Annotated in this window: 115 protein-coding genes, 4 pseudogenes and 2 riboswitches; of the genes and pseudogenes, 20 read left to right on the top strand and 99 right to left on the bottom strand. The window is 47.5% G+C overall.

All coding sequences use genetic code 11. The annotated features are described in order from the left end of the window. The 3 genes and pseudogenes from ACRRU2_RS12555 to ACRRU2_RS12545 form a co-directional block, all read right to left on the bottom strand. Positions 1 to 267 (bottom strand): annotated as a pseudogene (locus ACRRU2_RS12555) (IS110 family transposase); the annotation flags it as partial. A gap of 94 nt (positions 268 to 361) precedes the next feature. Continuing rightward, entirely contained in the window at positions 362 to 517 is a 156-nt protein-coding gene (locus ACRRU2_RS12550; protein WP_432502062.1) for a hypothetical protein, read from the bottom strand. 1,402 nt (positions 518 to 1,919) lie between these two features. Continuing rightward, positions 1,920 to 2,165: a DUF3732 domain-containing protein gene (locus ACRRU2_RS12545; RefSeq protein ID WP_432502071.1), complete on the bottom strand. Its 246-nt coding sequence runs from the start codon at positions 2,163 to 2,165 to the stop codon at positions 1,920 to 1,922. Positions 2,166 to 2,185: 20 nt separating this feature from the next. On the opposite strand from ACRRU2_RS12545, the gene ACRRU2_RS12540 reads away from it, so the two are divergent. Next, on the top strand, positions 2,186 to 2,374 hold the full coding sequence (locus ACRRU2_RS12540; protein WP_432502060.1) for a recombinase family protein: 189 nt from the start codon (positions 2,186 to 2,188) through the stop codon (positions 2,372 to 2,374). Here ACRRU2_RS12540 and ACRRU2_RS12535 read toward each other — a convergent pair. The 30 genes and pseudogenes from ACRRU2_RS12535 to ACRRU2_RS12390 form a co-directional block, all read right to left on the bottom strand. Further along, positions 2,366 to 3,298: pseudogene (locus ACRRU2_RS12535) on the bottom strand (COG1470 family protein). The gene ACRRU2_RS12540 and the pseudogene ACRRU2_RS12535 overlap by 9 nt on opposite strands. 143 nt (positions 3,299 to 3,441) lie before the next feature. Beyond that, entirely contained in the window at positions 3,442 to 4,980 is a 1,539-nt protein-coding gene (locus ACRRU2_RS12530; protein ID WP_432502058.1) for an extracellular solute-binding protein, read from the bottom strand. A gap of 88 nt (positions 4,981 to 5,068) precedes the next feature. Continuing rightward, on the bottom strand, positions 5,069 to 5,926 hold the full coding sequence (locus ACRRU2_RS12525; protein WP_432502056.1) for a carbohydrate ABC transporter permease: 858 nt from the start codon (positions 5,924 to 5,926) through the stop codon (positions 5,069 to 5,071). Beyond that, positions 5,920 to 6,870 (bottom strand): ABC transporter permease, encoded by a 951-nt coding sequence (locus tag ACRRU2_RS12520; RefSeq protein ID WP_432502054.1) that lies wholly within the window; start codon positions 6,868 to 6,870, stop codon positions 5,920 to 5,922. The genes ACRRU2_RS12525 and ACRRU2_RS12520 overlap by 7 nt, the downstream gene beginning before the upstream one ends. Positions 6,871 to 7,103: 233 nt before the next feature. Next, positions 7,104 to 8,471, bottom strand: a complete 1,368-nt coding sequence (locus ACRRU2_RS12515) for a hypothetical protein (protein WP_432502052.1) — start codon at positions 8,469 to 8,471, stop codon at positions 7,104 to 7,106. Between the two features lie 52 nt (positions 8,472 to 8,523). Then, a complete protein-coding gene (locus ACRRU2_RS12510; protein WP_432502050.1) occupies positions 8,524 to 11,640 on the bottom strand; it encodes a glycoside hydrolase family 2 TIM barrel-domain containing protein in 3,117 nt (1,038 codons plus the stop codon). Between the two features lie 2 nt (positions 11,641 to 11,642). Continuing rightward, on the bottom strand, positions 11,643 to 13,490 hold the full coding sequence (locus ACRRU2_RS12505; RefSeq protein ID WP_432502048.1) for a sensor histidine kinase: 1,848 nt from the start codon (positions 13,488 to 13,490) through the stop codon (positions 11,643 to 11,645). Beyond that, entirely contained in the window at positions 13,487 to 13,621 is a 135-nt protein-coding gene (locus ACRRU2_RS12500; RefSeq protein WP_432502046.1) for a hypothetical protein, read from the bottom strand. The genes ACRRU2_RS12505 and ACRRU2_RS12500 overlap by 4 nt, the downstream gene beginning before the upstream one ends. 177 nt (positions 13,622 to 13,798) lie before the next feature. Next, the gene (locus ACRRU2_RS12495; RefSeq protein ID WP_432502044.1) at positions 13,799 to 15,364 is read right to left on the bottom strand and encodes a response regulator transcription factor; all 1,566 of its coding nucleotides are present in this window, start codon (positions 15,362 to 15,364) and stop codon (positions 13,799 to 13,801) included. A 60-nt stretch (positions 15,365 to 15,424) separates the two neighbouring features. Further along, positions 15,425 to 16,213 carry a creatininase family protein gene (locus ACRRU2_RS12490; protein ID WP_432502042.1) on the bottom strand — a complete coding sequence of 263 codons (789 nt, stop codon included), beginning with the start codon at positions 16,211 to 16,213 and terminating at the stop codon, positions 15,425 to 15,427. Then, entirely contained in the window at positions 16,197 to 16,604 is a 408-nt protein-coding gene (locus ACRRU2_RS12485) for a RidA family protein (RefSeq protein ID WP_432502040.1), read from the bottom strand. Before ACRRU2_RS12485 ends, ACRRU2_RS12490 begins: the two co-directional genes overlap by 17 nt. Before the next feature lie 29 nt (positions 16,605 to 16,633). Next, positions 16,634 to 17,725 carry a hypothetical protein gene (locus ACRRU2_RS12480; RefSeq protein WP_432502038.1) on the bottom strand — a complete coding sequence of 364 codons (1,092 nt, stop codon included), beginning with the start codon at positions 17,723 to 17,725 and terminating at the stop codon, positions 16,634 to 16,636. Beyond that, positions 17,722 to 18,441, bottom strand: coding sequence for an SDR family NAD(P)-dependent oxidoreductase (locus ACRRU2_RS12475; protein ID WP_432502067.1), 720 nt, complete (start codon positions 18,439 to 18,441; stop codon positions 17,722 to 17,724). Before ACRRU2_RS12475 ends, ACRRU2_RS12480 begins: the two co-directional genes overlap by 4 nt. Before the next feature lie 35 nt (positions 18,442 to 18,476). Further along, positions 18,477 to 20,021 carry a glycoside hydrolase family 31 protein gene (locus tag ACRRU2_RS12470; protein ID WP_432502036.1) on the bottom strand — a complete coding sequence of 515 codons (1,545 nt, stop codon included), beginning with the start codon at positions 20,019 to 20,021 and terminating at the stop codon, positions 18,477 to 18,479. Positions 20,022 to 20,072: 51 nt separating this feature from the next. Then, on the bottom strand, positions 20,073 to 20,903 hold the full coding sequence (locus tag ACRRU2_RS12465; RefSeq protein WP_432502034.1) for an SMP-30/gluconolactonase/LRE family protein: 831 nt from the start codon (positions 20,901 to 20,903) through the stop codon (positions 20,073 to 20,075). 123 nt (positions 20,904 to 21,026) lie between these two features. Further along, complete coding sequence (locus ACRRU2_RS12460) at positions 21,027 to 25,454, bottom strand: DUF4838 domain-containing protein (protein WP_432502032.1); 4,428 nt, start codon at positions 25,452 to 25,454, stop codon at positions 21,027 to 21,029. 1,888 nt (positions 25,455 to 27,342) lie between these two features. Beyond that, positions 27,343 to 28,914 carry a VirB4-like conjugal transfer ATPase, CD1110 family gene (locus ACRRU2_RS12455; protein ID WP_432502030.1) on the bottom strand — a complete coding sequence of 524 codons (1,572 nt, stop codon included), beginning with the start codon at positions 28,912 to 28,914 and terminating at the stop codon, positions 27,343 to 27,345. A gap of 14 nt (positions 28,915 to 28,928) precedes the next feature. Continuing rightward, positions 28,929 to 29,678: a hypothetical protein gene (locus ACRRU2_RS12450; protein ID WP_432502028.1), complete on the bottom strand. Its 750-nt coding sequence runs from the start codon at positions 29,676 to 29,678 to the stop codon at positions 28,929 to 28,931. After that, a complete protein-coding gene (locus tag ACRRU2_RS12445) occupies positions 29,671 to 30,036 on the bottom strand; it encodes a PrgI family protein (RefSeq protein ID WP_432502026.1) in 366 nt (121 codons plus the stop codon). Before ACRRU2_RS12445 ends, ACRRU2_RS12450 begins: the two co-directional genes overlap by 8 nt. A gap of 27 nt (positions 30,037 to 30,063) precedes the next feature. Next, positions 30,064 to 30,456: a cupin domain-containing protein gene (locus ACRRU2_RS12440; RefSeq protein ID WP_432502024.1), complete on the bottom strand. Its 393-nt coding sequence runs from the start codon at positions 30,454 to 30,456 to the stop codon at positions 30,064 to 30,066. A gap of 307 nt (positions 30,457 to 30,763) precedes the next feature. Then, positions 30,764 to 30,979, bottom strand: a complete 216-nt coding sequence (locus tag ACRRU2_RS12435; RefSeq protein ID WP_432502022.1) for a hypothetical protein — start codon at positions 30,977 to 30,979, stop codon at positions 30,764 to 30,766. Between the two features lie 64 nt (positions 30,980 to 31,043). Beyond that, the gene (locus ACRRU2_RS12430) at positions 31,044 to 31,511 is read right to left on the bottom strand and encodes a hypothetical protein (protein ID WP_432502020.1); all 468 of its coding nucleotides are present in this window, start codon (positions 31,509 to 31,511) and stop codon (positions 31,044 to 31,046) included. A gap of 23 nt (positions 31,512 to 31,534) precedes the next feature. Beyond that, complete coding sequence (locus ACRRU2_RS12425; protein WP_432502018.1) at positions 31,535 to 33,223, bottom strand: hypothetical protein; 1,689 nt, start codon at positions 33,221 to 33,223, stop codon at positions 31,535 to 31,537. A 17-nt stretch (positions 33,224 to 33,240) separates the two neighbouring features. Continuing rightward, positions 33,241 to 35,373, bottom strand: a complete 2,133-nt coding sequence (locus ACRRU2_RS12420) for a family 78 glycoside hydrolase catalytic domain (protein WP_432502016.1) — start codon at positions 35,371 to 35,373, stop codon at positions 33,241 to 33,243. A gap of 6 nt (positions 35,374 to 35,379) precedes the next feature. After that, positions 35,380 to 37,701 carry a helix-turn-helix domain-containing protein gene (locus ACRRU2_RS12415; RefSeq protein ID WP_331701130.1) on the bottom strand — a complete coding sequence of 774 codons (2,322 nt, stop codon included), beginning with the start codon at positions 37,699 to 37,701 and terminating at the stop codon, positions 35,380 to 35,382. Between the two features lie 24 nt (positions 37,702 to 37,725). Beyond that, a complete protein-coding gene (locus tag ACRRU2_RS12410; RefSeq protein ID WP_432502014.1) occupies positions 37,726 to 39,333 on the bottom strand; it encodes an extracellular solute-binding protein in 1,608 nt (535 codons plus the stop codon). Positions 39,334 to 39,577: 244 nt separating this feature from the next. Continuing rightward, a complete protein-coding gene (locus ACRRU2_RS12405) occupies positions 39,578 to 43,684 on the bottom strand; it encodes a sugar-binding protein (RefSeq protein ID WP_432502011.1) in 4,107 nt (1,368 codons plus the stop codon). Positions 43,685 to 43,798: 114 nt separating this feature from the next. Beyond that, positions 43,799 to 45,427 (bottom strand): extracellular solute-binding protein, encoded by a 1,629-nt coding sequence (locus ACRRU2_RS12400; RefSeq protein WP_331701133.1) that lies wholly within the window; start codon positions 45,425 to 45,427, stop codon positions 43,799 to 43,801. Between the two features lie 55 nt (positions 45,428 to 45,482). Further along, a complete protein-coding gene (locus ACRRU2_RS12395) occupies positions 45,483 to 46,361 on the bottom strand; it encodes a carbohydrate ABC transporter permease (protein ID WP_432502007.1) in 879 nt (292 codons plus the stop codon). Between the two features lie 31 nt (positions 46,362 to 46,392). Continuing rightward, positions 46,393 to 47,361, bottom strand: coding sequence for an ABC transporter permease (locus ACRRU2_RS12390; protein ID WP_432502005.1), 969 nt, complete (start codon positions 47,359 to 47,361; stop codon positions 46,393 to 46,395). 882 nt (positions 47,362 to 48,243) lie between these two features. Between ACRRU2_RS12390 and ACRRU2_RS12385 the strand changes: the two genes are divergently transcribed. After that, a complete protein-coding gene (locus ACRRU2_RS12385) occupies positions 48,244 to 48,582 on the top strand; it encodes a helix-turn-helix transcriptional regulator (protein WP_432502003.1) in 339 nt (112 codons plus the stop codon). A gap of 7 nt (positions 48,583 to 48,589) precedes the next feature. Here the strand turns inward: ACRRU2_RS12385 and ACRRU2_RS12380 are convergent, their stop codons facing one another. Next, the gene (locus ACRRU2_RS12380) at positions 48,590 to 48,838 is read right to left on the bottom strand and encodes a hypothetical protein (protein ID WP_432502001.1); all 249 of its coding nucleotides are present in this window, start codon (positions 48,836 to 48,838) and stop codon (positions 48,590 to 48,592) included. A 1,058-nt stretch (positions 48,839 to 49,896) separates the two neighbouring features. Beyond that, entirely contained in the window at positions 49,897 to 52,941 is a 3,045-nt protein-coding gene (locus ACRRU2_RS12375; protein WP_432501999.1) for a GLUG motif-containing protein, read from the bottom strand. A 297-nt stretch (positions 52,942 to 53,238) separates the two neighbouring features. On the opposite strand from ACRRU2_RS12375, the gene ACRRU2_RS12370 reads away from it, so the two are divergent. Further along, entirely contained in the window at positions 53,239 to 56,382 is a 3,144-nt protein-coding gene (locus ACRRU2_RS12370; RefSeq protein WP_432501997.1) for an ATP-binding protein, read from the top strand. 305 nt (positions 56,383 to 56,687) lie between these two features. Here the strand turns inward: ACRRU2_RS12370 and ACRRU2_RS12365 are convergent, their stop codons facing one another. The 3 genes from ACRRU2_RS12365 to ACRRU2_RS12355 form a co-directional block, all read right to left on the bottom strand. Beyond that, positions 56,688 to 61,037 carry a chitobiase/beta-hexosaminidase C-terminal domain-containing protein gene (locus ACRRU2_RS12365; RefSeq protein WP_432501995.1) on the bottom strand — a complete coding sequence of 1,450 codons (4,350 nt, stop codon included), beginning with the start codon at positions 61,035 to 61,037 and terminating at the stop codon, positions 56,688 to 56,690. Then, positions 61,034 to 61,606: a TetR/AcrR family transcriptional regulator gene (locus ACRRU2_RS12360; protein ID WP_331701142.1), complete on the bottom strand. Its 573-nt coding sequence runs from the start codon at positions 61,604 to 61,606 to the stop codon at positions 61,034 to 61,036. The genes ACRRU2_RS12365 and ACRRU2_RS12360 overlap by 4 nt, the downstream gene beginning before the upstream one ends. A 371-nt stretch (positions 61,607 to 61,977) precedes the next feature. Further along, positions 61,978 to 62,244 carry a hypothetical protein gene (locus tag ACRRU2_RS12355; RefSeq protein ID WP_432501993.1) on the bottom strand — a complete coding sequence of 89 codons (267 nt, stop codon included), beginning with the start codon at positions 62,242 to 62,244 and terminating at the stop codon, positions 61,978 to 61,980. Between the two features lie 272 nt (positions 62,245 to 62,516). On the opposite strand from ACRRU2_RS12355, the gene ACRRU2_RS12350 reads away from it, so the two are divergent. Beyond that, a complete protein-coding gene (locus tag ACRRU2_RS12350) occupies positions 62,517 to 65,477 on the top strand; it encodes an Npt1/Npt2 family nucleotide transporter (protein WP_432501991.1) in 2,961 nt (986 codons plus the stop codon). Between the two features lie 46 nt (positions 65,478 to 65,523). Here the strand turns inward: ACRRU2_RS12350 and ACRRU2_RS12345 are convergent, their stop codons facing one another. After that, complete coding sequence (locus ACRRU2_RS12345; RefSeq protein WP_432501988.1) at positions 65,524 to 65,910, bottom strand: VOC family protein; 387 nt, start codon at positions 65,908 to 65,910, stop codon at positions 65,524 to 65,526. Between the two features lie 375 nt (positions 65,911 to 66,285). Beyond that, on the bottom strand, positions 66,286 to 74,850 hold the full coding sequence (locus tag ACRRU2_RS12340; RefSeq protein WP_432501985.1) for a family 10 glycosylhydrolase: 8,565 nt from the start codon (positions 74,848 to 74,850) through the stop codon (positions 66,286 to 66,288). A gap of 299 nt (positions 74,851 to 75,149) precedes the next feature. On the opposite strand from ACRRU2_RS12340, the pseudogene ACRRU2_RS12335 reads away from it, so the two are divergent. From ACRRU2_RS12335 to ACRRU2_RS12325, 3 genes and pseudogenes are all read left to right on the top strand, one after another. Next, a pseudogene (locus tag ACRRU2_RS12335) lies at positions 75,150 to 75,275 on the top strand (hypothetical protein); the annotation flags it as partial. Between the two features lie 782 nt (positions 75,276 to 76,057). Next, complete coding sequence (locus ACRRU2_RS12330; RefSeq protein ID WP_331701146.1) at positions 76,058 to 76,300, top strand: hypothetical protein; 243 nt, start codon at positions 76,058 to 76,060, stop codon at positions 76,298 to 76,300. A 1-nt stretch (position 76,301) separates the two neighbouring features. After that, positions 76,302 to 76,694 carry a retropepsin-like aspartic protease gene (locus ACRRU2_RS12325; protein WP_432501982.1) on the top strand — a complete coding sequence of 131 codons (393 nt, stop codon included), beginning with the start codon at positions 76,302 to 76,304 and terminating at the stop codon, positions 76,692 to 76,694. Between the two features lie 62 nt (positions 76,695 to 76,756). On the opposite strand, the gene rlmD is transcribed toward ACRRU2_RS12325, so the two are convergent. The 3 genes from rlmD to ACRRU2_RS12310 all read right to left on the bottom strand — a co-directional run bounded on the left by rlmD (position 76,757) and on the right by ACRRU2_RS12310 (position 80,003). Further along, positions 76,757 to 78,532: a 23S rRNA (uracil(1939)-C(5))-methyltransferase RlmD gene (gene rlmD, locus ACRRU2_RS12320; RefSeq protein WP_432501979.1), complete on the bottom strand. Its 1,776-nt coding sequence runs from the start codon at positions 78,530 to 78,532 to the stop codon at positions 76,757 to 76,759. A gap of 107 nt (positions 78,533 to 78,639) precedes the next feature. Beyond that, positions 78,640 to 79,548, bottom strand: a complete 909-nt coding sequence (locus ACRRU2_RS12315) for a diacylglycerol kinase (protein WP_331701161.1) — start codon at positions 79,546 to 79,548, stop codon at positions 78,640 to 78,642. 164 nt (positions 79,549 to 79,712) lie between these two features. Next, complete coding sequence (locus ACRRU2_RS12310; RefSeq protein WP_331701149.1) at positions 79,713 to 80,003, bottom strand: YerC/YecD family TrpR-related protein; 291 nt, start codon at positions 80,001 to 80,003, stop codon at positions 79,713 to 79,715. Positions 80,004 to 80,353: 350 nt separating this feature from the next. On the opposite strand from ACRRU2_RS12310, the gene ACRRU2_RS12305 reads away from it, so the two are divergent. After that, positions 80,354 to 80,959, top strand: a complete 606-nt coding sequence (locus tag ACRRU2_RS12305) for a hypothetical protein (protein ID WP_432501977.1) — start codon at positions 80,354 to 80,356, stop codon at positions 80,957 to 80,959. Between the two features lie 711 nt (positions 80,960 to 81,670). On the opposite strand, the pseudogene ACRRU2_RS12300 reads toward ACRRU2_RS12305, so the two are convergent. From ACRRU2_RS12300 to ACRRU2_RS12280, 5 genes and pseudogenes are all read right to left on the bottom strand, one after another. Next, positions 81,671 to 81,982, bottom strand: a pseudogene (locus tag ACRRU2_RS12300) (hypothetical protein); the annotation flags it as partial. 255 nt (positions 81,983 to 82,237) lie between these two features. After that, positions 82,238 to 82,654, bottom strand: coding sequence for a hypothetical protein (locus ACRRU2_RS12295; RefSeq protein WP_432501974.1), 417 nt, complete (start codon positions 82,652 to 82,654; stop codon positions 82,238 to 82,240). Between the two features lie 364 nt (positions 82,655 to 83,018). Further along, entirely contained in the window at positions 83,019 to 83,474 is a 456-nt protein-coding gene (locus tag ACRRU2_RS12290; protein ID WP_432501972.1) for a hypothetical protein, read from the bottom strand. Between the two features lie 339 nt (positions 83,475 to 83,813). Continuing rightward, on the bottom strand, positions 83,814 to 84,296 hold the full coding sequence (locus tag ACRRU2_RS12285) for a hypothetical protein (protein ID WP_432501970.1): 483 nt from the start codon (positions 84,294 to 84,296) through the stop codon (positions 83,814 to 83,816). Positions 84,297 to 84,637: 341 nt separating this feature from the next. Next, complete coding sequence (locus ACRRU2_RS12280) at positions 84,638 to 85,306, bottom strand: DNA alkylation repair protein (RefSeq protein ID WP_432501968.1); 669 nt, start codon at positions 85,304 to 85,306, stop codon at positions 84,638 to 84,640. 466 nt (positions 85,307 to 85,772) lie between these two features. On the opposite strand from ACRRU2_RS12280, the gene ACRRU2_RS12275 reads away from it, so the two are divergent. After that, complete coding sequence (locus tag ACRRU2_RS12275; protein WP_331700258.1) at positions 85,773 to 86,981, top strand: IS110 family transposase; 1,209 nt, start codon at positions 85,773 to 85,775, stop codon at positions 86,979 to 86,981. A 229-nt stretch (positions 86,982 to 87,210) separates the two neighbouring features. Here ACRRU2_RS12275 and ACRRU2_RS12270 read toward each other — a convergent pair whose 3' ends face one another. From ACRRU2_RS12270 to ACRRU2_RS12260, 3 genes are all read right to left on the bottom strand, one after another. Next, positions 87,211 to 87,738, bottom strand: coding sequence for a hypothetical protein (locus ACRRU2_RS12270; protein WP_432501966.1), 528 nt, complete (start codon positions 87,736 to 87,738; stop codon positions 87,211 to 87,213). A gap of 229 nt (positions 87,739 to 87,967) precedes the next feature. Then, the gene (locus ACRRU2_RS12265; RefSeq protein WP_432501964.1) at positions 87,968 to 88,126 is read right to left on the bottom strand and encodes a hypothetical protein; all 159 of its coding nucleotides are present in this window, start codon (positions 88,124 to 88,126) and stop codon (positions 87,968 to 87,970) included. A gap of 85 nt (positions 88,127 to 88,211) precedes the next feature. Continuing rightward, entirely contained in the window at positions 88,212 to 88,766 is a 555-nt protein-coding gene (locus ACRRU2_RS12260) for a hypothetical protein (RefSeq protein WP_432501962.1), read from the bottom strand. 869 nt (positions 88,767 to 89,635) lie between these two features. Between ACRRU2_RS12260 and ACRRU2_RS12255 the strand changes: the two genes are divergently transcribed. Beyond that, positions 89,636 to 90,196 carry a DUF4303 domain-containing protein gene (locus tag ACRRU2_RS12255; RefSeq protein WP_432501960.1) on the top strand — a complete coding sequence of 187 codons (561 nt, stop codon included), beginning with the start codon at positions 89,636 to 89,638 and terminating at the stop codon, positions 90,194 to 90,196. Positions 90,197 to 90,456: 260 nt separating this feature from the next. On the opposite strand, the gene ACRRU2_RS12250 is transcribed toward ACRRU2_RS12255, so the two are convergent. From ACRRU2_RS12250 to ACRRU2_RS12235, 4 genes are all read right to left on the bottom strand, one after another. Further along, entirely contained in the window at positions 90,457 to 91,608 is a 1,152-nt protein-coding gene (locus tag ACRRU2_RS12250; RefSeq protein WP_432501958.1) for a Gfo/Idh/MocA family protein, read from the bottom strand. Between the two features lie 17 nt (positions 91,609 to 91,625). Continuing rightward, a complete protein-coding gene (locus ACRRU2_RS12245) occupies positions 91,626 to 93,851 on the bottom strand; it encodes a helix-turn-helix transcriptional regulator (protein WP_432501956.1) in 2,226 nt (741 codons plus the stop codon). A 9-nt stretch (positions 93,852 to 93,860) separates the two neighbouring features. Next, complete coding sequence (locus tag ACRRU2_RS12240) at positions 93,861 to 95,489, bottom strand: extracellular solute-binding protein (RefSeq protein ID WP_432501953.1); 1,629 nt, start codon at positions 95,487 to 95,489, stop codon at positions 93,861 to 93,863. A 154-nt stretch (positions 95,490 to 95,643) separates the two neighbouring features. Continuing rightward, positions 95,644 to 97,665: a DUF5107 domain-containing protein gene (locus tag ACRRU2_RS12235; RefSeq protein ID WP_432501950.1), complete on the bottom strand. Its 2,022-nt coding sequence runs from the start codon at positions 97,663 to 97,665 to the stop codon at positions 95,644 to 95,646. A 115-nt stretch (positions 97,666 to 97,780) separates the two neighbouring features. Between ACRRU2_RS12235 and ACRRU2_RS12230 the strand changes: the two genes are divergently transcribed. Beyond that, on the top strand, positions 97,781 to 98,650 hold the full coding sequence (locus ACRRU2_RS12230; protein ID WP_432501948.1) for a helix-turn-helix domain-containing protein: 870 nt from the start codon (positions 97,781 to 97,783) through the stop codon (positions 98,648 to 98,650). 133 nt (positions 98,651 to 98,783) lie between these two features. Here ACRRU2_RS12230 and ACRRU2_RS12225 read toward each other — a convergent pair whose 3' ends face one another. From ACRRU2_RS12225 to purE, 18 genes are all read right to left on the bottom strand, one after another. Then, positions 98,784 to 99,779: an inorganic phosphate transporter gene (locus ACRRU2_RS12225; protein ID WP_432501946.1), complete on the bottom strand. Its 996-nt coding sequence runs from the start codon at positions 99,777 to 99,779 to the stop codon at positions 98,784 to 98,786. Between the two features lie 23 nt (positions 99,780 to 99,802). Further along, complete coding sequence (locus tag ACRRU2_RS12220) at positions 99,803 to 100,414, bottom strand: DUF47 domain-containing protein (RefSeq protein WP_331700286.1); 612 nt, start codon at positions 100,412 to 100,414, stop codon at positions 99,803 to 99,805. A gap of 240 nt (positions 100,415 to 100,654) precedes the next feature. Further along, positions 100,655 to 101,749, bottom strand: a complete 1,095-nt coding sequence (locus ACRRU2_RS12215) for a DUF3048 domain-containing protein (protein WP_432501943.1) — start codon at positions 101,747 to 101,749, stop codon at positions 100,655 to 100,657. Positions 101,750 to 102,239: 490 nt separating this feature from the next. Beyond that, a complete protein-coding gene (locus ACRRU2_RS12210; RefSeq protein WP_432501941.1) occupies positions 102,240 to 103,055 on the bottom strand; it encodes an alpha/beta hydrolase in 816 nt (271 codons plus the stop codon). Between the two features lie 754 nt (positions 103,056 to 103,809). After that, positions 103,810 to 105,207 carry a sensor histidine kinase gene (locus ACRRU2_RS12205; RefSeq protein ID WP_432501938.1) on the bottom strand — a complete coding sequence of 466 codons (1,398 nt, stop codon included), beginning with the start codon at positions 105,205 to 105,207 and terminating at the stop codon, positions 103,810 to 103,812. After that, entirely contained in the window at positions 105,204 to 105,971 is a 768-nt protein-coding gene (locus tag ACRRU2_RS12200; RefSeq protein WP_432501936.1) for a response regulator transcription factor, read from the bottom strand. The genes ACRRU2_RS12205 and ACRRU2_RS12200 overlap by 4 nt, the downstream gene beginning before the upstream one ends. 25 nt (positions 105,972 to 105,996) lie before the next feature. Then, on the bottom strand, positions 105,997 to 107,433 hold the full coding sequence (locus ACRRU2_RS12195) for an FG-GAP repeat domain-containing protein (protein WP_432501933.1): 1,437 nt from the start codon (positions 107,431 to 107,433) through the stop codon (positions 105,997 to 105,999). 40 nt (positions 107,434 to 107,473) lie between these two features. Next, positions 107,474 to 108,610 carry a polysaccharide deacetylase family protein gene (locus tag ACRRU2_RS12190; protein ID WP_432501931.1) on the bottom strand — a complete coding sequence of 379 codons (1,137 nt, stop codon included), beginning with the start codon at positions 108,608 to 108,610 and terminating at the stop codon, positions 107,474 to 107,476. 378 nt (positions 108,611 to 108,988) lie between these two features. Continuing rightward, positions 108,989 to 110,254, bottom strand: coding sequence for a phosphoribosylamine--glycine ligase (gene purD / locus ACRRU2_RS12185; protein WP_432501929.1), 1,266 nt, complete (start codon positions 110,252 to 110,254; stop codon positions 108,989 to 108,991). Between the two features lie 131 nt (positions 110,255 to 110,385). Continuing rightward, positions 110,386 to 111,933 carry a bifunctional phosphoribosylaminoimidazolecarboxamide formyltransferase/IMP cyclohydrolase gene (gene purH, locus ACRRU2_RS12180; RefSeq protein ID WP_432501927.1) on the bottom strand — a complete coding sequence of 516 codons (1,548 nt, stop codon included), beginning with the start codon at positions 111,931 to 111,933 and terminating at the stop codon, positions 110,386 to 110,388. Between the two features lie 26 nt (positions 111,934 to 111,959). After that, a complete protein-coding gene (gene purN / locus ACRRU2_RS12175) occupies positions 111,960 to 112,574 on the bottom strand; it encodes a phosphoribosylglycinamide formyltransferase (RefSeq protein WP_331700295.1) in 615 nt (204 codons plus the stop codon). After that, entirely contained in the window at positions 112,574 to 113,617 is a 1,044-nt protein-coding gene (gene purM / locus ACRRU2_RS12170; RefSeq protein ID WP_432501924.1) for a phosphoribosylformylglycinamidine cyclo-ligase, read from the bottom strand. Before purM ends, purN begins: the two co-directional genes overlap by 1 nt. A gap of 150 nt (positions 113,618 to 113,767) precedes the next feature. Continuing rightward, positions 113,768 to 115,246: an amidophosphoribosyltransferase gene (purF, locus tag ACRRU2_RS12165; RefSeq protein ID WP_432501921.1), complete on the bottom strand. Its 1,479-nt coding sequence runs from the start codon at positions 115,244 to 115,246 to the stop codon at positions 113,768 to 113,770. Further along, a complete protein-coding gene (gene purL, locus ACRRU2_RS12160) occupies positions 115,231 to 117,474 on the bottom strand; it encodes a phosphoribosylformylglycinamidine synthase subunit PurL (RefSeq protein WP_432501919.1) in 2,244 nt (747 codons plus the stop codon). Before purL ends, purF begins: the two co-directional genes overlap by 16 nt. Continuing rightward, a complete protein-coding gene (gene purQ, locus ACRRU2_RS12155; protein WP_432501917.1) occupies positions 117,452 to 118,144 on the bottom strand; it encodes a phosphoribosylformylglycinamidine synthase subunit PurQ in 693 nt (230 codons plus the stop codon). The genes purL and purQ overlap by 23 nt, the downstream gene beginning before the upstream one ends. A gap of 4 nt (positions 118,145 to 118,148) precedes the next feature. Next, positions 118,149 to 118,394: a phosphoribosylformylglycinamidine synthase subunit PurS gene (purS, locus tag ACRRU2_RS12150; RefSeq protein WP_331700385.1), complete on the bottom strand. Its 246-nt coding sequence runs from the start codon at positions 118,392 to 118,394 to the stop codon at positions 118,149 to 118,151. 174 nt (positions 118,395 to 118,568) lie between these two features. Continuing rightward, on the bottom strand, positions 118,569 to 119,717 hold the full coding sequence (purK, locus tag ACRRU2_RS12145) for a 5-(carboxyamino)imidazole ribonucleotide synthase (protein WP_432501914.1): 1,149 nt from the start codon (positions 119,715 to 119,717) through the stop codon (positions 118,569 to 118,571). Then, entirely contained in the window at positions 119,714 to 120,199 is a 486-nt protein-coding gene (purE, locus tag ACRRU2_RS12140; RefSeq protein WP_331700301.1) for a 5-(carboxyamino)imidazole ribonucleotide mutase, read from the bottom strand. Before purE ends, purK begins: the two co-directional genes overlap by 4 nt. 237 nt (positions 120,200 to 120,436) lie before the next feature. Beyond that, positions 120,437 to 120,535: riboswitch (purine riboswitch) on the bottom strand. Between the two features lie 258 nt (positions 120,536 to 120,793). Here purE and ACRRU2_RS12135 point away from each other — a divergent pair. After that, complete coding sequence (locus ACRRU2_RS12135) at positions 120,794 to 122,083, top strand: LysM peptidoglycan-binding domain-containing protein (protein WP_432501912.1); 1,290 nt, start codon at positions 120,794 to 120,796, stop codon at positions 122,081 to 122,083. 885 nt (positions 122,084 to 122,968) lie between these two features. Here the strand turns inward: ACRRU2_RS12135 and ACRRU2_RS12130 are convergent. After that, positions 122,969 to 123,586, bottom strand: a complete 618-nt coding sequence (locus ACRRU2_RS12130; RefSeq protein WP_432501910.1) for a nitroreductase family protein — start codon at positions 123,584 to 123,586, stop codon at positions 122,969 to 122,971. Between the two features lie 58 nt (positions 123,587 to 123,644). Continuing rightward, entirely contained in the window at positions 123,645 to 124,622 is a 978-nt protein-coding gene (gene msrA / locus ACRRU2_RS12125; RefSeq protein WP_432501908.1) for a peptide-methionine (S)-S-oxide reductase MsrA, read from the bottom strand. Between the two features lie 450 nt (positions 124,623 to 125,072). Here msrA and ACRRU2_RS12120 point away from each other — a divergent pair, with 450 nt between their 5' ends. Both ACRRU2_RS12120 and ACRRU2_RS12115 read left to right on the top strand, forming a co-directional pair. Next, positions 125,073 to 125,507 (top strand): hypothetical protein, encoded by a 435-nt coding sequence (locus ACRRU2_RS12120; protein ID WP_432501906.1) that lies wholly within the window; start codon positions 125,073 to 125,075, stop codon positions 125,505 to 125,507. Further along, positions 125,504 to 126,589, top strand: coding sequence for a phosphodiester glycosidase family protein (locus ACRRU2_RS12115; RefSeq protein WP_432501904.1), 1,086 nt, complete (start codon positions 125,504 to 125,506; stop codon positions 126,587 to 126,589). Before ACRRU2_RS12120 ends, ACRRU2_RS12115 begins: the two co-directional genes overlap by 4 nt. A 57-nt stretch (positions 126,590 to 126,646) precedes the next feature. Here the strand turns inward: ACRRU2_RS12115 and ACRRU2_RS12110 are convergent, their stop codons facing one another. The 5 genes from ACRRU2_RS12110 to ACRRU2_RS12090 form a co-directional block, all read right to left on the bottom strand. Further along, positions 126,647 to 127,663, bottom strand: coding sequence for a biotin-dependent carboxyltransferase family protein (locus ACRRU2_RS12110; RefSeq protein WP_432501902.1), 1,017 nt, complete (start codon positions 127,661 to 127,663; stop codon positions 126,647 to 126,649). 33 nt (positions 127,664 to 127,696) lie between these two features. Then, the gene (pxpB, locus tag ACRRU2_RS12105; RefSeq protein ID WP_432501900.1) at positions 127,697 to 128,461 is read right to left on the bottom strand and encodes a 5-oxoprolinase subunit PxpB; all 765 of its coding nucleotides are present in this window, start codon (positions 128,459 to 128,461) and stop codon (positions 127,697 to 127,699) included. Positions 128,462 to 128,499: 38 nt separating this feature from the next. Beyond that, positions 128,500 to 129,267: a LamB/YcsF family protein gene (locus tag ACRRU2_RS12100; RefSeq protein WP_432501897.1), complete on the bottom strand. Its 768-nt coding sequence runs from the start codon at positions 129,265 to 129,267 to the stop codon at positions 128,500 to 128,502. A 348-nt stretch (positions 129,268 to 129,615) separates the two neighbouring features. Beyond that, a complete protein-coding gene (locus tag ACRRU2_RS12095) occupies positions 129,616 to 130,725 on the bottom strand; it encodes an alpha/beta hydrolase family protein (protein ID WP_432501895.1) in 1,110 nt (369 codons plus the stop codon). 211 nt (positions 130,726 to 130,936) lie between these two features. Continuing rightward, positions 130,937 to 131,494 carry a DoxX family membrane protein gene (locus tag ACRRU2_RS12090; protein ID WP_331700313.1) on the bottom strand — a complete coding sequence of 186 codons (558 nt, stop codon included), beginning with the start codon at positions 131,492 to 131,494 and terminating at the stop codon, positions 130,937 to 130,939. A gap of 178 nt (positions 131,495 to 131,672) precedes the next feature. On the opposite strand from ACRRU2_RS12090, the gene ACRRU2_RS12085 reads away from it, so the two are divergent. From ACRRU2_RS12085 to ACRRU2_RS12075, 3 genes are all read left to right on the top strand, one after another. Then, a complete protein-coding gene (locus tag ACRRU2_RS12085; RefSeq protein ID WP_432501893.1) occupies positions 131,673 to 132,284 on the top strand; it encodes a TetR/AcrR family transcriptional regulator in 612 nt (203 codons plus the stop codon). After that, the gene (locus ACRRU2_RS12080; RefSeq protein WP_331700315.1) at positions 132,281 to 133,252 is read left to right on the top strand and encodes an SDR family NAD(P)-dependent oxidoreductase; all 972 of its coding nucleotides are present in this window, start codon (positions 132,281 to 132,283) and stop codon (positions 133,250 to 133,252) included. Before ACRRU2_RS12085 ends, ACRRU2_RS12080 begins: the two co-directional genes overlap by 4 nt. A 269-nt stretch (positions 133,253 to 133,521) precedes the next feature. After that, positions 133,522 to 134,172, top strand: a complete 651-nt coding sequence (locus tag ACRRU2_RS12075) for a transcriptional regulator (RefSeq protein ID WP_432502064.1) — start codon at positions 133,522 to 133,524, stop codon at positions 134,170 to 134,172. Between the two features lie 574 nt (positions 134,173 to 134,746). Here ACRRU2_RS12075 and ACRRU2_RS12070 read toward each other — a convergent pair. The 5 genes from ACRRU2_RS12070 to ACRRU2_RS12050 all read right to left on the bottom strand — a co-directional run bounded on the left by ACRRU2_RS12070 (position 134,747) and on the right by ACRRU2_RS12050 (position 141,298). Next, a complete protein-coding gene (locus tag ACRRU2_RS12070) occupies positions 134,747 to 136,105 on the bottom strand; it encodes a sodium-dependent transporter (protein ID WP_432501891.1) in 1,359 nt (452 codons plus the stop codon). 509 nt (positions 136,106 to 136,614) lie between these two features. After that, positions 136,615 to 137,991, bottom strand: a complete 1,377-nt coding sequence (locus tag ACRRU2_RS12065) for an NCS2 family permease (protein ID WP_331700317.1) — start codon at positions 137,989 to 137,991, stop codon at positions 136,615 to 136,617. Between the two features lie 116 nt (positions 137,992 to 138,107). Next, positions 138,108 to 138,208, bottom strand: a riboswitch (purine riboswitch). 197 nt (positions 138,209 to 138,405) lie between these two features. After that, a complete protein-coding gene (locus tag ACRRU2_RS12060) occupies positions 138,406 to 139,515 on the bottom strand; it encodes a DUF1648 domain-containing protein (RefSeq protein ID WP_432501888.1) in 1,110 nt (369 codons plus the stop codon). Between the two features lie 5 nt (positions 139,516 to 139,520). Next, the gene (locus ACRRU2_RS12055; protein ID WP_432501885.1) at positions 139,521 to 139,910 is read right to left on the bottom strand and encodes a GntR family transcriptional regulator; all 390 of its coding nucleotides are present in this window, start codon (positions 139,908 to 139,910) and stop codon (positions 139,521 to 139,523) included. 41 nt (positions 139,911 to 139,951) lie between these two features. Beyond that, the gene (locus tag ACRRU2_RS12050) at positions 139,952 to 141,298 is read right to left on the bottom strand and encodes an alpha/beta hydrolase family protein (RefSeq protein ID WP_432501883.1); all 1,347 of its coding nucleotides are present in this window, start codon (positions 141,296 to 141,298) and stop codon (positions 139,952 to 139,954) included. Between the two features lie 746 nt (positions 141,299 to 142,044). Between ACRRU2_RS12050 and ACRRU2_RS12045 the strand changes: the two genes are divergently transcribed. Next, positions 142,045 to 142,536, top strand: a complete 492-nt coding sequence (locus tag ACRRU2_RS12045) for a small multi-drug export protein (protein WP_331700321.1) — start codon at positions 142,045 to 142,047, stop codon at positions 142,534 to 142,536. A gap of 47 nt (positions 142,537 to 142,583) precedes the next feature. Next, complete coding sequence (locus ACRRU2_RS12040) at positions 142,584 to 143,375, top strand: helix-turn-helix domain-containing protein (protein ID WP_432501881.1); 792 nt, start codon at positions 142,584 to 142,586, stop codon at positions 143,373 to 143,375. Between the two features lie 184 nt (positions 143,376 to 143,559). On the opposite strand, the gene ACRRU2_RS12035 is transcribed toward ACRRU2_RS12040, so the two are convergent. Beyond that, positions 143,560 to 144,387, bottom strand: coding sequence for a phytanoyl-CoA dioxygenase family protein (locus tag ACRRU2_RS12035; protein WP_432501879.1), 828 nt, complete (start codon positions 144,385 to 144,387; stop codon positions 143,560 to 143,562). Positions 144,388 to 144,517: 130 nt separating this feature from the next. On the opposite strand from ACRRU2_RS12035, the gene ACRRU2_RS12030 reads away from it, so the two are divergent. After that, complete coding sequence (locus tag ACRRU2_RS12030) at positions 144,518 to 145,309, top strand: helix-turn-helix domain-containing protein (protein WP_432501877.1); 792 nt, start codon at positions 144,518 to 144,520, stop codon at positions 145,307 to 145,309. Between the two features lie 72 nt (positions 145,310 to 145,381). Here ACRRU2_RS12030 and ACRRU2_RS12025 read toward each other — a convergent pair whose 3' ends face one another. The 13 genes from ACRRU2_RS12025 to ACRRU2_RS11965 form a co-directional block, all read right to left on the bottom strand. Beyond that, complete coding sequence (locus ACRRU2_RS12025) at positions 145,382 to 147,409, bottom strand: acetylxylan esterase (RefSeq protein ID WP_432501875.1); 2,028 nt, start codon at positions 147,407 to 147,409, stop codon at positions 145,382 to 145,384. Positions 147,410 to 147,444: 35 nt separating this feature from the next. After that, positions 147,445 to 149,040 (bottom strand): extracellular solute-binding protein, encoded by a 1,596-nt coding sequence (locus ACRRU2_RS12020; protein ID WP_432501873.1) that lies wholly within the window; start codon positions 149,038 to 149,040, stop codon positions 147,445 to 147,447. A 51-nt stretch (positions 149,041 to 149,091) separates the two neighbouring features. Further along, positions 149,092 to 149,976: a carbohydrate ABC transporter permease gene (locus tag ACRRU2_RS12015; protein ID WP_432501871.1), complete on the bottom strand. Its 885-nt coding sequence runs from the start codon at positions 149,974 to 149,976 to the stop codon at positions 149,092 to 149,094. 11 nt (positions 149,977 to 149,987) lie between these two features. Beyond that, positions 149,988 to 150,929, bottom strand: coding sequence for an ABC transporter permease (locus ACRRU2_RS12010; RefSeq protein ID WP_432501868.1), 942 nt, complete (start codon positions 150,927 to 150,929; stop codon positions 149,988 to 149,990). A gap of 180 nt (positions 150,930 to 151,109) precedes the next feature. After that, positions 151,110 to 153,221, bottom strand: coding sequence for a helix-turn-helix domain-containing protein (locus ACRRU2_RS12005; RefSeq protein WP_331700329.1), 2,112 nt, complete (start codon positions 153,219 to 153,221; stop codon positions 151,110 to 151,112). A 122-nt stretch (positions 153,222 to 153,343) separates the two neighbouring features. Next, positions 153,344 to 154,453 carry an o-succinylbenzoate synthase gene (gene menC / locus ACRRU2_RS12000; RefSeq protein WP_432501865.1) on the bottom strand — a complete coding sequence of 370 codons (1,110 nt, stop codon included), beginning with the start codon at positions 154,451 to 154,453 and terminating at the stop codon, positions 153,344 to 153,346. Further along, the gene (locus ACRRU2_RS11995; protein ID WP_432501863.1) at positions 154,450 to 155,619 is read right to left on the bottom strand and encodes an amidohydrolase; all 1,170 of its coding nucleotides are present in this window, start codon (positions 155,617 to 155,619) and stop codon (positions 154,450 to 154,452) included. The genes menC and ACRRU2_RS11995 overlap by 4 nt, the downstream gene beginning before the upstream one ends. Before the next feature lie 3 nt (positions 155,620 to 155,622). Further along, positions 155,623 to 156,414 (bottom strand): GNAT family N-acetyltransferase, encoded by a 792-nt coding sequence (locus tag ACRRU2_RS11990; RefSeq protein WP_432501861.1) that lies wholly within the window; start codon positions 156,412 to 156,414, stop codon positions 155,623 to 155,625. A gap of 48 nt (positions 156,415 to 156,462) precedes the next feature. Further along, positions 156,463 to 157,413 carry a MurR/RpiR family transcriptional regulator gene (locus ACRRU2_RS11985; RefSeq protein ID WP_432501859.1) on the bottom strand — a complete coding sequence of 317 codons (951 nt, stop codon included), beginning with the start codon at positions 157,411 to 157,413 and terminating at the stop codon, positions 156,463 to 156,465. Positions 157,414 to 157,732: 319 nt separating this feature from the next. Next, positions 157,733 to 159,478: a DUF5107 domain-containing protein gene (locus ACRRU2_RS11980; protein WP_432501857.1), complete on the bottom strand. Its 1,746-nt coding sequence runs from the start codon at positions 159,476 to 159,478 to the stop codon at positions 157,733 to 157,735. A gap of 107 nt (positions 159,479 to 159,585) precedes the next feature. Continuing rightward, on the bottom strand, positions 159,586 to 162,264 hold the full coding sequence (locus ACRRU2_RS11975; RefSeq protein ID WP_432501856.1) for a right-handed parallel beta-helix repeat-containing protein: 2,679 nt from the start codon (positions 162,262 to 162,264) through the stop codon (positions 159,586 to 159,588). A 13-nt stretch (positions 162,265 to 162,277) separates the two neighbouring features. Continuing rightward, complete coding sequence (locus ACRRU2_RS11970) at positions 162,278 to 163,180, bottom strand: aldo/keto reductase (protein WP_432501853.1); 903 nt, start codon at positions 163,178 to 163,180, stop codon at positions 162,278 to 162,280. A 667-nt stretch (positions 163,181 to 163,847) separates the two neighbouring features. Next, positions 163,848 to 166,020 (bottom strand): S-layer homology domain-containing protein (locus ACRRU2_RS11965; protein WP_432501851.1); only part of this gene is annotated, 2,173 nt, incomplete at its 5' end.

Below are 166,020 nucleotides of genomic sequence, written 5' to 3'. Positions count from 1 at the left end.
CATGTGCTTTACTTGAACATTGTGCTGATGTAATTCTAGAAAGACTGGATTTATTCCAATGAGCTGGATCGTCGCCAGATAAAGATATTTTCTTAACCTGGAGTCCCCTCGTTTGGAGACAACGATCTGGCCTTTCCTTCTCCCCGATGTGCTTTCGGCCAAATTTAGACCGGCTTTGCGTAGTAACTGACGTCCATGTGCGTACTGTCTGAGGTCACCTGCACCTGCTAAGATAGCCGAAACGAAGATAGGACCCATGCCTTTTAGGGAACGCATCTGAACGGCCATGGGGATCTCCTCTAGCAATACGTGAAGCTGCTTTTCAATGTCCGCTAACATCCCCGTAATTTCTATGGTGTTGCTAAATGATAGATGCCGATTCGTCAGTACGATCCCACGATAATTCGTAATCTGTGCCACATGAGTTTCCTTGGCCCATGTCGATCCCTACAATTAAATGCGAGGTCGTAATTCGTTCGATACGTTGATTTTGTGCTTCCGATTGTTTAAACTTCATGATAAGAGCGCCTCCTTGATGGTGTTGGGTTATTTACCCTTGGACAAACCCATCATACCGAGGCGCTCCTTTTTTGACAAAGGCGATTTCTAAGCCTTAACAGGAATGTTTAACGTAATGAAGCTACCGATCAGGGCCGGCAGATTTAAGCAGTCTCATCCAATATACGCTATGAAGTTCGTGTTCCTCAGACCTTAGATTTGCCGCCGAATTCCTTCAGATTCCACCTCGCAGTGAACACCCTTGCCTTAAGCTATGGCTACTACTGCCTTTGCCATTTGGAACTTGAACCTTAGAGATAGCGCCATGCTAAATACTTCACACCACTACCACATGGACAACATTCGTTATTTGAAATTCTTATATTATTTAATAGCAAATATACAGCACCCCCAGTCAATGGCTCAATTATTTGCTTATATTGTAATACATTTTGTAAAAATCAGTTTTGAATCTTACCAATTCTTCCAAACATTCAACGAATCACAGAAGATACAAACAATTAAAGCTCATGCTACTTCTGCATGAGCTCATTCGATATCGTAATCATTTGGCTTTCTTTAATTGGTTTAGGCGTCCCCGATTATTTGTCAACACGGTATGTTGACACTACACACTCCACATGTGTCGTCTGGGGAATAGGAACACAATCCACTCCTTTCATTTTTTAAGGACTTTTTTTGAATCTGCTTGTGCATTTTACTTCTGCCTTGAACGCTATTATGAAAACCTGTCTTGTAAACGAAGGTCAATTGATACGGATCGGATGGGTCTCCAACAATTACTTTATCTATGATGCTTTCAAATACATTTCGATCAAATGAGGGAAGAATCTCGTTCGACTGAAGCACTTTGCGAAAACATCACAATCTATATTATAAGCAGATGATTGTAACCAGAATTCCATGAAGGATTTGATAATATAGACGCTCTTTTGCATCGTAATTGCAATATACTGCACATTTGCTTGAGGTGCAGCTATCGGGGGAACGTGTGGAGGAGGAAACGAGAGGTTGAGAACATGGAGGAAGGAAGTGTCGGTACTTACCAAAATGGAAATTCTATCATTAGATTTTTCGTGAATAAATATAAAAGCACTTCTTGATTCGCACATTTGTCGGATCCCCCCATTCTAAAAAAAGCTCCTGAAACGTCCAAGGACGAATTCAAGAGCTTGTTTTTTGTTATGATGTTGTGGACGGGAGGACCGCCTGCTCCACTACCATCGACAAATTTTAATGGAGCAAAGTTAATACGTCTTGAACTTGAAAGTGCAAGGCAGTGCAGCACTACTGGGTAACACGGTATGGCTTGGTTAACTCAAAGACAGATTCTCTAGATATGAACGAACGAGATTTGTTTCGTATTCTGATCTCTATCGAATTTGCTTGCCTGTTCACATTTAGTAGGGGAACGTCAGAATATCGTGAATTAATGCGTGCAAGCAGCATCCCCGTGTGCGCATAAGCATGGACCGGCCGTATCTGCCCTTCAATGTACGCCGTAAGCTGGCTGTACGCCTCCAGAGCAATCGCTGTATTCCGTTTGATAAAATGCCGTTCAATACGTCCTTTTGTTCAGTGAAAAAGCGCAACAAACTAAGAAACAAAGCAAGATGGCATGAAACCCAGTTAGCCCCACTTCCCATTTCGCTAGTATAAGGGTGACTTGTTACAGGGCAAGACATTTACCGTCGATCCGATTTCCAAGAGAAGATTGGAGAACTACGGTGAGGAAGATCAGTATTATGTAAAAAATCATCATGAGCCGATTGTCAGTGAAGACGTATTCAACATGGCGCAGGATATCTTGCATAAAAGAGGCAAGAATCGTCGCCGCGGTACAAGTTCAGTATAATAGGCACTTTACTCCGCCCTTTATAAACGGCTCCGCAAACCTTGATATGGACTTCGTAATAATCATATCAATCCGTCGTTGCTCGCCATTCTCAACAGCCATCACTTTCGGCGCATGCTTGGCGCCCCATTGGGTAAACAGATGCGAGTATTCGAAATATTGGACGCCCAGCCGATCGCACAGCATAGTCCAACGCTCAAGCTTGCCAAAGTCAAACCGGTACCGATCCCCGTCCTTTATTACATCAACAAGCTAAACAGTCGGCCGCTCCCCCCCTACCTCCGTATCCAGCGGCGGTGTAAACAGCGGCGTCAAGATCATATTCATACCGTGTCTGACCGCAGTGTCTATATAACGCTCGATCAGTTGCCAATGCGCTTCGCCGAACATCTCTACTTCGTAGTGAACAGCCAAACAATCGGTATGGAACCATTCGGTATGGATAAGCTCCTGATCCGGCAAATACGCGTCGATAAGCTCCAGTTCAAAGCTGGCGCGGCCAAGCTCGCTTCCTTCAGACGCCTCCAGAATAATTCGGATCGGGTAGCTCCCCGGAACGATACCTTCGGCAGGCTCGACGGACACCCACAATGCCCGCCATTGTCCCGGGGGCACGTCTATCCGACCTTTCTCCAGCGGCAGTAGCGGATCGGGATACAGACCCGGCGTCGTTCGAAGCGTCCAGCCGTCGCGGCTCTCTTGACGCAAAGTCGGCAATTCGGACGGAACAAGTCCGACACTTCGCACTGTCACAATATCTTCAAGCGGCGATTCCACTTTGACCCGAACAGCTTTAAGAGGCTCATTCGACCGATAAGCAACCTGAAAAGCAAACGTCTCGTTCAGAAGCGATGTCGCCCGCCCGTACGACTGCTCCCGCTGCTCCTCATCGGCAAATATTTTGGTCAGCGAGTTGACACACATCAGTTCCAGCACTTGCTTCACTTCCTTATTCATAATTGCAAACGCAGCACCGCCTGCGGCGGGACAAAGCTTGTTTGTCCCACCGCGCGCAAGCGGGGCTGCGTACCTTAACGAATCAAGTGAGTTGGCCTGTTAGCGGACCTCTAGCTTCCGTATCCGAGAGCGTTAAGCTGCTCAATGGCCGAATCCACATACAGCTTGTAGTTCATCGTATTTTCCATCGTTTCAAGGAAGGCATCATATTCTTCCAGCGGGCGAAGTCCGTATACAAATTTCGTAAACTCCTCCTCGAGGTAACGATCGGCATCAGCCGGATTGTAACCTTCCGGATAACTAAGGAAGCCGTTCAACACCTCGATCCGCGGCAATGTGCTGGCAAATTCAATATATTCCGCTTGACTTGCAAACTTCACTTTCAAGTATTCAACCTCAGGACGGCCTGTGAACTGGTACAGCCAGCTATATCCCGCTTCTTGCGCCATCAGCTCGGTTGCGACAACCTGGTCGCCTTCCATATTGAAATGCTTGCCTTCAATCCCAAATTGCACAAGCCTGGAACCTTCACCTTCCGAGACATAATTCAATAATTCGAACACTTTATTCAGTTTGTCCTTGTCCTTCTCCAACGACTTCGGAATGGCAAACATCGTGCCGGCATTTCCGATATCGACCGAGTTGGCGTAATTCCCGCCAGGACCTTCCGGCGAATGGATCTGAATCCATTCCGCATTCGGATTCACTGTTTTAATTTGCTCGACAAATTCATTTTTGGTCATATTCGCCCAATCAATAAAAATGATGCCCGCTTGCCCTTTAATCGCTTTTTCCTGATGCACCAGCCCCGTGTTGGCCATAATTTCCGGGTCGACTACGCCGGCCTCGTTCAGTTTGCGGAAATAAGCAAGCGCATCGCGAATTTCCGGATCGTACAATGAGTTGACAACGTTGCCGTCCTTCACATAGAACTCGCCAGGATTCACGGTGCCGAACGAACCGTAAAATGGCGCAAAGGTGCTAAGCGATGTGCCTGTAAGACCAATGGTATCATTCGCATTATTGCCATCCGGATCTTGCTCGACGAAGGCTTTGGCGACCTCGAAAAAGTCGTCCAGCGTTTTAGGAACTTCCAGATTCAGATTATCCAACCAGTCCTTACGGATCCACAAGCTCATGCTCGGGATGCCCGGAGCTTTCGGAATCGCATACAGCTTGCCGTCAATCATCCCTTTCTTCAACGTATCTTCGCCCAGAAATTGCTTGACGACTTGAAGCTCGTTGTCAATGTACGGTGTAAGATCGAGCAAAATATCTTGTGCTTGATATTGCCGCACTTGCGCCTTGTTTACACTGAACAGATCAGGCAAATTCGTCGAAGACATCCGGATATTCAATTGACTTTGGTAATCGTCCGGACTGCCGTATGCTGTCATGTTGATATCGACATTCAAAGCTTCATTCAGTGCAGCAAGAATAAAATCCTTGTCGGGAGACGGCAACCCGCTGGCGCTTTGCATAATGTCCAGCTTCACGACCTTCTCCGTCCCGTTGCTGCCCTGATCGTTGCCGTTGTTGCCGGCGCCAGGAGTTGGGTCATTGCCATTGCCTTGCGAGCATGCTGTCAACACCGAAGTAAGCAGCAGCGCCAATGCCAATAAAAGTCTTACGGAATAAGTCTTCTTCACAATCGAACACCCCTTAAATGATTTTTGTATTGAATCGGGCTTGGGGCAGCGTGCTGTACAAAAATCTTATGTTCCCCCGAGGCCCGCGTCAACCTTTAATTGAGCCAAGCAGCATGCCTTTTGTAAAATATTTTTGCAGAAACGGATACACGACGATAACCGGCAAGGACGCCATAACAACTGCCGCCATTTTCAATGTCTGCGCTGGAGTTGTGGCCTCAAAATTTTCCAACTGCTGGGATTGCATCAAAATTTCTCTTACGACCACTTGCAGCGGAAACATGGTTCGGTCCGTAATATACATAATCGCCTGGAAAAAGTCATTCCAATGTCCTACCGCGTAGAACAAACCGATAGTGGCGATAACCGATGTCGACAACGGCACCGTCATTTGCGCCAAAATCCGAAACTCGCCCGCCCCGTCCATCTTGGCGGATTCGAAAATTTCCTCCGGCAGCTGCTCGAAGAAGCTTTTGACAATGAGTACATTAAAGCTTCCGACAAGCCCCGGCAGAATGAGCGCCCAATACGTATTCAGCAATCCCAACGATTTCACAATCAAATATGTGGGCACCATCCCGCCGGAGAACAGCATCGTGATCAAGATCATCATCAGAACCAAACTGCGTCCCGGCAATTTCTTGCGGCTCAGCGGGTAGGCCAGCAGAATCGTCACCAGCAAATTCAGCACGGTGCCCACAATCGTAACCAACACGGTCACACCGAAAGCTTGAACCATACCGGAATATTCCCATATCGTTCGATAGGCGCTGAAGGTAATTTCCCGAGGAATAATCGGGAACGAACCGCTCTGGTGTACGACGCTTAGCGGCGTCAGCGATACCGAAATGACATATAGCAGCGGGAAAACAGCTACCAGACCGGCCAAGAACAGAATCGTATATACAATGCCATTAATAACCCGATCCTCGACGCCTCTTACCATATCCCTTCACCCCATTTCTTGGCGATACGGTTCGAGGTCAATACCAACACGAGACCAATCACCGATTTGAACAGTCCCACCGCAGAGGCAAGGCTGAAATTCATTTGCTGCAGGCCTGTCCGGAACACCCAGGTATCAATAATATCTGCTACAGAATAAACCTGCAGATTGTACAAGACGTAGATTTGTCCGAATCCGGCATCCATAATGTAGCCTAAGTTCAGAATAAACAGCATCACAATTACACTGCGAATTCCCGGCAATGTAATATGCCAAATCATGCGCAAGCGACTTGCGCCATCTACACGAGCCGCTTCATACAAGGTCGTATCAATACCGGACATCGCGGCCAAATAAATAATGGCCCCCCATCCAAGGTTTTGCCATATTTCAGATGTGACGAGCAAAGAGCGGAAGTAGCTCGGTGATGTCAGGAACGGAATCGTGCTGCCCGTTATATCTTTAATCCAGGTGTTGACCAAACCGGACGTTTGCGACAACAAGGCAATCAAGATGCCGTATATGATGACCCAGGATAGAAAATGGGGCATATATGTGAGCGTTTGCACCAATGACTTAAACCAGCGAACCCGGCATTCGTTCAATAAAATCGCCATTAGGATTGGCGGAACAATTCCAAATATTAATTTGTACACACTGATCAAAATCGTATTGCGCAGCAGCTGATAAAAATACGGCGATTCAAAAAAGGTCAGGAAGTGCTTATTCCACGGATCCGCCCAGGGACTGGCCATAATGCCATCCATAATGCGAAAGTCCTTAAATGAAATAATGACGCCGTACATCGGCAAATATTTGAACAGAATATAATAAACAATTCCGGGCAACAGCATCAAATACAACGCTCTATACTGCCATATTCGCCTGCCGAAATCCCCCTTCAACAGTCCCTTTCCAGGTTTCTCGAGAACCGGTGTAGCCATTGCATTCCCCCATCTCAGATGTGTGTTAAGTTTCGTCTTTCTACGTGTTGCCTTCAACTTGTTTAACATTATTGTAACAACGGATGAAATCCGGCTATATACAGTAAAATTGTCAATTTAGGCTGTATGCTAATGGCGCCGCTTCTCTGCCAACGAAAAAGAACTCCGCACCCGCGCCAAGGCGCAGTTGCAGGAGTTCTATGACATCGGCGTTTCATCAGTTGCTACGTTTCTTAGCTATAGATAAAATGCGCGCTCGCTTTGCAATTGCCTTGCGGAATAATCCGTACCCAATGAGCGCTGAACCCGGTCGGGAATACGTGATGTTCATAACCGCCTGCCGCAACTTCAATGCGTGTATATTTCCTCCATGTTCCATTGCCGAGGAAATCAACTTCAATATCAAACGCAACCGGCTGCGACGACTCATGGGTCAAATGCAGAACCTTGTGCTCGAAACCTGTCATCAAGTACGGGTCCGAAGCTACGCCAGCCTCCACTTCTTGTTCCCACCAAGGACCGCCCCAGCCGGATGGCTTGCCGAATTGCCACAAGTCATCCGTCTTGCCGAACCATAAGTTCGATTGCGGTTCACCAGCCAGCAGGTTCGTATCGAAAATGGGTGTAACCTGGTTCCCGGCAAGAACAAGCAGTCCTCTCCAGGAGCAAAAGTCGGGAATCATCCGCAAATGGGTAGAGATGGGGCGAATTCCCCATACCTTGCCGCCATATGCATTATGAGACATTTCATAGAACATGCCATGGAAGTTCATAAGCAACCGCTCTGTCTCCACCTCGCGAATTCGCGGCCACTCGGTGAACCACATATGATCCATCGCTTGAGTCGCTTTCGGCAACCGATACGTGCTCCATTCCCCATTGACAAAAACTTTGAGAATGGCGGATGCGCGGTCGAATCCTGTAGCGAACAGCGGACTGCTGCCGGATGAAGCCACCTCGCAGTATGGGCTCTCCTCCAGAATCGTCCAGGTCTTGCCATCCCACTCGGCCAATCGTCCGTCGCTTTTGCTTCCCAGATACTCGCGTTCATCATACGTATTGTTGGCAACGACGATCTTGCCGTCCTTCGTCCAGCCCCCCTTGAAATGCGACCAGCAGTTCGGGGACACCTTCAATTCCACCAGCAGATCAAACAATTGTTCCGTCTCCAGCGTATGCACGTTGATTTCGAACAATTTGCCTTCCATGGTCAATACATACAGCTTGTTATCCGGGTCTGTCAGATGAGGGAAGCAGGCGGTCAACCGATGTTCGACCAGTGTCTCTGCCGTCCGCACATTGCCGCTCGTATCAATAAAATGCGGCCCAATCATCAATTGGCTGGATTTCGGGTGAATAATGCGGTTGGCGTACGTACCGACGACGCTTTGCGGATGTTTGCGAACCTCCAGCTTGTCATTGACCTCGAACAGTCCGGTTCCGGTTCCGGTTCCAACACTGTGCGCCACATAAGAAATATACCAGAGCCGGTTGGCCCAAGGCATCACCGCTCCGATTCCCGTCTCCGAACGTTGACCGTCAATGCCTGCTACTGCAGTAAGATGCGGATATACACCGCCGACTTGAACGTGATTGCTCATGAAATGATAACCTCCAAGTAGTTGTTAATTGTTAATCGTAACGGAATACCAATCAGCCGCTAACGAGCTTCCCTTGCGGCAGCAAATCTTCCTTGAACATCGGACGTATTTTCACTTCGAACGAAAAGTGTTTCTCCTCCAGACGATATTTCGGCAGCAGCTCCGGTCCGCACGAATTGGATCCCGAACCGCTCATCTTATAATCCAGATGAACAATCGTTTGGGGCCTTTTCCGCTCCCGAAGCTTGAAGTCATGCGTAGCGGACGCAAGATCCTCCGGCTTGTAATGACTGGCGCAGAAGGAAAATGGCTTGGCCGCGGCGAACCATAAGCCCATTCCTTGCCAATTGGTGACCGCCGCCCATTCTGTGCCATAACGCGAGCCATTCTCCTGCGGGCGAATATAATGCTCCATCATGCCGTCCACCGTGGTCAAATAACGCGCCAGGCGATTGCTATGATGGCGATCCATATAGCTGGCATGCGGCCCATAGCCGAAATATTCGACTTCCTCATTCCCGGCAGGCATCGCTAGCTGTAAGCCGAAACGCGGCAAAAATGGCAAATGCTCCGTCACATTCGCCTCTACTCGCAATGCGGCTTCACCTGATCCGTGTATTTGCCAATGCATGATTCCCCGTACAATCGGTCCTTTGCTGTAGCCTGCCAGCAAGTAGTGAACGGTGATTTCTACCGTATTGTTTTCACGATCGAAGGCCCAGCTTGTCTCGTATGTTTTTTGTACCGCGCAGGCATAGCCTTCCCGTTCCCAGCTCTCCCGAATATAGCGATCGTTATCCATCGGAGCACGCCATAAAGCCAGTTCGGCCGGCTCGTCAAGCAGTGGAATGCCCTGCGCTTCTATGGCGGTCAGCTTGCCTTGCCTCAGGTCGAAGCGATAACGAAACTCCTCGCCGGTGATGATAAGCATCTCATGCTGCTGCGTGGCTTCCAGCTTGGATACGGGAAAAGAATGCATACCGACTCCTGCTGCTGTCGGCTTATCACCCAACTCCGGTTGTTCCTTCCGCTCGCATAATCTGAATTGAGCAAATGCCAGTTCATGTCCGGCATCGCTCCACCAGCAGTCCTGCGCGGTCACAGCCCGCAGCAGCAGACACGCCCTTGCCGGGGCGGCAGCGTATATACTCGGCCATGAATCGTCGAGAGCAACGGTCGTCTTGCAGCCGGGGGCCAGTTCTGCCAGTTCCAACTCGCCTTGTCCCAGAATATCCCCTTCGCATTCAAGCCGGTACCGGATTCTGACTTGCGCGAGATTGCTGAAATCGAACCGATTATGGATGATGAATACGCCTTGCTTCAGATCGGCCGCCTCAAATCCGACCGGCGCTATAGCTTGCTTCAATTCCAGCAATGCGGAATGCGGCGTGCGATCCGGCGCTACAAGACCGTCAATGCAGAAGTTCCCGTCATGCGGCTGCTCGCCAAAATCTCCTCCATAGGCGAAGTGCTCCGGGTCGCCGTCTCCCAGTTCGTTGGCTCTCCGCATAATGCCATGGTCGCACCATTCCCACACACAGCCCCCCATCATCTGGGGGTAGCGGTAGATCACTTCCCAATAGTCATGCAAGTCGCCCGGGCCATTCCCCATGGCATGGCTATACTCGCATTGAAAGAACGGCTTTGTTTGCCCGGGATCGGATGCGTAAGCCTCCATTTCCTCTATGGAAGCATACATTCGGCTCTCCACATCCAGACAAGACCTGTCGCTGTCTCCCAAATTAATCGGAGCCGCCCCTTCGTAGTGAACCGGGCGGGAAGCATCTCTCTCCTTGACCCACCGAGCCATTGCCTGATGGTTCGGGCCATACCCCGCTTCATTGCCAATCGACCACATGATGATGCATGGATGGTTTTTGTCGCGTTCCACCATACGCACCGCTCGATCGAGAAACGCGTTTGTCCAGGAGGGATCTCGTCCCAGGCGGTGGAAGGAATCGGGGCTGCCCGTCACTTCTCTTCCCATGCCATGGCATTCCAGATCCGCTTCATCGATAACATAAAAGCCGTAACGATCGCACAAATCAAGGAAACGTGGATCATTAGGATAATGCGCTGTGCGAATAGTATTAATGTTATGCCGCTTCATCAGCTTCAAGTCCTGCATCATGCTATTCACCGGAACGGCATGCCCCAGCACCGGATGAGACTCGTGACGATTGACGCCCTTAAGCTTCACCGGTCGACGATTGATCATAAAGACGCCTTGATCGATCTCGATTAGGCGGAAGCCGACAGCCAGCGCTATGGCTTCCGTCCCCGCTTGCAGCACCAAGGTGTACAAGTACGGGTCTTCGGCATGCCAAAGCTTCGGACGTTCAACCTCAAGCGTCAGCTGACCGGCACCGGCAATGATGTCGGTTGTCGCGGCGACAAGTTTGCCTTCCTTATCGAGCAGTTCCGCCCGAACAGTCAATTCCCCCGTGACCGTAAGCTCACTGATCAACGTAGCCCGGCCGAAATCCTCGGTCAATTGCGGTCTGTTGTATATGTCCCTGATATGCTCCTTATCGCGCGCCAGTACATATACATCGCGGTAGATGCCGGAATACCGCCACATATCCTGTCCTTCCAGATAGGTGCCGTCACACCACTTCAGCACGAGTACGGCAATGGTGTTCTTCCCCGCTTTCACATAAGGGGCAATGTGAAACTCTGCCTGCATCCTGCTGCCCTGGCTGTAACCTGCCAAGCAGCCGTTGATCCAGACGTAGAAGCAGGCGTTCACTCCCTCGAAGACAACATATGCCTCCTTGTCCGACCAAACGTCGGGTACCGCAAATTCGCGGACGTACAGACCCGCGGGGTTATTGTCCGGAACAAAGGGCGGATCGCACGGAATCGGATAATTCACATTCGTGTACTGCATCTGGTCGTAGCCGTTCCGCTGCCAGCAGGAAGGGACGATGAGCCCGTCCCAGTCCGATGCATCATAACCGGGAAGATAGAAGTCTTCCGGTGCGTCCGCCAGCGATGGACAATAGCGAAACCTCCACTGCCCGTTCAATGAACGATAGTAGGCAGAACCGCCCCGCTTGCCTGCAACAGCCCGTCTGCCGCTCTGGTACGGAATATAGCTGGCGCGTTGCGCCTCTCGATTGACTTGCACGATATGGGGGTTCTCCCAATATCGAGGAATACTTATCATCTCTACTTAGCTCCTCCATCACGTTCAATCCGGTCGCCGTGGCGCTCATGAAATGGAATCGCCGGCAATGTCACGCGAATACATGTACCTTTGCCCAACGTACTTCGTATGCGCAAGCCGCAAGGGGCGCCAAAATGCAACCGCAACCGTTCATGCACATTGGATATGCCAATTCCGGTCAGCCGATCCTTGGTTTTCCCATGCATGCCCGGTTGGAGCAATGCCGTCTGCCGGGCTTGGGCCATGCCGATTCCATCGTCGCATATTAGAAAGGTTATGCTGCTCCCATGCCGCTTCCCCCTGACCACAATCGTTCCGGGGTAATCCTTGCGCGGCAAAATGCCGTGAAAGATCGCATTCTCCACCAACGGCTGCAGCGTCAGCTTCAGAATCGAGCAATGTTCAATGCCCGGATCAGCTTCGCAGCGGAACTCAAATTTGCCTATATAGCGAATTTTCTGAATTTGAATATATTGCTTCAGCGCCCGAATCTCATCGGCGACCGTCACTTCCGCCCTTGTCTTGTCAAACGTCAATTCAAGAATACAGACAAGCGAACGGATCGTTTCCCCTACTTCTCCCAGCCGCTGCTGGCGGGCCAAACTCCCGATACAAGCGAGTGTATTGTATAGGAAATGCGGCGAAATTTGGCTCTGCAGCACTTTCAGCTCCAGCTCCTTCTTCCGCTCTTCCATCTCCCTGGTCTTGACAATGAGCTGCTGTATTCGTTCTAGCATCGCATAGAAGCTGCGCGTCAGCCTGCCGATCTCGTCCTGCCTCGTGATCGTAACCTGAGGGACGATGATCGAATCCTGAACCCGGTCCAGCTTCAAAGCGAGTATGCGAATCGGCCTTGTGAGGAAGCGCGACATAATGAGTGCCATCACAAGCAATACAACAAGCATAATGGCGCCCGCCGTCAGGAAGGTTTCGAATAACACGGCAATGCTTTTGTAGAAAAACTCTTCCTTAATAAAAAGAATAAGACTCCAGCCGAGTCGATTCTGACCCGAGCGCAGCGTAACCAGCTGCCCTTGCGGACCTGAATAGCTGTCCATTCCGGTTTTTAACCGTCCCGCCTCCGCAATAAATTGATCCGGCAGCTCGGTCAAGTACGCGTTCGGCAACGAAGGCAGCAGGTTGGTCTCCCTGTCATACAGGACAAGACGGTCCTCATTGGACAACAGCATAAACGTTTGGGTCGCAGAGGAAATATCAATCATTTTCTGATGCAGCTTCTTCAAATCCAGCTCCACAATCGCAACAGCAAAGGGCTGCTCGCGCAGATCGGAAATCGGACGCGCGATCGCAACCGTCTGTCCCGATTGCGGCGAATAATAAGGCTGGGTGACCATCGCCGCATAGTTCTGCCTGGCCTGTTCATAAATACGGGGCAATGAGGGATTGTTCATCACATCGCACACGAATTGCGCGTTGCAGAACACCTTCCCATCCTCTCGAACGATATACAGCGTTTTGACAATATGGCTGTTCACGGTCGCTATGGATCGCAAAAATTCCGATATCCCCCGCTCTTCTCCGCGCTTCAGAAACTCAGCCTGGGTCGTGAGCAGCAGCAAAATATTTTGCCCATTGTCAAGATAAGAATCGAGAAACTGATTTGTTCTAACCATTAACGTCTGGGCATCATTCATAATTTGCGTCTTGAACAGCTTGGAGGTCTGAGTGTAATTATTGACAGCGAGAAACGCAAACAAAGATACCGTAACAAGGAACAACAGCAAGAACTGCTTCGTTGCCACACTCCAGTTTTGTATCCGCCAACCGTCCGTTCGGCCGGCCCCTCCGCCAGAAGCAAGACGACGTCCATTGTTGGGGTCCCTGTTCATATATCCGGACTCGCCCCAATATCAATTCCCAATCGTTCGCTGCGAACGGCTTCCATTCGAAGATTCCGCAGATGCCGAAGCATCGGCAGATCGCCATCAACGATGCGCACCTTAACCGTATTCTCTTGCATGGCTTATCCTCCTGTTCTTACTCCATCCATTCGCCTCCATTATACTCTGATGTTATGAAAGCCTGTATGGTTGTCCACGAAAAAACGCTTTCATATTTTTCATTGTAGCATTCATGATTTCTCCCCCAATATACAGTAATGTTGTAAAAATAGGAGTAGACGTCAACGAGCCTGAGATCATGATCGCTGCCTCCTGTACTCGGTCGGAGACAAGCCGGCATATTCACGAAAAACAGATGAAAAATAGCGATAGCTTGGCACACCGACTTGACAGGCAATCTCATAGATGCGCAAGCTTGTGGTACGAAGCAGGCGAGCCGCCATCTCCATTCGCTGCTGCTTAATATACTCCTGGAAGGAAATGCCCCGCTCTTCCGGGAACAGCCGGCACAAATAATGGGCGCTAAGCCCAACTTGCTCCGCTACAATCGACAACGTCAGCGGCTTCTCCAGATTGGATTTTATATAGCGCATCGCATCGTCAATCTCCCGGCGCGGCTTGCGCTCGTTGTTCTGGACGAATTCCATTTCATGAATGAGCAGGGCGGCAAGCTCCTCTGCCGTCTCGGCATTCATCACCGCTTTGGACATTTGAGAAAATTCAGGCCATTCCCTCGCATCCTGCAGCCACTCCCGCCTCCATTCGTTCACCAGCTCTTTGAACGCATCCGGATGCAATCTGTGCTGAAACGCCCATGTAACAAGCGAGCTTCTAAGCTGCGCCGCTCCCGTATTCAGGGGATTGATATGCGCAGCCAACAGTTCGTAAAATTCCGCTTTCTGATGCTCGTCGGGCCACTGCGTCGGCTCATCCTGGACGCTCCACACCAGTTGGGTCCGGTCGTAGAACCGGAGCTGCTGTTCCCGCATGACCGCTGCCATAGCCGCCTCCACTTGCTCGGGCGCAGCAGCAGACGAGCCGGTTACACCACAAATGGCCAGCTCATCTTGCAACAATCCGGCTTGTTCTTCCAGCAGGCTGCGAAGCTGCTCTACAATGGACGCTAATTTCTCGCTTGTCATTGAGGATCTGAAGGAACCGGCATGATCGGCAAATACCAAATAGACGCCTTCCATAGCGGGCAAATACAGAAATGACATCTGCTCCTCCAGAATGCCCAGTTGCCGCTCGAGAGCACGCTTTGCCAGCATCCACACATCCGCTTTGGCGTCGACGTGCAAGGAGGCAAACTGAAGCGGCAACTTGCAATTCATTTCACGAGTCAGAAATTGATATACGGCCGAATGAGCGACTGCTGCTTCGGCACCGTTTCTTTTGCCGCTTAGCAGCATCGACAATTGACGCGCGCGCTCCCAACGCTTCTCTTCTATCGCATCACGCCTTCGCATACCGTTCTTCTGCAAGACTTGCCGGGCTTTGTCAAGCGCCTGGACAAGCTCCGACGGCGTAAGCGTAACCTTCAGTAAATAATCAATGGCGCCGTAGCCGATAGATTTCTTGGCATAGGCAAAGTCAGAATGACAGGTCAGCAAAATAATTTGCGTATCCGGCAGCTCCTGGCGCATTTCCCGCATAAATTTAATGCCATCCATGACGGGCATCGTGATATCCGTAATTACGATGTCCGGTCGATGCCTTCGGCAAAAAGCGAGCGCCTCCAAACCGTTGTCCGCCTCCCCAACACACTCGAAACCATGGACGCTCCAATCGAAGGAACGCAGTTCCTCACGCAATGGAGCTTCGTCGTCGACGACCAGTACCCTCAAAGCATCCTTGGTCATGAGAACACCTCCTCGAGTTGACATTTCTTCAGTTGCCTTCACGACGCCCTTGCCTCGGCTCTACATAGATTTACCGCTATCCGCTTCATCCATACGGCTGCATACATCGGCAAGCCAGGATGACACGGCTTGTACAATAGCTTCCATATACCGTCTCCCGTGCGCCGCTGTTGCAGCTCCGGCTGAATCGGTGAAGCCGTCCACACCGGTCAGTTCCATATGGCGACCGACGAATGTCCCCGGCATGAGGCCTTTTATCCAATCCCGCTCCTGGTGGTGCTTGCCTATTTGCGACCGGTCAATACGATGGCGGTCCTGCGCCATCACAAGCGATGTTTCGAATCCGCCTGCATGTCCGGGGAAAGGGCCTGTCTCAGCCGCTCCGGCCGCTTCAAGCGCCTCCCGTGCAATGCTCCAATACGAAGCCGAGGCAGTCCATATCGGATGCTGTACGGCAAGATCCGTCGCGGCCTGATGCATCAGATGCTCATTGCCTCCGTGCGCATTCAGGAAAATGATGCGCCGAAAGCCGCTGTCTATTAAGCTGCCGCCGATATCCTTAAGTATACTAAGATACGTATTCGACGCAAATGACAATGTTCCGCCAAAAGCAAGATGATGCGCCGAGCAGCCAATCGGCAATACCGGACATAATACCAGCTTTATCCCTTTATCCGCTGCGGTCTGCACCGATCTTCTGCTCATCTCGCGGCAGACGAACGTGTCGGTTCCTGTCGGCAAATGGGGGCCGTGCTGCTCAATCGCTCCGAGCGGAATGACGGCCGCATACCCGTCTTTGGCTCTATGCTTCAACTGTTCCCGCGTTAACTGCTCAAAGTCGATCGTCACGGCGTTCGTCGCCCTCCTCCCTGTTCACAACTGCAATCGCATCAATCTCGACTAACAAATCATAGTTCAGATCGCAATAAACGAGAGTTCGGCTGGGATAGGGAGAACGGAAATAACGCCGGTACACTTCATTAAATTCCTTATAGTGGCTGCGATCCTTCAAGTACACATTTACTTTAACTATATGTTGCAAGGTTAAATCGGCTTTAGCCAGAATAAGCCGAATATTCTCCAACGTCTGAACCGTCTGCGATTCCAGATCCTGACCTGCAATTTCTCCCGTTTCGGGAGACAACCCGCCTTGTCCGGACACAAACACCAAATCCCCGAAAGCAGTAGCCGATGAGAAGGGCAATGATGGATTCTCACTTGCTCCGATTTCTCTAATCATGGATAAAACTCCTCCTGAAAACATAAAGTTTATTGGATTTCATAATGAATATCGAGCTCCGGTGTCGCAACATATCGACCTTTATGCAGCGATTCCATCGCACGATTAATCAGACAACTGGATATTAAGATGCGCTCCGCCGGAAACGGGGGCTGGCTCGATATGATAAATTGCTCAATCGCATTCGTCATTCGATCAAAATGGCGGAACGGCCAATTGTTGTCGCTTAAGCATACCGACTCAAAAATGTTGCCGTTGCCGTCACGCAATGCGAAGCTCCACTGCTCGGCCAATCGGGTTTGCTGAATCACATAACCTCTGCTTCCATCCTTGTAATGAACAGTCAACAAATACGTCGTATCCGAAGACTCCCTTGGATGAGAAGTATCAGCCGCCCGGACCGGCTTCAGTGCGGCAAGCAGCAAATCTTCCGGCCACTGCCGACGCTCCATCGCTTCCCATACAGCGCCGCCGTGCATGACATCAATGCCCGCAATGCCGCTTTCCCCGCCTTCTCTGCGCTCGGCCAGCGATTGCAGCACCTCCAGCGCATGATAGCCGTATGCTTCGAACTCAGACGAAAAGCTGACGACCAGCCATTCCCTTGCACTGTCCAGATGATGGTCGGCCGGCATATTCCGTCTTGGCGCAAGCGGAATAGACGAGCCGCCCATGAATGGAATCGCGCGATTGCTAAGGTTTTCGAACATGCGCACGGACTGATCGGCACGATACGACAGAAATTTGTCGGAGAAAATCGGCACACGCAAGTCAAGCTCTGCCAGCGCGTCCAATGTTTCGTTCATAAAGCGATATCTCGGATATTGCTTCCGTCCCCATTCGTCAAGCGGGTAGTCGCCATGCTCGCCTATCATGATTACACCTTGCAATCCGCCCCGGCGCTCCGCGTGAAGTATCGTCTCTCGAATGCTGGGCAGCAGCGGGACGCTCAGGCGGGCGGCGGTTTCTCTGCCCGAATCGTTAGCCGGGTATTGATCCAAATATAGAGAAGCTACCTCAAGCTGGGGACGGTAGCCCGGGAATTCACCCAGCAATCGGCCAACAATCATATGCGCATGAGAATTGTGGCGGTATTCGGTTGCAATGGCCGCTATTCTCATAATCCGAACCCTCCTGTGATCGGATAAAGCGCGCCGGTCGCGTAAGAGGCCGCATCGGACAGCAAAAATGCCGAAAGCTCATTCACCTCATGAGGAAGTCCGCTCCGTCCGATCAACGTCTTCTGTCCGATCGCCTCCTTCTGCCGCTCCGTATAGCCGGCCAGCCGTTCCTCGGATTTGAAATCGCCCGGAACGATGGCGTTGACGCGGATGCTCCAAGGGGCAAGCTCGACGGCAGCTACCCGAGTCAATTGCTCCACGGCTGCTTTGCTTGCGCCGTAAGCCGCGTTCTCTGGCACGGGGATGGTGCCAAGAACGGAAGACGTATTCACGATGGCTCCGCCTCCGTTCGTACGCATCAGTCCGGCAGCGTGTTTATTCATGAGAAAAGTGCTGGTCAATGTTCCTCTAACGGTGTCCTCCCAGTCCAGCAAGTCTTGATTGACTATCTTGGCTGTTCTGTTGACATAGACATTATGATAGAGACCGTCCAGGCGGCCGAATCGCTCTCGGATCGTTGACATCAGATTTATAATATGAATCTCGCTAGTCATGTTGGCTTCGGCGAAGAGAAACCGTTGCGCCTTGTCCCCTCCCGGCATCTTGCCTTCCGGAATCGGTCTCGCGTCGCATGCTGCCACAACTGCGCCTCGCTCCAGAAACATGTGCACGGCCGACAAGCCCAGCATGCCGGCCGCTCCGGTAATGAGTATCACTTTGTCCCTCAATTGAGCCACGAGCTTCAGTCTCCTTATTCCATATGTGATTGCGGCATTCGTTTTCTGTAATGCGGCAGTCTGCCCAGCGGCACCGGAACAGCTTGCTTCGTCGGACCATGCACGACGCTTCCGTCATCGCCATCCCATATGCCGGCAGGGAAAACAACCTCTCTCACCCGCATTCCCTTCTTCAAGGCAGGCGCAACCAGCCAATCGCTACCCAGCATGAATTGATCCTGAACCGTCTCCATGCCCTCGTTCGGGAATTCGTATGCCATATGTCTCATAATCGGCTCACCTGTGCGAGCCGCATGTTCCGCCAGCGCAACAATCTCCCCGCCCATTCGCGCATGAAGTTTCGCCGCGTCGACACAATAGCCCAAATGCTCCTTGTCCAGTATTCGCCAGGGCGCGGCAGAAAATTGCATCATCGGAAACAGCGCCGAGCATTGCGCATAACGGACGAACAGTTCTGCATCCAGCCGAGAAGTAGTGAAGCTAAGAAACTCCCCTCCGCCGATCATATCCGGACAGTTGTATGCATAACCCATCAAGCCTTGCGCCAGACCGTCCGGAATTAACGCATCAAGTCCGTTGCCGCTCCATTCGTGGCTCTTGTCCTTCAGTCGCTGCACCAGCGGCTGACCGGCGAGCCTCCAGCACGCGCGATACTCATTAAGCGGGTACTTTAACCCGACTCTTGCCCAGGCTTCACATTGTCCGTTAGGCGTAGAGGCCGCATAACTTTGGTCTCCAGCCTCATAGAACTCATTGTCGCCGGCGTCCAGCTTGAACCCGTCAATCCCGTAATCGGCCTGCAGCCTGTCCAACTGCGCATGGAGCCAGTTGACCGTGTCGGGATTCGTGCAGTCCAATACAGCGCTGTAACCGTTCCACCACTGGCGAATGGCCGTCTGGCCGTCGCTGCCCTTCAGCAGGAGCCCGGAAGGCTCCAACTCGCGGAATGCAGGCGAATCCGGACTTACAAACGGACATACCCACAGCATCACCTTAAAACCCATCCGATGCAACTCTCGCACCATGGCCTTCGGGTCCGGAAACCTTCCCGAGTGGAAACGCCAATTGCCGTATGGCTCGTGCCAGTTATCGTCGATCATAATGACGCCCGGCGGCATTCCGCTCGCCAGCACATCCTGAGCATATTGAAGCACCTTCTCCTGGGTCGGTTCATAGAGCAGTTCGATCCATAAATTGTATTGCGGCGCCGTGAACAACAGCGGCTCCGGTATGGCCGGAGCTGGCGGAAAGAAGGTACGGGACACATGCCGGAACACCCCTTTTAACGTGCCGTATCCTTCCCCTGTTATAAGCTCGTCTCCGTGAGATTGAAGCGACAACCAACCGTCTTCGAAGCGGAACTCAAACGATGTCTCGCTCCATACAAATCTGCCTTTGCTGGAAATCAGCAGCGGACAAGCCTGATTCCCTAAATGAGCTGATGATAAATCGACTCGATGCAAGGCGTGCCCGAAGGGCATGCTCCGGCCATCCGCCACCCTTCCTCCCCACCAATACTCGTCAGCCAGCAGTTTGACTGCAAGCTCATGTTTGGACATTTGTATACCGCCCCCTCATTTCTGATCCTCTCGAATGGCTTGCCCAGGGCGTCAACACCACATTCCCCGGCATCTGCCCGGACAATCGACCTCAAAACACTGTATATTTCCTGTATCCGCAACTGTAACGTAACAAGTCCGGCCGTCCGGGCCTCCAAACGTCAAATTTGTCACATTTTTGCCCTTCAGCATAATTTCGCCCAATTCCTTCCCGTCCGGCGAAAGCTTGGCAACGGTTCCCTTCCCGTAACGGGTCACATAGAGATTGCCTTCCGTATCGCAGCGCATACCGTCAAGCAAATGGTCATCGTATTGGATGAGCAGCCGCTTATTGGCGATCGCCCCGTCGGCAGTCAAGTCATATGCCCATATGCGCCTTTGCAACGACTCGTTAACGTACAAAATACGCTCATCCGGGCTGATCTCAATGCCATTCGTCGTCCCGCATTCGCCATCGAGCAATGTGACCGTCCGGTCAGGAGCAATCAGCCAGATATTCCCCGTTCCATGATCCCAATCCGGGTCGCTCGCCAGCAATGCGCCGTTCTTCATAATGGCAAGATCGTTCGGCTGATTCATGGACGGCTCATGCGCCCACACCGAAATTTCTTTCGTCCTTCGATCAATATGAAGGACTTGATGGCGAACGTAGTCGGCCACCAGCAAATTGCCGCCGGCATCGCAGCGGATGCCACTGCCAATACTCCCTTCCGGCAGCTCGACCCAAACCTCGGCATCTCCCTGCGGGGAAATTTGGCCGATGGTTCCTTGCCGGTCATAATTGACGGCATAAATGAAGCCTTCCGGATCGCATGCGGGGCCTTCAATCCCGGCCGTAAATCCGCCGGGCGGCGTCAAATGCCGGCTCGTCTTATCCATCATAAGTCTCTCCTCCCAATAGCACGGCCAATGGAGCAGGAGACTTTCGCTCCTGCTCCATGCTTCCGCCCGCGAAACAGCCATCCATGCTCCGGCTGCCGGCTGCCCGGTTCCGTGAATGAGCACTTACTGCCACGTCGGGCCGAACATATGATAAAGCATTGTCGCGATTTCCGCTCGGGACGTTGGATCCTTCGGCGCAAGCCGGTTCATGCCCTTGCCCTGTACCCATCCGTGCTGAACGGCGACTCGCCAAGCGGTTGCTGCCCAATCGCTCACTTGGTCCGCATCCTTGTACTCTGCTAGCGGATCGATACGGTCAGTCCCCGCAGCAGTTGCCTGGCTGGCGCGAACAAGCATAACGATCATTTGCTCGCGGGTGACGGCCGCATCCGGTTCGAATCGGTTATGGCCCGTACCGTTCACAACGCCGGCCGCCGATGCGGCATGGACGGCGTCGGCATACCATGCATCCCGACTCACGTCGTCGAACGACTGCCCTTGCTCTTCCGCTGCCGATGTAAGGTTGAATGCACGGACGATGACGGTGGCCAACTGCGCGCGCGTCAGCTTTGACGATGGCGCAAATTCCACTGCAGATACACCATTGACGATATGCTTGGCGCTTAGAGCTGTTATCGCTTCGCGAGCCCAATGCCCGTCTGGAATATCGTCATAGGATTGCCGCCATTCCAGCAGCACATAATCGCCCGGCAGCGTAACCTCGATGGCCAGCCGGTCCCCGTCCCGTTCTCCGCCGGCATACTCCAGCGATCCGTCATGATTAATCTTATAAATGCCGAGCAGCGATGCGTCTTGACCCGCCAGATTAACGAGCAGCTTGATCGGGATTTCAAAGGACTGCAGCTCGTGTCTCTCATTCTTGTTGTCTGTAACCGCAAGTCTCAGCTTCACGATATCTCCTGCCGGCTTAATCGCCACTCTTGCTCCGGCAGGCGTAGCATCCGCAAGGTCGATATCGCTCGCAGCTTCGGTCCCTATAGAAACTTCAATCCAGGAAGAGGGGCCCGTTGCCATGCCGGCGGACTCGAGTCCTTGCTTCATGAGAATTCCCGGGAGCTCAATCGTTGCGGAAGAATGACGAATCGACAAGACTCCATCCTTCAGATACGCTGGCGCATCCAGAGGCAGCAGCAACGTATCCTTGCCTTCGGCAAGATCGACGACAGCTTTTCCTTCAAGCGTTTGAAGCTGTTCCTTGCTTACGATCTGCTCATTCGGTTTAGGCTGCCCGCTGACCGGAGGCGTGAAGATCGCTCCGCCACCCGGCTCCGGTTCGGAATGAGCGTCAACCAGAATAATCGGTTTGAATTCGCCCGTATTCCACACTGCTCCGCCGTCCCAGCCGTACAATCCGAGTCCTGATCCAGTCCGATGATAATTTCGGAAATAATGTCCCATCACCACCGTTCCCGTTCGAGGCGAGGCGACATTAATCGTACGGAACGGAATCGCTTGAATAACGACCCAACGGTCGTTTTTTACAACAGCCGCCGACTCCCATTCGCCATTCCACGCCGCGCTCACTTCAGGTCCGCTATAATCAATATTGACGCCAAGCGAATTCGACATCAGCGCGTAGTATCCGGTGCCCATCCCGTCGAGCAGATAGGTTTCAACGGAATCGTCGTCCCCGTTCAGCCACCACTCGTTCGGCGCCTCCGGATTCGCCCTGATTTGTGAAACATCGTGATCAAAGTTCTCGTATCCGATATACAAATAGTCATCGTCCCACAGTGTATACACTTTCGTATCCACCAGCGGCGCTTCTCCGGTCTGCATTTGTCTGAAATCCGTAACCGGGTTCTCGACACTGGACCAGGGGGCGGCACTGAAATCAAATGTCGACAAAATTTGCTCCTTCGTATAGGTCGTTCTAATGGCGTTGGTGGAGACGTCGATGTTGTCGCCAACAGCCAGCGCCATGCGCTCGAACGCTTCTTTGATCGGCCGAATTCTGGACTTGGCCCGCTCATCCGCGAGGTTGAACGCTTCATCAAGCGCCGCCCGCGCCGCCTCCCTTATGCCGGGTCTGACAACGTATTGACGGAACAATGTTTTGCCGCTCGTCGCCCATGTTTGCTGCGCATCGTCATATTGCCAGCCTTCTTCTAGCAAATCATAATAAACCCTCATCGATGCGGAAGCCGCTCCGTACGCTTTGTCGAGAAATTGCGTTTTCAGTTGCTCAATATCCTCATCAGGATTCCAGAAGAGCTTGTTCATCAGCCAGAATTGCATGGCATTGACGCCCCAGCCTTCATGAGCGGAATCGATCGTTCCCTCCGGCAACACGCCCAGAATGCCCAGCTCCCGGTAATATTGCATATCCGCTTGCACTTTCTCGGCAATCGGCCGTTCGAAATCGGTGTAAGGGAAGCTTCCGTAATAATTGTATACAATGACATTTTTCGTTTTCTCGGACCACGCTTCCAACTGCTGCTTGTATCTGTAGTTCGCGCTTCTGGTGTCGTCCGTATTAATCGGTGTACGCGCATCCTCGTACAACGGCGCATATACGACTACAATATTATCCTCCAACGCTGTCTTCGGCGGCTCCTCCGTTAATGTATAGGCATACGCCACTACTTTCGCATCCGGGTAAGCGGCATTGACTTCTCTTGCCATCTTGTTCAGGAACGTGAAGAAGACAGTCGACACGTAGGCCGGGTCTTCCGGCTGCACTATGATCCCTTCCTCGGTTACGAAAGGTTGATCGGACAAGCCTTTCTGGTAAAAGTTAGAGTTGTCATTCAGCCCGACACCGACATACTCTGTGCCTGTGGCAGCGATCAACCCTTTAGCTTTTTCTGCGAAAACGCCGGGCAAATCAGGATGATAAAAGTTAAACTGCGCCTTGGCCGAAAGCCCGATATAGTTTCCTTCCCGATCCGTATTGTAATAATCCGGATGATCCTCGAAAAATTCGGAATTGGGCAGCCAATAATTCAGATTGTGACCCAGCATAATGGGCTCAAGCCCCGTCGCTTTAAACCGTTCCCAATATTGTTGATTCGCGCCATGCGCCGACATCCTGGCATTGTTCTTATTGCGGGCCAGCATCATATCAGTAGCATAGTCGCCCTGAATTTCGTTATTGGCGCTTACGCCAAGCGTCAGCCAACCGCGCACCTGCAGAGGGGATCCCTCCCAATAATCCGCCTTCAGCACGGCCAGATTCTCTTGCGGTTCGAACAGTGTGCCTGTCTCCGACGAACGTGTCCAAAGCACGCCCGCGTTCTCTTCAAGGAAATCGTAGACACCGTTCAGAACTCCCCGCGGCTCATCTCCCACGATAAAGACACGATTGACCTCGCTGTGCACGGCAAAACCGTCCGACCCTTCGAGCTGCTCGGCGTACTTCTCCCCAATAGCTGTAAATTCCGATAGCCGATCCATCGTTCCAAGCACAATCTGGAACCGTCCCTGCGTAATCGCCCCCGGTGCCGGCGGACCGCTCGGCTCATCCGGCCCGTCCGGAACTTCGATGAGGGTTACATCGTCTATCCACAGCCGTCCGGGGCCGTTAGCCCGATTGAACGAGAATACAACCCAGTTGGTATCGAATTGATGCTCCGGATCGCGAGTATAATGTACTTCGAACGGTTGCCACTCTGTCGTAATCGCTGCGTCAACGGAAAAAACCTGCTTCTGAGCGAAGCCGACAACTTCGCTAATCTGCATCCTGGCATTCCCCGCTTGCTCACCCTTCATCCACGCTTTCAACACATACGACGAGCCAGGCTTCGTCTGAATGTTCTGAGTGGAGCGTACATTGAAGGAATTGCCGCTATCGGCCCCCAGACGATACGACATGTTGCCACTGCGCTTCGTTTCACTGTCCAACGCCCCCGTCCCGTCGAGCGCATACCAGCCGCTGCTTGTGCCGGACTCAAATCCGCCATTGCTTAGCAGACTTTGTTGTACCCGAACCGTCAATTCAAGCTCCGGGCCGTAAGCTGCACCGTCTACATAGGGCTGGAAGCGTACGGCATATACGCCGTCCTCTGTCGATGACGGCACAAACAGAGAGGCCGTTACCGCGCCTGTCTGCCCCGATTCAAGCGAAAAGCCTTCATTTATGGCAATATCAAACAGGTTCCTATCATGGAGCGCATCGATTGACACCGCTTTCAAAACGCTGTCGCCATTGTAAAAGCTAATTGACAGGTCGTAATTCCCCCCCTTGTCAACTTCAAGCAGCCTTTCATCGAGCGACACACTTACGGTCTGATCCAGCAACTCTTCGCGTTCATATATCGGCAATGTCGCGCCGCTGACAAGCTCAATCGTGCTTTGCAATTCTTTAGCCGCATAACGTTCCATCTCGGCAGCGTTGGCATTTATGATAATTTCGGCGAGAGGTTGACCGTTCTCAACAAGCAGCGGCGCGTCCTCCGGGATTTCGTTATCGGCTGCCGCCGCACTTACCTTGCCGCCAGCGCCCACTAAAGGCTGGCTTGCAGGGATAACAAGAATCGCGACAAACAAACATACAATTGTCTTACGCAACCAAAATCGGGCAGTTTTCATACGCTTACCCTCCTCGTATGCTAAGAGCAGTTACCAATTCTTTCGTGAATTGGACATAGTCTTTGGAATTTTAATGTTCACTGAAAATTGAATTTGGTCCTTCTGGAGGACGTGGCCCAATCAAAGTGCGGGAACCTCATAGTTACAAGATCATTGAAGGCTTAATGATTTAGGGATGTCTTCGGGAAATGCAAGTGCCACCACCAACGGAAGCGCCCCTTTTGCTCCTATTAATAATTGAGAGATTGTTCCATTGGCCTCTTCCGTAGTTTCCTACGCGCTAATTTGTCCATGTAGGCAACCAGTTGTTATTCGAGCCTCCACATCGGTATCTGGAGAATGTGCCCGACCTAACCCTGTATGAACACAGATTAAGATATTCATGAGAACTCACTTTCACTTTCTTGACGCCTCCAAAAACTATAGGGTAGAAGTCTGATTCATCGCCGAGAAGCTCCGAGCCGGCATCTACCCTGGCATACACATGCGGCTAGTCATTGCCCGCCCTTCTGCGCTTGACACGGGAGATCATTTCCCTACTGACCAAATTGTTTTCAGGAAATATCCAATGAATTCTGGTTGAGCAGGTTCCCAACTCCTGGAATTCTCGTAAAGGCGGAGGGGGTATGAAACTAACATTTTGCTCTTTACCCATGAAGTATAGCGAGGAGCCTATTTTACCGCTACTCTCATTTTGAAAAAACAACTTCTCCCTACATTAATTCCCCATATTGTCGCAACTCTTCAAAATTGATTAGCTTGAAGCTGACAGCAATCACCTCCATTTTTCTGCAAGAATTAACCTCCCATACCTTGTAGTACGATATATAATTAAAATTTTAGCACCTCTACATACCGACAAACTATGCATAGAAGTTGCAAAAATGTACACTGGTACATTTCTCTGTTCGCATGAACTCATCTTTCCCGATCGTATTCTGGCACAGCTAAAAGCAACATCACTGAACGAGAGTTCGCTCATTAATAGGAGTGGACTTGGGAGATCAGGTTATGATAATTGCACACTGCTATAGTTTAGCATCATGATTCGTTCCCCTAATGGATACAATGCAATTTGTGGACAAGAAGATTGTGGTTCGACGACCTGAGACTGTGAATACTGCTGTTATCGTCATGGATCCGGTTGTAGGTGAGGCCACTACCTAAGGCTTTATATCCTCGCAAACGCTAAACATAGGTTCCACACAAATCGAATCTTCCGACTGGAACCCGAATTTGATCGTAAAAACGAGTGAAGCAACCGAGGGCAGGACTTGTTTTCCGCAGACGTATGCGTACCACCACTGATGACGAAGCCAGTTAAGCCGAAGCATTCGAATCGCGTTCGAGTGTCTAAGTACATGTAGTAGAATGATAATAGCATAAGAACGACTACCAAGCGTCGCTGGATCTGTTCGAATTTGAGGCGGCTAACGTGGCCCGACCGCTTCGACTTTGTTTAACCATTCGTCCTGCAAGGTAAGCGTCAATTTCCCAAACCATCTAGAATTTAATTAACTCTGACGTAGACCCCAATGCCGCTGATACGGTTGTTATTACATTCCAGAAGAAAATTGCTGAACGCAAATTCCGATCAACTTCTGGCGATTAAGAGCAGATTATTGGCACCGAAGTTACATCCATAGACAAAGCTATATAATCATTAATGAAATAATTAATGTAACAAATGCGACAGTCTAGGAACATTAATCCTTCTCCCATTTATCCGAAGGTACAATTCGCAACTATATTTCTTCCGCTTCCAATCTTCAAGTTGCTGGACGTTTCGGGAACAGTTGAACAAGCAATAACAAAGGACTAATCTGGTTGATTGGCTAAACTAAGACGGACGGTAACCAAATCATGATAGTTTATCCGTTTATTCAGATTACAAGGCTTCCCCTGGCTTCGTTGTCATCAGGTTATACAACTTCGTGTGTCGCGGGAACTTGTCGAAAAACGGAACAATAGAGCTTCCGATCTTCAATAGCCCGTTTCCGGCATCTACGTTTGTCATGTAAGAAAGCTGCAGATCCGAGATGTTCAACAACTCCGCAAGCTCCATGCGATCCGTGCTCGCTTGATTCAACATGACGATAAATTCGCTATTGGCGAGCATCGTCCGTGCGATATGGCTTTGCAACAGATCATCCACATTTTGCGTAATGCCCGTACAAAAAGCGCCATACTTTCGTACCCGCTTCCAGAGCGTGAACAGAAAGTTGGCGCTATATTCGTGCTGGAATAGAAGATAGATTTCATCAATAAAGATAAAGGTATTTTTTCCCCTGGCGCGATTTTGCGTAATTCGATTCAAGATGTTGTCGAGTACAACCAGCATGCCGATGGGAAGAAGCTGCTTACCAAGATCGAGAATATCGTAGCAGATAAGCCGATTGTGAACGTTGACGTTGGTTGGCTTAGCGAACGTGTTCAGACTGCCGGAAGTAAACAGTTCAATGGCCAGCGCAATGTCATGGGCCTCCGGTTCTGTCTGCTTGAGAAGTTCCGCACGAAAATCCTGTAAGGTTGGTGGCTGCCCCTTATAGTTGCTCTGTAAATACTTGCGGCACACAGCCGCAGTGCAACGGTCGATGAGCGATTTCTCCTTCGCGCCAAGCTGATGTCCACCTATCAATTGCTCGCACAGCGACAGGACAAATTCCGATTTAAGAATGATCGGATTGGCTCCGTCGCCATAATCCCGGTTCATATCCATCGCATTGATATGGTTTGGCGAAGTTGCTGATATATGAATCGTCTCGCCGCCCAGCGCATTTACCAGAGCAGAATACTCCCGCTCCGGATCAATCAGGATAATATCGTCATCGCTCGCCAGTATCTGGTTGACGATTTCTCGCTTTGCAGTAAAGCTCTTGCCGGAACCGGAAACGCCGAGAATAAAACTGTTTCCGTTCAGTAGTTGCTTGCGATTGGCAACGATCATATTTTTGCTGATGACGTTCTGCCCATAGTAAATACCGGATGTGTGCATGATCTCCTGCGCTCGGAACGGGATAAAGACAGCCGTACTTTCAGTCGTAAGCGTCCGTAAGGCATGAACCTTTCGCAGCCCGTACGGCAGCACCGTATTCAAACCGTCCATTTGCTGATAGAAGAGCGTGGAAAACTGGCATAGATGCTTGCGGGCCGTCGTGAGCAATGTCTCCGTGTCGCTATCGAGTTGTTCCTTGCTGTCTGCGATATGCACCATCGTAAGTAGTCCGAACATCATCCGCTGGTCGCGTGTGGTCAGGTCGCTAAGAAACTCCTTGCTCTCCTTCCGCTGCTGCTCCATGTCGTAGGGGACAACAGCCGAAAAGTTGTTGTTGCGATTTTGCCGCCGCTGCCAGTTCGTAATGTTCGTCTCCACACCGAGCAGACGGTTCTCTACTTCACGTACAGCTTCATCGGTCGGAATCGGGATGACATCGAGCGACAACAGCAAGTTGCGGTTCAAGTCGCACAATTCGGCTACCATGCTGTCTTGATATAGCTGGCATAATCTCGCAGAAAGATGACCCGTCCGTAATGGTTCCCCATCCGAAAATGGTCTTTCGCAAACTCGAACGAATCCGGGGAAATATAATCCTTGAAATCATGACCCTTACGCATCATTTCCTGCATATCAAAATGAAAATCCGCTTCTTCGCCAATTCGGAAGAAGTCGTGCAAGATGTGCAAACGATCCGTCGCATCAAGTTCCGTACACTTTGAGCCGAGGCGAGAGAAATGGGCGGTCAACTCCGTAGCGACCCGCGTGAAGTATTGGCGGGCTTCGTCCACGTTCTTTTTCACAACGGAGATGGTGATGTATTTGTCTTGAATCGTCCCATTGGTGTTGCCGTCCGTCGCTTTGCCTAGCAGCATGTCGTTGTACTCCTGCCGATACACATCCAACTCGTCGTGCTGAAGCGGAATGAAAACCGAACGTTCCACCTCTGCCTGATTAAGCCGCCGATTATGAATCGTTATCTTCGTCGTCGCACCGCTGTCAAACGAATTAAGCAATTCGGAGTAAGAAAGGAATATCGTCTCTTTATCCTCTCGCGAAGCGACGGCGTAATTGATGTCCGCAAAACGGAACGACTTCGAAAATTTGTTGCCGACAGCAAAAATCCCGTCCGGCCAGATTGCACGGATCGGGATCGCTTGTTGTACGCTTTTAGGAATAGCAGACCGTTCCTTGTCCTGTTTCAGAGTGCGCCTGAGCGTCTTAATCATTGCGCTTCATCCTTTCTTGCTCATGCTTGTGCAAGCTTCCTTTCAGCGCTTCGTAGTACATGTTGGTTGAGCAGAATACAAGCCGTCTTGGTATCAAGAACTCCGACTTCACGTATGTCCACAGTAGTTGCTCCGCTGTCATACCGTGATAACGAATAAAACCGAATGCAGCGCAGGGAGCCGCTCCCAATATGCACATCCAACTGAGTGTTTCGAGTCCGAAGTGATTGCGCAAACCGAAGTACAACCCAATCGCCGCAGCGACTGCCAGAATAGAAAAAAAGAACTGCCGCAAGGACAGTCCAAAGTACAAACTTTCTGTATAGTCCCGGATTTCCCGGTTAATCTTCACTTCCATTTCACCCCATCCTCCTTCGCTTCTGCCTTATCGCTGATGCTGCCCGCGATGAACATAATAAAAATCCATATCCTTCATATAGTCCGACCCGCGCAATATCGTCCATTCGATGATGTCCGAATAAAACAACAAATTAACAACTTCGACCTGCTCATCGCCAGACAAAATATAAGTATGCTCTTCGTCGGGATTAATAATGAATATATCTCCTTTACTTAACTCACTTTCGTACACCTTGGAATTTCTAGACTTAAATTTGTGTCCGGCTTTTCCATTCACAATAAATACGATTTCGATAAATTCATGACTGTGCATGGGAATCTCCGACTTTGAATCGTGAATCCAATGAGAAACAACAAAAGGAAAATCGTCGCGAATATTATGCTCAGAAGACTTAAAGATGTATTTTTTTCCTTCCATTAACAACACCAACTTACTTTTTGAAATAAGAGGAGATTTCTCCCCCTTTACATCTTGTTAGATTTCCGCGACTTGTTGATCACAACGACTGCGACAACGATCAGAATCAGCGCACCCAGAATATAATATATGAAAGATTTGTTATAGATTGTTCACCATCGGCACTTGCAGGCGTCTTCGCGTCCGAAGAAGCTTCGGCACTCGCCGATGCTGACGGCTCAACACTTGCTGCCGCTGATTCAGAAGGCTCGGGACTTGGTGATGCTTCAGTTGATTACGCTGGTTGATCAAATACAGTATCGTTAATTTACTCCAAAGTAAATTGAGCCATTTTCGCCCCCGTTTGTCCCGATACAGCGATATAGGCATGATCAGGGAATACCGGATCAATCGTTGGCAGTTGATCGTTATTGAAGGTATCGAGCGGAATTTCAACGCCATTGACGGTAGCAGCAACCGTTTTATCTGCCCATTTGATATTGACATTCATTTTAGTGCCGACACTCAGGTCAATCGTTGCCAACCAGTTCGCCTGGAAAAATCCCCCTGCAAACGTACGATAGGCATGCACATACGCTCGATTGTCGCTAATAGGGGATATTGCCAATGTAAAAGGATTTCACATCATCGTTAGCCGTCGTCCAGAAATCCGGCTTGTCCAACAGACTTACAGCATACCAGCTGTCTCTTTCCTGGGACCATTGCGCCCCTTGTACCGGGTTCAGTGTCGAAATTTTATCGATCGTGAACTCAACAGTTACATCCTTGGGATCTATAGGTTTTTTATAAATGATTCCTGCAGCTTGCCTGTCTGGTGTATAGGAACCTTCTGTGGATACGATAATGCCGTGATCCGTCGCTTCGATTTTTTGTGTTTCCGGCTTTGATCCACCGCCTAATCCCAAAAAATCCTCCGGTATATCTGCAAACACAGTGCTTACCGACATCATCAAAAGGAGGAACGATATCGAAATTGTTGATTCTATGATTTCATCAATGTGCTCCTCAATCACATAGCCTTCCACTTCTATTTTAAGCAAGCTATGTTGATTCAATAGCCACTCGACATCCCTCTCATCTATTCCAACTGTGTCATAAGTGCCTTGGGCATTTGAATTTGATTATCCCGATATAGTTCTTTGGTCTTCCGTGGAACCACCGGCACGGTTATCGCCATCGAATCATCTTCCTTACAAACCGACGCGGTCACCCACATTCCGTCCGACTTGAGCGTGACAGCAGGCAATGCCTGATCTTCTCCCAGCGACAAGATCAAGATCCATACGGCCTTATCCAGTGCGTGGAAATCAAAATCCCGTTCCTCTCCCGACGCAATTACATAATCGAGGTTTACCCCGTCAGCCGTACGCTCCGCTTCAACGGAGAGCGAGCCGTACCCAGAGTTGTCCAGCACCGATTCCACTTGCAGGGTCGTTTCTCCAAGTTGCGCCGCGAGTCGCACGCCATCTTGAGCGATAGGTATATCCAGCGCTGCAGTATCGCCGCCGATTAGCAATCGAATGCGTAGATCCTCGGCTCTGAATCTGCCGTTAATGATATCGAGATCCTGATGCCAGCCTCCATTATCTGTCGCCAGGTTAAAGCTGAATAACACTTGCTTGCGCAACTGCACACCAGTAAATATGGCGGAGCAGAAGTCCTTGCCGTCCTTAAGAAACTGCAACTGGACCGACACGGTCTTTCCGTCTCCGACGTTGACGTAGCCGATCAAATTGCGGCGCTGGTTCCACATGCTTCCGCTACTGAAACTGCCAAGCGTCAGCGCCTCATTCTGGTAGGTGGTTGCATAATTTTGATAGCCGGTCTCCGCCGCCAGAACCGTCTGCTCTGTGAAATAACGCTCCTCTGTTGAGTCGAATAAGTAGCGATACTTCTCGGGACAACGGGGACCAGATGATTCTATCGCCAGTCCGTTTGTCAGAAACTCCCGTTCAATTGGACGAAGTGCCGTTCTGTACGTACGGCTATGCGGTCCTCCCCACGCGCCCGTCGCCGCATGATAATGCCTCCCGATCATATGCCACGCAATGTCCAGTAGTTGCCCGGCAATCTCCAAGGCGTCTGCCGAGCTCGATTGCGAATAAATGACCTGTAGTTCTTCAATCGCAATAGGCGTATAGCACGGGCTGTTATATTCCGAGAACGTGCCAATCCCCATTGTATAGGCATGAAACCTTCTGAGACGCTGCTCTCCATAACTTCTAAACTCTTCATTCCCCAGCACTTCGCCGCCAAGAAGCGTCACCACCGCCCCCATGATGGCAATGTTCGTATAATGAGGCCCAACATCCCGAATCATGATAGCTTTGCAAGCGTGATACACAGCTTCCCGGAGTTTCGACAGAAGCGGTTGCGGAAGGAGCTGCGCATTATTTTTTAGAATCAGCAGCAGCTTCTTACCGTGAAAGTCGGCCATATTCCAGTCGGGACGATCCATCTCATCTAACGTCTCCTCATAGAAGTACGGCCAAATCCCATAAGTCGCCCGTGTCGAATCCTGATCCTGAAAGGACATCACCACCTCCAGAATGCCTGCAGCCTTCCGTGTATAGTCCTCGCCCCCATACTGAAGCAAATCATACGCATAACAAGTAGACGGATACAGCGCGTAGACAAAAGGATGCGCATCCGGTCTCAGTGCCGTATGATAAGTTGCCGTCAACGGAGTGCGGACGAGCTTGGCCCGATCGTCATAGTTTGTTTCCGTTTCTTTAATCTTGACCGCCAGTTCGGCGCTACTCATCATCGATCTCTCCTTCTCTGTTATCTTTTAATGCGATATTCACCTTCAGAAAGCTCCCTTGTCGCATCCCCATGCACGAACGTCGCAGATACCCCTTGCGGAAGAATAACATTCATATATTCCCGATCCCACGAAATTTCCAATCTGCCGTAAGGGGTTTGATGCCATGCTCGGAACTCGCCGATGTCCGCCGGGATATGAGGGGTTAATCTGATGTGCTTAAATCCCGGGTTGTTGTCGTCAATATTGAATCCCGCGAGCGCTTTGTAGTACCACGCGCCAATTTCGGCGAACATAAAATGATTCATCGATGAACCACCGTACCAGTTCTCGCCCAACGTTCCCGCGCATAAGCCTGCCAGGTGCCCCCATCCCGGAAAATCCACTTGTGACGCAATTTTATAGGCAAGGTCAAACCGGTCATTGTCTGTAAGTACGTCCAAAATCATTTTCGAACAAAACATTCCTCCCATAATATGATCATCCGCTAATTCCACTGTTCTGATCAGGTTATCCAGCGTTGCGGACACGTCCTCTGCAAGCCCAAAATAAAGCATCATCGCATAAAAAACCTGACTGTCTGTCTGAATAGCGGCAAATTGCTTTATAAATGCTGATTTTATACCATCCGAAAGCTCTGCGGCCTGCCGCTCGCTTTCTTCCTCGTGCAGAATCCCGGATATCTTCCCGAAAATATCCGTCATGTAATAGGAATAGGCGGTTAGCAGCGATTCTACCGGAAATGCTGGCGCAACCGAAGGCGCAGACCAATCGCCGAGACCGATGCGGCAAATGCCATTGTCGAGAATGGATTGCAGGTAGCCGATATATTTTCCCATTGGCTCATAGTACCTGCGTATATATTCAACCTTCCCTGTGTATCGATACAACTCCCAGGGAATAACGAATAAAGCGGCATCCCATGTAGGCCCGCACAACATGTGATCATATCCCCAACTGCTTGTCGGAGCGATGCAAGGAATACGGCCACTTGGACGTTGGCAATCTACAATATCATCCAGCCATTTGATATAGGCTTCATCTATTTGAAAGTTGAACAGCGCTTGTTCGCAAGCCAGATGCGCATCTCCGGTCCAGCCGTTTTTTTCGCGATGCGGACAATCGGTTGGAATATGATGAAAATTAGTCAAAGTAGACCGACGCACAGCTGCCTGAATTTTCGTAACGAGGGGATTGTCGCATTGAAGGTCCCCTGCATCGGATAAATCGGTATGGAAACAACGAGCGACAACCTCGAGCGATTCATATTCTCCATAGACTCTTGCATAACGGAAGCCGTTATAATTGAATTCGCTATGCCAGGTCTCAACTCCCTCGCCTGATAATATATATTCGTCGCATTGAAACCTATCATCATAAACATGTTGTTTATATCTTTCCAAATCCGGAGTTGCCGTAGATCTCAGCAGTTCGAAATACTGAATCGTCACTTTGTTGCCTTTCCGTCCGATTACTTGAATTTCTACATTCCCCGAAAGATTGACGCCAAAATCATAGATGACAGGCAATGGGCTCGGCACAATAGCCACAGGCTTAATAAGCTCACTCACTCGTATAGGAGAAATCTGCTGCTCTTTCATCACGCCGCCAGGCGCGGGCGCGATGGTGGGTTTTTCCCATCTATCGATCTTGAATCCCGCATCGAACGTTTCGCCGCATCGTAAAGAGTTATAGCTGATGCCGCTCCGAGCGCATTCCCAAGTTGTATCCGATACCAGAAACAATTGCCCGTCCAAGTACAATTCCGCAATTAATTTCGGCTGTGCGCGCCATGCCGCATGTTCGAACTGCCATGCCGAAGGCTGCAATTCATTGTACCAGCCGTTGCCCAATGTAACCTCGATCTCATTGAGCCCTTCAGCCAAATAGTTGTCCACCTCGTAAACGTTAAACAAGACTGTTTTGTCGTAAGCGGTAAACGCTGGCTGCATAATATCGTCGCCAACACGCCGTCCATTTATGTTCAACACATAGAAACCTAGTCCGCATATACGAATTTGTGTTTTTTTTATGCCGCCAGGCATTTGAAACTTTTTTCTGAAGACAGGCGCTGCATGATCGGGACACCCGGTATACATGATCCATTTGGCTTTCCATGCTTGGTTGACATTCATTGCTTCACATTCTTTCATCGAGAATCACTCCTGTTGCTCCTGCCTCTGCTCCCGGTACTCCGAGGGGGTGAGCGCCGTAAGCTTCTTGAAGATGCGAATAAACGTATTGACGTTGCTGTAACCGACAGCTTCCGCAATCACCTTGATTTTCTCATCGGTTTCCATCAACAGCCGCTTGGCTTGATTAATTCGCAGATTCATCAGGTAATCAATAAAGTTGCTTTCCGTCTGCTCCTTGAACAGCCTGCTCAAGTGAGACACGCTCACGCGCAATTCGTCGGCCAACAAATTCAGCGACAGGTCGGCTCTGCCGATATCCTTGTTAATATAGTCCAGCACCTTGACAATCAGATCGCTTTTCTCCCGTTTGCCGCGTTTTGTTCGAATCAGATCCATGTACTCCCGAAGCATAGTCAAGATGAAACCTTTCATCTCATCCAGACTGTCGTATTGATTCAGAGCATCTCTCATTTCCTGCGGCATACGGATTTGCTCCGGCTCGATGCCCGCTTCCCCAGCCACTACGGCAGCCTTCATCAAACATTGCAGATTCAATTGGCGAATCATCTCCGGAGGCACTCCGTATTGGGTGAAAGCCTCGAACCAGCGGTCTGTCTGCGCCTTCAGCTTCTCCCCATCCAAAAGCTTCAATGAATCCATCATCCCGTCGGTCATCGCCACCAATCGGTAATATTGGGCGGATTCGTCACTTTGCACATCATCCCGGGTGATCACCATATTCGAGCCCAGAATCAATCGATAAGCCAACACGTCGCATGCTTGCTTGAAGGACTGCCTGATCTCACCCACCGATTCCGCCAGCCCGCCCACGCCGATCGTAACCGTGCGTTTGAAGTTTTCTGCGACATAATTTTTGATTAAATCCGCCACAACGCTGGCTCGCAGTTCGGCTTCCATGCCGCTATCCTGGAAGCTCATCAGAATAGCGCAGCAGCCGTTTTCCAATTCAATTGACACGCCCTTGCCTTCCGCCTGAATCAACTCCTCGGCCACATTACACAGCGCATAATTGTACAGATGTGTATCTTGGGCGGTCAAATCGTTACGCTGGTCAAATTCCGCCACCATCACGACAAACCGGTTCAAATCCAGCTGAATCCCCAGCATACCCATATGTTGCCTTGTATTGGAGATGTTGATCTTAGAATCGGACAGCAACTCTATGACCAGCTGCCATTTTAGAATCGGCTTGGTCTCTCGAACCTGCTGCTGCAACTGCTCGCTGTTGACCAGGAAATCCTCAAATCGGGACTCCAGTATTCGGAATCCGTCTCCTCCCGCTTCCCCTGTGGGCTGGGGAGATACGGCATTCAATCTGGAGGAGATCGTTCCCAGGAATCGGTTCAACGGCTTGAACGTCCATCTGCCTACGGCAAGAGCCAGAACAGCTGCCGTTATCAAGATCATAACGGACAGAACAGCCAGCGTATTGCGAATCACCGTCAACGGTTTGTTCAGCTCGATCTCCGAAACAATTCTCGTAATTCTCCATCCGGTATACGGATTCACCTTGTAGAAGACGATAGAATCTTTGTTCTCAACCTTGGCATGGAAGTAACCTGCGCTCTTGCCCTCCGTAGCCATCTGCGCCACGAAAGGTGTGGAGCCCATGTTCTCCCCAAGCTTGGACTCGTCGGGATGGAGTACTACCAGTCCCCCTTTGTCCAGCACAAGATTCAGACCTTGAGCATCCCCCTCGTGATAGATCAGAGGCAGCAGCATCTCCTCCTTCAAATTAAAGGCGATGGCCCCCTTCCTCGTGCCCGTAGAATGAATAAGCGGATAGGTCCGAATGAACGACACCACATTACGGTAAATTGGAAAGTTGGAGTTGCTGATCAACAGCTTGCGACTTGCCAACCAGCTGGAATAACCGTCGAATTGAGCGAACTGTCCGATCCAGGCGTAATCCTTCAGCCTCATCTCCTCCGTCAAGATATCTCCCGACACCAGCCTGTCCTGGGAATACGAGTAGATGTCTATGGAGAACAGATATTCATTGCTTCGGATTAGTCTGTCGATGTGATTGCCGATCCGATAGTCGTTTTCGGTCCGCTCCCCTTGGGGCAGACTATCGTCAAAAAACGTTTTTATTTCATCGTACTGGACCAGTTGGATAGCTTCGTTGTCGATGCTCTTCAGCACCAAATCCAGCTTCTGCTCCATATGATCCAGGAGCTCCACATTCGTTCTGACGAGTTGGTCCTTCAGATCATTGGTGAAAATAAAATAAAACAACACGGCCGACACAGTTACAATCAGGAACAGGAACATGATCAGACCTGTAATTATTTTTTTCATCCATTGGCTCTGTACATTCTTCATTGTCCCGTTCCTTTCGTGCGGCAGCTATTTAAAGTCGACTTTGTTCGCCTCGTACCATTCCTGAGCCATAGCTTCTACATCTTCTCCGCCCAGGCGCTTCCATTCCTTACGAATTTGCTCCAGTCCCCATGCCGCCGTATACTGGCTACCCTGCATCGTTACTTTGGCGCGAATCTCTTCGATAAAAGGTTTCAGCGCCGTCTGGATATCGTTCAGCTCCATAAAGTTCGGCTGATACGGAATATCCCGGCGGAACTTGTTCTGGGCCGCCGTCTCCAAGCCCTGCTGACTCAATGCCGCCAGCCTCTGGGAGATCTCGTCAGGCGCCGCCTTTACCAGCAGATCCTCGGGCGAGAACTTCGCATCCCGCACAACCGCATATTCGCCCGCATACGACACTTCCTTCTTGTACTTTTCCGCATCCAGCATTTGAGCCACTCCGTTGACACCCTTGTAATGAACGCCCTCTTCTCCGTTGACCAGCGTCTTCCAGCCCTCTTCTACCATCCAGTCCAAATATTCCACTGCGGCCTTCGGATTTTTCATTTCCTTATTGAAAGCTACGAAGATATTCGGCGGTGTTTCTTGGTACAGACCGAATTTGCCGTTTTTGGTGGATACCGGCTTAAGCGGCACCGGATTCGCTAGCGGCTCGTTCTTCAGCATATTCCGGATATGGTCCTCCATCGCGCTCCCGCCCCAACTGCCGGCAAAGATGCCTGCTTTGCCGGTCGTCCACAGTTGGATAGCCCTCTGAAAGTTTTTGTCCGTCAAATATTCCTTGTCCACCAGCCCAGCTTCGTACATTTGCTTCTCTAGATCCATCGCATCCCCGAACCGGTTGAGCGTGGCGCCGTACTTCATACTGCCGTCCTCCAGATACCATTGATTACTGATCGCGGAATTCATCGCTGCATAGCTATCAAAGACCGTGCTGCCTACCAGCGCCGTTGTATCGTCCTGGTTGTTACCATCCGGGTCCTGCTCCTTGAATGCCTTCGCCACCTCGATCAATTCGTCCATCGTTGTCGGCGTCTTGAGACCTAGCTTATCTAGCCAATCTTGCCGGATCCACAGACCATGATTGGCGATGCCATCTATCGTCCGAGCAGTCGCGACTGCATACATTTGACCATCAAAGGTCAGATAAGGCAACAACTCGGGATGCTCCTGCAAATATTTTTTGTAGGTTGTGCTGTACTGCTCAATATAAGTGTCCACCGGCTGCAGTGCGCCTTGGGTAATCAATTTGCCAATGTAGGCCCTATCGTACTCCCAGATCAGATCCGGCGCCCGATTCGAGGCGATAAGCACGTTCAGCTTGTCCTGAGCCTGGTTACGGGGCACGGGTACCATCGTTACGTCAATTCCGGACTGCTCCCGGATCCACTTCACCCAACGATTGTTTTCATAGGTTCCCTCATCACTAGATACGCCCCCTCGGTCGAACGCGGAGATGCTGACTGCTTTCGGCAGATCGGCATACGGATCTGCTGCCGTCGCTGGCGACTCGCTTCCGGGCAATGCTAAGGGTTCATCCGCTCCTGGATTCGAACAGCCAGTCAACCCCGTTCCCGCAAACAAGCATACGGCGGCTGCAAAGGCAGTTATCAGCTTATGTCTTGTTTTCAAAGTAGCCCGACCTCCTGAATTATAGTTTATACCATGGCTGCCTGTGATGAGCCTGCGATATAGGCTTCTGCCGCGCATATGTGCCGAACCCACTCTAACGGTAACATGCTGCAATGGATTTCCGAAATCTCTACTTTTTGCGGAAGTATCTATTTTTTGAGGAAATGCCCTTGATCGGCATGCCATAAGGACTCCTCCCGCATTTACGTTGCGGAAGAAGTCCTTCACTTGGGGACAACATCGATTAACGAAGGACTGTCACCGTTGTTGTCTCGCTTGATGTGATCCCGGCACTATTAGACAATTCGCATCGATATTCATACGTGCCTGCCGGTCTGTCACGGATTGATGTTACAGCAAATTGCGCTTGCGGTGTCCGTTTGGACAGCGGTTGTGTATCGATCAGAACACTATTTTCGTACAATTGATAAGTTGTCCCGTTCGTTCCCCACCACATATTCATGGTAAGGGTGAAGTTCCCGTCTCCATCCCAATTATCATCTGACAACAACGGTTTCCCCGGCGACGCATCGTTGACGCGAACAACCCACTCGTCACTTCGCGTCGTACCGGATGCGTTAGTAAGCTTTGCGACATAACTATATATGCCGTTCGATCTATCGGTTAACGATGTAACCGCCGTCTGGGCATACGGCGGGTTCTCGGACAATAACTGACTATCGATCAAAACATCATTTTCATACAATTGGTACAACGAACCGTTATTTCCCCACCACATATTCATGGTGATCTCATAATTGCCGTCCAATAATCCTGTATCATGCCCGTTGTTGTCAGACAGAATCGGCTTCTTCGGAGCGGCCTGGCTTGTTATTTCCGCAGCAAGTGGAACTAGCAGCAAATCTCCGAAAGCACTACGGTCTTTGCCCGAGCCAATACCGCCCATATACTCCATCCAACCGCGTCTTCCGGAACCGTCATTATCATTGATGAGCATGGCAAATCCAAAATTCGAGCCCAGAGCTGCCGTCACACCAACCGGCAATAACGCGTCCCATGGAATCGCCATTTCATAGGTGGTCGTATTGCTGTTGTCGTCTCGTATGACCGAAGCTTGTACGTTGCTCAGGCTTGAAACTCCTGAGGCGGCGGTCCATCTCCAGACATTGACATTGGAGGTGTTAGGGTTCATAGCAATACCGATTTCATTATACCCGAGATTGGATGCCCCCGACTTTCTGCCGGGATCAATAGCGAATTGTATACTGTCTCCTCTCCAGATATTGCCGTCCGTATCGTTTTGAACATGGACATCGTCCTGTACTGCCACTGCAAAATAGAAATAATCATCATCCCATAGAATATAGCCTGTGCCGCTCAGATCGTCGACTCCCCCCCAATCGCCCATTTGGACCTGTGAGGTTTGATTGATCAGGATTGGCATTGTGTCGGACCATTCCCCTTGCGACAGCACCCCGTCGATGATCGGAGCTTCAGCGGCTTGCTTTGCGGCAAGGAAGCTGATTTTCCGATCTACGACAGTGCTCACTCCGCTGTCCAATGTTGTTGCAATTTGCAAATCATATAATCTTGGCTCCGGATTTCCCGGGAATGCGAACGATACGGTTGCCGATTGGTTGGCCGCAGCGGTAAACAACATCTCCTCGCTTCCCTGATTCCATGGCGACGAACCAACGATTCGTATCTCCCCGGATATGGCCGCGTTCGTATTGTTGTCGATGCCAATACGGACACTCCATTGCTCGCCCTGCGGCGTCTCCTGCAAATGCGGTTCTACGCGGATATGATATGGATCCTGAACCTCTATGTTCTGGGCAAAGTTTCCTTCCACATATATGGGCACTTCCGAAATTGGCAGGGTTATTATGCCATTGCTATTCGCGGTTTCATGGCTGCTATTGCCAAACAAATCATAGGATGTCGCAACGGTAGCGCCGAGATTTAACGCCAGATTTTTGGCATCGCCCTTGCTCCACAGAACAAGCACGTCTTTCTGATCCGAATTGCGGTAAAATCTGTAGGCCTGGACCTGATCGCCAGCGGCATAGGTTTGAACAAACTCCGCTCCTGAAAGCATGTTGGTAAGCCCACGATAAGCCACATAGTTCTCTTTCGCGGACCAAGTCGTACCTTCATGCTCCCCTCTGACCAGACCGAAATGACCTTCAAGACTTGTCGGCGGTTTAGGGTCATTCTTAAAATCATACCAGAAAACCTTATCTGCAAGGCCGCTGCTAAGTGCCAGAGTATACGTCTTAACGACATTAGCTCCCGACGTTAGCTCGCTTACGCCTCTGGTCAAACTTTCACTGGTTGGCCAGCCTATCTCGGTCACCCATATCGGCTTGGCAGGGCCATAGGCCAGAAACAGATTCTTTATCGACTGCAAGCTGGCTACGAATCCTCCGTCATCCGGGTTGATCGGATAGGTATAGGGATGAATGGATACGGCATCCATATCATCATATCCGCCTGCCGACAATACTCTGCTAATCCATCCTGCATCCGCCCCCGACGTGGCGCCGCCTATGACTACCGCATCGGGATTGACCGCCTTGATAGCGGCATATGCCGCTTTAAGCACTTTGGCATACGCCTCCGGCGAAAGGCGATCCGGGTTGCCTCCTCCGATATTCCATTCATTCCATATTTCAAAGTGGTCCACCCTGCCCAGAAAGTGTTCTGCCAGCTCGCCCGCATAACGGGCATAGGCTGCAATTCCTTCATCAGTATAAGGCGCCTTTCCATCATCGTAAAACGGATTGCCATAATCGACAATAAACAAAGGACTGATGCCTTTGGACAATGCAGTGTCTACAAACATATCCCAAGCAGGCGGAATGCTGATCTGCCCCTTCACCGTTTCGGCAACTGTCCATCTTGCATCATCCCTGATCCATTGGATTCCTGTCTGTGCGATCTGGGTAAGATAGGTGTCGACATAATTGACATCGGTTTTGTTAAGAAGATGAATCGCAGTACCGAATACACTGCCCGGCGTGCTTTCGCCCGGTGCCGGCGCCCTGCTGAACGGGAAGCTCTCCTGCTCGTTAATATTGCCATTGTCTCCTGTTGCCGTTACCTCCAAAGTATATACGCCGTAACGATCAATAGCCGAGAAGTCCAGCTCTTGATCCGCTACCCCGCGCATGCCGACATCCGTATCAAAGCTTCCGGTTATGATCAAGTTATCTTCGGAATCTTTTACACCGTAATCCACTTGAACCTGTTTGCTCCGGTTTGTGGAGTTTTTCAGTGACAGACTTAATATCGTCGGTTCATTAGCCGAAAAAATATTTCCCGTTGGTCCATCGACACCAATAACGAAGTCCTTTGGCTTGAATACAATGTCGTCAAACCAAACATCGCCGCCCGAATTACCGTCCAGCCTGACATATAGGCGGATATAGGCCGCCCCAACCGCAAATCGGCTTAGCTCTGTCGTATACTCCGTCCATTCCTGACTGCCTCCTGTCTGAATCAGCTTCATCGTATCGTGCCAGCCCAGTGAATTCATATTGGCATCAATCACTAAAGCGTTTATACTTACGGCATCCGTAACCGATATGCCAGATGTTTTGATCCAGCTCGACAGCGTATACACTTCATTCGATTGTATAGGAATCAACGCGCTTCCCCAATACTGTGTCGTCGTGGCCGCCGTCATCCTCGCGCTCTGGTTGCCATTTCGTTTAACGGTTGTATCTAGACTTCCCCCTTCTCTCGGCGACCACAACCCGGACTCAAAGCCGCTGTTGACCAGCATATTGTCGGATACCTTCAACTCCACGTCATCAAACCATACGGAACCGCTCACATTGCCATCCAACCTGACATATATGCGGATATAGGACGTCCCGGCTGCAAATTGGCTCAGCTCCGTCGTATATTCCGTCCAATCTTCACTGCCTCCGGTCCGGATCAGCTTCATCGTATTGTACCAGCCTATTGCATTCATGTTGGCATCAACCATTAAAGCGTTTACACTTGCTGCATCAGAAACGGAGATGCCGGATGTCTTGATCCAGGCCGACAGCTCATAGATACTGTTCGATTCTACAGGTATCAATGCGCTTCCCAGATACTGTGTCGTCGCAGTCGCAGTCATACTCGCGCTTTGGTTTCCGCTATGTTTAACCGTAGTATCCAAGCTTCCTCCCGCTCTGGTTGACCATAGACCTGTCTCAAAACCTCCGTTGGTAATGAGGTTGTCGATGGAATCGATTGATTCTGTCCCATTCAACGCAACCGCTTGCGTAGTCTCGGAAAAACCGACAGGAATTACAGTCTGAAATAACAAGAAGATAACCATAAACAAAGCTAAACGAATCGTTCTTGCATTTTCATTCCGCTTACTCGTCGACATCATGTATGCCCCTTTCAGTTATCGTTATTGAGGGAGAGACAGAACCTCTGCCTTTCTTGAAATCTATTCATGAAAGTCGAGGCCTGTCTCGCTTGGATGACCATCTCTACACCTTATTTAAAAGTTGGCTTTGTTCGCTTCGTACCATTCCTGCGCCTTGGCTTCTACCGCTTCTCCGCCCAGTCGCTTCCATTCCTTGCGAATTTCCTCCAGTCCCCATGCCGCCGTATACTGGCTGCCCTGCATCGTCACTTTGGCGCGAACCTCTTCGATAAAAGGTTTCAGCGCCGTCTGAATATCGTTCAGCTCCATAAAGTTTGGCTGATACGGAATATCCCGACGGAACTTGTTTTTGGTCGCCATCTCCAATCCCTGCTGACTCAATGCCGCCAGCTTCTGGGAGATCTCGTCAGAAGCCGCCTTCACGAGCAGATCTTCAGGGGAAAACTTTGCATCCCGCACAACTGCATATTCACCCGCGTATGACACTTCCTTCTTGTACTTCTCTGCATCCAGCATTTGAGCCACTCCGTTGACATCCTTATAATGAACACCTTCTTCACCGTTCACCAACGTCTTCCATCCCTCTTCTACCATCCAGTCTAAATATTCCACTGCGGCCTTCGGATTTTTCATTTCCTTATTGAAGGCTACGAAAATATTCGGCGGCGTTTCCTGATACAGACCGAATTTACCGTTTTTGGTGGATACCGGCTCAAGCGGCACCGGATTTGCTTCCGGTTCGTTCTTCAGCATATTCCGGATATGGTTCTCCATCGCGCTGCCGCCCCAACTGCCGGCGAAGATGCCCGCTTTGCCCGTCGTCCACAGTTGGATAGCCCTTTGGAAGTTTTTGTCCGTCAAATATTCCTTGTCCACCAGCCCTGCTTCGTACAATTGCTTCTCCAGATCCATCGCATCCCCGAAGCGGTCAAGTGTGGCCCCGTACTTCATGCTGCCGTCCTCAAGGTACCATTGATTGCTGATTGCCGCGTTCATCGCTGCATAACTATCAAAAACCGTACTGCCTACCAGCGCCGTAGTATCGTCCTGATTGTTGCCATCCGGATCCTGCTCCTTGAACGCCCTCGCCACTTCGATCAATTCCTCCATCGTTGTTGGCGTCTTGAGGCCCAGCTTGTCCAGCCAATCTTGCCGGATCCACAGACCATGATTGGCGATGCCATCTATCGTCCGAGCAGTCGCGACCGTATACATTTGACCATCGAAGGTCAGGTAAGGCAACAACTCGGGATGCTCCTGCAAATATTTTTTGTAGGATGTGCTGTATTGCTCAATATAAGCGTCAATCGGCTGCAGCGCGCCTTGAGTAATCAGCTTGCCGATGTAGGCCCGATCGTATTCCCAGATCAGATCCGGCGCCTGATTCGAAGCAATAAGCACATTCAGCTTGTCCTGAGCCTGGTTGCGGGGCACAGGCACCATCGTCACGTCAATCCCGGACTGTTCCCGGATCCATTTCACCCATCGATTGTTTTCATAAGTCCCTTCGTCACTGGATACAGCCCCCCGGTCAAACGCGGAGATGCTAACCGCTTTCGGCAGATCGGCATACGGATCCGCAATCGCCGTTGCCGTTGCAGACGCTTCAACCCCGGGCGATGCAGAAGGCGATGCGGAGGGGCTGTTCGCTCCTTTCCCCGAACATCCTGCCAATGCCGTTCCCGCCAGCATACATAAGGCAGCTGTTAAAACAACCCACTTTTTTTGTTGACTGATTTTCATGCATAGACCTCCTAAATAAATTATATATATCAAGACCGCTTGGCAGTCTACGATATCAACCTTTGACGGAGCCTAACAAAACTCCCTTTACAAAATACTTCTGCAAGAAGGGATATACACACAGAATGGGTATAATCGAAAACACAATAGCTGCCGCGCGGATCCCCTCCGGCGTCAAGGTCTGTTCGGTGACCCCCTCCCCGCTCCGTAGCATCTCGGGGCTGACCAAGTCAATCATCTGATAGAGCTTCACCATCAAAGACATCTTGTCGGTGCTTCGGATGTAAATCAGTACATTCATGTATGAGTTCCACCAGCCCACGGCATAGAATAGGGTCAGCGCCGCGATCACCGGCATAGACAACGGGATAATAATCTTCAGCAGCAGCACCCATTCATTAGCGCCATCGATAGATGCCGACTCCTCCAGTTCAGCAGGAATTCCCTCGAAGAAGGATTTCATGACGAACATGTTATAGACGCTAATCAAAGCGGGTAACCAGATCGCCCAATAGGTATTTACCAGTCCCAGACTGTTGACGAGCAAGAAATGAGGAATCATCCCGCCGCCGAATAACATGGTGAACAGCACGGCCTGCAGCATGATGTTCCTACCCCGAAGTCTGGATTTGGACAACGGGTACGCAGCCAGAATGGTAAACACCATATTCAGCAGAGTGCCCACAACCGTTATTAGAACCGTATTTTTCATAGCTACGACCAATTGTCCGTCGTCAATCAGATTGCGGTAAGCATCCCAATTAAATTCGATAGGCCACAAGAATACCTCCCCTGCCGAGATCGCTCTGCTGTCGCTGAAGGAGACCGCAATAATATTAAGGAAAGGAAATACAGTTGCAGCGGCGCATAACGCCAAAAAGATGTAGTTGAACCCACGGAAAAGGCTCTCTGAGCTAAAATGTTTTGTCCTCACGTGACAATCATCCCCTTTCTTTCTGATCGGTCTACCATAACCCTCGTTCGCCCATGATCTTAATTAGCTTGTTCACGCTGACGATCAAGATCAATGCAACAATCGACTGGAACAAACCAAGAGCTGTGGTATAGCTGTATTGGAGATTCTCAATGCCGCGAGTATACACAAAAGTGCTGATCACTTCGGCCACCTGGGTAACAGCAGGATTCTTCATCGTAAATACTTGCTCGAAGCCTACATCCATGATTCGCCCCACCTGAAGGATCAGAATAATCGCTGCGGTGCTGCGAATCCCGGGCAAAGTCACATGCCAGATCTGCCGAAGCTTATTGGCTCCGTCAATCTTGGCCGCTTCATACAGAGTAGGATCAATCCCCGCCATGGCGGCCATATAGAGGATGGTGCCGAAGCCCGCCTCTTTCCAGATCCCGGAGCCTACGAAGGATATCGGCCACCAGAACGGACTCGCCATAAAATAGATAGGCTCCATGCCAAACAACCCCAGAATCGTATTGACAATACCCGTCGACGGGGACAACATGGCAATAATGATGGTGCCCAGTACCACCCAGGATATAAAGTGGGGGATGTAGAGCAGATTTTGCAGCAACCGCTTGTATCCATTCCAGCGAACTTCATTTAGAAGGATCGCCAGCACAATAGGTACCGGGAAAGCAAATACCAAATTGTACAGATTAAGCAGAAGCGTATTACGCATAACAACATAAAACTCTTTGCTGGAAAACAGCTGACGGAAGTGATCCAGCCCTGCCCAACTGCTTCCCCAGATGCCATCCGTCAGACGGTAGTTCTTGAAGGCAATGATTTCCCCATAGAGGGGCGCATACTTGAATAGCAGAAAATAGAAGGCCACTGGCACAAGCATCAGGTACAAATATTTGTCCCGAATGATATGCTTCTTTAGGCCCCGTTTAGGGACGGCTGCGGCCAAAGAAGCTTCGGCTGGCTGCGGGTGCAGGCTTTCGGAATGTCGCATGGGAATTGCTCCTTTCATGTGATGACCATTTGTTGCCCTAACGGTAGCACATGGCAAAGGAGCCGCGAAATCGCTACAATTTTATCCGTAAACGATTTTTGCTCTTTTTTAATCTTTATTTTTTGCGGAAGTCTTTATTATTTGAGGAAAATAGGTTTTTGAGGCGCGGATACTGACCCGGCGATGTGAACATCAAATAGCCCCCGACTAGCGATGGGAGCGGACTTCAAGTATGCTGTTGCTAGCTCTTCTTCATGCGGCAACTGCTCGAAAAGATGCATCAAGTATTTATAGAAACGCAACTTCAACAATGGATGGCCGGTTTGCTGGTTCCATCAAGGATTACCTGCTGTACTCACGTCTCATAACATTCCGCCGACCTGCAGCAGGTGTCTTTCAATCATTCAACCCTTACTCATTTTAATGAGTTCAATATGTCTACACACTGGTAGGAGACTGCCCCACTGCTAATACAAGTTGATATTATTAACAACATACGAGAAGACGAAATTGTTGTATGAAATGCAGGAACTTGATGGGATTCTGAACTTTACGGTGGAACTGGTCATTTTGGCTGCTTGTTCCGTCAAAAAAACGAAAAGCCATCCCAAGCAGCTAACAAACAGCTGCTTTTGAGAGACGACTTTAAGCTTAAACCCAACTATTTTTTCCCGCTTTTTTTGCCTTTTTTGTCCGACGTTCGAGTTGTTGTATTTTGGACACCATGCCCTTGCTGTTTAGACAATCCAGTTCCCCCCTTTGCAGGTGATTGGTCATAGTATACACACTTTACATCTCAATAATGTTCGGTAGGAGCAGGTAACGCTGACTTATTTGGTGAAAGTAGTCTTCTTGCCCAACTAGACTCATTTCCAGAGAGACGTGATCCAGTGGAAACATGTTGCAAATTTTGCGGGCCTGAAAAGATCCTATTTTCATGAGCTGTTCCTTCGTGAAACAGGTATGACGCCAAAGTCATACCAACATAAGTTGCTGATGAAACGAGCCTCTCAACTTCTGCGGGAGAGCAATCTCGCCGTGACCGCGATCACTGATAAACTCGGCTATCTGACCTTCGATCCGTTCACCCAGCATTTCAGCGCGTATTATGGGGTGAGTCCGAAGCAGTACCGTTTGAATCCCAAAAGGCTTGAAAAACAAGCCCCTTCCTTGCCTCTTATCGGAAAAACAAAATCACCTATCGGTGACCTAACTTGCTAGCCGACGGTTACTCTTCAGACGGCTTTCCCTTTCTCACCAAGTCTCCGTTACATTCCGGACAGACAAACACAGGGCTCTCCCCCGGTTCTAACCCATAAGAACACTCTCCTACAATGAAGTCAGGCACAGGATCTAAGCAACCACAATCTACGCAGACATAATCAATAAATACTTCTTCCTCGTCATCATCAAAGGAGAATATCTCTATCTTTTTTCCCTCTTCACTATGCTGTTCTCTACCTTTTCTTTTGCCCATTCGTTCGCTCCCCCCCCCAGTTCTTCTTATACGCTCGTTCGCTTTCTTCATCATAATAATAAATTCGACCATAATCTGCATGCCAAATCACCATAAGAGCAGCAAAGAGCGGTTTTTTATCACATCAAATGTCCAACATAAAACAACTCGTTAGAGATAACAGGTTTCGGGTTTTCGCTTAAGCATTTTTATTCGTTATTATTTCTATGAATCTCCATAGTTCACGACTGAACATCTGCCGGTAAGTTCTGTTCATGTTAGCCTCTGAATAACAAATTATCAATCATTATTTTAAAATTTCAAACTTTGGTACATTTTGAGTTGGGTAATACTACTATAGCCTGTTTACCATATAGAAGCATATTATAACTCCAGCTAGGATATAGTTTTAACAATACTATTTCCAGGTGAAATGGAACTGCCCTTGATCGGGGAATATCGATCAAGGGCAGTTAATAAATAGTCTGTGCTAGTTATAATACTTATTGAAGGTTTAGCTTGGATTATCTGAGTGTTTCCAACGTATATTCGTTCCCTTGTCCGCCAACTTATCATGTGATAATGATCACGAAATACCTACTTTTGGAGTGCCACCTGTTGCTGTGAAATCGATCCAACACATGCAGCCTGTCTATGAAAATAATTAGCTACCGCACTATTTATATCCTGTTCCCCTGAACCATTGTGCTTTTTCTGAGCGTTTACTTTTCCCCATCTCTTATGTCTAGTAGTAGAATATACATTCCCATTTTTCGAAAATTCAGAGTGAGATCAACTGCCCAACCTATTCCTGCAGCAGGATTAAAGTTGTTATAACCAGTTTGAGTTACCCCTCCGCTAGTAGCACTTACAACTCCTCGTGCACTTTCTGCAACCGCTGTGTATGCATATTTTGATGTGTGAGTTAAAGGTTCCCAACCCCCACCCCATGCAACTCCAAATCTATCTGTCATCGTCCAAACAGGTATATAATCCCAATTGTAATATTAGCTTGAGAATGCCAATTTCAAAGCCCCGATCCTCATAAAATCGGGGCACACTTCCTCACATTTACATTTTTAATTGCCAGATTCGCTATTTAACTTAAGAACATACCATAATCTTAGCAGTAGCACAGCTGCTTCCGCTCTAGTCGTCGACTCTAACGGACTAAATCGATTGTCGCCGCGCCCATTCAATAAACCTCTCGCAACAGCTTCTTGGATATACCCTTTAGCCCAATGCGGTATATCGGCATCATCGTGGAAGGTTGTGTTTCCTAGTAAGTTCCCCCACTTCATTGCTCTCCCTATCATCGCCGCCATCTCTGCTCGACTCACATTATCCAACGGTCGAAGCGAATGATCCGGGTATCCTTGTAATAGGCCCTTCTCTACCGCAATATGAACTGTAGATGTCGCCCAAGCGGGAATTTGATCCTGGTCAACAAAGCCATGCCCGGACAATGAGGAGGCTGATGAAGTCATACCCAATGTTCGGAGCAAGATCGCTGCGAACTCGACTCGTGTGATGCCGCTTTGCGGACTAAACCTCGTTTCCGTATAACCATTTACAATTCCTCGCTCGAAGGCTTCACATATGAATGACTTTGCCCAGTGACCCGTCACGTCAGAAAATGTGCATCCTGGAGCTTCCGGTGTTGTTGGAGTACCCTCACTGTCCACTACACGATGAATCGTCAGACTATATGTCTTAAGCGTGCCGTTCTCTGCTTTCACGACAATCTCGAACACATTGTCGCCTTCTGCGAGAACAACTGTTTTCTCTCCATTTAACCTTTCGCCTTCCAAGGTAACCGTAGCCCATGCACTAGAAGGAGTCGCTTTAATTATTGCTTCACTAGACATTGTTTCAGCCTGATAACTAGTTTTCTCTGCCGAAAATTGTGGCGATAATGCGAGCTCCCCACCCCCTATAGTAACGATCAAATTAGCAAGATTGGCGTTGTCAGACTGCCATGATCCAGAACCACTGCTCACTCGCTTCCAAGTCGCATACAGCAGCAGATTACTATTCAATGGTCTCTCATCACCGATCTCATATGGCATACCACTGCCATCAGACTCTGTATTCCACCCTTGGAAGAGATGTCCTGTCCTCGTCCAATTGAAATCCTCTATAGTTACAGACGAGCCGATCCTATAAGACTTGCTTACATACATCCCGCTACCATCGTTTGAATCATTCCCCATGTAAGTTAAGAAGGCTTGCATTCCTGCTAAATAAGGATATCCATAATGATGCTGATCCATGTTCCATATGGTATCGAAGTACCAGCCATCATAGTTTGCAATATTTTTCATTTGTTCAGAAGTTAATCCTTGACCCTTGTTATCGGATTGCCCTGATAAATCCATATCATAATAACTGTTCGTGATGATTCCAGAGCTGCCATCACCTACTAAGCCGCCTACATCAGATATATTTCCTATTATTGATCCTATCGCAAAACTATTTTCAATTGTTCCAGATCTATTATCCCCAACAAGACCCCCGATTGAATTAGAGCCTGGATTGCATATACCTGTTACATTACCTGTGGCGTAACTATTGGACACTTTTCCGTCATCAGTGTCACCCACTAAACCTCCGATATCATCACAACCAGCCACAGTCCCGGTTGCAAAAGAAAAAGATAGGTCACCGTCCCTGTTTCCTCCGATTAAACCACCTGCATCTACACTACCTGTGACATTCCCTGTAGAATAGCTGGAGATGACGTGGCTCTTTACCAATTCACCGATCAAGCCACCCGTGTTTTTAAGACCACTTACTTCGCCTGTCGCATAACTTAGGGAAACGTCACCATTTTGGAAGCTGCCCACGAGACCCCCTTCATTACGATTGGCAGTGACACTCCCCATTGCGTAGCTTTCAGTCATCGTGCCTGTTTTATATTCGCCAACCAAACCGCCGACATTTTTATCGCCCTGAACATCTCCTGATGCAGAACTATTTGAGGTGTTTCCTTCCATAATTAATCCTGCGAGACCTCCTACATAGTTCCCACCAGTAACAGTTCCCTCTGCAAAGCTATTTGAAATATCACCATTTCTAAAATCACCGATCAAGCCTCCTACGTACTGTTCACCATTAACATGACCTGTCGCATAACTATTCGCAACACTTCCCACAGCATAACCGATTAAACCGCCAATATAATCACTATTAGCTGTTACATTACCTGTGGCAAAGCTGTCTTTCACTTCATCCCCGTCTGAATTACGACCAATCAAGCCGCCGACATACCCAAAGTTACCTGCTACAGGTCCAAAGTCACCGACAACTGCTCCCTTCGCATAACTATTAGTGACATCTCCCCCCCTATTGCGGCCAATTAAACCACCGATATAACGCAAGTTCGCCTTCACATCACCTACTGCAAAACTATCAGAAATTTCACTGTCTCGTGATTCTCCGACCAACCCGCCGACATAACCACCCTTACTTACGACCAGGCCTGATGCAGAGTTGTGTGATACGATACTTTCCAGAGCATGCCCAATTAAACCGCCAACATAGTCGCCCTCTCCTAGGACTGACCCTGCTGCAATGCTGTTGGAAATGTTGCTTTTATCAGAATCACCTATTAAACCGCCGACATAATTATCCCCATACACCGCTCCCGACACACTAACATTATTTATTAGACCCATATGACTTCCAACGAGTATACCCACATAATCCAAGCCCCTGACTTCAACTGCAACAATGACCAAATTTTCGATACGTCCTTCAGTGAGTACATTAGCAAACAAACCCACATTGTTCGAACTTTTATCAATTATTAAATTGCTAATTGTATTGCCTCTGCCATCCAAGCTGCCTGAAAAATTAATGATTGGCTCCCATGCGATCGTTGAAGCATCAGTACTTAAATCAATATCATTAATTAGAACAAAATGACTTGTCGGATGATTTCTTATCTCGTTTAATTGTTCTGCTGTCGTAATCTGAAACGGTTCATCCTCCGAACCATCACCGCCCACAAAACTAACCGCTGCATGTACGGTCCCTACTGACGATAACCATCCCGGGTAAGGTACGGATAACAACATACAAATGACTAAAACCAAAACACCTTGTTTTTTCCACTGATTCATAATTCTCCTCCTAGTGCTATAATGCCGCCTATTTTTCAGCGACATCATAACATGGGCCAATGAAAGAATAATGAAAGATTAAATACACGCTGTTCTTTTTCTAACCCTTCTCCTTTTTAATCTGTTTTTCATATACTCTATCGCCTTCATATGTTAACGTTGATGCATATTTATATTAATAATCTGTATCATGGATTAAACGCGATGATGCTAGTAAAATATAGTAGAATAAGATCGCTGCCGCCTGTTTGAATGGTCAAAATAGGTGAAGCTCTCATATTGAAAGGAATCGGTTTTGTGAAAAATAGAAAAACGCTCACTCTAATTATGATCGCTATCACTCTTTTAACAACTTACTTTGTCCTTCACTCCTTTCGTGTATTCAACTCCAATACATTCGTGGCGAAAAATGGTGTTCTTTCATTACAGCATTGGGATTGGCAAGATGAAAAAACGATTGCGCTTGATGGAGAATGGAGCTTCTATCCTGATGAATTAATTGTGCCAAGCCCGGATGAGGATATCTTTGAACGTTATAAGAACAAACGCCAATCCATACCAGTACCTGCAGCGTGGGATCGCCATAGAGCTGAGAGCGCTACTCCTTATGGGACAGGTACGTATCGCTTGCTTATTCATGTGCCGGAGGATGACCTTTACGGAATAAAGCTGAATACGATTCGAAATGCCAGTAAAGTGTATATTAACGGGGAGGAGCTTGGCTCAGCAGGCGTTCCTTCAAAAAGCACCGAAGAATATCGCTTTGATTTCAAAAAATATGTCGTTCTTGGAAACAGTAGTGAAAAACAAATAGAACTTGTTATACTAGTTGCCAATTATGACTATGCTGTCGGCGGGATTGTCAGTTCGCTCCAATTCGGTCCAGCCGATCAAATATTAGCAAAACAAAGCCGTGAAAAATTCATTGAAGCCTTTCTTATTTCCGGCTATTTTCTGTTTTCATTTATATACTTTACGATATATTTGCAACACAAACGGAAATTCCGGTATGAGCTCTATTTCAGTCTATTCAGTTTAGCGCAAGCTGTACATATATCTGCGATAAATGAAAGATGGAGCTACTTGCTATTTCCGGAGCTAAGCCCAGCCTCACAACTAGTCATTCAAGCCGTTTCACTTACGCTTTTCGTATTATTTTTCCTGCTATTTGTTTATCATTTCTTCAACATGTCTGCCAGCAAAAAGATCGTCACTGCATTAAGTGCAATCTTAGGATTTCAAGTCTTGGCAATATGTGTATTGAACATGACCATTGATCTAATGGCAAAGGTTCCGCTTCCGTTCACTCAACTCATTATTTCAGGGACTACCGCTATTAGTTATGTGTATATTTTTATTATGCTTCTAAAAGCCTATAAACAAAAAACAGATGAATCGGACTATGTACTGGTCGTTGTTTTTGCTTTTGCTGTTTATGGTATTCTGCTTGCAATTGTCCTGTTTTTTGAAGTGGATATCGAAGTGCCGTCACTTCTTTTATTTTTAATTATGGTAATGAGCTTGGCGCTGCTAATGAGTCACCGTTCACAGCAGGCATATAATAAAGTAGAGGAACTGTCTAATGAATTGCTTGAATTTGACCGCATGAAGGATGATTTTCTAGTCAAAACATCACACGAGCTCGGCACTCCGCTCCACGGTATTATGAATCTTTCTCAATCTCTGCTGGAAGGTGTAGAGGGGCCTTTAAAAAGAAAACAGCAAGAAAGTGTTATTTTGATACACTCGGTTAGTGCAAGATTGGCAGGTTTGGTTAAGGATCTTACATTTATTTCAAAAATAAAGCAAGGTGAGGTGTCTTTTACATCCAGACCGATCGAAATTCAAATTATTGAGGAAGTGCTCGCTGAAATTGCCTATGTTATGCCGCCCACTCTGCCTGTTCAATTGATTAATACGATCCCCAAAAATTTGCCGCTTGTCTACACCGATGAGCAAAAGCTAAAGCAAGTTTTTTTCAATCTGATCTACAATGCGATTAAATTCACCAAGCAGGGAACGATCACGATCTCAGCTCAAATCATAGAGGAACAGATGCACATATCGGTTGAGGATACGGGTCCGGGTATTGCTCCAGATTACCAAGAACTCATATTTACTACCTTTTATCAAGTTGAAAGCAGCCGGACTAGAAATTCAGAAGGACTTGGTCTGGGATTAAGCATTACCAAGAAAATTGTGGAGAGTGCAGGCGGGCGTATTTGGGTAACTTCTGAAATAGGTAAAGGCTCATGCTTCACCTTCACGATCCCGCTGGCTACTAATCAGCAGCTATTGCAGCATAATGTAATAAACAATCACGAAATGAACGAACAAGTTACATCTGACCAAATAAAAAATCAGGAAATGAAGCAGTCGCAGGTTATTCTGCCAACAAAAGTGAAAGGATCAAAACCGTATACGATATTAGTTGTAGATGACGAGCCTGCCAACTTGAAGGTGCTTATTAATTTGCTTCATTCGCTTCATTATAGTGTAATTGCAGTAGGCAGCGGACAAGAAGCACTCGACATCATCGAAACGGAAAAGGTGGATCTATTAATTTTAGATTTAATGATGCCCCATATGACGGGATATGAGGTTTGCAAAATGGTCAGACAGAAGCAAGACTTAGTAGATTTGCCTGTCATCATATTAACAGCAGCGGGACAATTGTCTGACTTAGTTGTATCCTTTCAATTAGGAGCCAATGATTACTTGCAAAAGCCTGTTAATTTAAAGGAATTAGAGATGCGAATCGAGTCCTTATTATTAATGAAAAAGTCAGCGCAAGATGCTGTGGAGCATGAACTCAGCTACTTTTACGCTCAGATTACACCGCATTTTTTATACAACACACTTAATGCGATTATTGCGCTAAGTTTGTCTGACCAGAAAAAAACCCAAACTGCATTAGAACATCTTTCTACCTATTTTCGAGGAAAGCTGGATTACCAGAAGCAGCGCTCACTCGTCCCTTTGCAGGAAGAATTACAATTGGTGATGGCTTACTTAGCGATAGAGCAATTGCGCTTCCAAGAAAGGCTTCATATCGAATATAATATCGACGAGACGATTAAAACCTATATCCCAGCAATGACACTGCAGCCGCTAGTGGAAAATGCTGTTACTCACGGAATAATCAAAAATCAAAAAGGTGGAACGCTGCGTCTTATTATTGAGCGGGAACAGCAGCATATCAAAATCACGATAGAGGATAACGGTGTCGGGATTCCTCTAGAAAAGCAGCAAGAGCTAATGCGCGGTCGAAATGAGCGATTGGGCTTCACAAATCCGTTTAGAAAGCTTTCACTTATTAAAGGAGCTCGTTTTCAATTGAACAGTGAAGTGGGCAAAGGGACAACGATCATCATTCATCTGCTTGATATGAAAGACTGTTACGACCGTAGTGAAGCAAGTCCACATGAAAGACAGGCGTAAAGTCGCTGACATCGAGTGAGTTCGACCCAACTGTCCAAAAGCAATTTTTTTGAATAGCCCCTTCCGCCAAAACGGTTGGCTTCAACCTCTCATCTGGCTTACTCGACTTGCACTTCCAAATATAAAAGCCCGAACGCATGCAACGTTTGGGCTTTCAAGCAGGTAAATGCGGCTCTTGAATGCTATTCTCTTACAAGCGACACACAGCACTCCGCATGTGTCGACTTGAGAAGCGTCTGCCCCTTTGCCATTCCCCGCATAAATTACCTCGTTTCTTTCTGAAATAACGACAAAAAAGGGGGAACCTATCGATTATCTTTGTATTCCAACATTCTGAGCAGCATGACGACCGCTTCCGCCCGCGTAGCCGTATCGTTTGGTGTGAAATAGTTGTTTCCTCGGCCGCTGACAATGCCAAGCTTGCGAATCGCTTCCACTGCGCCTTTCGCCCATTTCGGAATGTCTCTGTTATCGGCGAAGCCGGTTGGCACATCGTACTCAAGAGACAGCTTTAGCGCTTTGGCAATCATCAACGCCATCTCCGTGCGGGTAATCCGCGCATCCGGCCGGAAGCTGCCGTCCTCGTACCCACTGACGATCTCTTCCTGTACAGCGAGTGCAACCGCTCGTTTGGCCCAGGCGCCGATCTTATCCCGGTCCTTGAAGGGAAGCGCCGTACCCGTTCCGTCCAGTTTCAGCACTCCTGCCAACATGACCGTAAATTCAGCACGGGTAACCGGGTTGTTCGGTTTGAAAGCACCGTCCGGATAACCGCTCACCAGTTTTTGAGCTACCGCGCGAATGATGAAGTTCTCACCCCAGTGACCAGCAATATCTGTGAATGATGGAGAGGGCTGTTTCGGTGTTTCTCCGTCACCATCCTTATTCTCAGCAACCGTCAGAACGGCAAACTTAGTAAAATGGTCAACCTCAGCCGTGATCCATTCGCCGTCAACCGTGCCGCCCACTTCCATCCACGTTTTCTTGTCTTCGTCATAGTAGAAGATGGCGACTTTGTCGTTTTTACCGACTTTGGTTGGATCGAACTTGATGGAAAGTGTGACCGGCTTCTTGAAGTTGCCGCTGAAATTTTTCAAGACCTCATATACGTGGCTCCGGAATGTTTCCTGGTCTGTCAAAAGGTCGGACGTGTCGCTCAGCTTTTCAATCGTAATGCGCAGTTCTTGTTCTGCTGCCCCGTCAGGGATATCAATTATGATCTCGCCGTCCAGACTAACTTTTCCGGAGCTTCCAACTGGAATGGCGATAATGCCGTTAGTTGAAGTCACATGGATGGAGGTGCTAGCACCCCTGCCACCTCCACCACCAGAACCACCGTTCCCCCCAGATGTTCGCGGGGTCGCTGTTGCCACATTGGAGAAGTCACTGTCGTTTCCTGCAACGAAAGCCTTAACCGCAAACGTATAGCTCGTTCCGTTCGTTAAGCCAGTGGCGGTGAACGTTGTCCCCATTACATTCGTTTGAACAGGAACCCACTCGTTCGGATTTATCGGAGCAGCTGATCCTGCAACTTTGTACACCGTGTAGGTTACAGTATCTGTTGCTGCCACAGCCGTCCAATTCAATGTCACAAAACCATCGCCCGCTGTTACAGTCTGGATCGTGGGAGCCGCTATCGGTACAACTGTGTACTGCTCCGTCAGCACTTCGCTGTCGAGCATACCCGATTTCACAGCCACAGCCTTGAGCATCATCGCACCCGTAATTTCGATCGCTTTCGTATACAGCGTGCTAGCGCTCGTTGGTATAGTGCCATCCGTGGTGTAATAGATCATTGCGCCTTCTGTTGACGACGTTAAGGTGACCTCCGTTCCAGATGCAACCGCTCCGCCTGCTGGATTAGCTAGCGGTTTGGCCACTTGTTCCAAAGGCAAGATCGTATATTGCTCCGTCAGCACTTCGCTGTCAAGCATACCCGGCTTCGCGGCTATAGCCTTGAGCGTCATTGCGCTCGTGATTTCAATCGCTCCCGTATACAGCGTACTAGCACTTGTTGGCGTAGTGCCATCTGTAGTGTAGTAGATTACTGCGCCATCTGTCGTCGACGTTAAGGTGACCTTCGTTCCAGATACAACCTCTCCGCCCGCTGGGGTGGCTAGCGGCTTGACGACCTGCTCCAAAGGCAAGAGCGTGTACTGCTCCGTCAGCACTTCGCTGTCGAGCATACCCGGTTTCACAGCCATAGCCCTGAGCGTCATCGCACCCGTAATTTCAATCGGTCCTGTATACGACGTGCTGGCGCTCGTTGGCGTAGTGCCGTCCGTGGTGTAGTAGATCACGGCTCCGTCCGTCGTTGATGTCAAGGAGACCTTCGTGCCGGATACAACTGCACTGCTCGCTGGATTGGCTAGTGGTTTGGCCACTTGTTCCAGAGGCAAGAGCGTATATTGCTCCGTCAGCACTTCGCTGTCGCGCATACCCGGCTTCGCGGCTATGGCCTTGAGCATCATTCCATCCGTGATTTCAATTGGTCCCTTATACAGCGTGCTAGCGCTTGTGGGCGCAGTGCCATCCGTGGTGTAGTAGATCACGGCTCCGTCCGTCGCTGACGTCAAGGTAACCTTCGTGCCGGATAAAACTGCACCGCTCGCTGGGGTGGCTAGCGGCTTGACGACCTGCTCCAGAGGCAAGATCGTGTACTGCTCCGTCAGCACTTCACTGTCGAGCATCCACAGTTTCGTGGCCACAGCCTTGAGCGTCATCGTACCCGTGATTTCAATCGGTCCCGTATACAGTGTACTAGCGTTCGTTGGCGTAGTGCCATCCGTGGTGTAGTAGATCAACGCTCCTTCTGTCGCCGATGTTAAGGTGATCTTCGTGCCGGATATAACTGCACCACCCGCTGGATTGGCTAGCGGTATAGCAGCTTTATCTTCCACCTCAAAGCTGACTGCCGCATCAGCGGTCTTAAAGTCGTCGACTCCGTCTGTCTTGCCATCATCCTGTACGGTATAAGAAAACTTTGCTGTCCCGACAAATGCCGGATCCAGATCGAACTCTATATGCCCGTTTATGATTTCAACGGTTCCGCCAACAGCGTTCCCAACAGAAACAATGGTTAAGGATTGAAAGGATTCGTTAGCGGGACCCGCGGAATCATTCATGAGTAAATCTGCAAATTCAATAATGATTTTGCCTGCACCTTTCATAACTTTCGGTAACGTATCATCAGTTGCAACCGGCGCATCATTCACCTCGGTTACATGGATGGAGGCCGTGACTGGATTGCTTAGGAGCGTCCCGTCTGCCTTCGGTGCAGCCTGTACTTGAAAAGAAAACGTATCGCCAGCGGCAGAGTTTGCACGGGCCTCAGGTGTAAACTTTAAGCCGGCTCCACCTTCCGCAACGGTTATAAAATCTCCATTCGTGACTTGTGTCGTACCATCATGCTTGTACAACGTTCCTCCAACAATTGCGCTGATCTTATAGTACATCACATCGACGGGATCTGCCGGATCTGGCGTGATGACCAATCCGCTTGCGCTCTGTCTATTTTCTGCGGTAAAAGCGTCGGTAACAGCGGGCGTTTTAGCATTGTCCGGTACCCATTTGGCAAACAAGATGAGATCTTCTTCCTGGATGCTGACTTTACTATTAACCGCGTAATCTTCGCCGCTGCCATCAGAAGCCGTATTCCATCCGTCGAAACGATATCCCGGCTTTGTCAACAATCCTGTATTCCCTAACACCGTTGCCCGTTCCCATCTCTCATACAAATTATTATCGACGGGAACGCTCCCACCCGTATCGTCATTTCCATTGTAAACAACACGATTTTTAAACGGCACAAAATTATAGCCTTTGTATTTCGAATTGTATAGCACAAGCATTTGAGCAGACGAGTGTGCATGTCCATAAATCGTTAATTGGGATCCGACATCCGGGAAGGGTACAAAGTACAAAGCGGTTTTACTTGAAAGAACCCTTACTTCTGATAACTGCAGATTGCCCGTAAATGCATAGTCATCTACTAGGGTCACGCTTTTCGGAATCGTTATCGAAGTTAATTGGTTGTAACCAAATACATACTGGTTTAATTTGGTGATACTATCCGGAATGGATATGGCAGTAATGTTATTTTTATAAAATGCAAACTGACCAATACTTTTAATTCCGTCAGGCAGTGACAAGCTTGTTAGTTTATTATTGTTAAATGCCGAAAAACCAATATCTTGCAAGCTATCAGGCAAATCAATATGACTGATCTGATTGGTATCAAAAGCATAGTTGCCTATTGAAATTAATCCGCTTGGCAGTGTTACCGTTTGAAGATTGTAGCATCGTGCAAAAGCCCATTCCCCTATGCTAGTAACAGTGTCTGGTAGCGTTACTCCAATAATATAAGCATTATAAAAAGCCTCATTTCCAATTGCTGATACTATTTTACCCCCCAGTTGATCCGGAACCACCACATGATTATTATTCTTGTACACTTTATATTTCGTAATCGTGACCGTCCCGTCTGTGTTTTCAATCCAATTATAATCCGCTTCGCTTGCATAAACTTCATGTCCAGCCAATAGAACAGTAAAAAAAAGCAGCGCACTAAAGAAAACGAATCGCATGAGCCTCATCATAATGAGTTCCTTACATCCTTTCATAAAATAGTTAATTTTGAAATGAGATTCACTCATTCCTTCATCATCCCTTTTAACAATAAATCGGCGACCTGGGCCGCCAAGCGATCCGCATCACTTAAACCCGGCAATAACCGTGTATCCGCAAGCCGTTCAATCATGCTTACTAAACATTCAGCTGCAAATTCCATTTCCAAGTCGCTTCTAAAATAACCCGCCTGCTGTTCTTTGACCAGATTCCTTGTAATCATTTGAACCATACTCGCTTTAACTTGTGTCCTGTTAGGATCGATGAATAATCCAATTCTCGTTAATTCGGGGTCAGCCGCTAAAAAATCAAAAAGCACTTTTAAATTTGTTTTGATATTCTCGCTAACTTCCCCTATCTCTCTTTCTGGTTCAAGCAAACTGCTATCAACTAATGCCTTCACACGATTATGAAAGATTTCCGTTATTTCTAAAAATATCGCTTCTTTGCTAGGAAAATAGAGATAGAATGCAGGCTGAGTAAGACCGGCTACGGCAACAATATCGCTGATTCTAACGTCATGATATCCCCTTCTGGCAAACTCAGATACAGCTACTGCAAGCAACCGAGCTTTACTCGCTTTTCCTTTGTCCTTCATCAAGGCTGACATATCCAGTCTCCTTTCAAATAACTTACTATAGAATAACATTACTACAAAGTAACTTATTTGAAAAGCACCTTAATCCCTACAATACAAAAACGCCACCGACAGTTTTACGTTAATTGTTGACTTTAGCATCCTGCAGCAACTCAGCATAACAACGAGTTCCAAAAAAACTTTCGAAGTAGTTATTGTAAGCCATACAGAAATTCAGATATACTTTGTAAAAAATGTGTAAAGATCACGTGCAGCTAATGACAAGTCGGGGGCAAAAATATGCTGGGAAATATGATTGGGAAAATAAAGTCGGGGCTGGGCGGAGACGGACTTGACCGGATAGAGTATCACAAGGTGTGGATGCTGTTCACCTACTTGTTCTGCGTAGTGTCAGCTTCGGTAGTCGGACGCACAGCGGCGGATGCTTTGTTGCTATCTCGCTTCGACTCCTCACTGCTCTCCAAAATGTACTTGCCGCAGGCGGCGGCACTGATTGTGACAGGGCTTATTTTCCAAAAATACGGTCCGCGTGTACGAATGGACAAACTGATTTTGCGGCTTATTCCTGCAATTTCCTTGCTCGTATTTGTATCAGCTCTTGGCGTATCATGGCAGTTGGATTGGATATTGCCGATCATATACGTGCTTTATGATGTGTTTAATTTTCTAATGATCGTCTGCTTTTGGCAGTTCACTTCGTTCGTGCTCGATCAACGCAAAGCCAAGCGAACAATTGGAATAGTTGGCAGCGGCGGGCTCGTGGGCAGCATTATAAGCGGCTTCGGGATAAAAGCTGTAGTAGCAGCGGTCGGGACAGCTAATCTCATCTACTTCTATGGCGCACTTCAACTGGCGGCATGTCTGGCGGTACTCCTGCTCGTCCGAATGAGCGGCAATCCGGAGGCTGTATTTGGCACGGAAGAAACAACGATTCAGCCTGCAGCGCCCCGTAAAAAACGCAGCGACCAGTTCCAGCGGCAAAGCAAAGAGCAAGGGACTGTTTCAGTACGTTCCCCATCTGAAGCATGTCGCGATTATGCTGGCTGCCATGACGCTGGCGCTTACACTAATCGATTATCAATTCAAAGTTATATTAAAAGACGAACTGCAAAACGATGCACTTGCCGGTTTTATGGGTACTTTCTACGGTGTGACCGGATTGCTGGCGCTGGCGGTGCAGTTTTTTGTGGCAGGCAAAGTACTGACCAAATTCGGAGTGATGACGGCATTGCTCGTCTTTCCCGTTGTGCTGCTGGCTGGAAGCATCGGGGTACTGGCGTTGCCAGTGCTGGCGATGGTCGTACTGGTGAAGGGCAGCGACAAAGTCGTTGGCGATACGATCAATTCTTCGGTCAACCAGCTCATCATGCTGCCAGTGCCGCCCAAGTGGCGCTCGCAAGCAAAAGGTTTTCTCGATGGAACGGCGCGCAACGGAGCCAAAGGCGCGGCAGCCATAGCGCTGATCTTCCTCTCGCCGCAGCTTACCGCGCAGCAGCTTGGCTACATTATTGTCGGTCTGCTCGTCATAAGCATTGGATCGGCGATTATGCTGCGCGGCGCCTATGTCGAGACACTGATTTCTACACTGGAGAGCAGTGAGCGGCGGTTTGACGGCATGGAGCTGGACTTTATCCATCCAGCCAGCATGAAACTGCTGCTTTCGGCGTTGACAGGAGCAGACCAGCGGCAAGCGCTCTATGCGCTGTGTACACTGCACGAGTTGGAGGGATTCGATCTGGAACCATACTTGCCCGGTCTGCTCCACCACCGCGCACAAGAAGTTGTCATTAGCACACTCGATATTATCGCCAGTACAAAACCTGCAAATATGGAAAACGAACTGTATGCACTGATGGATCATGGCGACACCGATATTTCCGCGCACGCTTTAATGGCACTTGCCGCATACGGCAATGAGCGACATCTGGAGCTGATTACCGGACAACTGGAATCGAAACATCTGGCGATGAAAACTGCCGCAATTGCCGGACTGATCAAATATTATGGCATCGAAGGCATGTTCCGTGCGGTCAGTGTACTGAAGCCATTGCTTGACAGCCGGTATGTAGCGGAACGGGCAGCAGTGGCAGAGCTATTCGGACTCATCGGGATTCGTGAATTTCACAAGCCGCTCATTCCGTTGCTGCAAGACGACTCGCCGCAGGTGCTTCATCAGGCAATTCGCTCGGCCGGACAGTTGCGTGCGCCGGAGCTGATTCCTTACGTTGTACCGTTGCTTCAACGCGGAGAAGTGCGCAAAGACGCGATCGAGACGCTCGCGTCCGGCAAGCCTGAGCAGGCTGTTGCACTGTTGGAGCCTTATTTTCATCAAGAGCAGCCGCTGCTGCATCTGCCCAAGGTATTTGAACGTATGGCGGCAGCTCCCGCTTTTGATAAGCTGCTTTCTTTGTACGGCGGCTCTTGTATTGAGATGCGAAACGCCATGACAGAGTCGCTCGTCAGACTGCAGCGCCATGTTCATGCGAATCACAAATATAACAGCATTGTCGAAGGACTGATTATACTAGAGCTGAATCTGTATTGGGGGCTTGGCAAACATACCGAGGGCTTATTGTCTGTGTCCGGTTATGAAGAAATAACAGAACTTGTGATACAGCATCGCAAAGAGACCGTTCGACGCATTTTCCATCTGCTGTCGCTCATACATGATGCCGCAACGATTCGAGCCGTATATGCCAACTGGTCGGGAGGAGATGCCCGCAAACAAGCCAATGCGATGGAGCTGATTGATCAGCTTGTGCGTGGTCAACTGCGCTTGCATATGGTTAAGCTGATGAATGACGGAGACCCCAGGCTACGGGTGGCGCGAACGGCTGAACAAATTGCCGGACAGCTGCGCTGGCTAGAAACATTAGGTGACCGATGGCTGAATCGACTAATCGCCTATGCGGCTGATCGGCTCGCTTCCGACGGACTTCAAGCACTTATGAAGCAAATTGATATTCTGCGAAGCTATTCGTTATTCCAAAAACTATCAAGTCGGGACTTATCGATATTAGCAGAAAAACTGGAGATATTTGAAGTGTCAGCTGGCGAATATATTTTCCGCGAGACGGATGAAGTCAATATGTTATTCCTTGTTGCGGAAGGTCGAGTCGGCATCTATCACGAAGGCGTTCGGCTTGCAGAGAGACAGCCGGGCGAAGCATTTGGTCAGTTAGGCCTGCTTGTCCACCATAATCATACAGCTGACGCATTGGCTGAAACGAATACCGTATTGTGGCGACTGGATTCAGAAACGTTCTACGAAGTGATGTTTGATCGTTCGGATATCGCCATTGAGATGATGCGCCAACTGTCTGCCCGTCTGCGCAAAGTACTTGCACGGCAACATACAACTGGGCAGCACACCATATCGGAATCGCAGATACCGGAATTGCAAACTGCGACAGCAATAGAGTCGGGCAGCGATATGCTTGGTGTAGTGACGGAAGAGGATGACTCTTTGCTTCGGCGCATTCTTATTTTGCGCAAAGTGGAAATATTCGCTTATCTGGCGGAGGATGATATCGTCCGGCTGGCACAAATGGTAGACGAGGTTCGCTATGAGGCTGGCGAGGATATTTGTCTGGAAGGCGATTATGGCGATACATTGTACGGCATTATTGAAGGCAGTGTAACGGTTCATGTTGGAGGCGCAACACTGGCGTCTCTTGGAGAGGGAGACTGCTTTGGCGAGATGGCGATCATTGACAGCGCCCCCCGCTCCGCCAACTGTACAGCTGCAACCGCTACAGTGCTGCTCCAGTTGCAGCGCGACCAAGTATTTTCGTTATGTTTTCAAAATATCGACGTACTGCGCAGCATGATCCGTCTCTTGGAAGAACGGCTGAAGGGAATGGCAGCTTAAATGCTGCCATCCTGTAATTTGAAACTTCCATTGTCTGCACAACCTTTTATTCTATTGGAATTTCGTGATACAACTCGATTAAGTTTCCTGCGGGATCTCTGAAATTAACGCTTCTTATCCCATATTGTCTAGAAATCGGCTCCGATATAAAGTTGACTTTCTCCTTCAGTTCAAGAAATGCCTTGTCTACATCATTCACCTGAAAGACAATTACTGCCCGATCATTAAAATGATCGTTTACTGAATAAGAACAGTCGATCGCATCAGCCATGGATTTTCTATCATAAAGTGCGAGTGTGGTATTACCTGTATTAAAATCGGCATATCTGCCCTCTTCTGTTCCCCAAATGGGTTCAAATCCCATTACATCCCGGTAAAAAATAAAACATTCCTTAAAGCAATCCACTAGCAAGCGAGTATGGGTTAACTCCATTTCTAATTTCCCCCTGACCTTAATCATTATTACAATTCAGTACTTATACTCATTCGATGTATATAGGTTTTTCCCTCTTTTTGATTTTTTACAAACCTGCTACACTGTGGATGCTCAAAAGAGATATTCTATTCGATGCTGCATGCCTTGAGTAAGGAAGAGATATCTCTCGAAGAAGATGTCGTGTTTCTAAAAAATACGAAAAGAGGCTAATCCTCACGGACAACCTCTTTTCTTCATCACAGAGCTCTCGTTGTGTAGCACCATTGCCTTGCCTTTGACCCTTACTGCTATTGATGAACTGAGCTTCATTGAGAAATCGCCAGGCCCCCGGCTTAATTGCCGGGGGCCTGGTTTTACTGATCGATTTCAGCTTTATTTACTTGCGAACTCTAGCGCTCTAAGCAGAACGACCACCGACTCGGCTCTTGTTGCCGTTTGATTCGGAGCGAACTTGTTGCCGCCAACGCCTTGAACGAGCCCGTTCTCAGCTGCCGCTGCAACTGCCGCTCTAGCCCATGCCGGGATATCGGCGTCATCCGCAAATCCAGTTGTTGCCTTGGAGTTGTCGGCGAAACCAAGCGCATTCACGATCATCGTCACCATCTCGACGCGGCTGATCTTCGCGTTCGGTCTGAAGCTGCCATCGGAGTAGCCCTTCACGATTCCAGCTTGCACAGCTTGAGCGATGCCTTGTGTCGCCCACGAGCCGATGGCTGTCTTATCATTAAACTCCAGCTCGGCTCCGTTTCCTTGCAAGTTCAGCATACGAGCCAGCATGACTGCAAACTCGGCGCGGGTAACCTCGCTCTTCGGCTTGAATGTGCCGTCAGCATAGCCGCTAATAATGCCCTTAGCTGCTGCAAGTTTAATACTTGCTTCCGCCCAGTGGCCTAGAATGTCGCTAAATTTGACTTCAACATTCTCTTCAGGCTTAGTTTCCTCTTCTTCGGTTACCGGAGCACTTACATTTACAACGCAAGTTGCAGTCATATTTCCATCTGTGGTTGTTACTGTGATTATTGCTGTGCCGCTGCCTTTTGCTACAACTCTGCCTGCACTATCAACAATTGCAACATTTTCGTTGCTGGATTTCCATGTCACCTGCCTAAAGTCAGCATTACTTGGGCTAATAGCTGCTGTCAGCTGGGATTCATCACCAATATTCAGTTCCAATGTCTGCTTATCGAGACTTACACCTGTAACATGTATCGGAACATATATCACTTGAGGTACCGGTATTTTTGCAGCCTTAAAGCTTTCTACTGCGGCTTTCAAGCCTTCCACTGCACTATCGATGTCTTCCTGGGTCTTTGCGTCCACTTTGGCAGTTGATGCAGCTGCTATCGCAGCTTCCAAGGCATCCTTTGCACTTTGCGGATACTGCCCGGGATTTGTACCGATTCTTGCCGTGTCTCTTAAATCTGCAGCTATTTGTATTTGATTATCCAATTCAGTTGTATCAATTGTCTCTGATGGTTTGCTTACAGTTACAACAGAGGTTGCAGTTTTATGTCCATCCTCAGTCGTCACTGTGATAACAGCTGTACCCTCTGCTATTGCTGTAACCTTACCGGTGTTATCAATTGCTGCAATTCCATCATTGCTTGATGTCCATGTTACATTCTTATTAGCTGCATCTGATGGAGTGATCGTCGCCTTTAATTGGAATACATCTCCAACATTTAATTGAAGTGTTTCTTTATCAAGGCTCACTTCCTCGACTTCAACATTCGGATCCGGTATTTGTGCAGCCTTAAAGCTTTCTACTGCAGCTTTCAAGTCTTCCACTGCACGATCAATCTCTTCCTGGGTCTTTGCATTAATCTTTACAGCTGATGCGATTGTTACTGCAGCAGTTAAGGCATCTATAGCCTCTTGCGGATACTGCCCAGCTTCTGTACCAACCTCAGCATGATCCATTAGTTCCTCAGCTGCTGCTATTTCGCTGTCCAATTCAGTTGTATCAATTGTCTCTGATGGTTTGCTTACAGTTACAACAGAGGTTGCCGTTTTATTTCCATCCTCAGTTGTCACTGTAATAACAGCTATACCCTCTGCTATTGCTGTAACCTTACCGGTGTTATCAATTGCTGCAATTCCATCATCGCTTGATGTCCATGTTACATTCTTATTAGCTGCTCCTGATGGAGTGATAGTCGCCTTAAATTGGAAAACATCGCCAACGTTTAATTGAAGCGTTTCTTTATCAAGGCTCACTTCCTCGACTTTAACATTCGGATCCGGTATTTGTGCAGCCTTAAAGCTTTCTACTGCGGCTTTCAAGCCTTCCACTGCATGATCAATCTCTTCCTGGGTATTTGCATTAGCCTTTATAGCTGATGCAATGGTTACTGCAGCAGTTAAGGCATCTATTGCCTCTTGTGGATACTGCCCAGCTTCTGTACCAACCTCAGCATTATCCATTAGTTCCACAGCTGCTGCTATTTCGCTGTCCAATGCAGATGTGTCAACTATTGGTAATTGAGTACTTTCATTTGACGGAATACTTTCATCGCTAAGCCTGTTTAATGCTGTCACAACATAATTACTTGTTGGTTTTCCTGTATGATCAGTATAGCTTTGCAGACCTGTCTCAGTCTTACGAACTTTAGCAATCAATTTAACAGGATTGTTAATGTCTACAGCCTCATTATCTTCAAAACGATAAACGGCATAGTATGCTGTATTTTCATCATTATCCTGCCAGCTAATTGTATTGCTTCCGTCTTCAAATGCTGCACTTACTAATACCGGAGCTTCAGGTGCTACTCCACCTTTCCACGGCATTGCCGGCATAAGGGCTTTGTTAGCCCATAAGTCATTCTTAATCAGCGATGCAGCAGAAATAGCGTTAGGAGAATTAACTTTTAATGAGTTATACGTAAAAATCATAGTACCGTCTATCTTAGGGTTTGCAGCGTTAAATTTAAGCTGGCGTGCAATTTCCTGATCCCCAACACCCAGGGTATTCCAATACTTATCAGTAGTTCCTTCAACAGGATTTAGCCAGTAAAAACCTACACCAATATATAGCTGTGTTCGTACATCAGGGTTGTTTTGAAGCAAGTCAGACCACCATGATGTAACAACTCCATACCCTGCAGCTGAATTATTAAATGTCCAATACACCTGTGGGGTTATATAGTCGATTATTTCTTCTAAAACCCACTTCTTAGTATCTGCATAAGCACGGTCATAGTTTGGTATTCCGGCCGAAGTTTCAGAACCATCCGGATGTCCGTCTTTCTTGTTGCCCCATACACCTGCCGGGCTAATCCCAAATTTAACCCACGGCTTTGCTGCATTTATTCTATTATGCAGATTTTTAACCAGTGTATAGGTGTTATTTCTGCGCCAATCCTCAATCTTCGGAAACTCAGTTTTGTCGGCATAGGTATCATATGTGCTCTGATCACTATACCCGGCATCAAAACCGCCATTGCTGCCAACATAGAAATAATCGTCAAAGTGTATTCCGTCTATATCGTAATTCTCAACTATTTCCATAACGGCGTCTTCAACATATTTCGCAGCTTCTGGAATTCCTGGGTCAAGGACATAGCGGCTTGTGCCAACCTTTATCCATTCCGGATGCTTGGCATAGATACTATCAGGCACCTTGCTCAACATATCTCCTACTGCCTTTAAGTCTGGTAAAGGCTTTCCTGATTCGTCCATATACATTGCCGCCGGCATGGAAACGCGGTATGGGTTAGCCCACGCATGCAGTTCGAGATTTCTCTTGTGTGCTTCTTCAATGGCGAACTGCAGCGGGTCAAATCCCGGATCAACATCCTGTTTTCCTGTCAGCCAGTATGACCATGGTGCAAGCTCTGATTTATAAAATGCATCTGATGTCGGCCTTACCTGGAACATGACTGCATTGGCGCCTGTTTCTGCAAGATCATCAAGAATTTTGATAAGGTCTGCTTTTTGCGCCACCGCACGAGCTTGTGTGTCTTCAATCTTCCATGAGTCCGTGGATGGCCAGTCAATATTAACAACAGTGCTTATCCAGGCAGCACGCATCTCACGTTTGTTTACCGGTGTTTCCTCTGGAACATTATACTTATCCCATGGTGCTGCTATTCGTGCTGCAAAATATTTTGCAACTTCTGTATTTAATGCGGCTACAGCAGCATCAATAGCATCCTGCTCAGCATGAATATCGCCTAAAACTGCTTGTGCTGCTGCAATTGCGGTTGTAACAGCAGTTCTTGCATTTTGCGGATACTGTCCGCCAAGTGTCCCTACTACTGTTGAATTAACCTTAGCCTGTGCATCTGCTATAGCATCATTCAGTTCAGTTTTATCAACATTTAATGGAACCATTGCAGCCTCAAAAGCCTTAATTGCAGCATTTAGATCGTTTAATATACGATCAATATCTGTCTGAGTTTCTGCATCAGCTTTAGCCGTTGTTGCAGCTGTTATGGCCGATGCCAAATCATCAATTGCCCCTTGTGGATATTGTCCGGGTTCTGTTCCTGCAGCTGCTCCATCATGCAGAGCTTTAGCCTTTGCTATTGCAGCCTCTAAATCAATTGTCACTAAAGGTGGAACCACCTTTCCGTCAAAATCAGCAACTGCTTGTGCTAAGGCCGTTTTTGCCGCCTCAACCTCTCCTTGTGTTGCACCCGCATTGTTATATACTGTGTTTGCTGCATCTATTGCAGCTTGCAGTGCTGCCTTGGCTCCGCTTTGATATTGTCCTGGCAGTGCTCCTTCAACTGCAATATCATGCTTTGCCTCTGCGGCATCTATCGCAGCTTTTAAACCCTGTAAATCTATTAGCGGAATTTGTGATGTTTTAAAGGTATTGACTGCAGCATTTAATATTTCTGCTGCACGATCAATATCTGACTGTACTGTGCTGCTTACCAAAGATTGTGCAGCAATGAGAGCATCATTCAAATCTGCTATGGAGCCAATAGGGTACTGACCTCCCTGTGTTCCTTCCACTGCACCAAGTAGCAGGGATTTTGCAGTTGCAATAGCTCCTATCAGTGCTGTTTTATTTAATGTTGCAGCCGGAGTAATATTATATATTGCAGTAAGGTCATCAATGTAGATCGTACTGTTTACTCTGCCATTAGCAGAGGTTTCAACTAATCCAGGCATAATGTTTAGTAAAAGGCCAGTTGATGCATTAAAAGTTGCTTGTGGTACATCATAGGTTACAAAATTCCAGCCTGATTTCATCACTGAATTGGCTGGTAAGAAATTGGCAGTAGTAGGTGAAGAACCGTCTGCCTTTCTTACCTCTGCACGTAAGCTGAAAATCGTCTCATCATTCCCATAAAGCCAAAAACCAATTTTGTTTGGTGTATTGTCTCCGGTAAATTTCAATTTTGGGTTAGGGTAGGATGCACCTTTTATATAAGCGCTGGCTGTTCCACTAGTTCCCGCAAAATTATAATCAATCTTAAATGATCGATTTCCGTTTTTCACATAATTGGGATCATTGGTATAGGAAATAGTGGGCCTAGTGCTTCCTCCATCATTAACCCAGTCAACCATGCTCTTTCCGCTGCCATGGTCTTCATAGTCCTCTATGATCTGATGTCGCTCGCTTACAATCTGTGCAGCCATATAGGCATCCACTGCTGAGTTAAGCAAATCGGTAGCACTATACATATCTGCCATAACGGCTGCCGGATTGTTCATCACACTAGCTGCAGCATCGATAGCAGCATGAAGCCCTATGCGCTCTGATAAAGGATACTGCCCGTTGCCAGTACCGGCAGTTGTGCTGTCATAAAGGCTTTGCGCAGCTGCAATTGCCCCGCTTATTTCTGCTGTATCCTTTGTTTCACTTCCATAAACAGCCACAAGATCATCTATATAAATTGTGCTGTCCACCTTATCATTGGATGATGTGGCAATAATACCGGGCATAAGTGTTATAGTAAGGCCCGTAGTTTGATAGGAGGGAGCCACAGGGTACTCCAGGTACTTCCATCCAGTAAAATTCAGCGTGTTAGAAATGTTTTGATTTGTATTAGTGGAACCAGTAGTAATTCCAGCACGGAACTCTGCCCTTAGAGCAAAAGTTTGAACATTATTTCCATATACCCAGAAACCTATCTTTTGCGGTACTTCCCCGGGTTTAAACACAATGCCCGTACCTTGGTTCGGACGAACATAGGCGCTTGCAGTACCTGCAACTTTGGATAACTTATAGTCAACCTTCAAAGAACTGTTTCCGCTATGCTTTATAGCGGTATCATAGGACAAAGTCGGTGGTGTGCTGCTGACACTGTCTCCTGTCCACTTCATCATGCTTTGGGCAGCACCACTGTTAACGACCCCATTTTCAAAGTCGTCCAGCACGATAACTGCAGCAACTTCAACTGTAGCTGTAACATTAGTGGATGTACCGTTTATTGTCCCTGTAACCGTAAATCTGTGTGTTGATAAGGTAACAGCCGGATCCACACTTGGCCAGGTTATTAAAACAGTGTCCTTTGTGCCATCATCATAAGTTACCTTAACCGTACTTGGAAGCTTTGGTGCTACGCCGATACCTGTCTTCACATATACCGGATCAATGCTTACTATGTCTACAGCCCTTTCGACAGTGACCGCAGCTTCTACCTTCATTGCGGCTCCTTCAACTGTTCCGTTTACAGTAAAGGTATTAGTACTAGCGTAGTTTGCTGCCGGAATATCATCCCAGACTACGGCTACACTTGAGCTAGTACCGTCAGTGTATGTGGCATTAACGCTAGGGGGAAGTATTGGAGGTATTCCCACCCGAGTATTAACAGCTATGGGTGCATATAAGTTAACTGCCGGATATACGATATAATTGCCTTCTGCTTTTAGATTTGTTCCATCAACGGTTCCCTGTATGCCTTTCACACTTGGATTTCTGTATTCATTGAAAGGTGCGGCGTTTTTATAATCTTCAGGATTGGGTGTTTCCCATAAAACAGGAAGTGACGAAACTGTATTGTCTGTATATATTACATCTACAGTAGCTGGAAATACCGGAGCCGTATTTTGTTCTGTTCTTACAATAACAGGATTAATATATTTTATAGCCGGTGCAACAACTGAAACATGTGCTTTAACAGTCATTTCTGTTAGTGTTCCGTTAGTATGAATAACTTTCCCGGTTACATCAAAGCTATTTCCGGCAGCGGAATAAAGATTAGGGTCAGTTATCTTGTCCCACTTTACCATCATATTAACTGGAGTACCTGATGTCATATTAACCTTTACAGATACCGGAAGAACCGGGGCTGTACCGACTGCAGTAGTAATGTTCGCATCGATTGCACTGACCGGTGCCGGTGCATTTGGCGAGCTCTCGTTCTGAAGGCGGTCAAGTGCAGTGACTACATACTGTACCTTACTTGGATCTGATACAGCTGTATCGGTATAACTTGTTATATCTTTACCGTCACTATCAACAGTTTTACCAACAACTGCAATTATTTTTGTTGAATCTGATGTATCAACATTTTCATCCTGTGCAAATCTATAAATGACATAATATGCTGTGCTGCCTGTTTCATCATTAGATGTCCATGTAACTTGTGTAACGCCATCTACGGCCTCAGCAGTAACGTTTGTAGGCATGGCTGGAGCAACGCTGCTCTTCCAGATTGATTTTGGAGCTATAGCCTTATTCGCCCAAGCCGTTCTTACTCCCTCTTCTACAGCTTCCTTTTTATAAATTCTTGAACCTGGAACAATATTGCTGCCCTGGTATAGGAATGAACCATCGATCCCGCGGCCTGTAATTTCACTTATATAGTTTGTATTGAGCTGTATCTCCCTGATAATCTCTTCTTTGGCAAAGGGATCTAAAAATCCTGTTTCAGTTGAATTGGTTGTATCATTTACCCTATACAATCCCATACCCATATAAAGCTTTGTATTGGAATTTGTAAGGTGATCTGCCCACCAAGTTGCTATTACACCGTAGGGAGCCACATCACGGCCAAATGGCCAGTAAACCTGTGGGGTCAGGTAGTCAATCAGCCCTTCGTTCCCCCATCTTAATGTATCTGCAAAGCTCCTATCATAGTTTGGTCCGCCTCCGGCAGTTGGAGAACCGTTAGCATGCCCGTCTTTAATATTAGCCCACATGCCAGCAGGGCTTATTCCAAACTGTACCCAGGGTTTTGCTGAACGAATTTCTTGGGAAAGATCGCTGATAAGCTTGTACGTATTATTTCTTCGCCAATCGCCTCTGTCTGTAAAGCCGCCCTTATACTTTTCAAATGTAGCAGTGTCATCATAATCATAGGCTTTGCCCTCATGGTAGAAATAGTCATCGAAATGAACGCCGTCAATATCATAATTATTAACAACTTCCATAACGCTATCCACTATCCATGCTTGTGCTTCAGGTATACCTGGATCTACTACGTACACACCATCGTAGGCTTTTTTAATCCAATCAAAATGAGTGTTGAAAATACTCTTTGGCAGTTCCTTGAGTTGAGCAACCATGGCATCATTTACCGCAGTTGCAGCACGATAGGGATTAAACCATGCGTGCAGCTCTATTCCGCGCTTGTGCGCTTCCTCTATTGCATATTCAAGCGGGTCAAAGCCTGGATCACCGCCTGGTGTCCCTGTCATAACTACTGACCAGGGAACTAGATCAGATTTATAAAGCGCATCGGAAGATGAGCGAACCTGAAACATAACTGCATTCAGATTGCTGGCAACTGCCGCATCCAAGATATTACTTAGTTCTTGCTTTTGCTTTTCCACCCTCGCTGCAGGATCAGTAATAGCTAACGATGCTGAGGATGGCCAATCCGAATTGTAAACGGTTACAATCCAGGTCGCACGCATATCTTCCTTCTTAGAAACATCCGAGTTTAAGTACTTTTGATATGGTGTCCATGCATCTGAATCTGGAGGAGTAACCCCCGCCGCTGAAACATGAATAGCAGGTAACATGGATGTTAGCATTAAAACTATAAGCATCCTGCTGCATATTGCTTTACAACGCGCAGATAAACGATTCATTTTCACTGCCCCTTATATTAATTTTGGTATTTCGCTACAAGCCCACTGAATAGATTCGCCTATTCCTGTTCCTCATCCCTCCCTATAAAGTAATTTGTTTTCTCTCTGTTTCACAAGCTCTTAACTTCGACAGCTTAAAACGCACAGAGGATCTTATCTGAATATTATACAAATTCGAATGTTTCGTCAATAAATTTCACAAACATATTTTATTATGAAACTTTATTTCGACATAAAACTATAAGGCAACTCGCTCTACTCTGCAGAACGCGGCATCCGTTGCGGCTGTGTTCCTGATAACCGAAGCGGTAATTGTAAATAAAATGGAAAAAGATAAAGGTTCTGCAGTGCAAAATAAAGACACCTAAGAGTGAGGATAATTGCTCTCGGGTGTCTTTTGTATTGCTGATATCAAAAGTTTATATTTGGGAAAAATACATTCGACATGGGCTTACTGAAACAGACGTTTGAAAAAGCGGGAATGAATGATGTGTTAACCTACATCGATACGGGTATGGACCCTACATTACAAACTCAATCAAGAGTTGGTCAAATTTAGGATAGAAGTCGAAGCTGGAGAGTATATTGTGCCGGAAAAGATGACCTTTAAGGCGTTTGTAGAAGAATGGGAAGCCAAGTATTGACTGGGAAACAGGAGTTCTTAGCATTACACAAAGCGTTTCAATTTCCCCAGGAGGTATTGCCCATGTCAAGGAACCTAAAACCAAAAGTTCAAAACGAAAGGTGCCCTCCCGCCTTCCATGCTGGCACAAACTTGACGAACGGGAAAAGATCGGAGATAGGAGGCAAGGCGGTGAACGCAATTTCATGTTCTGCCATGAAGACGGCAAAGCATTTCATCAGGAGAAACCATACTTATGGTTTCGTGCCTTCCTCAAGAAAAATAATTTAAGGTATATCAAATTCCATACACTCCGGCATTTCTGAACGACTTGGCCACGGGAATATTTAAGTAACAATGAACACCTATGGATTCGTTCTCCGTTCTGCTGATTAAGCTGCTGCTGATAAGTTCGAGTCCATTTTGTCTACTAGGCAATAATAAGATGAACCATACTCCACACTCTTTAACTACCAAGACTATGGTATAATTAAAAAGAGAAAATAAGCGTTAGCGAGGTGTTATCCTATGCAATGGCAAGAGGTTCGTAATATTTACCCCGATCAATATGTGCTTCTCGAAATCCTAAATTCTCATACAGAAGATTGCACGCAATACGTAGACGAGGTAGCTTTGATCAAAGCAATTCAAGATCCAGATGAAGCAACCAAGGAACTGTTAAAATGCAGAGATAACAACATCGTCTATCATACAGGCCAAGAAAAAATAGCTATAGAGCTTAGAAAAAATCCTCTATACAGGAATCGATAAGATGCTGATAGAATTAGTCGATAACTTACTTCAAGCCTCCATCACAATTTGCTATAAAGACCGTTCACTAACAATAGATAACTTAGTGATTGATACTGGCGCGGCACACTCCCTTCTTTCCTCCGATGTCGTATCAGAGATCGGCATCAAATTTGAAAACGGAGATAGATTGGTTCGAAGCATCGGAATTGGTGGCGATGAGTATTCATTCCGTAAGCAGGTTAATCAAATCCAGCTTGGCGATTTAATCCTACATGATATCTCGTTAGACTTTGGCGTTTTCCATGACGATATAAGCAGCATAAACGGACTGATTGGTTTGGATATTCTTAAAACCGGCAACATGATTATCGATCTCCATCGGATGCAAATGTATCCAGCAAACACCAAATAATATTTGAAATGGGGACGCGAATTAGCTCGCGTCCCCATTTCTTCCCCAACTCCCCTAAGCACTTACTCTAAGCCCTTATAAATCAACTGACAGACGTTCTCAATATGTGTTGTATGTGGAAACATATCCACCGGCGTCACTTCCTTCGTCTTAAATCCTCCATCCTCCAGCACACGCAAATCACGTGCCAGCGTCGAAGGGTTGCAGCTCACGTAGACGACTCGCTCTGGCTTCATAGCAATAATCGTATCCAGCAGCTCTTGATCGCAGCCCTTGCGCGGCGGATCGACAACGATGATATCAGCTTCGATGCCTTCCTTGCGCCAGCGAGGAATAACGACCTCAGCAGGCCCCGCTTCAAAGGTGGCATTGTTGATATCGTTCAGCGCTGCATTGCGCTTGGCATCCTCTATAGCTTCAGGTACAATCTCTACCCCATACACATGCTTGGCATAGCGGGCCAAAAACAAGGAAATTGTTCCAATGCCACAATAAGCATCGATGACTTTTTCCGAGCCTGTTAAACCAGCATACTCGACTGCTTTACGGTACAGGGCTACAGTTTGAATTGGATTGACTTGGTAGAAGGAGCGTGCAGATATAGCAAATCGAACGCCGTCCAGTTCATCATAAATGACATCGTTGCCCCATAGCGTAATGGTTTCATCGCCAAATATGACATTAGTATTGCGCTCATTAATATTTTGCACGATACCTTGCACTTCAGGCAGCTCTGCACGGATACGTTCGATCCATTCGGATACATGTGGAAGCTTGCGACCGTTAGTTACGAGTACGATCATCATTTCTTCTGTTACGACACCCGTTCGAACCATGACATGGCGCAGCAGTCCCTGACCTGACTTCTCGTTGTACGGTAAAATGCCAAACTCTCGCCCTAAGCGTTTGACGATTCGAACAGCTTCATCGTTGCGAGAATCCTGAATCAAGCAATCGTCCATATCAATAATACGATGGCTGCCACGGGCATAAAACCCTGCAATCAGCTCGCCTGATTGCTCATCCTGACCTACAGGAACAGCCGCCTTATTCCGATAGCGCCATGGCTCCTGCATGCCAATCGTTGGATGCACAACGATACCCTCATGATGGCCAGTATGTGAATCCGCGCGATTAGCATTCGTCTCTGTATGACCTGCTCCCGCAACCTCCAGCTTTCCAATCCGCACCAAATTATCAATGACATGCCGCCGCTTCCACGCCAATTGCGCATCATAGCTCAAATGCTGCAGCTGGCAGCCGCCGCACTGGTCAAACAATTGACAATGAGGGCTTATCCGCTCCGGGCTAGCCGTTATGATTTCTTCTAATTCAGCATAACCATACTGCTTCTTCGCATGCTTAATCCGGGCACGAACACGCTCTCCTGGCAGCGCACCATGTACGAACAAGGTAAAGCCTTCATACCTGCCTACCCCAAGGCCTTCATGTGTCAAGTCGATAATATCAATTGTCACATTTGTCTCTAAGCCTTCCGGTATTCCGTTTCCTTTACGGCTGGAAGCACCCTCGGCTCGTCGATTTCCTTGACGTCCATGAATCCGAACAGGCTTATTTGGGCCACTTTTGGACTTAGCGGTCTGATTCCGGCTAATTTGATTTTCGTCACCGTTTCGGTCAGCAAATTGGTGCTGGGCAGTCTGATTTTTGCTTCCGTTTTGCTTGAAGCTGTGCTTGCTTCTGCCCTGCTTATTTGGCTGCCCTTTGTCCGATTTCGTATTACCGATTGATTTGCTTTGGGTAATATTTATGTTTTTTTCCGTATCCGGTTTTCTGCTGTTTTTAGCAGCTTTACCACGCTTATTTCTGTTGTTCATAATGAATCTCCGCTCTGCTTTATTAAAGCATCAATGAATCAATTTCATATTATCGAAGGCTGTCGTTATTTTTCATGTATCGATTCGGCTGTACATATTGTTTTACTTTACCGATAAGTCGACACGCCCATCTCGTCTGCGAAAATTTGCAAATGAGATGGCAGCACCGAGAAGGTACATGGCAGAAGTCCGCCGTACTCTCCGTCTAAGTTAATTTGTACGTAATCTGGTGTTGTCACCTTCATCTCACGCGTTCTGAAATGAATAACATGCGGATCGTTCAGATGCTCGCCGCGCAGCGCTAATGTAACAAGTCTAATAAACTCTGCCAAATTGCACTTGCTGATCAGCAATACATCCAGAAGTCCATCATCTAGCAAGGAATCTGGAGCCAACCGCTCAAAGCCGCCTACAGAGTTGCTGTTGCAGATTAGAAACATCATAAACTCATCATGAAATTTTCCAATGCCTTCCGCTTCAATGATCAATTCCGTAGGACGAAGCCGCGTCATCTTCTCCATCCCTTTCATATAATAGGCGAGCTGTCCCACCATCGTTTTCAGCTTGCTTGGCACATCATAGGTGAGCTCTGTCAACGAGCCGCCGCCGGCTATATTAATAAAGTAACGATCATTGGCCATACCAACATCAATAGCCTTCGTATATTGCGAAATAATAAGATCGCAGGCATACTCCCAATTTTTCGGGATACCCATTGCTCTTGCAAAGTCATTAGTCGTTCCCACTGGCAAAATGCCTAGCGGAGGCCGGTTTTCTTTATTAGCGATTCCGTTAATGACCTCATATAATGTACCATCGCCGCCTGCAGCAATAATCATATCATAGCCGCGTTCTACCGCCTCAGAAGCTGCGAGTGTAGCGTCACCTTCACCAGATGTAGCATAACAGCTCACTTCAATACCGCCACGATCAAGCTTTTGCAAAATATCCGGGAGCCGCTTTCTCATTTCCTCTCTACCCGAAGAGGGATTATAGATCAGCCTTGCCCGTTTAATACTCATCGCGACTCCTCCTTGTATATAAAACCAGTCATACCTTTTTTTCCGTTGTAACCATTGGTCTTAACACACATCTATTTATTTATACTTTCTAAAAAAACCTGTCCTTCACCCACGAATGAGCGAACAAGACAGGCAGCTGTTACCTTATTATGTCTTCTTTATTTCTCAATACGGTCTAAAGCCATTTTATACCCATCGTTGCCATAATTCAAACAGCGCTTCACGCGAGATATGGTTGCCGTGCTTGCACCGGTTTCAGCCTCGATCTGGTTGTAGGTGTTGCCTTTTCCAAGCATGCGGGCTACTTCCAGGCGCTGTGATAAAGATTGGATCTCATTTACGGTACACAAATCATCAAAAAATATGTAACATTCCTCAACGGACTTTAATGTAAGTATCGCTTCAAAAAGCTGATCTACCGCTTTATCATTAAGCTTTTTTAATTGCATTTGAACTCACTCCCCTAGTACAGCCTTATTGTTTATATTGTACTGGTTTTTTAAGCTAATTTCAAACATTACCGTATTCACGCTTTACCGAGCAGAAGAACAGAATTCGAACTGTGATTCATCATAAATATTTGTTGTTGCTTACAGCTCTGTTGATTTATAAATTTATTGAAGCATAACATATTTGTTACCCTGCTGCTATCAGCTTGTATGCTTATTATCAACTGAGAAGGTACAGCTGCACCATTTTATAACGGCATTTAACTATTTATTTATTAAAAATCGTGACAATCGTCCAATCGAAGCTGCACTCTGTGCCATAGACTATTAAAAAAAGGGTTGTGATCCGTTTGAATCATTCCAATCAGCTCGGTGTCGGCAACCGTGAAACTCTGCCTAATACTCCGCGCAGACCTATGCTCAGTGAAATGAACCAACCTGCGATGCATAGAAGCACTTCATCAGCTATGTCCAATGATCATATCATATACCAACAGGCTCCGACGCAATCCAGCACGACTGTGCGCAGACAGCATGATCAGCATCCGATAGAGCATCAGAGCATGCTGCCAGCCTATCCGCCGCAGCCTCCTGCACAACTGCCCGTACAACATCAGCCAAAGCCTTCAGGAGGCGGACTGTTAGGCGGGTTGAACCTGTCAAAACTTACGAATCTAACTGAAATTAAAGGCTTTGTCGATCGGATGGGCGGACTGGACGGTATATTAACTACGGTTACGAAAGCGCAAAAAATCGTGAGCAGCGTTTCGCAAATGGCACCGCTTGTCAAAGTGTTTTTTGGTTCCTTTGGCAGCAAAAATAAATCTAGCTCCTCGCAGCAAAGCAGCAGCTCTTCACGCCCTAGAAGACGGCGCAGGCCCAGCAACAGCGGCAGCTCCTCCTCTAACGGTGCAAGAAGAAGACGAAATCGGCCTGCCTCGCGCAGACCGCGCTAATCCGAGCAGATGGTACTGGGAGTTGTTGTTGCGAAGAAAATTCCTGCGATAATACATCTTCTTTACCCTGTTTCGCCGACATTTTAGCAAAATTATGCGATTGTGCAGGATATATGAACATTAACCCACTTTTTAGTCAAAAATGAAGAATAATCCTGCATATTTGCAGAATTCCCCTTCAATCCATGTTCATTTCAAAAATATCCTGCACTTTTGCAGAATCCGATTGTTGTTGAAGCCTCCTAAGGCTAGAAGAGGATGCCAAACTTGGCCGTATATGCTCTTGATGTTTAGAGAGGCTGCTGTGCTTGATCATTGTCTACTACTAATGTTAGGAGATGATGCAGAACCTGATCGTTGTCCACTATTATTGTTAGGGGATGATGCAAAACCTGATCGTTGTCCACTATTACTGTTGGGGGATGATGCGGAACCTGATCGTTGTCCACTATTATTGTTGGGGGATGATGCGGAACCTGATCGTTGTCTACTATTATTGTTGGGGGATGATGCGGAACCTGATCGTTGTCCACTATTATTGTTGGGGGATGATGCGGAACCTGATCGTTGTCCACTATTATTGTTGGGGGATGATGCGGAGCGTATTCGTTGTCTACTTTTATAGGTAGGAGATGATGCATCACTTTAACGTTCAGTTGAAGAGTACAGCGAAAATGAAACAATTAAAATGCCGCTAGGACCAAATGGTTCCTACGCGGCATTTGTTTTACTAGTTGGTGCTTTTTTATCTACCAGCTTGTGGCCCATAGTCGGGCTTTCAATCCAGCGCGCATCGCGCTGCGCTGTGAGACAAAGCTCCGCTGCCTTGAAGGCGTGCTCCTGCGTCATCTCATGCTCGGTGCGGTTAAGGCAATCAAGGATAAGCTGCTCAGAGTATGGATAACCAATATGGCCGTCTGTTATAAAATGATATTCTCCCTCATTGTCTAAATGAGGATGACGGTCGATATCAATATATTCACGCAGCTCGATATAGCCCTCTGTACTAAGAATAAGGTGCCTTTAAAATTTTTGGTACTTCCTTGTGCTAGTTCTTCTTCTATTTTGTGTATTAACACCTGTCTTCTTTGTTTTGCAGATGTAAAGTTAATATTACTTTTAACTTATCATAGTCGCCAGACCTGTTATTTTCACTTCATAGTCAGTCTCCATTGTTACTACCGCCTCGTTTTTGGATATAACCGTTTCAAATCCAGTAAAGATTTCACTGTGCTCAGTGGCTAATGTCTCTTCAGAATTACTAGCAAAAAAATCCCTTCACGGCCCCTTTAATGGATATTTTTCAAACATTGATTCTATATATCCATAGTCGATTAGATTGTTTTTAGCTTTATAGAAAAATCCATTAAACCTAACTGTATCTGTTGTATTTATTACTAATCCCTTAACCGATTTTCCTTTGTTATTGTAAATAGTTGTTCTAAAACTATATCCCATATATCCAGATGTCATTTTGCCTTTTTGAAATGAGATTCCATTAAGGTTTCTGATTATATATTCAATATCTTCTTTTTCATTTATTTCTATTTGATAACCTGTATTACCATTGAAAATTACTATTTTTGAAACTTTACTTGGAGTAACCTTAACAATTTTATGAGGTAAGTATGTTGAGCCATACAGTAAAACAAGAATGATTGAAACTAATAGAAGAGACATTCGTCTTCTATTCATCTGATCCACCTGTATACTTGAATTTGATACTTTTATGTTTTGCGACGATAAATATCATCCTCAAAGATTTCATATTTAATCTTAAACATTCAGATATTCCTCCATTCATTAATGGATTGACCGCCGACTTTTAAATGTAGAGACACTACAAAATCAACACATTTTGGAACTAAACTATCCTTTAGATTAATGAAAAAAGTAGCTGCCACCCAGGCAAACTGCTCCATAATAGGTTCAACTAACGTACCCGTTAGCTCAATGATACATTTAGTTCAAAGAGCATTAATTTTCTATTATTTTTGTAGTTTGAGGACCGAGAACACTGATAAGCGTGTCATTAATTGAATTTTCGCTCCTGCTTTGGTTACTCAGTTTTAAGCAATTTCTTATTTTCTAAAACATTGCGTAATCCCATTATAAGACCTGCTACAACTAACGTGGATAATGGTAGGAATATTGCTGCGTAAATGGGTCCCCAAGCAAAATATCCTCCGACATTTATATTTTTAAGACCGTATGTTATTGCACTTCCTAAAATAGCTCCAACGGTTCCCATATATAAAACATTAATAAATCCGAATATTACACAGAGTAGCCAGAATTTTAGCATGCTTAAATTTTTAAAAGTTAAGAAGTATCCAGTAATGCCAAAAGTAATTGAAAGCGGCACACATAATCCAAAGAAAAACCAAAACCAGCCTTTTACCGTGAATACACCAGCAGACGCATTGGCAACTAAAGTAATAAAGAAGCTACAAATTAGACTCAAAATAATGCCATAAAAAAAACCAATAATAGCCCGATGCAAATTATTACTCATGATGAGCCCCTCCATCAGATTATCTTAGATATAACGCGACGAGCAACAAGCGGTTGTATTTTCTTTTAGTACTATCTTCTCTATCTAATTAAAGATTATATCCCTCTTCTTTGTTATTAATTAGTTCTAAAAGTTGTAGTACCCCCCCTTCCATATCGATAATTGTTAGAGCCTAGAAAAACAGCCGATTGCCACCACGTAATTCTGCCAGTTAGCTTAATAAAATGAGCAGGCTACCGCAGTGCCTGCTCATCGTTGTGTACTATTCAACTAACGTTCTTCGTTAGCTTAATCCTAAATTTTCTGTTACATCTTTAAGATTTGATGATATTATTCGAATTACTTTATCATGATGTAAATCTCATCTGAAGTTATCAAATAATTGTATTTTAATTGTTCATAAGAAACCTTAAATTCCGCCTTTGCCTTTATTTTATACCGACCAGGATTAGTAATAGTGAATTGATAATACTCCTTACTCCTATGTTCTTCACCGTTCTGTCTATATGATTCATTAGGCTCTAGCTTCGCAATATATCCAATATCGTCCCTAAATAACATCTTTTGATTTTGAGATACGAGGGTTCCTTCCTCATCATATATTTCGTATGTAAATATTCCTGCACCATGCCACAGCTCCCACTGATAATTGGAATTATTCATCAAATAACCGGTTATTTTAAAAGGTTGGTTAACTTGAATATCGCTTAAATCATCAATGCCCACTTCAAACATACTCTCATTAGGAAGAACAGGTTTAGAGCACCCAATAATCGAACCAATGAATACGAACACTATGATAACTTTCGTAAATAGCTGCACATTTACTCTCCTTCAATTATTCTCGCGACGGGTTTTTGGAGAATGCCATAATAAATATACGAACCGTATATTGGAAATGTTACGGTAGTCTGCCCGTTAACAAAATGAGCAGGCTTCGCAGCCCCCGCTCATTAATGTGGTTCATTCAACTATTGTACTCGTTAGTTGAATAAGAAAGAGACGCATATTAAACAATAGCGCCCGATTTTGGAAGATCTTTTTCTAGCTGCCATAACGCGTTGTTTTCATTATTTTTCGGTCCAAGCCTATTACAATTTTCTTATTGACCTTTTAATTCCTTTATTTTTTGAATTAAACCTTAATAAATTTTTCAAGGGTAACTAATTATTATGTCGTTTGTTAACTTCAATTCTAATGAACTCGGGTAAATAGCTGGGGGTACATCCTTTTGCTACTATTTCATCTTTGTAAAGACCCGTTTTCTCACCAAGTTTAATACAACGTGTACGATTCTTTTCATCATAAACGCCTATCCAGCCTGCGGTGAAATTCATAGCCCATTGAACTTCCGGTTCTTCCTGCATAATATTAGCTTCTAATTTAGATAGTAAGTCTGCGGTGTTATCAGGCGGTGTTTGTCCAGTCCATCTCAATCGTCCTTTATAGTACCAGAAAGCTCGTCTTTGAAGAGCAGAAGGGCTATTTTCCCATGACTCCATCAATGCAATTGTCTTCTTGTCTTTGGTGAGCTGATTAGCCATTAACCAATCCATTAAGTTATTTCGCTCATCAAAAGTGTGAGTCTGCATATCCTTATCAAGCTTTTTTAACATATCTTGTGAAAGAAGTTTTTTATCCATAATTAAGATTGCTAATAGTCTGGGCAAAAACTCTTCGGTTGACCAAAGTTCCATAGCTAGTTCGTGATCTTTTTTAATGTCCTTTGCGATTTTTCGTAAGTCGCCTAGCTTAGTTTTACTATTGATCTGAAGTAGGATGTTTTCTGCTTTTGAAGAGTGTTTTATTTGTGCACCTTTATTTTCATTCATTTTATACAACTCCTATATTAAAGCGCTGCTTCATAATATGTCCTTGATGGGATATATCTCGTTATAAGTCTTATTGCAGTGGTGTGCCTCCAAAGTTTACCTTTTTAATATTGTAACATATATCGTATTAATGCATTCTCCACCATTAATAGAAGTGCAATCAATCTGGCCCGATTGTTGAACAAAGCTAAAACATGTTTCTTCAACTATCCTGCCCGTTCGTATTATGAGATCAACCAGTTCTTTCTGGTTGATCCTTTTTTCATTTGCATAGAGGATTAAGGTAGCCTGGTCGAACGTACCTGCCCGTGGGACTTGATCCCGAGCGCTATAATGTTCACCCCTACTTGTCATGACCATGATTGAGGCTGGTTGGGACACGAGATCCCGTATAACAAGCGATGCTATGGAGCGACAAGAACCCTTAGGGGCTGCCGGTGAATCTACTCGTATAGGGAGAGATCTAATGAATCCAGTTATCGGTCTAGATATTTCTAAAGAAGAAAGTCATGGACAAGCCTTTTTAGAGCGTGGAAAACCATATAAGGGGACGTTTCATTTCGCTCATACTCGAGATGGACTGGAGAAACTGCTTCAAGTCATTCAAGAAGTCGAGCATGCATCCAGACAACGTCCTTTGCTTATTTTAGAAGCCACTGGGCATTATCAAAGCCCTGTTGTTCAGTTCTTAGAAGAGCATCACTATCTATATATTGTCATTAATCCGCTCATCTCAAATCGGCTTAGAAAGTCAAACCTTCGTAAAGTGAAAACGGATGCTGCTGATGCTTATCTTTTGGGAGAGTTGTTCTACAAAGAAGAGTTTGAACCTTTTAAGAAAAGAGGTGTGCAGCTGCTCAATCTTCGCTATCTAACGAGACAATATGAGTCTCTTTCAAAGATGTGTGTACAGACTAAATTGCAATTCCAAGCTGTTCTAGATCAGGTTTTCCCTGCTTACAAAGGTGTCTTCGGAGCTATGTATTCAGGCGTTTCACTACGATTTCTAAGTGAATTTCCAACCTCATATTCGGTTTTGCAAACGGACGAATTAATGCTTAAAACGAAAATCAAAGATATGCTTTCAACGAAACGAGGCCGTTCAGAGGATTGGATTAACGAGCGAGTAAAGCGGCTACTTATTGCGGCAATACAAAATCCTTTCGAGCAAACCATATACGCTAGCCACTTAATAAATTTAAAAGTTCTTATAACTCTCATTCTTCAGTACCAGGAGCATCTTGCTGAGTTGGAACAGAACATAAATGCCCTGGCTGAAGAAATTGAAGAGTATGATTTAATCCAGTCGATTCCCGGTATTGGCCATAAAATTGCGGCAACAATTTTATCGGAAGTTGGAGAAATCGACCGATTTGATCATCCAAAAAAACTGGTCGCCTTTGCAGGCATCGATCCGAGTGTGTTCGCTTCAGGTAAATTTACGGCAACCCGAAATCGCATCACCAAACGTGGTTCTCGGCAGCTTCGATATGCGCTGGTTATGGCTGTCCAGTGCGGACTTATCCGTTCTCGCAATATGCGAATCAAAGAGTTTTACGATCGCAAGAGAGCCGAAGGAAAGCCACATAAAGTAGCTCTGGTCGCATGTGCAAATAAGCTTGTTCATTGGATCCACGCCATCCTGAAAAGTAAAAAAGCATTCCGTCAGGCTTAACGGAATTATATTGGCATAACCTTCCAATATATAGATTGAATTGGAGGGTTATTTGGCATGCTTATTTTAACTATACCACATGATTTAGGTCTTTGTTTCTGGGAATCTTGACAAGCTATTAGCTGGTATAGCATAACGCGGCTGCCGATTCATGCTGGCAGCCGCGTTTTAGTTATTTATTAAGCTACAGTGTAGCCATAATGACAGATATTAAAGCATCTTAGGTTGGTTACGGAAAGTCCAGCGTGTCATCGATAATGCGGAAGATCTCCCTATTCCGCGCCGGATACCGGGTGTCCAGCTCCTCCCACTGCTGTTTTGGTAATATCAAAAATTCGTGGGTATCGGACCAATACGAATCTTCAAACAGACGAATTTCGTATTTGTCTCGGATTAACTCCTGGAACCCGCGAATCGTGATATAGCGATCTTTCCCGGAAAAAGTGAGCGCAATCGGATGAAGTTGTCCATTGTAGGTAACGTCCAATCCTTTGTCCGTAGTCGTCACCTCGACCGATTCATCCTGAAGCCGTTCACCGAACAATCGGACGATCTCGTCGTCAAACTCTCCCCAATCTACGATGACGCTGTATACGTAAGCGAACACAATCGGAATTTGCTTCTCAATTGCAAGCTCGTCCGCCAGTACAAATCGTTGGCGCTCTAATGTTTCACGATGATTTTCAATAAATTGATGAAGCTGTGGCTCGTCTCCTTCGAATAGAAACGTTAGCTCGCCTTCGCTCGGCATTCTCATCCCAGTATCCTCCCAGTTTTCACCCAATCGGCCAGGATCAATTCTTTAACCTGTTCTTTCACAACCGTGAGCGTCAATGACCTTATAATATGAACGTGATTAGCAAGAAAAAGGTTTCTGTTGCTTCTACCGAAATTGAAAATAGCAAAACGTCTTGTGAAAATAAGGTAGACTATGGACGTTGAATGGGTTCAATTCTGCCGCTGTCACCATTAAACTATCGTACCCGTTAGTTGAACGATTCCTTAATGTATAACCTCTTCTGGAGAAGGTGCAAATGTCCAGAACGCATACGTCTCGTCATTAGAGATCGTCCCTCGAAATTGCCGCGCTCGTCCTCCATGTACCCGTCCAAAGATACGTTAGCAGGGTAGATCCGTTTAACCATTTCAATAACGCCCTCCAATTTCCAGTTTCCAATGGAGACCAAGGCCGGTTTTTGCTGTCTGTTAAATTACTTTTTTAGTCCCGTGTCATTCGACAACGGCCAATTCCTTGATTGTGCGTGATGAAAAATCGTACACGCACCAACCGGCTATGTTTTCTCCCGGTATATCAGAAGGCCATGAAAACTCAATTAGCACATGCGTGTTATCCAACCATTTCGTAATCTCTACGCATTCATAGTTATCGTGGTTTTGCGTTCGTGTATCTTCATACATTTCTTGAATATCTAATTTTGTGAGCGTTGTATGAACAGTTGAGTGTTCTAAATCACTTATTTCTGCTCTGCGGTTTCCATAAGGAGACGTGATGTTTCTTGCAAGATATTTTCCATTAGATGACCAGAAAAAAGTCGGATTGTAGCATTCCTCTTCATACCACTTAATTCCGGTGCTTAATTGCTGTTGAGTTATTGTCTTTGTTAGTCGGTTATAGGAAACTTGATAATCCTTAGTGGGGGATATTGTTTTATTGGCTGTAATCACAAGATTGTAAAAAAGACATGAGCCAATAACCAAGACGACACTTAACAGTCCAAAAACGATTAACAATTTACGTTTAACAATTTGTTTTTTAACAGTCATGATTTTTTGCTCCCCGCTTTTCAATATGGTTCATGGTATTGCTTCTTCCGCCCTATTGTGATTTATCCGATGAAACCAAATCCGGATTTTCCCGGCGGTGTAGATGGCCGATAGGCTCCTTACTATCACGACCTTCTATTATTGCTTCTGATCGTCCGCTCTCCGAGCGGAATACGCCCGATGCTTCTATTCTATCAGTTGTGTAAGGAAAGAACTCGGTTCGTTCTACTCGCAAAGCTCCTTTCAAGAACCAAGCTACCACTTTACGTCTGCCATAATATCGAAATCCCCTTTTGATAATACCTATTGTACATGGCTGTTTTACGTTGCATAATTTTGAGGGTTTAAGGCTTTCACTGCATACTGTGCTTTGTCTGTCTTTAAATGATACATTCTATGAAGGAAACCGCCAAATATTTGTTCTGGTTCAGTTGTTACTTCTCCTAGATTGAGTAATGAGCTAATAGGTTTCTTAATTGAACTATTGCCCTTTACTTCAACAATAGCTTAAACAATTACACCTAATATTTCCAGTAATTAATACAAAAAGGGAGCCTTTTGGGCTCCTAAAAATATCTCCTTGTGATTAGATCCTTTGCATCTCCGTCATTAATATGGAAATCAAACATCTTCGAAACGGTTGCACGAGTTATAAGATCACAATGATGCAATAGAAGCAGGAAATAATGACCATTTGTAGAATCTCCAAGAATGTGATCAAAAAATTGAACATTGATATTAATGAAAGACATCTTGTCCTCGAGACAATGGATGATAGCACGACACACCAGGCGAACGAAGGAAGGCGAGGCGGTTACACTGAGTTCACCGTCATTCAAAAAATTAGATTAGAAATGAGGATATCTTTCATGGAGGATATAATTGATTATGAGGCCTTTAAAAATGGACTTGTTATGCATTATTCAAGAATTATTGAAGAGATTGGTAAGAGCGAAAAGTATCGAGATATTTATGTTCTAATCTTACAAACTGATTTAACTAACACATATGTTAGTATGTTTTGGAATACTGAGAGCTCGTTAGATGAGCAAATAGATAATTATGGTTTGGATAGTCTATCTAGAGATGAAATGAAGTTCGAGGATGCATACTTCGCGTATCAAGAGTATTATGATTGGCCTGATGATTTAGATGTCTACATAAAAACAATCGGAGATTATTTCTCTGCAATCCCAGACGAAGATAACGAATTTTTTGATCAGGCCTATGATCGTTTTTCTACACAATTTATTAGCTGCATGATTGATGTGTTAAACGAACTGAAGCCAGCTATTATCGAATTAAAGAATATTACAAATGATTTTATTTGTTATGTAACCGATCATGATGATACTGAGGTTTTCCAGTATGCCACAAGGACTGTCCCTGAAGATGTTTTTAGTCGTGTTTGTATCCCGTACTTAAGTTAGGCAAAATGAAAATCGTCTCTGATAAAGAACAGTTTTTCCCTAAAAATTAACACAATAAAGGGGCATGTGAAATTGCCCCCTTTTTTGCACCCAAATAGCTCGTAACAAAACGTTTTTGTTAACTAAGTTGATTTTATTTTTTCTATATACTATGCGGTTCCCGATCATAACAATTCGATACTGACCATAGCACTTAAATAGAATGCAAGTGCATCAAGGGAAAAAGATCAGTAATTGACGCATTCAAAAAAATTCATCCCTCACCCATAATTCCCGCCCGTCGTTATGCGCGAATCCTGGAAGTTCTCCACTGCCGTTTTCTTCTCGTAGAAATGGATCGCTTCTCTTTGCGTGCCTTCGCTCGTATAGAAGGCATCCTCCTGAGACAGCGGAAGCTTCACACTCTGGCCTGTGCTTGCCGACTTGTAGATCGCCATAATGAGCTCCAAAGTATCGCGGCCGCTATGGCCATCAATCAGCGGAGCTTCGCTAGTCTCAATTGCTGTCAGCACGTTATCGATTTGACCTTGATGCCCTTCATGCTCAAGCGCGGGCAGCTGATCATAATATTGCTGCAGCCGCTGCTCCAGCTCCCGATTAGGCTCTGGAAAGCCATTTTGCTTGGAGGTGGATGCCGTTACTTTCCACGGCACGGACACTCTCGCATCGGTTCCCTGGAAGATGAGCTGCTGCTCTTCACCATGATGAACGACGGAGCTCGTAATTTGGGCGAGTGAGCCGTTCGGGTATTTCAGGATGGCTATCGACAAGTCTTCTACCTCGGCGTTATCATGCGCCGTATTGCTCATAACGGCCTGCACCTCGGCCGGCTTGCCCAGCATCCATAGCAGCGCATCGATATGATGGACGGCATGGTTAAGCGTGCAGCCGCCGCCTTCCTTCTCCCAAGTGCCTCTCCACCAAAGATCATAATAGCAATGCCCTCTCCACCAGAAGGAATCGACCTGGGCATGCACGATTTTCCCCATCAAGCCGGTATCCAGCACGCTTTTCAAGTTCATCATCGGTGTACGGAAGCGGTTTTGGGCCGTAGCGGACAATATTTTTCCGCTTTGCTTCGCTGCTTCATTCATTTCATCGCATTCCTTCAGCGAGGATGCCATCGGCTTCTCCACGATCACATGCTTGCCTGCCCGCAAAAAATCGATGCTGATTGGCGCGTGCGTATAAGGCGGCGTACAAACAGAGACGACGTCTATATCTTCGGCAAGCAGCTCTTTATAATCACTGACTGCCTTTGCAGAAAGCTGATAGTGCTGGATTCTCGCAGCTGCCTTGTCAAGATAGGTATCGGCTACCGCTACAATTTGACATCTTGCTGGAAAAGCGAGATAGGCTTCAATATGCGAAAAGCTAATATTACCTGCACCAATAATAGCGACCTTCAACATTTATTTATCCCCCTGCCTTATGCTTTTTGTGCGCTGCTTCTGTATCCGCCCGGCGTCGTCCCTACGATTTTTTTAAATACCCGGTTAAAAGAAACAGCATGAACATAACCTACCCTCTCCGCTATATCCGGGATGGGAGCTTCCGTCGATTTAAGCAGCTTTTTCGCTTGCTTCATTCTTTCTACGGCCAAGTAATCAACAAATTTTACACCTAGCTGTTCTTTGAAAATATAGCTTAAATATTTGGGATTCGTATCAAATACATCCCCCAAATGGGCCAGCGATAAATCAGGATTGGCATAGTTATAATCGATATAACAGCGTACCTGCTCCACAATAGAAACATACTGCCTCGATTCGCGCATTTTTTTCATAGCCGCATCGAATTGATGCAGTGGAATGAGCAAGGAGGCTTGCAATTCATCGATCATTTCAAAGGCGGCGAAAGCCTCATTAATTTGCGGCATCATTTTATTTCTCCACATCTCCTTGTATTCCGAAGGCAGCTCAAGCATCTCGCGGTGCAGCGTCACTAAAAAGACGTTGATCAGCGTAACGGCATCATCGCGGTTCAGCGCGGCGCTGCGCAGCGCCTGGAACAAATGCTCATAAGCCTCCTGCCATTTGCTCTCGCCCATTCGATACATGCGCGATATTTGATGGATGTCGGGCAAATATTCGAGGATAGACGGCAGCGCCTGCTCCTCCGGCCCGTCCTCGAACAAAATAATCTGGTTGGAGCCGATGACGATTTTTTTCTTGAGCGCATCCTCCGCCTGCTCGCAGGACAACAAAATTTGCTCCGGCTTGCTTGCAAAATTCCCTACTCCAATCGTTATCGAAAACGCCAAATGCTCTTTTACCCATAAACGCAACTGCTCACCAAAGGTTAGTACGTCCTTTAACGTCGGCTTATTGTCCTCCTTTCCCATAATGAGCACGTCAAGCTGATTGCTCTCCGTCCATTCCTCTCTCACATAAAGCTCCAATGATTGCGCCAGCTCTCTGACGACATTGCTGACCGCAAACTTAAGCAAATTTTGATCACGATGGTCATAGGACTTGCTAAAGACAGCAAATTGATCAATTTCTATTGCGATGACGATAACAGGCAAAGAGTGCTCAGGCAGCTGCAGCCGTTTCATTTCTTGCGGCCACCCTTCCGCGGTCACGATCCTCTCGCCTTGCAGAACCTCTTGAAAAAACACCTTCCTCCGGTAAATCAAATCCTCCTCATGCGTCTTTTCGTAATCGATTGATTGGCGGATTAATTTGTCCAGCGCATGATCTATAATCGCCAGCTCATGATGCTTGGGATCAACGAGACCGCCTTCCTTAAAGCGCGCAGAAGTTGTAATCCGCTTCATGATAATGCCGATCGGCTTATAATTCAGCCTTGTAACATAAACGAACCAGATTGCGCTAATCACGATAGAAAGAATACCGACCACAATCGTTGCGACGATAGATCCTTCCGATAAATTGATCCATTTGACCGATTGGATACCGCTGCGAATCGTCCAGCCTGTATAGTCGGATTGCTGCTCCGTTAATATTTTGAAGGAATGGCCCTCGCTCCGTTCATGGATCGGATGCCCGTCTTCAGCCAGCAGATCAACAAAGCTAACCTGTGCCGCATCCCCAGGATTCAAAAGCCCCTCTATTGCATTCGTACTTACATTGACTACAAGCACGCCCAGCTCGCCATTTATAAAAGGCACTTCTTTGACAAGCGAGACGACTTTATCTGTTCTGCTTTGCAAAGAGGAACCGATGTAATCGCGCGGGCCGATCCAAGGCTTATCTGGTTTGCTCTGCCTGTGCTGAATCAGAAATTCAGCATCAGAAAATTGCCCCAGCGGTATGCGCATTTTATTAGTGAGTACAATATCGTCACTGCGCCGGTACAAATAAACCGACTGGATCATCGGATTAATAATCGTCCAGCTGCGAATCGTCTCCGAGGCCTCGCTTTCCTTGAGCGCCGATTCTTCACCCGCATAGAAAAAGCGCAGCAAGCGCGGATTATCGCTGATTTCCTTAATCATCAGCTTATCGATTTCCTGCAAGGAGTAGTCAACGAGCTGCAGCAGCCTGCTTGTCGCCACTTCATTGACCTGCTCTGAGGAGCGCTTCGACATTTCACTCAGTGTAAAAAAAGATAAATAGGCAATGAACAGTGCCATGAGCAAAAAGATAGGCACATACGACAGGAGCTGACGATTTAACCATTTACGATTCATAGGACCGCCTTATCGGATACTGTAGTATTCGCTGGTCATCAAGACACGCTCTGCATTGTCAGCGAACCAGTTGGAGTAATAATGATCAACCTGCTCACCGCCAAGCCTTTTCCACGCGCTTTTGGCGTCTGCAATGGCAGCCTCGGCTGAATAATCCGGCGTAACCATCGCATGATGATAAATATCCGACATCGTCTTGCTTCCTTCAATAATTGTTAGCTGAAGCTCTTGCGGCAAGGTAGGCCAATTCCATATGGGGTAGCCAAATTCGTTCTCCGGGTTCAGCGAGTAGCTTTCGCCCTCGCGCTCAATATCGATATACATCTTGTCGGCTGGATACTCATCATTCAAGGACGCCGCGAGTGAATTGCATTCGCCCAGCACCACCCTTGCCGAAGGCATATACAAATCCAATGTCCACGAGAGCTCTCGATTGTACTTCTCCTGATCGATAAATTGGTAGCAGCCCTTTTCATTGCGCACATAATGCTCTCCCTCTAATCCAAAGCGCAGTGTAGCCATTACCTCCTCCGTCATCATGAAATCCAAATATTGCATAACGGCGGCCGGATTTTTAGCATTTTTATTAATCGCGCCTATCATTTGCACAGGCGCCTTTGCCAGCGGATTGAACTGGCCATATGGCCCGCTTGGCAGCGGCATTGCTTTGACATCAGCCTCCGGATTGCGGGCCAGCAGCTCCTGCAGGATCAGATACGCATCCTCAATGCCGCTGCTAACCCAGAATATGCCGAGCTTGCCGCTCACAAAATCTAGCTTTGCCTTTTCCCCGTCCTTATCGGTCAGAAAATTCGGGTCAATCACCCCTTCATTATATAGCTGCTTGGCGTAATCAAGCGCTGCTTCGGCTTGCTCCCAAGCTCTTATGACCTTCTCATCCTGCAAAATATAGCCCACATTGCGGAACATCATATCGAGCGGACGTATTCCTCCCGCAACTTTTCCGTTAAGCAGCGAGCCTAGCCCTGTAAAGTTAATGCCGTACGTATCATCGATGCCGTTCCTATCCGGATCATCAAAAGTGAACGTGCGTACAACCTGCAGCAAATCCTGCTCATTTTTCGGCATTTCCAGCCCCAATACATCAAGCCAGTCCTGCCTGATCAGCAAAGAATGATTCGTTTTGAGCCCCGTAATCTGGGCGATAAGATACATTTTTCCATCAGGCTCTGTAGTCAGCCTGCGTACTAGCGGATACTGCTCCAGCAGCTGCTTGTAAATCGTGCTGTGCTGCTCAACCAGCTCGTCAATCGGAATAACCTGATCATCTACAATGAGCTGCGCAAGAAAGGAGGAATCAAAATCCAAAATTAAATCCGGTGCATGACCTGAAGCGAACAACACTTTGTATTTTTGAACAGATTCGCCGCGAGGTATGGGCACAAATTTCACATTGACCGGGCTGTGCTCGTTAATCCAGTGTGTCCAGCGATTATTGTCAATCGTTCCTTCGCCCTCAGGAATACTTCCTCTGTCATAGATTCCTACTGTGATGGACGGCTTAGCTTCTGATGCTGCTGCTTCTTTTTGTGTATAGTCAGATGAACATGCAGCAGCAATCAACATAATGAAAGCGATAACAATAAAATGTGCAAGTTTCCCGGAAACATTGTACATACTGAATATCCCCCCTGCTTCCTATAGTAATAGAAAGCATTTGAAGTAACAAGTTGCATTTTTCAAGCACATACAATTTTCCAGTTCCTTTGAATTTACCGATTTGGATTTAAAAAAGCTGACCGAATCGCCTTCGCGATCGGTCAGCTGCATGCTAGCTCATGCGGAAATCTAAATTGGCTGGCGGCGGGAATTGCTCAACAGCTGCTGCTATGAGCTCCTCTGTTAGCTCAACTTGTTGAGCATCCGCCAGTTGCTTGGCATGATACTTATACCATTGATCAATGACGGACAGCTCTCCTTCGCGAACGATGGCAAACTCTGAGGCAAACAGCTTTTTCATAAAATCATGCTCGTTCCGCATTAAAGCGGCTTCGCCAACGATAATTCGAATTCGCTCACTTGACGAGAAGGATTCCGTCAAAGACTGATAAACCTGCCAAGCTTTATCATACTGCTTGCTGCTGACGAGAATACGCAAATATTCCTCCGCAAACGCCCGATCTGGAAAATGCCCCGTAAGCTGCAAAGCTTTTTCATAGTAAGCTTCCGCTTGCTGCATTTTCCTTTGGCGTTCACTAGCCACAGCCAAGTTGCGGTATGCCCAGGCAGACGGCTGCAGCTGCAGTGAGTATTCCCAGGATTGAATTGCCTCATCTTCCAGCCCTTGCTCGTAGAGCATCACACCCTTATGCAAATAAGCAATCCATGATTCATTAGCTTTGACAGTAAGGCTTTCTGACAATAAGTCCAGCCATTCCTGTTGAATCATCCAAGAAGAAGGTACTGCCTCAACTCCTATATCCGGAAAACGGCCTGTTTCCAGCAATGCCAGCCATGGCTGCTGCGGTGTATCCAAGCTCGCGCGTTCAAACAGAAAGCCCTTGGGCACGCTTCGGCCTTCCAGCTTTTCACGGCGCTGCTGCTCCAAAGCTCCCCAGCCCGATCCCGTGAACAATATTTCTAGCGGCTCTAGTTCGGCATACAACTGCAGCTCATTGTGTACTTCGTTTACTTGCTCCGCACTAAGAAGACGGCATACTTTCTCATCTACATAGGCACGAGACTCGTTCCAATCACTTTGATTCGCCTGCTCCGCCTCTACCTGCGATACGCCAAACAGCTGGGTAAATGTCCATTCCGTATGAGCGGGCTGATCAATTCCATGCAGCTGGGTAGGCGAAAAGCCGCCCTGCAGCTCTATATATGCGCCTTGCCCTGGCTCAGCCAAAAACTCTCCCCAGCGTCTTCCGCCTATATGGTTGCCCCAGCAAAACATTTTTCGATACCGTAATAAGGAAGTAGAGCGCTCATAGAACATTCTCCCGTCCTCGTATACAATGGATTCCCAAGGTGACGGATCATTTTCAGCAATTTGAAAAAAGTACTCGTTGGAAAACGGAAAGTTCATCGGATAAGAAACATCGGTTTCAGACACCGTCGGCAATATCGGCAAATCGCCTGCTCCAAAGCCGCCTGCTTGCGGATCAATATAAATGACTTCTTTAGTAGATGAAAAAACCCGAGCCTTAGGTGTTTCGTCTACCGCGATATTCGTCCACCAGTACATCGGAACAGATTGGCTGTTGTCATTCACAATTCTTACATAGACGAGCAGCTGCTCCGAGCCGTCAGGAAGATGGAGATCGATATGCCAAAATACATTTTTACAACGCTCATATTCATATAAACGTAAAAACTCATTTCCTTTGCTGTCTGTAAGCCTAGCTGCGTGAACAGGAGAGCAGGTCGTAAAGGTATGGCCTAACTGGCCGATATTCCATTCGATGCCACCCGAAAACCATGCGTTCAAAATGGCCAGGTTGGCCGGCTGCAGCACTGGGTTTTTATATAAAATTTCACGGTTGGTGCGCTTGTCCAGCAGGGAATACAATCTTCCGCCATATTCAGGCAATACAATTGCTTTTAGAAACTCGTTCTCGATTACGATCGTTTGCAGGGTCATTTCCCGCTTCTTGCGCGTATATCTGTCCTGGATCCTATAGGGCAGGAAGCGTTCGCCAGTCTCATAGCCCAGCATCTCCTTGTGTGCCGGGGTGAGGGAGCCATTCTCTTTAACTATTCGATTACGCTCTGGACTTCTAAAAATAGGAAGCGGATTTTCCCCTTCCAGCGGTGCGCCTTGAATCGATAAGGTCGAACGATAAAGTTTCATATCCCTTCATACACCTCTTCTATACTTTTTTACTAGCGTATTCTATAATAAGGCTGCATCATAGTGTTTTATCTAGCATTTATATGGATTAATTACGCATTTCGCGAGGTGAAGCATGCAATTCGGACTGTATCCCATTCCTGAATCCAACATTGCCGGCGTCGTTAATTTAAGTGAGTATATGCAAGTCAATTGCCTAGGGTATTATGAATTCGAAAAGACAAGCTATACACGCTATCGAGACCACGGGAGAACGGACTATTTGCTCATCTATCATATAGAGGGAACAGCCCAGGCCCGTTCCAAAGGGATTGATTATGATTTGGCCAGCGGCACGGCAGTCCTTTACCGGCCTGGAGAAGAGCAGCGTTATAGCTTAAGCGACGAAACTCCGGTCAAAAGTCTTTGGATTCATTTCACAGGCTATGGCATAGAGAGCCTCCTCGAGAAGCTTCAGTTAGCCGATCGAAACATATTTTTCGCAGCACCCAGCGATGACCTCCTCCCTTTATTCCATATGGCAAGAAATGAAATTGCCGCGCAGCGAAGCGGATATGAAGTATATATCGCATCACTGCTGCTGCAAATTCTTACTGTGATCTCGCGAAATTATTTACAGTCCCGTTTTACAAGCAGGCAGCTGGAAACTCAAACGAATTTCGACTTTGGGATCACTTACATTCATTCCAATTATGATAAGCCGATTACGATTCCCGAAATCGCCCATATAGCAGGACTCAGCATCAGCCGGTATATTCAAGTTTTCAAGCAGCAAATCGGCACGACCCCAAAGGATTACATTGTGAAATATCGTTTGAATAAAGCGAAGGAGCTGTTGTTTGAAACGAATCTGACGATTCGGCAAATTTCGGTTATCGTGGGGTTTAGCGATCAATTGTATTTCAGCAGAATGTATCGGAAAGTCGAAGGAATATGTCCTAAAGAAGATCGAAAACGAAGAGGAATGTTTAAAGGAGTTACTTAAATACAAGGAGAAGCAGCTGCGTTTTCAGGCGCACAAGGATAAACGGCTCCGCCGTCCTTTGGACTGGCGCTTTCAAAAATAACCCCTCAGTTCTATCGATTCGATAAATGCTGAGGGGTTTATGTTGTATTTCTTACAAGAAAATAGCCGAGATTAACCAGTAAACAAGGGCAGACATAACCACTGTGATCGGTATCGTAATGACCCATGCAATCACGATGCGTCCGGCTACGCCCCACTTCACGGCTGAGAAGCGCTTCGCGCTGCCGACACCGAGAATGGAAGAAGTAATAACATGCGTTGTACTTACTGGAAGATGAAGCATAGTCGCTGTAATAATAACAGCCGCCGAGCCCATATCTGCAGCAAAGCCGTTCACTGGCTCGATTTTGAAAATTTTCGTACCCATCGTCTTAATAATTTTCCAGCCGCCTACCGAAGTACCTAATGCCATCGCAAGCGCAGCTGATAATTTAACCCATAGCGGAACATCCATATTATCCTGAACGCCTGCAGCTACGAGCGCAAATACGATAATACCCATAGCCTTCTGCGCGTCGTTCGTACCATGGGAGAACGATTGGAACATCGCGGTTACAACTTGCCCATAACGGAAGCCTTTGTTGATTTGATGCGGATTGGCGCGAGCCAATACTTTTTTCAAAATCCACATTAGAATAAATCCAGCAGTAAAGGCGATAAGCGGCGAAATAAGCAAAGCTTCCAAAATTTTAAGAATTCCGCTGCCATTTACCGCATTAAAACCCGCACTCGCAATAACAGCTCCGGCAAGAGAGCCAATTAGCGCGTGCGAGGAGGAGGACGGAATGCCGAACCACCATGTAATCAGGTTCCAGGCGATGGCTCCGATCAAGGCTGCTATAACGATAATTTCACCATGTGCGAGCTGGGAAGGGTCTGCCACGCCGCTCCCGATTGTTTTGGCAACGCCTGTAAACGTAACGGCACCAAGGAAGTTCATTACTGCTGCCATCAGGATCGCTACTCTCGGCTTCAGAGCTCTTGTAGACACGGAAGTTGCTATCGCATTGGCTGTATCATGAAAGCCGTTGATAAAATCAAAGGACAACGCTAGAAATACGACCATACATAAAATAAAAATATCCATTAGAACGATTCCTACTCTCTTTGTTAGCTGTTACGCATAATGATCGATTCTAGCGTGTTAGCAACATCCTCGCAGTAATCGGTCGTCTGCTCCAAACGCTCATAAATTTCTTTTCTTTTAATAAGCTCGATCGGATCAGTAACGGTAGCAAATAGCTTCGTAACACTTACGCGCAGCAAATCATCAGCTTGATTCTCAAGCTCGTTGATCGCGATACAATGCTGGCGCATAGCAAGCAATTTTTTATGGGTAAGCAATGCAATTGCATTTTTAACTTGTTCAACACAACGAATAAGAATATCAGCAAATTGCGTGATATACTCGTCCTTTTCTTGAATATGGTACATGGCAAATCTTGACGCGCATGCTTCAATGCCATCAAGCACATCATCCAATGATGTCGTGAGCGCCATAATATCCTCACGCTCGATCGGGGTAATAAAGGTTTTGTTAAGCTCGATCAGGATCGCATGTGTGTACTCATCACACTTGCTTTCGTACTCCTTCATCCTTTTGGCGAAACCATTTACATCTGATAAATCTGAAACTCCAGTTGCAAAATATTGCACAGCTTCTACGATAGTGTCCGCCATTTCTTCGAATGTAGAAAAAAATATGTCTTTTTTCTTAAACATGGTAATCCCCTTTGCTTCAATTGGATGTATTGATGTCATTTTAGGCAATGACGACGTTCATAACATTTAGTTTACAATCCAATTGTTAAGGGAATGTAAACATATCGTGAAAAATGACAAATTTCTTTCAAAAAAAAATGCAAATTGGGCTAACTTCGTCATAATTTGTTCAAATTTAGAAGAAGTGCCGTCAATTTGCATATATTGTTTCACTAATTGTATCATTTTATTTATTTAAATTTATGAGGTCTGCTCAGATGATTGCTCAATCGTGATATGATCCAGTAACGATGCTTTGCTTGGAACGATATGTATGAACGTTTTACCCGGTATAAGCTCCAGCTCTTTACCGTCCTTAACCCAGCGCAGCATGCCATCGCTCGCTCTTACCCATTCGGCTTCCATCACCTTACCTTTTTGAAACAACAGCGCCTTTCCGCCCTTTGTCAAATCTACAGACAATCTTCCTTCATTATCAAGCGTTTTATGCGCGGTCTCAAATATAATCAGGTTAGTAGCCGATAGCTGCTGATCATTATTTTTATCAATATGCGGCTCTCCATTAATCGTTCTTTTGTAAACGCTGGTACTTGCATCATATTGATAGCCTACCTTATAATTTTTCAATGTAAAAATAAATGATAGCTGCTCCGCAGTTTTAGCCAGCGGGTCGCTTGCAACTGAGCCTGCTTCAGTAAAGGTGTAGGCAATTTGCGGCTTGTCATTGTCATAGCCTCTTTTTGCTGCTCCCTCACGCAGCTTTTCCAGATTCGAGTATAGATTGTGAGGTGCCTTGCGATCCTTGCTTCTCCAGTAATAGGGGCCTGCATTTGAGATTTCGTCCAAATAAGGCTTCTTTTGCTTTTGCAAAATACCATAGCCTTCCGGACTTGCGCCCGCATGAGACATCACCGCCTTGTAGCTATCTGCTACGTCAATCAAATAAGGCCTATTGCTTCTAATTGGCCCAATCGTGTCAGTCAACGCATCTGTACTTTGAAAAATAGCGATGAGTCTCGTTATTCCGCCTTCAGCCAGCACTTCCCACACAACATCGGCATTCGTTAAGCCTGACTGCGGCCTGGCTGCTGAAAAATTGTTAACCATAACCGCAATGGGACGATTAACCGGCTCTACCTCGTGAGGCAGGCCTGTATAAGGCGCGGAAAATGTAACCGGGACCTGCGTTGGCAATGTCGGTTCTTCACTTGGCGTCTGCGTTGGCGTCTCTTCAGGCGGCTGCTGTTTCCCATCGCCTCCTCCGCAAGCTGTCAAGCTAAGCATGATGACCATCAGCAGCATCGCTGCTCTAATCCATATTGTTTTTTTGTCCATCAGCACCTTGCCCTTCTGTATATTCCTACCTATTATTTAAACATATATATATCGAGATGTCTCGACAAAATGATAGGAAAAGCGCAAACCTTATACTTTTTTAATTTTTCAAATTTAATTGATGACTCCTGTTTAATTGACGTCTCCTAATCGTTACTGATTCGTTACTGATTCGTTACTGATTCGTTACTGATTGCAACAGGGGGCAAATTTTCAGCGATCGATTTGGTCACACGTTCCGCTATTTAGCTTAAAACGGCCTTTTTTTAAGTTTCGTGGCCACACATTCCGCTAATCGACTAAAAACGAGGCTTTTTCAGCGATTTATCGACCAATAACGGAACGTCTGTCACTTTGCTGCGTCTAAACTGGGATTTCAGTGCATTAGCGGAACGACTGACCAGCTAGGCACTTTCTACGAAAGGGATAGCTGCCTTAACAAGCTCAAAGCCCGTGCCTGTATAGACACGAGCTTTAAGCGTTTCCTCTATTATATACTCCAATCCAGCCACTGCTTTTGCCGCTGATCCAAATTGCCAAGCCACTTGCTCGTAATTTCAATCGCTTCATTTTGCTGCTCGCGGCTAGAATAAGTGTGAGTGCCTTGAAAAAGAATCTCTTTGTCGCACAGTCCCTCGCTTCTCGTCCAAAACACCTTTTGATACAGAAAGCTGTAATCGACTGGAATACAGTCGTCGCTGGTGCCATGTACGAGCAGCACATCGCCAGTAAACTTCGATGCCGCCTGAAATGGCTGATGCTGCATGAGCGATTCAAAAAATACAGGCTGCAGCGTGTAGCCTAAATAATCTGTGCTTCCTTTCGTTACAGCCTCATCATACTTTTTCCGGCCTACAATATGGATGATATCATTAAACGGATAACCTACCGGTGACCATAATATTAGACGCTTCACACGTTTGTCGCGCACGGCTGTCAAAAGTGCTGCTGCTCCGCCGAGGCTATGACCTAGCAGGACTATGCGGCCGAGATCAACCATTTCCATGCTAGCTATATAGTCGATTACCGTTCTTGTTTGGTTAATCATTTCTTCAAAGCCGAGCGCGCCATAGTCGCCGCTGCTCTCGCCGCAGCCGCCATAATCAAACCGGATCACATAAGAGCCGGCAGCAGCAAGTACTCTTGCTGTTTTGACAAATAAGCGGTCGACGCCAATCCGGCTTCCTACAAAGCCATGGCAAATAATGATAGCCTGTTTCTTGCTGTCATTTTCGCAGCCATGCGGATAATGCAAGGTAGCAGCCAGCTCGATTCCGTTATGGCGCAGCGTTAATGCTTTTTCCAAAATAACTCCTCCTACTCGGATGCGTTCATCTATATCATCATAATAATTCCGATTGGTTTAGTTTGAATTAAGTCAATCATATCATCCTCTTTTATTTATTGTCAATAGTTCGTAGAGGGCTGTCGATTAATTTTGAAAATGTAACGAATCGTAGGAGACAGTCGATTAATTGTGGATAAGCAATAAGCAATCGAAAGGGGTGCCACTGCGATCAAGATTGGGATTCCGACCGCTAGCACCGCTAAGATTCGTAAGAATTTCAAAAGGTACATTTTATGCGAAATAGCGTCTTGAGGATTCGTTACAAATGGACAGCCTCTCGAGCACAGTTTTTCAACACCCTGTTTTAGCAGGACTTTACTATATTTCGTTATTTGAATAAAAAAATACTGTACTTTTGCATCATCACTCGTTAAAATGCCCCGTTTTCAAAAATGATCTGCTGTTGCAAACCTGCAAAGGCGGACTTAATCGCATCTCCAATGCCAATCAAAATCAATGCTTTCACTGTCCCCTAATACTTGTTGTTTACAACAGCATGCAATGTTTAACAGGCATAAAAAACACTACTTCGAACACCTTAATAATAAAGCTGCAAATAAAATCATCAAGGATAAGGAGTGTTTTTTATGCCTGTCTGGCTAGAATGGCTGCAAGCCAAAATAGGAAATGTGCTGCTCATTATCGGTGCAATTATCGCTATCGTATACGTAATCATTAAGCGCAACGAAATTTTCTGGAAAAATTAACAGTCCTAGTTCTGCAGCGCCTGCGGAAGTGTTAAAGTTACCGTCGTTCCTACACCTTTTTCACTGGCAATATGAATCGAGCCTCCATGCAGTTCAATGATTTCTTTGGAAATAGCCAGCCCCAGCCCTGAACCGCCTTGCACAGCGCTGCCTTTGTAAAATCGCTCCAAAATATGCGGCATATGCTGCTCGTCAATGCCCGTTCCGGTGTCGGATACGATAATAACAGCTTTGCCATCCGCAAGCTTCGTTGTTACACGGATCAGCCCGCCTGGCAGCGTAAACTTAAAAGCATTGTCCAATAAATTAATCATGACCTGCTTGAAGCGATTAGCGTCGACCCGCACCCATATTTCCTCGTCGCTATAGGAATCAATTAATTTAACCTCTGTTCTATCCTCACGAACAATAAGCTGTTGTACGCTTTCCTTTACAATCCCGTTCAATTGAAGAATTTCGGTGTACAGCTGCAAGGTGCGTGCCGATAATTTGGAGAAATCCAGTAAATCCTCAACAAGCCCGGATAATCTCTCTGTTTCTTTCGTAATTATGGACAAGCCCAGCTTGACCTCTTCCTGAGAAGCTTCCGAACTGCCTTCATTTAAAGTTTCGCTCCAGCCCTTGATGGAAGTCAAAGGCGTTCTTAACTCATGGGAAATTGAAGATATAAAATCATTTTTCATACGCTCTCTTTTGTTAAGCTCGCTTACCATCGTGTTAAACGTTTCCGCAAGCTGCCCAATCTCGTCATCACTGCGTTTGAGCGCCCTTCTTGTCCAGTCCCCATCAGACATATAGCGCGCAGCCCGTGTCAATTCCCGAATCGGCTTTACAATACGCTGCGCCAAAAATAAGCTAAGTCCCAGAAACAATAATATAACGGCAATCCCAACAATAGCAGCCATTTGAATGAGCGATTGAACCATGCGGTCTACTTCCTGCAGAGAAGAGGAATATCGCAGCATCGATACGATGCGAGATTCGTTCCAGATCGGAATCGTAACGGCTACAACCCGCTCACCATAATAAGGGTCCAATCCGCTCCAGTCACTCGTTTGCCCTGCCAAAGCGTTCATTACATCAGCAGTTCTATAACGATATTCCGGCGCAAAGCCGTCTGAATCTATTCTAATCTGGCCAGTATGATCAAGCAGCTGCACTCTCGTCGTCCCGCTGTCAGACAAATTTTGCAGCATATAATCAGCTTGCCCATATAGGGTTAGGGAAGATAAAGAGCGGCCATGAAGCGCAGCTGTCGATTCTGCTCTTTGCTTAACCGAGCTTTGGGAGCCGCCATAGTAATAATTCCATATTAAAGCGGCAAAAACGGAACCGAGCACACCTACTACCAGCACAATTAATAGCAGGAAGCTCCATACCATTCTAGTCTGAATACTTTTCATTGCGACTCGCTCCGTTGCCAGCGATAGCCAAAGCCCCAAACAGTTTCAATAATAGTCGGCGCAGAGGGATCACGCTCCAGCTTCTGTCTGATGCGGCGAATATTTACATCGACCACTTTCAAATCGCCCACATAATATCTTCCCCATACTTCCGTTAAAATAAAATCTCTGCTTATGCTTTCGCCTTCACGCTCCATCAGCAGCTTAACGAGCGACCATTCTGTCGGTGTTAATATGATTTCCTGATTGTCCTTCCAAAGCCGCCGCTCCAGCATCGACAACCGGAATGCACCGCTTATAAGCTCATCGGCAGTATATGCCGCCGCTGACTGCTTGTCCTGCTTCTCAGGCTCATTTTCCTGCTCCAACTGCTTTTGCTTGTAGCTGTGATCCATATCAGCCATCATTCTGCGGCGTAACGATTTGATGCGTGCAATCAGCTCGCCCGGGCTGAACGGCTTCTGCACATAGTCATCCGCCCCAAGCTCAAGCCCGTAAATTTTGTCCTCTTCCTGCGACTTGGCCGTCAGCATAATGATGCCCATGCGCGGAAAAAGCTCCCGCAGCTGCTCGCATACTTCAAAGCCGCTTATCGTTGGCAGCATGACGTCAAGCAGCGCAATATCAAACGGTCCGTTATGGAGGGCTTCATGCAAAGCTGCTTCTCCCGTCTGCGCTTCCACTACTTCCATATCATTGCGTTTTAAGTTAATTTTTATAAAACCACGAATCGCTTCCTCGTCCTCAAGCAGTAAAATTCGCATTTGTTTCCCTCCATCTCAACATCCCTTAATCCAGCGCGCTTATATATGAGGAGAAGTTTATTTCAACTTTAAGCATTTCCTCAACTATTTGCCGATCTATTTGCTGCAATTGCGGCGGAATACTGGAAACAAAAGAGATGGCATACACATTGCCGCTATCGATCATAACGGTGCGATAGTTTCTGCCCTCTTCCTTCCATTCCTGGTCATGGGTGCTCCATATTTTTTGCGGAATTGCATACAAGGTTGCAAGCTCTGACTTTTGTTCGGATTGCTCATTCCAGTAATAAAATACGGCAGCCTCGTACTCATTACTGCCATATTCCCATGTATATCGTCCTCGCCATGAATCCGGTATATCCAGCTTGTAGCCATAACTGTAATCAAGCAGCTGCTCGCCTTTCGTCACAAAATGCTTGCCGTTCCATTGCTGCCAATAGGTAGTAAAGCTTGTATCAGAATAGGGCAGCCCCTTGCTGTCAGGAGTCTCCTTCTTGATTTGCAGCTCAACAATGCCATCCCCGTTGAAGTCTTCGCTAAAAACAGTCGTTAAGCTTATTCCATCCTGTCCTAAACGTTCATTCGGATATATGATGTCAAGCGTGCTGCCATCCCACAGCAGCATCGTCGTATACGTGCCATGCGCGCCGTAGGAACCCTCCACTACGATTCCTTTTTGCTGCTCAGATATATTGCCGATAAGCATATGATCATAATTATTTACTGTATTATTAAGAGCTAGGCGCGCCTTGGGCCTAATCGTCCCGCCCTTCCATTCATATAACACAAGCTGATAGCTGCTGCTTTCTTCAAGCTGCTTGGACCCTTGCTCCGTTACGACAGCTAGCATCGTCTCGCCGTTATCGCCAAGCATGCCCGTTTCTGCATAGGAATACGGGATCGCTTCAATCGGTTTAATCGACATGCTGCCCTTCTGATTCCGTTCCCCTTTTGTCTGGAACGAATACAGCTCCAGTGTATTAGGGCTCTCAAATGAGCCGACCCATCCGACAAGCAGCTCAAGATGGCCGTCATTATTCAAATCAACAAACTTCAGCCATTCCATTCCGCGAGCAGTCGGCTGTTCTATAACGACCCAAGGCTTCCAGCTGTCGCCTGATTTTTTTAGTATAAGCAGCTCGGGAATATTGAACTCATTATAATAAGTGACGACCGCTTCCTCTTCTCCGTCGCCGTTGACATCAATGAGCCGGATCGCTTCCTTGGAATCATCGCGAAAAGGCAGCATCAGCACGCTGTACTTCGGCATCGCCTTCTGCAGGGCTGCGATTATTTCCTGCTGATCCTTGGATATTGAGGGCTTTTGCAGCAAATCCGCAGGTGCGGAAGTATAGCGGCAGCCCGTAACGATAAGCGATAGCAAAGCAATTAAAAAGAGAAGAGCCGTTCGCAGCACGAACGGCATGGCAAAGCCAGTATAGCGTTGATCTTTATCGTACAACAAACGTCTCTCCTCTCCCTGCTGTCATCATCATACTCTGTTACTTTAACTCATCCGTCGTAACAAAGGAATAGCCCAGCTTCTCTAAATCATCAATAACATCCGCAAGCATATCTACCGTATTTTGAATATGTTTACCGCCGAATGAATGCATAAGTATAATGCCTTTATCTTTAGAATTTGTTTTAATATTTTCTCTCATTTCGTCAATTGGCGTGCCTGCCCAGTCTCTCGTATCTACCGACCAGCCGACATGATACCGGCCTTTTTCCTCCAGCACCTTTTTAACTTGCGCATTTAGAGCGCCGTACGGAGCCCTGAAAGCTTTTGGGTAGAAGCCGATTGCGGCTTTAATTGCTTTATCCGTCGATTCAATCTGATTAAGAATTTGTGTCTTGTTAAGCTTGGTTAAATCTTTATGACCGAATGAATGATTGCCTAATGCATGGCCTTCCTCTACAATTCTTTTCATAATATCCGGATACTTTTCAACTTGGGAGCCAACAACGAAGAATGTAGCTTTAACGCCTTTTTCCTTAAGTGTATCCAATATGGCAGGAGTATATTTAATATCTGGTCCATCGTCAAAAGTTAAAGCTATTACTTTTTTCTTATTATCCGGCTGATTCGGCTTATCGCTGCCTACATTAGGAAGCTTGCCGTCCTTGCCGCTGCCTGTTTCGCCAGCTTTATCTGGATCCTTGCCGTCTGGCTCTGCTGTTGACCCTGGCTCGCCTGGCTTGCCGGTGCCATTCGGATTACTCGTACTGGTTGGATCGTCTGTGTGATTCTCTTCCGGTGGTGTAGTATTGCCTGGCTCGCCCCCAGCTCCTGGCTGCTGCTCGCCTTTGCCAGCTCCTTCTCCGTCCGGGGTTTGCTTGTCAGGATCGGTTTGCCCGCCTGAGCTGCCGTTCGAGGAGCCGCCTTCGTTATTTTTACCGGGCTGATTGCCCCCATTGGAATGATCGGAATCTTTACCGCCCTGTCCGTTACCTTCTTGCTGGTCTACAATTGTGCCTTTGTCCGGCAGGTTAGGACCTTCGCCAAACTTGTTTGCATTTTTTGCGCTGCTGAATGTATCCTTCAGAGCACATCCGCTGACAAGCACAATTAAAACCATCGTCGCTAAAATCACTACTGCTAACCCGCGCTTTCTGCGCGTTACTTCATTTTCCACCTGAATCACCTTCTACATTTGCTGTTAAACTCATTATACTAAAAACCTATTTCGATAGAGTTACAAAAAAGTAACACATCCGACAACAAGCGACCTCTTTGTCCATCGTATAAAGCTGGTGATTATAGGAAGATGATTGCAGCAGACTAGCTGTGCAGTTGACAGCTTCTTAACCTTTTATATACTTATACTAACTAACGTCTTTTTGAAACATAATGTTGCTAGTTTTCGACATTTTCCAGTGTTACCTCATAATTATTCAGAGAGCATGACCAACATTCGCGTAAATAATTAAATAGCCCCTTCGAAGCATTTCGTCCACTGCGCTTCAAAGAGGCTATCTTTAATTGAAATAATTAGAGCTATTTCATGCTTGCTTTAAACAAGGGCTTTTGCTGCTATATCGGTACGGTTCTGCTTGCCTTCAAAATCGATGACAGCTACTGCCTCGTAAGCGCGATTGCGCGCTTCCGCAATATCTCTGCCGCGGCCTACAATACCTAGCACTCTACCGCCGCTTGTCACAATTTGATCATCCTGTTTGGCTGTTCCTGCATGGAAAATCAATGCGCCCTGCGCTTCGGCAGCTTCAAGCCCGCTAATGACTTTTCCTTTTGGATATGAGCCAGGGTAGCCTTCCGATGCCACAATGACGCATACTGCCGCTTCATCGCTCCACTGAATATCGAGCTGATCGAGCCTGCCGTTCAAGGACGCCAGCACGATGTCTACAAGATCGGTCTCAAGGCGCGGAAGCACGACCTGTGTTTCCGGATCGCCAAAGCGGGCGTTGAACTCGATCGTCTTAGGACCGTCTTTCGTAATCATCAGCCCTGCGAAAAGAACACCGCGGAAAGGACGGCCTTCGCTTACCATGGCCTTGGCTGTCGGAATAATAATCGTATCAATAGACTGCTGCACGATTGCAGGATCAATATGCGGCAGCGGAGTATAGGTGCCCATTCCGCCTGTATTCGGTCCCTTATCACCGTCAAAAATAGGCTTATGATCCTGAGCCGGCACCATGGCGCGAACCGTTTCGCCGTCAACAAACGCAAGAATCGACATTTCCTGCCCCTGCAAAAACTCTTCAATTACAATTTGATTGCCGGCATCGCCGAACACTTTATCAACCATCGCTTCACGGAGCGCTTTCTCCGCTTCTTCCATAGTCAAAGCTACCGTAACGCCCTTGCCCGCTGCAAGGCCGTCTGCCTTAATAACGATCGGCGCAGTTTGTTCACGCAAATACGAAAGCGCTGATTCATAATCGGTAAACGTCTCATACGCCGCCGTGGGAATATTATATTTCTTCAGCAAATCTTTCATAAAAATTTTGCTGCCTTCAATTTCGGCCGCAGCCTTGCTCGGGCCATAGGCTGGAATGCCTGCCGCCTCGAATGCATCCACTAAGCCTGCAGCAAGCGGATCATCCGGTCCAACTATAACTAAATCGATATAGGCATCCTTGGCAAAAGAGATCAGTTCATCGAACTCCATTACGCTAATCGGAACGCACTCCGCCAGCTGTGCAATACCGGCATTGCCCGGTGCACAAAAAATTTCTTTTACCTTCTCGCTTTTTTTCAAAGCCCATACGATTGCATGCTCACGGCCGCCGCCGCCTACTACCATAATACGCATCCTGCTACCCCCTAGTTATTCAAGCGATCCATAAATACAAGCATCACGGCTTGTTTGCTGTTATTACTAGATTACCTGCATAGCAGCAAGCTTGCAACAGTAATTAGATCAGAATGGATGTAAAATCGGTCTTAGTGCTTGAAATGGCGTACACGGGTGAACACCATCGCTATATTGTTCGCATTTGCCGCTGCGATAGACTCTTCATCCTTGATGGAGCCGCCCGGCTGAATAATCGCAGTAATGCCTGCTTTTGCCGCAAGCTCTACCGTATCGCCCATAGGGAAGAAAGCATCTGAAGCAAGCGCAGAGCCTTGCGCCAGTTCGCCAGCCTGCTCAATTGCAATGCGAGCAGCGCCTACACGATTCATTTGACCAGCGCCAACGCCGATCGTCATATTATTTTTAGCCAGCAAAATCGCATTGGATTTCACATGCTTGACAACCTTCCAGCCAAACAATAACTGCTTCATTTCTTCCTCAGTCGGCTTGCGGTCTGTTACAAATTCAAGATCTGCCTCTGTCACGCTGTGAACGTCGCTTTGCTGTACAAGCATGCCGCCTTCAACAGACGTAACGAGCCATTCTGCCTGGCGCTCGCCAGCTGCCGCCTGCTCGCCCAGCTTCATCAAACGGATATTTTTCTTCTTCGTTAAAATATCGAGCGCTGCCGGAGTGAAATCTGGCGCGATAATGATTTCCAGGAAAATGCTGCCGAGAAGCTCAGCCGTATCCGCATCAATGACACGATTAGCCGCTACAATACCGCCAAAAATAGAAGTCGGATCAGCCGCATAAGCTTTCTCATACGCTTCATGAATCGTTGCGCCTATACCTACGCCGCAAGGGTTCATATGCTTCACAGCTACAACAGCTGGCTCGTCGAATTCTTTAAGAATCGCAAGTGCTGCGTTAGCGTCACTAATATTATTGTAGGAAAGCTCCTTGCCGTGCAGCTGCTCCGCAGTTGTAATGTTGCCGGAGGTTGCTAGCGGCTTGCGATAAAATGCCGCCTGCTGATGCGGGTTTTCACCGTAGCGCAAATCCTGCACTTTTTCGTAAGTAACGGTGTACGATTCTGGCAAAGGCTCGCCAACCTGCTTGGACAAGTAATCGGAAATCAAGGAGTCGTACGAAGCAGTGTGACGGAACACCTTCGCAGCAAGCTTTTTGCGAGTTTCCAGCGTAGTATCGCCGCCCGCTTTAACTTCCTCAAGCACCGTGCCATAGTCGCCTGCGTCTACCACTACAGTAACAAAGGCATGATTTTTTGCCGCAGAACGCAGCATCGTCGGACCGCCGATATCGATATTCTCGATAGCATCCTCATAGGATACATCCGGCTTGGAGATCGTTTCCTTGAACGGATACAAATTTACAATAACAAGATCAATATAGTCCATGCCAAGCTCCTGCATCGACTTTTGATGCTCCTCATTATCACGTACAGCAAGCAGTCCGCTGTGTACGGCAGGATGCAGCGTTTTAACGCGGCCGTCAAGAATTTCAGGGAAGCCTGTTACATCAGAAATACCGATGACAGGAACGCCCTCTTTTTGCAACAAACTAAAAGTTCCACCCGTAGAAATAAGCTGTACGCCTGCATTAGCAAGCTCGCGAGAAAATTCAACAATGCCTGTTTTGTCCGATACGCTAATAAGCGCTCTCCGAATTGCCATTACAATACCCTCCTTGTATTTAAAACCTACTCCTCTATTACAACTTGTCTTCCATCCAACGTTACTTTGCCAGCCGCGATCTGTCCAATGACGGCCGGATAAAGCTGCTGCTCGACAGCATGAATGCGCTCTGCCAGGCTTTCCTCTGTTTCACCGCCGCGCACTTCTACAGCCCGCTGTGCAATAATCGGGCCGCTGTCCATGCCGCCATCTACATAATGCACCGTTACGCCTGTAAGCTTCACTCCATAGTCGAGCGCCTGCCCCATCGCGTTGACGCCTGGAAAGGATGGCAGCAGCGAAGGATGAATGTTAATCATTTTACCGTAATAAGGCTCTACTAATATAGAAGTAATAATGCGCATATAGCCTGCAAGCACGATTAAATCTACTTCACGCTTCTGCAGCTCCGCCAAAATCTCAGCTTCGTAGGCTTCGCGCGAGCTATATTCCTTCGGAGTGAATAGGAACGTATCCACTCCGCTCCGGCGCGCGCGCTCCACTACCGGAGCGGCGGGCTTGTCACAAACAAGAAGCTCGATGGATACATCGAGCTTCTTGTTACTCACTGCATCAGCTATCGCTTGAAAGTTGCTTCCTTGTCCAGATGCAAATACAGCGATGCGCAGCTTGCGAGTCATTATACTTCCGCTCCTGTAAAGGTAACGATGCGGCTTCCTTCCGTAACCGTTCCGATACGGTAAGCCTGCTCGCCTAGCTCTGCTGCGATGCTGAGTGCCGTTTCAGCTTGATCTGCCGGCACAACAATAACGAGGCCTATGCCCATGTTGAAGGTCGTGAACATATCACGATTCGTAATGGAGCCTTTTTGCTGCATCAAATCAAAGATCGGCAAAATTGGCCAAGAGCCGTACTGAATATCTACATTGACGTTATCGGGAAGCATACGCGGAATATTTTCAATAAAGCCGCCGCCTGTAATATGCGCCATTCCTTTTACATTCACTTGCTCGATCAGCTTCAAAGCGGATTTTACATAAATACGTGTAGGCTCGATCAGCACATCGCCAAGCTTAGCTCCGCCAAGCTCTGCAAGCTCATCATTCAAGCTAAGTCCCGCCTCTTCCAGCAGCAAACGGCGAACGAGAGAGAAGCCGTTGCTGTGAATACCGCTTGATGCAAAACCAATAACTGCATCTCCAGCAGCAATGGTTGAGCCATCGATCATTTTCTTCTTATCTACAATACCAACCGTAAAGCCGGCGATATCATATTCGCCTTCTGCATACATGCCTGGCATTTCAGCAGTTTCTCCGCCGATTAGCGAGCAACCGGCCTGCACGCAGCCTTCAGCGATGCCTTTTACGATCGCTTCAATCTTCTCGGGAATAACTTTGTCGCATGCCAAATAGTCGAGGAAAAACAATGGCTCAGCACCCTGTACGATAATATCGTTCACGCACATCGCAACGGCGTCGATACCGATCGTATCATGCTTGTCCATTGCAAAAGCCAGCTTCAGCTTCGTGCCGATCCCGTCTGTTCCGGATACAAGCACAGGCTCCTCATATTTATCCTTATTCAAGCTGAATAAGCCGCCAAAGCCTCCCAGCTCTGCCAGCACCTCAGGACGATATGTTCTTTTTACATGCTTTTTCATACGTTCTACTGCTTCATTGCCCGCAGCAATGTCTACGCCAGCCTTCTTGTACGCTTCTGACACGTTCCACCCACTCCTTCATCCTGCACATTAGCTAATGGCGCTGTTGATTCATAGGGGGCTGCTCGCAATCAAGCAAACCAAGCCGAAACCGCACTATAAATCAACAGCATCCTCATTCCATATTTTATAGCCTCTTACAATCGGGCAGCCTTAGCTGCTTTTATTCAAATGATCTTTGACTGGAGTTGGATAATCGTTGTCAAAGCAAGCCATGCACATGCCGCGATTGAATGCTCCATCATTGCCGCCAACAGCCTCTATATAGCCTTTGTGCGTCAAAAATTCAAGAGAATCGGCGTTAATTTCTTTTCTAATTTCTTCGATAGAAAGCCTGGACGCGATCAGATCCTTGCGATCCGGCGTATCGATGCCATAGAAGCAAGGGTTTTTGAATGGAGGGGATGTAATGCGTACATGCACCTCTGTCGCACCCGCTTCACGCAGCAAATTGACGATACGCAGCGACGTTGTGCCGCGAACGATGGAGTCATCGATCATAACAACGCGCTTGCCTTCAACCACCTTGCGGACAGCAGACAGCTTCATTTTAACACCTTTTTCGCGCAGCGATTGGGAGGGCTGAATGAACGTTCTGCCAGTATATTTATTTTTGATCAAGCCCAGCTCATAAGGAATGCCAGTCTCTTCCGCATAGCCAATTGCAGCAGAAATACTGGAGTCTGGAACTCCCGTAACGATATCGGCATCGACGAACGATTCAATCGCCAGCTCGCGGCCCATCCGTTTACGTGCGGAGTGAACATTAATACCGCTAATGTCGCTATCCGGTCTTGCAAAATAAATATATTCCATTGCGCACATCGCTCGGCGAGCAGATGGAGCAAATTGCTCCTCACGAAAGCCGTCCGCTTCAAGCACGAGCAGCTCGCCCGGCTCAATGTCGCGCACATATTCGGCGCCAATTGTTTCAAAAGCGCATGTTTCCGAGGACAGCACATAGCCGTCTCCGATTTTGCCCATTACGAGCGGGCGCAAGCCATGCTGGTCAGTAGCCGCAATCAGCTTGTCATTCGTCATAAGGAGTACTGCAAAGCCGCCATTAAGCTTTTGCAAAGCTTGTTTTGCAGCGGTCTCGAAATCTTCGGTGGAACGGGCTATCAGATGTGCGATAACTTCCGTATCACTAGTCGTTTGAAAAATAGAGCCAGAACGCTCCAATTCCTCACGAATTTCAGGTGCATTGATAATGCTTCCGTTCGCAGCTACGGCAAGATCACCGTCGCGATAGCGGAAAATAAGCGGTTGTGCATTTCCAGCTGCATCTTCTTCTCCCGAGCTTGGATATCGAACATGGCCAATAGCCCGGTCTCCCTGTAGCACCTCAAGCTTTTCCTTGTCGAACACTTCCTTGACAAGTCCAAGTCCGCGATGATAATGGAATTTGTTATGATCCGTTGTGTCAACAGTACATATTCCTGTGCTTTCTTCGCCGCGATGCTGCAGAGCATGAAGGGCATAGTAGGAAAGATTGCTGGCGTCCGGGATATTAAATATCCCGAACACACCGCATTCTTCTCTTAACTTATCAAAAATATCGTCACGGCCTATGCCTTCGTTATAATGATCCCCAGTCCAAAGCGGCGTCTGTTGAATTACTTCATCAGACATGGAATCGCATCCTTCCAAACCTTCTCGAGTTGTTGTACGGAAGATTGAATTGCAGATTTGCCGTTCACTTTAATAGCTACATCTTTGCCTGTTACTGTACCGATTTGTGCATGGACAACACCTTGCTCAGCAAGCAATGCTTGCAAAGCTGCTGCCTTGTCTGGTTTAGCCGAAAGCAGAATACGGGATTGCGATTCGCTGAATAGAAGATGGTCCGCACGAAGCTCGCTTTGCAGCTCGATTTGTGCGCCGATGCCGCCGCTCATGCTAGACTCTGCGATTGCAACCGCAAGGCCGCCTTCTGCGAGGTCATGCGCGGATGCGACAAGCCCTTGCTTAATTGCTGCAAGCACAGCATCCTGTGTCTTTTTCTCTACTGCCAGATCAATGACAGGCGGGCGTCCTGAAATTTTGCCGTCAAGCACATACTGCAGCTCGCTGCCGCCAAACTCAGCTTTAGTCTCGCCAAGCAGGATGACAACATCGCCCTCTGCTTTAAAGCCCTGCGTAGTAATATGATCAATATCTTGCATCAGGCCGACCATACCGATAACCGGTGTTGGGAAAATCGCGCCCTCTGCATTTTCATTGTACAAGCTTACGTTACCGCCGATAACCGGCGTGTTTAGAGTTACACAAGCTTCAGAAATTCCGTCCGCTGCTTTTTCAAGCTGCCAGAATACTTCCGGCTTCTCAGGATTTCCGAAGTTCAAGTTATCTGTAATCGCAAGCGGCTCTGCTCCTGAACAAACGATGTTGCGGGCAGCTTCCGCCACTGCAATGCGTCCGCCAACCTCTGGATCAAGGTAAACATAGCGGCCATTGCAATCTGTTGTCATGGCCAGCGCTTTGCGTGTTCCGTCTACCAATACAACTGCTGCATCAGAGCCCGGTTGAACGGCTGTCGCTGTGCGCACCATATAATCGTATTGATTGTAGACCCATTCCTTGCTCGCTACTGTAGGAGAAGCAAGCACCTGCTCAAGCGCTTTGTTCAAGTCTGTAATTTCTGCAAAATCGGAGCTGTCCAGCTTGCCGTTTTCGCTGTAATAAGCAGGCTCAGCAGAAGGGTTATTGTACACCGGGCAATCATCTACCAATGCTTTAACCGGCATATCCGCTACTTCCTCGCCCTTGTGGAAAATACGCAAACGTCCGTCATCTGTTACTTTTCCAACTTTGGCACAAATAATGCCCCAACGATCAAAAATTTCTCTAGCCTGCGCTTCATGCTGCGGCTCGATTACGAATAGCATACGCTCCTGCGATTCGGAAAGCATCATTTCGTAAGCGGTCATACCCAGCTCGCGCTGAGGCACTTCATCCAAATAAAGCTCTAGGCCGTTGCCTGCTTTAGCTGCCATTTCTGCACTGGAGCAAGTAAGGCCCGCCGCGCCCATATCCTGAATACCAAGCACGATGCCGGAGTTGATAAGCTCAAGCGTAGCTTCCATCACGAGCTTTTCCATAAATGGATCGCCAACCTGTACGGCTGTACGGTTTTTCTCGGATTCCTCAGACAGCTCAACAGAGGAGAAGGTTGCGCCGTGAATACCGTCGCGTCCAGTTGCAGGACCTACATAAAATACAGGATTGCCTACCCCTTTTGCTACGCCGCGCTGGATTTTGTCATGATCGATCAAGCCTACGCACATCGCATTAACAAGCGGGTTTCCTTCATAGCTTTCATTAAACATAACCTCGCCGGCAACCGTCGGGATGCCAATGCAATTGCCGTAGCCAGCAATACCGCCAACTACATTTTCGAACAAATATTTTACGCGCTCATTCTCAAGGTTTCCGAAGCGAAGGCTGTTAAGCAATGCAATCGGACGTGCACCCATCGAGAAAATGTCACGGATAATGCCGCCAACACCTGTTGCAGCGCCTTGATAAGGTTCTACCGCTGAAGGGTGGTTATGCGATTCGATTTTGAAAACAACTGCTTGATTGTCGCCGATATCCACGATACCAGCGCCTTCGCCTGGGCCCATAAGCACGCGCTCGCCAGTGATCGGGAACTTCTTAAGGATTGGCTTGGAGGTCTTGTAGGAGCAATGCTCCGACCACATTACGCTAAATACGCCGATCTCTGTATAGTTTGGCTTGCGTCCCAAAAAGCCGCAAATCAGATCATATTCTTGATCTGTAACGCCAAACTGTCTGTAAATGCGCTCATCTGCGATTTGTTCTACTGTAGGCTCCTTAGCCGTTAATTGCTGTGCCATGTTGTTCCCTCCATGCTTTCAGAATCGATGTAAACATACGTTTGCCGTCGGCTGAACCAAGCAATGCATCCATCGCACGCTCAGGGTGAGGCATCATACCTACAACATTTCCAGCTTTATTCATAATTCCAGCTATATCGTCCACAGAACCGTTAGGGTTTGTGCCATTTGCATAGCGGAACACAATTTGATTATTAGCCTGCAGCTCAGCAAGCGTTGCATCGTCACAGTAGTAGTTGCCTTCACCATGCGCGATTGGAATCATCAGCTGCTCGCCTTCCGCATACTCGCTAGTAAAAGCGGTATTGCTGTTTGCAACAACAAGCGGCGTTTGATGGCAGCGGAATTTAAGTCCAGTGTTGCGAATTAACGCACCTGGCAATAGTCCTGCTTCTGTAAGAATTTGAAATCCATTGCAAATACCGAGAATATATTTGCCTTGCTCGGCAGCTTTTTTCACTTCATTCATGACACCTGCAAAACGGGCAATCGCACCGCAGCGCAAGTAGTCGCCATATGAAAATCCGCCAGGTACAATAATTGCATCATATGCGGACAAATCTGTCGTTGTATGCCATACATAATCGACCTGCTCGCCGATTGCCTCTACTGCCTTGTAGCAGTCTATATCGCAATTCGATCCAGGAAACACGAGTACCGCAAACTTCATTGTCTTACCCCTCCAGTTCATAACGGTAATCTTCAACTACAGTGTTGGCAAGCAGCTTTTCACACATAGCTTTGACGCGCGCTTCAGCTTCTGCACGGTCATTCGTATCCAGCTCAAGCTCCATATATTTTCCAATGCGAAGCTTTGCTACCTCAGCAAATCCCATAGAATGTAGAGCGCCTTGTACGGCTGCACCTTGCGGATCCAATACGTTTTGCTTAATAGTGACATAAACTGTAGCTTTCATAATAGCCTCCTGAATGTTGTTTTAATATATCTTGATCGCTCACTTGGGAACGATTAAAACCGGTATACTATAAAAGAAAGTAATGCAAGGTGAACGGCTGTCGCCGTCCTTTCCTTTAACGAAGAAGGCGCGATTACATGAAATAAGCTGCCCTTCCACTTGGCCGCTAAAGCTCGGCTATTCCCAAAGCTTGGTTTCGTCAATCCAGCCCAGTGCTGCATCAACGGTGTCAGCCAGAACGTTGACATGCCCCATTTTACGATTATGAACGGCGTCTTTCTTGCCATATAGATGAAGCTTAGGCGCAACGCCTAATGCTGCTGCAGCCTCATCCGGCTTGCTGATTCTGTCCAACAGCGGCTCGACATGCTGACCGAGCACATTAACCATCACAACCGGCGACATTAACGTCGTATCGCCCAGCGGCAATCCGCAAACTGCTCGAACATGCTGCTCAAATTGCGAGGTGCGGCATGCTTCCATCGTATAGTGGCCGCTATTATGAGGTCTTGGTGCAAGCTCATTGACGTACAGCTCTCCGCTCGACTGGGCAAACATTTCAACGGCAATCAGCCCTACTACATCAAGCTTCTCAGCAATAGCGAACGCCAGTCTTTCTGCTTCCTTGCCCATCTCATCGCTTATTCTTGCCGGAACAATCGACAGATGCAAAATATTGTTTACATGTATATTTTCAGCTGCAGGGAACACCTTTACTTCACCGTTCGTACTGCGGGCTGCAATTACCGATATTTCTTTATCAAAACGGATAAATTGCTCTACGACGAGCTGAACGCCTGCTTTGGCAAGCGTATTGTAGGCTTCCTCCACTTCTTCCTCGCTTCGGATTACCCACTGCCCTTTGCCATCATAGCCGCCCGTTGCTGTTTTCAGCACACAAGGCGTACCGAAGCGCTGCACAGCTGCAAGCAGCTCTTCACTGCTGCGCACCTCGCAATACGGGGCTACTGTCGCGCCCGCTGCTTTGATCGCTTCCTTCTCGCGAAGCCTGTGCTGGGTTGTAAACAGCAGCTTGCTGCCTTGCGGCACATAGGATTCGGCCATCAGCATCGCAGCAACTTCCGCATCTACATTTTCGAATTCGTAGGTGATGACAGCTGACCGTCCTGCAAGCTCCTTGGCAGCTTCGCGGTCATTGTAAGCCGCTACGATCTGGTCCGCAACTTGGCCCATCGGGCTGTCTGGCGTAGGATCAAGCGCTACAAAGCGGTAGCCCATTGCGCTGCCTGCCTGTGCCACCATCCTGCCAAGCTGTCCGCCGCCCAGCATGCCGATTGTGCTTCCCGGCTTAATGACTTTACTCATAGCGTTTCACTGCTTTCCAGCACTTCCTGCTTGATTCTTTCTCTTCTTGCCGCAGTGCGAGCTTGTATCTCTGGATCGAAAGCGCCAATGATTTGTGCTGCCAAAAGTCCCGCATTCGTTGCCCCGGCGTTGCCGATAGCTACAGTCGCTACAGGTATTCCGCCTGGCATTTGCACGATAGACAGCAAGGAATCCATGCCGTTTAAATTCGATGATTTCACGGGAACGCCAATAACCGGCAATATCGTCTTTGCAGCGACCATGCCGGGCAAATGTGCAGCTCCTCCAGCTCCGGCGATGATCACTTTAAGACCGCGCTCTACAGCTGTTTCTGCGTATTCAAACATTAAGTCTGGCGTACGATGCGCCGAAACTACTTTCTTCTCATAAGGAATGGATAGCTCATCCAGTACGTCGCAAGCCAGCTTCATTGTATCCCAATCTGACTTGCTGCCCATAATGACGCCCACTTGTACAGACATGCACGCATACCTACCTTCTTAATGTTGGGTATAAAATATTTGTTCTATAGTTTAAAAAAGTCCCGTCAGCAATCATTCAGAAATGCCGCAGGACATGAGCAGATGCGTATGGAACATGCTGCCTCGTGAAGAAGCTGGTGCAGTTTCTTCAGCATGTGTCGCTCACGCATCATTAGAATCGACAAAAACAGACATGCTTAGCCATCAACAAAAAAGCTAAAGGCTATGCTTTACTGTCAAACAGTCTTTTCTGCTCGTAGTCCAGAAAATGCGGTTTCCGGGTAGAAACGATCGGGCCTATCCCGAACATATACGAGATTGCTTCGACTATAGCGGCAAGTCCGCCATAATTCTATTTTATTTTAATCCATTTCTGCGATCTATGTCAACAAAATACGAACATTAAAGTCTTGTTAATTATTAAAGTTCGTCTTTTAGCTAGTTTTTTCGAATGTTGCTCGATTCGCGATTGCGACTTCCTGACCATTTTCACGCTAAATTTATCTAAACCGCAACTTCTTTGTTAAAACTATCATTTTCTAGGCAAACGGCTAATAGAATTTATATAGAAATGATCTATTTTCAGGAGGCTTGGTGCTGTTGCTAATACATACCGTAAAAAGAGGAGACTCGCTGTGGTCGTTATCTCAGCATTATAATGCGCCATTGCAGCAAATTGCTGCTGCCAACGGACTGATGCCTTCGAGCACACTTATAATTGGTCAAGCTGTTATTATTCCTGTCGAGGCACGGCTTAGCTTTCACCGGGTAGCTGCAGGCGAAACCTTGTGGTCGATCGGACAGCTTTACGGCGTAACGCTTCAAGAGCTGCAAGAGGCTAATCAGCTGCACAATCCTGCCCTTATTGTTCCTGGGCAAGAGCTGCATATTCCAAGCCGAAAAAAGCCCGCTATCGAAGTAAACGGCTATACAGAATTGCTTGACTCTGCGGGGGCAAGCATTATAGATGAAGCTGGCGGGCATCTCACCCACCTAAGCCCATTTAGCTATAGAGTAAAAATGGACGGCTCGCTGTCTGAGCTTGACGATAGCTCCATCATTCACAATGCTTATTTAAAGAAAACGATGCCGATGATGGTCATTACTAATTTTGACAACAGTATTTTCAACTCGCATATCGTGCATGCTATATTAAATCAACCTATGCTCCAGCAAAGACTGATCCATCAAACACTCTCTATTATGCACGCAAGAGGATATACAACGCTTCATATTGATTTTGAATATGTACTTCCCCAGGATCGGATCGCTTATAACTACTTTCTGCAAACGGTCGTCAATGCGCTCCATCCGTACCGCTATAAAGTTTCTACGGCTTTAGCCCCTAAGCTTTACGCCGAGCAGCCAGGCTCGTTGTATGAAGCGCATGATTATGCAGCCCATGGCCAAATCGTTGACTTTGTTATTCTCATGACCTACGAATGGGGCTGGTCCGGCGGCGCTCCACGGGCGGTTGCTCCAATCAACGAAGTGGTGAAGGTGCTGAACTATGCGCTCAGTGTTATACCGCCGGAAAAAATATTGATGGGCGTTCCGCTGTACGGCTATGATTGGACTCTCCCCTATGTGAAGGGCGGCCGGCTGGCCCAGGCAATAAGCTCGGATGAAGCGATCCGGCGCGCTGCGGAATACAGTGCTGAAATTCAATACGATACAGAATCTCAATCGCCTTATTACATGTATATAGATGAGCATGGCAGGGAGCACATCGTCTGGTTCGAGGATGCCCGAAGCATCCAGGCCAAATTCGATGCCGTTAAAAGCTACAGGCTGCGTGGGATAAGCTACTGGGTGCTGGGATTGTCGTTTACGCAAAACTGGTATGCTTTGGAGTCCAATTTCACGGTGAAAAAGCTAATATAGGTGTGTGGTGGTCACTGGACAAAAGAGCTGGTTTGTGCTGAATCGGATTGAGCTAGTTATCGATTTCTTAAAATCTCGATGCAGTTTTTTCAGGCCGTTGAAAAACGCTAACGGAACTGAGGAGGGTGTCGATTAATTGTGGGCAACGATTGGCAAGCAAAAAGAAAGGGAACGAAGAGCAAGATTGGGAATGGAGAAGCGGCAGCGTCCGCCTTTGTAGGCCAATTTTATCCTTTACAGGGGTTATGTAATCAAAAAAATTGGACTACAACAGCGGTCGGAATCCCAAACTTGATCGTAGTAACATCCCTTTTGATTGCTTATTGCCCTATTCACAATTAACCGACACCCTACTAAGACACGCTATTGTACGGAAATCAGCTTATTCTAAAATCTAAAGGAACTGAGAAAACCTTATTTACTCAAAATCACTACCTAAACGTGGAAAGATCACCTATAGCGCACTACAGTTCCGTTACAGTTTTAAAACACCTTTTTTTTGCTAAATAGAGCTTTTCAGTTCCGTTACAATTCTAAACAGATGGCATTACGACTTTTGCTCGGTTATTTAACTCCTACAATGAATCGACGGCTTCCCGCTTACTGCTTCAGGTCTGTTATCCGGGCTATTAAGCCGTTGCGGAGCTTTTTCAACAGCCTGAGAAAATGTAGTTAGTTCAAAAGAGTGGCGGCCTGCAAGCTCCCACGCACCCTGCCTACTTCTATAAAAGCCTCAGAAAGCTGGAAATTCATTGTGAAGTAAACATCATTTCCCAAGTCTAACCAGCACCGCTGTCCTTTGTAAAAATAAAAGCTGCGAGCCAAGTCTAAACGGAAAGCCCCCATGAAAAAGGGAGGCCCCAAGACTGGCTCGCAGCTTATATCTTATTCTACCCAGCTTGTTACTTCATGAATCGCTTTGCGCGTCGAGGTTTTATCTGGCATGTCGGAGTAACCTATATAGACTAGCGCAATAAGCTCCTCTTTGTCAGCTAGCTGGAACGTTTGCTTCATCGCGTCGTGATACATAGGCGCGCCTGAGCGCCATATAGCGCCTAAACCGCGCGCATGCGCGGCAAGCAGCAAATTTTGCACCGCACTGTGCGCAGCAGCCAATTCTTCCATATAGATGGCTCTCGGGTCATCCGACGGCGAGCATACCGCCGCAATAATAACCGGGGCGCGCTTCGCCTTCATATGCTCCTTGGCAAGAAGCTCCTCCAGCTGCTCGCCAGCCAGCTCAGGATTCTTCGCTGTTGCTACATTGGCATAGCCTCGTCCGAGCAGGCTGCGGCCTTCACCCGTCATGACGATAAATCTCCACGGCTGCGTATTGTAATGACTTGGCGCCCAGCATGCAGCATCAATTATTTCTTCTATTAAATGGCGCGGAACCGCTGTTTGCTTAACTCTTCCTATTGAACGGCGCGATCTTATCGCTTCATCCAATGACATTGACGGAGCAATCGCTTCCTTTGACGCTAATCCAGTTTCTCTCTCCATGTGTCGTTCCCCCTACTCCCTGCTGATTAAGACAATCCTGGAAACTGTAGTTTCATTGTTACTTTCCATCCTCAAACAATTGCTTGTACTGTCCGTAGCCTTCTTCCTCCAGCTTATCCTTCGGTATAAAACGGAGTGCGGCCGAATTGATGCAATAACGCTGGCCAGTTGGCTGCGGCCCGTCATCGAACACATGCCCAAGATGAGAATCTGCTTCCTTGCTGCGCACCTCTACCCGAACCATAAAATGACTCGTGTCCGTATGCTCCGTAATAGACGAACCATGCAGCGGCTTCGTAAAGCTCGGCCAACCGCAGCCCGCGTCGTATTTATCTCTGGAGCTGAACAATGGCTCACCCGATACAATATCTACATAGATGCCCTCATCCTCAAGATCCCAATATTCCCCGGTAAAAGGACGCTCTGTTCCGTTATTCTGAGTAACATGATATTGAATATCCGTCAAACGCCCGCGCAGCTTGTCCATATCCTTTTCCATACGCCAATGCTTTTGAATAAAGTTGTCTCGGCCTGAGCCTTTACGGTACATTTTATACCGCAGCGGATTCGTCTTGTAATATTGCTGATGGTAATCTTCAGCCGGATAAAAAGTGGTTGCCTCTGTTATTTCCGTTACAATAGGACGGTCAAACCTGCCGGACGCTTCCAGCTGCTGCTTGGATGCTTCCGCCTGCTGACGCTGCTCCTCTGTATAGTAGTAAATAGCCGTACGGTAGGAGGCCCCGCGGTCATAAAACTGGCCGCCTGCATCGGTCGGATCAATTTGCCTCCAAAATACATCTAACAGCTTTTCATATGGAAAAATAGTTGGATCATACGTAATATGAACGGCTTCAGCATGTCCTGTCGCTTCTGAGCATACTTCCTCATAAGTCGGGTTTTCTGTATGACCGCCTGTATATCCAGATACGACAGAAATAATACCCGGTTGCTCCTCAAATGGTGAAACCATACACCAGAAGCAGCCTCCAGCGAACATCGCTTCTGCCCGGTGCATCGATTGCGGCTGATTCATTGCGATCCCTCTCTTTCATAATTCCTTGGACATGAACTTCTTGTATCTATTATACTTCAAGGCCTGCCAACCTCAAAGCCCAACAGCAAGGGAGGAGCCGGCAAGCCGATAAGCATGATGCAAATAGTCTAAGCACCATACTTTACCATCGAAAAAAGTGAGACAGTCCCTTGCCACCTTTGTTACAATAAAACGACAAAAGGCTTCAGTGGCGGCGGCTATCCCGATTTGCCCGCAACCTTTTAACGGAAAAAGCGTCAAATATTTAGAAAGGCGTATTCGCTCGGGACTTACATATCTTTTGTTCAAATATAATCATTTATTAGTGCTTGCTCTTTTGAAATGACTTATATTTCTTGAAGATGCTCACCCTCATAGCGGATTGAGGGGCAGATTCTTCTTGGTTCATCTACACTTCTACGGTACAACTACAAGATGAGGTGATTCAAGATGACTGAACTGCAAACCGAAACACAACAACCTTCACGAAGCCCTGCTGCTTATCCTCGAAAAAAACGCGATCCGATAGCTCTTGCTATATTTATTGCCATATGGCTCCTCTTGATCGGCGGCGGCATTTTTGGCGCCAAATGGTATGGCGATCATACCCGGCAACAAATTGCCTCTGCCATTGAAGCGCAGACCAAATCAGAATTATTGGCTTTACAAAAAGCCTACGATGATAAACTCGCTGAGCTGGACAAGCAATATGAAGTACGCATGACCGAATTGACAGGAAAAGTAGATGCACTTAACGAGCTGCTTACCTTTACCAAAGATAACGCAGACAGCAAAACGGATAATAGCAATAAGCTGTATACCCAGCTTAATGAAGTGAAGAAACAGTTGAACGAACTTAAGAAAAATCTGGATGTCCTGAAATGAATAGAACGATCAAACAGTTTAATCGTACTATGCTGCTTGCCTGTACGCCTTTCATAGGCGCTTTGATTTGGCTGCTTTCGATTAATCCGTCCGTCACTTTGTCATCTGACGAAATGAAGCCAAATTTATTGTCCTTATCCCAGCATACGATGGATACAAGCTTGCATGAGCAAACGTTATCCCAGCTTGATGATGCCGCTATTACTGCCGAGGCTACTCAGCAGGCGATACATAAGCAGCTTCAGCTTTATCAAAACACGAATGCTGCCATGAAGGATATTGCGCACACAGCTGCCACGCAAGCCGAGCGTCCTTTAAAGCTGTATGATCAAAAAATTACAAGCAAGCTGGGCAAGCCCGCTTCAACGATCAACTCAGACAAGCTGCGCGCACAGCTTTTTTACAGCAAGGAAAGCAAATTTAACAGCTACCTTGTCAAAATCAAGCTGAAATCGGACGATGCCATGTCTATGGTGCTTGGAGGGAATGAGCCTGGAAAAGCCCGCACGACGCTGGAGGCTGTTCAGCAGCATAAAGCTGCAGTCGGTGTTAATGCAGGCGGCTTTGCTGACAGCAAGGGCAAGCGTTATCCGCTCAGCACAACCGTTATTGACGGCAAATATATTAACGGCGGCTTCGAAGCCAGCTATTCGGATCTGTTCTTTGTCGGACTGAACAGCAGCAACAAGCTGATTGGCGGCAAATTTGCATCTAAGCAGCAGCTGGACAAGCTTAATCCGAAATTCGGCGCTTCATTTGTGCCTGTACTGCTCAAAAATGGCGCTGCCCAAACGATTCCCGACAAATGGAAAACGAGTCCAGTACGCGCACCGCGAACCGTAATTGCCAGCTACAAGGATGATCAGCTGCTGATTTTAGTAACTGACGGCTACAACAAAGCCGGCAGTGTCGGAGCTACGTTAGAGGAAATACAAACTCTACTAAAAGGCTACGGCGTTATCGACGGCTACAATTTGGATGGGGGAGGCTCCTCCACGCTAGTTTTCAACGGAAAGGTTATTAACCATCCTTCAGACGGTCAGATGCGCAAGCTGCCTACCCATTTCTTATTTTTCAAATAGCTCTTATAAGGGTTGAAAACATATACTTTCCTATATTTTTAAAATAAAGCCATTGCCTTATTGCATCGCTAGATGCTTTAAAGCAATGGCTGCTTTTATTTGCTGAAGCTCTAATTCCTTTTTGATTAAAAGACTTTCCGCTTCCCTTTGCGAAATGAATTCAAATCGGAACACATCGCCCGGCTTCAGCTGGGCAAGCTTAGGCAAATCGGCCATGCATACATGTGCAATTCTCGGATATCCGCCAGTCGTCTGGCGATCAGCAAGCAGAATGATCGGCTGACCGTTAGGCGGCAGCTGGACAGTGCCTGTTGCGATCCCCTCTGACAGCAGCTCAATTGGCCGTTCGAGCTGAAGCGCCGCCCCTTCCACCCTGCTGCCCATGCGATCTGACTGCATACCTATTTTAAAGGCCGTATGCGAAAGCTCCATCTTGCTTTTTTCCGTAAGCCGTTCATAATGCTTGCCTGTTATAACCCGAATGAAAGCCGGATTATGCCTGCCTTCATAGACAGCCGAATCAGCATGCCAGTCAGAAGCAGACAGGCTGCTGCCCGCTTTCATCCGATTGAGCAGCTTGATTTGCATAGTGCTGGCTTTGACATCGTCGCTAAGCAGCTCGATTCGATCACCGCTCTGCAATCCTCTGCCCTGCAGCCCTCCGAGTTCTCCGCGCAAATAAGTGCTGCGGCTTTGCAGCACAGGCTGAACAGCTATTCCACCGCCGATTGCGATGTAGGCGCGGCAGCCTGCCCGATTGCTGCCAAAGTGAATCGTCGTTCCTGCTTTAACTGCTACCGGACGCCATAATGGCAATCTTTCGCCATCCACCGCCGCTGACATATCCGCTCCGCAAACAGCAAGCAGCAGCGTTCGTTCAGCCTTTAGCTTTGCCCCGCAATAAGTCAATTCAATGACTGCTTCCGTTTCCTTATTGCCAACCAGCCAATTGGCAATCCGCGCTGCGGGCAAATCCATGGCTCCGCTGGGGCTCACGCCATATTTTTGATAACCGAATCGGCCAAGGTCCTGAACCATCGCCTGCATGCCCGGCTGTAAAATATACAAACTCAACGTCCACTCCCCCTTTGCCGCTCATAGCTTATCTCAGCTTGCACCCACGGTCTCCGCAGCTATCGCAGCGTATTGCTCAGGCGTAATGGGCTCGAAGCGCAGCTTGATGCCTGCCTGCAAATAGGAGGGTGGCTCCTTCGCAGCATCAAACAGCTTAACGGGCGATCTGCCTATCAGCTGCCAGCCTCCCGGAGTAGCATACGGATATATGCCCGTTTGCCCGCCTGCAATGCCTACACTGCCAGCCGGAATTTGCAGCCGCGGCTCGGCCCGCCGAGGTGTCGCCAGCTGTTCCGGCATGCCGCCCAAGTATGGAAAACCTGGCGCAAAGCCTATCATATAGACCAAATAATCTGTCTCAGCATGCAGCTTGATGACTTCATTCTCAGTAAGACCGCAATGCTTTGCAACAAACGGCAAATCAGGTCCATACTCGCCGCCGTAGCAGACAGGAACTATTACTGGAAAAGCAGCCTTGTTTGGTGCTTGATGCGAATCAAAATTTTCATTAAAGAGACTATTTTGTAAAATACAATCCAGTCTTTTGCTGATGGTCTCGTATATAGTTAAGTGCTGCTTCTCGGCTGCTCTCCTGCTTTTGTATACTGCAAAGGGATCATAATGAATCGTAACGGCTGCGTAGCTCGGCACCGCTTCTATCCAGCCTGCAAAAGGATGCTGTTCCAAATGCTCGCTCATCCGCATGACCTTATCATGAACATACTCGTCAATACGCTCTCCCAAGCGAATAATAACAGCGCATTCTCCGAGCGGCTCGATTTCATATACATCCTGCATGCATTCTCCTCCTATCGCTACATGGTGGCCGTGCTGTCCTATACTAGGCCTTGCACAACAATACCTGCCTGTTCCAGACCGCTGCGCAGCTGCTTCATATAATTCAAAGCGTCCGGCGTGTCGCCATGCACACATATCGTGTCCGCTTTCAGCTTAATAGTCACTCCGTCCCGAGTTTGCGTTTCTCCGGCGACAGCCATGCGAACAGCCTGCTCGGCGGCAATCGCACGATCATGAATAACTGCCCCGGCCATCCCCCTCGGCGTCAGGCTTCCGTCTTGCTCATAAGTCCGATCGGCGAACACCTCGCTCGCGCTTCTCATCCCGATTCTATCGGCTGCATGAATCAACTCGCTTCCAGACAAGCCGTATAGGATAAGCTCGGCATCCACCTTATACACTGCATTAACAATGGCCTCAGCCAGCTCGCGTGATCTTGCCGCCATATTGTACAAAGCGCCATGCGGCTTTACATGACGGACAATTCCGCCTTCTGCCTTGGCAAAAGCGCTAAGTGCTCCCAGCTGATATACTGTCATATCAAAAGCTTCCTGCGCCGTAATTTGTATTTCCCTGCGCCCAAAGCCGATCAAATCCGGCAGTCCCGGATGAGCGCCAATTGCAACATTATGCTGCACAGCAAGCTTCACCATCGCCCGCATCGTCGCCGCATCGCCCGCATGAAATCCGCACGCTATATTAACAGAAGTAATCTGCTCCATAATTTGATGGTCAAGGCCAGGATCGCCAATGCGATAGACGCCAAACCCTTCGCCCATATCACAATTCAAATCAATCGTTTTCAACCAGCCTCGCTCCTTTCGCTTTATCGATTCATTATGAATAAGGTTACATAAGATAGAAGGCTACTACGATCAAGTTGGGCTTCCGACCGCTGTTGTATTCCAATTTTTTATATTACATAAAACCTATAAAGGTTAAAATTGGCCTACAAAGGCGGACGCTGCCGCTTCTCCAGTCCCAAGCTTGCTCTCCGTTGCCCCTTCTTATTGGTTATAAATAGTTGTCCATAATGAAACGATAGCTTTCCTGACTACCCTTATATTAATCGAAAAAACTCGACTCGTCATCCTTGCTAAAACAACAACAAGCCAACAGCTGCCTGTATTGGAGCCATTGGCTTGTTGTCTATTCTAAATGAGATTGGCGTCGGCAAAATCGATAAAGCAGCGCCAATCATATTCTGTTAAATCGTGATCCCCTGTTCGTAGATGATAACCTAGCCTCTCGCTGCTAATAGGGGTTTCAGCAGCAGGCATAGTTTCCGCGCCTATCCCATCATAGCCGTGCAATTTGTAAATCGGCTGTACTGCAATAAGTGATAAAAATTCTGATTCAGGGTCTGCCCAGCTATCCTCGGTTGCGCTGGATACATAGAGCAGGCGAGGAGCGATAAGTCCTAGCAGCATATGCTGGTCAACTGGAAGCTCATCCTCGCGATCATTGTACTGCTTATAATTTTCGGCAAACCAATGAGGAAAGGAAGCGTTAATATGGCTAATTCGTTCTCCCTGCTTGCCTCTGGACAGCGCCGCTCCGGTGCAGCCAGAATTATTGCTTACGACCATTGCGAAGCGCTCGTCCTCGGCGCCGGCCCATAAAGCTGTTTTTCCGCCGCGGGAATGGCCGGCTAAAGCAATTCGGCTCGCATCAATAGCCGCTTCCTCCTCCAGCGCATCCATCACGCGAGAGGCTCCCCATGCCCACGCCGCTATCGTGCCCCATGCATCGCCTGGCCGCTTATCCAGCGGCGGGTCGAACAAGCCATGCACACCGTTGCGAAATTCATCATGCACATCCGGGTCTACATCCTCTACTTGAAAAACAGCGGCTGCATATCCTCGCTCAATCAACAGCTCGGCCGGCCAAAAGCCGCTTAATTGCTTGCGATCGGGATCCGCAACGGCTGTACCCCGATTATTAATAAGAACAAACGCAGGAACAGGCTTGTCTGCCTTAGCAGGAATAAACAAGACAAACGGGAGCTTACCTGTGCCGCCTGGCCCTTCATATTGAATTTCTATTTTTTTACGTACAGCTAATCCGTCCATCATCAGATCTTCCGCTTTTACCGCTATACGCATCGATTCCGGACGGCGAACAGGAGCCCTGCCATACACATGCGTACGAAAAAGCTCGACTAATTCCTTTCTGCGTTTCTGCGCCCATTCATCTTTGTTGCTGACTATTCCGCCTCCAGCATTCAACAAAATATTAGGCAATTGCTTCAGTCTTTGATTCATGCTTATCCTCCCAACCCATTTCAGCATTGAAAAAAATCGGTGAATCATAGAAGCAACGAAGTGCTATGATCATCCGCCATAACTATCGTCCTTGTAAACATAACATAAGTGCCGCAGAATAATAACCTCCATTTGTGATGCTATGCTTTTTCTGCAATAAAAAAACGTGCAGCAATCGCAAATGCGACTGATGCACGTTTTGATAGTCAGGTTAAGCTGATATTTCATCTTTTTTATTTTTATCCCTCGTCCAAGGTGTCCCAAGCAGCGGAAGCGCCCAGCGGTCAAGTCCGTACCAGCCTGCGTTTTTCCAAGCTAGAACTAGCCAAGTTGCAAGAATAAACAATAAAGGATTTGTGCTTAGTGTACCCGCGAACAAGAAGCTGACGTTCATAAGTGCTCCGAAAAATGCTGCAATCCCTGTTAGAAGACCTAAGATAAGTCCCAAACCTACTAGCAATTCCCCAAAAGCAACCATATAACTGAATACTTTTGCATTTGGTATAACAAAATTTTCAAGGAAAGATGCATACCAGCCAGTTACATCTCCGCCTTCTTGCGATTTTGCAATAGCGCCTCCCAAGAAGCCTTTTAGTGCCGCACCGGCATTATCCCCTGTCCAGGCATCAGAATTAACTTTTTTCCAGCCTGCTGTAATCCATGCATATCCAAGATACAAACGTACTACCAGCCAGATTAGACCTGCTCTCGTGCTGCTGAATAGAAATCGCGATACCGGATTCTCTGGGATATTAATTTCTTTGTTCATAAATGATTACCTCCGTAACTTGTGGTCTTGGTTTCATTATACTGTGGCAAATTTTAGGGTGATGTGATAAATGTCACACAAGTACAATTATACTATTTACATAACTTTACACAACACTTATAATATTAAATATCGAATGATATATATCGGATGATATTAGTAAAAGGATGGAAGCTTAATGGCACCGAAAACAAAGTTTACAAAAGAACAAATTATTGATGCTGCCTTCGACATCGCTTCCTCAGAGGGCTTTGCAGGCATTACTATACGCAGCGTTGCAGCAAAGCTGGGGAGCTCCATTGCCCCTATTTATGTAAATTTTAAAGACACTGAGGAATTGCTTGAAGCTGTAATCGAAAAGACGCTTATGATCAGCAAACAAATACTGCAGGAGCAGCAATCCGGCGATCCATTCAAGGACATCGGCATGGCCAGCCTGTTATTTGCCAAGAAGTACAGCGTGCTGTTTCTAGAACTTATTAACTCCAAACATCCTTTATTGAAACAGCAGCATAGCAGCGGCGGCTTTTTAATTGAGCATATGCGAAGCGATCCGATTTTCAGCCGCTTATCAGACGAACAGCTGGAGCTAATCTTGTTGAAAATGAAGCTTTTTCATACAGGCATTTCCGTGATGGCCGCAAGCAATCAGCTGCCTGACGCCTTTGAGGATGAAGCTCAGCTTGCCGCTTTGCTTAATAGTACAGCGATCGACTTGATCGTCGCTGCTCATGTGCAAAATGAAAAAACCATCGAGCAGCTAATACAACAATATGGAGGGCCGCTATGAGAGATGAGTTTGGCAGGGCCAATAAGATTGTTATTATTACAGGAGCAAACTCCGGCATTGGAAAAGCTGCAGCCATCCAATTCGCCAGCAATGGCTGGCATGTCGTTATGGCCTGCCGGGATACATTGTCGAGCGCTGCTGTCATGCATGAAATCATGGAGCAAACAAAATCAACTCACGTTAGCTTACTTCAGCTCGATGTCTCCTCCTTTGCATCCATTCACCAATTCAATGAGCGTCTACGTGAACATTATGATCATATCGACTGCATTATTCATAATGCGGCACATTTTAAGCATGGCCAGCGCCAATGGCAAGGCAGCGTTGATGGGATCGAGCTGACTTTTGCAGCAAACACATTCGGCCCTTTTTTATTGACTCATCTGCTGCTCGACCTTCTGCAAAAATCCGATGACGCACGAGTGCTTCATGCTTGCAGCACCAATATTAAACACTTCTTTGATCCGAAGCGCTCCATTGAATGGAATTTAATCGCAAACACTAATAGTGACGCTTCTCAAGCCCGCCCTTACAACTCCTACAAAATGTATGGTGACTCCAAAATGGCTTTATTCATGCTTACTCGCAAAATGGCGGAAGAATGGAAACCGTATGGCATCAAAGTTAATGCGCTGCAAATATCCGGCGTGCGTATGTCAAAACGTACGTTAAGAAATCTAAGCGGTCTTTGGAAATTAGCAGCCCATATGCAAAACCTGATATTTCCGTTGCCCGATGCCATGGCGAATAACTATTATGAAATATGCAGCAACGCTAAGTTCAAAGAGATGAGCGGACAGCTGTTTAATGATAAACTGGGTATTATTCAGCCCGCAGAGCTCAATGTAAAGCTTACCGAAAGAATCAAGTATATTGTCGGATCCAATCATTATCCGAGTTATGCTTTAGATAGCGGTCGGACGGATCAGCTGTGGAGACTGTGTAATGAGGTATGTTTGGCACGGTAGCGGGTTACGGTCATTCGTCGAATTCCGTTCGTAAAGGCGCACAGTCAGTTCGTATATGCATTGTCTGCTTCGTCGTCAAAATCATTTTTCAATTCGCCAGTTGTCTCCGCTAGTTGTCTCTTTCCTACAAACCAGCTATAATTTTATTATTTGTAAAAATTGATATGGTCGTAAAGAATACGCCGCTTCTCAAAAGGACTGCCTTAATAGGTGTTCCCTTGTGAAGTGGCTTTTTGTATTTTCTAAAATAAAAATCGGAGGTTAAGATGATGTCCAAATTTGAGGAGTACTATTTGCAATGGCTGCAGTCGAATATTAACATTGATAAAAATCCACGTAGACGAGAGCTTCTGGAAAAAGGGCTAGGCCATGGTACTATTGAGTTTCTCCGCATGGTCTGGTTCCCTGCTGTCGGTAACTTTAATGATCTGTATCCTGAGTGGGAAATACGTGATTTTAGCAATGGATACCGTTATATTGACTTGGCCTACATGCCAGCTGGAGCTAAAGGCGGAATAGAAATTCAAGGCTACGGTCCTCATGCAAGGGATCTTGATGTACGCAGATTTAAAGACTTATGCCGCCGCCATAGCTTGCTTGCACTTGATGGCTGGACTTTTTTGCCTGTCGCCTATTTATCCATTATCGATGAGCCAAAGCAATGTCAGCAGATGGTGCTTGCCTTTATTGGGAAATTTATTTCAATCGATGTCTCGAACCAATTAAATTGGCTGGAAGCTGAAACCGTCCGCTTTACTCGCCGTTTGTTGCGGCCTATTACACCAATAGAGCTAGCTGCACATTTGCGAGTGTCTGATCGGACAGCACGACGCATTCTTAGTAAATTAGTTGAGGTTGGATTGTTGGAAAGTGCAAGTGGTAAACAAAGAATTAGAAGTTACAAGCCGCGTTTGCAATAATGGCGTTTAGTGGGGGCTGAGCTAACGTTTGCTTATATTTGGCGGTCACTCGTTCCGCTATTTGCCCTAAAAACACTATTTTCGGTGTTTCGCGGACACTGGTTCCGTTATCGGCCCATTTCAGGTCCGTTTTTGGGTAGTTTTCGTACAATAGCGGAACGTGTGTCACTTTTAACGAGCAAATGAGGGGATTTCGGCGCAATAGCGGATCGTGTGTCCAGATAGTTGTTGACTTCAAACTCCGAGGGAGGGGTTTTCGGTTTTCGGTTTAATGAGTTGTTTCGGCGCAATAGCGGATCGCTGTCCAAGTATTCGTTACTTGCGGCGTTTGCGTTCTTCTGACGGTACTGACGGTACTGACAGCCTTTTTGCATCAGGTCACTGTGTACGTTCGCGTACTTCTGGCGGTCACTCGTTCGCAATTCGCACGTTACGCAAACTCATCCGCAAAAAAACCAGGATACGTTTCAAGAACCACCCTGGCTTAGTTATTTATCTGCTTGTTTAATAGATACGCACCCTAGCATATCGATTTATCTGCTTTTATCTGCTTTTATCTGCTTTTATCTGCTTATTACTCAAAAGAAAGTATGCCTGTCGTATGCAGCAACACTAGCACCATCAGCACTGGCGCGATATAGCGTATCATAAACAGCCATAGTTTGAACCAGCCAGCTTGAAGCCCGGTCGCTTCGGCCGCTCTCTTCCAGCGATAGCCCGCAAAAACAATTACCGCCAAACCGCCTACCGGAAGCATTACATTCGAAGTAATGAAATCGACCCAATCAAACACTGACTTACCGCCAATAACAAAGCCTGGCACTGCACCAAAGGATAACGCCGAAGGAACGCCAAGCACAAAAATAATAGCACATACTGCAATAACAGATTTCGGCCGGCTCCAGCTAAAACGTTCCATTACATAAGAAACTGGCACCTCCAGCACGGATACTGCAGAAGTTAATGCGGCAAATGCCAGCAAAATAAAGAACAATCCTCCGAACATGGCGCCAAACGGCATAGCCGAAAACGCAGCAGGCAAAGCAACAAAGACTAGCGATGGCCCTTGATCGGGCGCTATGCCGAAAGAAAACGTCGTTGGGAAAATAATTAAGCCGGCGATAAAGGCATAAACCAAATCGCCTGCTGCAATAGCGAGTGTTGCTGTTCCGAGCGACTGCTCCTTACGGACATATGAACCATAGGTTAATAAAATCCCCATTCCCAGCGATAGCGAGAAGAAGGCATGCCCTAACGCAACTAAAGCCGATTCCGCAGACAGCTGTGAGAAATCAGGGTTAAGGAAAAAGGAAACCCCTTTGTTCGCGTTTGGAAGCGTAACCGCCCTGACCATTAATATAACGAGCAATGCAACCAAGCCCGGAATAAGAATTTTATTAAACTTTTCAATGCCTTTAGCTACCCCCAAAAAGACAACGCCGCCAGTTATAACAATGGAGATGAATTGCCATACGATTGGCAGGTAACCTGAAGTAAATGTGCTGAATTGATAGGCAAAATCTGAGCTTTTAAATAAATTGCCATTAAATGCCCACAACGCATAATGAAGCGTCCAGCCTGTAACAACAATATAAAAGGTTAGGATTAAAAATGGCGCCAGCACTTGCAGCAATCCGGCACCTTTCCAGGCACGTCCGCCGCCAGCCCGTACAAACGCTGTTGCCGCGCTCCCTCGACCGCTTCGGCCTATTGCTAGCTCTGCTAGCAGTACAGGCAATCCAATAACAATCAAGCACACTAAAAATAATAGAAAAAAGGCCGCTCCGCCGTTTTCTCCAGTAATATAAGGGAACTTCCACATATTCCCCAGGCCGACTGAACTGCCTATTGCTGCAAAAATAAAGCCAACAGACGAAAAGCGCTCCGTCTTTTGGTTTAGCTGAAGGGTACTTTGTTGTTTTTGTTTGATCATACTCACGGCTCCAAGCTTTCAGTAATATTCTAGCTGATGACTTCCACCATTATATATCGATTTGCTATTTTGGGCTACCTGTCTATTAATGGGTGACTTTTCACCAGCTAGAGGATGTAAGCTTTACTAGGCGCACCGCAAGTGTAAACTTGTGCAGCCTGACTATTGCAACCTAATCCGGTTTGGTGCAGCTTATAGTGCAGCCACTTTGCGATCAATTCACAATTAATCCTGCAAAAGTGCATCATTTTTTTAGGATTGAAGCCAGATTGTAGGAAAATCCTGCGAATATACAGGAATTTTAAGCTTTTTCTGCTAAAAATGGGCAAATTGCTCAAAAATCCCTCATTATCGCAGGATTTTATAATAATGAGAACAAAACTTGAAAATATGATGTATTTTTGCATCATTTTTGGATATCATCGAAGAAATACGCCAAGTAAACGGACAAAAGGATCAGATTTGAACAAAAAAAGCAGCGCCGGCCCAGCGCTGCTTTTTTTGCAAAATTACATAAATACGTATCTGCCAATAATAAGGATTGCAAGCACCCACATAATCCAGTGGATTTGATATTTGCCTTTGCCAGACAAATTAGCAACCGCAGCAAGTACTACATAAGCAACGATACCGAAAGAAATACCGTTTGCAATGCTGTAAGTAAATGCCATGAACGCTAGCGTAAAGAAAGCTGGAATAGCGTGCACCATGTCTTGGAAATCAATTTCTTTAACAGACTGCATCATCAACACGCCAACGATAATCAATGCAGCGGATGTAGCAGCACCTGGAACAAGCGCAACAAGCGGCGACAAGAAGATCGCTAGCAAGAAGCAAATTCCAGTAGTAACCGCAGTCAGACCAGAGCGTCCGCCTTGTGCAATACCAGCGGAGCTTTCAACGAAAGCTGTTACTGTACTTGTACCTAGAACAGCACCGCCGCTTACGCCGATCGCGTCAACAAGCATCGCTTTACCAACGCGTTTTTTGCCTTTTTCTTTGTCTTTCATAATACCAGCACGGTTAGCTGTACCGATGAGTGTACCGAATGTATCGAATAGCTCTACGAAAGTAAACGTAAGAACTACTGTAATAAGACCAACTTCAAACACACCTGCGAAGTCAAAATGAGCTACGTTCATTGTGCTGAAATCTGGTACCCAAGTTTGTCCTTCAAAAGCTGCTTTCACATCTACATGTCCGCCTATAATTGCAATAATTGTAGTACCTAGAATACCAAACAACAACGCGCCTGGAACTCGAAGCACCATTAGAATAGCAATCAGGAACAAAGCAAGAATTGTGTAAAGCATCGTTGGATCCGTAAAGCTTCCGATTCCAATAACCGATTCAAAACCTAGAAGCGGTGTAAACTTACCTGGCTCAATAGGCTTGATAGATTCAACGTTAATAGTCATAAGACCGCTGTTTTTCAAGCCGATAACCGAGATAAACAAACCGATACCAACTGTAATCGCATGCTTCAAGCTGTCAGGAACAGCTACGATCAGCATCTGACGAATTTGTGTAACCGTCAGGATAAAGAAAATAATACCGGAAATAAATACTGCCGTAAGACCCATAGCAGGAGAAATCGGTGTATCCGTTGCAGCCGATGCAAGAATGACCGATGCAAAATAAGCATTCAGACCCATACCTGGTGCAAGAGCTACCGGAAAGTTAACGAACAAGCCCATTGCGATTGAGAAAATACCTGCAGCTAGCGCCGTCGCCAGAAATACGCCTGTCCAGTTAAGACCAGCAGGTTCCAAAATCGACGGATTGACAGCCAAAATATATGCCATCGTCATGAAAGTCGTCAGACCAGCCATCACTTCAGTTCTGACATTTGTCCCCAGTTCCTTTAAGCGAAAGAAACGTTCCATTTTGTTAATAACCTCCCAAAATTTTGGTGGAACAAACAAGAAGCCTAGAAAAAATGTGAATCACATTTCTCTAGGCTCTGCAAAAAGGGGAAAAAGCACTATCGCTGGACCGATGCGGGCTTTTTCACACTTTTCGTAGCCTGATCATTTACGGTGATCGAGTAGAGACTCTCAAGCCAATTCTTGAGATTATACGAAAAGATATTCTTTTATAATTGTTTTCCGTCTACAATTTTAATGAGAGTGTGAACGTTTTGTCAACAACTTTTTACGTACATTGACAATATATTTAGTTTTATTATTCGTCTTTACGAGATTTTTACCCTTTTATTTCCTATTATGTCGAAAAGGCATACCCTTGTTACTACAAAAGAGTATGCCTTATTATTCCTTTCTTCCAGCAAGTTTATACGATTATTTAAACAACAGTCGCATTACAAGCGGCAAAGCAATAATTGCTACTATAACAATCCAAGCTGTTGGTCTGCCGAAATTCATCGTCATGCCTACTCCAAACCTTTTCTCAACAAAAAGTGCCGGATCCTTAGGATTGAAATAAATGATGCCGAGCTTCCAGTATTGGTCAAGATCTGCTGCAGGTGCAGACTTGCCTTGAGCACCATTTGCCATCTTTATCCGGCTTCCGCCTTGCCCGGTTGTTACAGTTAGCACGATAGAACCGATAATTAGAAAGCCAGTGACAGCCAGCGGAGCGATCGTTTGCTCTATGCCGTTCCAGCCAAGCAGCCAGCGGAGCTGAATAAAGAAAAACAATGCGGTAAACAAGAAGCTGCTAATCATCATAAACGCAGACCAGCGCCGTCTAAATAAAATATTTCGCTGTAAAGACCCTTCCGGATCGCTTGATTCAATAAGCTGCTTGCTGCGGCCAATTGTGTAATGAACAAATATAAATATAATGAGTAATACAGACTGGGTAACAACTGGCCATAATACAGAGCTATAGCTTTTTACCGCGCTATTGATAACTTCTCCGCTCAAATTATATTTCAGCGGAATAATCTCAGGGAAATGCTCATAGCCAAGCACCCCCGTCAAAGCCGTCCCAATAATTAATAAAATGTGAGGTATGAACCAAAAGTAGGAAACCGTCAAATTTCGTCTGCGAAAGCTGGTGTCTATTACTACACGCTGAACTGACGGATTGAGCCATTGCTTTCGCTTCTTTAACGCCTTGACAGCATTATGCTGCTTCAAATAAATCGCAAAAGATACTATTATATAGCCAAACAAGTGGGCAAGCAGCAGCACGCTCCATGTTGTTTCATTCGTAAGCATAGTTGAGCATACGAGCAATGAAGCTGTTACCAGCGCTCCAAGACCTCCGTTAAGCCAAACGTATTGCTTTTTTAAGGCTATAATTTCGGCATCATCTTGCGCTTCCTCCGGGATCGTCACGCCAAAGCTTTCTATTCTTCTCGTTATATAAGGAACAATCGTCGTTATCAATACGACAGGCACCATAATGAGCAGCACTAGTCCGATCATCCATCCGTCATTCATTGCCATCAGCCTCCACTATCTTTAAATTGGGCAAATACCTGATCACCCATTTCTTTAAATTGCTCGCTTGTCATTCCCCGGCAAATCGCCTCTGCGATCAGCGGACGCATTTGCTCCTGCAGCCGCAGCATATACTGTTCATCAGCTGCAGGGAATGCATCGGGATGAATGACCACCCCTTGCTTGCGGTTTATTTGCACAAAGCCGTCCTGCTTCAAAAGATTGTAGGCTTTATTAACCGTATGCAAGTTTATGCCGAGGTCGGCTGCCATGCTGCGCACGGAAGGAAGCGGCTCCCCGGGCAGCAGCTGCTTGCGCGCAATGCCCTCAATAATTTGATGCACAAGCTGCGTATAAATGGGCGTCTCTGATTGCAAATCGATATTGAGCAACATCGTCTTTTCACCACCCGCTTTACCTGCTATTTAAAAACCAGTTATTGTACAATTCCTGCTTCCTTCAAGAAGCCTGCCATCCCATCCATTAAGCCTTCAGCTAAAGGAAGATCGGGATTCGTGTAGGTCGCCATATTTTCCGCTTGTTCGTCGGACGACTCCTTTAAAACATGATTCATGCCATCGATAATAAGCAGCTTTGACTCCTTCTTGGCCTCATGCAAAAGCTCAGCATCCTTGACGGGCACCTGCAAATCAGTTGTTCCGTTAATAACCAGCACTGGAATATCGAGCTCACTCAGCAATTGCGCCGGATCATATTGCAGCCAAGAAATCATATAAGGTTGTACCGATTTGCGGAACAAGCTTTGCAGCTCAGCACTGAAAGTGTCGACCTGCTTGCCTTGCTTCAGCTGTTCCATAATATCTTTCGACTCCTTCAGCAAATTAGCCGGAAGCTGTGCTTCAAGCTGCTCAAGCAGCACTTGATCAATTGGTCTTCCTGCCCCAGCAATAGACACATACACATCAGCCCCCGCCTGCCGGGCCGCTGCCATTCCTACCAAGGAGCCTTCGCTATGGCCGATAACACCAACCTTAGAGAAGCGGTTATCCTGTTTGGCGAACGCAATCCAGGAAGCAGCATCGTCTACAAAATCTTTAAAGGCAGTATCCTCTTCTTTCCCGCCTAGTCCGGCATTATTGCCAATCCCGCGCTTATCATAGCGTATGCTTGCCACACCTTCCGCGGCCAGCTGTTCAGCGACCATTTTCAAGCTATTATTCTTGCCCGGCATCAATAACGAATTTCCATCACGATCTGTAGGCCCTGACCCGGCAATAATAATCATAAGCGGAAATGGACCGTCCCCTTCAGGCAATTCCAGTTGGCCCAGCATCGTACCGTTAGCAAGCTCCATTTGCACCATATCCCCCTTATCTGTTGCAACATCTTCGTTTTTTCGGCTCAGCTCGAAAGGAAACGTTTGTCCGTTCTGCTTAAAGGTTCCTTCGATTTTCTCTAATTCAACTTTTCCATCAAATGTGATCTTTTGTCCCCCAATGCTCATATCAAAAAACAGATCGGAATCGCTCAGCTTCACACTTGATAGCGAATAATCATTCACTCCTTGAGCCGGTATGCTGATCGTTCCCTTGCTTCCCTCAAACTTGACGATAATAAGCAGCGGCTGATTCGGAATTTTAATAGAGCCTTCCCATGTACCGGCTATGCTTTCCAATGATTCCGATTCTGAGCTTTGTGAGCTTGGCGGATTTTGTGAGTTCTGCTGATTTCCCGCGAATTCGTCGGTTTTCCCTTTTCCGCAGCCAGCCAATATCAATAAAGTTGCTAATAATACGCAAATATAAACGCTCGTTTTTTTCATTCCAATCCCCTCCATCGTTCTCTCTCGCAATGCTAATGCTGTTCGTCAACTACATTTCAATTTTTATGAATAAATAACCCCTGTAAAGGAAAAAATTAGCCTACAAAGGCGGACGCTGCCGCTTCTCCATTCCCATTCTTGCTCTCCGTTTCCCCTTTCTCATTACTTATCAATAGTTGCCCTCAATGAATCGACAGTCTCTTTCAGCACGCTACCAGTAGCAACCAATAACGATATCGAAATCAGCACCACTTGTTATATATCAACTATAACAGATGTAACATGATAACACAATTAGAAATTTAAAATGTAATGGTTGTATTTACAGCGTTTATTAGGCGAATTGTTACCGTTTAACATGCTTGCAACCTAAAGTTGACAAAGTGCAACTGCAGCGTGATAGAAGGAAAACCAATGTTTTTCTAAGATATAGACAGTTAGTAAGAAAGGAGACTCCTATTTAAACAAAAATAAAAAGCGAATATTCAAAAAAGCAATTTGAGAGGAAAAAATAAATAATGAAGCAATTATCTTTTATCGGAATTATTTTTACCGTAGCACTTTTAATTTTTTTGAAAATTTTTCAGAACGCCATTCCAAGAATTAATGAACCCATAACCAATACATTCGTATTTATAGGCTTTGTCATTTTTGCTATTCTATATGGCATGTCTCGAATTAGAAAAAAATAAGGAGCACATTTGGGAGAAGTAAACCGAATTATTATTAAAAAGGGGAGTTCGTACATGTTTCGTCAATTGGTACAAGAGTTTGTCGGTCAATTATCTGAATTAAATTTGCTACTGCAGTATTTAGGCGTTTTTATTGCATCTTTGATTCCGTTTATAGAATCTCCTGGTGGGGCTGTCATCGGTTCTCTCATCGGGATTCCTATCATTTTAGCAGTAATAATAAGTGCGATTGGTAACTGGATTTCAATCATGTTCGTTATTTTACCTTTTAATGCTCTGCTAACAAAAATTCGTAATCGAAAACCCAAAAAAGGGTTTATTCATAATCGAGCAACTAAAGCGAGAGAATGGTACGAAAAATATGGCGTTCCAGGACTTGCACTTATTACTCCATTAGTCGCTTCCGGCCATATCGCTGCCTTCACCTCATTAGCTGCAGGTGCAAACAAAAGAAAAGTAATCTTCTGGCATACCGTTAGCATCGTTTTTTGGGGAATCCTTGGCGCAGTATTAGGAGGCTATTTGAACTATGATATAATGAAGTAATACTTTGAATATATTTAAACTTTGTTTTTGGAAGGAGTTCTAAGCAAGTGACATTTGGTGAAAAACTTTTAAAATTGAGAAAGGAAAATGGGCTTTCCCAAGAAAGTTTAGCCGAAAAATTAAACACGACGAGACAAGCCATTAGCAAATGGGAAAATGGCCAGGGGTATCCTGAAACTGAAAAGCTTCTTATGATTGGAAATATATTTGGCGTTTCGATGGACTTTTTGTTAAAGGAGTCTGTTGAACCTAGCAATGATAAAGAATCAGGATATTATGTCAGCAAAGAAATGGCAGAAGGTTATTTGCTCTCTGTCCGTAAATCTGCAAAATATTTCTCATTGGGTTTATTTTTTGTTGCTTTAGCCTTCATCCCTTATTTTATTTTTAAACAAGACCCGTCAACTTATTTAATCCCAACGATTATTATTGCAACCATAGGGATCGTATTCCTTGCGTCAACCTCTTTTTTTGAAGAAGATAAATATAAAGTGCTTAAACAGGAGCCTTTGTTGCTTGATGAAAAATATCTCCAGGAGCTTAACAGCAGATATGAACATCTGAAAAAAAAATATGCGATTTTTATGATAGCAGGATTCGGATTATTTGCAGTTGGATTGATACCAATTGGATTGGAAAGGAAAAGTATTATTTCTGAAGGGTTTTTAACACCTTATTATCCAATTTGTATTGGGCTGATTGCAATCGGTATCTACGTTTTCACTCATACATCCTATATCCTGGAAGCCTACAAGCTTCTTGCCAGGAATGAGGTTCATACGAATCGATTTGGCTTTAAGCTTCAAAAGAAGGTAAGAAAAAAGTTTGATGATTTATAAATCAAATCAAGCCCTAAAACCCTTGTATAACCAAGGATTTTAGGGCTTTTGTTAAAATATTAGAAAGTATAAGTTTTCACGTTATACCTGTTCCTATATTTCATCGGTAAACGCGCCTGTCCAAAGGACGGCGGAGCCGTTTATCCTTGCTATTCCTTTTTTACTTTTATTTTTAACTGCGGATCTAGCATTCCGCTCCGGTCATCTCGTTTGTAAAAATACGCTTGTATTCCTGCGGAGTAAGCTTCACAGCGGACTGCCCGACATAATGAAATTGCAGAGCACGCCTTCTCTTTGCCGAAAGATTATAGGGTGTTCCATGCTTTATCAAACCGTGAAAAAACATGAGTCCTCCAGATTTTAGAGGAATTGCAACGTCCTCCTCCACTGCAATATGAGAGTCGCAAAGCTGCCAATCACGAACTGCATAATGCGGAGTCGCTCCATCAGCATGAGAGCCAGGCAGCACATGCATGCAGCCGTTATCCAGATCAGCATCATCAAGGGCGATCCATACGCCGATAACCGGTTTATTAAAAGCAAGCGGGCCATACGCCATATCCTGATGCCAAGGCTTCTCGCCGCCTCCCATAGGAGGCTTCAGCAAAGCCATATCTTGAACGAGCTTGGGCGATTCACCCAGTAACAACTCAACTGTCTTCAAAATATCTGGATGATAAGCGATATGCTTCAACCTATCGTCATTCTCAACAAACCTGCTTACTTTCCGAACGGCCAATTCGCGTTCCTCATTCGTCCACAGCTCTTTTTCCGGCTTGGAAAACTGCAGCAAAGCGCCTTTGGTATCGACAAAAACCATATCCATTAAAGCATCGATTGCATGCTTCACCTCTGCAGAATCAAGCACTCCTTCAACAGCCAAATAGCCCATTGCCAAATATTCCTTCACTTTGTCTTCCGTAATTTCATGCAGACCTGCATACTTGTCGGAAATGCGATCATAACGATACAATCGTTCGGAGATTTCCTGAGGAGTTAATTGAGCAGACATTTTTACAACACCCTCTCATTTATAAAATTTACTTATTTTATGAATTCATTATAGCTATACAAAGCTGTAAAACAAATGCTATATTCGAATAATAATTTATACTTTAATACATAAAAAGGAGATGATTTTCATGCTAGCTTTCCCGTTGCAATCCATTCGGCTCTCTTCCCATTGCGGGAAGATTTCTTGTGAGCAGAACTGGAAATGGAATCGCAGCGAAAATCCATTTACCGATTTTGATCTTTGGTATGTTTGGAGCGGTAAAGGCGGGATTGTACTTAATGGGCTGGAACAGAAAATTCAGCGGAATCAATGCTATCTATTTCGACCCGGTGACCGCATCAATGCCTGGCATGATCCGGATCATCCGCTTACTGTAACTTATATTCATTTCTCGCTTGAAGAGCAACGCGATGCACTTGCAGACCTTCCATCGCATCATACGCTAGCTGCTCCCTTTTATTTCGAAGCTTATTTGGAGCGTTTTGTCCAAGTCGTAACGATCAAGGAAATCCATTATGCGGAAGAAGCAGAGCTATTGCTTAACCTTTTGCTGCTCGCTTTCAAAAGAGAGGGATTAACGATAAAGGCAGATGTAAAAAGCAAGCGCCATAAACATTATGCCGTAATGAACGAAATCGCCGCTGCCATTCGTGAAAATCCCGGAAGCACACGCAGTATCAGTGAGCTCGCAGAACAAGCCTATCTCTCACCACGCTATTTTTCATTGCAATTCAAGGAAGTAATGGGACAGACGATTGAAAATTACATCATAGAAAAAAAAATTGAAAGGGCCGAATACCTGCTGCGACAGCATGGCATGACGGTAGGAGAGGTGGCCGACGCGCTCGGATATCAAAACATTTATTATTTCAGCAAGCAATTCAAAAAAATAAAAGGCATAAGCCCTTCGAAGGTGTAGCATACAAAGAGCCGTTCCCGCCATCGATGAATGACGAGAACGGCCGTACTTAAAAGGTCGGGCAGAATTTTGCTACTCAGCCAGAATAGCCTGCACGAAGGCGTCTCTGGCTCGGCTTTCCTCCAGACCGGCAAAAATCTGTACGTCCTCCGGATATAGCGCGCTAGCATGCGTCAGGTCGACGAACTCCCGCGCGGCGTTCAGCGGATTGATGACCGTTTTATTGCTGCAGGGAGCGTTTCGCAGCAAGTCCTGCAGATCATAGTGCAGCAAAATGTCCGGTACGACGACGCTTTGCTTCCAGGCGAACGGGAATTCCTCGGTCAGCGCCTGATAGTTCAACAATGAATCCCATAGCACCAGCTTGTGAAAGGGACCGATAAGCAGCGAGGTCAGCAGCGCCACCGTCGCTCCCAAACCTTTGCCCGCCAGTATGAGTCGATTCGGATCGACCTCCGGCAGCCCGCGCATATATTGCCAAGCGTGCAGGGCGTCCCGCACCCGCAGGCCCATGATCGGCCGGTCTGCAGCTACGGACAGGTACGTAAGCACCCGTTCGATATCGCACCAAGGTGCCACATCGTGCCAGACCGGGCGGGGCGCAAGCTCCCCGAAGCCGCTGACGTCTATGCTGTACACCAGCGCATCTCCGAGCGCTGTCAACGGGCCGAAGCTGCGAAAGCCGTCCCATTTGCCCGCTTCATCAATCATCAGCACGGCCGGCAGCCTGCCGGACGCATCTGCACTTGCGCCGACAACGCCGCTGGAAGGCCTCGTCCGCCGCAACATCAAGCCCGGCACCTCGCTCTCGAACGTCGTCCGCAAGCTGACAGCACGGAACTGGTAAGCGCCGGTTGGCTTTTGCTCTTGTACTCTTACCCGTGAACTTGCGTCGGCCTCCCGAGGAAAGTCTGCATGCTCCAATCCGAGCGTCTGCCGCAGCCGCTCCTTCAGGTACGTCGAGCCTGCTTCTCCCACCGGTACGGCACGGCTATTGAATAGCCGTCTGCCCTCATCCCTGTTGATCGTATACATGTTAACTTCGTTCGAAGGATGGCAGTGCAGCAGCTCCGGCTTCTGGACCGACAAGTTTTCCAGACGAAGCGGGAGCGGCTGAACCCCCGGCTTGAACACGCGGTTCATCCAGCGTACTACTTCATTTGCCATGTTCAGTGAATACGCGTGACCGCAATCATCCAAGAACAATCCCAGCTCGCTCTCTCGCCCATACAGCCGATAGACGTCCGCTGCGTCGTGATACAAGCGCTGGGTGTTGCGGTAGTCGAACAAATCATCCTCTCTGCCGCCGACGATCAGGCACGGCTTCGGCGCTTGAAGCGCAATCAAATCCGTGAAGTCGATGCCATGTGCGATCAGCCCGGTTGCGAACTGCTCCGGACAGCTCGTGTACCAGTCCGTCAAATGCAATGATTCATGCTCGTTCAGACAACATACCGGCGCTAGAAAACGGATACGATCATCAAGCAGCGAAGCATAGATCGTTGTCGCACCGCCGCCGGATACGCCAGTCATGGCCACTCCGCCCGAGCTGAAATCGATATCGTCCCGGGTTTCCAAATAATCGATGCAACGTATCGCATCCAGAACGAAATGCGTGTTGCTCCAGATTCCTGTCAGATAGCCGATCAGCCCGTTGGTAAAATGATCGTTCATATGTCCGATCTCTCCAGCCACACCAGGCGGATCGAACGAGATAGCCGCATAGCCGTTGAGCGCAAACGTCTGCGCAGAAATTTGGTAGCTTTCACCCGTCTTGCAGCTATGCCCCGTCGGGCAAACGACGCCTGGATAACGGCCCGGCTGCGCGGGTAAATAAACTGTGCCGTTTACCTCCCAGCCCGGATAAGACTCGAAAATAACGTTTTCCACTCGATAGTCGCCAAAGTTATGACGGCTGACCACTCGCGAAGTTAGCGGCCCCCTGTCGTACATGAAGGTGGGAAACGCGGCACGAATAACGTCCAGCAGCGGACGGCGCAAGCATTCCCATTCTTCGCTGCTCGCAGCCCGGCTTCTCGCATCCGCCAGCTTCTTAAGCTGCCGCCGGCAGCGCTCCGCGATCTCCTCGCGGAGCTGCATGTCAGCGGTACAGCCTGTCGAATTCAATATATTCATTATTTCAATGTGGCGTAACGATCGTTAACCGCCTTCGTCAGCGCCTCTCCTCCAGAAGAATTCCACAGCTTTACAAAATCGTCAAACCCTTGATCCAGATTAACCTCGCCAATAATGAACTTGATCAAGTATTCATCGCGAATCCGGTTCAAATCCGGGTATTGGGACGATTCCGGTACGATGAACGTAAGCAGGCTGTTAAATGCCGGGACGCCTTCCGTCGTCCGCTTCTTGAACTCGGCCTGCTCCTTCGACAGATCGAATTGCGACATGTAGCTGGACTTAGTGCCGAAGATATTGTAATAGCTGCTTGCTCCGACCTTTGCTCCGCGCTCCGTCAAGTTCACGTACTGTTCCTTAGGCGTTGGAACACCGTCTACCAGATCATAATGCTCTCCTTCAATGCCAAAGTAAGTCATTTTATATACTTCTTCATCCGAAACCATCGCTTCCAAAATTTCAAACAATTTATCCATTTTTTCCGGATCCTTCGCTACCTGGGCACCCATGCCCACGAAATTGTTTTTGACTCCCCATGAGAAGCCGGCATTGTCTCCGTAAGGACCAATTAGCGGCTTGCCGATGACCAGCTCCGTATCCGGATTTTGTCCCTTGAATTCTGGCCCGATGGCGAGCGAGTAGCTGTTCCACATGCCTCTATCTATAATTCCCGCTCTTCTATTGGCCAGATCCTGCCGAACCTTAGCATAATCCGTCGTCAAAAACTCCTTGTCGATAACGCCGTCCTTGTACCATTTATTTAGCACTTTAAGCGCCTCGCGAGTTCTTTCGGAAACCATCGCGTTGATCAGACTGCCGTCATCAGCTTTCAGCCAGGCGCCGGGACTCGTGCCAAACGCCGAGTAGACGGAATTGAACGCCAGCGTAGCCAGCGAGTCCTTGCCGCTGCCCGAATAGCCTATCGTATCTGCTTTACCATTCTGGTCGGGATCGTTATGCGCGAAATAATACACCAATTTCTCGAACTCCTCCAGCGTCTCCGGCGCTTTGTCGAAGCCGGCTGCCTTCAGCCAATCGCCATTATAAGCCGGCAGGAACGGCGTCAGCCCTTCCAGCCAGTAGAGCGGGATCGCGAAGTTCTTGCCGTCTACGACCGCCAGATCCCAGATGGCAGGATCCATTTCGTCAACAGAAGCCGCATATTTGGGCATTTTCTCCTTGATGAGGTCGATCGGCAGCTCGGTTAGCAAGCCCTGATTGGAGTAATCCAGAATTTCCCCTTGCGACCATAGGAAGAACAGGTCGGGAATTTCACCCGTTGCCAAGCGAATATTTAGGTGCTCCGTCCAACTGGTACGGTCCACCCGCATGTTCTCGATTTTCACGTTAAAGCGTTCCTCCAAAAACTTCTGAACCGGCGTTTCATCGCCCTCTGGCGGATCGAAGCTCAGCCATAGCAGATTGATCGTCTCCTTCGACTGCGCAGTAGGCGCAGACGAGGCGGTTTCTGACGGGGCAGACGTCCCGCCGCTGGCAGAAGGCTTGGTATTTCCCCCTCCATTGCTACACGCCGAGAGCAGCAGGATAACGGCAATCGCCGCCGTCAAAAACTTAAATTTAACACCTGTTACCATACTTTCTCCTCCCTTTTTGAAAAAAATGGTCCAAATTTAGTGCTTGCCTCGCTACTCTTTCAAGGAGCCGATCATCACCCCTTTAACGAAATACTTTTGCAGGAACGGATAGATGACGATGATCGGCCCCGTAATGATCATAAGGACAGCGGCCTTGACCGTCTCTGGCGTCACGGTTTCCTGACCCGGCTGCTGAGACATCAGCATTCGCAGCTCCATATCTTGATTCTCCACGACAAGTCTGCGCAGATAGATCTGCAGCACGATCTTGGTCTGGTCCTGAATGTAGATAAGCGCCTGAAACCATTCATTCCAGTAGCGGACCGCGGACCAAAGCGTAATCGTCGCGATAATCGGCGCCGACAGCGGCAGCACGACGGAGAACAGAATACGAATATCGTTGGCTCCGTCCATCCGGGCCGAATCCTCCAGCTCCTGAGGAATGCCGAGGAAAAAGTTGCGTAAAATCAGGAGCGAGAATGTATTAAAGAGCATCGGAATGATATAGACCGACAGGGAATCGTACATTCCCAGGCTTTTGACAAGCAAATAGGACGGAATGAGGCCGCCGCTGAAAAACATCGTCATCACGATAAACAGCGTGTAGAAGCGGCGATCCGGCAAATATTTTTTGGATAAAGGATAAGCGGCCATCACCATCACTATAACCGACAGCGCCGTGCCGACGACCGTCCGGAAAATGGTGTTGCGAAAGCCGTACCAGATTTGCGCAGATGAAATCGCTTTCCGGTAAGCCTCCAAGGAAAACTCCTGAGGAAACAGATGAAGTCCCGGTCGTATTGCTTCAGTCGGCGTGCTGAGCGAGATCGACAATACATGGATGAAGGGATACACAAACAGAACGCTTAATCCGGCAATGAACATTACCGCGAATACCTGAAACCATTTTTCGCCGATTGTCATGCGTGAAAACATCGTATCCCTCCTTAGAACAGCCCTTCCTGGCCCGCTTTTTTGATTAAATAATCGGTTCCCAATACCAGGGAGAGTGCGATCACATTTTTGAACAAGCCGACTGCCGTCGTCAGACTGTACTGCATCTGAGACAGACCGACCCTGAACACATACGTGTCCAGAATATCAGCAACTTCATATACCGCCGGATGATACAGGTTCAGTATCTGGTCGAAGCCCGCGTCCAGAATGCCGCTGATCTGAAAAATAAACATGATGCAGACGACCGGCAAAATAGAAGGCAGTGTAATATGCAGCGTTTGCTTCCATCGTCCGGCGCCGTCGATGCTTGCCGCTTCATATAAGCTTGGATTGATCGAGGCCAGTGCGGCCAAATAGATAATCGTTCCCCAGCCGACCTCCTTCCAAATACTCGTGACCACCAAGGTGAATCTGAAGTAGGCGGGATCGCCTAGAAAGTAGATCGTGTCCAAGCCGAACAGCGTCAGCACATAATTGACGATTCCTGTGCTTGGCGACAAAATCGTGCCGAACAGACCTGCAAGAATAACCCAAGAAAGGAAATGCGGCAAATAGCTGATCGACTGTGTGACCCGCTTGAACACTTTTCCTCTAATCTCGTTAAAAATGAGTGCCAGAACGATGGCAGCCGGAAATCCGAAAATGATGTGATATAGACTGATGACAACGGTATTTCGAAATACTCTCCAAAATTGGCTGGTCGAGGTAAACATCACCTCAAAGTGCTTAAAGCCGACCCATGGGCTTCCGTTGATCCCTTCCAGTACACGAAAATCCTTGAATGCCAGTTGCACGCCATACAAAGGAGCATATTGAAAAACCGTATACCAGATCAATGCCGGGAGCAGCAATATAAACAGGTACTTATGCTTTTTGTAGCGCTTCCATCTGCTTTCAGCCGTCTGTTGCCTCCTTCTTGTCAATAATGCCATAGGCAGGTCTCCAATCTGTAAATTTTATTGCCGCAAATCTTGTTGTTCGCTCCTATTTTAGAAGGAATTTCATCTCCAAATCCAGTTCAGATTTATGTGATTTTGTATACTTTTAAGCAACGTTTGTCAAAAAAAGCGGCTTTCCTCAAGGGAAATCCGCTGACATGCAGATCTGAGCTGCTAGACGACCTCAGTCTGAAGCGCCGTCCGTGTAAACTTACGGTATTGGTTAGGTGTCATCTCATATTTCGCCTTAAACTTCGTACAGAAATATTGGACGTTGCTGTACCCAGCCCGTTCTGCGATCCGCGTCACCGATTCCTGGCCGTCCCGCAGCAGCTCCGCTGCAAGCTCCAGCCGAGCGCGGCTCAAATATTCGATAAACGGCGTATGCAATACTTCGGTAAACAGCTTGGAGATGTAGGAAGGGGAGAAGGATACCAGCTCGGCCACTTGATCCAGCGAAATATCTTCATAAAGATGCTCGTGAATATAACGCTGTATGACATTGATCGTCTCGGCATGCGCGTGAGGAGCATCACTGCTCAGCCAAGCGATGATTTGCCGGACGTTGGCTTCGATCCGTTCCAGTCCATCCCCCAGCGTGCCTTCTTTCAGCGTACGGGACATGTCGGGAATTTCCAGCCGATCGAACAATCGGTAATGAAGCGCCATGCGACGCATACACACGCTTAGCTGCATCAGCGCCCATTCGGCCGTCTCGATTCCGTAGCCACCGTCGATCAAGGTGCGTTCGAACCCTTTCAAATACGTTGTAACCGCTTGCATATCTTGTGTATGAATTCCCTTCTCGAAGCCCTCGAAGTTCATATCTTCATACGTATTGCGACGAGCCTCGACTTCGTGAAAGCCAACGATAGCGGAAGGTCCGAACAGAAACTCGTATCTGGCCGCATGCTTCGCTTCCCTGAACGATTCGGAAACATGTGATAGTCTGTCCGTCGAACGTCCGTACCCGGCAGAGAACTCACAAACGCCGCCAAGCTCGTCTTGCAGCGATCGCAGCGCCTCCTTGACTGTCGCGTCCGTATTCGGATCGTCTTGTTCCAGAATGAACAACACGACCAGTTCCTCCCGTGAAACCGCCACTGCCTCCCAGCAGAACGGTCTGACTTGGAACCAATGACCGAGCGCTGCGGGCTCCAGCTCTCCAGAGCGCAGCCGAATATATGCCGCCACCAATTGCGACCGTTCCGCATAAGCGTACGATCCGGCTTCCTCTATATCCCCATGTATCAGCTTCAGAAGCCGCGTCTTCTCCAAACTGAGGTGAAGCGTCTGAAGGCTGCTCATCATTTTTTTCAGGGGCACATAAACTCGTCTGGACATAAGCAGCGAAACCGCCAAACCTACGACGGCGGTTATTATGGAGAAGACAAGCAAATTATGTTGCTGCTTCTTCGAATCGAGCAGCAGCGAATTCAGCGGACGTGCTACAATAAAGCCCCAACCATACTTAGACAGGCTCGCAGGAGAATACGCCCATACCGTCGGTCGCCCCTCTTCTTCCGTCACGTTCACCGATGCGACCGACCCCGCCAGCTCTTTCGAGCTGTCAAACCCGCTCACTGCCTGCCCCGAGTTCGTCAACAACGTCGTACCGTCCTCATCGACGATATAGAACTGCTCCTCTTTGGAGCCCAACATCCCGCCAAGCAGCCCCGTCACATAATCGAGACTGATGTCCAGATACAGATAGCCCTTCGCATTTTCATGCGAGGAACCGTAAGGCAGCGAGCGCAAATAGGTCATCACTTGCCCGTTCCCGCTGCCACTGCGTATCGTCCATCGATTGAGCGGAAAGTGACTCAGCTCGCTAATAAATTGTGCATCCTTGGAATTTCCAGGTTTCTCGTATAAGTACTGGGAATCGACCGTATATCCCGTTTTCAAGAAATGTACGGTCACATTGGACAAGCCTTCTTGCGCTAGCTTGACATTTTGAATATCATTGTGCAAGACCAAAAACCGGTAACCCAGACTGCTGTTCGGTTCGTCCAACAGCAGACCCAGCCCGTCATATTTTTGGAAAGCGGTGGAGACCACTTTATCCTGGAACAGCTCCTCGTAGCGCTTCAGCACAGTCATCTCCAAATAATCACGTACGTGCTGAAGCCTGTATAAGCTGTCACGGGATATCTCCTGCGTCACCAAGGTCTGAGAGTTAGAATACAAATAGAATCCGAAAGCACCAATCATGACAACGGTCAAAGTCGCAAAAATAATAATCGCTTTGAAGAAGTCGGTCTTATGATCGCCTTTGGGAAACATACCCTTCACCCTTCCCCGAATGATAGATTAGCTCTATATCATTTGCTGCTTGTGGATAAGCAACTTAGCTGCAAAATTCAATCGTCACTACAAGTTGCTCAGAGTTAATCGACAGCCTCAGCTTATACCTCAAAAACTTCACAGTGCAGTGTATATTTGGCGAGACGCTCCGGATTTACAATATACCCAATACCCGGACCTTCCGGCACATCGATCCGGCCGTCCCGTACAATTACAGCAGGATCGACGATGTCCTCTTCCCAATAATTCGACGAAGCTGCCGTATCTCCGGGCAAGGTGAAGTTGCTTAACGCCGACAGCGCAATATTATGCGCCCGGCCGATGCCCGATTCGAACATGCCGCCGCACCATACCGGGATTTTCCGCTCCATACATAAGTTATGCAGCTTGATTGCCTCTGTCAGTCCCCCGACTCGGCCCGTCTTTATATTAATAATTTGGCAACTGCCCAGTTCGATCGCTTTACGCGCGTCATCGGCTGAATGAATGCTCTCGTCCAGACAGATCGGCGTATGCAGCTGTCGCTGCAGCTCGCAGTGGTCTACGATATCATCATGCGCCAGCGGTTGTTCGATCATCATGAGCTGATAATCGTCCAGCCGCCGCAAATGATCCACATCAGCAAGCGTATACGCAGAGTTGGCGTCCACCATTAATGGAATATCAGGATACTTTTGACGTACGCCGTCGACGATATCGACATCCCAGCCCGGCATAATCTTGATCTTCATCCTCTTGTAGCCGGCTTGAAGCCGCTGCTCGATCATCTCCAGCAGTTGCTCCAAAGAAGCCTGGATACCAATGCTGACCCCGACCTCAATCGATGTCTTCGCCGCACCGATGACGGAGGCAAGCGATCGGCCCTGCTGCTTGGCGTACAGATCCCAGCAAGCGGTCTCGAGCGCCGCCTTGGCCATCCGGTTGCCGCGGATCGGGCTGAACCTCTCCGCCAATTCAGCCGGATGCCCGATTTCCTCCGCGCTTAGCAGCGGAATCAAAAACTTCTCCAGCAGATGCCAGTTGCCCTTGAGCGTCTCTTCATTATAGGAGGGCTCGACGAAGGCAACGGACTCTCCCCACCCAGATCTTCCTTCTGCATCCGTCACCTCGACCACAATAAATTCCCTATCCTTCAAGGTGCCGAAGCTGGTCGTGAACGGCTTCAGCAAAGGCATGCTCATATGTCTTAATGTGATGTTCCGTATATTCATCGCTGCCGCCCCTCCTCTAATAGCTTAATCGCGGACATGGCCAGAATCGCCGCACCCGTGCGCATCGCTTCATGATCAAAGGTCATCTCCGGATGATGCAGCCCCGGCGCCAATCCGCAGCCGAGCCCGATCATCGTCGCTTGAAGCGACCTGCGCTCCATAGCGTAAAAATGAAAATCCTCCGCTCCCGGCGTGATGACGGGAAGGGCCAGCCCTTTCTCACCCAGCACCTCGACGATCGCCTCGCCGACAATGCGCTCCATATCGATATTTGGAATAGCTGGCGCCGCCTTGATCACCCAGTCCGTCACTACCTCTGCTCCATCAGCCTCTCCAATCTCCGCCGCGGTCTGCCGTACGCGCTCCGCAAGCCGCTCCAGCTTTTCGAACGACGAGGCACGGATATCGATCGCGAACTCTGCCTCGTCCGGAATAACGTTGTCGCTTTCGTTCGGCACCCGCGCCGTCGTTACCTTGCAGGAGGCGCCGCTCTCCAGGTCCGCCCGGATCGCTCTGACGGCCGTTACGATCGCGGCGAGCGTCTCGAGCGCATTAATGCCGTCCTCGGGCCGAGCGGCATGGGCCTGCCGGCCGTGAATCCGGCCGTGCATTTTGGCGACGCCGCCATGGTAAATCCCGGCCGATGCCACCCCGTTAGCAAGCTCTCTTTGCGGCCGTAAATGGATGCCAAGCATACAGTCTGCAGCGTCCAGCAGGCCGGTCAGCAACAGCGCTTTCGCCCCTTCAGCCGTTTCCTCGGCCGGCTGAAATACCGCCAACAGCTCGCCTGCCGGCACTTGGTACCCGATCTCCTTCAGACAACGAACAGCAAAAAATACCATCGTCATGTGCGCATCGTGGCCACATGAATGATTGGCCCGCCACTGTCCGTTTACGGGCTGCCATAGCGCATCCATATCAGCGCGCAGCGCTACGCTGCGGCCGCCGCCCGGACCGCTCCAAGTGCCGATAGCTCCGGTATGCTCTGCGAATGTTCGCACTTCCAGGCCAACCTCGCTTAACCGCTCACCAATATAAGCGGTTGTAAGATGCTCCTGCCAACCAATTTCAGCCAACTCGTGCAATTCCGCATACATTCGCTCCATTCCGGCGGCTTGATCAGCCATCCAGCGTTGAATTCGTTGATTCCATTCGGGAACGTTCAATAATTATATCTCTCCTTCCAGCACGTAATAGTCGACTTCCGTATCCCCTGGAAGCAGGCCGACGATGCGGAATCCGCGGCCGAATGCCTCTTCGCACAGCTCGCGCAGCCACAGCTTCCATGCAACGATCACGTCTGGTCTGTTCTTCTTGATCCCTGCAGCGTCCCGCGGCACAGCCAGCAAATAGCCTCCGCTGAGCGAATCCCACGCTGGCAATCTCCCATTCGGGTTCGCCGCGTCGTCGACCAGCTTCACATAATCCAGCCACCGTGGATCTGCCGCACGCTTGCTCCGTATCGCCGAGCAAACCCGCGGAGATGTCAGCTCCCATCGGATCAGGAAGCGATCGCTCGGGTCCCCCTGCTCGTCGCAGCCGTATATTGCCGGCATGTAAATGCTCACTGTTCCTCCGAGCTTGCACAAGTTCAAGTAACCATTACGAAGCTGGAATGGATCATAGGTCCAGGTAATCGCCGAATAGCCTTGCTCGATCGCCCACAGCCGCTGCTCCAGCTTGAGCCTGGTACCTACCCCTCGGTCGCGGAAATCGGGATGGACGACCATCATATGCGAATGCAAATACGGTTCATTGCCATCGTATGCGGCGAAGCCGTAACAGAAACCGGCAGGCCTTTCGCCCTCGTATGCGGCGATTACTGATCCGCCATGCTGCACTACCGCTTTCATCTGAACAGCCGAAGTAAACATCTCCATCGGCCATGCGGTGCTTTGAAGCTTCGACAGCACCCGCAGCTCATAGAAATCCGTTACCGAGCGATACGTCAACTGCTCCATGATCCATTCCTCCAATCGCAAGCGCCGGTTTTCACCCGGGCCCTCCCATCAATCGGCATCCGCCGGATTTACAAAGTAAAAAGAGCGTTCCCCGATCGCTTGCTCCTGCTCCAGTCGTTGCTGCACCTGCACGCGGTCCCGTACGGTCAAAAAGCCGGTCAGTGTGTTTAGCAGCGCGAATACAGCCGGCATCCCTTGCAGCGTGACCGGCGGTTCGACCTCAACCTTCAGCAGTTGATCCGCCAGCAGCCCTAGAGGAGACAACTCGCGATCGGTGATCGCAAGAACCTGGGCGGAGCGCCGCTTTGCCTCTTTAGCAAATTCATGAGTTTCTCGCATATATCTGGGGAAAGAGAGCGCTATCACAAGCCAGCCGGGCTGTACTCTAGATAATAAGGAGTTTCCATCCTCCATGCCGCCATGGTAAAGGTAGACATTTCCTCGAAGAATATTTAACGAATAAGTGAGCCAATGTGCCGGGGCGAACGAAGCCCGCAAGCCGATGATCACAATGTGCGAGGCTGAGCGTATAAGCTCAACTGCTTGCTCCAGCGCCGCTGGACTAAGCTCGGCCAGCGTGCGCTCCACATTCGCCACATTCATGCTCCTGCGATAAGCGATGTAGGCCGCCGGGTCTTCCGGCTCGCCGGCAGCCGCCTCGCCCAGACTGACGATCGGATTGGCGTTCTTCCGCTCCTGCACCAGCGCATTCTGAATTTCCTTCTGAAGCATGCCGTAGCCGGTATAGCCGACCTCGACGCTAAAGCGTATTACAGTCGTCTCGCTCGTGCCGGTGCGAGCGCCGACCTCCTTGGCCGACAGAGTCGCAATCCGGCCCGGATCCTCCAGTAGAAACTTTGCTACCTTCCGCTGGCCTGCCGTCAAGCCGTCAAACATTCTGCGAACCTTATTTTGAATCTGCTCCATAAAATCTATCCCTTTATTTGAAGTTTTAGCACCATATTTAAATATATAATGAAGTTTTAACTTCACATTCACATTATAAACCGTTGCTCCGGAGATGACAATAACCAGTTTTCAGGCCAAACCGATCCCTTTTGCCAATTGAGATTTTTTATTCGCAGCGACTATGACTGTTGTAGCTAACGGTTGTCACAGCGGCTAAATGGACATAAAAGTCACTTTTTACAGGCTAACGGTTGTGTGAGCGCCTAATTGCGTAGAAAGTGCAAAATTATGCTTGAAATAGTGAAATAGCCGCAACGGCAACCGTTAGACAATAAAATTGTTTGAAAGCCGCCGAATAAGCACTGTGGCGACTGTTAGAACAATAGGTGGCAATTTTTTTGTTCCAAAGTTAGTCGATGCTCTCTCTATATTCCCTATATGCGCCAAATTCGAATAAATCGTCCTCGCCCAGAAAAGCAGGCGCTTCATGCTCCGGCTCGCCCATCCCCTCCATAATCCGACGCCACAGCTTCGTTCGGGCGTAACGCTGATGAACCAGCTGAAAAGCCGTCCCTTCCAGCAAACGTTTTGCTTCGGCAAACCTTCCCGCATCCGCCAGCCATGCGGCGCGCCGCTCCGCCAGCCATTCGTCCTGAAGAGCACTCGTCCGCGCCAGCCAGTATTCCCTCTCGGCCAACGTTTGCGGTCCGATCCCGGACAGCGCCAAATCCCGTTCATAAGTCACTTGAGGATGCAGGGCAAACGCCTGCGACCGAATTTTGCGATAGCACTCGGCAGCCTTTGCCCTATCTCCCTTATTGCGCCGATACAACCGTGCGGCCAGCGCCCATGCCCGATCCTCTCCCGAAGCCTCCAGCTCCGCAAGCGCCTCGTCAATCCGGTCTTTGCCCGCATACCATGCGCCAAGCTGCATGCGCCAGGCGCTCTCCTGATCGGGTCGGCTTGCCGCTGCAAAGCGAATTGCCTCTTCCAGCTCTTCATAACCGGAGATGGCCCATCTGTTGTCGTCCGCCCCCGGAGGAAGTGGAAGAAGCTCGGGACTTTTTTTACGCCATGCCTCCGCCACCTGCTCCCATAATTCCGTTTCCTCGCTGCGAGCAAAGCCGAACAAAGGAATTTGGCCGGCGTCCGGCAGTTCGACCTCGGGAACCTCCAGCTGATAAATATCTAGCCGCCGATCCGTCGGAATCCAAAATTCGACATGTTGGTGCGAGCCGCCCGGAGCCAGCTCCTGCTTGATCGATTGATCCATAATGGGTCCGGCCTGAATTTCCAGACATTGCTCCCCGTCAAGTGAATATTGGGTAACCCATGCCTCATGCTTGCCAACGCCATCCGACCATAGTTTGATGCCGGGCATTGACCCGCGATCGGCTACATGGTACAAACCGCTCCCCAAGCTTGGCGTATATACGCCAAACGCCCCGCTGTCCGGCTCCCGCCAGAAGTAGCCAGTCATCCGTTCGATGTCGCACTGCCTTTTCGGCCCCTCCTTCTCCCAATCCAGCATTTCCATCCGATCGCCGTGCGCCAGCACTGGTCCTTTCGGAAACCAGAATTCAGTATCTGGACGGGCAGGCACTCCTGCATTGGACCAGGACATCCAGGGATGCGCTTGAGAAGTCGGATTATAAAAAAGAGTGCGCTGTGTCAGGAAGTCGTCATCCTTGCCTAGCGAATACTCCACCGTCCAATGCATGCCGAACCGGGTTTCCCTCTCTCCGCACCAAACGAATATCCGATCCTCCGTTTCCATCGTCTGATAAAGGACGGGCACGATCTGTACAGGGGAATGGGAAATCGGAAAGCTTACCTCAATTCCCCCGCCAATGAAAAATTGCCGGGGCAGGATGCGCACAGGTCGAACTGCCGGGATCGTGTAAAGCGTTTCTTTGCCAGACGCGGCATGAACCAGGGAATATACCTTGCCTCCCAAATCGGGACATATGGTCGCCTTAATATGATCGTTCTCCAACCTCACGAATCGATACGATTTCAGGACGGGGCGGCGGCTTGTTTCTGCAAAACTTTCATAGGGATATACCCCGTCCGGGTCCTGGGCGCTTGGAATAGGTCCCGCCGCCACCATCGGATGGGCCAGCAGCACTTCCGTATAAGCGTGAATTTCCAGCATACTCATCTATCTCCTCTCACTGAATGATCTACTAAAAACCTTCGCCTATTCTTCGCTAATTCCCCTTCTTTCTATCATTTGGAATCTAGCATCGGCTTGATCATGGCTCATGGCTGCTCCCATAGACCGCAGTCGTCGACATATATTCGCTGGGCTGGCATTCCTATAACCGCAAGCGCCCCGACATTATCGATTGCCACCGTCACCGGCGATACTTCCGGACCGGTCGTAAAATGCAGCTCCGACAGCGTGCTCTCCCAATTCCAACGATTGACAACCAACTCCTCTTCAGGGCCGCCGTGCCCACGAACAGACATCCGGGCCGCACCAGCCCGAAACGTGTTGTGAAACAGCAGATTATGGATTAGACACTGCCCTTCCCCTGTTAGGAGCAAATAGACGTCGTGCACTCCCTCAACTGTACTCAGCGGAGCGCCAAAATAGCGCCAAACCCCGTCGTAAGGAGTTTGCTGCGCGACGGCGCCGATCAATTCGCCATCCAGCCGGTCGATGCGGATCTCCACCGTTACGGAGCCAACCACTTTATTCAGTCCGATAGAAACGTTGTCGTACTGGCCCGAAACGCCGAAATCAATGCTGGCCAGCTTGATCCATTCCTTCGAGTGCATCGGCCCAACGTATCGGACATCCCGGTAGATCGCCGGGGTGCCGTCCGGCTCCCGGTCCCACTGCCCGCTCGCGTTCGTTTCCGCATATTCGATGGCCTGCCGGTACTCGCCCCCCGACTTGATACCCGCGAAGAAAATGTAGGACGTATTCGGCTTCAGCCCCGCTACCTGCTGCTCTATTCGCTCACCGGAGCCAAGCACGGCAGCGTACTTGTTGCTGCGTACGACCGTCGGATAGCCGCCGTTTTTACTGTAATCCCAGGCACATTCAAACACGACGCGGGGTGTCCCGGAAACGGCCACCCAGGGCGCCAGCCCGCCTGCCTCGAATCCGCCGTTGCGCAGCAGACTTTCATGCTCCAAAGGAACAAACTCTCCTCCACCTGTCCGATCATGCACCTTAGCAAGTTCGAAACTGTGACCGGGCATCCACCCCTCTCCCCCGAACTCATACGCGCCAGGATCAGGCGCCAGCCCCCGATAACCATCCGTCACCCCGGCAATGGGGAGGCCCTGACCGATAACTGGCGAGTCCGCGCGCAACCGGAAATCCCCGTTCTCCGCATCGACGAACCGCGGATCGGCGTCGAAACGGTTATGTGAAACAACGCTGTGACCGCCCCAGCGGCGAATCTCACCGTCCGCGAACAAATTATTGGCCATATGTGTACCATACATGTCATCCAAGCAAAATATGGACGAATCGGCAATCGCCTTGCGAAAAAACGTATTGTTATAGATCAGCGTCCTCTGGATTGGCCTGTTCAGCACCATGCCCCGTTCGGGAATGTTCCAGATGACGTTGCGGAAGAAGCTGATGCCACTGGTCCAAGCATCCATATAAAATCCGAAGCTCAGATGATCAGACAAATTGTCGTGCAGCCAGTTATGATGAATTTGCGTCTGATCAAAGTCATGATTGAACAGATAAATCATGCCCGAATCTTTCGTCAACGCATTAGCGAAGGAAATGTCGCAGTATTCGATTATCGAACGGGAAAATACACCTGAGATCGACGTCCGGCCGCTCCTCGTAATCGTACAGCGGGATACCCAATGACCGACGCCAGTTAGCCAAATCATGCTCGCATACGTCGCCTCGAAGTTGCCGTCGTGAATGTAGCAGTTGTACACGGAGTTGCGCTCCCCCGAAATGGAGATGCCGTTTCCTTCGAAATGGGAAATTTCGCAGTCACGGAGCGTATTGCCGTATCCGCCCAGGGCCACGCCTCGCGTTCTTCCGTAGATCGATTGACGGTACCCGAAGGAGCGGTCCATGCCGTAAATGCGCGATTTCCGGATCAGGCAATGCCTGCCCTCCTCCGCCGTAATGCTCGCGCCCCTGCAGTCCACGCCGGCAATATGGATATGTTGCCTGTACCGCAGATCAAATGCATACTCACGTCGCTTCACTTCAACAACGCAATCCGCCGGGTGCTTGCCTTCAGGCACAATCACATACAGCATCCTTTCCCCGGAGCCGTAATACCATTCCTTCTCCGTATCAAGTGCGCGCAGCGTCCGGGTAATAAAATACAGATCTCCCAGTTTTGTGTGATAATGATCAGCCGAGCTGACCCATTGTTCGTGATAAAGCGTGCCTGCAGCAAAGCTGCTCACTTTGGCTGTGGACATAAAATAGCCTACTCCGTTCACGCAGGCAACCATCGCCCCGTCCCAGTGACCGTCCGGAAACGACTGCAAGTCTTCGTCGAAAATCGTGCTATTCGTCAGTCCGCTGGTCGCCGCATCGACACGTGCATATTGCGAACGATCCAGCCGATCCCGGATTTTCGGCCATTGAGCTTCCATGCCAAGCTCCTCATCAAAGTAGACCAGCGTTTCACTGCCGTCCCCCAAATCCCAATCCAGCTTCGCTTTGTAGACTGCCCCATCATGCTGCGTCCATTCCGTCACCTCGTCGCAGCCGCTGACGACTACCCGCTCGTTCCCATAAGCTTCAAAACGAATAGGTGCGTCTTCCCGACCATTGCGGACAGGCGCCACTGTCTCCCGGTAGACGCCCTCCCGAATGAAGCATACGTCCCCAGCCTCCATTGCTTGCGCCGCTCTCCCGATCGTGCGGAACGGGCATTGCAAGGTCCCTCCGTCGTTGGCGTCGTCGCCATTCACCGCAACATAATAGATCTTGTTCATTGCTGCTCCTCCTTTATTGTAAAGGCTGTCCGGGAAACAAGGCTAACACCCTGGGCTCGTCTTCAGCGGACAAGCCTTTCCCGTCACAATATGTAACATTTCGGGTCAATTCCTCTACTGATGTCGTCCCGGTAAGAGTCACCGCAATATCAGGACAGGCTAGACTGAAGCGCATCGCCGGCTCTACCAGCCCATTCGACTTCCCCTTTCGGAGAAATTCGAGCTGCTGCTTTCGTCGCTCCCCTTCTGCCAACTTATCCGGATATTTGTACAGAAACGGAGCCGGCTGCTCCGTCAGCAGCCCCATGCAGAGAGGGCTTCCGTGAATAACGCCGACATTCGCATGCCTGGTTAATGGCAGCAACTCATCCCTGGCGGTGTAATCCAACAGCGTGTATCTCCCGAAGGTTTGGATCGTATCGATGGTGCCCTCTCGTACAAAAGGCAGCAGCCTGTTCAATTGGCCGGCATTGACGCCGATCGCACGCACGGTTCCCTCCCGCTTGAGCTTCAGGAAGGCCTCGATTGTTCCTTCCATTGCCTCTTCATAGCTTACGGATTCCAACTCATGCAGTTGAATCAGATCGAGATAATCGGTCTGCAGCCGCTTCAGACTTTCCTCTACCGATCGAAGAGTATTCTCGTACGTATAAGGAACGCCGCGCACGACCGCTTTGGTCGCCAGAATTACCCGATTCCGCTTGCCTTTCAACGCCAGCCCAACTCTCCGTTCACTTTCCCCTCCGCCGTACAGAGGTGCAGTGTCGATAAAATTAATGCCAAAATCCAATGCAGCATCAATTACCCGAATCGCTTGCTCGTCCGTCACATCGCCATAGTCTCCGCCCAGCGGCGCGCCGCCGAGCCCCAATCTGGAAACGTGAAAATTCGTTTTCCCCAATGCCGTATACTCCATTAATCTTCTCCCCATCCCGGATGGTCTCGGCCGCTGCTCCCTGCCGTGCCTCGCTAATGAGAATAAAGGATCAGAGAGAGCAATCGCAATTTCAAATTCTTTTAAAAACGTTCATTTTCTTATTTTTAGGAGTGTATTGGACACGGAACAGCATACTACTGCTATATTTTATTAACTCATTCGCTTGGAAGTATCATTGTTAACAAGAAGAAACGCTGCGTGTCCTTGGCTAAGGAGGTGCCGTTTCTCGGTGAAATATAGGAACAAGTATAGGGAGAAAACATATACATTCCTGTATTTAAAAAAAGACGCCTATTGGCGTCTTCAAAAATTCATTATGCAGGCAAGCTGTATGTTTGGTGTAGATGACCGTAAAAACTTGTTTTCTACCTTTTTAAAATGTAACGGACATAAATGACCGTAAAAGACTTGCTTCCTGCCTTTTTAATTTGTAACGGGCATAAATGACCGTAAAATCACTATTCTCTCCCTAAAATTGCTGTTTCCGTCGCGTAAAGGTCACCAATGTCCGTTACAATTTTTATTACGCTTTTTTCGCTAGCTAAGGGTCGTTAATGTCCGTTAGAATTCTGCATTTTTAAGCAGCACCTGCACCGATTTCATTTTGTCCGATTTTACATTCGTTCACCTCAGTACGGACTCGGAATTATCTATCAATCAGACCGGAAGTTTGAAGCAGCCTTTGTATAATTATCGCGACCTCTGCTCGGGTAATGTTAGCTTTAGGTGCTAACAAGTTATTATTTCTGCCTGAGATGATTCCTGCACTTACGCTATCTGTAATGCCTTGACGTGCCCAATCAGATACCGTGCTAGCATCAGAAAATGTACGAATGACATCGACATTTGTTTGATTTGTAGAGCTCTTTTTCTGCCCTGTTAACACCATCGCTTTAGAAATCATTAACATAGCTTGCTCACGCGTAATTTTATCATTCGGGCGGAAGGTGCCATCTTCAAATCCATTAATTAGACCATATTCATATGCAGTCTGAACTGCACTGTGGTACCAAGAAGTTAATTTTACGTCAGTAAATAAACTATTTTCTTGTGATAAATGCAGTCCTAATCCACGGATAATAATAGCAGAAAACTCAGCTCGAGTAATGACTTGATCAGGATTATACATCCCATTTCCGACTCCGCTAACTACCATACGAGATCCCATATTATTAACTGCAGCTTTCGCCCAATGATGCTCTACATCAATAAATTGTGCTGGATTCCAGATGAGTGAATAAGTGCTATTGGTTACGCTAGATAAAACCGCAAAATATTGGTCACCCACTTTTTTAATTTGAGTAGGAATATGTCTTATTGTGCCATCTGGTTCTACAACAACCCCTGTCGTTATTCGGTTCGGATCTACTCCATCCGGAATGGCTATCGTACGCTCAACATAGGCGTTAAACCGCGATATCTCGACTGTACGCCCATCATACTCTGCACTAACCTTGAAATTAAGCGGTAGCACAACTTGTGTTACCCCTTTGCGATTAATGGCAGCATTAATATTTTGCATCATACTGTCGAGCGGCTCTGCAATTTCAATTTTTACTTTGACACCCTCTAATGCTACATTTGCTCCAAGCTGAGAAGATAATGCTGAAATATCAATTTGGTCAGCTGGTAACGTGTACGAAGCCTTATTCGTTTGTAGTACAATCATCACCTGCTGCTTCTCCAAATTTTTAATGATCCGTCCATTAATCTCAGCAATAACAACATTACCATCTGCGGTCACTGGAATCGTAATGACTGCTTGCTTACCTTCTTCTTCAGTTTGTTGCATCAGCTTTTGTTCATCTACTCTAACCGTAATTACTTTTTGTCCGTTTATTATCGAAGACGTTGCAGTACCTGCATTTACAACTTTCCCGTTAACTAATACCAATAATGCATTTTCTAAAGGGTTCGATATGACGACATCAGTATATATTGCATTTACCATAACTGTAATGGTTTCCTCGTCCGTCAAAGTTCCATCACTCACTTTTACAGTAAACGTATATTTTTTCGAACCATGCTTTGCCGATGGTTTCCAAGTAAATTCACCTGTTTGACTGTCTATCAAAGCTCCTTCTGGTGCATCGACTAAGCTGTAGGTTAACGTGTTAGCTGGTTCATCTTCATCTGTTGCCGTTGCGGTAAATGATAACTGGCTTCCTACATTTACTGTTTTATCTCCAATTGCTGCTAGCACTGGCGCTGTATTTACTTCATTAACCGTAACCGTGATTTCCTCTTCATCACTTAATGTGCCATCGCTTACACGAACCATGAACGTATATGCTCCCGGACCTTCTGCTTCCGTTGGCGTCCATGTGAATACACCTGTCGCAGCGTTGATGCTTGCTCCTGTCGGAGCTCCAACCAGGCTGTACGTCAGCGTATTCGCTGGCAGGTCTGCATCCGTTGCTATTGCCGTAAATGTGAGCAACGTTTCTTCATCCACTGTTTTGTTTCCGATGGCTGCAAGTACTGGCGCTGTGTTGACTTCGTTCACCGTAACCGTGATTTCCTCTTCGTCGGTTAATGCACCATCACTTACACGAACTATGAACGTATAAGCTCCCGGACCTTCCGCTTCCGTTGGCGTCCATGTGAATACACCCGTCACAGCGTTGATGCTTGCTCCTGTCGGAGCTCCAACCAGACTATACGTCAGCGTATTCGCTGGCAGGTCTGCATCCGTTGCTATTGCCGTAAATGTGAGCAACGTTTCTTCATCCACTGTTTTGTTTCCGATGGCTGCAAGTACTGGCGCTGTATTTACTTCGTTCACCGTAACCGTGATTTCCTCTTCGTCGGTTAATGCA

The organism is Paenibacillus sp. GXUN7292 (assembly GCF_050864975.1).
GTDB lineage: Bacteria > Bacillota > Bacilli > Paenibacillales > Paenibacillaceae > Pristimantibacillus.
This window is presented reverse-complemented; position numbering and strand designations above follow the sequence as displayed.

Coding starts and splice junctions, on each gene's coding strand:
- ACRRU2_RS12045 (WP_331700321.1), top strand. CDS start 142,045: ATGTTTCGTCAATTGGTACAAGAGTTTGTCGGTCAATTATCTGAATTA.
- ACRRU2_RS12005 (WP_331700329.1), bottom strand. CDS start 153,221: ATGTTTCCCAAAGGCGATCATAAGACCGACTTCTTCAAAGCGATTATT.
- ACRRU2_RS12405 (WP_432502011.1), bottom strand. CDS start 43,684: ATGATGTCGACGAGTAAGCGGAATGAAAATGCAAGAACGATTCGTTTA.
- ACRRU2_RS12235 (WP_432501950.1), bottom strand. CDS start 97,665: ATGAAACTTTATCGTTCGACCTTATCGATTCAAGGCGCACCGCTGGAA.
- pxpB (WP_432501900.1), bottom strand. CDS start 128,461: ATGCAGGATGTATATGAAATCGAGCCGCTCGGAGAATGCGCTGTTATT.
- purN (WP_331700295.1), bottom strand. CDS start 112,574: ATGACTCGCAAGCTGCGCATCGCTGTATTTGCATCTGGACAAGGAAGC.
- ACRRU2_RS12090 (WP_331700313.1), bottom strand. CDS start 131,494: ATGAACAAAGAAATTAATATCCCAGAGAATCCGGTATCGCGATTTCTA.
- ACRRU2_RS12270 (WP_432501966.1), bottom strand. CDS start 87,738: ATGAGAATGCCGAGCGAAGGCGAGCTAACGTTTCTATTCGAAGGAGAC.
- ACRRU2_RS12345 (WP_432501988.1), bottom strand. CDS start 65,910: ATGGAGTTAACCCATACTCGCTTGCTAGTGGATTGCTTTAAGGAATGT.
- ACRRU2_RS12070 (WP_432501891.1), bottom strand. CDS start 136,105: ATGATCAAACAAAAACAACAAAGTACCCTTCAGCTAAACCAAAAGACG.
- ACRRU2_RS12525 (WP_432502056.1), bottom strand. CDS start 5,926: ATGGTAAGAGGCGTCGAGGATCGGGTTATTAATGGCATTGTATATACG.
- msrA (WP_432501908.1), bottom strand. CDS start 124,622: ATGAATCAGCCGCAATCGATGCACCGGGCAGAAGCGATGTTCGCTGGA.
- ACRRU2_RS12400 (WP_331701133.1), bottom strand. CDS start 45,427: ATGAAAATCAGTCAACAAAAAAAGTGGGTTGTTTTAACAGCTGCCTTA.
- ACRRU2_RS12085 (WP_432501893.1), top strand. CDS start 131,673: ATGGCACCGAAAACAAAGTTTACAAAAGAACAAATTATTGATGCTGCC.
- ACRRU2_RS12020 (WP_432501873.1), bottom strand. CDS start 149,040: ATGGTAACAGGTGTTAAATTTAAGTTTTTGACGGCGGCGATTGCCGTT.
- ACRRU2_RS12515 (WP_432502052.1), bottom strand. CDS start 8,471: ATGAGCAATCACGTTCAAGTCGGCGGTGTATATCCGCATCTTACTGCA.
- ACRRU2_RS12080 (WP_331700315.1), top strand. CDS start 132,281: ATGAGAGATGAGTTTGGCAGGGCCAATAAGATTGTTATTATTACAGGA.
- purE (WP_331700301.1), bottom strand. CDS start 120,199: ATGTCTGTACAAGTGGGCGTCATTATGGGCAGCAAGTCAGATTGGGAT.
- ACRRU2_RS12520 (WP_432502054.1), bottom strand. CDS start 6,870: ATGGCTACACCGGTTCTCGAGAAACCTGGAAAGGGACTGTTGAAGGGG.
- ACRRU2_RS12450 (WP_432502028.1), bottom strand. CDS start 29,678: ATGATTAAGACGCTCAGGCGCACTCTGAAACAGGACAAGGAACGGTCT.
- ACRRU2_RS12025 (WP_432501875.1), bottom strand. CDS start 147,409: ATGCAGCTCCGCGAGGAGATCGCGGAGCGCTGCCGGCGGCAGCTTAAG.
- ACRRU2_RS12275 (WP_331700258.1), top strand. CDS start 85,773: ATGAATCCAGTTATCGGTCTAGATATTTCTAAAGAAGAAAGTCATGGA.
- ACRRU2_RS12115 (WP_432501904.1), top strand. CDS start 125,504: ATGAATAGAACGATCAAACAGTTTAATCGTACTATGCTGCTTGCCTGT.
- rlmD (WP_432501979.1), bottom strand. CDS start 78,532: ATGAACAACAGAAATAAGCGTGGTAAAGCTGCTAAAAACAGCAGAAAA.
- ACRRU2_RS12495 (WP_432502044.1), bottom strand. CDS start 15,364: ATGACCAAGGATGCTTTGAGGGTACTGGTCGTCGACGACGAAGCTCCA.
- ACRRU2_RS12255 (WP_432501960.1), top strand. CDS start 89,636: ATGGAGGATATAATTGATTATGAGGCCTTTAAAAATGGACTTGTTATG.
- ACRRU2_RS12420 (WP_432502016.1), bottom strand. CDS start 35,373: ATGAAAGAATGTGAAGCAATGAATGTCAACCAAGCATGGAAAGCCAAA.
- ACRRU2_RS12075 (WP_432502064.1), top strand. CDS start 133,522: ATGTCCAAATTTGAGGAGTACTATTTGCAATGGCTGCAGTCGAATATT.
- ACRRU2_RS12365 (WP_432501995.1), bottom strand. CDS start 61,037: ATGAGTGAATCTCATTTCAAAATTAACTATTTTATGAAAGGATGTAAG.
- ACRRU2_RS11970 (WP_432501853.1), bottom strand. CDS start 163,180: ATGGAGTATACGGCATTGGGGAAAACGAATTTTCACGTTTCCAGATTG.
- ACRRU2_RS12205 (WP_432501938.1), bottom strand. CDS start 105,207: ATGAAAAGTATTCAGACTAGAATGGTATGGAGCTTCCTGCTATTAATT.
- purH (WP_432501927.1), bottom strand. CDS start 111,933: ATGGCAATTCGGAGAGCGCTTATTAGCGTATCGGACAAAACAGGCATT.
- ACRRU2_RS12245 (WP_432501956.1), bottom strand. CDS start 93,851: ATGAATCGTAAATGGTTAAATCGTCAGCTCCTGTCGTATGTGCCTATC.
- menC (WP_432501865.1), bottom strand. CDS start 154,453: ATGAATATACGGAACATCACATTAAGACATATGAGCATGCCTTTGCTG.
- ACRRU2_RS12485 (WP_432502040.1), bottom strand. CDS start 16,604: ATGATTAGAGAAATCGGAGCAAGTGAGAATCCATCATTGCCCTTCTCA.
- ACRRU2_RS12465 (WP_432502034.1), bottom strand. CDS start 20,903: ATGATGGATAAGACGAGCCGGCATTTGACGCCGCCCGGCGGATTTACG.
- purF (WP_432501921.1), bottom strand. CDS start 115,246: ATGTCTGATGAAGTAATTCAACAGACGCCGCTTTGGACTGGGGATCAT.
- ACRRU2_RS12340 (WP_432501985.1), bottom strand. CDS start 74,850: ATGCTAACATCCATGTTACCTGCTATTCATGTTTCAGCGGCGGGGGTT.
- ACRRU2_RS12230 (WP_432501948.1), top strand. CDS start 97,781: ATGCAATTCGGACTGTATCCCATTCCTGAATCCAACATTGCCGGCGTC.
- ACRRU2_RS12390 (WP_432502005.1), bottom strand. CDS start 47,361: ATGCGACATTCCGAAAGCCTGCACCCGCAGCCAGCCGAAGCTTCTTTG.
- ACRRU2_RS11990 (WP_432501861.1), bottom strand. CDS start 156,414: ATGGAGCAGTTGACGTATCGCTCGGTAACGGATTTCTATGAGCTGCGG.
- ACRRU2_RS12415 (WP_331701130.1), bottom strand. CDS start 37,701: ATGAAGAATGTACAGAGCCAATGGATGAAAAAAATAATTACAGGTCTG.
- ACRRU2_RS12330 (WP_331701146.1), top strand. CDS start 76,058: ATGCAATGGCAAGAGGTTCGTAATATTTACCCCGATCAATATGTGCTT.
- purK (WP_432501914.1), bottom strand. CDS start 119,717: ATGAGTAAAGTCATTAAGCCGGGAAGCACAATCGGCATGCTGGGCGGC.
- ACRRU2_RS12445 (WP_432502026.1), bottom strand. CDS start 30,036: ATGGAAGTGAAGATTAACCGGGAAATCCGGGACTATACAGAAAGTTTG.
- purQ (WP_432501917.1), bottom strand. CDS start 118,144: ATGAAGTTTGCGGTACTCGTGTTTCCTGGATCGAATTGCGATATAGAC.
- ACRRU2_RS12325 (WP_432501982.1), top strand. CDS start 76,302: ATGCTGATAGAATTAGTCGATAACTTACTTCAAGCCTCCATCACAATT.
- ACRRU2_RS12505 (WP_432502048.1), bottom strand. CDS start 13,490: ATGAACAGGGACCCCAACAATGGACGTCGTCTTGCTTCTGGCGGAGGG.
- ACRRU2_RS12060 (WP_432501888.1), bottom strand. CDS start 139,515: ATGAATGACGGATGGATGATCGGACTAGTGCTGCTCATTATGGTGCCT.
- ACRRU2_RS12220 (WP_331700286.1), bottom strand. CDS start 100,414: ATGTTTAAGAAAAAAGACATATTTTTTTCTACATTCGAAGAAATGGCG.
- ACRRU2_RS12375 (WP_432501999.1), bottom strand. CDS start 52,941: ATGAATCAGTGGAAAAAACAAGGTGTTTTGGTTTTAGTCATTTGTATG.
- ACRRU2_RS12470 (WP_432502036.1), bottom strand. CDS start 20,021: ATGTCCAAACATGAGCTTGCAGTCAAACTGCTGGCTGACGAGTATTGG.
- ACRRU2_RS12440 (WP_432502024.1), bottom strand. CDS start 30,456: ATGGAAGGAAAAAAATACATCTTTAAGTCTTCTGAGCATAATATTCGC.
- purD (WP_432501929.1), bottom strand. CDS start 110,254: ATGCGTATTATGGTAGTAGGCGGCGGCGGCCGTGAGCATGCAATCGTA.
- purL (WP_432501919.1), bottom strand. CDS start 117,474: ATGGCACAGCAATTAACGGCTAAGGAGCCTACAGTAGAACAAATCGCA.
- ACRRU2_RS12055 (WP_432501885.1), bottom strand. CDS start 139,910: ATGTTGCTCAATATCGATTTGCAATCAGAGACGCCCATTTATACGCAG.
- ACRRU2_RS12265 (WP_432501964.1), bottom strand. CDS start 88,126: ATGGTTAAACGGATCTACCCTGCTAACGTATCTTTGGACGGGTACATG.
- ACRRU2_RS12035 (WP_432501879.1), bottom strand. CDS start 144,387: ATGTCTGCTCAATTAACTCCTCAGGAAATCTCCGAACGATTGTATCGT.
- ACRRU2_RS12460 (WP_432502032.1), bottom strand. CDS start 25,454: ATGAAAACTGCCCGATTTTGGTTGCGTAAGACAATTGTATGTTTGTTT.
- ACRRU2_RS12010 (WP_432501868.1), bottom strand. CDS start 150,929: ATGGCATTATTGACAAGAAGGAGGCAACAGACGGCTGAAAGCAGATGG.
- ACRRU2_RS12065 (WP_331700317.1), bottom strand. CDS start 137,991: ATGGAACGTTTCTTTCGCTTAAAGGAACTGGGGACAAATGTCAGAACT.
- ACRRU2_RS12290 (WP_432501972.1), bottom strand. CDS start 83,474: ATGAGTAATAATTTGCATCGGGCTATTATTGGTTTTTTTTATGGCATT.
- ACRRU2_RS12500 (WP_432502046.1), bottom strand. CDS start 13,621: ATGCAAGAGAATACGGTTAAGGTGCGCATCGTTGATGGCGATCTGCCG.
- ACRRU2_RS12280 (WP_432501968.1), bottom strand. CDS start 85,306: ATGAATGAAAATAAAGGTGCACAAATAAAACACTCTTCAAAAGCAGAA.
- ACRRU2_RS12550 (WP_432502062.1), bottom strand. CDS start 517: ATGAAGTTTAAACAATCGGAAGCACAAAATCAACGTATCGAACGAATT.
- ACRRU2_RS12425 (WP_432502018.1), bottom strand. CDS start 33,223: ATGATGAGTAGCGCCGAACTGGCGGTCAAGATTAAAGAAACGGAAACA.
- ACRRU2_RS12250 (WP_432501958.1), bottom strand. CDS start 91,608: ATGTTGAAGGTCGCTATTATTGGTGCAGGTAATATTAGCTTTTCGCAT.
- ACRRU2_RS12130 (WP_432501910.1), bottom strand. CDS start 123,586: ATGGAGAGAGAAACTGGATTAGCGTCAAAGGAAGCGATTGCTCCGTCA.
- ACRRU2_RS12545 (WP_432502071.1), bottom strand. CDS start 2,165: ATGGGAAGTGGGGCTAACTGGGTTTCATGCCATCTTGCTTTGTTTCTT.
- ACRRU2_RS12225 (WP_432501946.1), bottom strand. CDS start 99,779: ATGGATATTTTTATTTTATGTATGGTCGTATTTCTAGCGTTGTCCTTT.
- ACRRU2_RS12295 (WP_432501974.1), bottom strand. CDS start 82,654: ATGAATAGAAGACGAATGTCTCTTCTATTAGTTTCAATCATTCTTGTT.
- ACRRU2_RS12355 (WP_432501993.1), bottom strand. CDS start 62,244: ATGATCGGCAATATCCAATCCAACTGCCATGATACGCCAAGAGCTGAT.
- ACRRU2_RS12510 (WP_432502050.1), bottom strand. CDS start 11,640: ATGATAAGTATTCCTCGATATTGGGAGAACCCCCATATCGTGCAAGTC.
- ACRRU2_RS12360 (WP_331701142.1), bottom strand. CDS start 61,606: ATGAAGGACAAAGGAAAAGCGAGTAAAGCTCGGTTGCTTGCAGTAGCT.
- ACRRU2_RS11975 (WP_432501856.1), bottom strand. CDS start 162,264: ATGAACAAGATCTATTATGTTGCGGTGAATGGCGACGACGCCAACGAC.
- ACRRU2_RS12310 (WP_331701149.1), bottom strand. CDS start 80,003: ATGCAATTAAAAAAGCTTAATGATAAAGCGGTAGATCAGCTTTTTGAA.
- ACRRU2_RS12015 (WP_432501871.1), bottom strand. CDS start 149,976: ATGTTTTCACGCATGACAATCGGCGAAAAATGGTTTCAGGTATTCGCG.
- ACRRU2_RS12200 (WP_432501936.1), bottom strand. CDS start 105,971: ATGCGAATTTTACTGCTTGAGGACGAGGAAGCGATTCGTGGTTTTATA.
- ACRRU2_RS12215 (WP_432501943.1), bottom strand. CDS start 101,749: ATGGACAAAAAAACAATATGGATTAGAGCAGCGATGCTGCTGATGGTC.
- ACRRU2_RS12120 (WP_432501906.1), top strand. CDS start 125,073: ATGACTGAACTGCAAACCGAAACACAACAACCTTCACGAAGCCCTGCT.
- ACRRU2_RS12240 (WP_432501953.1), bottom strand. CDS start 95,489: ATGTACAATGTTTCCGGGAAACTTGCACATTTTATTGTTATCGCTTTC.
- ACRRU2_RS12095 (WP_432501895.1), bottom strand. CDS start 130,725: ATGAATCAAAGACTGAAGCAATTGCCTAATATTTTGTTGAATGCTGGA.
- ACRRU2_RS12030 (WP_432501877.1), top strand. CDS start 144,518: ATGCTAGCTTTCCCGTTGCAATCCATTCGGCTCTCTTCCCATTGCGGG.
- ACRRU2_RS12480 (WP_432502038.1), bottom strand. CDS start 17,725: ATGAGAATAGCGGCCATTGCAACCGAATACCGCCACAATTCTCATGCG.
- ACRRU2_RS11980 (WP_432501857.1), bottom strand. CDS start 159,478: ATGCTGGAAATTCACGCTTATACGGAAGTGCTGCTGGCCCATCCGATG.
- ACRRU2_RS12380 (WP_432502001.1), bottom strand. CDS start 48,838: ATGGGCAAAAGAAAAGGTAGAGAACAGCATAGTGAAGAGGGAAAAAAG.
- ACRRU2_RS12260 (WP_432501962.1), bottom strand. CDS start 88,766: ATGACTGTTAAAAAACAAATTGTTAAACGTAAATTGTTAATCGTTTTT.
- ACRRU2_RS12050 (WP_432501883.1), bottom strand. CDS start 141,298: ATGAAAAAAACGAGCGTTTATATTTGCGTATTATTAGCAACTTTATTG.